The sequence below is a fragment of the Methylobacter sp. sgz302048 genome (assembly GCF_052162025.1).
Taxonomy (GTDB): domain Bacteria; phylum Pseudomonadota; class Gammaproteobacteria; order Methylococcales; family Methylomonadaceae; genus Methylobacter.
This window is the reverse complement of record NZ_CP197401.1, coordinates 3,653,225-3,883,910: the sequence shown is the minus strand read 5'-3', so window position 1 is coordinate 3,883,910 and position 230,686 is coordinate 3,653,225. Positions and strand designations below refer to the sequence as shown.

Annotated in this window: 217 protein-coding genes, 3 tRNA genes, 1 pseudogene and 1 other annotated feature (2 of these 222 cut by a window edge); of the genes and pseudogenes, 127 read left to right on the top strand and 94 right to left on the bottom strand. The window is 51.7% G+C overall.

Features of this window, described 5'->3' with window-relative positions; all coding sequences use genetic code 11:
- A protein-coding gene (locus ACTNE6_RS17405; protein WP_442497649.1) for a DCC1-like thiol-disulfide oxidoreductase family protein crosses the window boundary here: on the bottom strand, positions 1-238 show its start. It extends 1,667 nt beyond the left edge of the window; only the first 238 of its 1,905 coding nucleotides appear in the window; its start codon is at positions 236-238; its stop codon lies beyond the left edge, outside the window.
- 151 nt (positions 239-389) lie between these two features.
- Complete coding sequence (locus ACTNE6_RS17400; RefSeq protein ID WP_255528651.1) at positions 390-521, bottom strand: hypothetical protein; 132 nt, start codon at positions 519-521, stop codon at positions 390-392.
- 222 nt (positions 522-743) lie between these two features.
- On the opposite strand from ACTNE6_RS17400, the gene ACTNE6_RS17395 reads away from it, so the two are divergent.
- Both ACTNE6_RS17395 and ACTNE6_RS17390 read left to right on the top strand, forming a co-directional pair.
- Complete coding sequence (locus ACTNE6_RS17395) at positions 744-1,130, top strand: hypothetical protein (protein WP_194968274.1); 387 nt, start codon at positions 744-746, stop codon at positions 1,128-1,130.
- A gap of 22 nt (positions 1,131-1,152) precedes the next feature.
- The gene (locus ACTNE6_RS17390; protein WP_194968275.1) at positions 1,153-1,581 is read left to right on the top strand and encodes a hypothetical protein; all 429 of its coding nucleotides are present in this window, start codon (positions 1,153-1,155) and stop codon (positions 1,579-1,581) included.
- A gap of 259 nt (positions 1,582-1,840) precedes the next feature.
- On the opposite strand, the gene ACTNE6_RS17385 is transcribed toward ACTNE6_RS17390, so the two are convergent.
- The gene (locus ACTNE6_RS17385) at positions 1,841-2,032 is read right to left on the bottom strand and encodes a DUF2970 domain-containing protein (RefSeq protein WP_194968276.1); all 192 of its coding nucleotides are present in this window, start codon (positions 2,030-2,032) and stop codon (positions 1,841-1,843) included.
- 120 nt (positions 2,033-2,152) lie between these two features.
- On the opposite strand from ACTNE6_RS17385, the gene metH reads away from it, so the two are divergent.
- Genes metH through ACTNE6_RS17370 form a run of 3 tightly spaced genes read left to right on the top strand, consistent with a single transcriptional unit; the run spans position 2,153 to position 7,982 of the window.
- Complete coding sequence (gene metH, locus ACTNE6_RS17380; protein ID WP_442497648.1) at positions 2,153-5,824, top strand: methionine synthase; 3,672 nt, start codon at positions 2,153-2,155, stop codon at positions 5,822-5,824.
- 17 nt (positions 5,825-5,841) lie between these two features.
- Positions 5,842-6,348, top strand: coding sequence for a TIGR00645 family protein (locus tag ACTNE6_RS17375; protein ID WP_194968278.1), 507 nt, complete (start codon positions 5,842-5,844; stop codon positions 6,346-6,348).
- Complete coding sequence (locus ACTNE6_RS17370; protein WP_442497647.1) at positions 6,348-7,982, top strand: aspartate ammonia-lyase; 1,635 nt, start codon at positions 6,348-6,350, stop codon at positions 7,980-7,982. The genes ACTNE6_RS17375 and ACTNE6_RS17370 overlap by 1 nt, the downstream gene beginning before the upstream one ends.
- Positions 7,983-8,209: 227 nt before the next feature.
- Here the strand turns inward: ACTNE6_RS17370 and ACTNE6_RS17365 are convergent, their stop codons facing one another.
- From ACTNE6_RS17365 to ACTNE6_RS17340, 6 genes are all read right to left on the bottom strand, one after another.
- Entirely contained in the window at positions 8,210-8,773 is a 564-nt protein-coding gene (locus ACTNE6_RS17365; RefSeq protein ID WP_442497646.1) for a hypothetical protein, read from the bottom strand.
- 60 nt (positions 8,774-8,833) lie between these two features.
- Positions 8,834-9,586 (bottom strand): lysophospholipid acyltransferase family protein, encoded by a 753-nt coding sequence (locus ACTNE6_RS17360; RefSeq protein ID WP_442497645.1) that lies wholly within the window; start codon positions 9,584-9,586, stop codon positions 8,834-8,836.
- Complete coding sequence (gene gmhB / locus ACTNE6_RS17355; protein ID WP_442497644.1) at positions 9,552-10,091, bottom strand: D-glycero-beta-D-manno-heptose 1,7-bisphosphate 7-phosphatase; 540 nt, start codon at positions 10,089-10,091, stop codon at positions 9,552-9,554. Before gmhB ends, ACTNE6_RS17360 begins: the two co-directional genes overlap by 35 nt.
- A 9-nt stretch (positions 10,092-10,100) precedes the next feature.
- Positions 10,101-12,170 carry a glycine--tRNA ligase subunit beta gene (glyS, locus tag ACTNE6_RS17350; RefSeq protein WP_442497643.1) on the bottom strand — a complete coding sequence of 690 codons (2,070 nt, stop codon included), beginning with the start codon at positions 12,168-12,170 and terminating at the stop codon, positions 10,101-10,103.
- Positions 12,170-13,087 (bottom strand): glycine--tRNA ligase subunit alpha, encoded by a 918-nt coding sequence (glyQ, locus tag ACTNE6_RS17345; RefSeq protein WP_442497642.1) that lies wholly within the window; start codon positions 13,085-13,087, stop codon positions 12,170-12,172. The genes glyS and glyQ overlap by 1 nt, the downstream gene beginning before the upstream one ends.
- A 126-nt stretch (positions 13,088-13,213) precedes the next feature.
- The gene (locus ACTNE6_RS17340) at positions 13,214-14,380 is read right to left on the bottom strand and encodes a PilT/PilU family type 4a pilus ATPase (RefSeq protein WP_442497641.1); all 1,167 of its coding nucleotides are present in this window, start codon (positions 14,378-14,380) and stop codon (positions 13,214-13,216) included.
- A gap of 124 nt (positions 14,381-14,504) precedes the next feature.
- On the opposite strand from ACTNE6_RS17340, the gene ACTNE6_RS17335 reads away from it, so the two are divergent.
- Genes ACTNE6_RS17335 through ACTNE6_RS17315 form a run of 5 tightly spaced genes read left to right on the top strand, consistent with a single transcriptional unit; the run spans position 14,505 to position 19,104 of the window.
- On the top strand, positions 14,505-15,557 hold the full coding sequence (locus tag ACTNE6_RS17335; protein WP_442497640.1) for a tRNA (5-methylaminomethyl-2-thiouridylate)-methyltransferase: 1,053 nt from the start codon (positions 14,505-14,507) through the stop codon (positions 15,555-15,557).
- The gene (locus tag ACTNE6_RS17330; protein ID WP_442497639.1) at positions 15,554-15,781 is read left to right on the top strand and encodes a sulfurtransferase TusA family protein; all 228 of its coding nucleotides are present in this window, start codon (positions 15,554-15,556) and stop codon (positions 15,779-15,781) included. Before ACTNE6_RS17335 ends, ACTNE6_RS17330 begins: the two co-directional genes overlap by 4 nt.
- Complete coding sequence (locus tag ACTNE6_RS17325) at positions 15,781-16,926, top strand: cation diffusion facilitator family transporter (RefSeq protein WP_442497638.1); 1,146 nt, start codon at positions 15,781-15,783, stop codon at positions 16,924-16,926. The genes ACTNE6_RS17330 and ACTNE6_RS17325 overlap by 1 nt, the downstream gene beginning before the upstream one ends.
- Positions 16,927-16,938: 12 nt before the next feature.
- Positions 16,939-18,159, top strand: coding sequence for a bifunctional glutamate N-acetyltransferase/amino-acid acetyltransferase ArgJ (gene argJ, locus ACTNE6_RS17320; protein WP_442497637.1), 1,221 nt, complete (start codon positions 16,939-16,941; stop codon positions 18,157-18,159).
- Positions 18,160-18,174: 15 nt separating this feature from the next.
- Positions 18,175-19,104, top strand: a complete 930-nt coding sequence (locus ACTNE6_RS17315; RefSeq protein ID WP_442497636.1) for a Nudix family hydrolase — start codon at positions 18,175-18,177, stop codon at positions 19,102-19,104.
- Between the two features lies 1 nt (position 19,105).
- On the opposite strand, the gene yacG is transcribed toward ACTNE6_RS17315, so the two are convergent.
- The 9 genes from yacG to ACTNE6_RS17270 form a co-directional block, all read right to left on the bottom strand.
- Positions 19,106-19,306: a DNA gyrase inhibitor YacG gene (gene yacG, locus ACTNE6_RS17310; RefSeq protein WP_027159197.1), complete on the bottom strand. Its 201-nt coding sequence runs from the start codon at positions 19,304-19,306 to the stop codon at positions 19,106-19,108.
- Positions 19,306-20,076 (bottom strand): cell division protein ZapD, encoded by a 771-nt coding sequence (zapD, locus tag ACTNE6_RS17305; RefSeq protein ID WP_194968291.1) that lies wholly within the window; start codon positions 20,074-20,076, stop codon positions 19,306-19,308. The genes yacG and zapD overlap by 1 nt, the downstream gene beginning before the upstream one ends.
- Before the next feature lie 13 nt (positions 20,077-20,089).
- Positions 20,090-20,686: a dephospho-CoA kinase gene (coaE, locus tag ACTNE6_RS17300; RefSeq protein WP_442497635.1), complete on the bottom strand. Its 597-nt coding sequence runs from the start codon at positions 20,684-20,686 to the stop codon at positions 20,090-20,092.
- A gap of 4 nt (positions 20,687-20,690) precedes the next feature.
- A complete protein-coding gene (locus ACTNE6_RS17295; protein WP_442499713.1) occupies positions 20,691-21,566 on the bottom strand; it encodes a prepilin peptidase in 876 nt (291 codons plus the stop codon).
- Positions 21,567-21,647: 81 nt separating this feature from the next.
- Entirely contained in the window at positions 21,648-22,868 is a 1,221-nt protein-coding gene (locus tag ACTNE6_RS17290) for a type II secretion system F family protein (protein WP_331821369.1), read from the bottom strand.
- A gap of 2 nt (positions 22,869-22,870) precedes the next feature.
- Positions 22,871-24,586 (bottom strand): type IV-A pilus assembly ATPase PilB, encoded by a 1,716-nt coding sequence (pilB, locus tag ACTNE6_RS17285; RefSeq protein WP_331821367.1) that lies wholly within the window; start codon positions 24,584-24,586, stop codon positions 22,871-22,873.
- A gap of 129 nt (positions 24,587-24,715) precedes the next feature.
- Positions 24,716-27,523 carry a valine--tRNA ligase gene (locus ACTNE6_RS17280; RefSeq protein WP_442497634.1) on the bottom strand — a complete coding sequence of 936 codons (2,808 nt, stop codon included), beginning with the start codon at positions 27,521-27,523 and terminating at the stop codon, positions 24,716-24,718.
- 82 nt (positions 27,524-27,605) lie between these two features.
- Complete coding sequence (locus ACTNE6_RS17275) at positions 27,606-28,052, bottom strand: DNA polymerase III subunit chi (RefSeq protein WP_194971674.1); 447 nt, start codon at positions 28,050-28,052, stop codon at positions 27,606-27,608.
- 6 nt (positions 28,053-28,058) lie between these two features.
- A complete protein-coding gene (locus tag ACTNE6_RS17270; RefSeq protein WP_442497633.1) occupies positions 28,059-29,549 on the bottom strand; it encodes a leucyl aminopeptidase in 1,491 nt (496 codons plus the stop codon).
- Between the two features lie 158 nt (positions 29,550-29,707).
- On the opposite strand from ACTNE6_RS17270, the gene lptF reads away from it, so the two are divergent.
- The 5 genes from lptF (at position 29,708) to ACTNE6_RS17245 (ending at position 33,008) form a co-directional block, all read left to right on the top strand.
- Positions 29,708-30,817 carry an LPS export ABC transporter permease LptF gene (lptF, locus tag ACTNE6_RS17265; RefSeq protein ID WP_442497632.1) on the top strand — a complete coding sequence of 370 codons (1,110 nt, stop codon included), beginning with the start codon at positions 29,708-29,710 and terminating at the stop codon, positions 30,815-30,817.
- Positions 30,814-31,881, top strand: a complete 1,068-nt coding sequence (gene lptG / locus ACTNE6_RS17260) for an LPS export ABC transporter permease LptG (protein WP_442497631.1) — start codon at positions 30,814-30,816, stop codon at positions 31,879-31,881. Before lptF ends, lptG begins: the two co-directional genes overlap by 4 nt.
- Positions 31,882-32,037: 156 nt before the next feature.
- On the top strand, positions 32,038-32,217 hold the full coding sequence (locus ACTNE6_RS17255; protein WP_442497630.1) for a hypothetical protein: 180 nt from the start codon (positions 32,038-32,040) through the stop codon (positions 32,215-32,217).
- 15 nt (positions 32,218-32,232) lie between these two features.
- Positions 32,233-32,406: a hypothetical protein gene (locus ACTNE6_RS17250; RefSeq protein ID WP_194971671.1), complete on the top strand. Its 174-nt coding sequence runs from the start codon at positions 32,233-32,235 to the stop codon at positions 32,404-32,406.
- A gap of 290 nt (positions 32,407-32,696) precedes the next feature.
- Positions 32,697-33,008 (top strand): hypothetical protein, encoded by a 312-nt coding sequence (locus tag ACTNE6_RS17245; RefSeq protein WP_442497629.1) that lies wholly within the window; start codon positions 32,697-32,699, stop codon positions 33,006-33,008.
- 373 nt (positions 33,009-33,381) lie between these two features.
- Here ACTNE6_RS17245 and ACTNE6_RS17240 read toward each other — a convergent pair whose 3' ends face one another.
- Complete coding sequence (locus ACTNE6_RS17240; protein ID WP_442497628.1) at positions 33,382-33,684, bottom strand: hypothetical protein; 303 nt, start codon at positions 33,682-33,684, stop codon at positions 33,382-33,384.
- Positions 33,685-33,789: 105 nt separating this feature from the next.
- Positions 33,790-34,446, bottom strand: coding sequence for a zf-TFIIB domain-containing protein (locus ACTNE6_RS17235; protein WP_442497627.1), 657 nt, complete (start codon positions 34,444-34,446; stop codon positions 33,790-33,792).
- A 156-nt stretch (positions 34,447-34,602) separates the two neighbouring features.
- Between ACTNE6_RS17235 and ACTNE6_RS17230 the strand changes: the two genes are divergently transcribed.
- Positions 34,603-35,130 (top strand): gamma carbonic anhydrase family protein, encoded by a 528-nt coding sequence (locus ACTNE6_RS17230; RefSeq protein ID WP_442497626.1) that lies wholly within the window; start codon positions 34,603-34,605, stop codon positions 35,128-35,130.
- Positions 35,131-35,173: 43 nt separating this feature from the next.
- Here ACTNE6_RS17230 and aroE read toward each other — a convergent pair whose 3' ends face one another.
- The 3 genes from aroE to hemB form a co-directional block, all read right to left on the bottom strand.
- Complete coding sequence (gene aroE / locus ACTNE6_RS17225; RefSeq protein WP_442497625.1) at positions 35,174-36,007, bottom strand: shikimate dehydrogenase; 834 nt, start codon at positions 36,005-36,007, stop codon at positions 35,174-35,176.
- A 2-nt stretch (positions 36,008-36,009) separates the two neighbouring features.
- On the bottom strand, positions 36,010-36,537 hold the full coding sequence (locus ACTNE6_RS17220; protein ID WP_194971665.1) for a hypothetical protein: 528 nt from the start codon (positions 36,535-36,537) through the stop codon (positions 36,010-36,012).
- Between the two features lie 64 nt (positions 36,538-36,601).
- On the bottom strand, positions 36,602-37,615 hold the full coding sequence (gene hemB / locus ACTNE6_RS17215; protein WP_442497624.1) for a porphobilinogen synthase: 1,014 nt from the start codon (positions 37,613-37,615) through the stop codon (positions 36,602-36,604).
- Positions 37,616-37,777: 162 nt separating this feature from the next.
- Between hemB and ACTNE6_RS17210 the strand changes: the two genes are divergently transcribed.
- The 3 genes from ACTNE6_RS17210 to rimO all read left to right on the top strand — a co-directional run bounded on the left by ACTNE6_RS17210 (position 37,778) and on the right by rimO (position 40,896).
- Positions 37,778-38,425, top strand: coding sequence for an MlaC/ttg2D family ABC transporter substrate-binding protein (locus ACTNE6_RS17210; protein ID WP_194971663.1), 648 nt, complete (start codon positions 37,778-37,780; stop codon positions 38,423-38,425).
- Between the two features lie 144 nt (positions 38,426-38,569).
- The gene (cmoB, locus tag ACTNE6_RS17205) at positions 38,570-39,544 is read left to right on the top strand and encodes a tRNA 5-methoxyuridine(34)/uridine 5-oxyacetic acid(34) synthase CmoB (RefSeq protein ID WP_442497623.1); all 975 of its coding nucleotides are present in this window, start codon (positions 38,570-38,572) and stop codon (positions 39,542-39,544) included.
- A 29-nt stretch (positions 39,545-39,573) separates the two neighbouring features.
- Positions 39,574-40,896 (top strand): 30S ribosomal protein S12 methylthiotransferase RimO, encoded by a 1,323-nt coding sequence (gene rimO / locus ACTNE6_RS17200; RefSeq protein WP_442497622.1) that lies wholly within the window; start codon positions 39,574-39,576, stop codon positions 40,894-40,896.
- Between the two features lie 100 nt (positions 40,897-40,996).
- On the opposite strand, the gene ACTNE6_RS17195 is transcribed toward rimO, so the two are convergent.
- From ACTNE6_RS17195 to ACTNE6_RS17185, 3 genes are all read right to left on the bottom strand, one after another.
- Entirely contained in the window at positions 40,997-41,413 is a 417-nt protein-coding gene (locus tag ACTNE6_RS17195; protein ID WP_442497621.1) for a DUF6691 family protein, read from the bottom strand.
- Complete coding sequence (locus ACTNE6_RS17190) at positions 41,410-41,841, bottom strand: YeeE/YedE family protein (protein ID WP_194971659.1); 432 nt, start codon at positions 41,839-41,841, stop codon at positions 41,410-41,412. The genes ACTNE6_RS17195 and ACTNE6_RS17190 overlap by 4 nt, the downstream gene beginning before the upstream one ends.
- 167 nt (positions 41,842-42,008) lie before the next feature.
- Positions 42,009-42,677 (bottom strand): alpha/beta hydrolase family protein, encoded by a 669-nt coding sequence (locus ACTNE6_RS17185; RefSeq protein ID WP_442497620.1) that lies wholly within the window; start codon positions 42,675-42,677, stop codon positions 42,009-42,011.
- Positions 42,678-42,731: 54 nt separating this feature from the next.
- Between ACTNE6_RS17185 and ACTNE6_RS17180 the strand changes: the two genes are divergently transcribed.
- A tRNA-Asp gene (locus ACTNE6_RS17180) sits at positions 42,732-42,808 on the top strand.
- Positions 42,809-42,859: 51 nt separating this feature from the next.
- Here the strand turns inward: ACTNE6_RS17180 and ACTNE6_RS17175 are convergent.
- From ACTNE6_RS17175 to ACTNE6_RS17165, 3 genes are all read right to left on the bottom strand, one after another.
- Positions 42,860-43,624, bottom strand: a complete 765-nt coding sequence (locus tag ACTNE6_RS17175) for a Nif3-like dinuclear metal center hexameric protein (RefSeq protein WP_442497619.1) — start codon at positions 43,622-43,624, stop codon at positions 42,860-42,862.
- Positions 43,621-44,124, bottom strand: a complete 504-nt coding sequence (locus tag ACTNE6_RS17170; protein WP_442497618.1) for an NUDIX hydrolase — start codon at positions 44,122-44,124, stop codon at positions 43,621-43,623. Before ACTNE6_RS17170 ends, ACTNE6_RS17175 begins: the two co-directional genes overlap by 4 nt.
- A 109-nt stretch (positions 44,125-44,233) precedes the next feature.
- On the bottom strand, positions 44,234-44,815 hold the full coding sequence (locus tag ACTNE6_RS17165) for a beta-class carbonic anhydrase (protein WP_442497617.1): 582 nt from the start codon (positions 44,813-44,815) through the stop codon (positions 44,234-44,236).
- A gap of 186 nt (positions 44,816-45,001) precedes the next feature.
- Here ACTNE6_RS17165 and ACTNE6_RS17160 point away from each other — a divergent pair, with 186 nt between their 5' ends.
- From ACTNE6_RS17160 to ACTNE6_RS17150, 3 genes are read left to right on the top strand one after another with little or no spacing between them, the layout of a single operon-like run.
- Positions 45,002-45,937: a LysR family transcriptional regulator gene (locus ACTNE6_RS17160; protein ID WP_442497616.1), complete on the top strand. Its 936-nt coding sequence runs from the start codon at positions 45,002-45,004 to the stop codon at positions 45,935-45,937.
- Between the two features lie 18 nt (positions 45,938-45,955).
- Positions 45,956-46,558 (top strand): TetR/AcrR family transcriptional regulator, encoded by a 603-nt coding sequence (locus tag ACTNE6_RS17155; protein ID WP_442497615.1) that lies wholly within the window; start codon positions 45,956-45,958, stop codon positions 46,556-46,558.
- A 44-nt stretch (positions 46,559-46,602) separates the two neighbouring features.
- Positions 46,603-47,931: an MFS transporter gene (locus ACTNE6_RS17150; protein ID WP_442497614.1), complete on the top strand. Its 1,329-nt coding sequence runs from the start codon at positions 46,603-46,605 to the stop codon at positions 47,929-47,931.
- Between the two features lie 15 nt (positions 47,932-47,946).
- Here the strand turns inward: ACTNE6_RS17150 and lplT are convergent, their stop codons facing one another.
- Entirely contained in the window at positions 47,947-49,119 is a 1,173-nt protein-coding gene (lplT, locus tag ACTNE6_RS17145) for a lysophospholipid transporter LplT (protein ID WP_442497613.1), read from the bottom strand.
- Entirely contained in the window at positions 49,116-51,299 is a 2,184-nt protein-coding gene (locus ACTNE6_RS17140; protein WP_194970790.1) for an AMP-binding protein, read from the bottom strand. Before ACTNE6_RS17140 ends, lplT begins: the two co-directional genes overlap by 4 nt.
- Positions 51,300-51,531: 232 nt before the next feature.
- On the opposite strand from ACTNE6_RS17140, the gene ACTNE6_RS17135 reads away from it, so the two are divergent.
- The 4 genes from ACTNE6_RS17135 (at position 51,532) to ACTNE6_RS17120 (ending at position 58,268) form a co-directional block, all read left to right on the top strand.
- Positions 51,532-52,047 carry a hypothetical protein gene (locus tag ACTNE6_RS17135; RefSeq protein WP_442497612.1) on the top strand — a complete coding sequence of 172 codons (516 nt, stop codon included), beginning with the start codon at positions 51,532-51,534 and terminating at the stop codon, positions 52,045-52,047.
- 115 nt (positions 52,048-52,162) lie between these two features.
- A complete protein-coding gene (locus tag ACTNE6_RS17130; protein ID WP_442497611.1) occupies positions 52,163-53,245 on the top strand; it encodes a GGDEF domain-containing protein in 1,083 nt (360 codons plus the stop codon).
- A 145-nt stretch (positions 53,246-53,390) separates the two neighbouring features.
- The gene (locus ACTNE6_RS17125; RefSeq protein ID WP_442497610.1) at positions 53,391-56,843 is read left to right on the top strand and encodes an AAA family ATPase; all 3,453 of its coding nucleotides are present in this window, start codon (positions 53,391-53,393) and stop codon (positions 56,841-56,843) included.
- A 327-nt stretch (positions 56,844-57,170) separates the two neighbouring features.
- A complete protein-coding gene (locus tag ACTNE6_RS17120) occupies positions 57,171-58,268 on the top strand; it encodes a TIGR00266 family protein (protein WP_442497609.1) in 1,098 nt (365 codons plus the stop codon).
- A 204-nt stretch (positions 58,269-58,472) separates the two neighbouring features.
- On the opposite strand, the gene ACTNE6_RS17115 is transcribed toward ACTNE6_RS17120, so the two are convergent.
- Positions 58,473-59,429 carry a PQQ-dependent catabolism-associated beta-propeller protein gene (locus ACTNE6_RS17115; RefSeq protein WP_442497608.1) on the bottom strand — a complete coding sequence of 319 codons (957 nt, stop codon included), beginning with the start codon at positions 59,427-59,429 and terminating at the stop codon, positions 58,473-58,475.
- A gap of 133 nt (positions 59,430-59,562) precedes the next feature.
- On the opposite strand from ACTNE6_RS17115, the gene ACTNE6_RS17110 reads away from it, so the two are divergent.
- The 6 genes from ACTNE6_RS17110 to ACTNE6_RS17085 all read left to right on the top strand — a co-directional run bounded on the left by ACTNE6_RS17110 (position 59,563) and on the right by ACTNE6_RS17085 (position 66,923).
- Positions 59,563-60,888, top strand: a complete 1,326-nt coding sequence (locus tag ACTNE6_RS17110; RefSeq protein ID WP_442497607.1) for a histidine kinase — start codon at positions 59,563-59,565, stop codon at positions 60,886-60,888.
- Positions 60,885-61,529: a response regulator gene (locus tag ACTNE6_RS17105; protein ID WP_194970797.1), complete on the top strand. Its 645-nt coding sequence runs from the start codon at positions 60,885-60,887 to the stop codon at positions 61,527-61,529. Before ACTNE6_RS17110 ends, ACTNE6_RS17105 begins: the two co-directional genes overlap by 4 nt.
- Before the next feature lie 141 nt (positions 61,530-61,670).
- Complete coding sequence (locus tag ACTNE6_RS17100; RefSeq protein WP_442497606.1) at positions 61,671-63,026, top strand: (Fe-S)-binding protein; 1,356 nt, start codon at positions 61,671-61,673, stop codon at positions 63,024-63,026.
- A 9-nt stretch (positions 63,027-63,035) separates the two neighbouring features.
- Positions 63,036-64,580 carry a protein adenylyltransferase SelO gene (locus tag ACTNE6_RS17095; protein ID WP_442497605.1) on the top strand — a complete coding sequence of 515 codons (1,545 nt, stop codon included), beginning with the start codon at positions 63,036-63,038 and terminating at the stop codon, positions 64,578-64,580.
- A complete protein-coding gene (locus ACTNE6_RS17090) occupies positions 64,564-66,282 on the top strand; it encodes an AAA family ATPase (RefSeq protein WP_442497604.1) in 1,719 nt (572 codons plus the stop codon). The genes ACTNE6_RS17095 and ACTNE6_RS17090 overlap by 17 nt, the downstream gene beginning before the upstream one ends.
- A gap of 110 nt (positions 66,283-66,392) precedes the next feature.
- On the top strand, positions 66,393-66,923 hold the full coding sequence (locus ACTNE6_RS17085) for an SRPBCC family protein (RefSeq protein ID WP_442497603.1): 531 nt from the start codon (positions 66,393-66,395) through the stop codon (positions 66,921-66,923).
- 250 nt (positions 66,924-67,173) lie between these two features.
- On the opposite strand, the gene ACTNE6_RS17080 is transcribed toward ACTNE6_RS17085, so the two are convergent.
- A complete protein-coding gene (locus tag ACTNE6_RS17080) occupies positions 67,174-67,920 on the bottom strand; it encodes a response regulator transcription factor (RefSeq protein WP_442497602.1) in 747 nt (248 codons plus the stop codon).
- A 394-nt stretch (positions 67,921-68,314) separates the two neighbouring features.
- Between ACTNE6_RS17080 and ACTNE6_RS17075 the strand changes: the two genes are divergently transcribed.
- The 3 genes from ACTNE6_RS17075 (at position 68,315) to ACTNE6_RS17065 (ending at position 72,144) form a co-directional block, all read left to right on the top strand.
- Complete coding sequence (locus ACTNE6_RS17075; protein WP_442497601.1) at positions 68,315-69,484, top strand: acyl-CoA dehydrogenase family protein; 1,170 nt, start codon at positions 68,315-68,317, stop codon at positions 69,482-69,484.
- Positions 69,485-69,791: 307 nt separating this feature from the next.
- On the top strand, positions 69,792-71,252 hold the full coding sequence (locus ACTNE6_RS17070; RefSeq protein ID WP_442497600.1) for a flavin-containing monooxygenase: 1,461 nt from the start codon (positions 69,792-69,794) through the stop codon (positions 71,250-71,252).
- A gap of 160 nt (positions 71,253-71,412) precedes the next feature.
- Positions 71,413-72,144, top strand: coding sequence for a type II secretion system F family protein (locus ACTNE6_RS17065; protein ID WP_442499712.1), 732 nt, complete (start codon positions 71,413-71,415; stop codon positions 72,142-72,144).
- Positions 72,145-72,272: 128 nt separating this feature from the next.
- Here the strand turns inward: ACTNE6_RS17065 and ACTNE6_RS17060 are convergent, their stop codons facing one another.
- Positions 72,273-72,461, bottom strand: a complete 189-nt coding sequence (locus ACTNE6_RS17060; protein WP_442497599.1) for a hypothetical protein — start codon at positions 72,459-72,461, stop codon at positions 72,273-72,275.
- Between the two features lie 207 nt (positions 72,462-72,668).
- Between ACTNE6_RS17060 and ACTNE6_RS17055 the strand changes: the two genes are divergently transcribed.
- Complete coding sequence (locus ACTNE6_RS17055; protein WP_442497598.1) at positions 72,669-73,580, top strand: lipid kinase; 912 nt, start codon at positions 72,669-72,671, stop codon at positions 73,578-73,580.
- The gene (locus ACTNE6_RS17050) at positions 73,567-73,998 is read left to right on the top strand and encodes a DUF2383 domain-containing protein (RefSeq protein WP_442497597.1); all 432 of its coding nucleotides are present in this window, start codon (positions 73,567-73,569) and stop codon (positions 73,996-73,998) included. The genes ACTNE6_RS17055 and ACTNE6_RS17050 overlap by 14 nt, the downstream gene beginning before the upstream one ends.
- 66 nt (positions 73,999-74,064) lie before the next feature.
- Here ACTNE6_RS17050 and ACTNE6_RS17045 read toward each other — a convergent pair whose 3' ends face one another.
- Both ACTNE6_RS17045 and ACTNE6_RS17040 read right to left on the bottom strand, forming a co-directional pair.
- Complete coding sequence (locus ACTNE6_RS17045) at positions 74,065-74,841, bottom strand: ATP-binding protein (RefSeq protein ID WP_442497596.1); 777 nt, start codon at positions 74,839-74,841, stop codon at positions 74,065-74,067.
- Positions 74,842-75,216: 375 nt separating this feature from the next.
- Positions 75,217-75,873, bottom strand: a complete 657-nt coding sequence (locus ACTNE6_RS17040; RefSeq protein WP_442497595.1) for a response regulator — start codon at positions 75,871-75,873, stop codon at positions 75,217-75,219.
- A gap of 329 nt (positions 75,874-76,202) precedes the next feature.
- Here ACTNE6_RS17040 and ACTNE6_RS17035 point away from each other — a divergent pair, with 329 nt between their 5' ends.
- The 13 genes from ACTNE6_RS17035 (at position 76,203) to ACTNE6_RS16975 (ending at position 87,912) form a co-directional block, all read left to right on the top strand.
- On the top strand, positions 76,203-78,014 hold the full coding sequence (locus ACTNE6_RS17035) for a methanol/ethanol family PQQ-dependent dehydrogenase (protein ID WP_442497594.1): 1,812 nt from the start codon (positions 76,203-76,205) through the stop codon (positions 78,012-78,014).
- A gap of 58 nt (positions 78,015-78,072) precedes the next feature.
- A complete protein-coding gene (moxJ, locus tag ACTNE6_RS17030) occupies positions 78,073-78,927 on the top strand; it encodes a methanol oxidation system protein MoxJ (RefSeq protein WP_442497593.1) in 855 nt (284 codons plus the stop codon).
- Positions 78,928-78,934: 7 nt separating this feature from the next.
- Positions 78,935-79,411, top strand: coding sequence for a cytochrome c(L), periplasmic (gene moxG / locus ACTNE6_RS17025; RefSeq protein ID WP_442497592.1), 477 nt, complete (start codon positions 78,935-78,937; stop codon positions 79,409-79,411).
- Between the two features lie 199 nt (positions 79,412-79,610).
- On the top strand, positions 79,611-79,895 hold the full coding sequence (locus ACTNE6_RS17020; protein WP_027158517.1) for a methanol dehydrogenase [cytochrome c] subunit: 285 nt from the start codon (positions 79,611-79,613) through the stop codon (positions 79,893-79,895).
- Positions 79,896-80,057: 162 nt separating this feature from the next.
- Positions 80,058-81,074 (top strand): AAA family ATPase, encoded by a 1,017-nt coding sequence (locus ACTNE6_RS17015; protein WP_442497591.1) that lies wholly within the window; start codon positions 80,058-80,060, stop codon positions 81,072-81,074.
- Between the two features lie 175 nt (positions 81,075-81,249).
- On the top strand, positions 81,250-81,879 hold the full coding sequence (locus ACTNE6_RS17010; protein ID WP_442497590.1) for an MxaP protein: 630 nt from the start codon (positions 81,250-81,252) through the stop codon (positions 81,877-81,879).
- 5 nt (positions 81,880-81,884) lie between these two features.
- Entirely contained in the window at positions 81,885-82,739 is an 855-nt protein-coding gene (locus ACTNE6_RS17005; RefSeq protein WP_442497589.1) for a DUF58 domain-containing protein, read from the top strand.
- On the top strand, positions 82,736-83,626 hold the full coding sequence (locus ACTNE6_RS17000; RefSeq protein WP_442497588.1) for a nonribosomal peptide synthetase MxaA: 891 nt from the start codon (positions 82,736-82,738) through the stop codon (positions 83,624-83,626). The genes ACTNE6_RS17005 and ACTNE6_RS17000 overlap by 4 nt, the downstream gene beginning before the upstream one ends.
- Positions 83,623-84,603 (top strand): vWA domain-containing protein, encoded by a 981-nt coding sequence (locus ACTNE6_RS16995; protein ID WP_442497587.1) that lies wholly within the window; start codon positions 83,623-83,625, stop codon positions 84,601-84,603. Before ACTNE6_RS17000 ends, ACTNE6_RS16995 begins: the two co-directional genes overlap by 4 nt.
- Positions 84,600-85,160, top strand: coding sequence for an MxaK protein (locus ACTNE6_RS16990; protein ID WP_442497586.1), 561 nt, complete (start codon positions 84,600-84,602; stop codon positions 85,158-85,160). Before ACTNE6_RS16995 ends, ACTNE6_RS16990 begins: the two co-directional genes overlap by 4 nt.
- The gene (locus ACTNE6_RS16985) at positions 85,160-86,131 is read left to right on the top strand and encodes a vWA domain-containing protein (protein WP_442497585.1); all 972 of its coding nucleotides are present in this window, start codon (positions 85,160-85,162) and stop codon (positions 86,129-86,131) included. The genes ACTNE6_RS16990 and ACTNE6_RS16985 overlap by 1 nt, the downstream gene beginning before the upstream one ends.
- A gap of 2 nt (positions 86,132-86,133) precedes the next feature.
- Positions 86,134-86,559 carry a hypothetical protein gene (locus tag ACTNE6_RS16980; protein ID WP_442497584.1) on the top strand — a complete coding sequence of 142 codons (426 nt, stop codon included), beginning with the start codon at positions 86,134-86,136 and terminating at the stop codon, positions 86,557-86,559.
- Between the two features lie 279 nt (positions 86,560-86,838).
- Positions 86,839-87,912 (top strand): class I SAM-dependent methyltransferase, encoded by a 1,074-nt coding sequence (locus ACTNE6_RS16975; RefSeq protein ID WP_442497583.1) that lies wholly within the window; start codon positions 86,839-86,841, stop codon positions 87,910-87,912.
- Between the two features lie 310 nt (positions 87,913-88,222).
- Here the strand turns inward: ACTNE6_RS16975 and ACTNE6_RS16970 are convergent, their stop codons facing one another.
- The 3 genes from ACTNE6_RS16970 to ACTNE6_RS16960 all read right to left on the bottom strand — a co-directional run bounded on the left by ACTNE6_RS16970 (position 88,223) and on the right by ACTNE6_RS16960 (position 90,071).
- Positions 88,223-89,128 (bottom strand): hypothetical protein, encoded by a 906-nt coding sequence (locus tag ACTNE6_RS16970; protein ID WP_442497582.1) that lies wholly within the window; start codon positions 89,126-89,128, stop codon positions 88,223-88,225.
- 387 nt (positions 89,129-89,515) lie between these two features.
- On the bottom strand, positions 89,516-89,821 hold the full coding sequence (locus ACTNE6_RS16965; RefSeq protein WP_442497581.1) for a hypothetical protein: 306 nt from the start codon (positions 89,819-89,821) through the stop codon (positions 89,516-89,518).
- On the bottom strand, positions 89,775-90,071 hold the full coding sequence (locus ACTNE6_RS16960; protein ID WP_194970885.1) for a hypothetical protein: 297 nt from the start codon (positions 90,069-90,071) through the stop codon (positions 89,775-89,777). Before ACTNE6_RS16960 ends, ACTNE6_RS16965 begins: the two co-directional genes overlap by 47 nt.
- 610 nt (positions 90,072-90,681) lie before the next feature.
- Between ACTNE6_RS16960 and ACTNE6_RS16955 the strand changes: the two genes are divergently transcribed.
- On the top strand, positions 90,682-91,308 hold the full coding sequence (locus ACTNE6_RS16955; protein WP_442497580.1) for a hypothetical protein: 627 nt from the start codon (positions 90,682-90,684) through the stop codon (positions 91,306-91,308).
- A 9-nt stretch (positions 91,309-91,317) separates the two neighbouring features.
- Here ACTNE6_RS16955 and ACTNE6_RS16950 read toward each other — a convergent pair whose 3' ends face one another.
- Positions 91,318-91,536 (bottom strand): hypothetical protein, encoded by a 219-nt coding sequence (locus ACTNE6_RS16950; protein WP_442497579.1) that lies wholly within the window; start codon positions 91,534-91,536, stop codon positions 91,318-91,320.
- Between the two features lie 449 nt (positions 91,537-91,985).
- On the opposite strand from ACTNE6_RS16950, the gene ACTNE6_RS16945 reads away from it, so the two are divergent.
- Together ACTNE6_RS16945 and ACTNE6_RS16940 are read left to right on the top strand one after the other, a co-directional pair.
- Positions 91,986-92,711, top strand: a complete 726-nt coding sequence (locus tag ACTNE6_RS16945) for a hypothetical protein (protein ID WP_442497578.1) — start codon at positions 91,986-91,988, stop codon at positions 92,709-92,711.
- A 176-nt stretch (positions 92,712-92,887) separates the two neighbouring features.
- Positions 92,888-93,664: a hypothetical protein gene (locus tag ACTNE6_RS16940; protein ID WP_442497577.1), complete on the top strand. Its 777-nt coding sequence runs from the start codon at positions 92,888-92,890 to the stop codon at positions 93,662-93,664.
- Between the two features lie 191 nt (positions 93,665-93,855).
- Here ACTNE6_RS16940 and ACTNE6_RS16935 read toward each other — a convergent pair whose 3' ends face one another.
- The 4 genes from ACTNE6_RS16935 to ACTNE6_RS16920 all read right to left on the bottom strand — a co-directional run bounded on the left by ACTNE6_RS16935 (position 93,856) and on the right by ACTNE6_RS16920 (position 96,162).
- Complete coding sequence (locus ACTNE6_RS16935; RefSeq protein WP_442497576.1) at positions 93,856-94,260, bottom strand: GFA family protein; 405 nt, start codon at positions 94,258-94,260, stop codon at positions 93,856-93,858.
- Positions 94,261-94,365: 105 nt separating this feature from the next.
- Complete coding sequence (locus tag ACTNE6_RS16930) at positions 94,366-94,947, bottom strand: TIGR00730 family Rossman fold protein (protein WP_442497575.1); 582 nt, start codon at positions 94,945-94,947, stop codon at positions 94,366-94,368.
- A gap of 111 nt (positions 94,948-95,058) precedes the next feature.
- The gene (locus tag ACTNE6_RS16925; protein WP_442497574.1) at positions 95,059-95,499 is read right to left on the bottom strand and encodes a nucleotide triphosphate diphosphatase NUDT15; all 441 of its coding nucleotides are present in this window, start codon (positions 95,497-95,499) and stop codon (positions 95,059-95,061) included.
- Positions 95,500-95,781: 282 nt separating this feature from the next.
- Positions 95,782-96,162 (bottom strand): hypothetical protein, encoded by a 381-nt coding sequence (locus ACTNE6_RS16920; protein ID WP_442497573.1) that lies wholly within the window; start codon positions 96,160-96,162, stop codon positions 95,782-95,784.
- A gap of 16 nt (positions 96,163-96,178) precedes the next feature.
- On the opposite strand from ACTNE6_RS16920, the gene ACTNE6_RS16915 reads away from it, so the two are divergent.
- Both ACTNE6_RS16915 and ACTNE6_RS16910 read left to right on the top strand, forming a co-directional pair.
- Positions 96,179-97,195 carry a TIGR03118 family protein gene (locus ACTNE6_RS16915; RefSeq protein ID WP_442497572.1) on the top strand — a complete coding sequence of 339 codons (1,017 nt, stop codon included), beginning with the start codon at positions 96,179-96,181 and terminating at the stop codon, positions 97,193-97,195.
- A gap of 277 nt (positions 97,196-97,472) precedes the next feature.
- Positions 97,473-98,417, top strand: a complete 945-nt coding sequence (locus ACTNE6_RS16910; RefSeq protein ID WP_442497571.1) for a multicopper oxidase domain-containing protein — start codon at positions 97,473-97,475, stop codon at positions 98,415-98,417.
- Positions 98,418-98,625: 208 nt separating this feature from the next.
- On the opposite strand, the gene ACTNE6_RS16905 is transcribed toward ACTNE6_RS16910, so the two are convergent.
- Both ACTNE6_RS16905 and ACTNE6_RS16900 read right to left on the bottom strand, forming a co-directional pair.
- The gene (locus tag ACTNE6_RS16905) at positions 98,626-99,963 is read right to left on the bottom strand and encodes an FAD-dependent oxidoreductase (protein ID WP_442497570.1); all 1,338 of its coding nucleotides are present in this window, start codon (positions 99,961-99,963) and stop codon (positions 98,626-98,628) included.
- Positions 99,964-99,978: 15 nt separating this feature from the next.
- A complete protein-coding gene (locus tag ACTNE6_RS16900; protein ID WP_442497569.1) occupies positions 99,979-100,308 on the bottom strand; it encodes a c-type cytochrome in 330 nt (109 codons plus the stop codon).
- A gap of 523 nt (positions 100,309-100,831) precedes the next feature.
- Here ACTNE6_RS16900 and ACTNE6_RS16895 point away from each other — a divergent pair.
- On the top strand, positions 100,832-101,185 hold the full coding sequence (locus ACTNE6_RS16895) for a hypothetical protein (RefSeq protein ID WP_442497568.1): 354 nt from the start codon (positions 100,832-100,834) through the stop codon (positions 101,183-101,185).
- 145 nt (positions 101,186-101,330) lie between these two features.
- On the opposite strand, the gene ACTNE6_RS16890 is transcribed toward ACTNE6_RS16895, so the two are convergent.
- From ACTNE6_RS16890 to ACTNE6_RS16875, 4 genes are all read right to left on the bottom strand, one after another.
- A complete protein-coding gene (locus tag ACTNE6_RS16890) occupies positions 101,331-102,578 on the bottom strand; it encodes a S8 family peptidase (protein ID WP_442497567.1) in 1,248 nt (415 codons plus the stop codon).
- Positions 102,575-103,243 (bottom strand): hypothetical protein, encoded by a 669-nt coding sequence (locus ACTNE6_RS16885; RefSeq protein WP_442497566.1) that lies wholly within the window; start codon positions 103,241-103,243, stop codon positions 102,575-102,577. The genes ACTNE6_RS16890 and ACTNE6_RS16885 overlap by 4 nt, the downstream gene beginning before the upstream one ends.
- 3 nt (positions 103,244-103,246) lie before the next feature.
- Positions 103,247-103,837 (bottom strand): RNA polymerase sigma factor, encoded by a 591-nt coding sequence (locus tag ACTNE6_RS16880; RefSeq protein WP_442497565.1) that lies wholly within the window; start codon positions 103,835-103,837, stop codon positions 103,247-103,249.
- Between the two features lie 85 nt (positions 103,838-103,922).
- On the bottom strand, positions 103,923-104,660 hold the full coding sequence (locus ACTNE6_RS16875) for a TorF family putative porin (RefSeq protein WP_442497564.1): 738 nt from the start codon (positions 104,658-104,660) through the stop codon (positions 103,923-103,925).
- A 790-nt stretch (positions 104,661-105,450) separates the two neighbouring features.
- Here ACTNE6_RS16875 and ACTNE6_RS16870 point away from each other — a divergent pair.
- Together ACTNE6_RS16870 and ACTNE6_RS16865 are read left to right on the top strand one after the other, a co-directional pair.
- On the top strand, positions 105,451-105,894 hold the full coding sequence (locus ACTNE6_RS16870; protein ID WP_442497563.1) for a DUF6567 family protein: 444 nt from the start codon (positions 105,451-105,453) through the stop codon (positions 105,892-105,894).
- A 228-nt stretch (positions 105,895-106,122) separates the two neighbouring features.
- Positions 106,123-106,839 carry a YebC/PmpR family DNA-binding transcriptional regulator gene (locus tag ACTNE6_RS16865; protein WP_442497562.1) on the top strand — a complete coding sequence of 239 codons (717 nt, stop codon included), beginning with the start codon at positions 106,123-106,125 and terminating at the stop codon, positions 106,837-106,839.
- A gap of 212 nt (positions 106,840-107,051) precedes the next feature.
- Here ACTNE6_RS16865 and ACTNE6_RS16860 read toward each other — a convergent pair whose 3' ends face one another.
- From ACTNE6_RS16860 to ACTNE6_RS16850, 3 genes are all read right to left on the bottom strand, one after another.
- Complete coding sequence (locus tag ACTNE6_RS16860; RefSeq protein ID WP_442497561.1) at positions 107,052-107,585, bottom strand: copper resistance protein NlpE; 534 nt, start codon at positions 107,583-107,585, stop codon at positions 107,052-107,054.
- A 326-nt stretch (positions 107,586-107,911) separates the two neighbouring features.
- Positions 107,912-108,301: a glycine zipper family protein gene (locus ACTNE6_RS16855; RefSeq protein ID WP_194970867.1), complete on the bottom strand. Its 390-nt coding sequence runs from the start codon at positions 108,299-108,301 to the stop codon at positions 107,912-107,914.
- A 235-nt stretch (positions 108,302-108,536) separates the two neighbouring features.
- Positions 108,537-109,445, bottom strand: coding sequence for a LysR family transcriptional regulator (locus ACTNE6_RS16850; protein ID WP_442497560.1), 909 nt, complete (start codon positions 109,443-109,445; stop codon positions 108,537-108,539).
- 104 nt (positions 109,446-109,549) lie between these two features.
- On the opposite strand from ACTNE6_RS16850, the gene metE reads away from it, so the two are divergent.
- The 7 genes from metE to ACTNE6_RS16815 all read left to right on the top strand — a co-directional run bounded on the left by metE (position 109,550) and on the right by ACTNE6_RS16815 (position 118,239).
- The gene (gene metE, locus ACTNE6_RS16845) at positions 109,550-111,847 is read left to right on the top strand and encodes a 5-methyltetrahydropteroyltriglutamate--homocysteine S-methyltransferase (RefSeq protein WP_442497559.1); all 2,298 of its coding nucleotides are present in this window, start codon (positions 109,550-109,552) and stop codon (positions 111,845-111,847) included.
- Positions 111,848-112,304: 457 nt separating this feature from the next.
- Positions 112,305-113,207 carry an OmpA family protein gene (locus ACTNE6_RS16840; RefSeq protein WP_442497558.1) on the top strand — a complete coding sequence of 301 codons (903 nt, stop codon included), beginning with the start codon at positions 112,305-112,307 and terminating at the stop codon, positions 113,205-113,207.
- A gap of 376 nt (positions 113,208-113,583) precedes the next feature.
- Positions 113,584-114,651, top strand: a complete 1,068-nt coding sequence (locus ACTNE6_RS16835) for an AAA family ATPase (protein ID WP_194970901.1) — start codon at positions 113,584-113,586, stop codon at positions 114,649-114,651.
- Positions 114,652-114,885: 234 nt separating this feature from the next.
- Positions 114,886-115,506, top strand: a complete 621-nt coding sequence (locus ACTNE6_RS16830) for a TetR/AcrR family transcriptional regulator (RefSeq protein ID WP_442497557.1) — start codon at positions 114,886-114,888, stop codon at positions 115,504-115,506.
- Positions 115,507-115,516: 10 nt separating this feature from the next.
- Positions 115,517-116,635, top strand: coding sequence for a methyltransferase (locus tag ACTNE6_RS16825; protein ID WP_442497556.1), 1,119 nt, complete (start codon positions 115,517-115,519; stop codon positions 116,633-116,635).
- Between the two features lie 988 nt (positions 116,636-117,623).
- Positions 117,624-117,899 (top strand): hypothetical protein, encoded by a 276-nt coding sequence (locus ACTNE6_RS16820; RefSeq protein WP_442497555.1) that lies wholly within the window; start codon positions 117,624-117,626, stop codon positions 117,897-117,899.
- A gap of 106 nt (positions 117,900-118,005) precedes the next feature.
- Complete coding sequence (locus tag ACTNE6_RS16815; RefSeq protein WP_442497554.1) at positions 118,006-118,239, top strand: MbtH family protein; 234 nt, start codon at positions 118,006-118,008, stop codon at positions 118,237-118,239.
- 321 nt (positions 118,240-118,560) lie between these two features.
- Here ACTNE6_RS16815 and ACTNE6_RS16810 read toward each other — a convergent pair whose 3' ends face one another.
- The 5 genes from ACTNE6_RS16810 to gshA form a co-directional block, all read right to left on the bottom strand.
- Complete coding sequence (locus ACTNE6_RS16810) at positions 118,561-121,305, bottom strand: response regulator (RefSeq protein ID WP_442497553.1); 2,745 nt, start codon at positions 121,303-121,305, stop codon at positions 118,561-118,563.
- Positions 121,302-121,835: a YfiR family protein gene (locus ACTNE6_RS16805; RefSeq protein ID WP_194970065.1), complete on the bottom strand. Its 534-nt coding sequence runs from the start codon at positions 121,833-121,835 to the stop codon at positions 121,302-121,304. The genes ACTNE6_RS16810 and ACTNE6_RS16805 overlap by 4 nt, the downstream gene beginning before the upstream one ends.
- A gap of 52 nt (positions 121,836-121,887) precedes the next feature.
- Positions 121,888-123,999 (bottom strand): TonB-dependent receptor plug domain-containing protein, encoded by a 2,112-nt coding sequence (locus tag ACTNE6_RS16800; protein ID WP_442497552.1) that lies wholly within the window; start codon positions 123,997-123,999, stop codon positions 121,888-121,890.
- A gap of 394 nt (positions 124,000-124,393) precedes the next feature.
- Positions 124,394-125,125 (bottom strand): phosphoadenylyl-sulfate reductase, encoded by a 732-nt coding sequence (locus ACTNE6_RS16795; RefSeq protein ID WP_442497551.1) that lies wholly within the window; start codon positions 125,123-125,125, stop codon positions 124,394-124,396.
- 19 nt (positions 125,126-125,144) lie between these two features.
- On the bottom strand, positions 125,145-126,734 hold the full coding sequence (gene gshA, locus ACTNE6_RS16790; protein ID WP_442497550.1) for a glutamate--cysteine ligase: 1,590 nt from the start codon (positions 126,732-126,734) through the stop codon (positions 125,145-125,147).
- Positions 126,735-126,816: 82 nt separating this feature from the next.
- Here gshA and recQ point away from each other — a divergent pair, with 82 nt between their 5' ends.
- Positions 126,817-128,970 carry a DNA helicase RecQ gene (gene recQ / locus ACTNE6_RS16785; RefSeq protein WP_442497549.1) on the top strand — a complete coding sequence of 718 codons (2,154 nt, stop codon included), beginning with the start codon at positions 126,817-126,819 and terminating at the stop codon, positions 128,968-128,970.
- 210 nt (positions 128,971-129,180) lie between these two features.
- Positions 129,181-129,792, top strand: coding sequence for a helix-turn-helix domain-containing protein (locus ACTNE6_RS16780; protein ID WP_228779057.1), 612 nt, complete (start codon positions 129,181-129,183; stop codon positions 129,790-129,792).
- Positions 129,793-130,021: 229 nt separating this feature from the next.
- Here ACTNE6_RS16780 and ACTNE6_RS16775 read toward each other — a convergent pair whose 3' ends face one another.
- Genes ACTNE6_RS16775 through ACTNE6_RS16760 form a run of 4 tightly spaced genes read right to left on the bottom strand, consistent with a single transcriptional unit; the run spans position 130,022 to position 132,182 of the window.
- On the bottom strand, positions 130,022-130,918 hold the full coding sequence (locus ACTNE6_RS16775) for a DNA/RNA non-specific endonuclease (protein ID WP_442497548.1): 897 nt from the start codon (positions 130,916-130,918) through the stop codon (positions 130,022-130,024).
- Between the two features lie 55 nt (positions 130,919-130,973).
- Positions 130,974-131,426 (bottom strand): DUF1249 domain-containing protein, encoded by a 453-nt coding sequence (locus ACTNE6_RS16770; protein ID WP_194970059.1) that lies wholly within the window; start codon positions 131,424-131,426, stop codon positions 130,974-130,976.
- 8 nt (positions 131,427-131,434) lie between these two features.
- Positions 131,435-131,839 carry a 6-pyruvoyl trahydropterin synthase family protein gene (locus tag ACTNE6_RS16765; protein ID WP_194970058.1) on the bottom strand — a complete coding sequence of 135 codons (405 nt, stop codon included), beginning with the start codon at positions 131,837-131,839 and terminating at the stop codon, positions 131,435-131,437.
- 43 nt (positions 131,840-131,882) lie between these two features.
- Positions 131,883-132,182, bottom strand: coding sequence for a PilZ domain-containing protein (locus tag ACTNE6_RS16760; protein ID WP_194970057.1), 300 nt, complete (start codon positions 132,180-132,182; stop codon positions 131,883-131,885).
- 196 nt (positions 132,183-132,378) lie between these two features.
- Between ACTNE6_RS16760 and ACTNE6_RS16755 the strand changes: the two genes are divergently transcribed.
- Both ACTNE6_RS16755 and ACTNE6_RS16750 read left to right on the top strand, forming a co-directional pair.
- Complete coding sequence (locus ACTNE6_RS16755; protein ID WP_442497547.1) at positions 132,379-133,392, top strand: tryptophan--tRNA ligase; 1,014 nt, start codon at positions 132,379-132,381, stop codon at positions 133,390-133,392.
- A complete protein-coding gene (locus ACTNE6_RS16750) occupies positions 133,389-134,099 on the top strand; it encodes a hypothetical protein (protein WP_442497546.1) in 711 nt (236 codons plus the stop codon). The genes ACTNE6_RS16755 and ACTNE6_RS16750 overlap by 4 nt, the downstream gene beginning before the upstream one ends.
- A gap of 6 nt (positions 134,100-134,105) precedes the next feature.
- Here ACTNE6_RS16750 and ACTNE6_RS16745 read toward each other — a convergent pair whose 3' ends face one another.
- Complete coding sequence (locus ACTNE6_RS16745) at positions 134,106-134,675, bottom strand: IMPACT family protein (RefSeq protein WP_442497545.1); 570 nt, start codon at positions 134,673-134,675, stop codon at positions 134,106-134,108.
- A gap of 29 nt (positions 134,676-134,704) precedes the next feature.
- Between ACTNE6_RS16745 and ACTNE6_RS16740 the strand changes: the two genes are divergently transcribed.
- A complete protein-coding gene (locus ACTNE6_RS16740; protein ID WP_442497544.1) occupies positions 134,705-136,204 on the top strand; it encodes an FAD-linked oxidase C-terminal domain-containing protein in 1,500 nt (499 codons plus the stop codon).
- 16 nt (positions 136,205-136,220) lie between these two features.
- On the opposite strand, the gene ACTNE6_RS16735 is transcribed toward ACTNE6_RS16740, so the two are convergent.
- Both ACTNE6_RS16735 and ACTNE6_RS16730 read right to left on the bottom strand, forming a co-directional pair.
- Positions 136,221-136,718, bottom strand: a complete 498-nt coding sequence (locus ACTNE6_RS16735; RefSeq protein WP_194970052.1) for a hypothetical protein — start codon at positions 136,716-136,718, stop codon at positions 136,221-136,223.
- Between the two features lie 39 nt (positions 136,719-136,757).
- Positions 136,758-138,152 (bottom strand): hypothetical protein, encoded by a 1,395-nt coding sequence (locus ACTNE6_RS16730; RefSeq protein ID WP_194970051.1) that lies wholly within the window; start codon positions 138,150-138,152, stop codon positions 136,758-136,760.
- Between the two features lie 188 nt (positions 138,153-138,340).
- On the opposite strand from ACTNE6_RS16730, the gene ACTNE6_RS16725 reads away from it, so the two are divergent.
- Positions 138,341-138,775: a hypothetical protein gene (locus tag ACTNE6_RS16725; RefSeq protein WP_228779056.1), complete on the top strand. Its 435-nt coding sequence runs from the start codon at positions 138,341-138,343 to the stop codon at positions 138,773-138,775.
- Positions 138,776-138,791: 16 nt separating this feature from the next.
- On the opposite strand, the gene nadB is transcribed toward ACTNE6_RS16725, so the two are convergent.
- On the bottom strand, positions 138,792-140,399 hold the full coding sequence (gene nadB, locus ACTNE6_RS16720; RefSeq protein WP_194970050.1) for an L-aspartate oxidase: 1,608 nt from the start codon (positions 140,397-140,399) through the stop codon (positions 138,792-138,794).
- A 175-nt stretch (positions 140,400-140,574) separates the two neighbouring features.
- Here nadB and rpoE point away from each other — a divergent pair, with 175 nt between their 5' ends.
- The 12 genes from rpoE to ACTNE6_RS16660 all read left to right on the top strand — a co-directional run bounded on the left by rpoE (position 140,575) and on the right by ACTNE6_RS16660 (position 151,315).
- Positions 140,575-141,165, top strand: a complete 591-nt coding sequence (rpoE, locus tag ACTNE6_RS16715; protein WP_027159263.1) for an RNA polymerase sigma factor RpoE — start codon at positions 140,575-140,577, stop codon at positions 141,163-141,165.
- Between the two features lie 13 nt (positions 141,166-141,178).
- Entirely contained in the window at positions 141,179-141,721 is a 543-nt protein-coding gene (locus ACTNE6_RS16710; RefSeq protein WP_442497543.1) for a sigma-E factor negative regulatory protein, read from the top strand.
- A 5-nt stretch (positions 141,722-141,726) separates the two neighbouring features.
- Complete coding sequence (locus ACTNE6_RS16705; RefSeq protein WP_442497542.1) at positions 141,727-142,674, top strand: MucB/RseB C-terminal domain-containing protein; 948 nt, start codon at positions 141,727-141,729, stop codon at positions 142,672-142,674.
- A 450-nt stretch (positions 142,675-143,124) separates the two neighbouring features.
- A complete protein-coding gene (locus tag ACTNE6_RS16700) occupies positions 143,125-144,525 on the top strand; it encodes a DegQ family serine endoprotease (protein ID WP_194970048.1) in 1,401 nt (466 codons plus the stop codon).
- A 3-nt stretch (positions 144,526-144,528) separates the two neighbouring features.
- Positions 144,529-146,328, top strand: coding sequence for a translation elongation factor 4 (gene lepA, locus ACTNE6_RS16695; RefSeq protein WP_434484392.1), 1,800 nt, complete (start codon positions 144,529-144,531; stop codon positions 146,326-146,328).
- Positions 146,329-146,361: 33 nt separating this feature from the next.
- Positions 146,362-147,138 (top strand): signal peptidase I, encoded by a 777-nt coding sequence (lepB, locus tag ACTNE6_RS16690; RefSeq protein ID WP_442497541.1) that lies wholly within the window; start codon positions 146,362-146,364, stop codon positions 147,136-147,138.
- A 43-nt stretch (positions 147,139-147,181) separates the two neighbouring features.
- Positions 147,182-147,559 (top strand): DUF4845 domain-containing protein, encoded by a 378-nt coding sequence (locus ACTNE6_RS16685; protein WP_194970045.1) that lies wholly within the window; start codon positions 147,182-147,184, stop codon positions 147,557-147,559.
- On the top strand, positions 147,556-148,239 hold the full coding sequence (gene rnc / locus ACTNE6_RS16680; RefSeq protein WP_194970044.1) for a ribonuclease III: 684 nt from the start codon (positions 147,556-147,558) through the stop codon (positions 148,237-148,239). Before ACTNE6_RS16685 ends, rnc begins: the two co-directional genes overlap by 4 nt.
- The gene (gene era / locus ACTNE6_RS16675; protein ID WP_194970043.1) at positions 148,236-149,117 is read left to right on the top strand and encodes a GTPase Era; all 882 of its coding nucleotides are present in this window, start codon (positions 148,236-148,238) and stop codon (positions 149,115-149,117) included. The genes rnc and era overlap by 4 nt, the downstream gene beginning before the upstream one ends.
- Entirely contained in the window at positions 149,110-149,823 is a 714-nt protein-coding gene (recO, locus tag ACTNE6_RS16670) for a DNA repair protein RecO (RefSeq protein ID WP_442497540.1), read from the top strand. The genes era and recO overlap by 8 nt, the downstream gene beginning before the upstream one ends.
- On the top strand, positions 149,816-150,565 hold the full coding sequence (pdxJ, locus tag ACTNE6_RS16665; RefSeq protein ID WP_442497539.1) for a pyridoxine 5'-phosphate synthase: 750 nt from the start codon (positions 149,816-149,818) through the stop codon (positions 150,563-150,565). The genes recO and pdxJ overlap by 8 nt, the downstream gene beginning before the upstream one ends.
- A gap of 9 nt (positions 150,566-150,574) precedes the next feature.
- Positions 150,575-151,315, top strand: coding sequence for a PP2C family protein-serine/threonine phosphatase (locus ACTNE6_RS16660; protein ID WP_442497538.1), 741 nt, complete (start codon positions 150,575-150,577; stop codon positions 151,313-151,315).
- Between the two features lie 94 nt (positions 151,316-151,409).
- Here ACTNE6_RS16660 and ACTNE6_RS16655 read toward each other — a convergent pair whose 3' ends face one another.
- From ACTNE6_RS16655 to pyrF, 3 genes are all read right to left on the bottom strand, one after another.
- Positions 151,410-152,366, bottom strand: a complete 957-nt coding sequence (locus ACTNE6_RS16655; RefSeq protein ID WP_194970039.1) for a sigma-54 interaction domain-containing protein — start codon at positions 152,364-152,366, stop codon at positions 151,410-151,412.
- 9 nt (positions 152,367-152,375) lie between these two features.
- Complete coding sequence (locus ACTNE6_RS16650) at positions 152,376-153,104, bottom strand: sulfite exporter TauE/SafE family protein (RefSeq protein WP_434484387.1); 729 nt, start codon at positions 153,102-153,104, stop codon at positions 152,376-152,378.
- Between the two features lie 185 nt (positions 153,105-153,289).
- Entirely contained in the window at positions 153,290-154,021 is a 732-nt protein-coding gene (pyrF, locus tag ACTNE6_RS16645; RefSeq protein ID WP_442497537.1) for an orotidine-5'-phosphate decarboxylase, read from the bottom strand.
- Positions 154,022-154,155: 134 nt separating this feature from the next.
- On the opposite strand from pyrF, the gene ACTNE6_RS16640 reads away from it, so the two are divergent.
- The 7 genes and pseudogenes from ACTNE6_RS16640 to ACTNE6_RS16610 all read left to right on the top strand — a co-directional run bounded on the left by ACTNE6_RS16640 (position 154,156) and on the right by ACTNE6_RS16610 (position 163,062).
- Positions 154,156-155,079 (top strand): AEC family transporter, encoded by a 924-nt coding sequence (locus tag ACTNE6_RS16640; protein WP_442497536.1) that lies wholly within the window; start codon positions 154,156-154,158, stop codon positions 155,077-155,079.
- Between the two features lie 9 nt (positions 155,080-155,088).
- Complete coding sequence (locus ACTNE6_RS16635) at positions 155,089-156,315, top strand: competence/damage-inducible protein A (protein WP_442497535.1); 1,227 nt, start codon at positions 155,089-155,091, stop codon at positions 156,313-156,315.
- A gap of 1 nt (position 156,316) precedes the next feature.
- Complete coding sequence (locus ACTNE6_RS16630; protein ID WP_442497534.1) at positions 156,317-158,221, top strand: ATP-binding cassette domain-containing protein; 1,905 nt, start codon at positions 156,317-156,319, stop codon at positions 158,219-158,221.
- Between the two features lie 72 nt (positions 158,222-158,293).
- Positions 158,294-158,381, top strand: a tRNA-Ser gene (locus ACTNE6_RS16625).
- Between the two features lie 361 nt (positions 158,382-158,742).
- Complete coding sequence (locus ACTNE6_RS16620; protein WP_442497533.1) at positions 158,743-159,723, top strand: AAA family ATPase; 981 nt, start codon at positions 158,743-158,745, stop codon at positions 159,721-159,723.
- Positions 159,724-159,735: 12 nt separating this feature from the next.
- Positions 159,736-162,225: pseudogene (locus ACTNE6_RS16615) on the top strand (S8 family peptidase).
- Between the two features lie 420 nt (positions 162,226-162,645).
- Entirely contained in the window at positions 162,646-163,062 is a 417-nt protein-coding gene (locus tag ACTNE6_RS16610) for a hypothetical protein (protein WP_442497532.1), read from the top strand.
- A gap of 114 nt (positions 163,063-163,176) precedes the next feature.
- Here ACTNE6_RS16610 and ACTNE6_RS16605 read toward each other — a convergent pair whose 3' ends face one another.
- Entirely contained in the window at positions 163,177-163,350 is a 174-nt protein-coding gene (locus ACTNE6_RS16605) for a hypothetical protein (RefSeq protein ID WP_194970021.1), read from the bottom strand.
- A 484-nt stretch (positions 163,351-163,834) separates the two neighbouring features.
- Between ACTNE6_RS16605 and ACTNE6_RS16600 the strand changes: the two genes are divergently transcribed.
- From ACTNE6_RS16600 to ACTNE6_RS16585, 4 genes are all read left to right on the top strand, one after another.
- On the top strand, positions 163,835-165,562 hold the full coding sequence (locus tag ACTNE6_RS16600) for a di-heme-cytochrome C peroxidase (protein ID WP_442497531.1): 1,728 nt from the start codon (positions 163,835-163,837) through the stop codon (positions 165,560-165,562).
- 436 nt (positions 165,563-165,998) lie between these two features.
- Complete coding sequence (locus ACTNE6_RS16595; protein WP_442497530.1) at positions 165,999-167,009, top strand: glycosyltransferase family 4 protein; 1,011 nt, start codon at positions 165,999-166,001, stop codon at positions 167,007-167,009.
- 113 nt (positions 167,010-167,122) lie between these two features.
- Positions 167,123-167,662 carry a hypothetical protein gene (locus ACTNE6_RS16590; protein WP_442497529.1) on the top strand — a complete coding sequence of 180 codons (540 nt, stop codon included), beginning with the start codon at positions 167,123-167,125 and terminating at the stop codon, positions 167,660-167,662.
- A gap of 78 nt (positions 167,663-167,740) precedes the next feature.
- The gene (locus ACTNE6_RS16585) at positions 167,741-168,283 is read left to right on the top strand and encodes a DinB family protein (RefSeq protein ID WP_442497528.1); all 543 of its coding nucleotides are present in this window, start codon (positions 167,741-167,743) and stop codon (positions 168,281-168,283) included.
- 47 nt (positions 168,284-168,330) lie between these two features.
- Here the strand turns inward: ACTNE6_RS16585 and ACTNE6_RS16580 are convergent, their stop codons facing one another.
- Both ACTNE6_RS16580 and ACTNE6_RS16575 read right to left on the bottom strand, forming a co-directional pair.
- Entirely contained in the window at positions 168,331-168,846 is a 516-nt protein-coding gene (locus ACTNE6_RS16580) for a DUF2452 domain-containing protein (RefSeq protein WP_442497527.1), read from the bottom strand.
- Positions 168,847-169,032: 186 nt separating this feature from the next.
- Positions 169,033-171,000, bottom strand: a complete 1,968-nt coding sequence (locus ACTNE6_RS16575) for a Clp1/GlmU family protein (RefSeq protein WP_442497526.1) — start codon at positions 170,998-171,000, stop codon at positions 169,033-169,035.
- A 435-nt stretch (positions 171,001-171,435) separates the two neighbouring features.
- Between ACTNE6_RS16575 and dnaB the strand changes: the two genes are divergently transcribed.
- The 5 genes from dnaB to ACTNE6_RS16550 all read left to right on the top strand — a co-directional run bounded on the left by dnaB (position 171,436) and on the right by ACTNE6_RS16550 (position 178,136).
- Positions 171,436-172,830 (top strand): replicative DNA helicase, encoded by a 1,395-nt coding sequence (gene dnaB, locus ACTNE6_RS16570; RefSeq protein WP_331815597.1) that lies wholly within the window; start codon positions 171,436-171,438, stop codon positions 172,828-172,830.
- A 33-nt stretch (positions 172,831-172,863) separates the two neighbouring features.
- Entirely contained in the window at positions 172,864-173,958 is a 1,095-nt protein-coding gene (gene alr, locus ACTNE6_RS16565; RefSeq protein ID WP_442497525.1) for an alanine racemase, read from the top strand.
- A gap of 208 nt (positions 173,959-174,166) precedes the next feature.
- Positions 174,167-175,585 (top strand): MBL fold metallo-hydrolase RNA specificity domain-containing protein, encoded by a 1,419-nt coding sequence (locus ACTNE6_RS16560; RefSeq protein WP_442497524.1) that lies wholly within the window; start codon positions 174,167-174,169, stop codon positions 175,583-175,585.
- Between the two features lie 9 nt (positions 175,586-175,594).
- Positions 175,595-177,250: a thiosulfohydrolase SoxB gene (gene soxB / locus ACTNE6_RS16555; RefSeq protein ID WP_442497523.1), complete on the top strand. Its 1,656-nt coding sequence runs from the start codon at positions 175,595-175,597 to the stop codon at positions 177,248-177,250.
- 319 nt (positions 177,251-177,569) lie between these two features.
- Positions 177,570-178,136: a leucine-rich repeat domain-containing protein gene (locus tag ACTNE6_RS16550; protein WP_442497522.1), complete on the top strand. Its 567-nt coding sequence runs from the start codon at positions 177,570-177,572 to the stop codon at positions 178,134-178,136.
- Here the strand turns inward: ACTNE6_RS16550 and ACTNE6_RS16545 are convergent.
- A protein-coding gene (locus ACTNE6_RS16545; protein ID WP_442497352.1) for an IS3 family transposase occupies positions 178,124-179,346 on the bottom strand; the annotation gives its coding sequence in 2 pieces (ribosomal slippage) (positions 178,124-179,055 and positions 179,055-179,346; 1,224 coding nt in all). The two genes, ACTNE6_RS16550 and ACTNE6_RS16545, sit on opposite strands and share 13 nt — an antisense overlap.
- Positions 178,946-179,062: a sequence feature (AL1L pseudoknot), on the bottom strand. (Overlaps the previous gene by 117 nt.)
- Between ACTNE6_RS16545 and ACTNE6_RS16540 the strand changes: the two genes are divergently transcribed.
- The gene (locus ACTNE6_RS16540; protein ID WP_442497521.1) at positions 179,339-179,989 is read left to right on the top strand and encodes a hypothetical protein; all 651 of its coding nucleotides are present in this window, start codon (positions 179,339-179,341) and stop codon (positions 179,987-179,989) included. The two genes, ACTNE6_RS16545 and ACTNE6_RS16540, sit on opposite strands and share 8 nt — an antisense overlap.
- Before the next feature lie 13 nt (positions 179,990-180,002).
- Here ACTNE6_RS16540 and ACTNE6_RS16535 read toward each other — a convergent pair.
- A protein-coding gene (locus ACTNE6_RS16535) for an IS3 family transposase (RefSeq protein WP_442497520.1) occupies positions 180,003-181,141 on the bottom strand; the annotation gives its coding sequence in 2 pieces (ribosomal slippage) (positions 180,003-180,889 and positions 180,889-181,141; 1,140 coding nt in all).
- Between ACTNE6_RS16535 and ACTNE6_RS16530 the strand changes: the two genes are divergently transcribed.
- Complete coding sequence (locus tag ACTNE6_RS16530; protein ID WP_442497519.1) at positions 181,134-181,595, top strand: hypothetical protein; 462 nt, start codon at positions 181,134-181,136, stop codon at positions 181,593-181,595. The genes ACTNE6_RS16535 and ACTNE6_RS16530 overlap by 8 nt on opposite strands.
- Before the next feature lie 516 nt (positions 181,596-182,111).
- On the opposite strand, the gene ACTNE6_RS16525 is transcribed toward ACTNE6_RS16530, so the two are convergent.
- From ACTNE6_RS16525 to ACTNE6_RS16510, 4 genes are all read right to left on the bottom strand, one after another.
- Positions 182,112-182,366, bottom strand: a complete 255-nt coding sequence (locus tag ACTNE6_RS16525) for a DUF7660 family protein (protein WP_442497518.1) — start codon at positions 182,364-182,366, stop codon at positions 182,112-182,114.
- 3 nt (positions 182,367-182,369) lie between these two features.
- Positions 182,370-186,326: an RHS repeat-associated core domain-containing protein gene (locus ACTNE6_RS16520; protein ID WP_442497517.1), complete on the bottom strand. Its 3,957-nt coding sequence runs from the start codon at positions 186,324-186,326 to the stop codon at positions 182,370-182,372.
- 11 nt (positions 186,327-186,337) lie between these two features.
- Positions 186,338-187,018, bottom strand: a complete 681-nt coding sequence (locus ACTNE6_RS16515) for a hypothetical protein (protein WP_442497516.1) — start codon at positions 187,016-187,018, stop codon at positions 186,338-186,340.
- A 341-nt stretch (positions 187,019-187,359) separates the two neighbouring features.
- On the bottom strand, positions 187,360-188,157 hold the full coding sequence (locus tag ACTNE6_RS16510; protein WP_442497515.1) for a cytochrome C assembly family protein: 798 nt from the start codon (positions 188,155-188,157) through the stop codon (positions 187,360-187,362).
- A 405-nt stretch (positions 188,158-188,562) separates the two neighbouring features.
- Between ACTNE6_RS16510 and ffh the strand changes: the two genes are divergently transcribed.
- The 9 genes from ffh to dbpA all read left to right on the top strand — a co-directional run bounded on the left by ffh (position 188,563) and on the right by dbpA (position 195,900).
- Complete coding sequence (gene ffh, locus ACTNE6_RS16505; RefSeq protein WP_194968459.1) at positions 188,563-189,918, top strand: signal recognition particle protein; 1,356 nt, start codon at positions 188,563-188,565, stop codon at positions 189,916-189,918.
- 175 nt (positions 189,919-190,093) lie between these two features.
- Complete coding sequence (gene rpsP / locus ACTNE6_RS16500; protein ID WP_194968460.1) at positions 190,094-190,348, top strand: 30S ribosomal protein S16; 255 nt, start codon at positions 190,094-190,096, stop codon at positions 190,346-190,348.
- Positions 190,349-190,354: 6 nt separating this feature from the next.
- Positions 190,355-190,861: a ribosome maturation factor RimM gene (rimM, locus tag ACTNE6_RS16495; protein WP_442497514.1), complete on the top strand. Its 507-nt coding sequence runs from the start codon at positions 190,355-190,357 to the stop codon at positions 190,859-190,861.
- A 9-nt stretch (positions 190,862-190,870) separates the two neighbouring features.
- Positions 190,871-191,611 carry a tRNA (guanosine(37)-N1)-methyltransferase TrmD gene (trmD, locus tag ACTNE6_RS16490; RefSeq protein WP_442497513.1) on the top strand — a complete coding sequence of 247 codons (741 nt, stop codon included), beginning with the start codon at positions 190,871-190,873 and terminating at the stop codon, positions 191,609-191,611.
- Between the two features lie 9 nt (positions 191,612-191,620).
- Positions 191,621-191,962 (top strand): 50S ribosomal protein L19, encoded by a 342-nt coding sequence (gene rplS, locus ACTNE6_RS16485; protein WP_194968463.1) that lies wholly within the window; start codon positions 191,621-191,623, stop codon positions 191,960-191,962.
- Positions 191,963-192,095: 133 nt separating this feature from the next.
- The gene (locus ACTNE6_RS16480; protein ID WP_442497512.1) at positions 192,096-192,605 is read left to right on the top strand and encodes a methylated-DNA--[protein]-cysteine S-methyltransferase; all 510 of its coding nucleotides are present in this window, start codon (positions 192,096-192,098) and stop codon (positions 192,603-192,605) included.
- Complete coding sequence (gene xerD, locus ACTNE6_RS16475; RefSeq protein ID WP_442497511.1) at positions 192,602-193,486, top strand: site-specific tyrosine recombinase XerD; 885 nt, start codon at positions 192,602-192,604, stop codon at positions 193,484-193,486. The genes ACTNE6_RS16480 and xerD overlap by 4 nt, the downstream gene beginning before the upstream one ends.
- A gap of 5 nt (positions 193,487-193,491) precedes the next feature.
- On the top strand, positions 193,492-194,265 hold the full coding sequence (gene lpxA / locus ACTNE6_RS16470; RefSeq protein ID WP_442497510.1) for an acyl-ACP--UDP-N-acetylglucosamine O-acyltransferase: 774 nt from the start codon (positions 193,492-193,494) through the stop codon (positions 194,263-194,265).
- A 252-nt stretch (positions 194,266-194,517) separates the two neighbouring features.
- Entirely contained in the window at positions 194,518-195,900 is a 1,383-nt protein-coding gene (gene dbpA / locus ACTNE6_RS16465; protein ID WP_442497509.1) for an ATP-dependent RNA helicase DbpA, read from the top strand.
- A 49-nt stretch (positions 195,901-195,949) separates the two neighbouring features.
- Here the strand turns inward: dbpA and ACTNE6_RS16460 are convergent, their stop codons facing one another.
- The 6 genes from ACTNE6_RS16460 to ACTNE6_RS16435 form a co-directional block, all read right to left on the bottom strand.
- Entirely contained in the window at positions 195,950-197,233 is a 1,284-nt protein-coding gene (locus tag ACTNE6_RS16460; protein ID WP_442497508.1) for a DEAD/DEAH box helicase, read from the bottom strand.
- A gap of 176 nt (positions 197,234-197,409) precedes the next feature.
- Positions 197,410-197,486 (bottom strand) — tRNA-Arg (locus ACTNE6_RS16455).
- A 311-nt stretch (positions 197,487-197,797) separates the two neighbouring features.
- On the bottom strand, positions 197,798-198,076 hold the full coding sequence (locus tag ACTNE6_RS16450; protein ID WP_442497507.1) for a hypothetical protein: 279 nt from the start codon (positions 198,074-198,076) through the stop codon (positions 197,798-197,800).
- Positions 198,077-198,174: 98 nt separating this feature from the next.
- Positions 198,175-198,915, bottom strand: coding sequence for an ABC transporter ATP-binding protein (locus tag ACTNE6_RS16445; RefSeq protein WP_442497506.1), 741 nt, complete (start codon positions 198,913-198,915; stop codon positions 198,175-198,177).
- Entirely contained in the window at positions 198,912-199,658 is a 747-nt protein-coding gene (locus ACTNE6_RS16440; RefSeq protein WP_442497505.1) for an ABC transporter permease, read from the bottom strand. The genes ACTNE6_RS16445 and ACTNE6_RS16440 overlap by 4 nt, the downstream gene beginning before the upstream one ends.
- 10 nt (positions 199,659-199,668) lie before the next feature.
- Entirely contained in the window at positions 199,669-200,637 is a 969-nt protein-coding gene (locus ACTNE6_RS16435; protein WP_442497504.1) for an ABC transporter substrate-binding protein, read from the bottom strand.
- A gap of 181 nt (positions 200,638-200,818) precedes the next feature.
- On the opposite strand from ACTNE6_RS16435, the gene ACTNE6_RS16430 reads away from it, so the two are divergent.
- Together ACTNE6_RS16430 and moaA are read left to right on the top strand one after the other, a co-directional pair.
- Positions 200,819-202,150: a PepSY-associated TM helix domain-containing protein gene (locus tag ACTNE6_RS16430; protein WP_442497503.1), complete on the top strand. Its 1,332-nt coding sequence runs from the start codon at positions 200,819-200,821 to the stop codon at positions 202,148-202,150.
- A gap of 141 nt (positions 202,151-202,291) precedes the next feature.
- The gene (gene moaA, locus ACTNE6_RS16425) at positions 202,292-203,296 is read left to right on the top strand and encodes a GTP 3',8-cyclase MoaA (RefSeq protein WP_194968474.1); all 1,005 of its coding nucleotides are present in this window, start codon (positions 202,292-202,294) and stop codon (positions 203,294-203,296) included.
- Between the two features lie 161 nt (positions 203,297-203,457).
- On the opposite strand, the gene ACTNE6_RS16420 is transcribed toward moaA, so the two are convergent.
- Genes ACTNE6_RS16420 through ACTNE6_RS16410 form a run of 3 tightly spaced genes read right to left on the bottom strand, consistent with a single transcriptional unit; the run spans position 203,458 to position 207,902 of the window.
- Entirely contained in the window at positions 203,458-204,807 is a 1,350-nt protein-coding gene (locus ACTNE6_RS16420; protein ID WP_442497502.1) for a TolC family outer membrane protein, read from the bottom strand.
- Between the two features lie 3 nt (positions 204,808-204,810).
- Positions 204,811-206,142, bottom strand: coding sequence for an HlyD family type I secretion periplasmic adaptor subunit (locus tag ACTNE6_RS16415; protein ID WP_442497501.1), 1,332 nt, complete (start codon positions 206,140-206,142; stop codon positions 204,811-204,813).
- Positions 206,143-206,153: 11 nt separating this feature from the next.
- Positions 206,154-207,902 carry a type I secretion system permease/ATPase gene (locus ACTNE6_RS16410; protein ID WP_442497500.1) on the bottom strand — a complete coding sequence of 583 codons (1,749 nt, stop codon included), beginning with the start codon at positions 207,900-207,902 and terminating at the stop codon, positions 206,154-206,156.
- Positions 207,903-208,959: 1,057 nt separating this feature from the next.
- Between ACTNE6_RS16410 and ACTNE6_RS16405 the strand changes: the two genes are divergently transcribed.
- The 3 genes from ACTNE6_RS16405 (at position 208,960) to ACTNE6_RS16395 (ending at position 213,461) form a co-directional block, all read left to right on the top strand.
- On the top strand, positions 208,960-211,446 hold the full coding sequence (locus ACTNE6_RS16405; protein WP_442497499.1) for an Ig-like domain-containing protein: 2,487 nt from the start codon (positions 208,960-208,962) through the stop codon (positions 211,444-211,446).
- 156 nt (positions 211,447-211,602) lie between these two features.
- Positions 211,603-212,802 carry a GNAT family N-acetyltransferase gene (locus ACTNE6_RS16400; protein WP_442497498.1) on the top strand — a complete coding sequence of 400 codons (1,200 nt, stop codon included), beginning with the start codon at positions 211,603-211,605 and terminating at the stop codon, positions 212,800-212,802.
- A gap of 398 nt (positions 212,803-213,200) precedes the next feature.
- On the top strand, positions 213,201-213,461 hold the full coding sequence (locus ACTNE6_RS16395) for a hypothetical protein (RefSeq protein WP_442497497.1): 261 nt from the start codon (positions 213,201-213,203) through the stop codon (positions 213,459-213,461).
- On the opposite strand, the gene ACTNE6_RS16390 is transcribed toward ACTNE6_RS16395, so the two are convergent.
- Entirely contained in the window at positions 213,439-213,711 is a 273-nt protein-coding gene (locus tag ACTNE6_RS16390) for a hypothetical protein (protein ID WP_442497496.1), read from the bottom strand. The genes ACTNE6_RS16395 and ACTNE6_RS16390 overlap by 23 nt on opposite strands.
- A 479-nt stretch (positions 213,712-214,190) precedes the next feature.
- On the opposite strand from ACTNE6_RS16390, the gene ACTNE6_RS16385 reads away from it, so the two are divergent.
- Positions 214,191-215,483, top strand: coding sequence for a DEAD/DEAH box helicase (locus tag ACTNE6_RS16385; protein WP_442497495.1), 1,293 nt, complete (start codon positions 214,191-214,193; stop codon positions 215,481-215,483).
- Between the two features lie 3 nt (positions 215,484-215,486).
- Here the strand turns inward: ACTNE6_RS16385 and ACTNE6_RS16380 are convergent, their stop codons facing one another.
- Entirely contained in the window at positions 215,487-215,783 is a 297-nt protein-coding gene (locus ACTNE6_RS16380; protein ID WP_194968480.1) for a DUF2288 domain-containing protein, read from the bottom strand.
- 123 nt (positions 215,784-215,906) lie between these two features.
- Here ACTNE6_RS16380 and ACTNE6_RS16375 point away from each other — a divergent pair, with 123 nt between their 5' ends.
- Entirely contained in the window at positions 215,907-216,686 is a 780-nt protein-coding gene (locus tag ACTNE6_RS16375; RefSeq protein WP_442497494.1) for a TPR end-of-group domain-containing protein, read from the top strand.
- Positions 216,687-216,765: 79 nt separating this feature from the next.
- Here ACTNE6_RS16375 and ACTNE6_RS16370 read toward each other — a convergent pair whose 3' ends face one another.
- Both ACTNE6_RS16370 and ACTNE6_RS16365 read right to left on the bottom strand, forming a co-directional pair.
- Complete coding sequence (locus ACTNE6_RS16370) at positions 216,766-217,329, bottom strand: DUF1415 domain-containing protein (protein ID WP_442497493.1); 564 nt, start codon at positions 217,327-217,329, stop codon at positions 216,766-216,768.
- Positions 217,329-217,784 (bottom strand): CBS domain-containing protein, encoded by a 456-nt coding sequence (locus tag ACTNE6_RS16365; protein ID WP_442497492.1) that lies wholly within the window; start codon positions 217,782-217,784, stop codon positions 217,329-217,331. The genes ACTNE6_RS16370 and ACTNE6_RS16365 overlap by 1 nt, the downstream gene beginning before the upstream one ends.
- 158 nt (positions 217,785-217,942) lie before the next feature.
- Here ACTNE6_RS16365 and adk point away from each other — a divergent pair, with 158 nt between their 5' ends.
- The 6 genes from adk to ACTNE6_RS16335 all read left to right on the top strand — a co-directional run bounded on the left by adk (position 217,943) and on the right by ACTNE6_RS16335 (position 225,556).
- The gene (gene adk / locus ACTNE6_RS16360; protein WP_434482812.1) at positions 217,943-218,581 is read left to right on the top strand and encodes an adenylate kinase; all 639 of its coding nucleotides are present in this window, start codon (positions 217,943-217,945) and stop codon (positions 218,579-218,581) included.
- 64 nt (positions 218,582-218,645) lie between these two features.
- On the top strand, positions 218,646-220,058 hold the full coding sequence (gene leuC, locus ACTNE6_RS16355; protein ID WP_442497491.1) for a 3-isopropylmalate dehydratase large subunit: 1,413 nt from the start codon (positions 218,646-218,648) through the stop codon (positions 220,056-220,058).
- Between the two features lies 1 nt (position 220,059).
- A complete protein-coding gene (gene leuD / locus ACTNE6_RS16350; RefSeq protein ID WP_442497490.1) occupies positions 220,060-220,695 on the top strand; it encodes a 3-isopropylmalate dehydratase small subunit in 636 nt (211 codons plus the stop codon).
- Positions 220,696-220,745: 50 nt separating this feature from the next.
- Positions 220,746-221,831: a 3-isopropylmalate dehydrogenase gene (gene leuB / locus ACTNE6_RS16345; protein WP_268119577.1), complete on the top strand. Its 1,086-nt coding sequence runs from the start codon at positions 220,746-220,748 to the stop codon at positions 221,829-221,831.
- Between the two features lie 3 nt (positions 221,832-221,834).
- Entirely contained in the window at positions 221,835-222,857 is a 1,023-nt protein-coding gene (locus ACTNE6_RS16340) for an aspartate-semialdehyde dehydrogenase (protein ID WP_442497489.1), read from the top strand.
- Between the two features lie 68 nt (positions 222,858-222,925).
- Positions 222,926-225,556, top strand: a complete 2,631-nt coding sequence (locus ACTNE6_RS16335) for a FimV/HubP family polar landmark protein (protein ID WP_442497488.1) — start codon at positions 222,926-222,928, stop codon at positions 225,554-225,556.
- A 49-nt stretch (positions 225,557-225,605) separates the two neighbouring features.
- Here ACTNE6_RS16335 and ACTNE6_RS16330 read toward each other — a convergent pair whose 3' ends face one another.
- From ACTNE6_RS16330 to ACTNE6_RS16320, 3 genes are all read right to left on the bottom strand, one after another.
- Positions 225,606-225,983, bottom strand: coding sequence for an Hpt domain-containing protein (locus ACTNE6_RS16330; protein ID WP_442497487.1), 378 nt, complete (start codon positions 225,981-225,983; stop codon positions 225,606-225,608).
- Positions 225,984-226,297: 314 nt separating this feature from the next.
- Positions 226,298-226,966 carry a hypothetical protein gene (locus ACTNE6_RS16325; RefSeq protein WP_442497486.1) on the bottom strand — a complete coding sequence of 223 codons (669 nt, stop codon included), beginning with the start codon at positions 226,964-226,966 and terminating at the stop codon, positions 226,298-226,300.
- Positions 226,953-227,621, bottom strand: a complete 669-nt coding sequence (locus ACTNE6_RS16320) for a Bax inhibitor-1/YccA family protein (protein WP_331821235.1) — start codon at positions 227,619-227,621, stop codon at positions 226,953-226,955. The genes ACTNE6_RS16325 and ACTNE6_RS16320 overlap by 14 nt, the downstream gene beginning before the upstream one ends.
- Positions 227,622-227,751: 130 nt before the next feature.
- Between ACTNE6_RS16320 and ACTNE6_RS16315 the strand changes: the two genes are divergently transcribed.
- From ACTNE6_RS16315 to radA, 3 genes are all read left to right on the top strand, one after another.
- Positions 227,752-228,147, top strand: a complete 396-nt coding sequence (locus ACTNE6_RS16315; RefSeq protein ID WP_442499711.1) for a group II truncated hemoglobin — start codon at positions 227,752-227,754, stop codon at positions 228,145-228,147.
- A gap of 348 nt (positions 228,148-228,495) precedes the next feature.
- A complete protein-coding gene (locus ACTNE6_RS16310; protein ID WP_442499710.1) occupies positions 228,496-229,215 on the top strand; it encodes a M48 family metallopeptidase in 720 nt (239 codons plus the stop codon).
- Positions 229,216-229,334: 119 nt separating this feature from the next.
- Positions 229,335-230,686 carry the 5' portion of a DNA repair protein RadA gene (radA, locus tag ACTNE6_RS16305; RefSeq protein ID WP_442497485.1) on the top strand. It continues 25 nt past the right edge of the window, so only the first 1,352 of its 1,377 coding nucleotides appear in the window; its start codon is at positions 229,335-229,337; the stop codon falls past the right edge of the window.

Below are 230,686 nucleotides of genomic sequence, written 5' to 3'. Positions count from 1 at the left end.
GATACCCGGCAACAATAAAAATAGCAATAACTCCCCATAGGCACAGGAAGAAGGGAATCATAGGAAATTCCACATCCAGATAGGGGATTGGATCAAAAATTAAGTGGTTGAAATATAACAGGAAGATAATTTCCTGCAGTGTGACCAATCCGTAAAAAATTCGGAATAAACCAACGCCTGTTGCAGGTGCGCGTTTGGAATGGAGGCTTGAAATCTTGGAAGAGAGTAATTTATACATTTTCTAAATTCGAAAATTCGAAACAATCAATGTATAAATTATAAAATAAATCTCAATTTTTAGGGGGGAATTATGAAGGAAACTGAGGCCGCCGCGAAAACACAGACTGATGCGATACGAGCGGCCAAAGTAGGGACGGAATTGTTAAATCTTACTTTTCGTCGTCTGGGTGCTCAGCGAATACCCATTTTACAAGGAAGTAGCCAGCAGCAATAACAACTACTGCGCCGATCATGCCAGCTGGTGATTTTAACATTTCGGTGATATCTAAGATCGCTCCCATGAGTGTCCTACCTATAATTTGTAATTTAGAAACTGCTAATGATATAGCAAACGGAAATCGTATGATACTTTAGGTGAAGTTAAAGTCAAGGCTTAATTATCACATAACTTTATGAAGAGATTGATCAAGAGATATTGCTCCGAGCTGAAATTTAAAGCTCGAAAGCGGGTGTGTTATACTTTAAAATCTAAAGCTTGAAAGCTGATATGTCGAGATAAAAAGATGAAAAAATACGTTAAGATGTTACCGCTCGTTGCGATTTTCTTTACGCTTTCTGCAAATGCTGATGTCCAATTGAAGGATAAATCTGAGATTTTGGGTAAATGGGATTTATATGCGGAAGCGATCAAATTGAATGGAGAAAAGAAGAAAATCACTGTTGAGTGGGATTTTAAGGAGGATGGTACGCTTGAAACAACAGCGACTGACTCTGTCGGTCGAACCCCTGAGTTTAAAGCTAACCTGAAGTACTTCGTGGAAGATGGCGTACTGAAAAAACAAAGCACACCTGGACGAGAAAAGTATGAATCATGTAAGGTTGTTGAAAAAGACAATTCCCAAATGGTTTTAAAATGTACATATCTTTTCTTCTTCCTGACAAAAAAATGATAATTAAAACAGAGGTATAACGATGATAGGCGGTATTGTAATGATTATTGCGGCTCTCTGGGTTTACCAGTCGGCCATGAGAGCAAAAGTAAACAATGTATTGATGTGGGTTGGGATTTGTGCAGTGGCTTTTTTTATTGTGCAAATGCTATTGGTTCAGTTCAACATCTATATTTTGGAAGCGGTCAGAGGCAGTGAGTCCAGCAGTGGATATGAGCGTGATTTATTGACCATTGGCGACAGAAAGAATGAGGGCGGCTTTCAAGGAGTTGGCGGTATATTGTTATCAGTATTTTTTGAATTGATGCCACCAATCGCTGGCTTTTTAGCAGTTGCGGTGATTCGCAATAAATTTGTTCTTAAAGAAGAATTTAATTTAGCTAATTTATTCAGCGGCATTAAAGAAATGTTTCAAGGTATAAAACAAAGCTTTAAAACCACAGAAAAGTAAAAGATAAGAGTAGTCATAAAATAAAGCTCAAGCGATGCTTGGGCTTTTTTTATGACTATTGCATGCTGATTCCTAAAGCACATGGATGAATTTTATTCGAGACAGTATTGGGTATATTTATTCAATATATCAAAGACTTAATTCTGGAAAATATGAAGGCTCCAAGTTGTTGGCCGAAGTTAAGTTCACGTCAATGCTGCGCCTTGTTTAATCGGAGGCAGAGAAGAATCTTCTAATGAGACATCGGAAAAGCGCAAACTTAGTCGCCAACGATAACTGAGACAAGTGAGATGAGACCAAACACGAAAAGAACAATAAAGATTGCCCCTACAATAACATAAGTTGAAAGCGAGCCCTGTTCAAAGTCCTTTTGTCTGTTCTTTTCACTCCGTACACCGACGACGGCAGACAGAACGCTCTTAATTACTTGAATTACTGTTGGTTTCGACATGTCCTTCTCCGATAGAAATATTAAAATAATAGTGGTTGATTGCTCTTTAAGCAATGTTTATATTCAAGCCGATTATCGCTATCAATCTTTATCCTAACTGATACCACCTTGGCAGTGTCAATGAGCAAAATACAATTATTAAAGCAGCTATTATCCCAGAGAATCTTATTTCTTGATGGTGCGATGGGTACAATGATCCAAAGCTACAAGCTGGAAGAAAAAGACTATCGGGGTGAGCGTTTTGCCGACTGGGCTGTGGATCTTAAAGGTAATAACGATCTGCTATCGATAACTCAGCCCGACATTATCAGAGCCATTCACCAAGCCTATTTTGAAGCCGGCTCTGATATCGTTGAAACCAACACGTTCAATGCGACCAGCATCGCCATGGCCGATTATGAAATGGAATCGCTGGTTTATGAGATCAATGTTGAATCAGCGCGACTGGCAAGGCAAGCCGCCGGCGAATTCACTGCAAAGACGCCGGAAAAGCCGCGGTTTGTCGCTGGTGTTTTAGGACCCACCAATCGCACGGCCTCCATGTCGCCCGATGTCAACGATCCGGGATTTCGCAATATTTCCTTTGACGATCTGGTTGAAGCGTATACGGAAGCGACACGCGGCCTTATCGACGGCGGCGCCGATATCATTCTGATCGAAACTATTTTCGATACGCTCAATGCCAAAGCGGCCATTTTTGCGGTCGAACAATATTTTGAACAGATTGGTTATAAGCTGCCTGTCATGATTTCCGGCACGATTACCGATGCCTCGGGCAGAACGCTTTCCGGACAGACTGTAGCCGCCTTCTGGAATTCGCTCAGGCATGTCGAGCCGATAGCGTTCGGTTTTAACTGTGCCTTAGGTGCAAAAGAACTGCGTCAGCATATAGATGAACTTTCAACCATTGCAGGTACTTACGTTTCCGCGCATCCGAATGCCGGTCTCCCTAATGAGTTCGGAGAATATGACGAGTCGCCGGAGGCGATGGCCGAAGAGTTGGCCGATTGGGCGCGCAGCGGCTATCTGAATATTATCGGCGGCTGTTGCGGTACCACGCCGGCGCATATCAAAGCGATAGTCGAAGCCGTAAAAGAATACAGTCCGAGACCTATTCCCGTCATCGAGAAACAGTGCCGGTTAGCCGGACTGGAGCCCATGAATATAGGTCCGCAGACCCTATTTGTAAATGTGGGTGAGCGCACTAACGTAACCGGTTCGGCCTTATTCAAGAGATTGATCGTTGAAGGCAATTACGAGGCCGCGCTGGACATCGCCAAACAGCAAGTTGAGAACGGCGCCCAGATTATCGATATCAACATGGATGAAGGCATGCTGGACTCCAAGCAAGCGATGGTGCGCTTTCTTAATCTGATCGCGTCCGAGCCTGATATCGCCAGAGTGCCTATCATGCTCGATTCGTCCAAATGGGAAATTTTGGAAGCCGGCTTGAAATGCATCCAGGGCAAAGGCGTCGTTAATTCCATTTCACTCAAGGAAGGCGAAGAAGCTTTTATGCAGCACGCCAAGCTGATCCGCCGCTATGGCGCAGCTGCTATCGTCATGGCTTTTGATGAAGAGGGCCAGGCCGATACCAAAGACAGGAAAATCGAAATTTGCCAGCGGGCTTATAAGATTCTTACCGAGCAGCTCGGCTTTCCTGCTGAAGACATCATTTTTGACCCGAACATTTTCGCGATCGCGACCGGTATTGACGAACACAATAACTACGGTCTGGATTTTATTGAAGCCACAGGTGAAATTAAACGCACCCTGCCGCATGCGCTGGTCTCAGGCGGCGTGTCGAACGTGTCGTTTTCATTCCGCGGCAACAATCCGGTAAGAGAAGCAATCCATGCTGTATTTTTGTACCATGCCATCAATGCGGGCATGGACATGGGCATCGTTAATGCCGGCCAGCTCGCGATCTATGCCGACATTCCTGAGGATTTGCGCGATGCGGTCGAAGATGTGGTATTGAACCGTCACGCGGGCGCAACGGAAAAATTGCTGGAACTGGCCGAGAAATACCGTGGCGAGGGCGGCAGTGCGGTAAAACAGGAAGACCAGGAATGGCGCAGCTGGCCCGTCAATAAACGCCTGGAGCACGCACTGGTCAAGGGTATCGACGAATTTGTCGAGGAAGATACCGAACAGGCGAGACTGGAAGCCGAAAGGCCTCTGCACGTCATCGAGGGCGCGCTGATGGATGGCATGAATGTGGTTGGCGATCTGTTTGGCGCCGGCAAAATGTTCCTGCCGCAAGTCGTCAAATCAGCTCGGGTCATGAAAAAAGCCGTCGCTTATCTGATGCCTTTCATGGAAGCTGACAAGTCCGGAGAAATGAGAACCAACGGCAAAATCCTGATGGCGACAGTTAAGGGCGATGTCCATGACATCGGTAAAAATATCGTCGGCGTCGTGCTGCAGTGCAACAATTATGAAGTCATCGATCTGGGCGTCATGGTGCCGGCGGAAAAAATCCTGCAGACTGCGCGCCTGGAAAACGTCGATATTATTGGCTTGAGCGGCCTGATTACGCCGTCTCTTGACGAAATGGTGCATATGGCCAAGGAAATGGAGCGTCAGGGTTTCGATATCCCGCTGATGATAGGCGGTGCGACTACATCGCGCGCGCATACGGCGGTCAAAATCGAGCCCAATTATCATGGACCTACCGTTTATGTAACCGATGCATCCAGAAGTGTCGGCGTCGCCAGCAATCTGCTGAGCACTGACCTGAAAGACGATTTCATCCAGAAAATCCGTTCAGAATACCAGGAGGTCAGGGACCGGCACAAAGGCCGCGAGGCAAAAACCAAGCAACATACCCTGGCTGCGGCAAGACGCAATAAATACGTCTGGGGCAACTATGAGCCGGTCAAGCCAACGTTTCTGGGCACCAACGTCATCGATCATTTCCCGCTGGACACGCTGGTCTGGTATATCGACTGGACGCCTTTCTTCCAAACCTGGGAAATGGCTGGCAGCTATCCGAAAATATTCGCTGATAAAGTCATCGGCAATGAAGCCAGAAAGTTGTTTGACGATGCCCAAGTCATGCTGAAGAAAATCATTACCGAGGAATGGCTGTCAGCCCGTGCCGTTATCGGCTTTTTCCCGGCCAATAGCGAAGGCGACGATATCATTGTCTATGCTGATGACTCACGTCAGCAAAAGCTCGAGACTTTGCATCATTTGCGGCAACAGAATATAAAGGCGCCGGGCCGGCCCAATTATTGCCTGTCCGATTTTATTGCGCCGGTAGATAGCGGCAAAACCGATTATATCGGTGCATTCGCCGTTACAACCGGTATCGGCATAGAAGAAAAACTGCGTCAGTTTGAACGGGATCATGACGATTACAGCGCCATTATGCTGAAGGCTCTGGCCGACAGATTGGCCGAAGCATTCGCTGAATACATGCATGAAGCGGTCAGAAAGGAATACTGGGGGTACGCCAAAGACGAGGCTTATGCTAATGAGCAACTCATTAGTGAGGACTATCAGGGCATCAGGCCGGCGCCTGGCTATCCGGCCTGTCCCGACCATACCGAGAAAGCGAAGCTGTTTGAAATGTTGAATGTGACTGCAAACACGTCAATAGAACTGACCGAAAGCTACGCGATGTATCCGGCTTCGGCTGTCAGCGGCTGGTATTTCTCCCATCCTGACGCCCAGTATTTCAATGTCGGAAAAATCGACCGCGACCAGTTAGCGGATTATGCGCAGCGCAAAGGCATCGCCGAAGAAGTGGCCGAGCGTTGGCTGGCAACACATTTGCATCATTAATATCAAAAATACCAAGCATGACAATCAAAGAGAAGACGGAACGACTAATAGAAAGGCTCATGTACGCCAGTCGCTGGATTCTGGCGCCGATGTATGTCGGCATGAGCCTGGCTTTGTTGGGACTTTCAATAAAATTCTTTCAGGAGCTGTTTCACTTCATCCCTCATATCCTCGAAGCTGACGAATCCGAAATGATTCTGAAATTGCTGACCTTGATCGATATGACGCTGGTGGCAAGCTTGATCGTTATCGTCATGTTCAGCGGCTATGAAAATTTCGTCTCCCAAATGGATCTGAGCGAGGAAACTGAGAAGCTCGACTGGCTGGGCACGCATGATTACACGTCCCTTAAAATGAAGGTGGCCTCATCGATAGTTGCGATTTCCTCAATCCATCTATTGAAAATTTTTATGAACGCACAGACGACCGATAATGACAAAATCATGTGGTACGTCCTGACGCACCTGACCTTTGTGATATCGGCCCTGTTTATGGGGTATCTTGAAAGGCTCACCAAGCACTGATGATAAAATTACTACTGTTAGGTACGGCGGGCTGCCATCTGTGCGAAGAGGCGGAAGCCATCGTTGCTGCATGCAGAGCGCAAGCTACCGATCAACTGACTGTCGAGACGGTAGACATAGCCGAGCAGACCCAATGGCAGGCGGATTACGCGGTACGGATTCCCGTTTTATATCATCCGGCAACTCAACAAGAACTGGGATGGCCGTTCGGCCGAAATGATGTTAACGAATTTATTAGTGGACTAGCAATGACTGAACATTACAGAATTGAAAAAGACAGCATGGGCGAATTGGAAGTGCCGGCCGATGCTTTATACGCGGCGCAAACGCAACGCGCGGTCAATAACTTTCCGGTCAGCGGCTTGACCATGCCGCCGGCTTTCATTAAGACCGTAGCGTTGATCAAGCAGAGCGCGGCCAAGGTCAATATGGAACTGGGGGAACTTGACGTTGCTATGGGTCAGGCCATCGTGCAGGCCGCCCAGCAGATCATCGATGGCGGCCATAGCCAGCATTTTCCGATTGACGTGTTCCAGACCGGCTCCGGCACCAGCACCAATATGAACGTCAATGAAGTATTGGCTAATCTGGCCAGCCAAATTGCTGGGCAGCCGGTCAGTCCGAATGATCATGTCAATATGGGGCAGAGCAGCAATGACGTGATTCCGACCGCGATCCATGTCAGCGCCGCAATCGAATGCCGGAAAATATTACTGCCGGGGCTGGCGCATTTGGCTCAGACACTGGAAGAAAAAGCAGCCAGCCTCGATCATATTACCAAAACCGGACGCACGCATTTAATGGATGCGATGCCCGTGCGCCTGAGCCAGGAACTGGACGGTTGGGCGCTGCAGATTCGCAATGGCATCGATCGCATCAATTCTGCGCTGCCTCGGGTCTATAAATTGGCTCAAGGCGGCACGGCAGTCGGGACGGGCATCAATGCTCATCCCGAGTTTGCGGCAAAGTTCGCACAGACGCTCAGCAAAGAAACCGGTTTGCCGTTTGAGCCAAACGCATCGTTTTTCGAGAGTCTGAGTGCCCAGGACGCCATGGTTGAATTGTCGGGCCAGATGAAAGTTGTAGCGGTCAGCCTGATGAAGATCGCTAACGATTTGCGCTGGATGAACAGCGGGCCTCTGGCTGGTCTGGGAGAGATCGAACTGCCGGCGCTGCAGCCTGGCAGCAGCATTATGCCCGGCAAGGTCAATCCGGTTATTCCCGAGGCGACGGCTATGGTGGCTGCCCAGGTGATCGGCAACGATACAACGGTCACTATTGCCGGCCAATCAGGCAATTTTCAGTTGAATGTGATGTTGCCTGTGATCGTACACAACATTCTGCAAAGCATAGAACTGCTCGGGAACGTCAGCCGTTTGCTGGCCGATAAAGCGATTGCCGGTTTCACGGTCCGGGAAGACAATCTGCAGCAGGCTTTGGCGAAAAATCCGATATTGGTGACGGCCCTGAATCCGATCATCGGCTACCTGAAAGCCGCCGAAGTCGCGAAAGCCGCTTATAAGCAGGGCCGTCCGATCATTGACGTCGCCGCTGAAATGACCGAACTAAGCCGGACGGAACTGGAAAAACTGCTAGAGCCCGCGCATTTAACTCAAGGCGGCATAAACGAGTAACCCGTATTTGGCAGGCGGACTGCAAGTTCCGGCCTCTGAACGGCGCCGGATGTCGATGCTTTCCATGAGAGATTCGCGCCTGTCATTTGCCAGAAACAGACACCGGTCAGAATAGGGGCAATGATATTGCCCCGACTCAATCTGCAATTTTCTTTTACGGATTATAATCCCGAACAAACGGCCTGCTATATGCGCCGTTTTGATCGGATCTATCAAGGAAGTGGCGGTTAATTTTTAGGTGGCTCTGCCGGTTGAACAGGTGCTGCCGGTTGAGTTGGCACCACAGGTTGGGCAGGGGGCGCTGGTTGAGCAGGTTCTGCCGGTTTCGCCTGTTCCGCTGCCGCTTTACCGTCTTCTTCGGATTCTGTGATAACGGCCGCAATGCAGTCCATCATGCTTTCGGTATAGTTGTTATGAGCATCGGCAAGCGCCTGGGGCGAACCAAAGTCATTGCGTAGTTCTTCCAGCGTCTTTTTGGGATCTTTCGAATCCATCAGAGTCAGCATCTTGGTATAGTTGCGGTAAGCCGTCATGCGATTAGGATCGCCGGGGAAAATACCGGGCATGTTTTTCGTCGTCAAGTCAACGACGCAATCAGCCATATGCTGAGGGTCAATTTTATAGTCCTGGATGTCTTTTTCTTTCTTCATTTGTTCCAGTACAGCCTGTTCATATTGCTGTTTGTCAGCACAGGCCGAAAGAAACAACGCGGATATGGAGATCAGCAGTAGTTTTTTCATGGATACGTTACCGTTATTTATTTTTTTAAATTGAAATGTCAAATCCATCATTATACGCATATTGCCCGCTATACGGTTCATGATTGCATCAGATAAGATACAGGACGTTTCTTAACGCGTGCTGATGTCCTGCATGGCCTGCCTGATCCAGGCTTCGGCCTCGGCATTGATATCGGCGGCTTTGCGGCCCTGGCTTTCAATGGGGGGGCCAATTTTTACCTTGATCGTTCCCGGATATTTTAAAAAGCTGTAACGAGGCCAATACTCTCCGGCATTAAGCGCAATAGGTATGACCGGATAACCTGATTTTTGCGCCAGCATAGCACCGCCGGCGCCGAATTTCTTTTCTTCGCCGGGCGCTGTACGCGTGCCTTCCGGAAAAGTCACGACCCATAAACCTTCCTGCAGGCAAGCGGTGCCTTGGTCCAATAGCTTACGCATGGCGGCACGTTGATTTTCGCGGTCTATTGCTATCGGTCTGAGCGTCGCTAGTGCCCAACCCCAAAGCGGCATCCAGAGCAATGAGCGTTTTAATAAAGTAGTTTGAGGCGGAAGAATATGTCTTAACGCCAGCGTTTCCCAGGCTGACTGATGCTTGCTCAGTACGATGGCCGCATCCAGTTCCTTGATATGTTCCAGTCCTTCAACCTCATAGCCGAGACCGCAGAAAAATTTTGTCATCCACACAACAAGGGAACACCAGGCAGTGGCGATTTTATAGCGCACGGAAAAAGGTGCCGGCATGCACAAAAGAATTAATATGCCGTCGATTGTCGCGGTAGTGAAAATGCTGATAAATAACAGGGCTGAGCCGAGATAAAGCCTGAGTTTATTGCCTTGAAACGAGGTACTTTGCTGCGTCATAGAGATTTTCAAAAACAGGAATATTGAGGTTGGGATTATCCGTCAGGGTTTTTTGGCCTTTGCCGGTCTTGACCAGCATCGGGCTGGCGCCGACAGTCTGAGCGGTCTGGATATCGCGTAGCGCATCGCCGATAAAAGGCATGCCTTGCAGGCTGACTTGTTTGTCAGCCGCAAATAATTCCAGCAGGCCCGGTTTGGGTTTTCGGCAGGCGCAACCGTCATCGGGGCCGTGCGGACAAAAATAGATGCAGTCGATTTCGCCGCCTTTCTCGGCAGCCAATCGGCGCATTTTGGCATGGATCCGATCCAGCGTGGCCTGATCGAACAAGCCGCGCTGAAGACCTGATTGGTTGGTGATGACGGCGACCTTGTAACCGTGCCGGTTGAGCAGGGCGATGGCCTCAAGACTGCCCTCGATCGGCCGCCACTCTGCCTCTGATTTGATATAGTCATCGGCGTCATGATTAATGACGCCGTCACGGTCTACCAGAACGTATCGATCCATGCCTGACGTTTATGATTGCAGTCTGGATATGTCCGCACAGGTCAAAAACTGTTCGGACACCAGCGTCAGCAGGGCCAGGCGGTTGGCGCGCAGGTCCAGATCATCGGTCATGACCATGACATGATCGAAAAAGGCGTCCACGTCGTTTCTGAGTTGAGCCAGGCGGTTAAGCACGGCTTGGTAATCGCGTTTCGCCAGCAAAGGCTGGATATCCTTGGCCGATTGCGAGGCAGCGGCCAGCAGTTGTTTTTCCTGCGCATCACTCAAATTACCAACGCTGTCGGCTGCTTTGGTGTCCGATTTTCTCAGAATATTACGGATACGTTTGTTGGCTGCCGCCAGGCTTTCGGCTTCCGGCAACAGCCTGAACGCCTTGACGGCCTGCAGGCGCTGAACAAAGTCCAGCGGTTCTGCCGGCGTTACCGATATCACGGCATCAAATTCATCGGCGGTATAACCCTGGTCGAGGCAGTAACCTCTCAGGCGGTCAAAGACGAAATCGACTACCAGCTTATAGGTTTCATCGTGCTCGAATTCGTGCGTGAATTGTTTCAGCGAGAACGCGATCAGATCTTTGATATCGAGATTCAGCCGATTCTCGATAATGATGCGTAATGTGCCGAGCGCGGCTCTGCGCAAGGCGTAAGGGTCTTTATCGCCGGTAGGAATCAAGCCGGCGCTGAATATGCCGGTCAGCGTATCGATTTTTTCCGCGATAGCCAGAATCTGGCCGGTCTTGCTGCCCGGGGTCGGGCTGCCGGACTGTTTCGGGAAGTATTGTTCCTCAAGCGCCCAGGCGACTTCGGTCGGCTCGTTGTCGGCCAGCGCATAATAGCGGCCCATGATGCCTTGCAGGTTGCCGAATTCGCCGACCATTTCGGTCATCAGGTCGGTCTTGGCCAGCAAAGCCGCGCGCTTGGCCAGTTCGACGTTTTCGTTGAGCTTGTCGGCAATGTATTCGGCCAGCGTGACGACGCGCTGGGTTTTATCGGCCAGCGTGCCCAATTTTTCCTGGAAAACGATGCTGGACAGCGTCAGCAGGCGCTCTTCCAACGTCTTTTTGCGGTCCTGTTTCCAGAAGAATTCGGCGTCGGACAGGCGCGGCGTTACCACGCGTTCATTGCCGTGCTGTATCGATTGCGGGTTGCTGCTTTCGATATTGCTGAAGGTGATGAAATGCGGCAGCAGACCGCCGGCGGCATTCTTGACCGGGAAATATTTCTGGTTGGTCTGCATGGTCGTGATCAGCACTTCGGCCGGCAGTTCCAGAAAGCGCGGGTCGAAATTGCCGGTGATCGGTACCGGCCATTCGTTTAAGGCCGCGATCTCTTCGAGCAGGTCTTCTTCGATGTGCGCGGCACCGTTGACGGCGGCGGCCGCCTGCTCGGCGGCGTTTCTGATAATGGTTTTGCGCTGCTCGAAATCGGCGATGACTTTGCCCTGTTCGAACAGGATTTGTGCATAGTTTTCGGGCTTATCGATGGTCAGCGGCTGCGGCGCATGGAAACGGTGGCCGTGCGTGGCGGCGCCGGTCTTCAGGCCTAGAATCTCGGTATCGATGACGGCATCGCCGTACAGCAGCACGGCCCAATGCACGGGCCTGACGAATTCGGTCGTGCCGCTGCCCCAGCGCATGCGTTTGGCGATCGGGAGCCCGGCAATACTGTGCCGGATGATGCCCGGAATCAGGCTTTCGGTGGCCTGGCCCTGGACGTGCTGCGTGAAGGACAGCCATTCGCCTTTGTCTGTCTTCAGGCGCTCCAGCTGGTCGAAAGTCGTGCCGCAGCTGACGGCGAAGCCCTGGGCCGCCTTGCTGGGTGTGCCGTCCGGCGCAAAGGCTGCCTGTACGGCAGGGCCGCGTTTCTCGACCGTTTTATCAGGCTGCGCCGTGGCCAGATCTTCAATCAGCACGGCCAGGCGGCGCGGCGTCGCATAGAACCGGCTGCCGCTGAAATTCAGTTCGGCGTCTTTCAGTCCTTGCGTGATGCTGTTCAGCAGAGCGGTCGCCATTTTCAGCAGGGTGGTCGGCGGCAGTTCTTCCGAACCCAATTCGAACAGTAAATGTTTGCTTGTCGCCATTATTGTGCTCCTTGTCCTGTCAGCATCGGGAAGCCTAGCGATTCCCGGCGTTGGTAATAGGCTTCGGCTACGGATTTGGACATGTTTCTGACTCTTAAAATGTAGCGTTGGCGTTCGGTGACCGAAATGGCATGGCGCGCATCCAGCAGATTGAACGCATGCGAGGCTTTCAGCACCATTTCATAAGCCGGCAGCGGCAGGTCCAGATCGATCAGTTTGCGGCATTCCTGTTCATAGGTATCGAAGCACTGGAACATGAACTCGACGTTGGCCTGTTCGAAGTTGTAAGCCGACATTTCCACTTCATTCTGATGGAATACGTCGCCGTAAGTGACCGTACCGAATGGACCTTTGGTCCAGATCAGGTCATAAACGCTCTTGACGCCCTGCAGATACATGGCGATACGCTCCAGGCCGTAGGTGATTTCTCCTAGGACCGGCTTGCATTCGAGGCCGCCGACCTGTTGGAAGTAGGTGAATTGCGTGACTTCCATGCCGTTCAGCCAGACTTCCCAGCCCAGTCCCCAGGCGCCCAGGGTCGGTGATTCCCAGTTGTCCTCGACGAAGCGGATATCGTGTTCGAGCAGATCCAGGCCCAGATGCCGCAGCGAGTTCAGGTACAGTTCCTGAATGTTGTCCGGCGACGGTTTTAATGCCACCTGAAACTGGTAGTAATGCTGCAAGCGATTCGGGTTTTCGCCGAAACGGCCGTCCGTAGGGCGGCGCGAGGGCTGCACATAGGCCGTGTTCCAGGGCTCGGGGCCTATGGCGCGCAGGAAAGTGGCTGGATGAAAGGTCCCGGCGCCGACTTCCTGATCCAAAGGCTGCAATAAAATACAGCCCTGACTTGACCAGTATTTTTGTAGGGCCAGGATAAGTCCCTGAAATGTGGATACATCGTTATTTATACTCGACACGGCAGCAAACCTGTTGGGCGATAAAAAGGCCGTCAATTATAGCTTAAAAATGTCGGCTGAATAGGCCCTGATTGCTGAGGTATGACACATATCAATTGCAGGCATGCCAAGCTGGCAGACGGGAAATTATTCCGCCGGTTCTTCTTCCTCTTCTTCCTTGTCGATGGCCTCCAGCGCAAAGCCTGACAAGCTGCCGGCCGCATCGGACGTCTGCGCGGGCGAAACCGAACCGAGTCCTTCAGACAGATTGATTTTCAGCTTGAGGTTATTCGGCGAGTCGGAGTTGTTGAGCGCTTCTTCAAGCGAAATCCTGCCTTCTTTGAAGAGCTTCAGCAAATGGCTGTCGAAAGTTTGCATGCCGACTTCTTCGGATTTCTCCATGGCTTCCTTGATGGCGTGAATTTCGCCTTTCTGTATCAGGTCGCGGATCAGTTGCGTGCCCAGCAGAATTTCAATCGCGGCCGTGCGCTTGCCGTCGACAGTAGGCACCAGCCGCTGCGAGACAAACGCCTTCAAATTCAGCGACAAATCCAGCAGCAATTGATTGCGGCGTTCTTCGGGGAAGAAGTTGATGATGCGGTCCAGCGCCTGGTTGGCGTTGTTGGCGTGCAGCGTGGACAGGCACAGATGGCCGGTTTCGGCGAAGGCCAGCGCGTGTTCCATGGTTTCCTGACTGCGGATCTCTCCGATCAGAATGACATCAGGCGCCTGGCGCAGCGTGTTTTTCAGTGCATCCTCGTAGCTCAGCGTATCGACGCCGACTTCCCGCTGGTTGACCAGTGATTTTTTGTGCGGATGAATGTATTCAATCGGGTCTTCGATGGTAATGATATGGCCCGATGAATGGCCGTTGCGGTAATCGATCAGGGCCGCCAGCGAAGTCGACTTGCCGGAGCCGGTGCCGCCGACGAACAGGATCAGGCCGCGCTTTTCCATGATGGTTTGTTTCAGTACGGGCGGCAGTCCCAGTTTATCGGCATTGGGGATGTCGACTTTGATGTTCCGGATGACCAGCGCCAGATTGTTGCGCTGCTTGAAAATATTGACTCGGAAGCGGCCGATGCCGGGTTCGGAAAGCGCCAGGTTCATCTCAGGCGCCTGTTCGAACGCCTTCCGCTGCTCTTCATCCATCAGGTGGTAGGCGATTTCCTTGATGCGCTCCTTGGTCAGTCGGATGTTTTCCAAAGGCTTCAGCGAGCCTTCGAATTTGGCGGCCGGCGGTGCATCCACGGTCAAGTAAAGGTCGGAGCCGTCTTTGAGAACCAGAATTTTAAGGTAGTCTTTGAATTCCATATTGCGATAAATCCCGGGAATAACGATTAAACGCCAAAGTTTAGGCGATAACCGGAGAAGTTGAAGTCGCATTGCCAAATAAACGGGTATAATAGACTCATTTTTGAGCATTTTTTTAAGCGTTATGAGTCAACAAAGAAAAGCGGTGGCGTTGATTTCCGGGGGACTGGATTCGATGCTGGCGGCGAAGACAATTCAGGAGCAGGGCGTTCATGTCGAAGGCATCAACTTTTTTACCGGTTTCTGCGTGGAAGGCCACACGCATGCCATCAGGGCCCGGGACAAGGCCAAGCCCAAGCCCAAGCGCAATAACTCGCTATGGGTCGCCGAACAGTTGGGCATCAAGCTGCATATCATCGATGTGATCGAGGAATACAAGGATGTGCTGATCAATCCCAAGCACGGTTACGGCGCCAACATGAACCCGTGCCTGGACTGCAAGATTTTCATGGTCAACAAAGCCAAGCAGTGGATCGCCGAAAACGGTTTCGATTTCATCATTACCGGTGAAGTGATCGGCCAGCGGCCGATGTCGCAGCGCAAGGACACCATGCCGGTCGTCGCGCGCGAGTCCGGCGCCGACGACTTGCTGCTGCGGCCTTTGTGCGCGAAAAATCTGCCGACTACGCTGCCTGAACGCGAGGGCTGGGTAGACCGGGAAAAACTGTACGGTTTCAGCGGCCGGTCGCGCAAGCCGCAGATGGCACTGGCCGAGCAATACGGTTTCAGTGAGTATTCGCAGCCGGCCGGCGGCTGCTGTTTTCTGACCGATGCCAATTATTCAGCCAAACTGGTCGATTTGTGGAAGGCGCGTGACGACAATCGAGCCTATGACCTCGACGATATTATGTTATTGAAAGTCGGGCGCCATATCCGGCCCCGGCCCAATTTCAAGATGATCGTCGCCAGGGAAGAAGGCGAAGGCCGCTTTCTGCAGGGTTATAAAAAGGAATTCATGATGATGGGCTGCACGAGCCATAACGGACCTTTGGTGTTGATCGACGGTTCGCCTTCCGATGAGGATCTGCAGCTGGCGGCCGCGATTACCGCACGCTACGGCCAAGGCCGCGATGCCGATCAGGTCGATGTCAGCATCACGGGCAAAGACGGCTCAACAAAAACGATTCAGGTCAAGCCGTTGCCTGCTGATCAGATTCCCGAGGCGTGGTTCATATGATTAGAGAGACGTTAAATGCGAGGCGTCTGTTGTGCCCGTTGCCGGTTATTCGTACGCAGGACAAGGTAAGGCAGCTCAAGGCCGGCGATGAGCTCGAGGTGATCGGCACCGATCCGGGAGTCATGCAGGACATTCCGGCCTGGTGCCGCATCAACGGCCATAAGGTGCTGGAAACCCGCGCCGATGATGGCGAATATATCATTGTGCTGGAAGTGGGCGGGTAATGGCCGAAGTCTGCGATGCGGCAACCGCCGATAAGCTGAAAGCCAGGGCGACCTATGTCGGAGCGCTGGTCAATATTGTTCAGACCTGCATCAAAATCGGTTTCGGCATCCTGGGACAATCGGCGGCATTGATTGCCGACGGCATTCATTCCCTGTCGGACTTGCTGAGCGACCTGCTGGTGATTATCGCCATCAAACTGGGCAGTCGCGAAGCCGATCACGAGCATCCTTACGGCCATCGCCGCTTTGAGACGATAGCGACGGGTATTCTGGGTGTCGGCCTAATCGCTGTCGCCGGCGCCATTGTCTGGCATGAGATGGAACACATTGCCGTACCGGAAACCTTACATGTGCCGGATGCCCGCACTTTGGGCATTGCAGCTCTCTCCATCCTGATTAATGAATGGCTGTACCACTATACCAAGCGCATCGCCAAAAGGACCCGCTCGAAATTGTTGTTGGCCAATGCCTGGCACCAGCGCAGCGATGCCTTCTCTTCAGTGGTAGTGCTGGCGGGTATTGCGGCTGTGCTGCTGGGCTATCCTTTCGCCGATGCTATTGCCGCTGCCGTGGTCGCGCTGATGGTGGGCAAGATTGGCTTGAGCCTGGTCTTTGACAGCATCAAGGAGCTGGTCGATACGTCCCTGCCGCCCGAACTGGTCGCTGAAATCCGCGCTGCAATCCATCAGATCGACGGCGTCGAGGGCATCCATCTGCTGCGCACGCGGCAAATGGGCGAAGATGCCTATATTGATGCGCATATCGTCGTCGATCCGCGCATCACGGTATCGGAAGGCCATATGATCGGCGATGCGGTCAGGGATGATTTGATCAGGCGCTTCGATGACGTCATGGATGTGCTGGTGCATGTCGATCCCGAGGATGACGAAGGGATGTCGGGCCGGTCCAGGCCGCTGTTGCGCGGCGACGTGCAGCAGCTGTTGGAGCATTATCTGGCCGACTTCAAGCAGGCGATCGAGGATTTCAGGATTCATTATCTCGACGGGCAGATTGAAGTTGAAGTTATTCTGCCTTTTGCCCTCTGCGAGCAGCCGCAGCAGCTGGAAAAAATCAAAAAACAGTGCGCGCTGATGAGCGCCAGTGTTAAAAGAATTGATCGAGTTTTCGTATTTTTCAAAACCTAGAAGGATTAAACCATGGCAGTACTCCCTCAGGGATACCACTTTCCGGTCATGCATGAAGTAGCGGGCATTATGCTGGGCACCGCCTGCGCGGGCATCAAGCAGACCGAACGCGATGATATTTTAGTGATACAGATGCCTGAAAACGCAAGCTGCGCGGCGGTGTTCACGCAGAATGCCTTTTGCGCTGCGCCCGTGCATGTGGCGAAGGCGCACCTGACCCAGGCGCCGCGCTGGCTGCTGATCAATTCAGGCAATGCCAATGCCGGTACCGGCGATCAGGGCATGCAGGATGCCTTGGCGACCTGTACGGACCTGGCCGAGGTGGTGGGCGGCGGCGCCAGTCAGGTGCTGCCTTTCTCGACAGGGGTTATCGGTCAGCCCCTGCCTGTAGGGAAAATCAAGACCGCCTTGCCGGCTGCCGTGCAAAAGCTTTCGGCCGCCAACTGGGACAAGGCTGCGCGCGCAATCATGACGACCGACACCTTTCCTAAAGGCGTATCCAAAGTTTTTACGATTGCAGGCCAATCGGTCACGATCAACGGCATTTCCAAAGGCGCCGGCATGATTCAACCGAACATGGCGACGATGCTGGGTTTTATGGCCACAGACGCGAAAATAAAGCAGCCGCTCTTGCAGCAGTGTCTGGCTCAGGCCGTGGAGCAATCGTTTAATCGCATCACGGTCGACGGCGATACATCGACCAATGACGCCTGCGTCCTGATGGCCAGCGGCTGCTCGGCGGCGCCGGAAATCGAGGCAGGCAGCGATCATTACCGGATTTTTGCCGAGGCCGTCATGGAAGTCTGCAAGCAACTGGCTGAAGCCATCGTCCGGGACGGCGAGGGCGCCACCAAGCTGATGCGCATCGTGGTCAAGCAGGCGGCCTCTGATGAGGAAGCCGTGCGCGTCGGCAAGACCATCGCGCACTCGCCGCTGGTCAAGACTGCCTTCTTCGCCAGCGATCCCAACTGGGGACGGATTCTGGCCGCTGTAGGGCGCGCGGGCGTGGAAAACATGGATCTGAACAAGGTGCAGATTTATCTGGATGAGGTCTGTATCGTCAGGAACGGCGGCCGCGCCGATGACTATACCGAAGAAGCCGGCCAACGGGTCATGGATCAGCAGGAAATCACCGTGACCGTGACACTGGGACGCGGCGATGCCTGTCAGGAAGTTTTGACCTGCGATTTCTCCTATGATTATGTCAAGATCAATGCGGAATACAGAACTTAATCGACGGTATTGGGTATGAAACCTCTTCAGGTTGCCGTTGGCGTGGTAAAAAATGCGGCCGGGCAGATTTTGATTTCATTGCGCGACCGGTCTTTGCACCAAGGCGGCTTATGGGAGTTTCCGGGCGGCAAAATCGAGCCTCTTGAAACGGCTGAGCAGGCGCTAAGCCGCGAGCTCAAGGAGGAGCTTGATATTGCTGTCGAGAATGCCAGTCCGTTGATCACCATTGAGCATCAATATCCTGATCTGGCGGTGCAGTTGCATGTGTTTCTGGTGGAGCAGTTTTCGGGTCATGCCAGAGGCTGTGAGGGCCAGCTGTTTAAATGGGTAGCTCCTAATGAACTGGATCAGCATGAATTTCCGGCCGCCAACCGGCCTATAGTCACCGCGGCCCGGTTGCCGGCTTATTATGCCATTCTGGATGATGCCGATGAATCGCAGTTGCTGGCCAATCTGCAAAAAATATTGGACCGGGGCGTCAGGCTGATACAGGCGAGGTTGAAGACGGCGCCTCGACAGGCTGTCGAAAAGTTTATCGAGCGGGCTTATCCTTTGTGCCGGGAACGGGGCGCTTTATTGCTGGCGAATTCTGCCGTGGAAGCAGCCTGTGAGCTTGATGTAAGCGGCATTCATTTAACCAGCCGACACTTGATGGCTCTCGGCCAGCGGCCCGGCAACGTCAAATGGCTGGCGGCTTCCTGTCATAATCTACAGGAATTGCAGCATGCGCAGGCCATTGGCGTCGACTTTGCCGTGCTGGCGCCCGTGCTGCTGACTCAAACGCATCCTGGAGCACAGGCATTGGGTTGGCAGCAATTCGCCGAACTGGTTTCCAAGGCTAATTTACCGGTTTATGCCTTAGGAGGCATGTCTCTATCTTGTCTATTGAAAGCACGACAGGCCGGCGGGCAGGGGATTGCGGCGATCAGGGCATTTCTGGATTGAGCTAATGCCAGTCGTTGTTTTCGTCACCGTCCTCTGACAAGGGCTCGCCGGGAATCTTCTTTTCTTCCATGGCCCATTCTCCCAGATCGATCAGTTTACAGCGCTCACAGCAGAAAGGCTTAAATTTCTGCTCGGGCGTCCAGGGCACGGGGCGTTTGCAAGTGGGGCATTTGACGACAAGCGGCTTGTCCGATGACGGCATTAGAACAAACAGCAGGTCAAGGAAAAAGGAATATCATCCGGCGTTTGTGTCGGACGCTTATCATCCGAAGGCGGCGTCATGAATCGGATAGTGCAGCGGTGTTTGCCGCCGCTGATTTCCGCAAAGCAATGGATGGATTTGTCCACGCTCACTTTCAGCAATTGGAACGGCTGGCTTCGGTCCAGGGATAACTGAAAAAAACCGGCTTCGGCGACTTCTTGGGTCGGCGCATTACTGTTGCGTATAAAGCTGAGAATCAGATCAATGGCCGTGCGGATATCCGTAAACGGACTGCTCCAGTGCTCCAGGTCCTTCAAACGGACGGACTCATCCTGTTCCAGCCAGTAATGAAATTCAGGCAGATCGAAAGAGCAGGTGCCGCCCGGTATTGAGCTGCGCTGGGCGATGCTCTGGAACAAGTCGCTTTCCATGACGTTAATGCCGATTTTGCCGCTGACGGCATAGAGCCGCTTGCTGGTCTGGGTGACCTGGCCCAGCAGCTGCATCAGCTTGTCGGTATCCACATTGTCGCTGCTAGCAACCTTGTTCAGTACCTTGGCATGGCGATCCAGTTCTTTCAGAATTTCCGATTTCAGGTCGTTGCGCCTGAAGATCATCATGATGTCAAGCAGACTGCTGAGTGCGGCGCGTTTGTCGGCCACTGTCGGCCCAACTAGAAAATGATTGAATTGTTGAAACAGTTGTTCGAGCCGTATGAAAACCCGGATTCGTTCATTGAGTGGAAATTCATAGGTGATAAAGTTGTTCACGAATAAGTATATCCTAGCTGGCGCTTAATGAGAGATACAAATTGTGCAGTTTTTTGACTTGTTCTGCAAGTCTATAATCCGATTCCGAATTATCGATAAGATCATCGGCATGCGATTTTCTAAAGTCCCGTGACACCTGGCTGTCGATGATCGACTGGATTCTCTCAAGCGTAAGCTGATCGCGCTTTCTGACGCGTGCTATCTGTATTTCGACCGGGCAATCCACGACCAGCACCCGGTCAACAAAATGGGCCATATTGGTTTCAAACAATAAGGGTATCGCGATGATGCAGTAAGGTGCATCCATTCTTTCGAGTTCTGCCTGAATGGACTGATAAACCAAGGGATGGATAATGGCTTCAAGTTTTTGCTTTTGGGCCGGATCGGAAAAAACGACTTCCCTGAGCCTGGTCCTATCCAGTGAGCCATCCGGAGCGAGTATGTCGGCGCCGAATTGCAGTGCTATCTGCGCGAGTGCGGGTTGTCCTTTGGCGACAAGCTGATGAGCTATCTGGTCGGCATCGATGACGGGGCTGCCGAGTTCGGCAAACAAGCGCGCGACAGTCGTTTTGCCACAGCCGATGCCGCCGGTCAGGCCGATTTTAAGCATGTTTTTATAAGCCTACTTGGGTCAGATAAAGCTGGTTGATGTCATGGCCCCAGAGCAATGCGATCCAGCCTGCCATTGCCAGGTAAGGGCCGAACGGGATGGGAATTCTGTGGTCGCGGTTGACGAGAACAACCATGGCGATGCCTATGACCGAACCCACCAGGGATGACAACAGGATAATAACGGGCAGGCTCTGCCAACCCAGCCAGGCGCCGAATAAAGCCAGCAATTTGAAATCGCCATAACCCATGCCCTCTTTTCCCGTAACCAGCTTGAACAGATGATAGACTGTCCAGAGCGCCAGATAACCGGCAATGGCTCCTATAATGCTGGCGTGCGCATCAGTAAAGAGCGCAAACAGGCTTAAAAATAATCCCAGCCATAATGCCGGCAGCGTGATGGAATCCGGCAGTAAGTGATGGTCAATATCGATACCGCTTAATGCGATCAGCGACCAAGTCAGCACCAGCGCAAAGGCCGTTTGCGGTGTATAGCCGAAATGCCAGGCCACGATGGCTGATGCGAGCGCCGTGAAAGCTTCTATTATCGGATAGCGCGAAGAAATAGGCGTCCGGCATTGCGCGCATTTACCCTTTAAAAATAAATAGCTGATAACGGGTATGTTTTGATGCGGCTTGATGGGCGTATTGCAGTTTGGGCAGTGCGACAGCGGAAAAGCCAGATTGAAAGGCTGTGCTGCAGGCGTTTCTTCCTGGCTAAGCTCCAGGTATTCCATGCAGTCCTTTTTCCAGTTGCGCTGCATCATGATCGGCAATCGGTAGATGACGACATTGAGAAAACTGCCGACCATCAAGCCGATAATGCCTGCCAGTGCGGATAGAATATAGGGGGAATTTAAAAGGATACTCAGCTGTTGCATCATGTGTTTTGGAAAAGAAACGCTCCATGTTATTGGAGCGCAGGTTGAATGATTAATAATTTTACCGCTATTTTAACGGTTTTAACCGACGGCCGCGCCGAGTTTGAAAATAGGCAGATACATGGCAACGATCAGGCCGCCGACCAGGATGCCCAAGATTACCATGATAATGGGCTCCATCAGGCTGCTTAAATTATCGACCAGATTGTCGACTTCTTCTTCATAAAAATCGGCCACTTTGGCCAGCATTTCATCGATAGAGCCCGATTCTTCGCCGATGGCAAGCATCTGCATGACCATGTGAGGGAACAGTTGAGTTTGCTGCATGGCAAATTGCAGGCGCTGTCCCATGGCTACTTCTTCACGCATTCTCAGAACCGCGTCGGCGTAAATAATGTTGCCGCAAGCGCCGGCCACTGACTCCAGCGCTTCCACCAGCGGCACGCCGGCTGCGGACATCGTTGATAGGGTTCTTGAGAAGCGGGCGATGGCCGACTTGTGCAAGATCATACCAATTATGGGTATTTTCAGGAACATTTTATCCATGAAGTGGTTGAACGGCCGCGAGCGTTTCTGGAAGAAAAGATAGGTATAGATGGCCACGCCGATGCTGCCGAAAAATAGCCACCACCATTCCTGCATCCATTCCGATATGCCGATTACAAACATTGTGAACGCCGGCAAGTCGGCGCCAAAGCTCTGGAAAAGTTCTTGAAAAACAGGCACGACAAAAAGCAGCAGAATGGCCGTGACGATGAATGCGACAACCAATACCGCAATAGGATAAGTCAGCGCTTTCTTGATTTTCTTTTTCAGGGATTCGGTTTTTTCCTTGTAAGTCGCGATCTTATCCAGCAGCGTTTCCAGTACCCCGGCCTGCTCGCCCGCCTGGACCAGGTTGCAGAAAAGTTCATCAAATTGCTGCGGCCGCTTGTTAAGGGCTTCAGCCAAAGTGGCGCCGCCTTCAATATCCGCTTTAATTTCCAACAGCATTTTCTGCATGCTGGGATTATCGTGGCCTTTGCCGATGATGTCGAAAGACTGCACTAAAGGCACGCCCGCTTCCAGCATGGTCGCCAATTGCCGGGCAAAGACCGCTATATCGCCCGGCGTGATTGATTGCACTCTGGCGCCGAATAAGGGCTTGGGTTTTTTCTTGAGTTTGGTGACGCGTATGCCCATGCGCCTTAAATCGGTTCTCGCGATCATCTCGCTCTTTGCAGTAATCAACCCCTTGGTTTTTTTTCTGCTTTTGTCGACGCCTTCCCAAATGAAATCCAGCTGTTCGGTTTGTTCTGCCATAATTATTCCTTCGTTACGCGGTCAATTTCTTCGAGAGTCGTAATACCCATGCGCACCTTGTTCAAGCCCGATGCCCGCAAATCATTGATGCCTTCGGACTTTGCCTGCTCTGCGAGCTGCATGGCATTGCCGCCTTCAAGAATGAGCGAGCGCATTTTTTCGCTCAATGTCATGACTTGATAGATGCCGACCCGGCCTTTATAGCCGTTCGTACAATGCTCACAGCCTACAGGACTGAAGAGTTGCAGATTATCCAGCTCTTCCTCTCTAAAGCCTGCAGAGACCAGGGCCTTGGCCGGATAGTCGGCCGGTTTCTTGCAATGCTCGCACAGGCGTCGCGCCAGGCGCTGAGCCATAATCAGGTTGACGGCCGAGACGATATTGAAAGGCGGAATGCCCATCTGCATGAGACGGTTCAATGTTTGCGGGGCGTCATTGGTATGCAGGGTCGATAACACCAAGTGGCCTGTCTGTGCCGCTTTGATGGCGATTTCCGCCGTTTCCAGGTCGCGGATCTCGCCGACCATGATGATATCGGGGTCCTGGCGCAAAAAGGCGCGCAGGGCCGAAGCGAACGTCAGGCCCGCCTTGGGATTCATATTGACCTGATTGATGCCTTCTACCGTGATTTCAACAGGGTCCTCGGCCGTGGAAATATTGCGCTCGATACTGTTGAGGATGTTCAGGCCTGTATAGAGTGAGACTGTTTTACCGCTGCCGGTTGGTCCGGTAACGAGGACCAGGCCGTAGGGCTTATGAATCGCTTCAAGAAACAGTTTTTCCTGTTCCGGTTCAAAACCCAGCTTTTCAATGCCGATTTGGGCGCTGGTGGGGTCCAGAATACGCAAGACGACTTTTTCGCCGAATAAGGTAGGACAGGTGTTGACTCGAAAGTCAATCGCACGATTCTTCGATAAGGACATCTTAATACGGCCGTCCTGCGGAACCCGACGTTCGGCGATATCCATCCTGGCCATGACTTTGATGCGCGAGATAATGCGGTTCGCGGCGCTAGTCGGCGGACTGGCGACTTCATGCAGGATGCCGTCAGACCTGAACCGGATACGGAAGTTTTTTTCATAAGGTTCCAGATGAATGTCGGAAGCGCCTTTTTTTATCGAATCCAGCAGGATTTTATTGACGAAACGCACAATGGGGGCATCGTCAATTTCAGAATTGATATCCTCATTCGCATTTTCATCGCCGCCGGTAATATTCAGTTTTTCCAGATCTTCGTCGAGCAGAAGATCTTTCATGGACGTATCGGATGCCGCTTCTAAAGAGGTTTCTATCGCCTTGACGAGCTTGTTTTCCTCGACCAGTATGGCTTCGGGTTTAAGCAGGCTGTGAAACTTGATGTCATCGAATGCCTGGAAATTGGTCGGATCGGAGACCGCTACAAATAGGGTTTTGCCGCGTATAAACAGCGGCAGCACATGATGCTGACGAATCAGTTTTTCGCTGATCACTTTGACGGGCAGGTTGCGGCAGTCTATCGCATCCAGATCGAAAAAAGGTATGCCGAATTCAGTGGAGGCTTTGGTTGCTGCGGCTCTGCTATCAACAAAATTATTGGCGACCAGATAGGAAATGAGCGGGATTTTTCTTTTTTGCGCTTCCTGAATGTGGATTTGGGCATCATTTTCAGACAGCAGGCCGCCTTGAATTAAGCATTTTGCGAGACCATTGAATTGTAGATCGGTTAATACGGTAGCCATGCGGTAGTCATGCGATTAGTTTAATGCAACTAAAGCAAATATAGATCAAATAGGAGGTTTGTCCAATGAACTGGACAAAAAGGGGATAGGTGCAGGGGGAAAACGTTTTCCCCCTGTGTTTGGGCGCCTTTATAAGGCCTGGATTTTGCGGTGCTGTTCTTCGAGGTTGTTCAATGACGAACGCAAATCGGCCAGTTTGGCTTTTTCCTTATCGATTACATCGGCCGGCGCTTTATCGATGAAGGCCGGATTGCTTAATTTGCCTTCGATTCTGGGCAGTTCCTTGATGATTTTCTGAATTTCCTTGTCCAGCCGCGCCAGTTCGGCTTCCTTGTCGATCAAGCCGGCCATCGGAATCAGGATTTTCATGTCGCCGACCAGCGCTATCGCCGATTCGGGCGCCGCTTCATCGGCGTCGAGCCAGTTAATCGATTCAAGACGGCCGAGTTTCAGCAAATAGACCTCATTGTTGGCCAGGCTGTTTTTATCGGCGGCGGAACCGTTTTGCAGCAAGACCGGCAGCGGTTTGCCCGGCGCTATGTTCATCTCGCCGCGGATACGGCGCACGCCCAGGATGAAGTTCATGACCCAGTTGATTTCGGCAATGGCAGTCGTATCGATCTGAGCTTCATCGGCTTTCGGGTACGGCTGCAGCATAATCGTTTCAGCCTCGATTCCGGCTAATGGCGCAACGCGCTGCCAGATTTCCTCGGTGATGAACGGCATCAACGGATGTGCCAGACGCAGCACGTTTTCCAGTACTGTCAGCAACGTTCTGCGCGTACCGCGCTGTAGCGCCTCATTGCCGGATTGCAGCGAAATCTTGGCCAGTTCCAGATACCAGTCGCAGTATTCGTTCCAGGTAAATTCATAAATGGCCTGGGCCGCCAGATCGAAACGGTAGTTGTCGATGGCATTGCTCGTTGCGGCAATGACCTGATGCAATCTGGCGGTAATCCAGCGGTCGACCTGCGTATATTCGCAAGCGCCTGACAAACCGTTGTCCTGGCCCTCGGTATTCATGAGCACGTAGCGCGCGGCATTCCAGAGCTTGTTGCAGAAGTTGCGATAGCCTTCGGTACGAGCCAGGTCGAAGCGGATATCGCGTCCGGTCGAAGCTAGCGAGGCGAACGTGAAGCGCAGCGCATCAGTGCCGAAAGACGAAATGCCGTCCGGGAACTGTTTGCGCGTGGCCTGCTCGATCTTTTTGGCCAGATGCGGCTGCATCATGCCCGAGATGCGTTTGGCGACCAGGGCTTCCAGGTCGATGCCGTCAATGATATCGATAGGGTCCAGCACGTTGCCTTTGGACTTGGACATCTTCTGGCCTTCGGCATCGCGGACCAAGCCGTGAATATAGACTTCCCTGAACGGCACGTCGCCCTGGAATTTCAGCCCCATCATGATCATGCGCGCGACCCAGAAGAAGATGATGTCGAAGCCGGTGACCAGCACGCTGGTCGGGTAATGTTTGGCCAGTTCGGGCGTGTTGTCAGGCCAGCCCAAGGTCGAGAACGGCCATAAGGCGGACGAGAACCATGTGTCGAGCACGTCTTCATCCTGCTTCAGCGCATAGTCGGCCGGCAGGTTGTGGATGGCGCGGACTTCCTGTTCGGAGCGGCCGACGTAGGTGTTGCCCTGATCGTCATACCAGGCCGGAATCCGGTGTCCCCACCAGATTTGTCGGGAAATGCACCAGTCCTGAATGTTGCGCATCCAGTCGAAATAGGTGTTTTTCCAGTTGTCGGGCACGAACTTAATCGCGCCGGTTTCAACGGCTTCTATCGCCGGCTTGGCCAGCGGCTCGACTCTGACGTACCATTGGTCGGTCAGCAGCGGTTCGATGACGCTGCCGGTACGGTCGCCACGCGGCACCATCAGTTTGTGGTCGACGATTTTTTCCAGCAGGCCCTGGGCTTCCAGGTCGGCGACAATCTGCTTGCGCGCTTCGAAACGGTCCAGGCCGATGTATTTTGCTGGGATCAGGTCGCCTTCCGCGTCCAGATTGCCGCGCACAGTGGCATCGACCGTAAAGATATTGATCAGGCCGCCGTGCGGCAGTTCGTTGATGGCTGAGGCGTTGCGGTGCCGCGTCCAGACCTCGTAGTCGTTGAAGTCGTGGGCCGGTGTGATCTTGACGCAGCCGGTGCCGAATTCGGGATCGACATACTCATCGGCAATAACGGGAATGCGGCGGCCGGTCAGCGGCAGCTCGACAAATTCGCCGATCAAGTGTTTGTAGCGCTCGTCATTCGGATGAATCGCAACGGCAGCATCGCCAAGCAGGGTTTCCGGACGCGTCGTGGCAACGATCAGATGCCCCTGGCCATTGGACAGCGGATAGCGCATATGCCACATTGAGCCGTTTTCTTCTTCCGACAGCACTTCCAGGTCCGATACGGCCGTGTGCAGGACCGGATCCCAGTTTACCAGGCGTTTGCCGCGGTAGATCAAGCCTTCTTCGTACAGGCGGATAAAGACTTCCTGAACGGCTTCGGACATGCCTTCATCCATCGTGAAGCGTTCCCGGTTCCAGTCCAGCGAAGAGCCCATGCGGCGCAATTGGCGCGTAATCGTGCCGCCCGACTGCTCCTTCCATTCCCAGATTTTTTCGATGAATTTTTCGCGGCCGTAATCATGGCGGGTTTTGCCCTCGGCATTGATCAGGCGTTCGACGACCATCTGCGTGGCGATGCCGGCGTGGTCGGTGCCGGGCTGCCATAAGGTGCTGCAGCCTTTCATGCGGTGATAGCGCGTCAGCGCATCCATGATCGTGTCCTGAAACGCATGTCCCATGTGCAGGCTGCCGGTGACATTGGGCGGCGGAATCATGATGCAATAAGATTCGCCGTCATCTTTGGCGGCAAAATAGCCTTTTTCTTCCCAGATTTTATACCAGCGTTGTTCAATTGAATGGGGAGCGTATGTTTTATCCATGGATGTGTTGTGTTCTTGTAAAAGTTATGCGTTTAAGAAGCAAGGTTATCGGTTGTTGCGCCTTATATCTCAAATTTTCATGCTAAATCTTGTGCGTGGCAATGGCTAGCCCCAACTGCTGATACTGGCGGTAGCGTTGCCGGCCGGCCTCTTTGGTTTCCTCGCTGTCATCGAGAATTTCCAGGATGCGTTCGATCTGCTCGAGATCCTGCGGGCATTGCGAAGAAAGGTTGATCACGGTTTTCTGCCAGTTTTCAGGCGCCTTCTGCGTGCCGATCAGAATGACATGGCGCTCCCATTCCGCACGCGGGTGCGAGAATGTCTCGCTCGTATAGCGTTCGTGCGGGATGAAACTACCTGCCCGGAAAGTCCAGAGCAGGTTGTCCATGACTTCGCTTTGTTCGGCCGAATCGGTCAGCACATAGCAGAAGTGGCCGCTACGGTAGGCTTTTTCTATCAGTTTGCAGGCAAATAGATACCGTTCCTGTTGCGAGCGTGACGGCAATAGATAAAAGCTGACTTCCGGCATGCGCTGTTAGGCCTTGGGCGTACGGTTAATCAGATATTGGCACAAGAGCGGAACGGGGCGGCCGGTCGCGCCTTTGGCCGGGCCGGTACGCCAGGCCGTGCCGGCGATATCCAGATGCGCCCAGCGGAAGTTCTCGGTAAAACGCGACAGGAAACAAGCCGCCGTAATGGTGCCGGCATCTTTGCCGCCGATATTGGCCATGTCGGCAAAATTGGATTTGAGCAGTTCCTGATATTCTTCCCATAACGGCAGGCGCCAGAGGCTGTCGGTGGCCGTCTCGCTGGCCGCAATCAGTTCATTGCACAGCCTGTCGTCGTTGCCGAGCAAGCCGCTGGGCACGCGGCCTAAAGCCACCAGGCAGGCGCCGGTCAGGGTCGCCAGGTCAATCACGACATCGGGGTTGTAGCGTTCCGCGTAGGTTAGCGTGTCGCAAAGAATCAGACGGCCTTCGGCATCCGTGTTCAAGACTTCGATCGTCTTGCCGGACATGCTGGTCAGAATATCGCCGGGCTTGTCGGCATTGCCATCGGGCAGGTTTTCCGTCGATGGAATCAGCCCGACGATATTGAGCGGCAGTTCCATTTGCGCGGCGGCCTGCAGAGTGCCTAGAACGGCCGCGCCGCCGCACATGTCGTATTTCATTTCATCCATGCCCGCGCCGGGCTTCAAGGAAATGCCGCCGGCATCGAAGGTGAGCCCTTTGCCGATCAGGACAATCGGCTTGCCGTTTTTATCGCCGCCCTGGTATTCCAGCGTGATCAGCTTGGCGGGCTGGCGGCTGCCGCGCGCGACGGCCAGCAAAGCGCCCATGCCCAGCTTTTCCATGTCGGTTTCTTCCAGCACGTTCACATTGAGCTTGCCGAATTTTTTGCCCAGCTCGACCGCTTGTTCGGCAAGATAGGTTGGGGTGCAGATATTGCCCGGCAGGTCGGCCAAGTGTTTGGTTAAATTGACGCCTTCGGCGATGGCTCGACCCTGCTCCAGTCCCGCTTGCGCCAGGGCGCTTTCGCTTTGCGGCGCGCAGATGCTAACCTTCTCGATTTTGCTTTCCGTTTCCTTGTCGGATTTCAGGTGAGTGAATTGATAGACGGCATCGCTGAAGACTTCGATGATTTGGCGCGTTTTCCACTGCCAATCGCCGGTTGTTACATCACATTCAGCCAGACAGCAGGTGACGGATTTTATTTGCGGCTTTTTCAGGCTATTTATAGCCGCTGCCAGCGCCTTGCGGTAATTTTTGCCCGATAAAGGCTCTTTTTTGCCCAGACCGACCAGTAAAATGCGTTCGATGGCGCTGTCGGGCACGACGTTGATTAGGACGGTTTCGCCGTTTTTTCCGCTGATATCTCCACGGCTGACGATGTTGCTGATGATTCCCTGAGTACTGGCGTCGAGGGCGATGGCCGACGGACTCAGTTGCTGATCCTCGTAAACGCCAACAATAACACAGTCAGATTGCAGTTTTTCTAAAGGCGTGATTTCTATAGAATAGTCCATAATTTTTTATCGTGTAGTTGCGAGAGAATGGTTATCTTGAGCAAGCCGTCTTAGACGGCCGCTGCCAAGATGGGCTGTTTGTTTTCGGATTATACAACACAAATATATTTTGATGGGGAGACAGGCTTTTGGGAGCAGATTGGCCGCAAGGCTATAAAATGGGACGGCGTCCGTGGATCACCGTTCTGGATAAGATGATTATGCGCGATTTGATCAAAACATTGCTAGCTGTTTTGACCGTGATTGTCGTCATAATCGTCAGTCGGAAATTTATCAGAATCCTGGATAAAGCGATTGAGGGGCAAGTCTCCAATGAAACATTGCTGACCATTCTGGGTTTGAAAATAGTCACTGCCAGTATCGCTTTCCTGCCGGCCGCTTTATTCATGGCCGTGTTGATGGTATTGGGCCGCATGTACCGCGATCAGGAAATGTCGGCAGTTTCTTCCGCCGGAGGAGGCGCCAGCACAATTTATCGGGCGGTATTTCTGCTGGTTTTTCCGTTGAGCGTAGTGTCTACGGGGCTCTCGATGTATGTGTCGCCCTGGGCTGAGGCCAGGACAGAGGCTTTGATGCAACAGGATGAGCAATCCGCCGATATCAGAGGCGTCGCAGCGGGAAAATTCAGCGAATACAGTCAGGGCGATCTGGTTTTTTATGTGGAAAAACTTGGCAAAGATAAAAAGATGCACAAGATTTTTGTGCAACACAGGCAGCGTAATGGCAAGCTGGCCATCATTAATGCTGAAGCAGGACGGCTGGAAGATTTAAAAGATGGCCGTTACATGATTCTGGAGCAGGGCGAGCGCATACAGGGGCAGCCGGGAGCGGTAGATTATGTGATTGAAAATTTTGCCGAATACGCTGTCAGGCTGGATGAGAAAAGCTCGGTCATCAATATGAGCCGCGAGGCGATCCCGATGAAGGTGCTGAAAAGTTCTAACGCCATACGCGACATTGCAGAATTGCAGCGCCGCTATTCCATTCCTTTGAGCATGATTTTTCTTACGCTTCTTGCCGTGCCGTTGGCGCAGAGCGCCCCCAGAGGCGGCGTTTACGGCAATATGATGGTCGCCTTTTTAATCTATTTCAGTTACGGAAATCTTATCCGCGTCAGCCAGAGCTGGGTCATTAACGAGACCATTCCTGCCTGGCTGGGCGGTGTTGGGGTTTATTGGATATTGTTGCTGGTCGGCATTGGATTATTGATCAAACTGTACGGATGGCAGTGGGTTATGATGAAAATCAGGGAAAAGGTGGCAAGGTGAATGTATTAACGAAGTATATCGTCAAGGAGATTTTAAAAGGTTCGCTGATTGCGATTCTATTGCTATTGACATTGTTCAATCTGTTCACCTTTAGTGATGAGTTAAAGGATCTGGGAAAAGGGCATTATGGCTTAAAGGAAATCTTTTCCTATCTGGCGCTGACTTCCCCCCGGGTTTTTTATGAGTTGATGCCGTCATCGGCGTTGCTGGGCAGTTTGTTCATATTGGGCGCCATGGGCAATAATCGCGAATTGATCGCCATGCGTGCGGCTGGACTGTCCGTTCTGGGCATTATTAAAGCAGTGATGCTGGCCGGTGCTATTTTAGTAGTGATTTCCATTGCCGTTGGCGAGTTTGTGGCGCCTTTGACTGAACGCACGGCGCAGATGATCAAATCCACTGCCCAGAATGAGCAAGTTTCCATGAATTACCGGTATGGCCTTTGGTTGCGGGAAGGCGGTAAATTCATCAACGTCAGGCAAATCATCGATGATGGGCATCTCGCTGACATCAGTATTTATGAACTGGATGACCAGCGCCGGTTGCGCCAATCTGTGCATGCGGACAAGGCGACTTTTTTAAAGGATCAGCAGTGGAAACTGGAAGGCATCAGGCAATCACAGATTTCAACAGAGCAAATGGCCGCCAGTGCACAGAGCGAGCAGGTCTGGAAATCATCGATTGCGCCGGATTTGCTGAAGGTTGTTGTCATAAGCCCTGATAATATGTCCTTGTATGATCTGGCGATGTACATTGATTTTCTTAAGGAAAATCATCAAAAATCCCAGTCCTTTGAATTAGCTTTCTGGGGACGCGTGGTTAATCCGCTGGTCACCTTTATCATGCTGCTGGTTTCGGCGCCGTTCGTGATAGGCGTTAAACGAGGCGTCAGCGTCGGCGGCAGGATGATGGTAGGGGTAATCATCGGCATGGGCTTCAATATTTTCGACAAAATCGTCGGGCACATGGGGTTAATTTATGACCTTAATCCTCCGCTGATGGCGTTTCTCCCCAGCCTGATAGTCTTGGGGCTGGCTCTGTTCGCCATGCGGCGCGTGCAATAAACGGGCAGGGCAGAATCTAAATTCCGCCCTGCTTAATTCCATCCTCAATATTTCTTCAATATTTTAAAAGGACGCTGAAGGGTTAAAAATATAATGAAAACGCTACTGTACTGAATGCCACAGTCAGCGCTACTTGTATATTTATTGAGGAGGACAATGGACAATTCAAGATTCAGGATGGTGTCGGATCTAAGCGATTATAAAATTCCATTTGCGCTTAACAGGCAAGCGCTCACCGACTGGCTGCGCGCCTTGTCCATAAAGCGGGATTACAATTCGGGCAAAGAAGTTTTCTGTCTCTTGCAAGCTTTCACCCGCATTGAGACCGATCCTTAGCAGCATTTGGCTTATTTGCAGGAAATCGATACTTGCCTGGAAGATCTTGTCGGCCAGTTGGAAAAAAGCTATCTGGACGCTGGATTTCCTCTCGGTATGGAAGAGCGGGCGCATGTCGATATTGTTACATTTGCCTACGCGATGCTGGCTGAAAATTATTCACTTTCAGAAATCTTTATCAGTTATTAAAACAGGAAGTGGCCGGTCATGATGTGTTAAAGCCAATAAACCGGCCACTGTCCATGCGCGTGGTCAAGTCTTTGGGCCTGGCGCAAAAAAAGAAAATATACCCGAATTGCCGAACAGAGGGATGGCCTGGGCATTATTGGTTTTAATAATTTAATAAGATTCCTGTGCAAGAATAATAAAAACGAAACGGAAAATTTAATTCCGCTTCAAAAAAGATTCCAGAATTGCCGGGAAACTGGCAGGTTCCCGATTGGGAACTGGTGCCGGAGGGCTGTGGCTGGATGCATCAGATGAAAATGCATTACGGGAAAGAGCATCAGGGTTCAGCAATAAACAGAATCTTGAAGTTCAGCAGGGAAATCTCATACGATAGCCGAGTCTGGAAACCGTCGGATATTGAGAAGAGCAAATTGCTTGAAGATGTGTTCGTTGGCGCTTTTGAAATAATTAATAACAGCGCCCAGGGACTGTACATATTATGGAAATCCGCTGATTTAAAGATTAGGGTCGGCGATATTTTTGCGCTGATTTCGGCTAAAGATAATAGAGTAGAGACAGGCTTGATCAACAGGGCGTATGGGAATCGAAATGCTTGGCTTTGAATCCGAAGTGATCGGCTTGATGCCGCCCGGCCAGAAAGAATCGTCTTATCGGGCTGTTTTTCTTCCGGGCATTAAGGCATTAAAACAGCAAGACGGTATTGTCTATAGCTCGAGCGGTTTTTCTGTGGGTGAATTTGTTAATATGCGGCATGGAGAAAAAGATATCTCATGCCGGTTACATAAATTAATAAATTCCGCTTCCGCTGTCAGTCATGTGGAGCTGTTGTTTTATGTTACAGATTCAGTCTAAACCAGTTGTTACTGGTCGGTATTATAGTGTTTATGAATACCATCTATATTCCGAATATAGACTTTATTGGAGAAATAATTTTTTGATTATTAGCTCTAGTAATCTCTATGTTAAAATAAATAATTACTTGTAATTTTTTGCAGGTAAGGAAAGTGCGTTAATAACCATATAATAAGAAGGATATGCAATGAAAACTAGAGAAATTATCGCAGTAGGTTTATTCGGTTTGGCTTTATTGACTGGTTGCAATAAAGGAGAGGAAACTACTACGCCTGCAACAGGCAGCTCATCAGAGTCGGCTCCTGCAGCGACTACTCCTGCACCAGCAACTACAGCACCTGCTGAATCAGCGCCAGCAGAACCAGCACCAGCAGCACCTGCTACTGAAGGCAAATAAATAGAAATAACCGGAAATGCGTCCTGCATTTTCGGCGGCTCATTTTTGAATGAGTGCCGGGTATGGTTTATGCCCGGCAAATCCCCTCGCTTAACTCACCGGACATATCACGCAATGATATGAATTCTGCAGTTTTAATCGGCAAAGTACTTTCCGATAAGCGAAACTACGACTTCTAATAATTCAACTCCCAGGCTCTTGTCCGCGTAATCGGATGGGGATGCGTCAGTATAATCCCGAGTCATTTTGTGACGACCTGTTCTTTTCTCGACTTGAATTGTCCGCTCATGCAGTAGCTGGCCGCCGGCCTTCTTCCATTCCATAAGATGGGTTATTTCGCCGCTGTCGAGCCAGATGCCATGGTTTTTGCAGCGGTCGACAACCACGCCGCTGCGATGGCCGAATACGCGCCGGTTCATAAGGGTGCGGCAGACAGGACATTTGATGTATTTGACTTTTTTATTGGCTTGATGGCGATCCTTATTGATATTGTCCAGATATTGCTGATTTGCATCGGAAACGTTCGGGACAGTGCTTTCAAGCAGGATGTCTATTTCTCCGGGATCAAAAAACAATCCAAAACAATATTCACAGCGCTCAATCAGAACGGTGCCGTTGATATTGATGGTTTGTAAGGGTTTCTCGCAATGAGGGCACAGTCGGTCAGGCCGTCTCTGGATAGCGGTATATGAATGCCTGTTGTTCAGATCGACATCATTGTATGAGCCGCAATATGAACATTTGTTGGTGTTTGCCGGCAGTGGTGCTGCACAGCTGATGCATTTAGCCATAATTTCATGGTTTATCTATGAAGATGATCTGCCCGCATCGCCTTTGATGTATCATGTTTTAATATGCCAAGCCGGAACACGGTGCGTACGAGCATCAATTAGTCTTTTTGCATATGCATTTAAAACATAAATTATAGTCAACAATCAGGAGGTAGTGTGGCAATCAGAAAATTCAATGATAAGCAGCCTAGCATCGGCAGGTCCGTCTATATCGATGACAGCGCCGTGGTGATTGGTGATGTGGCGATCGGCGATGACGTGTCAATATGGCCGATGACGGTGGTCAGAGGCGATGTGGAAAGCATCACGATCGGCGAAGGCACCAATGTTCAGGATGGTGCCGTATTGCATGTATCACACGCCGGCAAGTTTTCGCCGCAAGGGCATCCGTTAACGATCGGCAAAGGCGTGACGATCGGGCATCGGGCCGTGGTTCATGCCTGTACCGTCGGGAATTATTGTCTGATAGGTGTCGGCGCCATCATTATGGATGATGCCGTGCTCGAGGATTATGTCATGCTGGGAGCCGGAGCGCTGGTGCCGCCCGGAAAAGCGCTGGAAAGCGGTTATCTCTACGTGGGCGCGCCCGCCAAGCAGGCAAGACCTTTAAAAGAGTCTGAAAAAGAATTTCTGGAGTATTCTTCTCAGCATTATATGCATTTGAAGGACCAGTATTTGAAATAGGTCAGAATAAAGCGCAGGCCGATTGATTGGGCGCGTGTTTCTTTTAGGCCTGACGCTCTGAGTTGAGCAATTCAATAACGGGCCGGGCTTCAGGACGAACGCCGCGCCAGATAAAAAATGCCTCGGCCGCCTGCTCGACCAGCATGCCAAGTCCGTCCAGACTTTTTGCCGCGTTTTGCCTGAGCCCCCAGCGCACGAAAGCCGTCGGTTCGTTGCCATAGGCGAGATCATAGCAGACGCCGTTTTCAGCCAGCAGGCCATCGGGCAAAGGCGGCAGCTGGTCGCTTAAACTGGCCGAGGTCGCGTTTAAAATCAAATCAAATTGCCGGCTCTGCAAGTCGTCAAACCCGCAGCCGCTGACAACTCCCTTGTGATGGAAAGCCTGTGCCAGATCGACGGCTTTTTCGACAGTGCGGTTGGCGATGACTATGGAATGCGGGGCCTGCTCAAGGAGAGGGCCTATGATGCCTCTGCCGGCGCCGCCCGCGCCCAGGATTAAAATCCGGTTTCCTGTTAAGTCGATGGCATGGTTAGCTGTCAGGTCCGTTACCAAACCTTTGCCGTCCGTGTTATCGCCGAGAATAGAGCCGTCTGCCTGTACGGCAAGCGTATTGACCGCCTGGCTAAGCTGAGCCCGCTCGGTTTTGCTGTCGGCAAAAGCCCAGGCCAGTCCTTTCAGGGGTACCGTACAGTTCAGTCCTTTGCCGCCTGCGGTGAAAAAGGCCGTAGCCGCGCTCTGGAATTGTTCGGCAGGCACATCCTGCGCGGTATATTCAAGCGATTGGCCTGTCTGCTCGGCGAAAAGCCGATGGATTCTAGGGGATTTGCTGTGCTTGATGGGATGGCCGAAAACGGCATAGCGATCTGTTGTCATCATGGTTATTCTCTTTTTTCCACCCAGTATTCCCACAAGATCGTCAGCAGCACAATGCCGATGGCAATCAGTATTTCTATCCACAGAAAGTGTTCCGTGTAAGCGGCAACAACGGCGGAAGTGCCCATGAACAGCCCAACCAGACTGAAGCGCCAGCCTACCCGCAGGCCATCGAGGATAGTCGATAGCGACAAAATCAATAAAATGACCAATCCCGCGCTTTCAGGATCAATGCGGCCGGATTTTTGCACTAAGAAAGCGCCGCCGACCACTATCAGGGAAGTGAGCCAGTGAATGGACTGCTCGCGCACTATTTTCTTGAAATCGTCGATATTATGCTTGGATTGCAGCCAGCCGATCAGGATCCCGAACAGGCCGAACACGAACACCATGATAATCCAGTAACCCAAACCATCGGCAGGAGAAAAATCGTTGATGCCGATGCCTACCAGCGACAGGATCAGCAGCAGGACCAGGATGGCTTCTTCAAAGTGAAACCTTCGCTTGGGGGGAATTAGATAATCTTCTGACATGGTACGGATTCCAGATTTAGGGTTATGAAAAATGCTTGTTTCAGAGCGTTAAGGCAACAACTGATTAGTCCCGCAACCATTGCGCCACGGATTTGGCAAAATAAGTCAGAATCGCATCGCTGCCGGCGCGCTTGAAGGCCAGCAGGGATTCCAGAACAACCTGTTTCTCATCCAGCCAGCCGTTCATGGCGGCCGCTTTGAGCATGGCATATTCGCCGCTGACCTGATAGGCGAAAGTCGGCACGCCGTACTGGTCCTTTACGCGGCGGATAATATCGAGATAGGGCATGCCGGGCTTGACCATGACCATGTCGGCGCCTTCCTGCAGATCCAGTTGAATTTCGCGCAGCGCCTCATCGGAGTTGGCCGGGTCCATCTGATAGCTGTATTTATTGCCTTTGCCCAGATTGCCGGCCGAGCCGACGGCATCCCGGAAAGGGCCGTAAAAGCTCGATGCATATTTGGCGGAATAGGCGAGGATGCGCGTATTGATATGATTTTGGGCTTCCAGCGCTTCTCTTATCGCGCCGATGCGTCCGTCCATCATATCCGAAGGCGCGACGATATCGGCTCCGGCTTCGGCATGGGATAGCGCTTGCTTGACCAGCACGGCTATCGTTTCGTCGTTCATGACATAGCCGTCCTGATTGATCAGGCCGTCCTGCCCGTGAGAGGTGAAGGGATCGAGGGCGACATCGGTGATAATGCCCAGTTCCGGCAAGGCTTTCTTTAAAGCCCTTACGCTACGCTGAGCCAGGCCGTCAGGGTTGTAAGCCTCGGCGGCGGCGTCGGACTTTTTATCCAGAGGCGTTACCGGAAACAGCGCAATGGCAGGAATACCGAGATCATAAAGCGCATGCGCCTCTTCCAGCAACAAGTCCAGGGAGAGCCGCTCTATGCCCGGCATCGAGGTGATGGCTTCTCTCTGATTTGCGCCTTCAGTAACAAACATCGGGTAAATCAAGTCATCAACGGATAAGCGGTGTTCGCGCATTAAACGGCGGGAAAAATCGTTATAACGCATTCTTCTCATGCGTGTGCGGGGGAAATTGATGTTATTATATGTCATCTTATCCATAGTCATGGGTTTGGAAATTATCAGAACCTCTGGCTTGAGTCATGCAGTCCGTCAAGTCAGCTTGACGGACTGTTTGGCTTGGGATTTATTTTATCAGGGAATATGGGTCGCTGATATTCGAAAATAGAAAGTATTCGCTAGTTTCAATTCTTAGAGGGTTTTATGAAGGCTAAACAATATACGGTATTTGTTTTATTTGCAGTGTTGCTCGGCTTCATGCCGATGACAAGAGGCATGGCGGCTGATCTGTTGCCTCCACAACAAGCGATTGAAGATGCCTCGACAAAATTACACGCCAAATTGCAGGACAAAACGTTCGCCCAGGATTTTGTCCAGGTTACGCGATTTGTCAATGAAGTCATTATGCCGCATACCGATTTCGACAGAATCTCCGCACTGGTGCTGGGCCCGATCTGGAAAACCGCGACCAATGATGAACGGGCGCGTTTTAAGCAGGAATTCCAGACGCTGCTGATAAGGACCTATTCCAGAGCCTTCGTTGAGTTCCGCGACTGGACAGTACGGTTCCTGCCGCTGGAAATGGAACCCGGCGCGACAAAAGTCGTCGTCAAAACCGAAGTTCTGCAACCCGGCATTCAGCCTGTTGCGGTAAATTACCGGATGGTGCAGAGCCAAGGCAACTGGAAAGCCTATGATATTATGATTGAAGGCGTCAGCCTCGTGACCAACTACCGTACGACTTTCACTAATGAAGTCAAAACCAAGGGGTCACTGGCCGCGGTGATCGACGGATTGGCCAAACGCAACGCTGAAGCGCTTGCTTCAGGTTCAACATCCGCCAGGTCTTAATTGCCCGGCTCTCGTCTTTTAGTTTTGACTGCCACGAAGCTTACAAGCTTCGTGGCAATGCCCACTAGCTCCGACCTGCACAATTCCCCGTTTTTTTCAGTTAATGCTGTGCCCGGACGCGGACAGCGCATTTAACTTACCTGAATGATCGATTATCAACCTTTAATTGAAACGCTGCTCGAGGCCAAGGCCGATGCTTGGGCTCAGATATTGCCGCAACAGCTGGCCCGAACATTCGAACCGGCGAATCACGGCACATTGGCCCAATGGCAGGCGCTGATCGAGCAACTGCCGAAACCGGAGCATACTGGCGCATCGTTAGATGCCGATGCCGTACGGATAGGCTGCCCTGAAGATCTGACTGATGAAGCTTGTCAGCAGTTAAAAGACCAGCTCAAGGTTTTGCACCCGTGGCGCAAAGGTCCTTATGATCTGTTTGGCATTAAAATTGACACCGAATGGCATTCGGACTGGAAATGGGATCGCCTGAAAAACCACATCGCGCCATTAGCCAATCGCCTGGTACTGGATGTCGGCTGCGGCAATGGTTATCACTGCTGGCGCATGCTCGGGGCCGGAGCCCGCATGGTAGTCGGCATTGACCCGTTGCTGCTTAACGTCATGCAATTTCAGGCGATTCGAAAACTGCACGGCGAGGCGCCTGTTTATGTGTTGCCGATTGGCATGGAAGAAGTGCCTTATGGCCTGAAACTGTTCGATACGGTCTTTTCCATGGGCGTGCTGTACCACCGCCGTTCGCCTATCGATCATCTGCTCGAATTAAAAGAAAGTCTGCGGCCGGGCGGTGAACTGGTGCTGGAAACGCTGGTCATAGACGGCGGGCCGGGGCAGGTGCTGGTGCCCGAAGGCCGCTATGCCTGCATGCGCAATGTTTGGTTCTTGCCGACTTGCGATACGTTGGTCGGCTGGATGAAGCGCTGCGGTTTCACCAATATCCGCATTGTCGACGTGACTGTGACCAGCACGGAAGAACAACGCACGACAGAATGGATGACTTTTCATTCGCTCAAGGATTTTCTTGATCCCAACGATCCGAACCTTACCCGCGAAGGCCTGCCCGCACCCAAGCGCGCCATTATTATTGCAAATCCGGCTTAACCCGGCTGTTTAACATTATAGAGATTGAAATGACTGCCTCAAAGACTGCCCCACATATCGGTTTTATTAGTTTGGGTTGCCCGAAAGCCCTGGTCGATAGCGAAAGGATTCTAACCAAGCTGCGTGCCGAAGGTTACACCATCTCGCCGACTTATCAGGACGCCGATCTGGTAGTCGTCAATACCTGCGGTTTTATCGATGCCGCGGTCGAGGAATCGCTCGACAGCATCGGTGAAGCGCTGGCTCATAACGGCAAAGTCATCGTGACCGGCTGCCTGGGCTCCAGAGAAGCTGAAATCCGCGCCCGCCATCCGCAGGTGCTGAAAGTGACCGGCGCGCATGCCCTGGAAGAAGTCGTGGCTTCAGTGCACGAGCATCTGCCGCCGCCTCACGATCCGTTTACCAGCCTGGTGCCGCCGCAAGGCATCAAGCTGACGCCGCGTCATTATGCTTATTTGAAAATTTCCGAAGGCTGCAATCACCGCTGCACGTTCTGCATCATTCCGTCCATGCGCGGCGACCTGGTCAGCCGGCCTGTCGACGATGTCCTGTACGAAGCCGAACGCTTGGCCAATGCCGGCGTCAAGGAACTGCTGGTCGTATCGCAGGATACCAGCGCCTATGGCCTGGATCTGAAGTACCAGAGCCGCGACTGGAAAGGCCGTTCCGTACAAACGCGGTTTTATGATCTGGCTGAAGCGTTGGGCGATCTGGGTATCTGGGTGCGCATGCATTATGTGTATCCGTATCCGCATGTCGATGACGTGATTCCGCTCATGGCCGAAGGCAAAATCCTGCCTTATCTGGACATACCGTTTCAGCACGCCAACAGCCGCATACTGAAGCTGATGAAGCGCCCGGCCGCCAGCGAAAATAACCTGGAAAGAATTCGGGCATGGCGCGAAATCTGCCCCGATATCACTCTGCGCAGCACCTTCATCGTCGGCTTTCCGGGCGAAACCGAGCAGGAGTTTGAAGAATTGCTCGACTTTTTGACCGAGGCGCAAATGGACCGGGTCGGCTGCTTTGCCTATTCGCCGGTCAAAGGCGCAGTTGCCAATGAATTGCCGGATCAGGTGCCTGAAGAAGTCAAGCAGGAGCGTTTAGCGCGCTTCATGGCGCATCAGGCCGAAATCAGCGCCGCACGCCTGCAGCAGCGCGTAGGCCGCATTGAGACTGTGCTGATCGATGAAGTCGTTGAGGAAGGCGCTGTCGCCAGAAGCAAGGCCGATGCGCCGGAAATCGATGGCCAGGTGTTCATCGATGGCGCAACGCATCTGAAAGTCGGGGACTTTGTTGAAGTCGAACTGGAAGAGGCCGATGAGTACGATATGTGGGGGCATCTGGTTTAACATTCCACATATCAAGTTGTAGGGTACTCACCGCGTACCTTTTTAGAGTGCGGAGCCGATAAACGTCGAAAAAGGTATGCGATGCATACCCTACAACTTTTTATTTTCTTTCGGCAAACCATTTCTGGGCAAAGAATCCGGCATAAATCGAAGCGACCATGACCAGTGCTTCCAGTGTGCCCAATCCCAAGCCAGATACAGCAGGCCCCGGGCAATAGCCGGTCATTCCCCAGCCTATGCCGAACAGGCCGGCTCCCAATAGTAAAGGTTTATCGATCTCCCGGCGTTTGGAAACGTGAAAGCCGTCGTCCAGTATGGGAGCCGGGCGCTTCAGCACCCACCTGAAAGATACAAACGCCACCGCAAGAGCGCCGATCATGACAAACATGAGGCTCGGGTCCCAGTTGCCGGTGATGTCGAGAAAGCCCAGCACTTTATCGGGATTGACCATCTGCGACAGCGACAGCCCTATGCCGAATAGAATGCCGCTTAAGAGAGCGAGCAGGATTCTTTTCATGCAGTCAGCTCCAGGACATGGCGGATAATGTATACAGTCACAATGCCGCCGGCCATAAAAGTCAGGGTGGCCAATATCGAGCGCGGCGATAAATTGGCGATGCCGCAAATGCCATGGCCGCTGGTGCAGCCGTTGCTCATACGGGTGCCGAAACCGACCAGGAATCCACCCGCTGCCAATAGTCCCAAAGGATAGTTTTGCCGCATTGCAATGAAGTCAGGCGCAATCAGGCTGAATAAAACTGCGCCGATGACCAGGCCGGCCAGGAAGGCAAGCCGCCAGCTCATTTCGCTTCCGGACGAGTTGAATACGCCGTTCATGATGCCGCTGATGCCGGCCATGCGGCCATTGAACAGCAGCAGGAGGGTTGCGCTGATGCCGATCAGCGCGCCGCCCGTTAAGGCAGAAACAGGGGTGAAATTTTCCACAAAACAAACTCCGGTTAATAATGAATTGGGAATATTCTACTATTTTCCTGCTCATTCTGCTGAGCTAGGTAGAAAGTAGCCGGGTCTTTTTTGCTTTCCCATCTGTTTAGAATAGCAATATATGCCTAAAGGCCGGTTGCAAGCGGAAGGTTCAATGGCCTGCGCATCTAACGGCTCTGAATCCACGCGGCGCTGGTTGCGATGACTTCATCCATGACTGACTGCTCGCTGCGGTTAAACCGCTTCAGTACCTTAAAGGAATGATCGCCGCCTTCGATGATATGCAGGTCGGGATGCATGGGCAGCGTCTTTAAAACCATCTGCAACTTATCGAGATCGCATAAGGCGTCGCGCGTGCCTTGAAAAAACAGCATCGGTGCCGAGATGGCCGGCAAATGCTCCGTGCGCAACTTGCCGGTTTTACCTGCCGCGTGCAATGGATAACCGTACAGAATGACGCCGCCGAATCCCGGACGTTGCGCCGCTACCATCGACGCATAACGTCCGCCCATGCTTTTGCCGGACAGTATCATTTTTTCCGGCGCAAGCCTGGCCTTTTCCAATACGGCATCGATGACAGCCTGCCAGGCAGCTTCCAGGACGGCAGGCCGGTCAGGAGCCTTGCGGCCTTGCTCCATGTAGGGAAAATTGAATTTGACGGTCAGTATGCCGTGTTCGGCGATGCCTTCATGCAGGGCGCAGACAAATCCGGACTGCATGTCATTGCCGGCGCCATGCGCAATAATCAACGCGTGTTGGTATTGTTCAGGGATCAGCCAAACGGAACTGATTTCAGTGCTGTCGTTGACTTGAATCCGATGATTTTCCAGTTTCATAGCGAATAAGCTTGACGAGTTAGTAAAATGTTGTAGAATACGCGCTCTGCAAACGGAGCGGTAGTTCAGTTGGTTAGAATACCGGCCTGTCACGCCGGGGGTCGCGGGTTCGAGCCCCGTCCGCTCCGCCATTCATGCAAGTGACACTAAAGCCCTCAACCGGGCTTTTTTATGCCCGGCGTTCAGGCCGGGTTGTCGCTGTCGATAAAAAAACAGTCCATATCAAATTGCTCGCGCGTTTTTTCCATCAGAGCCTGTATGCCGAACTGTTCGGTGGCATGGTGTCCGCCCGCGAACATGTGTACGCCGTTTTCCTGACTTTCATGCCAATCATGCTCGCTGATTTCCCCGGTTATGTAGGCGTCCAGTCCTTCTTCCGCCGCCAATCGCCATTCGCTGTTCGCGCCGCCCGTAATGATGCCGACGGATCGGATTAGGGCATTGTTGTCCGGCGTCGCCAAAATAACGGTATGTTTGAGAACTTCGGCCAGCTTTGCCTGCAATTGCGGCGCCGTCAGAGGCGATTCCAGCACGCCTTTGATGCCCGTTGCCGAGCCCTTGTAATCGCCGAATGGCTGCTGTTGCCCGCAGCCGATCAGCCGGCCTAAGACGGCGGCATTGCCGATGCCGGCATGGCCATCCAAAGGCAGGTGATAACCGAACAGGTTGATGTTATGCCTGGCTAGCGGCAGCACGCGTTGGGCAAAGGCGCCGGTCAAAGGTCGGGCGCCATGAAAGCTCCAGAACAGGCCGTGATGCACGACCAGGGCATCGGCCCGGTTGTCGATGGCCTGCCTGATCGAATCGCACGTTGCGGATACGGCGAAGGCGATGCGCCCGATTTCGCCGGTTCCTTCTATCTGCAGACCGTTTGGACAATAGTCGGCATAGCTTCGCGGATTCAGCAGGCTGTCGTAAAAATCGTTGAGTTGTTGCGGCGTAATCATGAGCTTAACCTATAGTGCCGCCAGATCGTTTTAAAAGTCTCGGTCAGCGTCTGATCATCGGCGGCGATGCGCGCGGACAGGTCCTGCTCAGAGAACCAGTCGCCGGCCTCGATTTCCTCAGGCGCCAAGGTAAACGGGCCGTTGTGCCGGCAGCGGTAAACCTGGATGAACTCCATGCCGATAGCGGCCGTAGCTGGCAGCTTGAACAGAGGTTCCAGCCCGTCGCCTGCTTTGATGCCCAATTCTTCCTCGGTTTCGCGGAGCGCGCAGCTATCATAATCTTCGCCGGCATCGACATGACCGGCCGCCGAAGTATCCCACAGGCCGGCATTGAGGTCTTTCAGCAGCGATCTTTTCTGCAGAAAGAGTTGGTTCTGATCGTTGAAGACCAGGATATGTACAGCGCGGTGGCGCAAGGATCGGGCATGGACATAGTGACGCGGCAGCGTATCGATCACGCAGTCGTTTTCATCGACGACCGGGAGCAGTTCGTTGTACATAAAGAAATCTGACAGTGAGAAAACAGGCTATGGATTTTAGACTGTTATGGCGGGCATGCAAGCTCGCTTTGAGAAAATTGCCCGCCTTGCAGGGCGGGCAGGGTAGCGTTTACCGAGCTTTGCCGGCTTCCGTGGCTGCCGGGACTTCGACCAGCCGGCCGGATTTTACGTCGTAAATATAGCCGTAGACGGGAATGTTGGACGGCACCAGCGGATGATTCTTAATGCGTGTCACATCTTCGAGTACGCTTTGTTCCTGATTCTTGATGGTCAGCCAGTCGATATATTTGCCTTCGCAAGAACCCGGGCCTTCGCAGCAATCATGCCAGCCGTTTTCATCGATGCTGGCGGTTTTCAGGCTGCTGCTCAGCAGATCACGCATGATCTCGTCGTTAAACGTCTCCATGCCGCAATCGCTGTGATGAATGACAAACCATTCGCGCGTGCCGAGCAGTTTGTAGGAAATCACCAGCGAGCGGATCGCATCATCGCTGGCCCTGCCGCCGGCATTGCGGATGACATGCGCATCGCCTTCGGAAAGCCCGGCATATTTGGCCGGGTCCAGGCGCGCATCCATGCAGGTCAGGATCGCGAAGTGACGGCCCGGCGGCATCGGCAGATCGCCTTTGTCGCCAAAATTATTCACATACTCTCTGTTCGCTGACAGCACTTCATTCAGAATTTTGCTCATGATTTCCTCTCATCATCATCATTATTATCGGCTATAAAAAAACCGTTGAGCCTTAACATGATGTTGCATGTATAAGACTCAACGGCTCTAAACTATCTCCGTTTTGAAGTCTATTCCAATAAACCCGTGTTTTAAATAGAGATAAAAATTTATACAATATAAACTGATAGTTTATAATTGAAATTCATGGATAAATTAAACAACATTCAAGTTTTCTGCCGCATCGTAGAATTGGGCACATTCGCCGCTGTCGCGCGCGAAATGAATCTCTCGGCCATGATGATCAGCAAATACATGGCTCAGTTGGAGGAGTCTTTAGGCGTGGCTTTGCTGAACAGGACCACGCGTCAGTTGAGCTTGACGGAAGCCGGCGAAATCTATTATTACCGCAGCAAGCAATTGCTCGAGGATTTCTCGGAACTGGACGATTACACCGCACAACTGGGGCGGCAGGTGAAAGGCACATTGAAGATCAGCGCGCCGATTGATTTTGGCGGCATTTATATGGTGCCAGCCATTGATGCCTATCAGCGCGAACATCCGGGCGTTAGAATTCAGATGACTTTGCATAATAGTCGCGTCAATTTGAGCGAAGGCAGTTTTGACCTGTCCATTTTGGTTACCGATAGCCTGGATCCGGGCGTCGTAGCCCGGAAAATAGCCGAAACGCGCCTGTGTACATATGCCTCGCCCGCCTATCTGGTTGAGCACGGCGAGCCTGAACAGATTGATGCGCTGCATTCACACCGTTGCCTGCATTATATCGACACGCCGCACAAAGATTATTGGGTGTTTAATATTGATGAGGATGAGGTTAAAATCAAAACCAACTGGCATTTCGCTTCCAACAACGGCAGAGCCTTATGCCAGGCGGCGGCTTTAGGCATGGGCATCACGCAGGCGCCGGAAATATCGGTCGCGAATTATTTGGCGCACGGCCAGCTGGTAGAGATCCTGCAAGCGTATCGCATGCCTTCACTGGCTGTCTATGCCACTTATTTGCAAAGGCGCTTTTTGCCGGCCAAGCTTACGACGTTTGTCGATTTTTTGATTAAATACTTTGCCGAAAATAACAACTACAACGACGACAAGCTTAATACAAGGGAAAAGACTACAACTTAATATAGGGAACAGTTAACTATGGCAAGACGAAGCGAACACAGTCTGGAAGAAATCAAGGAAATGGTTCTGAAGGCCGCCGAGAATATAGTGATCGAGGAAGGCTACGAGGCGTTGACCGTGCGCAAAATCGCGTTGGAGATAGGTTATACGGTAGGCAGTATTTACATGGTATTCGCCAATATGGCCGATCTGGGTTTGCACATTAAAGGGCGAACGCTTGACGACATTGCCGCGCATCTGGAAGTGGTTGATGATGACCCGGCGGAACAGTGCATAGAAGTGCTGGCCAAGGCTTATCTGCGCTATGCGAGCCAAAACTATAACCGCTGGCGCATGATTTTCCAGCAGCGCTTGCCGGAGCAGGCAGAGATTCCGGACTGGTACCAGGCGAAAATCGATCAGGTTTTCAGGGAGATGGAAGCGCAGTTCGCCCGACTGACACCGCAATGCGACGAAGGGCAACGAAAGCGTGCGGCCCGTGCATTATGGGGCGGGATTCACGGCATCTGCGAGCTGTCGCTGACCGGCAGAATGGATCTGGTCGGCGTTCATGATGTGGAAGAGAGTGTCGTGTTGCTGGTCAGGAACTTTATCCGCGGCTGGGTGGCGCAGGCGCATTAACTGGCAACCATGTAGGGCGAATTCATTCGCCCTGGGCGGACTTTATGAACAATAACCAAAAACAGCCCCCAGCCGATCAGAACAATCATGCCATAGATTATGCAGGGCGCAGGGAATTGCTGGCCTGGGCGTTGTTTGACTTTGCCAATTCCGGCTATACCACGGTCGTGTTGACGACAATATTCAGCACTTATTTCGTCGGGGTAGTTGCCGGCGACCTGCCCGGTTCAGCCACATTGCTATGGTCTCTGTCTGTCGGCATCGCCAATTTTGTGGTTATGTTCAGTGGGCCTGTCATTGGCGCGATTGCCGATGACCGGGCCAGCAAGAAACGCTTTCTGCTGATTTCCACGTTGGGCTGCATCCTATCGACGGCCTTGCTGGCGCTAGTCGGGCCTGGCGATATTTTGCCGGCCATGCTGCTGGTCACCGTTTCGGCCATCATGTTTTCCAGCGGCGAGAATCTGATCGCGGCGTTCTTGCCGGAGATCGTGCCGGAGCGGAACATGGGCAGAATGTCCGGTTATGGCTGGAGTCTGGGGTATTTCGGCGGCTTGCTGACGCTGGGGATTTGCCTGGCCTACATCACCTGGGCCAAACAGCGAGGCATATCGGAAGCCCAGTCCGTGCCCGTGACGATGCTGATCACGGCCGGCATATTCGCATTGACGGCGGCGCCCACTTTTCTGTGGCTGCGCGAGCGCGCGGCGCCAGCGGTCCATGATCGGAGTCGTTCCGTGCTGGCTGTCGGCTTCAGGCGTCTGGCGCATACGTTTAAAGAGGCGGCCCGCTTTCGCGATTTGTTCCGCTTCCTGATCACGCTGGGCGTGTACCAGTCCGGCGTCAGTACGGTCGTGGTGCTGGCCGCCATTTATGCGCAGGAGGTCATGGGATTCGACACGCAGGCATTGATTATCCTGATCATGGTGGTCAACGTGACGGCGGCGGTCGGCGCGTTTATCTGCGGGCATCTGCAGGACCGCATAGGTTCGGTGCCGACCCTGGCCATAACGCTGCTGGTCTGGATCGCGGCCGTGGTCGCGGCGTTATTGGCGCGCCAGCCCGCGCATATGTGGATAATCGGCAATATGATCGGCCTAGCCATGGGCGCAAGCCAGGCTGTCGGGCGGGCTTTGGTCAGCAAATTCTCGCCGAGCGGGCGCAGCGGCGAGTTTCTGGGTTTGTGGGGCGTCATGAACCGGCTGTCGGCTATCGCGGGGCCTTTGAGCTATGGCCTGATCAATTACTGGAGCGGCGGCGACCATCGACTGTCGCTGGTATCGACCTTGCTGTTCTTTATTGCCGGCCTGCTGCTGCTCGCCAGAGTCAACGAGCAGCGCGGCAAAGCCGCCGCTCTTGATGCGAGCCGGTAGCACTCGCCGGATCGATCAGCCGGGCTGCTGCAGTGGCTGACGCTTGGGCAGGCGCAGCGATACCAGAAACGTGGCCATGAAAAACAGCGAGCCCAGCGTCAGCATGGAAGCCACCGGATCAGCGTTCAGAGAGGCCGCATAGGTATAGCCGCCCACCGCGGCCAGCATGGACAGGTTTTGAAAGAACCCCTGCAGGGCCACGGCGCTGCCGCTGCCGATGCTTTGCTGTCCCAGCTCCTGCAGGGCGGCGTTGATGGGCACGATGAACATGCCGCCCATGATGCCGATAGAAAGCAGTGCGAAACGCGCCGGCCAGAGGCTGTCAGCCAGGCTCAGATCGAAAATAAACAGCGCCATCAAATAAGCCGGGATTCTGACGCGGCGCAGGTGTTCCAGCGGAATCAATCTCGGCACCAAAGCCGAGCCCAGGACGATGCCGATGGCGAGGAACAAGGTCAGCTCGGCGATTTCGGTCGCATTCTTCGACATTAAAACCAGCGGCGCCCAGGCCACGAGAATGACTCTCAGCGTTGCCGCCGCGGCCCAGAACATGGACGCGCCGATAATGGCGAAGCGCGAGCGCGGCGTCGTGAAGAATTGGCCTATCTGGCGGCTGAATTCGACCATTCCGGAGCCGGCATCGGTTTTGTTGCTGACGCGGACCGGCAAAGACAGCGTGACCAGGGCGGACGCGATAAACAGCACAATAGTGCCCGCGAGCGCCCAGGTGATCGAGTAATCGGCCACGCGGGCGCCGATCACCATGCCCAGCAAAATCGCCAGAATCGTTGAGCCTTCGATCCAGCTATTGGCCTTGACCAGAAATTCATGGCCCGCCAGCTCGGGCAGAATGCCGTATTTGGCCGGGCTGTAAACGGCCGCGCCCATGCCGACCACGCAGTAAGCCAGCAAAGGCTCTACATGCAGCAGCAACAGGCCGGCGCCGGTAGCCTTGATCAGGTTGGCGATAATCAGCACCCTGGATTTGGCGTGATTGTCGGCAAATCCGCCTACCCAGGGCGCAAGCACCACGAACGCGACCAGAAACACGCTTTGCAGGGCCGGCACATACCAGCTGGCCAGATGGGACGATTGCATGACCATGGCGATGACCGTAAACAAAATGGCGTTATCGGCAAAAGCGGACAGGAACTGCGCGATCAGTAGCGGATAGATGTTTCGGTTCATGACACTTTGTTGGTTGCGGGATCAGGCTTGGCGACGGGCATGAGCTTTGCGGCGGCAAGCTCTGTCGCCGCTGGATAATTGATTTTGCCGGACGCCATGACCGGCACCGCATTGACCACGAGAATTTTCTTTGGCAGGGCAATGTGCGCGACGCCTTCCGCGACAGCAGCCAGATCATGGATATGGGCATTCTTATGCGTCGTCAGCAGGATGACCTGTTCGCCCTTTTTGGCATCGGGCAGGCTCACGGCGGCATGGTGCTCTTCGGGCCAGGCTTTGGACGCCAGTTGTTCCACCGCGGTCAAGGAAACCATTTCACCGCTGACTTTGGCAAACCGCTTGACACGGCCGCGGATGCTGATGAAGCCGTCCTCGTCGACCTGCACGATATCGCCGGTGTCGTACCAGCCTTGGCCGTAAATGGATTCAGGCGGCACCAGCCGGCCTGGATTGTCGGCCAGCAGATAGCCCAGCATGATGTTAGGTCCCTTGACATGCAATTGCCCTGCATCCTCGATGCCCGGTATCGGTTCCAGCCGGTACTCCATGTCGGGCATGAAGCGGCCGACCGTGCCGGCTTTGTAATCCATCGGCGTATTGACCGAGGTGACCGGCGCCGTTTCGGTCGCGCCATAGCCTTCCAGAATGCGGATGCCGAATTTGTCGGCCCAGATCTGGCGCGTGCTTTCATGCAATTTTTCCGCGCCGGCTACGACATAGCGCATGTTGTAGAAGTCGTAGGGGTGGGCTTTTTTCGCGTAGGCCGCAAAAAACGTATTCGTGCCGAACATGATGGTCGCGTTGATCTCGTAAGCGATTTCAGGGATGACTGCGTAATGCAGCGGCGTCGGATAGAAGAACGCCTTCATGCCGCTCAGAATCGGCAGCAGCGTGCCGACGGTAAAGCCGAACGAGTGAAACATGGGCAGGAAATTGAGTACGACATCCTGCGCATTGAAGTTGATGCGCGCTTCCAGTTGTTTATGATTGCCCAGAATATTGACATGGGACAGCACGACCCCCTTGGGCGTGCCTTCCGAGCCGGACGTGAACAGCACCACGGCCGGGCTGTCAGGGCTGTAACGATTATGCTGATACCATAAGTTGGCCGTTTTGCTTTGCACCAAGGCCTTGAATTTGTCCAAAGACGTAATTTGCGCAGCCAGATCTTCCAGATAGACCAGCTTGACCACTTTCTGCAACTGCTCGGCTTCATCGCTTAAACGGGCCATCTCTATAAAGCGGCGCGACGTTAACACGGTCTTGACGAGCGCCGTCCGGCAGGCTGACACCATGCCGGCCGAGCCGGTGGAAAAATTCAGCATGGCGGGCACGCGGCCGTGCAATTGCAAACCTAGGATCACAAACAGCGTTTTAGTCGAATTGGGCAGGAAAACGCCGACATTTTCGCCGGCTTCGGTGATTTTTTGCAGTGCATCGCCGATCGCAATCGTGCGCGTGATCACGCTGTCATAGGATAACGGGATGCGCTCCAGGTCTTCGACAACCTTATGTTTGCCGCCGTGTATCTTGCGCGCCTCCAGCAAGGCGGCGAAAATGGTTTGCCGGTAATGGCTGGTGGCGAACATCATGTCGGTCATCATGTCAGCCAAGGCATGTCCGCTGTGCTTGCGGCGGGTTTTGCCCCGCATGTCTTCGGGTGCGGAAATCTTGGTCGGCGGCAGAATCTGAATCGTGATCTTGGGAAACAGGCGCAAGCGCACGATATTGCGCAAGCGCGAGAAGTGCGTATATTCGGCGCCATCGATGCGGATCGGCAAAATGGTCGCGCCCGATTTGTCAGCGACCATGCCGGTGCCGTCGTAAATCTTCATCAGGGAACCGGTTACCGTAATGCGGCCTTCCGGGAATATGACGGTGCGGGTATCATGCTGCAGATGGTGAATGACATCCTTCAGCGACATGGGATGCGTCGGGTCCATCGGGAAAACGCGCGACAGGCTTAGAAAAGGCCTTAGCCACCAGCGCTGGGAAATATGCGTATTGATTGCAAAAGTGATGTCGTCGGGCAGGAAAACGCCCAGCAGCAGCGGGTCCAGAAAGGACGTATGGTTGGATATGATCAGGACGCGGTTCCCGGCCTGTTTATAGTTTTCCAGGCCTTTGACTTCAACCTTATAGATCAAAGTCAGCAGCCAGCGTAAAATTTTTTTCAGCATAATATTCCTCCTTGCACCATCTTAGCAGACATTGAGAGATGTCTTGATGACGTAATTCTAAATTGTAATTGAACAATGTTCAATTAAATATTTACACACTTTTTACTGTCGCTTGACAATTCTCTTTTTAATCCTGCTCAAAGCATAAAAAAGCTCGGCAAGGAAAAAATAATGACAAGATGACAATTAACATCTAAGTTTAATACGTCATTGACTTTTGTAGAGATAAGCCATGCAACGAAATACCTCACGAGTCGGTCATGCGCTGGCTCTCATCATCGCCGGCCTGTTTGCCTTCGGATCGGCGCACGCGGACAAGCCGACACGATTCAGCGATCACCCTGACGGTAAGAACAGGCAGAAAGACAAGCATGACCGTTATGTGAATCAGCGGCCGGATCATAACGCGAGGGCAGGGGGCAGCATAGGGAGAAACGATTATTTTCTCGACCGGCACAGAACCGTTATCCATGATTATTACATTCAACAGTCCCGTTCCGGGCATTGTCCGCCAGGGCTGGCCAACAAGCGGAACGGCTGCCTGCCGCCCGGCCAGGCCAAAAAGTGGCAGATCGGCCGGCAGCTTCCTAGGGACGTGATTTTTTATGATTTACCGCCTTCGCTCGTTCAGTCCTTGGGGCCTGCGCCGAGAGGCTACCGCTATGTGCGCGTGGCGTCCGACATTCTGCTGATAACGATAGGAACAGGCATGATCGTGGATGCCATACAGGATTTGGGCAGGATGTAACTGTAACCCTGCGCAAATCCGGGACGGTTTTAATCGCCCGGCCAAGGCTGTCTGTCAGGTTTATCAACTTTAACAAGCAAATGTTGTCGCAGTAATTATTTATCCGTAAAGACGAATGAAGCAGGCCGACAAAACTCTGCTGGAGCAGATGGCGATCACTGAATCGGACGCCGAGCGCCGCAAGTCATTGTTATCGTTCAGCGCGGCCGATGCCGCATGGCTGGCCCGTTGCCGGCCGGTCATCGAGACGAAAATAGATGCCCTGGTAGACGAATTTTACGAAATTCAGATCCGCATACCTGAAGTTGCGCAGATGATCGATGGCGCCGATACCTTGGCGCGCCTGCGCGGTATGCAGCGCCGCTATGCCCTTGATCTGTTCGGCGGCTCGTACGGCCTGGATTATATAAGCGACCGGTTAGGCATAGGGTTGGCCCATAAACGCATCGGCGTCGAACCCAAATTCTATCTTGCAGCCATCCACACGCTTAAAGGCCTTTTGGCCAGACTGATAAACGAAGCGCTTCCGGAAGCCGGCGCTCGCCAGGCCACGCTGGCGGCGCTCGATAAATTATTGCTATTCGATATAACGCTCGTGTTTGAAACTTACATCGGCAGCCTGGTTTCGGAAGTCAAAGCCGAAAAAGACAAATCCCTGACTTACGCGCGGACACTGGAGATCAAGGTCATGGAACGGACGCAGCAACTGGAGAGGTTGGCGCGCACAGATCCACTCACAGGGCTGTTGAATACGCGCTTTCTTACTGAAACGCTTGAGAAAACCCTCCATAGGGCCCAGCGCCATTCCGACCCCGTGACGTTCGTCTACTTTGATATTGACGATTTCAAGAAAATCAATGATATCGAAGGTCATCAGCGCGGCGATGACGTGCTGCGCATGATAGGCGATGTCTTCAGAAAAGTATCGCGTGCCGAAGACTGCTGCTTCCGCTATGGCGGCGATGAATTCTGCATCATTCTGACTAACTGCACCGAATCGCAGGCCAGCGAAATCTATATGCAGCGCTTCAATGACGCTCTCAGGCAATACCGGCAGGATGTCACCTTAAGCATTGGCATCTTCCAGACAGGCCCCGATCATTATGACGATCCCGAAACCGTCATCCGCTGCGCCGACCATAGAATGTACGAGGCGAAAAGAGCCTTCAAGTCGGCCCGGCAGTCATCGGATGCCTGATTCGAAGCCTTGCCGCACGCGTTCGACTGACAGGCCTCAGCGCCGGTTATAAAAGACAAAGTCTGAACAGGAAAATATTGCCTGACAGCGCTATAATGCAGGGATTAAAAAAATCTTAATCCTTGCCGGGCAGAGTCGTCAGTGCATGAAAATACTCAATATCCATTTTAAAAATATCAAATCATTAGAAGGCGAGAACCGGATCGACTTTGATCAGGCGCCGTTTGATACCGGTGTTTTCGCCATTACCGGCCCTAATGGTTCCGGCAAATCCGCCATTCTCGACGCGATCACGCTGGCTTTATACGGCGAGACGTTCCGCTTTGAACGCCCGGCCCGGCATGTCATGACCAAGCACACGGCCGACTGTTTTTCCGTGATCGAATTTTCGCTGGGCGCTGACCGATACCGGTCAAGCTGGCATGTCGAGCGAGAAGGCGGCCGCCCCGATGCGGAACTGACGCCGCCGGTCATGACGCTGACCCGCCTCGGCGAAAACGAGGAACTGCTGGCCGAAACCCCGCATTCGGTCTGTGCCTTGATTACCGAAATCACCGGCATGAATTTCCGCAATTTCACGCGCTCGATCATGCTGGCGCAAGGCGATTTCGCCGCTTTCCTGAACGCCCTCGATACCGAGCGCATGGATATCCTCGAGAAAATCATCAGCAGCGATATCTACGCCGATTACCGGAAAAATGTCATAGACAAGGCCGAGAGCGCGCAAAGACAGCTGGATCAGTTAAGGCAGGATCTGGCGATAGTGCAAGTCATGCCGCCTGAAAAACTGGAAGCGTGCGAGCATGATTTGATCGACTTCAGCGAGCAGTACGCCGAATTGCGCGCCGATCACAATCAATTGAAGCAACAGCAGGCCGCGCAAAGACGCATAGCGATGCTGAAAGCCGAAATCGCCGGCCAGGAAAAACAATTGCAGGACGCCCAAAAACAGGCCGAAAGCCAGCAGGAAAGCCTGGCCAAACTGGCCACCGCCCAGGACGCGCTGCTCTTTCAGGACGATGCCACGGTCATTGCCGACAAAAATCAGGCGGTTCAGCAGGACAAAGCCGCGCTGGCCGCCTACCGCAACGAACTGAAACAGCTGGAGGCCATGTTCGCTGCCTCGAATATCGACAGGAACGCCCCGGTCGATCTGGCCAATAAATCCGTTGCCGAGCAGAAGGAGGCCATCGACAGCACCAAGGCGCAGATCGAACTGCTCAATATGGATCGGCAGTCGGAAATGGGTTTGCGCCAGGCTTTGGGAGCACAGATCGAGGAAAAGAAAGCCGTGCTGGAGACCGTCAATGCATGGCTGGACGAGCATGCCGCCGATGAAGCCTTGCTGTCCGACTTCCCTGAAACCGGCCGCCTGAAAAAACTTAGGACAGAGCTGGTCGAGTTAAGGGAAAAACAGAAGTCCTTCGCCAAATGGACCAAGAACACGACCGCTTCGCTGAAAAACAACAAGTCTGCGATCGAACAGGGCACCAAAAAACAGGCCGAGCTAAAAGACCAGATAAATGAAGAAGAGCAGGAACTGGTATCGCTGGCGGAAGGCCACAATCCGGATGAAATTGAAGAGCTGCGCCTGGAACAGCAGGAGCGCGTCAAGGCATTCGATGAATTGAACAGCCTTGCGCGCGCGCATCAGAAACTGAATGATGCGGGCTTGGGTTTTTTCGGCAGCCTGCTGGGTAGAGAGGCGCCGGAATACGATATCGACGCCTTGAACCGCGATCTGGAACAGACCCAGCAGGAAATAAGCCGCGAGGAGAATATCAAACGCGCATTGGAAGAGTCGGTCGTCCGCGAAGCCCTGCTGAAAAAAATGGAAGCGGACCGGCAGCATCTGGTGGAAGGCAAGCCCTGCCCGTTGTGCGGATCTCTGACGCACCCGTATGTCAGACGCCCGCCGGCCGTATCCAACTCCCAACAGGCGTTAACCGATCAGCGCGCCAAACTGCAGGCGCTGACGGCGACGGTCGGCAGACTGACGCAGCAAATCAAGGCCGCGCAACGGCAGGCCGAGAAGAGAGAGGCGACCGATAAGCAGCTGGCGCAGATCAAATCGCAATGGACGATGTTGTGCAACCGGCTCAATGTCGCCAGCAGCGAACTGGATATCGACAACACCAAGCTGATGAAGCAGCTGCTGCAGGCCGAAATCGATGAACTGAAAGAAATAGGCACGCTGGCCTCGCGATACCGAAGCAAGCAGGACAGTATCGAAAAGCTGAAATCATCGCTGGCCAAGAACGAAGCCGCGCTCGAACGGCTCAAGGACGGCACCGAGAAACTGGATGCCGAATGGCAGGGACGTCCGCAGGACCAGATCGACACGGAAGCGGCGCTGGTCAAATATCAGCAGGAAGAAAAAGAGCTGGTCGCCAAAATGACCGAACAGCTGGCCCGGCTCGGAGAAAAACTGCCGACCAGCGGCAAGGAAGACACCCTGTTCGACCGGCTCAACAGTCGCCGCCAGGATTATCAGGGCTACGTATTCCGTCGCAGATCCTTAACCGAGGAGATGGATTCGCTGGCCGAAAAAGAGGCTGCCGCCCGGGCCAAGATACAGGAAGACAATGACAAGCTCGAAGTATATGGCCGCCGTCTGCAGCAGGAAGAAACCGTCGGCCTGCATCTGGCTTTGATCGAGAAGCAGAAGATGATTGCCGACAAGGAACGGCAGATCGCGCAACAGGAAACCGAGCTTGCGGGTCTGCGGCAGGCGCTGCTGCAAAAACTGCAGGGCACGCAGTTCACGAGCCTGCAGGCGCTTGAGTCCACGCTTGACCTGATGCAGCATCAGCCGGAGCTGGAGCGGCAATTGGCCGCGCTGGAGAAGGACATCGAAACCATGGCGGTACAGCTGGAGCAGCAGAAAGCCCTGCTGCAGGCCGAGCTGGCCCAGGCAGACATGGCGTTAAACAGGGAAGAAATAGAGGTTCAATTAAGAAGCCTGGCCGAAAAAATGGACATTGCGCAGATGGAAGTACAGCGTCTGGAAAGAACGCTGAAAGAGCAGGATCAGCAGAAACAGCGGCATGATGCGATTCTGGCTCAGCTCCAGGATCAGGAAGCCATCGCCAGCCAATGCCTGGCGGAAGCCCAGCAGATTGCGGCCGAAAGCGGTGTGGAGTTCCGCCGCCGCGTGCAAAAGCAGGTCGCTGAAAGGCTGCTGGCACAAACCAATGAAATACTCGAAAAAATCAGCGGCCGCTATTACATCCGGCAAGCGCCCAGCGAACAGGGGCTGGCGCTGGAAATCGAGGATACTTATCAGGCCAATGTTCGCCGCCTGCCCCGGACCTTGTCCGGCGGCGAGAGCTTCATCGTGAGCCTGGCGCTGGCCCTGGGACTTTCGGAACTGGCCAACAACGGCAGAGCCGTGGATTCGCTGTTCCTGGACGAAGGCTTCGGCAACCTCGATGCGGAAAACCTGTACACGGTCATCAGCACGCTGGAAAGCTTGCATACGCACGGAAAAGTCGTCGGCGTCATTTCCCATGTCGAAAGTGTGCAGAAACGCTTCAAGGCGCAGCTGCAAGTGGTCAGGAAGCCGAACGGCATGGGCGAACTGAGGAAAGCATCTTGATGACAGCCTGCTACGGACTTAAGCCGTAAAAGCCCGGCAGGCATCCATCATGCCGGGCCGACTCCCATGCCCCGCAGGCAACGAAAGCATTGCATCGATTAAAAGATGCAGTTAACGCGACGGTTATCTGAATCGGGTTTATCGCACCCGAAGGTGAGTTACTCTCTTTTGTGCCCTGTAGGCTATTTCCGCCGGAAGCGGCGCTGCTCGCCGCTTCACCCGCCGCCGGCACCCTGCCTGAACAGGAATGCCCGGCTGTATCAAAAAACCGGTTAGTCTATACTCATAGACTGTTTCTACATTTCATAATTAAGCTAGGCTCCCACGATGAATGAATGGTTTTTTTCTTTTAACAATACAGTCAGCGGCCCCTATACATTGGATTATGCAAAAGTTTTCGCCCGTGAACACCAAGGCGCTTATTGCTGGTGTTCGCGTTTTCCCGACTGGATTCCCATTTTCGAAGCGGCTGAAATCAGGCCGATGAAGAAAGACGGCGTCACGCCTTTTCCGCCGCCGCCTGCGCATATGATGTCGCCCAAACCGGCGGCGTTGCCTGCCGGCGCTCAGCCGGTCAATGCGGCTAATGCGCAGCCGGATGCCCAGTCTTCCGGCGGTTTTGGCCAACAGGCGGTCACGGACGGTATCGATTATAAAATCTACGGCCATGAAATGCAGTTTGTGGAAATCGAACTGGACCCGCAAGAGAGCGCAGTCGCCGAGGCCGGCGCGATGATGTACAAAAGCGCGGGAGTAAAAATGGAAACCATTTTCGGTGACGGTTCGGCCAATCAGCAATCCGGTATTATGGGGCTATTGCTGGGCGCGGGTAAGCGCCTGCTGACTAACGAAAGCCTGTTTGTTACCGTATTCACGCAAAACGCACACGACAAAGGTAAGGTAGCGTTCGCAGCGCCTTTTCCAGGCACTATTCTTGCCTTGAATTTGAACGACTACGGCCAAAAACTGATTTGCCAGAAAGACAGTTTTTTGGCGGCCGCCAAAGGCGTGCAGATCGGCATTCATTTCCAGCGCCGTATTTTAACCGGTCTGTTTGGCGGTGAAGGTTTTGTCATGCAAAAACTGGAAGGCAATGGCTGGGTGTTTGTACATGCCGGCGGCTGCCTGCAAAAAATAGAACTGGCCGCCGGAGAAATGCTGCATGTCGATACCGGGTGTCTGGCGGCGATGACGGGCAGCATTGATTTTGACATTCAACAGGCCGGCGGCATTAAAACCATGCTGTTTGGCGGCGAAGGCTTGTTTTTTGCCAAGTTAACCGGTCCCGGCACCGTCTGGCTGCAAAGCCTGCCGTTCTCGCGCCTGGCGGGCAGGATGATGTCATCGGCGCCGCAAGGGGGCGGCAGACAACAAGGCGAAGGCTCCATTCTGGGAGGACTGGGGAATTTACTCGATGGGGACTGATGCGGCCACGCAGAGAGACCGGTCTTTAGCAACGCGCATGCGCAACCTCTTTAACTGTGCGGATGGGTTTCCGATGCAGGCGCGCGAACGGATTCGCACCGGCATCGAAAAACCCGATTCCAATAACTGTCGCGCTGGCGACGCTTTAACTCAGTCGATCTGAATTCAGCTTGCCGGGCAACCTGCATTAAGCGGATACAGCGTCTAAGGCTTGACCGCAACGCCCCACGGGTAAAGCCCGACGCCCACGGATTTGGTGACCTTATGGGCTTCCAGATCGATCAGGGAGATGTCATTGCTGACGCCGTTGGTCGTATAAAGCCGTTTCTGGTCCGGCGAGAACGCCAGATTCCAGACCCGCTGGCCCACTAGCAGATATTTCTCCGGCTCAAGGGCTTGAGCATTAACCACGGCGACTCGGTTGGCCGGTCCCAGGGCCACATAAGCCGACTGCCGCTTGCTGTCGATTACTACGCCGACCGGCTGAATCTTGTCGTCTGTGACGCCCGTAACGGCGAACTTGATCTGCTTGATGATTTTGCGCGATGCCACATCGATCACTGTGACCGTTCCGGCCATTTCCGAGGTGACCCAGAGCTGCTGGCTGTCGGCGGTAAAGCTCAGTGCGCGGGGCCGGGGATCGACCAGCGTGTTGTCGACGACTTGAAGACTTTTCCTGTCGATCCAGTGCACCATGTTGGTGGCTTCCGAAGCGCTGGCGACCCACTTGCCGTCCGGGCTGACGGTAATGCCTTCCGGTTCGACGCCGACCGGAATTTCCTTGACGGCCTTGCGCTGCCCAATGTCGATGGCCGTCACCCGGCTGTCGTCTTCGTTGGAAACGTAGGCGAACTGGCTGTCGGGATCGAGCGCAAACGTTTCCGGGTCCTTGCCGGAGGGCAACTGCCCTTCCTCGGCAAAGGTTTCGCTGTTGATGATGCGGATCGTGTTGTCATCGCTGGTGGCGATGTAAAGATGCCGATAATCCTTGCTGATGGCGATGCCGCGCGGACGCTGGCCGACACTGACCGTTTTCAGCAGCTTGCCTTCAACCGGATCGACGACCGCAAGGGCGTTGTCTTTTTCCAGCGTTACGAAAACCGTTTCGGCATGAGCCATGCCGCCTGCTATCAACAGGACAGCCGTTATAATATGTTTCATAAATACCCGTACGAAAAAATAGGCAACATATCATTGTTGTCAAGAAGATAAATAACGGCTGCAAAAAAAAGAATTTTTCCTATAGGAGGAGAGGAATCTGGACACCATAATTGAAAATTTAGGCGAGCCGAAGATGAGTTTACGCTACCAGATCAACATTAGAATTCTGCTTACCAGTATCGCAATCCTGATTTTAGGGGGAACCGTGACTGTCTGGCAGGCGCGTGCAGCTGTCAGCAGGGAAATCGATTCGTCGCTCAATCTGGCCGCCCAGCTCATTCAGCTCAATTTTCCGCAATCACAAAAGGCGGCGTTTGATGTCGATGTCTGGCTGCCCCGGTTCGTCTCGCTGAAGCAGACCCGCCATCTGAACATTCAATTGAAAAAGCCTGTCGGCGAGGTGGTCAGCTATACAGCCAAACAGAAAGGCGATGCCGATGCTTATACGCCGCCCCAATGGTTTATCCATCTGGTTTCGGCAGACTACCCGCAACTGGAGCAACAGCTGACTACCGCTGACGGCGAACGGATCACGCTGATCATCCAGGCCGACCCGCTGGACGAAATCGTCGAAGTATGGGAGGAAAGCTGCTCATTTTTCATTTCCCTGCTGGTGATGACATTGATCACGTTTCTGGCCGTCAATCTGGCTTTCAACAAGGCCTTCAAGGCGATAGCCGTCATTGTCGATGCGCTGAAAGCCATCGAACTGGGCCAGTACCAGCAGAAACTGCCTGATTTTTCCATTAAGGAATATGACCGCATTGCTAAGGCCATCAATCACATGACCCATGTGCTGGACGACACCCAAAAGGAAAACAGAGCCCTGACGCTGCACTCGCTGGAAATCCAGGAAGAGGAGCGCCAGCGTCTGTCGCAGGAATTGCATGACGAACTGGGGCAATCATTGACAGCGATTAAAGTCATGGCGGTCACGGCGAAAAGCAACAAAGCCGAAACCGAGCGGATTACCGATGCCATTACCGGTATTTGCGATCATCTGATCACGGTCGTGCGTTCCATGATGCGCAATCTGCATCCGCTGAGCCTGACCGAACTGGGCTTGAAGGCGACTCTGGAGGACCTGATCAATCAGTGGGCAACCCGAAATCCCGAATTAAAGCTGAACCTGAGCTGTTCCGATGAAGTTGACGGGCTGGAGCAGAAAATCACCATTCAGGTCTTCAGAATCGTGCAGGAGTGCATCACCAACATCGTCCGTCATGCGCAGGCCGAACAGGCTGTCATCTGCCTTGAAATCGTGCCTCAGGCCGCTTCCGGCAGAGAACTGCGCCTGCAGGTGACCGATAACGGCAAGGGCTACGCGCCGGAACAGGTCAAAATGGGTTTCGGGCTGCTGGGCATGAGAGAAAGAATAAAAAGCCTGGGCGGTGAATTCCGCCTGCAAACCCGGCCTCAACAAGGTATGAACATCATCGCAACCATTCCCCTGAAATGAAAGAAAAAATAAAAGTTATTCTGGTGGACGACCACGCCGTCGTCAGGGCGGGCTTCCGCCTGCTGTTATCATCCGTGGACCACATAGACGTGGTAGCCGAGGCTGAGCGGGGCGAACAGGCCTGCCAGCTTTACCTGGACAAAAAGCCGGACGTCATCGTGCTGGATCTGTCGATGCCCGGCATCGGCGGGCTGGAGAGCATAAGGCGCATTCTGCTGCGCGACAGCGCGGCCAAAATACTGGTGTTCAGCGTTCATGACGAGGCGGTTTACGTCAACCGGGCGCTTGCCGCCGGCGCGAAAGGCTATATCACCAAGAACACCGCGCCGGCGATTCTGGTGGAAGCGATAGAGAAAATAGCCGCCGGTGAAACTTATATAGAACAGGGCTTAAGGGAAAGCCTGCCTGAGCGCAATAAGGATTCCGACTACCGGGCGCTGATCGATTCATTGTCCGCGCGGGAATTCGACGTCTTCCGGTTGCTGGCTAAAGGCTTGACCATGCATAAAATTTCCGATGAGCTGTGCCTGGGCTATAAAACCGTGGCCAATTACGGCACGCAGATCAAAAGCAAGCTCAAGGTATCGACAACCGCCGAACTGGCGCATATCGCCATGGTGCTGGGCATCATGAAAAACTGAATCGTCCCGAAGGCTTGGCCGCTTGTAGGCTTTCCTACATCACCCTCCAGAGCCAATCCCCTATAAAACAAGCGTTTAGCTTAATTAAGGCGCTGGCATCCATTTTGCTCATAGTCTGTTGTCATCAACTTCAGCGTCATCATGAAACTCTTTCTCGATTGGTCAGCTTATCAGGACGCCGGCATGGGGGACGCCTATGCCGACATTCCCAGGACCGGCGGCGACTTCGCCAAGGCGGTTGCCGTATGCATCGGCAGCCGCGCCTGCGAGCAAGCCGGCAAGGGCGTTATGTGTCCCAGTTTTCGCATCAGCGGCAGCCCCGGGCTATCAACCGGCGGCCGTGTCAAATTGCTGAAAGCGGCGCTTAACGGCGAGTTCGGCAGCGCACCGTTCGAGCATGATGAACTGGCCGAAGCGATGGACCTGTGCGTCAGCTGCAAAGGCTGCAAGCGCGAATGCGAGAACGAAGTGGATATGGCGCTGATTAAAGCCGAATTTCTGGCCCAGCGATTCAGTACCGCCGGCATACCGCTGCGCAACCGCCTGTTTGCGGCCGTGCCAAAACTGCTGGCCCGGTTTCCCCGGCTGGGCCGGCTGATGATCAGATGGCGCAACCGCCATAGGATGCTGGCGCAGTGCACGGATCGATTGCTGGGCATCAGCGCCGAAGTGAAACTGCCGGAACCCGCCGGGCAGCCGTTTAACGCGGCATCCGTGCGGGACAAACTGAAACATGACACCGGCATGCCGGAAGTCGTGCTGTTCGTCGATACCTTCAACCGCCATTTCAATCCGGCCGTTGCCGAGGCGGCCGTCTCGGTGCTCACTGCTGCGGGCTACCGGGTTCATTTGCTGGATGAAGATGAGCATGCCGGTGCGGCAAAGCGGCCTTTATGCTGCGGGCGAACCTATTTCGCCAACGGCATGATCGACGAGGCCCGTCAGGAAGCGCATCGCTTGCTGCAGGCACTGACGCCGCATCTTGAAGCGGATCGCTGGATCATCGGCCTGGAGCCATCCTGCATGCTCAGTCTGCGGGATGAATATCTGTGCATGGGCCTGGGCGAGCAGGCCAGGCAATTGGCAGCGAAAGTGTTATTGCTCGAAGAGTTTATCGCCAGGGAACAGGCGGCCAAACGCTGGACCCTGGCGTTCAATGCGCTGGGCAGACAAAAACTGCTGATACATGGCCACTGCCATCAGAAGGCGGTCGGCGCGACCAAGGCGATGCGCAAAGTGCTGAAGCTGATCCCGGAACTGGATAGCCGACAGATTGAATCATCGTGCTGCGGCATGGCGGGACAATTCGGCCTGGAGTCCGAACATGCCGGTTTCTCGCGCGAAATGGCAGAGCAGGGGCTTTATCCGGCCTTGCGGGCGGAGCCCGATGCGGCGGTTGTCGCCAACGGCTTTTCCTGCCGGCAGCAAATCCTGAACGGCGGCCATGCCAAGCCGCTGCATATTGCCGAGATCTTGTATGCTGCGCTCGGCCGATGACCGCGGGCTATGGCAGTGAACACGCTACAATGGGCCAACCCCTGGCTGCACCGGCCGCCGTCATTCTGCCAGCGGGTTGAACCGACGCCAGTGGCCTCGCCTTATTTCGTGCATTGCAATGCACAGGCCGCGCGGCTGTTGGGATTAAAGGCCGAACAATTAAGCAACGATGCGGCACTGCGCTGTTTTAGCGGCGACGAATTGTTGCCCGGCATGCATCCCATTGCCACGGTTTACGCTGGGCATCAGTTCGGCATTTTTACCTCGCGGCTGGGCGACGGCCGCGCCATTACCCTGGGCGAGACGCGGGGCGCAAACTGGGAGACTTACGAAATCCAGCTGAAAGGCGCGGGTTTAACGCCTTATTCGCGCACGCTGGACGGCCGTTACCCGCTTGGCGCCGCGATCCGGGAATACCTGGCCGGCGAGGCGCTGGCGGCGCTTGGCATTCCCAGCACGCGAGCGCTCTGCCTGCTGGGCAGCCGTACGGAAATACGGCGGGAACGCAGCGAGACCGCCGCCATTCTGGTCAGAATGGCCAGATCGCATATTCGTTTCGGTCATTTCGAATACTTCCATCACCGCGATGATGTCGATGACCTGCGGGAATTGTTTCTATTTGTTATCGAACACTATTTTCCCGAATTGCTCGATGAAGCGGCGGAAAAACGGCCGCTGCGGTTTCTGGAAACGGTCATCGAGCGGACGGCCCGCTTGATTGCCGGCTGGCAAAGTGCGGGGTTCGTCCACGGGGTTATGAATACCGACAACATGGCCCTGAGCGGCGAAACGCTGGATCTGGGCCCGTTCGGTTTCATGGAAGCGTATGATCCCGGCTTTTCGCCGAATCCGGCCGACGACCAGAATCGCTATCAGTATGATCAGCAGCCCGACATCGGGCGCTGGAACTGTCTGGCGCTGGCCCAGGCGTTTGCCTCGCTGCTGCCCTCGCCGACCATACCGGCCGGCTTGCTGCGCCTGTACCGGCAAACCTACCAGCTGCATTATCTGCAAGCCATGCGGGCGAAACTGGGACTGCAGACGCAGCATCCCGGCGATGCCGATCTGGTAAGCGGCCTGTTGTCGATACTGGCCCGTTCCGGCGCCGACTATGCCTGCTTTTTCCGCAGCCTTGCCGGCTTTGAGCCAGGTCGAGGCTCATTCGATTCCCCGACATTTACCGCCCCGCTGCAAAACTGGCTGGACAGCTATCAGGATCGTCTGGGACTGGAAAAAGCATCTGCGGACCAGCGCTTGGCACGCATGAACCGGGTCAATCCCTGCTATATCCTGCGCAGGCATCTTCTGGATCAAGCCGTACAAAAAGCCGAAAAAGGCGACGTCACTGAATTGGACAGACTATTGACGCTGCTGCAAAACCCGTATGAGGAGCAGACGGGCATGGATTTTTACAGCCTGCCACAGCAGAAGGCATCGGCCGCAGGCGGGGTTGTTAAACCCAGCATTGGAGCCGCCCATGCCGGGTTTCCGCTAAAGCTCCAACCCAGCCTACCAACTATTAAAGAGGCATCAGAAAATGAAATTGCAGATTGAAAGAAATTATGTTGATGCGATGGTGGCGGAATTTCCGGAACTGATGCCGCTTAAGGACCAACTGCGCTTCGGCAACAAGGCGGAAGTGCCTTTTAACCGGCTATCCAGTTCCGAGCTCGGCTATCTTAAGAATCTCTACCAGCAGGCCGGCTCTGACATGCGCAGCCAGGCGGCGATGATCGCCACACTGCAAAAAGCGCTCAATGACGACGGGCAGAAGTATTCGGCCGACGACCTGGAAAGGCTGGTGCCGGCGATTGCCGGTTATCTGGTTGAGGATGCGCTGCGCGGCTGGCTGTTCCGCGTCAGCGCATCCGGCAGAACCACGGCTTATCTGATCACCCGGCTTGACTATACGCCGCCCGGCGAAGAAGAGGCCGGCAGAATACTGATCGAGCTGAAAGCCAACTCGCGCGGCAAAATCGCCATCGAAAACCTGATCATTCGGCAAAAAGACATCGACGGGCAGTCGATCAGCGAAATCCTGGCCATGAAAGGCTATCTGAAGGAAACACCGGAGCTGATCGCGGCCTACGACGAATCCGCGGCGCGTTATTTCGACTGGCGGGCGCGCTACGGCGAACAATTCTCGGGCAAGGGCACGGGCATCTATGCCGAAGACCCGACCGCCAATCATCGAAGCAACGACTGGACCCGCAAGAATGTCGTCGTGCTGTCTTCCGGCGGCGGCAGCACCCGGCTGGTCAATGATGAAAATATTCTCGGCGATCGCGTGTTAACACTGGATGCGTCCGGGGATATTCTGGGCGGCTTTCTGCGCCGGGCCGGCAAAAGCGCGCGCTACGACAGCAAGGTGGAACAGCAGGCGGAAGCTTCCAGGGCGTCCATTCCCAAGGGCTTGTTCACCGAGTTGCCGGTGCACGGCTACATGCTGATGTTCCATCTGGAACTGCATCACCATGTCTGGGTGCATGTCGACAAACTGCAGCCCTACCGCTACCAGCCCGAATTGAAGCAAAAGCTGATTCTGCCGCCCGAGCAGACCGATCTGATCGACATCCTGACCGCCGAGATGGACGTACTGATGGATGACATCGTGGAAGGCAAATCCGGCGGCACGACGGTACTTTGCGCGGGCCCTGCCGGAGTCGGCAAGACGCTGACCGCCGAGGTTTACTCGGAAATCATTCAGCGCCCGCTGTACCGCGTGCATTCCGGCCAATTGGGCTTGAACGTCGCGGAAATGGAGAAGGCGCTCAAGGACACCCTGATCCGCGCACAACGCTGGGGCGCCGTGATGCTGATCGACGAAGCCGATGTCTACATCCGCCGCCGCAACGACGATTTGTCTTCGAATGCCGTGGTCGGCGTATTTCTGCGCGTGCTGGAATATTTCAACGGCCTGCTGTTTCTGACTACCAACCGCATCGATGACATCGATGAAGCCATCATTTCCCGCTGCATCGCCCTGATCCGCTATTATCCGCCGCAACGGGCGGACCGGGTCAAAATCTGGCAAGTCATGACCGAGCAGTTCAACTTGCCCGTAGCCCCGGAACTGATCGAAGAACTGGCGGATGCTTTCCCTGATGCGACCGGCCGGGAAATCAAGGGACTGACCAAACTGGCCGCCAAGTTCTGCCAGCAAAAACGGGTGGCGGCGACCCTGGACGTGTTCAACCGCTGTTCGGTGTTCAGGGGCATGGACAAGCCGGCCAGGCGGGAAGATGTGCGTACCTGAGCGGTAGAGTCAAAAAAGGAATTGTCCCTGCCGGCATCGGGAAATTTGCCCGATGCCTTTAAGGCGGATTCATCGATACTGTGCCCTTTTAAATAAGGCATAGTATTGATATGAAGTTCACACCCGCAGCATTAATCGCTTTTCTGTTATTTCCCGTAGCGTCCCTGGCCCACGGGCCGACGCCGCAAAAAGCCAAGGAGAGCGTGGTCATCAATGCGCCGGTCGATGCGGTCTGGGTCGCCATCAAGCAATTCGACGGCATTTCGGGCTGGCATCCCGACGTCAAGGAAAGCACCGGCGACGGCAAGCATGAATCCGGCGGCACGCGCACGATCACGCTGCAAAACGGCGGACAGCTCGTGGAAGAGCTGGATTTCTACAGCGACAAGGATCACGAATACAGCTACCGCCTGAAAACCGAAAACGTGCAGGCGTTCCCGACCAGTTCCTACTCCATCGCGATGCAGTTGACTGCCGGCGAGACGGCCGACAACAGCGTGGTCACGCTGAAAAGCCGATTTTACCGCGGCGACACCAGCAACACGCCGCCCGAAAATCTCAGTGACGAAGCGGCCGTCAAGGCCATGAACGCGTTTTTCAAAAACGGCCTGAGTGGTCTTAAGCAAAAGCTGGAAAAGTGAGCTTTCCGGATTCTCCGGCAAGCGCCGGGCGACAGCCAGGCTTTATGCCGCGGCATGGTCCATGGCTCTTGGGATTCGGTTAAAAATAACTTTCCGATTTGTCAATGAATGTAGGGGCGAATTTATTTGCCCTTTGGGCGTTCGGCCCGGAAGGCTTACACAGCCATCCAGCCAGGGCTTCAAGCAGGCTGGACCGGGCTGATACAGCCGGCATTTCGAAGCCGCTGGGAGGTTATGCCGTTGCCGGCGGTCAGCAATGCCAGCCGAAACTCGAAAAAGCGTTTCCGGAATAAACGGCCCAGGTATGGTCTCTGAGCAGTTGATAGCCCTTGCCGTGCACGGTCTGTATGTACGAATGGCCATTGTTCCGATGGCCCAGCTTCTGCCGGATGCTGCTTATGTGCATGTCAATGCTGCGGTCGAAGCGCGCCAGCGGCCGGCCCAGGGCTTTTTCCGATAGTTCGTGCTTGCTGACGGTACGGCCGACATTAAGGGCCAATGTTTTCAACAAGTCGAATTCGGTACTGGTCAGCTCCAGTTCCTTGCCGAGCCAGACGGCCTTACGCTTGTCGCTCCATATTTTTAGCGGTCCGGTGTCAATCGGCTCATCCGGCGTCCTTTTATCGACAGCGGCTTCGGCGCGGCGCAGAAGGGCTCGGGTGCGCACCGCCAGTTCGCGAGGCGTGCAGGGTTTGCAGAGATAATCGTCGGCTCCATCTTCCAGCAGACCGATCGTACAGTCGGCATCGTAATCCCCGGAGGTGAGCATCAGGATCGGAATTTGGCTTTCCTGGCGGATGCGCACCAGAATCTCACAGCCATTGATGTCGGGCAGTATGGTGTCGAGAATCACCAGGTCGTATTGGCCCGACAGCGCCAACTTCATTCCGCCCAAGCCGTCATGGACGGCCGTCACCTTAAAACCTTCCCGTTCCAGGCCGTCTTGAAATAGTCCGGCCTGTTCCGCGTCGCCGTCGACGATCAAAATACTTGTCACTGCTTTTACCTCATTACCCATTGCAGCCATTCAGTTTTATGCGGCCATTATAGTACCGCTTGTCGCCGCGAGCCAAAAGCCGGAAAACGGTTGCATTCAAGTTGAAAGCCTTGCGGAAATCCGTCAACCTGCTTCATAAATAGATGTAAATTTTTGTAAAAACAAATGTTTAAGCCAATTGCCCTGCGGTCAAAATGGTATTATGGGATCGGCCAGCGTTAGCCAAGGCAGACAGGGCTTACGCAAGCTTTGCATGTGGGGGCGACCAAAGCCGCCCCCACATGCACTACTCCTGCCGGCGAGAGAAAGGAAAATACGTAAGTCCTCAGCAGAAAATTATTAATGCCATTCATTTATGGATTTGTTTAATAACGATACGAACAGAGAATGCTTTATGTCCACAACCGACACCCTTCTAAGAGCCGTGCGGGAAATCGAACCGATCATCCGGCAGCACGCCCCCGAGGCCGAGCGCGAGCGGAAACTGGCCGCCCCTGTGGCCAAGGCGATGCATCAGGCGGGGCTTTACCGGCTGTGGCGACCGAAGGCGTTCGGCGGCTTCGAGCTTGACCCGATATCCGGCTTCCGCATCATCGAGGAAGTCTCGCGCATCGACAGCGCGGCGGGCTGGAACCTGCAAATCTCCGTTGCCCACGACATGTTCGCGTTGTGGTTTAGCGACCAGGGCGCTCGGGAGATATTCAACTTCGACGCGATTCCGGTCGGCGCCTTCAACCCCGCGCGCAAGGCCGTGCCGGTCGCGGGCGGCTACCGCATCTCGGGGCGCACGTCATACGTGAGCGGCGCCCACTATGCCACGGTTTTTATCGGCTTCGCCCACATCCATGACAGGAACAAATTGCGCGTCAATGCCTATGGCATGCCCGAAACACGGCTGATCGCCGTTCCCGCATCCGAGGTTGACATCGTGGACAACTGGCACACGATGGGCATGCGGGGCAGCGGCAGCCATGATGTCGATATACGGGACGTGTTCATCCCCGAACACTGGGTCGCGCCGTGGGAGCCGTCAGTGAAACCGGGCAGCGCCTATCAGGGGCCGCTGTACCGGCTGACGGTCTGGCCGGCGTTCGCGATCCTCGTCGCGTCGGCGCTCGGCATCGCGCGCGCGGCTATCGATGAAGCCATAGACCTCATCATCAACAAGACACCGGCCTATGGCGCGAAAACGCTCAAGAGCCATGCCGTCGTGCAATCGCAGCTCGCGCAGGCCGAAGCCAAACTCGGCGCCAGTCGCGCTTTTTTGTTCGGCGCGTTCGAGGAAGCCTGGCAGGAAGCCGTCGCCGAAAGACCCATCACCCTGGCGCTGAAAGGCCACATGCAACTGGCCATGACCCATGCCACGCTCGAATGCGCCAAGGCCGTAAGCTTCATCCACGAGATCGCCGGCGCTTCGGGCATTCGCCAGGAGTATCCGTTCGAGCGGTACTTCCGCGATATTCACGTCATCGCGCAGCACGGCTTCACGAACGCGAACAAGCTGGAGTCGGTCGGGCAAATCATGCTCGGGCTCGATCCCGATTGGATGTTCTTACGGTTCTAGGATGAGGCAGGGCCTTGCCCTGAAATCGGTCGGGGCGCGGCCAGATGCCCAACGCGGAAGGTTCAGGAGGCGATTTGCCGCCCAGGCAATCCGCTTTTGTTATCGCGGTAATTACCGGAAAGCCGGCTTGACTTTAGTTGATAGCGCAATAACCCGTTGCCTGGTCGACAAGCAAATGTAAATTATTGTAAAAACAAGTACTTAAAGCTATTGCCTTATGGTGAAAATGGTATTATTCGGTTGAGGCTGACGTTAGCCAGACCCAAATAATAAAAATTATTAATACCGTTCATTCATGGGTTTATTTATGAGAAAAACAACAATTAAAACCATCGGCATCCTCGGCGCGGGCATTTCCGGCATCGGCGCGGCCAGATTATTGAGCCAGGGGGGCTTCGACTGTGAGATCTTCGAACAAGGGGAGCGCGTTGGCGGCGTATGGACGGCCGGTTATCACACTTTCGGGCTACAAACGCCCAAGTCGCTGTACGAAATCCCCGATTACCCGATGCCTGACAGTTACCCGCGCGTTCCCAGCGGCGAGGAGCTGCAAGCCTATTTCGAAAACTATGCCAGGGACACCGGCGTGTACGACAAAATCCGCTTCAAAACCGCCGTTGACCGCCTGGAACAGCAGCAGGACGGCCGATGGACCCTGCAGGTGACCGACAAAGCCACCGGTGAGTCAATGTGGAAGACATTCGATTTTGTCGTGGTGGCGTCCGGGCTTTATTTTGACCCCTACATCCCTGAATTCCCGGGACAGGAAAAATTCAAGGGCAGAATCATGCATTCACAGGACTATGCCGGCCCGGTGCTGGTTACCGGACGCAAGGCCGTGGTGGTCGGTTTTGGCAAGAGCGCCCTGGATGTGGCGGGCGAAGCGGCCAAATTCGCCAAGAAGCTTGACCTGATTTACCGCAAGGCCCATTGGCCCGTTCCGATGGACATCCTGGACATTCTGGATACCCGGAGAATTTGCCTGACCCGCTTTTTCAGCGGCTTCCTGCCCCTGTATCAACGCCCCGATCGCTGGTCCAAACTTCTGCACAACGGTTTTCCCTGGCTGGTGTCCGGGTTCTGGCGTTTTTTCGAAGGGCTTATCAAATTCCAGTTTTCCCTCGAGGCTTGCGATGCCGTTCCCGATGAACGCATGGAAATCGATATCTTCAATCTGGACTTTGTGCCGCGCAGGGAGGTCTACGCGCTGATGCGGGAAGGAGGCATCAACAACCGGCGCGCCACGATCAAGGCGTTTACGGAAGACGGCGTGATCCTTGAGAACGGCGAGCACCTCGAATGCGATGTGGTGATTTTCGGGACCGGTTACAAACCCCGGTATGATTTTCTGCCGGACGTGTTCAAAACCGCCCTGGAAGATGACGGCGTTTATCTTTACCGGCATATCGTGCATCCCAAGCTGTCCAATATGGCATTCATCGGCCGGGCGGCGACGTTTTCCAATTCGTTGACCTCGCATCTTGCAGCCGTCTGGCTGGTCAACCTGCTCAAAGGCAAGTTCCAATTGCCCGATCACGCGGCAATGCTGGCGGAAATCGACGCCATAAAAGCCTGGAAGCGCGGCTTCATGCCGGCAATTTACAGCCGCGCCACGGTAATCAAACTGCACATGTGGAACTATCACGATGAGTTGCTGCGGGATGCGGGCATCGATCCCCAGCGCAAAAAGAACTGGTTGTCGGAATGGTTTTCCCATTATTGTCCTGCCGATTATCGAGAAGTTTTAGCCGGAATTGATCCATCCTAAGGCTTTGGCAATCAACGATTGCCTTGTGAGAGCGATGCCTACATCGCGGCTTGCGGCGGTTTTTAGTCGCGATGAGGGCATCGCTCCCACGAGGGTTCAATAACGCGAAATGGATATCAGGAAGTGATTTCGAATCCAATGCTGAGCGCGATACGAGTCGCTGTCGTCGGCCATGCGCAAACACAAGGCGGTGTTTCCGGACATGGCAGTGAATCTGGTGGTCGCCGGGGAAAGCAGCGGCGATCTCGGCGCCATCATGGAGCGGCTGGCCGTCCATCTCGATAAAAAGGCGGCGCTGCGCGCGCAGATGATCAACGCCATGATTTATCCGGCCGTCGTGCGCGCCAACGGCCTGTTTATCGTCGGCGGCCTGATCGCTTTCATCACCCTGATGCTGCCGCTCTATCAGACCCGCATGGGCCGTTTGTGGATCGACCATATCCTGCTGCGGATACCCGTGATAGGCAGTCTGCTGGTGACCGGCTCGATGGCGCAGCTGTCCTGGGCGCTGTCGATCCTGCTGCTCAGCGGCGTGACGGTGTACGACGCGATGAAAATCACGGCCAGCCTGATCGGCAACCGGGTGTATTCGGACAAGCTGCAGGCGGCCTCGGTAAAAATTCTGGAGGGCCGGGAGGTTTCCCGCAGCCTCAGTCATCGGAAAATACCGCCGCTGGTGCTGCAGATGATCGCGGTGGGCGAGAGCACCGGCAATCTGGACAATGTGCTGCAGGAGTTGGGCGTTTATTACGAAAAATTGCTGGAGATTGCGATCAAGCGGCTGTCGGCACTGATCGAGCCGGCGATGATTCTGGTGATCGGCAGCATGGTCGGTTTTGTTTATTACGCGTTTTTTCAGGCGTTGTTTTCGCTGGTGTCGGGCGGGCGTTAGGTATGTCTGGTTCCCATGCTCCTGCGTGGGAACCCGTACCGGCGCTTGAATTCGGTATGCATTCCCAAGCAGGAGCGTGAGAACGAGGCGCTCGGGTCAGGCTTTAGGCATGTAGGTCGGGTTAGGCTTTAGCCGTAACCCGACAGTTGCGATTTGGAATCAGGATAAAACGAGTTCAATATTGATCCGTCACAGCCCCAGAACGCGATCCGCGTCGATAAAATCACGCGTCTGAGCGTGACGGTCGAAACCGGCATGCTCGGCTCGATCCGGGTTTTGAGGTGATTCCTGAACAGGCGGAAGATTTTCCGGCGCACAGTGCGAATCAATTTGCACCTACACTTTTAATTTATTCCATGCTCATCACTCACTTAAACAACTCGGGAAAAGAACTGTCTATTAGTGCATGCACCGAATTAACCTGATCAATGATTGCATCGTGAGGCCAAGTTCAATTTAACACTATTGCTGATTTCCAGAGCGATCACATTGCAATGCATATTTATCCTGTCGGAATGGCTCGCATGACTAGACGAAACGCGCTTTTTATTTCAAATAAAAAAAGCGGCAAAGCAGACAATGAGCTTAATGGCGCCATCGAGGTGCTTAAAGATTCGGGCATCAGCCTGATCGAACAGGAATCCGAGGACCCTGCCCGGATTAACGACCTGATTCGGCAATACTGCGGCAAAGTCGATACCGTTATCCTTGCCGGCGGTGACGGCACCATGGGTTCCGCGTCGGGGGCGCTCTCGGAATGCGGTCTTGCTCTGGGTATCCTGCCGATGGGCACCGCCAATGACTTGGCGCGTACCTTGAAGATACCGGAATCCGCCGAGTCAGCCGCCGCCGTCATCGCCGACGGCCGTCTGCATGCCATAGATCTGGGCAAGGTGAACGGCCGCTGGTTTGTCAATGCCGCGCATATCGGGCTGGGGGTCAAAGTAAACCGCGCCCTGACCAAAGACCTTAAATCCCGCTGGGGACGGTTCAGTTATGCAAGAAGCCTGATTGAAACCTTTAACTCGATGCGGCCCTATCGCGCCGATATCGTCTGCGACGGAGAGGGCTTCAGCGTGCGCTCGATTCACATCACCGTTGCCAACGGCCGGTTTTACGGAGGCGGCATGGCTTTATCGAAGGAAGCTTCGGTCGATGATCATAAACTGAGGATTTTCAGCCTGGAACCGCAAAGCTTCTGGCGTTTCCTGAGCCACTCAGTAGTCATTCTGGGCGGCCAGTTGAAAGGCCGCGAGGGTGTCTGGCTGCGTAGCGGCGAAAGCATCAGGATAAATACTTCGAGAAAGATGGATATATGGGCGGACGGGGAATATGTTTCCAAAACGCCCGCTTGTTTCGAGCTGAATCCGAACCGTTTGCAGGTGTACGTGCCGGATGAATATTTTACCTGGGAGGGGCGCAATGCTGAGAACTGAAAAACAGGTTGCCCTTGATACTGTCATCAACTCAGGCCTCAGATCGATCGATCATTACTGTCGGGTCGGGGAGTCCATTCAGGATGAACAGACCGGAACGTTGCTTGATAAGCTGGTTAGGGAGCGCAAAAAGCTTATCGATAAGCTGGCGCCAAAGATGTATAAGCTCGGCGATATGCCTTCATCGCCTGACCCCGAAAAACTGGCGGTCGAGGAGATTTTTACCCGGATAAAAGCCGCCTTTTCAGAGGATGAAAAGAATGAACTGTTGGCTAGTCTGGACGAGATCGACTCACAGCTTATGCAGGACATTGACGAGGCTTTCCGTCTGGATTTTGACGAAGAGACGATGGTCATATTGCGGGAACTGCAAGCCTCGGCAGCCGGCGCAAGGAAAAAGCGGGAAAGGATCTATTGATAATGGCGGGTTCAATGCGCCGCGGCCTTTGGCTTTAGATCTGCCTTATGCGATAAGGCGCACGGTTCAGCAATTATCTATAGCGGCGGTTTCGCTGTAGGCATTGAAAAATTGTCTGGCGGTACGTCCGCTTTTAGACGCGTTTTGATGGGCAAAATCCAGCGCCGCCTTGTGCAGAGCCTCGCGGTCGCCCATGAAATCGGTAAAATGGCTGTCGACAATCTCAAGATAGGTCTGGGTTTGCTGCGGGTAAAAGGCCAGCCGCAAGCCGAACCGGTCGGCGAGCGAGATTTTTTCCTCGACGGCGTCGGAATAATGCACTTCGCCATTCACCAATTGCGTCTCCAGATTGTCGCGCATATGTTCAGGCAGCAGATGCCGGCGATTCGAAGTCGCGTAAAACAGCACGTTGTCCGGCGGCAGTTCGATGGAGCCTTCCAGCACGCTTTTCAGCGGCTTGTAGAGACTGTCGCCGCTTTCGAAAGACAGGTCGTCGCAGTAGATGATGAAACGGTAACCGTGTTCACGGATGTCATCGACGATTTCCGGCAGGTACAAAAGATCCTCCTTGTCCACCTCGATGACGCGCAAGCCTTTGTCTTTATAGTTATTCAGCAAGGCTTTGACCAAGGACGATTTGCCGGTGCCGCGCGCGCCCCAGAGCAGGGCATTATTGGCAGGCTTCCCCGCCAGAAAGCGTTCGGTATTGGCTACCAATTGCTGTTTTTGCGAATCAACCCCCAATAGCTGATCCAGGCGAATCGGGTCTGTCTGCCGGACCGGGCGCAAATAGGCCTGACGCTGGCGCCAGATGGCCGCATAAGTGGTGTTCCAGTCGATCATCGGTTTTTTCAAAAGTTGCTGAGAGTGGGTTGGATTGTATGTGATTCAACTCCTCGAACGCAATCCGAAAGCGGAGCCGGGCCGGCAGAGAAGTAGGGTACGCACCGCGTACCATTTTTAAACGGTTCAGATGAATTAAACCTCCAAAAGGTACGCGGTGCGTACCCTACGGGGCTGCTGACATTAGGAGGCACATCGGTCGCGATTGATGCGCTTCACTGCGTTCAGCGCATTATCGGGCTGCATAACATCAAGGGATAACAAGACAATAAGCATAAAAAACAGTTTCCGGATAGTTTCGGAAGATAGCTCGGCATTTATATTGATCCGCTGGTTCGAATCCATCGAGTTCGACCGCAACAGGTACATCAACCCTCATTCCACCTCATGCTCCAAAATCCCCTGCCTGCCGGCCAGCAAAGTCAGTTCGGCGATCGTGGTCACGCCCAGTTTTTCCTTGATGGCCGTGCCGTGGTTGCAGACCGTCTTGTAGCTCAGGCAGAGTTTTTCGGCGGCCTTGTGCGTGTTGTAGCCCCGTGCCAGCAGGCAGAAGACATCGAATTCCCGGGGCGACAGCAGCCTGAGCCTTTCCGATTCGTCATGGCCCGTGCCCATCGTGATCGCCAGCTGCTGCGCCAGTTCCGGGTCCACATACGTGCCGCCGCCGGCAATTTTGCAGACCGCCGTCACCAGCGTCTCGGGCATGCTGTTTTTGGTGATATAGCCTCTGGCGCCGGCCTTGATGGCGCGCGAAGCGTAGGTCAGCGCGTCATGAATGCTGAACACCAGTATCTTGCAATTCGGCTCCCGGCTGAGCAGCCGCCTGATGGTTTCAAAACCGCCGATGCCCGGCATCGACAGATCCAGCACCACGATATCCGGCTGATGCTGGCTGAAAAGCTGACAGGCCGTTTCGCCCCGATCCGCTTCATAAATTTTCCCGATGTTATCGGATAACGCCAGATAGGTCTTGTAGCCTGCCCGGACGACGGCATGGTCGTCCACCAATAATACATCGATCTTGCGTGACACTCAGTTGCTCCCCTACAAATTAATTCATGATGCGTCGTTTTGACGGACAAGGCTATGGGAGCTTTTCCTTTTTATTGATGCGGATCAGATAGGGGAAAATTTCATGGGTATTTGATGCAATTTTCCCGGTCATTTCGGGGCTTATTCCGTAACCCGGGCACAGCCGCCTCCCGTATCATTCCCGTCCAGCATAGCCTTGCGCGCCGGTGAACCATTAGGCATTTCGTTTTGATCAAGAAAGCTGACTGCTGCAAGTTCTCACAAACAAACACCATCGGCGCGCATGGCTAGGCCTTATTAATCAGTGCATAAAATAACCTGGAGGAAGTATGCGGATTTCGAAATTTGCTCGTCATGTGGGGACGACTACGGCGTTGATGTCGGGCATCCTGTTGGCGTTGTCGCAACCGGCGCAGGCCAATAAAGAGCTGGACAAGATGTCGCGCCAGAACACCAATTGGGTGATGCAGACCAAGGACTACGGTTCCACACATTACAGCGAGTTGTATGACATCAATATCACCAACGTCAAGAACCTGAAGCCAGCCTGGAGTTTTTCAACCGGCGTGCTGAACGGCCACGAAGGCGGGCCTTTGGTCGTTGACGGCATCATGTATGTTCATACACCTTATCCGAACAACGTTTTCGCCATCGACCTGAACAATCCTGACAAGATCCTGTGGGAGTTCAAGCCCAAACAGAATCCGGCGGCCCGTGCGGTAGCCTGTTGCGACGTGGTCAACCGTGGTCTGGCTTATGCGCCGCAGGGCAAGGATTATCCCGCGACGATCTTCCTGAACCAGCTTGACGGCCACATCGTCGCGCTGAACGCGAAAACCGGCGAACAGCTGTGGAAAATGGAGAACTCCGATATCGCGATGGGCTCGACACTGACCGTCGCGCCGTTTGTCGCCGAGGACAAGGTCATCGTCGGCACGTCCGGTGCCGAACTGGGCGTCAGGGGCTACGCGACGGCTTATAACATCAAGGACGGCAAACAGGCCTGGCGCGTTTACGCGACCGGTCCCGATGAAGACATCAAATTGTCGAAAGACTTCAACAAGGCCAACCCGCATTACGGCCAGTTCGGCCTGGGTCTGAAAACCTGGGAAGGCGACGCCTGGAAAATCGGCGGCGGCACCAACTGGGGCTGGTATGCTTATGACCCCGATTTGAGAATGTTGTACTACGGATCAGGCAACCCGGCGCCATGGAACGAAACCATGCGTCCCGGCGACAACAAGTGGACCATGACCATCTGGGGGCGCGACATCGATAGCGGCGAAGCGAAATTCGGCTATCAGAAAACGCCTCATGACGAGTGGGATTACGCCGGCGTCAACTACATGGGCCTGTCCGAGCAGATGGTCAACGGCAAAATGACCAAACTGCTGACCCATCCTGACCGCAACGGACTGGTCTATACCCTGAACCGTGAAAACGGCGATCTGGTCAACGCCTTCAAAATCGACAACACCGTCAACTGGGTCAAGCACGTGGACCTGAAAACCGGTCTGCCGGTACGTGACCCCGAATATTCGACGCACATGGACCACGAAGCCAAAGGCATCTGTCCTTCGGCCATGGGCTATCACAACCAAGGCATCGAGTCCTACGACCCGACCAAGCAACTGTTCTTCATGGGCGTGAACCACATCTGCATGGACTGGGAACCGTTCATGCTGCCTTACCGCGCAGGCCAGTTCTTCGTCGGCGCTACCTTGAACATGTATCCGGGACCTAAAGGCACCTTGGGCCAGGTCAAGGCCATGAATGCGGTCACCGGCGAATTCGAGTGGGAAATCCAGGAAAAATTCGCGGTCTGGGGCGGCACTACGGCAACGGCGGGCGACCTGGTGTTCTACGGCACGCTGGATGGTTACATCAAGGCGCTTAACTCCAGAACCGGCGAAGAGCTGTGGAAATTCAAGCTGCCTTCCGGCGTGATCGGCCATCCGATTACCTATAAACACGACGGCAAGCAATACGTCGCGATTTATTACGGCGTAGGCGGCTGGCCCGGCGTCGGCCTGGTATTCGACCTGAAAGACCCGACAGCCGGTCTCGGCGCGGTCGGTGCGTTCAAAGAACTGGCGCACTACACGCAAATGGGCGGCGGCGTCATGGTGTTCTCGCTTTAAGTATCTGAAAACGTAGGGCGGGCGGATGATTTCCGTCCGCCCTTACCACGAGGACAATATGTCATTTAAAGTAACTATCTTAACTGCTCTATTTCTGGCGCTGGGCTTTGCGGCATCCGGCGCTTTCGCTCAGGAACCGTTGAAAGTCTGCGCTGCGGAAGACGAAATGCCGTACTCCAATAAAAAAGGGGAAGGCTTCGAGAACAAGCTGGCGCAGCTGGTCGGTGAGGAACTGGGCCGGAAAGTCGAATACGTGACCTGGACCGATCCGCGCTTCTACTTGCGCGATTACCTGGACAAAGGGCTTTGCGACGTTTCCATCGGCATGGACACGGGCGATCCGAGGGTACTGACCACGCGGCCTTATTACCGGTCCGGCTACGTGTTCATCACGCGCCAGAACGACAATCTGGACCTGCGGAATTGGGACAGCGAAGTCCTGCGCAAGGCTGAACGCATCGCCTATGTGCCGGGTTCGCCGGCTGAAGTCATGATGCGGGCGATCGGGCGTTACAACGACATGTTCAATTACGAGCAGGAACTGGTGGGCTACAAGTCCAGGCGCAACCAGTACGTCAAGTACGACAACGCCAAGCTGGTTTCCGAGGTGGCCTCGGGCCGTGCCGAAGTCGCCGTGCTGTGGGGGCCGGCCGGCGCCCGTTATGTCAAGGAGTCTTCGACACCGCTGAAGGTGACGGTGATCCCTGACAACAATACCCGCGCCGACGGCGAGAAGGTAGGCTTCCACTACAGCACCTCCATGGGCGTGCGCAAAGGCGACGAAGCCCTGCTGGCGCAGTTGAATCAGGTCATCGAAAAACGACAACACGATATAAGGCAGATTCTGGAAGCAGAAGGGATTCCCCTGCTGCCCGAACAGGAGCCTGCTTTAGCCATGCAAAAACAGGATTAACAACAAAATGAAATATAACAATTTAACAGCCGCCGTACTCGCGACCCTGGCTTTGTCCAGTCCTATCGCACAGGCGGACATCACGCTGCACCATGCCATCACCGGCGAAGTGCTGGACATGAGCGTCGCCAAGTCCGGCGGACACACGGATGCGTTCAAGCAGTTCATGCAGACCGGCAAAAACCCTTATAACGGCGATAAGGAAGCGGTCGAGAAGGGTAAAAGCCTTTACATGACGGGCTGCTCCGGCTGCCACGGTCATGAAGCGGAAGGCAAGTTGGGTCCCGGTCTGGCAGACGACTACTGGACTTATCCGGCCAACGCTACCGACAAGGGCTTGTTCGAACTGCTGTTCGGCGGCGCCAACGGCATGATGGGGCCGCAATACGTCAACTTCAGCACCGATGAGATGCTGAATATCATGGCCTTTTTGCGGGATATCTACAAAGGTGACCCGAAAAAGGCCAAATGGTTGAAAGACTGACGTTACGGCATCTCCGTTATCTATCCCGTTTGCCGCGCCGGGCGCCGCCGCTTTTAACCGGGGTAGGCTGGGTTGATAAACCCAGCATTCGAAGCCGCCCATGCCGGGTTTCCGCTAAAGCTCCAACCCAGCCTACACGTGCTGTAGGGTACGCATTGCGTACCTTTTCAGCTAAGCACTAAATAACGAGGACACGACAATGAAAAAATTACTTTTACTCGGCTTCGCAAGTCTTATGGCCACGCTGTCATTTTCCGCATCGGCCTATGACGGCACCAACTGCAAGGAACCCGGCGTGTGCTGGGAACCCAAGCCGGGCTATCCGGAAAAGGTTGCGGGCAGCAAGTACGACCCGAAACACGATCCCAACGAACTGAATAAACAAGCGCAGTCCATCAAGGAAATGGAGGCCCGAAATGAAAAGCGCTGGGAGCACTTGAGTAAAACCGGCAAGTTTGTTTATGACGTAGAGGAAATCAATTAAGGATTTCCATAGGGACAGGCATGTGGCCCCCTGTATGTCTGTTCTGCACCGAAGCCTGAAGCGAGGCTTTGCTCCAGGCTTCATTCCTCATGAATTTTTGATACTTAAACCATGCTTACTCCGTTAAGACCTCCCCTTAACGGAGCTTTTTTATAGCCAAACATGACAGACAACCAGCTCAACGACTGGCGCGCCAAGGCGCTGCAGTTCGAACAACAGATCAACGGGATTGTGATCGGTCAGCCCTCCGTGGTCCGCAATATCGTCCTTGCCGTGTTCGCGCGCGGCCATGTATTGCTGGAAGGCCAGGTCGGCGTCGGCAAGACGACGCTGCTGCGCGCCATTGCTCATGGTCTGGGCGGAGAATACCAACGCGTCGAAGGCACCATCGATCTGATGCCCGCCGATCTCGTCTACTACACCTACCTGGACGAAGCCGGCAAGCCGCGCGTCGATCCGGGCCCCCTGCTGAAGCAGGGCAGCCGGTTGGCGACTTTCTTTTTCAACGAAATCAACCGCGCCCGCCCGCAGGTGCATTCGTTGCTGTTGCGTGCCATGGCCGAGCGCAGCATCAATGCCTTCAACCGCGATTACGAATTCCCGCACCTGCAGGTGTTCGCCGACAGGAACCGCGTCGAGAAAGAGGAAACCTTCGAAATGCCGGCCGCCGCAAAAGACCGTTTCATGTTTGAAATCGGCATGGCGACGCCGACGGATGATGCAGTGCTGGATGAACTGATGTTCAACCAGCGCTTCCATGACGTCGACCGGCTGATTGCCGGCATGGAAACCGGCGGCATCGCTTATTACGAACTCAACGATCTGGCGGTCATGCTGCAGGAGAATATCCAGGGCACGCCGAAACTGCGCGCTTATGCCCTGGCGTTGTGGAAAGCCTCGCATTATCCGCAGGACTACGGGATCGAGCTGGCCGATGTGGACATGAGCGCGCTGCTGCAGGCCGGCGCCAGTCCGCGCGGCATGAGTTATTTCATCCGCGCCGCCAAGGTCCGTGCCTGGCTGGAAGGCCGCAATGCCTTGCTGCCCGAAGACCTGCAGGCGGTTTATCAGGTCACGATGGCGCATCGCATCTTTTTGAGCCCGATGTACGCCTACCGGAAGGATGAACTGATGCCTGAGCTGATCAACGGCATTCTCAACCAAATTGCCGCGCCGTGATTGAATGGATGTCGGAGTTGAAAAGGCAGGATACGCATTGCGTACCTTTTGCGGCAGGGCAATTGGAACGCCCGGCAAGGTACGCAATGCGTATCCTGCAGTTCTTAACCAGCGCCGCACTACATGAATCTGGCGATTCATGCATAACATCGGCACTTATCCAGGTGAGCAACCCATGAGCGTGAAAAAATACTTTGATTTAATCAAACCCAAAACGGATCTCGGCGATTTGACCGAACAATACCTGACCTGGGCCGGCGTCAGTTTCATCTGCTTTTTCATTGCCGACGGCTTTGACCATCTGGCGGAAGCGTCCTACGCGGCTTATTACACAGGCGCCATCAACGAGGCCGTCAGCACCCGGTTCTGGGTGTTGCTGGGCGTCACCGGCCTGTTGCTGTTCTGCATGGCGCTGCCTGCCGTTTTTCTGGCGCGCCGGCTGCCCGCGCTCGTTCAGGTTTCGTATTACCTGCGCCGCATCACACAGGCCTTCTGTCTGATCGCGTTCAAGATCGGCGCCCTGATTGTCGGCATATGGGCCGCGCATTGGCTGCACTTCAGCGACAAGGACCACATGCTCGCCTCGAAATCGCTGCTGATCGACGATATCGGCTTTTTCTCCATACTCGGGCTCGGTGTATTGAATACACTGTACTGGCTGGTCGGCGAGGGGATTTACAACCGCGACGACCGGAGCTATTCGGGGCTGGTCGGACTGATCCTGGATTGGCCCGTCAAGTACAGCCTGCCCGCCTACACCGTATTCACCGGCGCGGTCATGTATCTGATAGCGAGCCAGCAGTAAACGCCATGACAACCGCTCCCGAAACCTTCCGCTACCGGCTGGCAGGGCCTGCCGGCAGTGTTTTTCCCGGCGCGCATCCGGGACAGATGGTCAGCAGCGGCCAGCTATTCAAACGCCATGAACCGCTGATCGCGGCGCCCGACCCCCGGCGCATCGATCTGCGCGCCAGCGTGCTGGACTCGTTCGGCAGCTATCAGGTGCGCGTCTACCAGCAGAAAAGCACGCTCGATGTCTACCTGATCGCCGACCTGTCCGCGTCGATGTCGTTTTCCGGCAGCCTGAACAAACAACGGATACTCATCGATTTTTTATTGTCGGCCGCCAGCTCGGCTTTCAGCTACGGCGACAGCTTCGGCTTTATCGGCTGCGGACGACAGCTGGAACAGCGCTGGCTGCTGCCGGGCTGCCGGCAAATGGGACGCGTCCGGGCGCTGGCGAAAAATCTGGAAAATCATATCCCGGCACAAGGCTGCGAAAGCCTGCCGCAAACAGCGCGCTTGCTGCCCGCGAGCCGGGCGCTGGTGTTTCTACTGTCCGATTTCCATTTCGGCACGGATCGGCTCAAAACCCTGATGCAAACGCTCAACCGGCACGATGTGATCCCGCTGGTGCTGTGGGATAGCGCCGAATATCTGGACCTGCCGCCTTGGGGGCTGATCAGATACCGGGACATGGAAAACGGCGCTATGCGCACGCTGTTCATGCGTCCGGCGCTAAAGCAGAAAATCGTCCGCGCCTTTGATCAGCGCCGGCGGCAGCTGCAGCAGGCATTCCGCGCCTTCGGGGCCGAGCCTTTGTTTATCGACGGGCGCTACAAGGCCGAACACATCGATCATTATTTTCAACAGAGGGCCGCATGAGAACCCTATTGACCGGCATCCTGCTGTCGCTGGCGCTGCTCGGTTGCTCGGACAGGCCGGCCGTCAGCGATGTCGAACTGCTCGCGCCGCGCCCGTTCGGCTATGTCATCGGCGACGAGATACAACACCGCGTCTTGGTCGAAACCCGCAACGGGGTCAGACTGCAGACGAGCAGCCTGCCACGGCAGGGGGCGCTCAACCGCTGGCTGAATCTCAATGACATCAAGGTCGAAGAAAGCCGGATCGGCGGCGGTTTCCGCTACACGATCGACCTGACTTATCAGGTTTTCTATGCCCCCAATGAAGTCAAAATGCTGACTATTCCGGGCTTCAACCTCGTACTTGGGCAAGGCGGCAAAACCGCCGAACAGGCCGTGCCGGCCTGGCCTTTTACCCTGTCGCCCCTGCGCGAGCTGGCGGTAAGGCTGGACGACACCGGCGAATACAAGCGCCCCGACGCCATGCCGCCCGCATTGCGGACCGACGGTCCGGTGCTCGGGCTGCTCGTCGCCGGGCTGATCGCCTTGGCTAGCGGGGCGGGTCTGGCCTATTTGTACGGCTATCTGCCGGGGTTGCCCCGGCGCAGCCTCTTCAAGCGCGCTGGCGGAAAACTGGCGCGCCTGTCCGGCCAGGAATTGGAGCAGGGACTGACGGTGTTCCATGAGGCCCTGAACGCACTGAATCGCCAGCCGCTGTTCAAGCACAAGCTGGCCGGCTTTTACCGGCAGCATCCGCAGTACCGGCAACTCGGCGACCAGCTGGATTGGTTCTTCAATTGCTCCAACCGCTATTTCTTCGCCGGCAAAGCCGAATCCGGCGCGGAAGCCCTGGGCCGGCTCAGAAAGCTCTGCGCGGCCTGCCGCGAGATCGAGCGGGGCAGCAAATGAATTTTGCCGTCGAAACGCCGTGGGTCTTGGCAGGCCTGCTGTTTATGCTGTGGCCCCTGTTCGATGACGGTGTGCGGCACAGCCCTTATCCGTGGCTGGATATACTGCCGCCCGATGCCGTCTCCGCCGGACTGACCGTCCTGCTGCGCATACTCGGCATGGCGACGATCGCGGCGCTGGTGCTGGGCTTGGCCGGCCTGCACCGGACCGAGCAAAGCATCGAACGCATCGGCCACGGCGCCAACATCGTTTTGCTGCTGGACCGCAGCAACAGCATGGACAACACCTTCGCCGGCAAGGCGCCGGACAGCGCAGAGGAATCCAAGGCCGCGGCGGCGCGGCGCCTGCTGACCGAATTCGTCACCGGGCGCCCGCACGACATGCTCGGCATCGCCGAATACAGCACCTCGCCGCTGTTCGTGCTGCCGCTGACGGAAAACAAACAGGCGATCCAGGCAGCCATCAACGCCACCGCCGCGCCCGCGCTCGCCTATACCAATATCAGCAAGGGCCTGGCCATGGCCATGTCCTTTTTCGACAACCGGGAGCTGACCGGTTCGCGCATCGTGCTGCTGGTGTCCGACGGGGCGGCGGCCATCGACCCGGACAGCGAACTGCAGCTTCGGCAATGGTTCAAGCAGCAGCAGGTCCGCCTGTACTGGATTTTTCTGCGCACGGCCAACAGCCCCGGCATTTACGAGCGGCCGGCCGACTCGCGCAATGACAACGCGCAGGCAATGCCGGAACGCTATCTGCATTTATTCTTCACCAGCCTGAACATTCCCTATCAGGCGTATGAAGCGGAAAGCCCGGATGCCATGCAGAAAGCCATTGCCGACATCAATCGGCTGGAGCACCTGCCCCGGCATTATCGCGAACGCATCCCCAAACAGGATTTGTCGGCGCTCTGTTACCAGTGGGCCGCCGGGTTGATACTGGTGTTGCTGGCTTTGAAATTGTGTGAGGTAAGAAGGTGACAAGAACCTTGAGGAACGCCGCGCTGTGGGGCGTGCTGGCGGCGAGCAGTTTCGCCGTTTTCTATGAACTGTGGGCGCTGTACCGGATCGACCGGGAAAACGCCTGGATGGAGCAACTGGCTTCGGGCCATGACATCGATATCGAAAAACTGGTCAGCGCGAAACCGGAAGTCAGGCTGGCGAGAGCGGTTTACTTCAAGAGCAAGCACCGTTACGACGAGGCCCTGGCGACGCTGAGCCTGATCATGGACGCGGGCGACCGTGCGCTGCAGGCCAAAATCCGCTACAACCTCGGCAATGTCTATCTGGAGCAGGCGGTTGAACAGGCCGAAGCGAAGAATTTCAATGAAGCCCTGCCGCTGGCGGGGCTGGCGAAGCAGGCCTACCGGCAGGCGCTGGCGCTGGACAGCCGGTTCTGGGACGCCAAATACAACCTCGAGGTCGCCATGCGCCTGCTGCCGGAAATGGACCGGATCAACATCCAGGACGACAGCCCCGACAACCGCAAATCGCAGCCGTGGACGACCGTGCCGGGCTTTCCGAGAGGACTGCCTTGATGAGCTTTTCCGGCGTACACAAGGATTACCGCTTCTGGTGCCTGATTCTGGCGCTGGCCGCCATGCTGGCGCTGTTCATCCATCCCCGGGAGCGGCAGAAGCGTCCGGTCTATAACCTGGCCTTCATCGTCGATATTACCCGCAGCATGAACGCGCAGGACTACCGGCTGGAAGACAGCCCCGTCAGCCGTCTGCAGTATGTCAAACAGACACTGCGCGAGCTGCTGCCGAAATTGCCATGCCAGTCGAAAGTCGGCCTGGGCGTGTTTACCGAGCGGCGCTCGACCCTGCTGTTCGAGCCGATCGAAGTCTGCTCGGGCTTTGCCGAGCTGGATGCCGCCATTGCCGAACTGGACTGGCGCATGGCCTGGGCAGCGGACAGCCGGATCGCCGGCGGCCTGCTCAGTGCGCTGGAAATCCTGCAGAACGGCGATTCCAAAGTGGTGTTCGTGACCGACGGACAGGAAGCCCCGCCTGTCAATCCGCGCTATCTCAGCGATTTTTCCGCTGTCAAGGGCAAGCTGGACGGCATGATTCTCGGCGTCGGCGGCCTGCAGCCCGTGCCTATCCCGAAATTCAACGCCAACGGCGAGCCCGCCGGATTCTATAGCGCCGAGGATGTGCCGCACCGCTCCTCGTTCGGCGAATCCAACCTCAATCCAGAAAAAATCGAAGGCTACGATGCCCGCAACGCGCCGTTCGGCCGGGAGGCGGCGACGGGCAGCGAACACCTGGCTTCCCTGCGCGAGCCGTATCTGCAACAGCTGGCGTCGGAGGCAGGCCTGCGCTATCACCGGCTGACCGATATCGATGCCTTGAACGAGGCCCTGCAAACGCCCGATTTCGCCGTGCAGAAACCGGTGGACGCCGATGTGCGCTGGAAAGCGGCCGTCGCGGCGCTGGCGCTGCTGCTGCCGATCTACGGCGGCCTGTTTAAACGATATTTAAATAGAGCAATAAAGAGAGTTTGACTATGCAAAACTTAACAAAGACCTTTACGTTTTCGTCACGAATGATCCTGCTTGCCTCAGCCCTGATCAGCAGCCCGGCCTGTTTTTCAGAGCCGCAAAAAGAAGATATCCCCAATCTGGTCGGTGTCTGGACCGGAGAAAACACTACTTATTCAGAGCAAAAAGGGCATTCAAGCTGGGCCAAGACTGTCGAGATTTCCGAGCAGAAAGGGCGCATATTCAAAGGACACTTCACTTTTTCGGGGGGAACCAAGCACTTTTTCGGGGCTATTTATCCTGACAACGCCTCGTTTACCTGGGTTGGCGCGGACAGCAAGGGCTACAATCATGGCCGTATTTTCAGCAAGGACCATGTCAGCGCCTGTTACGTTGAGTCAGGAGCGGAAGCCACCGTCGGTTGTGCCGATCTGGTAAGGAAAAAGCCATGAAACTTCAATCAAACTGATGATCGTCCGGTAACATATCAGCTTAAGCCGCTAGGCAGGATGGGCTAGGAAGGTGTAGATATGGCAATAGTCAGGGCTGAAAAAATTACTCGAACGATGTGCTTCGTGCCTCAGCGCATCCCATAGCCCTTCTTGCATAAACCGCACGGATGTGGTTTATGCCGATATTGCGGGAGCAAATATCTGCCCTTGCAGCATGACCTCCACCATTCACTAACAGCAAAAGTTCTTACAACGTATTTATAAACAGAGGCAAAAGAGATGGCAATACGCTTAACGGATATCAATGAGAGCAAGCTGGAACAGCTGCAGGGTAAAGTGATTGGCGACGTAGCCGGATCATTGGGCTTGCTGATAGCCTATATCGGCGACAAACTTGACCTGTACAGCGCTTTGGCCGAGATCAGTCCGGCAACCAGTCAGGAACTGGCCGACAGCACTGGAATGGACGAACGCTATCTTCGGGAGTGGCTTTCTGCCAATGCGGCGGCAGGGTATGTGAATTACGATTCCGCTGCCGGCAGATTTTCATTGTCGCCCGAGCAGGCCGTCGTTTTTGCTGCCGAGGGGCATCCGGCCTGCATGCAAGGCTTCTTCCAGGCAGTCATGTCCGCTTATATCGATGAACCCAAACTGACTGAAGTTTTCCGCTCCGGCAAAGGGTTGCCCTGGAGCGATCATAGCCCATGTTTGTTCTGCGGCACCGAGCGTTTTTTCCGGCCGATGTATGCCATGAATCTGATCGATTCATGGCTGCCGGCACTTGATGGCGTCCGGGAAAAACTCGAAGCCGGCGCCAAAGTTGCCGACGTCGGCTGCGGGCATGGTTCCTCGACCATCCTTATGGCTCAGGCATTCCCTAATTCGACTTTTCATGGTTTTGACTATCACGAACCGTCGATCGAACACGCGCGGGAGCGGGCTCGCGCCGCAGGTGTCGCGGGCAATACGATTTTCGAAGTTGTGGCGGCGAAAGAATATCCCGGGAAAAACTACGACCTTGTGACGATGTTCGATGCTCTGCACGATATGGGCGATCCCGTCGGCGCGGCCAAGCATATTGCAGGCACGTTGTCTGATAGCGGAACATTTATGCTGGTCGAGCCTTTTGCCGGAGATAGTCTGGAAGAAAACCTCCATCCTTTAGGCCAGATTTATTATTCGTTTTCAACGATGGTTTGCGTGCCCGCCTCCAAATCTCAGGAGGTCGGACTTGGGTTGGGCGCCCAGGCCGGTCAAAAAAAGCTTACCGAAGTGCTCAATGCGGGAGGCTTCGGCCAGGTAAGGCGCGCTGCAGAGACACCAACCAATTTGGTGCTTGAGGCTAAAGTTTAGCTGCCTGTATAGATATTGCTATTGTCGCCGGCAAATTCGATCATCAGACAACAAATTCGCCGCTAACCGATGGTGCCAGTTTTCAGGGTTACTGGCCAAATTCGGCGATGGCGAGAGGGATAAATCCATCGCCATCGCCGCTGCTGCGCATCAATGTATCCTGACTGGCTTCTTTGTACGCATCTTGTATTCATATAACTTCCGAGCGTGATGAGGAACTCACCCCATCCTGCAAACGCCAGAAGCCTCATAGTTGCGAGCATAACCGCGCTTGCATAAGTGCGAAGCCGAAGAAGCCTATACGCGCTTCTTAACGGGCAGCGGCTTCGCGCACTTTCTGTATTGCAGGCAATAGCAGGCAGGCTTCAGGTGACGTATCTTTGGCGGACAATACCACGTCATTGCCATCGCCTCCCAGGTAGGAAATGTAGAGACCAACGTTGTCATCCGTGCAGCCGGCCAGTGCGCCTTCGGGCAGACCGCGGAACTGGTCGACCAGCCGACGGTTAGCCGTAATGATCTGGAAACTGTCGCCGTCTGCCGGTCTGAAGCCGTAGTGTAGCGACAAGAGCAGGCCGGGAGGCAGTTGCCCGATGAGGCCGGTAAGGTCCTGGCTGCTGTTCAGCACGACTAAATCCGCTGTCAGGGTGGCGTAATGGCCTGCGCCGTTTTGCACCCGGACAGACCCGTCAGCCCCGGTAGTCAGGCTTGCGGGTTCGAGTCCGCCCAGGCCGAACTGCAAGGTGGCGCTGGTTTTTAGAATTACATCGCGGTGGCTTTGGGTCGATGGATTGAGCAGCGTCCCGCTTTGGCCAAAACCCCAGCCAGCCGCAGGGTCGGGCGATGCCGAGATGATGAGCGTATCGCCTTCCGAAGCGCTGCTGCGGTGGATCAGCTGCCCCTGGTCCTGCACGATCTCGTCGCGCGTGATGAGATGCGTGTCCGGCAAGGTTTCCAGGCGCGCCTTGCCGCGTATCGTGAGATCGCGGACCTGCACCGGCATGCGTCCCAGGGCCGGATCAATCACCACGTTGTCATCGGCATCCAGCACTACGTCGTCCTCGGCGCCGGGCACGCGGCCGGAGCTCCAGTTGGCCGGATTGAACCAGTTGCCGTCAGTGCTGTTGAACAGAACGGCGCCGGTGCTGGTCGATTCTGCCTGGACCGGCAGAGATAATATTAAGGCAATGGTGGAAAAAGTTTTGGCGAGTTTCATGCCGGTACCTCTTGAAAATATTGATGGTAAAAGTTCCGTCAGTGTTATTGATGCCGTCTTAAAGTTCAAACTGAGAGTCAGCAGTTATAATATAGAGACGTAAGCCCGCAGGATTGGCATCTTGTAAAAATCCAGTCTTTCGGCAGCCTGATTCGGGACATTTTTCTGCAATCGCAAAGTGGCGTCTTATCTCGCCGATTTAATTTTTCGCTATCAAAAAAAGAGCGAGAGAAATCAAGGCTCTCGCTCATTGGTAGACACCAGGCTTTAAACACCATGGGTAGAGATAATGAAGGAAGAAGCAAAAAAACTGCAAAAAATCGCTCCATACATCGTAATGCGAACCAATGCTATCGATGCTGGGCGTTAGCTATTTAATCCGTTCGGCTAAAACTGAATTTCGGGCAGCGGTCTGGCCAGGCAGTCGCCGTAGACGTCGTAAGTCACATCGGTGGTTTGCGAAACCTTGATTTGCATCCTGGCGAAACCCAAAGAACCCAGGCCGACTACCAGCTTTTTGTACGCGACACCGTCCAGCGCTTGTTTCTGGCTATCGAAGCCGAACCAGCCGGCGCCATACCGAACCTTGATTTGCGCCCCGACCGGCGCCTGGAAAAAAGCCGTGCCTTTGGCGTTCCAGAACGATTCAACGGTGCGCCAGTCGCCGCTGCTGATGTGTTTTCTTCTGACCATGAGATGCTCCTGTGTTGTATTTATATTTGTTTTTGATTCTCTGCGCGAAAATAAAGCTAATAAGCCCAAGTTGGTAAAAATGGCCACCAACTTGGGGAGCAAAGAAGAGCGCATACCTTTTCTTTAACAACGGGGTTATTTTGGCATCAGGCGTTTTTAAATTCAGTGAAAAATTAACGTTTTTTTTGTTACAAAATTCACTATTAACAATGATTAGCTTGCCGGATAATTCGCCTAGTTCGAGAGCCATGCGACGGGAGCACGCGCAACGATTGCTTCCATTGGCTTTTGATCTTGATGTATATCTCGTCCATATGCCAACTCGTGCCGACTGGGCGTATCTTCCCTCTCCGGAAAACAGCCTTCAGATAGGGCGTGAACTTCAAGCCCCTGCGCTTAGATGTTGGAATGATCGAACGTTACGCCATCATCTCCTCCAGATTCCGGTAATTGCGCGGGTAAGCCGGATACACTTGGCGCAGAGCGCGATAATGTATTTTGATACGGTGGCCTTTGAAGCCGGTCATGTGAGCATCCAGGCAGTGTTTAATTGGGTATGATCACTAAAACCAATGCTTCCCTGCTAACGCAATAATCGCATGAATGCCCCAGAAGGGCATCGCGAGCCATTTTTAAAAAAATGGCTCGGGTGAATTAAATCTCTAAAGGGTAACCAACATACACACTAGACTAACGGATTGTCTGGGCCGATTGTTTGTGGTAGTCTTCTCGCGCCGAGCGCTATGCAAGTTGTTTAATTTTAAAACACAAATAATAGAAATAATTGAATTGTCGCAGGCAGTCTTCGCTCGGCAATTTCATATAACTAATCTACTTAATTAAGGGAGTAAAAAAGGACCATGAAAACAAAAAAAACAAGGGTATTTTTAACGGCTTTGTTCGTAACAACTATTGGCCACGCAGCAGACACCACCTATGATCCGGCTACCGGCACGGTAACTATTCCGGAGGTGGCGGTTAACGGTAAGGTTGAGTTTGTCAATGTCAAATTGAAGGCCAATTCGGATGGTACATTCAGCATTCTTTCTACTGAAGCTCCCAAGGCTTCCCCTTCTACCACCATTTATGATCCCGCTGCTGACACCGTAATTATCCCGTCGGTGGTGATTGGCGGCAAGGTTGAGCATACAAATGTCAAACTGGCGTTAAATCCAGATGGAACACTTAGCGTTCTTTCTACTGAAGTGCCTCCAGTTCCCGATAGTTTAAGTTGTTCCACTTATGTACCCGGAACTAATATTTGCGATGAGGGGAAGTATCCTACTTGCCTGGTTACTCTCTCTCAAGCAGCTCAGATCAAGGACGGGATGACCTATGATCAGGTTGTTGGAATTATAGGTTGTCATGGAGTTCTCGAGAATGTTGGTTCAGGGGGCTACACATCTTATCGTTGGGGTACTGATTCTGTATACTCTGCTGACGCGAGTTTTCTTGATGGTAAGCTTGCTCAATTCATACGTTTTTAATTTCCTACATTATGGATCTTGAGCTGTTGTCCAAAAATTCACGGCCATTTGAATAATATTCAAATACTCTGGCAAGAGCCAAATAACAGAAAGCCGCTTAAACAGCGGCTTTCTTATGGGCGACCCTTGATAGGGCGACTTTTGCTTGGTTATTTCCAGATAGAGTTTTAATGCTCGTATTAACGCAAGCAGCCGCGCCAGTTGGCTGCTTGCTGAAGAGGTCAGCATGGTTAAGACGTTTCATTGCGTTCAACACATTCTATCCAGCTATGAAGTACTACGAAAAGTCGGATCGGATGGTTAACGCCATCGTTCACTGGCACGTTCTCGATTTCAAACAGTTTGACAGACGCTTTTCAGGCAACCGACATTATAGCCGTACTGTTCGCGATTAGATCGGCGCTGAATGCTCTTAACAGTATTGCGTAATATTTTCCAAAAACTCAGATGAATTAAACCTTCAAAAGGTAAGCGATCTATATACTAGACTAACGGATTGTATAAGCCGGTCATGTATAGTAGTCTTACTGCGCCGAGCGCTATGCAAGTTTTTCAATTTTAATAACACAAATAATGAAAATATTTGAATTGTCATAGGCCGTCTTCGCTTGGCAATTGCAAGCAAATTTTTAAGAACTACATAACTGATCTACTGGGATTATGGGGGTAAATGGACTATGAGAACAAAAAAACTGGGAGTATTTTTAGCGGCTCTGTTCGTAACCATTGTCGGTTACGCGGCAGATACAACTTATGATCCCGCTGCCGGCACGGTAACTATTCCGGAGGTGGAGATTGACGGCAAGGTTGCGTTTGTTAATGTCAAATTGGAACGAAATTCAAATGGAACATTTAGCGTTATTTCCACTGAAGAGCCTCCCGTTTCCAGGACTGACACTACTTATGATCCCGCCAGCGGCACAGTAACTATTCCAACGTTGGCGCCTAGCCGCGATGTGAGTGTGATTAACTATGCAAATTTCAGATTGAAGGAAAATTCAAATGGAACATTTAGTCTTCTTTCTTTTGAAAAACCCCAGGTTTCCGATATTTTATACTGCTCCACTTATGCGGCCGGAACCGATTACTGCATTGATGGAAGCTTTCCCACCTGTCCCCCTGTCCAGCCTCAAGTAGATAAGATCAAAGCAGGGATGAGCTATGATGAGGTAGTTGAAATTCTGGGCTGTCATGGGGTTCTTGTGGTGCGAACTGATCAATACGGAACTGAAGTCGCATTTTACGCATGGTCTGCTAGTTCTGACACTTTTCCTGAGCGGAATGTGAATCCGCGTACATTCGCTACTGTGGGTTTTTACAAGGGTTCGGTTAAATTTATCAATCAGCTACTGGCCATTCACCGTAAACCGTCTGATCTAGTCAATGATTCTGACCAGAACTGAATAATAGAAAGCCGTTGTTTAAGCGGCTCTTTAATTGGCGGCACTTAGCGATGATTAAACTATCAATTTACCCTGCATACCAAGCTTTAGCTTACAGGCTTCTTCATTCGCAATTGCGCGCAAATTTTTTAAGAACTACATAACTGATCTACTGGGATTATGGGAGTAAAAGGACTATGAAAATAAAAAAACTAGGGGTATTTTTGGCGGCTCTGTTCCTGACAACTGTCGGTCAAGCGGAAGACAGGGTAAACCCTGTAAGAAATAATCAGTACACGGTAAAACGTGTAAACGATCAATATTATTTTAATAAAATAACTATTCCTAAGGTAATGGTTAACGATAAGCTTGAGTTTGTAAACGTCAAATTGGAGCGAAATTCAGATCTATCATTCAGCGTTATTTCCACTGAAAAGCCTTCCGTTTCCAAGACTGCGACTACTTATGATCCCGCTAGCGGCACGGCGACTATTCCGACAGTCGTGATTGAAGGAAAGGTTGCGTATGCAAATGTCAAATTGAAGTTCAATCCGGATGGAACGCTTGGCGTGCTTTCTAGTGAAGAACCTCGGGCTGACGATATTACAAGATGTTCCGTTTATGCGGCCCATTCTGTTATTTGGGGGTCCCACGACAATTATTGCGCCGCTGGACGCTTTCCCACTTGTACGCCCGAACAATCCCAAATAAGTAAGCTCCAGGAAGGGATGACCTATGACGAAGTTGTTGAAACTCTAGGTTGTCATGGTGTTCTTCTGGCGCGTGTAAATTCAGGAGGACCTACGGCATTTTATGTGTGGGGCACTGGCTCTAGCACATCACATCATACTACTTTAACCTTTTCGGCTGGAGAGCTTAGGTATATCAATAGTTCTTTTAGTTTTTACACTTATGGTCCGAATGGTATAGAGGATGAATATTTCAATAGTCCTGGGGAGCTAATGGACGATTAGAATGAACCAGAGTCGAGCAAGGCCTGGGCGTTACTGCTTCGGCCTTGCTCGGCCGATAGTATCTGCGGGAACTGTATAACGGAAAGCCGCTGCCTAAGCGGCTTACTTAATCAGGCGACCGATTTATCAATGTAAGAGGGTGTGCTAATCGATAGGATGCACATCAATATTGCCTCGCCACATTTACCGGACTATAAAGCGCCACGATCAGCCGGATGGTTAACGCCGTCGTTCGTCGGCACGTTCTCGATTTCAAACGGGTTGACGCCTTCCAGGCAGCCAACGTTATAGCCGTACTGTTCGGGATTCGACCGGCGCTGATGATGGGTGTAAATGCCGCAGATGGAGCAAAAGTAATGCTTCGCGGTCATGGTGTTGAACTGGTAGAGCCTCAACGCATCCTGGCCCTGGATGATCCTGATGCCGGAAAGCGGAACCGAGGCGACTATCGCACCCTTTCTCCGGCAGATCGAACAGTCGCACCGGCGAGGGTCAACGATGCCGTCAGGCAAGTCGAGTTCCAGCACGACAGCGCCGCAATGGCATGTCGCCAAGTGTTTTGGATTGATAACGGTCCTTCCAACCTGCCTGATCATGATGATTCGCCTTTTGACTTCATAATGTAAAGCTAACCGGACAGAGCGTCCGGAAAGTAAAAATATTATCGTGTTATAGCCATGCTCCGGCTAAGCGACAACCTTTCATGTCTCATCTTTTTCCATCCACTTCGTAACAGCCGGCGGCACATAACTGTCGAACCGGTCGAGTAACGCTTCCGGTTCACGCTCAACGATCAATATCGAATGATGAACTTGTTTGATGAACTGTTCCGCTACGGCATGATCCAGAAACGCGGTCAGCGCATCGAAATAACCCGCTATATTCAGCAACCCGCAGGGCTTTCTGTGCAATCCTAGCTGCGCCCATGTCCAGATTTCGAAGAGTTCCTCAAGCGTGCCGATTCCGCCTGGCAGGGCAATGAACCCGTCGGACAGCTCCGCCATCAGCATCTTGCGCTCATGCATGGACTGCGTGACGTGCAGTTCGGTCAGATGCTTGTGCGCGACCTCCCTGCGTACGAGGCCTTCGGGGATTATACCCACCGCTTGGCCGCCGAGCTCCAGCACCGTATCTGCCAGCAGGCCCATGATGCCGACGCTGGCGCCGCCGTAGACCAGTCTTATGTTTCTATCGACGAGCGTCCCGGCAAGGGCGCAGGCGGCGTTGGCATATGCTTCCAGCCTGCCAGGGCTGGAGCCGCAGTATACGCAAATACTTTTCATAACTTAGACCTTTTCTATTGATGACATTCTGCGCCTTGGATCAGGTAGGCTGGGTTGATAAACCCAGCTTTGGCGGCTCCGAATGCTGGGTTTATCAACCCAGCCTACAAACTACAAACTTATGACATTCAGCGATTGATAGCAAGAGCCGTCCGGTAAGATGAAGCCCTGGCGGCGCAAGGCTGCCAGCGGCGCAAGCAGAGGCTCAGGCAGATGGGACCAGTCAAACCATTCCCAGCCTTCGCACTTTTCCGGCTCTCTGGTTTCGACAATGCCCGATTCCCGCTTTGCCAGCACGAAGACAGTCACATAGTGCTTCTGCTCGGATTCAAATACGCTGTTTGTGAAAGGACCATACTGCAGATCCCGGATGCTGATGCCGGTTTCTTCCAGTACTTCACGTTCAGCGCAATTTTCGATCGATTCGCCGTACTCAAGATGGCCGCCGGGAGCGGACCACGTTCCGGCGCCGTGCGATCCCTTTCGCTTTCCGAGCAGTATGCGTCCATTTTCAATGACGAGTACTCCAACTCCGATTTGGGGTGCGAGCATGGTTTGTCCTTTTAATATAGATTAATGGAGAGTCCGTAGAGTCGTTATTAAACCATTGGCTTCCTGGTTTTTCACGCTTTTATACACATGCCGGCCAGAAGCCCGGGTGCCTGCCTGTTAGGTTTGCTGAAAAATGCGACGCAATCCATTTATTGCGCTATCGCCCGAAATCAAAAATGTTTGAACCAACTTGGACGGGTTCAGCTCTAGAGAGAACGCTGACTACATTGCGTAGTTTCAGCGACAGATGGCACCTGTTTTAGATAGTTTCCCCAAATTCTTCTATAAGGAGCCGAAAATGAAAGCATCTTGCGTCCTTGTACAAGGCTGCTGTGTATCCTTGGTGCTTGCGATGGTTCTCGTCGCCACACCTGGCGCCTTTGCCGCTGCTGCCAAGGGGAATTTTGCCCAGTCTACCGCGCCTGCAGAGAATGGCTCTGCCGCGCCTACGAGTCCGGCCCAGAAACGTTTTGCCCCAACCACCATATCCAACAGAAATTTTTCTGCATCCACGCCACCTAGCAGGAAATTTTCTGCATCTATCATGCCTAGCAGGGACTTTTCTACATCCCCAGTCCTTTCTCCTCCTAATGGGGGAAGCATTGCTGCGCCTTCTACAACCTCTACCGGAGGAAATTTTGCTGCCTTCGTCGTGCCTTCCAATGGAAGTTTTTACCAATTGAACTATATATCCGATGGCTTTACTCCGAGCGGCTTTCCTCCGCCAATTCATACCGATCCTAACCTGGTCAACAGCTGGGGGCTTGCGTTCAATCCATTCGGTCCCGCATGGGTGGCAAACAACGGCACGGGGGTATCCACGCTGTATGACGGCGTAGGCAATGCCCGGCCCCTGGTAGTCCAGATTCCGTCGCCAGGCAATGACGCTGGCGGCGGAAACCCGACAGGCATCGTTTATAGCGGCTCGCCATCAGATTTCGTGGTGTCGAAGGGCGCGGCTTCCGGGCCGAGTCGCTTTATCTTCGCGACGGAAGACGGTGTAATCGCGGGCTGGGCACCCAATGTCGATCAAACGCACGCGATCCGCGTCATCGACAATTCGACATCCGCCGGCGCGGTTTACAAGGGGCTGGCCATCAGTGCGGGCGGTCGCGGCGGCCTGCTTTATGCCACCGACTTCCGGAACAGAAAAATCGATGTCTTTGACAGCTCGTTCAAGCCTGTGGCCCTGCCTGAGGGGGCGTTTACGGACCCGGCGGTTCCCCCAATCGGCGCGCCGTTTGGCATACAGGCAATCAACGGCAACATTTACGTTACCTATGCCAAACAGGACCCCAGCCTGCGCGATGACGAGAAAGGCGAGGGGCTCGGCTTGATCAATGTGTTCGACTCCAACGGCGTCTTGCTCAGACGTCTCGTGGCTGTCGATTCAGCATCACGGCAAAATCTGAACGCGCCTTGGGGAATGGCTCTGGCACCGGCAGGCTTCGGCAAATTCAGCAACCGCCTGTTGGTGGGCAATTTCGGCGATGGCAGGATCAACGCCTTTGATCTGGCGACGGGTGAGTTTGTAGGCCGGCTCGAATCTGCCAGCGGCACGCCCATCCAGATCGAGGGCTTGTGGGGACTCGCCTTTGGTAATGGCTTCGAGAACCAACCGGTCAACACTCTGTTCTTTACGGCAGGGCCGGGCGATGAGCAGCACGGGGCTTTTGGTCGCCTTGACGTGCAGTGACACCGGAGACAGCCGCAAAGTGGGAGGATTTCAATGATCTGCTATCGGTTTGATGACAGGATGCATAGGAGGGCCAGATTCAACGGAATGATGAACTGGTGTTCAAGGGAACTGTTTGGCTTTGAGTTCTTTAAACTGGAATAGGTTTCCTATGCCAGGTCGGCTTTGGATGGTCGAGTCTGCGCTGTGTTTTTAACAAAATCAATGGTGAAAATGCGATGCTCCGTAAATTGGTTGCAGGGCATGTTTCATAGGCTCATCTGATTGAGGTTAAATAATGAAAAGTAGAGCTTTTTTTATTGCAATTGCCTTTGTCTCCACTGTAGATGCCGGTCCTGCTACTGCCGCACCTTATGTGTTACGTGATCCTAGAGCACCTACACTTCCTGAATCCAGGGTGCATAACTGGGAAGGATTCGCTACAGAAGAGTCAATAACTATTGCTCCCGGAGTCAGCCAGCAGCTATGGACATTTAACGGCACAGTACCAGGGCCTGTCGCTAGAGTGCATTTAGGGGATACCATTAGGCTTCATTTGATCAATCCATCTACCAACAAGCATCCTCATTCAGTTGATTTTCATGCCAGTCAAGTAGCTCCCAATGATGCAATGGCTTCAATTAACCCTGGGGAAGATAAATATATCGAGTGGCATACGGATTATGCAGGCGTATGGATGTATCACTGTGGAACAAACCCCGCATTACATCACATTGCCAGCGGCATGTATGGCATGGTCATTGTCGAGCCTAGAGGCGGTCTGGAACCCGTAGATCATGAGTTCTTTATAGTGCAAAGCGAGTTTTATACTGGAAAGCCAGGCGGCAATATTGATTTTAATCACGCTGGCATGGCGAGTGCCAGCCCGGATTTCGTGGTTTTTAATGGTGTGGCGTTTCAATACAAAGATCATCCTATACAAGTAGATACAGGTAAAAAGGTGCGCATATTTGTTTTAAATGTCGGTCCTAACCAAGACAGTACTTTCCATATCGTCGGCACAATTTTTGATCGCGTCATTAAAGAGGGGGTTGAGTTATCTCCAGGAAATGCAGGTGGTTATGGCTCGCAGGCAGTCGATTTAGCACCCGCTCAAGGCGCTATTGTGGAATTCACTACAAAAGAAGATGGGCTCTATCCTATCGTGACTCATGCCTTTAATTACGTCGGATTAGGTGCATTGGGATTGATTAAATCAGGCGATGGTGATCCTAATAATTGACCTGAATGACAGTGAGGGAGTTGACCCAGCGTCACTTAGTCGTTTGGGTATTTCAGGCCATGCTTTGGCTCTTGTATGACGGGCTTTTTGAGCATGTCGCGAATTTCAGTTAATTGTAGATAGCATCAATGTTAAAAGCAAAAAGCAGAGCCCCTCATTCAGCCAGGCGTCGTTGCTGCGAGGCTCTGCCCTTGCTCATACAAATACGTTAGGCGAACGTATCTCCCATCAGCGTGTTGAACCAGGTCAACATATCCTGGTAGTTTCTCGTGCTGGCTGTGGGGGCGGAAATAGCCGTGCCATTATTATGCTGCGTGGGGATTACCATTTTCTTAGTGCCTGGATCATATTGATACACTGCAGCAAGCCAAGTGGCTGTGCTCGCGGTGATCGGAGTGAAACAAGCTGAATTGGTAACCGGCGATGGGTCCGGCAACTGGCCCTGAAGCATGCGCAAGATAGCATCCACGCAGGTCTTGGCCTGCTGGTTGCCTATATGGCCGGCCTTAGGCATTGTCGTACTGCTCGCATCGCCGAGGATGTGAATGCCTGGGATGGCCGTCGATTCATAGCTCAAGACATCCACCGCTGCAAAGCGGCCATCCGGGCTGTTAAGCAGGCCGGCGTCTGCCAATAGTTTTGGCGCTCGCTGTGGTGGAATCGGATTAAGGACGCCGGCTTCGACCACGTTATCAAGAGATAAGCCTTGATTATAAGTGACAACCCGAGTGGCACTGTCTACATCGGTTATCGTACAGCCAGGGCGGTAATCGATCACGCCGGCATGTGTCACGGTAAAGGCATAGCTGAAATTGTCTTTTTCAACCAGGATATCCGCATTGGCATCCAGCACAATGACTCGACTATTCGGTTTGTTCGCTTTTAACCAGTCAGCGATAACGCAGGCCCTCTCGTAAGGTCCGGGAGGGCAACGGTAAGGCGCTTTAGGAATCGTGATGACCACGTCAGTGCCATCGGTCATGTTGATGAGTTGATCGCGCAGTAAAGTAGTCTGTGGCCCCGCTTTCCAAGCGTGCGGAATGAGGGTGTCATATTCATCCAGGTTGGTCATGCCGGGCATTAAATCGAATTCAACCCCAGGCGCAATGACCAGTCTATCGTAGCCGCCAAGTGTCGTACCGTCAGCGAACTGGATGGAAGCAGCATCAATTGCCGCTACCTCTTTATTGATTAACTTAACACCGTAATGGTTCTGCAGCGTATCGTAATTATAGGCGAGATTGGCCAAGGTACGCTGACCCGTCAGCACTGTATTGCTTAAGATGTTGGATGTATAGGCTGCGCTTTTTTCCACGAGCGTCACTTGCACGCCTGTGCCGCCCCATAGCCGCAGATATTTGGCAACGGTGGCGCCCGCCATGCCGCCGCCTAGCACAACGATATGGCCGTTGATCCCGGTACTGGTAGGGATCGCGAACTGAACAGGGGCTGTATTTGAGTCGCGTGCAGCAAAGGCGGAAAATGAAGAGAGCGTTAAAAGTCCCAATCCGCTGGCAGTCACGCCTAAAAATTTTCTACGATTCATTATAATGTCCCCTTCTTAAGGATTAGCAAAGTAGTCAGTTATGGCTTGCAATTGTTCTGGCGTGTAGCCCTTTAAATGCGCGGCCATGATGCTGTCAGAATTTCCGCTAAGGTACTTGGTCAATGTGCTGGAGACATTGCCCTTGCCGAGCAGCGGATAAAAGCCGCCGCTGCCGTAAGTGCCATGGCATTGGAAACAGTTGCTCGCCAAAAGCCGGCCTTGGGTATTGCCTGTTACGGTCGGTGCTGTAGCAGCCCCTTTAGTAGGTGGTGCCGCGTCGGCAATCGTTGTCATAAGCATCAATGACACGGCTGCTAACCCTTTTAAGATTTCTTTTATAGTCATAAACATTCTCCTGAGACGCTGTCGTGCCGAGTGCAGACTAAAACCTTTCACGCGCTGCCAAAAGCTCATCATTCGGGCTCATCATTTTTTGATGCCATAGGGATCAGTTACAGTACAGGCAGTTGTCGCAGCAGACTTGCGTTGCCAGGCGAACTAATGGAAAGGGTATCAGTCGGCTTTTCTCGGTTATTTTTCTAATTGTTCTAAATATTAGATATTCGCCATATTTTTATTTTCCTATATCGTTACTTTGTCATATTACTAAGTAATAATATTTAAAAATAATAGAAGTTCAAGATTAAGCCTCAATTAACTGGAGGGGGGTGGTCGAATTTATTAAAGAAATAAAGGAATTTTGTGAGTGTTATCACATTTTTTTGTTGCTCTGATTGCCTGGGCTTTAAGTAGCAATCAGGTGTGGCTGGCTGATGCAGGAAAGGGAATTGCCATTCGATAGCGCTAGAAATAATATTTATATATCTTTGAACCTATCCGTTGTTAACGGTATTTACAAGGTGAAATCTTGACTGTTTTTGAATTAGCCGCTTCAGAAGCATGGCTGAACTTTTTTACTCTATCATTATCTGCCCAAATGGAACGACAAATGAATGCAGAACGTATAAAAAGAGCATTACAGGCTAAGAAAGCCCTTGGTGGCATATTAGGCAGGCCGATCGGCGTGTGTTGCATAGATGATCAAAAAGCCGACATTATCGAATACATTGAGAAGGGATTTAATATTATGGAAGTGGCAGTATTTATCGGCTGCAGTTGCCAGACACTTTCTAAATGGCTTGTACAGAATAAAAACGATCCTGATATTCAAAGGGCGCTAATCAAGGCATTAATCAAAGAATCCAAGGCGGGCTGGCATTGAGATGACACGATGCCGCTATATGTAGAGATTTCGGAACTATAAAGTATCTGCAAAATGAGTTATTGATACCATTTTAAGATTTTCAAATAACCGATCTCACAGATACTGCAAATGGCTCTACCTGATGGCGGGAAACCTTTCGGCCCTAGTTAGGGCTGGTGTGCTTATCTCCTGAGGCCGCATTCAGCGCATGCGCTGTCAATAAACCTGATTCGCTGTTGAGGTACTGTTTGAGGTCGCTGGCCTGCCAATCAGGATGAAGCTGGAGCAGCAGCGCTATGACGCCGGCAACATGAGGCGTGGCAAAGGAACTGCCGGTCATAAAATCATAAGATTCATGAGGAACAGTCGTGAGAATGTCCTGGCCGGGAGCGACAAAGCTCGGCTTTTTCGACTCCCCGCCTCGCCCTACGGCCAGCACGCCAGGAATATCGGCAGGAAAGTTTCCGATTTGCTCTTTGCCTGGCACAGCGGCGATGACGATGATGCCTTCGCTTAACGCTTTATCAATCAGCATTTTCAGCAAGGGATCCTTAGGGCCGCTCAGGCTGAGATTGATAATACGGCTTTTCAAGCGAATGGCCTGATTGAGCGCCAGAGCCAGAGTGAAGCTGTTGCAACGCGCAGCCAGGGAGCCGGGCTTATCCGGCCAGCAGGCGCGAAAAGCCAGAATTTCGGCTGCCGGCGCGATGCCGGCAATGCCAATCCCGTTATTCGCGCGCGCCGACAATACGCCGGCCACCGCCGTTCCGTGAATCTCTGCCAGGCTATGATCACTGGGTTCCGGCGCCACATTTTCGGAATAGCTGATCTGGCCTTTCAAATCAGGGTGATCGACATCGACGCCGGTATCGATCAATGCGATGCGGACCCCTTGACCGGTGCTGTATTTGTGCAATTCCGCTATGCCTAATGATTGAAAGCCCGTTTGCAAATGCAGATACGGATCACTGTAGGATTTGTCTGCCGGATGCTTATCGTTCAGTACATTGAAGGTCTGCATTTTTTGCACTGAAGCGACATCCTGATCTTTTTGCAAAGCCGCCATTACCTGTGGCAAAGGCAATGTTTCGGGCACTTCGTAAACAACGCAACTGACGCCTAACTCTGTAACCGGCCATTGGGCGACAAATTGTATTTGATAACGCTCGGCAAGCTGGCGGGCAATGCGTTCACTCCAGTTGGAGTTCCCGTATTGGCCGCGCGACCGATAATGATCCTGGGCATTGCCGGGCAACTTACGATTGATGGTCCGGTCGACAAAAGTCACCAGCAGGCGCCTCTCGTCACCGTTCGGGCTGTCGCCCAAGCGCGAGTAATCGGTATTGTTGACGCAACCGGTTATCAATAGCGCGGCCAGTACAACCAATAGCGTGAATCGAATGAGTTTCATGGCTGCGTAACAGGTTCAGCCAGCAGCACATCCTGACGGCCGCGTAGCAAGGCGACGGCTTCCTGCAAGCGAGGACTGCTGCCGGCGGCTTCTAACCGTACAGTTAAGGCGCCGACGCTGTTGGGTCCACCGACAAGCTGGCCATGTATTTCTGCCAGAACCGCAGCGATTTCTGCATCGGATAACGATTTGGTAAAAACTACCCGCAATTCTTCGCCGCGGGCCGATTCGGGTTTTGCTGCCGACAGCGTGTAGTAATCACCTGTCAGGTTTGTTTGCACTGTATGCAGCGTTAACGGAATAACCATCAATAATAAGGAAGCCGCTATTGCAAAACCCACGCTGGTTTTATTTGCAAACTTGCTGATTCTGCCGGGTAGCGTGGTCTTTACCGATGCGGTTGATTGTGCCCTTGCCGGCAGCTTTGCCCGCAGGCTTGCGAAAGACGTTTCTGCAGCCAGATCCTGATCGGAAACTTGCGCTGCAGCTTCGGCCAATTTGCGCAGGCTGTCCAATTCCTTGCGGCACGGCAGGCAATAACGGATGTGGTGCTCTACCAGACGATGTTCATGCTTCAGCAGGCTTTGATTTACGTACCAAGGCAACAAGAGCTGGACCTGTTGATGCTGATGTTGATGTTGGCTGGCTGTTGTCGATTGATTCATGGCTTAATTCTCCTTTGCTTGCGCAAATGCCTGAAGTTTTTTACGGGCATGGAACATACGGGTTTTGACAGTGTTTTCCGGACAATCGAGGATTTTGGCAATCTCTTGATAAGGCAGGCCGTGGTAAAAGGTTAATTCGATCACGGCGCGCTGATCGGCAGGCAGAATGTCGAGCGCGCAATTCAGCCAATCTTGAGTTTCGGCATTTTCGGCCAGGTTGGCCAAAGGATCGGCTATGATTTCGCAGAATTCATTGACATCCAGATTGTTGTTTCTGGCTGCTCTGGCTATCGATTTAAGCGCCTTGTGATAGGCAATGCCAAATACCCAGGTCGAAATTTTACAACTGTGATTGAAGCGCTCCGGCTTCTCCCAAACCAGCAGCAGGGTTTCCTGTATCAGTTCTTCGATGTGGTCAGGCTGCCGGGTGATGCGCAAAATGAACCGAAACAATCTGGGGTAGTAAAGCTTGTAAAACTTTTCAAATGCCAGCGTATCGCCTTCGACTATACGCTGGAGCAACGCATATTCATTGTCATCGCCTGCAGCCTTGTCGGGTGCGGGAGGCTTTGGGTTAGGCACTAAACGCAGCATGGTTTAACCTTTTTCCTTTGATAACCGGTGTCTTGCAACTGTATTCCTTAAGCAAAGCAAAAGGTTCAATTGTTTTGAAATATTTTTAAAATCCCAGCGTAACGGAGAACAGGTATTTGTTTTCCTGCTGCCGAGGATAAAAATCATCATAATGGTCTTCGAGGTGCTGATGGGGAAGATCAACATCTATATAACGAAAGTCTACGGATAAATAGGATGTCGCGAACCACGACACGCCGGCATTCCAGTAGAAGTAATCATGCCCAAGCAATGCGCCGGCCTGGTTGTAGCCTAAGCCGGCGGAAAATTGTACGGTATCCAGAATATCACGGCGATAGGTGATTTCATAATTTGCGGCATCGGCGCGGCGTTGATAGGCATCCGGCGCAATGGATGCTGTGGCGCTTAACCAGTCCTGATAATGCAAGGATGCGTAAAACTCTGCGTAATCGGCGGCATGATTGAAGATTTTATTGTCATAAATATAACCACTGACCGATAACTCCGCCCTCCAATCCGCGGAGAGGGGCAGGCTCCAGCCTAAGTAGGGTTTTATTTCAATCTCGGCACGGTCAGAGAATTGTTGATCGTCAAAGCGAACCTGGGATACGCCTAATCCGGCAAACCATCCGCTGTTGTCCTGATAGTCAATATTTCCTTGAACGACAGGCTTGCCTCGACTTTTAGAATAGCCTCGATAGACGTAGTCGGACAGGAATTTTATATCCCCATGCCAGTCCGCTTGTGAAGCCGGGAGCCAAAGAATGAAGGATAAGCGGACTAATCCTGAAAAAATTAACCGAAAAAGGTCACGAAAAGGCATGCGTAATGTAATACATGGATTGTTTGTGGCGTTGAATCAGGGCGGCTTCTTTAGCTCATCAATGCTGAAATAAAACCACTAGATTGAAACGAAGTCCACAAAAATCCGCATATCCCTCGCGAATCCGCAGGAGAATGCAATCCCGGCCGACTGGTTACATTACTTTTTTATTATCAATCTATGTATTAAATTTTTGATTAAATATGCATCGCAAAATGGCCGGATTTCGTTAATCATACAACAGTAAAAACCGATCATTTTCGATCATAAAGCCGCTCAGACTAAAAACAAAAGCCTGAGCTTCCGGCAAATGGATTTAAATTGTTGCACTCAATACGGGGCTCCTTCGTAAGTCGAAAGAGTCATAATCCTGGTGAATAATCGCCACGCCTTCTTTGCTGTCGATAATCAATATGATTTGCCCTAAATCGGAGTGATGACATCGGGCGATGATTATTTCTGTATGCTCTATACGTTCCGATTCCTCCAAGCATCCTAAGTAAAGTTGATTAAACTGATCCAGAGTTAGCCTTATCATTTCGTGAGTAGTCTAAATGATTGAGTAAAAAATTAGCTCAATTCAAGCACAATCGATGCCATTATTCAAACCAATAAATTTGGCTATTTTTAACCCGTAGTTGAGGCAGAGTGCACAATGATAGTGCGTTGATGGCACTAAATGCACCAATTAAATGCGCGAATTAAGGCAACTGTGAACGTCATTACACTGTCCAAAACGGAAAATAATGTCCAAACAAGCAATGGGAGGTGCTGTTTCATGATGAAATCAATGAAAATACTGCCAATTCTGTGGTTGCTTACCGGCTGTGCCGCGCTCTCGTCGATGCCCGCGCTATCCGGGCTGATTCCAGCGCCTGCCGGAACGCAGGTATTAACGACCACTTCGGTCGATTTATCGAGAAAGAATTTCAAAATTATAAGAGCGAATGCGTCTGGCCACAGTGTCGGTTTTAGCCTTCTCGGGCTTATTAATCTGAAGTCTCCGAGCTATGATAAAGCAATAACCCAACTTTATAAGTCCGCTGGAATTACCGAGGGAAAGCCGCAGGCGCTTGTCAACGTAATGCATGAACAAACATCGACTTATTTCATATTATTCGCTTTGCCCAAGATCTCAGTTCGTGCGGATGTTGTCGAATTTATCGATGATGCAGCGCCTATAAGCCTCCAGGACATCCGGGACTCGCACCAGGAAGACACTTATCTAAAATAATCGATGACGCAGATAATGGCATGTGCTTGATGTAGTAACTATATAGCCAATCCAAATCAATCATGCCATCGATCACCTAAAATTAATTCCGGCGCTCCAGCCAAAACTCCAGATAGCTTTATGGCGTGAATTCCCGCGGCATTGTTAAGCAATTCTTATGTTCCCTAGGCCAATACTTATCTGTAAAATCCGTTATTTTTTAATTATTGCCATTGGAGCAACAGCAAAATGGGTAGAGCCTACCAAAATCGTAAAGTATCTATGGCCAAAACGGCTGATGCCAAGACAAAGGTCTACAGCAAATATGGCCGTGAGATATATGTAAGCGCTAAATCGGGAGGTATTGACCCGGCTGGAAATTTGGCATTGCGGGGATTGATTGAGCGTGCCAAGAAAGACCAGGTTCCTGCCCATGTTATCGAGAAGGCCATCGACAAGGCTAAAGGCAGCGGCGGCGAAAATTTTGAGCCGGCGCGTTACGAAGGCTTTGGTCCTGGCGGCTGCATGGTGATCGTCGACTGCCTGACCGATAACCCTAACCGTACTTTTGGCGACGTGCGCCAGTGCTTTACCAAAACAAAATGTAAAATCGGCACTCCCGGCACAGTCAGCCACATGTTTGACCATGCCGCCATTCTGGCGTTTCACAATGCTGACGAAGACGCTGTTCTTGAGGCGTTGCTTTCAGCCGATGTCGATGTGACCGATATTGAAAACGATGAGGGGAAAATCACCGTCTTCACGCCCCAGGCCGACTATTTCAAAGCCAAGCAAGCGTTAATGGATGCTTTCGGCGAGATTGATTTTGAGGTGGACGAGATTCAATTTCTGCCCAGAACGGCCACGACGATCAGCGGCGATGATCTGGTACTGTTTGAAAAGTTCCTGGATATGTTGAACGATCTGGATGACGTGCAGAATGTTTATCATGATGTCGAGCTTTGACGGCCTTATCGCTTAAAGCGATGGCACACTACGATGCGTTTGGGCTATATAACGGCATTGCCGCCAAAGACGACTTGGCTAACTTTGCGACAAGCCTTTAAAGTATCAACCTCTGTTTCGATACTAAAAAACCGCCTTTGCTTTTGCCAAGAGGCGGTTTTTGAAGCAGGTCAGTCGGATGCGCTACCTATTATTTTAAAACTTGCTATACGTTAGTGAATATGTACTTCACGGGATTTCACGGTATCGCTTCTTCGTAAGGCATAGTCGTCCCCATCTTGGGTTCTCTTGGTTCCATCCTCATTGAACTCAATGAGCGTCCCTTCATCTTCAATATGATAGCGCCGTGTTTTCGTTCCTCCTTTTTTGGGCGTTAAAACAACGGTCTGAATTTCATCATTCCAGCTGTATTTGCCTTTTTCATAATACTCCCTTGAGGACTCTCTGGCATACTGAGTCACCAACAGATAATTGTTATTCTGTTTTAAAGACAGCGTCGTTTTAACTCCAGCGCAATCGTCGCAAGGGAGATAGCCGTAAAACACGCCGCGAAATACTTTGCTTTCATCGACGTGGTTTTGGTGCGCCGTGTGATCTACTTCATCCTGGTGGATCTTTGCACGCGCTTTGGCGAACTCTTCCTGAGCTTCAAGGTCTGTTGCCGCCATTGCAGGAACCGCAGTAATCAGACTGCTAAAAAGTAAAAAAGCCAGATTGTGTTTTAATTGTTTTTTCAATGTTCGCATGATGACCTCCCAGAAAATTAACGATGGTTGTGCTGGTGGAAAATTTACCAGATTTACCAAAGATTTACCAAAAAGAGCTTCTAATCAATCCAAATTTTCAATCGGCTGGTTAGTGGCTCAATACTGACTGCCGTTAAGATAAGCAGGAACTGTGGACACACTTTACGGGAAGATAGAGTGCTTGCTGCTCGAGCTGTGCCGGTATTGGGCGGGTACATCAGGTTCACACTTTTTATGTGCTGCCTGATTGTACGCCCGCAGCAGAAATTTCGGTTTTTTCAGAAACGGCTACTTCGCCCAAAATGGCGGTTTTGTCAGGGTTGCCTTTAGTTGACCAGTGTATGGCCGCGCTGACGCATACATTTTTTGAATGATCGTTTAAAGTCCTCGTTGGCTTCATAACCTTTCCACAATCCGGCAGGGATAGCCAAAATAGCACCGCCCGCGGCGCCTGTCGCAGCACTGCCCGCTATAGCGCCAACCGCAGCGCCGCCTGCTGCACCCGTAACAGCGCCAACACCAGCGCCCATCCCGATTTCTTTCGTAACATCCGATGCTTGATCCGCCAGTGTCTTGCACTCCAGCATGTCGCGCTGAACGGTTTCAGGATGCTGGTCCATGCGAGGATCGACAATCGGACGCCAGCCGCTCACGGATGCGCAGCCGGTGGCTAATGCAGAAAGAACCAGTATTGTTGATAAATTACTTCTTTTCATGTTTTTCTCTAATAAAAAAGGGCATATTTTAATCGTTAAAGGAAATTTTATAATTTTAAAATTAGCGCAGAGTTAAATAATTGCTTTTAAGTACTTGGCGGATAGTGAAGCGATCTTGCTGATCGACCGCTTATGGCGGCGGTAAAGCCTGACTCTATGACTGCTGTCGACTTTGTGATTGTGCGATTTAAACAGGCCGAAGGAAGTTGGTCTGTCACCCGCGTGGGCCAAAGGCCTAAAGATGTCTGAGCATAGCGGTTTCATTCGGCTTGTTCGACGCCAACTCAATCAATCCCTGAATATATTCCAATGCCACGTCTTCATGACGGGTCGCCAGATACATGGTTTTTGTTAACGGCAAATTTTTAAAGCGCAGGCTGTCCAGCGACAGTTTGCCGGCCTTTTCTGCCAGCAGCCATTCCGGCAGCAGACAGACGCCGCGCCGGCTGGCTACCAGCTGCAGCATGATGTCGGTTTCCTCGACAGTGATGTGGTTCAACGGCTCAATGCCGGCGGGTTGCAGGATTTTCCGGAACATGTCCAGGCGTTCCCGGTCAACTGGATAGGTCAGAACGACCTCCTGTTGCAGGTCCGAGGGCTCGATAAAGCCGCGCCCGGCCAGGCGGTGCCGGCTTGCGACGATGAGTACCAGTTCAAAATCGAACAAGGGCTGATAATGCAGCACGCCGTTAAAGGCGGGATCGGACGTCAGGACCGCGTCCAGCTTATATTGCCCGATAGCTTCAAAGGAGTTGAACCGGTAACGGGACGTGACTTCGACAGCCAGATCCGGCCAAGCCAGCAGATAAGGCTGGAGGATGGTGCGGAACCATTCATAGCAGGCATGGCAGTCGATGCCGACGGTCAGTTTGCCGGTTTTTCCGGCACCCAGCAGGGCCAAGTGCTGTTCGGCGGAATCAACGGTGGCAATGACTGATTCGGCGACATCGGAGAGGTATTTTCCCGCCTGGGTCAGCATCAGCATGCGTCCCTGCTTCCGCCACAGGATGACTCCCAGGCGCTGTTCCAGATTTTTCATTTGATGGGATAGGGCTGACTGGGTCAAGTGCAGCTGTTCGGCGGCGGAGCTTAATGTCCCGCTCCGCTTGAGCGCCAGCAGGATGCGCAGATGGATCAGTTCCATTTATGAATTTTTCTCATCAAATGGTGAGAAACTATCAATATTTATCATGTTACGCAAGCCCTACAATGCGCTTGTCCCTTAAATACACGACGAGAGCAATAACAATGATAAAAATTCACAATCTGGGCTTTCCCCGTTTGGGCGAAAACCGTGAACTGAAATTTGCCTTGGAGCGCTACTGGCGGGGCGAGATTGATCAGCCGGCCCTGGACGAGGCTGCCGCCGAAATCCGCCAGCGTCATTGGCGACTGCAAGCCGGCTGCGGGCTGGATCTTATCCCTGCTGGTGATTTTTCCTACTATGATCATGTGCTGGATACCAACGCCATGCTCGGTGTTGTGCCTGAGCGCTTCGGGCCTTTGACACAACCGCTGGGCCTGGATACTTATTTCAGAATGGCGCGAGGCCGGGCTACCGATGGACAGGCGTATCGAGCCTGCGAAATGACCAAATGGTTTGATACCAACTACCATTACCTGGTCCCGGAACTGGAGCCGGACCAACAGTTTGCCTTGTCCAGCACCCGATTATTCGATGAAACGGGCGAACTGCAGGCGTTGGGCTTCAATCCGAAACCGGTTCTGCTGGGGCCGTTGACCTGGCTATGGCTGGCAAAATCGAGAACCGATTTTAACAAGCTGGACCTGCTGGATCGCCTGTTGCCGGTTTATGGGGAAATCATTCAGCGCCTGGCCGGACAGGGCGTGGAATGGATTCAAATTGATGAGCCCATCCTGGTGCTGGACCTGCCCGTTGCCTGGAGCAGCGCCTTTGAAACCGTTTATCACCGCCTGCAGAACAATGCGGTCAAAATCCTGTTGGCCACGTATTTTGGCGAGCTGAACGCACATGCCTCATTGACCTGTAAATTGCCGGTGGCTGGACTTCATATCGATCTGGTCAAGGGAATCGAGCAATTGACGCACGTCCTCGATAATTTCGCCGATCACAAAGTGCTGTCGCTGGGGCTGGTTGACGGGCGCAACGTCTGGCGTACCGACCTGGATTCGGCGCTGGCGACTGTCGCCGGCGTACGCGAACGTTTCAAGGGCGAGCTCTGGCTGGCGCCTTCCTGTTCATTGCTGCATGTGCCGATTGACCTGGAGCTCGAGACTGCATTGGATGAAACGGTTAAATCCTGGCTGGCGTTTGCCCGGCAAAAACTCTCGGAACTGGCGGTTTTGCGCCGGGCTGTCGAAGAAGGAACGGCGGCGGCCGAGCCGGAGCTGTCGGCATCAAGCGCTGCTATCCGTTCTCGCCGGAAAAGCGGTTTGGGGCATAATCAGGCCGTTCAGGCCCGGATTGCGGCCATCGATGAAGCCATGGGCCGGAGGCGGAGCAGTTTTACGGTACGGCGTGAACAACAGCAAATCAGGCTCAGGCTCCCCAGCTATCCGACTACGACAATCGGCTCATTTCCGCAAACGCCGGAGGTCCGCAGGGTTCGCCACGAATTCAGGCAGGGCCTGCTCAGCGAGCAGGATTATAACCAGCTGATGGAACAGCAGATCGAGCACTGCATCCGCGAGCAGGAGGAACTGGGCCTTGATGTGCTGGTGCATGGCGAATCGGAACGCAACGACATGGTGGAATACTTCGGGGAACAGCTGGACGGCGTCCTGACCACTGCCCACGGCTGGGTGCAATCCTATGGAACGCGCTGCGTCAAACCGCCGATCATTTACGGCGATATCAGCCGGCCTGTGCCTATGACGGTGCGCTGGATCACTTATGCGCAAAGCAAGACCGGCAAACCGATGAAAGGCATGTTGACCGGCCCGGTCACTCTATTGAATTGGTCCTTCGTCCGAGACGATCAGCCTCGTTCGGTCACTGCCTATCAGCTGGCGCTGGCCTTGCGCGATGAAGTGCTGGAGCTCGAAAAGGCCGGTATCCCTATCATTCAGATCGATGAACCGGCTTTCCGGGAAGGGCTGCCGCTGCGCCAGTCGCAATGGGCCGAGTATCTGGATTGGGCGGGGCGCGCTTTCCGCATCAGCGCCAGCGGCGTCCAGGACACTACGCAAATTCACACGCACATGTGTTATGCGGAATTCAATGACATCATCGAGGCCATTGCCGGACTGGACGCCGATGTGATCACCATCGAGGCCTCGCGATCCGATATGGAACTGCTGGATGCGTTTATCGATTTCCGTTATCCGAACGACATAGGGCCGGGCGTCTACGATATCCATAGCCCGAATGTCCCGACGACGGAAGATATTGTCTCGCTGTTGAAAATGGCCGGCGAAAGAATCAGCCACAAGCAGTTATGGGTCAATCCGGATTGCGGCCTGAAAACGCGGCAATGGGATGAAGTCCGGAAAGCGCTGGCTAATATGGTTGAAGCTGCAAAAATATTGCGTTCTGCTGAAATGGAAGGCGGGGTTTTGCCCTGAATGAGCGGCGCATAGCGAACGGGTAGTACAGAACCTTAAATATTTTGCCGGGCTTTTCGGAGGAAAAGCCCGGTTCGGGTTGCTTTCGATTTCCACGGACAAGACGCACGAAGTAACGCTTGATTGCGGAAGCGGGTCCGCCTCACGTTGCCCGGCACTTTTTTAGAGATGCCTGCCAGTCCGCTGCGGCGATAGCGGGATTCAATCCACGGGGATGAAAGAAACCCGATGGTCAGAGTAATTGCCAGATAACGCTCGCTCTGAACTTAATAACCCTATCGTATGGAGAATTAATAAAATTAGCGTGAAAACTTATGAAACGATTGGATTCGGAAAGCATCTAAATTAAAGCTGGCTCTGAGACTGGCTCTATGGGGGGCGAATAGGTCCGGGCCGAAGAAAAAGAGGGTTTGTTCAAGCCGAAGTGGATAATAAGGAACAACTGGAGTATTTCATAATGCACAGAGCCATTACCGCGATCTCATTTATGTTGTTTGGGGCTTCAATCTTGATTTTTATTTCGGCACTATTAATTCCCGTGCTGAGCGAATCGACTTCGCAGAAGGTAATCAGTAAAACAGAAGCCTATAAACCGTCTGGATCTCCTGAAAAGATTGTCAAAAAATCGGTGCCTGAACAAACGCAGGGACCGGTTGCTCTTAATAAACCGGCCTTACCCATAACGCAGTTGGAAAGCAAGGTAGAGCCAAACGATAACGCAAATGATCGAAATCGAAAGGATCCGATCGTCATGCCTTCGAAGGATCCCAACATCGCGCCTTCGAAGGATCCCAACGTCATGCCTTCAAAGGATCCCAACATTACGCCTTCGAAGGATCCAAATGTTACTCTTTCTAAGGCTCAGAACGCCATGCCTTCACCACAGGCTTCTCCTGAACCCGTTGTTGCGCAAATTCATGCGAAACTGCCAGAGCCGGTAAATCCAATGTCTGCAGAGGAAAAACGCCCTGCTGAGCACAAGCCGGCGCGCCTGCTTGTGCTTGATGGAAGCTCGTTTCCTCCGGGGGAGGTAAGACCCAATGCAAAAGCACAGAGAGCGATTGATGCCATTGTCCCGCTTATCAGCGCGCAGCCTTTGGATAAGGTCATCGTTGAAGGACATGCCGACAAATCGACACCGATCGGCTTTAGTTCTGCTCAGGCCCTTAAATGGAACAAAATCGTCTCGATGCAGCGTGCAAAGGTAGTTGCCCAGCTGCTGAAGCAGAAAGGAGTCGCCAGCGACAGAATCCTTGTTAAAGGTCTTGGCGATGCCGTTCCGCTTGCTTCCAACCTCACTTGGGAGGGGCGGTCGAAGAATCGTCGCGTAGAGATAAGACTAGCGCCTGCACGACAGTAGTAAATTAAATTTGCTTTGCCTGGAAGGCATTTGTTCAGAAAGTTTGTCGTATGGATGGATAGGCCATGGGCAGAAAGAGGGCTTAATGGCAGAGGGGCGATTGGTACGGAAAGAAGTACTGGAGTTAAAAAACTCTTGATGCCTGTACCCGAAAAGACCGGAATGATCCGGTTGGGCGTGCCGCCGAATACAAGATGAACTGTTACTTTTTCTCACATAGGAATTGCATATCAACCCTGAATTGAAAAGTTAAAGGTATTTAATAAAACTTCACAAGGACGGCAATCTCTGCCGGGTGATTATGGATGAAGTACATAATATTTCAGACGCTGTGCTGAAGCGTATCCGTCTTTTGAACAATCTGGAACGAGGTGGTATGTATACAAATCATTTTTCATTACAAAGCCTGCCGTTTGAAAACGTGTCTGATCCGGCATGTTTTTTCGAACGAGGCGATTACAGTCGCGTGCTCAGCCGCATAATTGATAGTTTATGGGCGGGAAGAGGCTTGATGGTAGTGGTAGGGCCCATCGGCACAGGGAAAACCACCTTGAGCCAAAAGCTCATAGTATCCATCCCCGAGAAAACCAGAATAATCTGGTTGGGTGAGCCGCCGGATACCAGTGATGAACTGTTGCTTTTTCTCACACAAGAATTGCGGATCAGGACTGAGCTGTCCGGCAGAGTTTTTGTTTTAAGAGATCTCAAGGACTATTTGATAAAGCTCCATAGCGAAGGCAATCGTTGCCTGCTGATCATAGATGAAGCGCACAAGATATCCGACGATGTGCTGGAGTGTGTTCGGCTTTTGAATAATCTTGAACACGGCAATATCAAACTAATACAGATGCTCCTGATCGGACAGGAGGAATTTCTTGATAAATTGTCCCAGCCTAACCTGGAGTCGTTCAAACAGCGCATCGCTTGGCTAGAGGCCATTGGCAGAATGACGCCTCTGCAAACGCATGAATATATCATGCATCGATTGAAAATCGCGGGCTGCCAGTCAAGAATTTTTACCGACGAGGCTATTGAAACGCTTATAGGCGCCGCCCGGGGCACGCCTCGTCTGGTTAATACATTTTGCGACAGGGCGCTTCGTGTCAGCTATGAAGCCAACAAAACTTTAGTTGATCTGGAGAGCGTCAGGCGGGCAGCCGATGAAATAGGGCTAGGGAGTGAAGTCTATTTATCGCTGCCGAGCCGTCAACGGGAGAAACCGGCGCAAAATGCCGCACCGCAAGCTTCGCCTTTAAAGAACAATTTCAGCCAGGCTGCGCCCACTCCAAGAAGAAGCCCAACCAGACCGGCCGACAAAATCCAATCGGCACGTGCGCATCAGGGCAATTCTTCCTGGACGTTTCCGATATTGCTGCTTTGCGGCTCTATTTTATTGTTTGCAGCGAGTCTTTGGTTTTTTTTGTCTTATAGAGCAAACCTGTGAGCGGGAGCTCGACATTTTAATTTCAGAAGTCTGATAACGTTTTTCTATAGTTGCGGGTCATGGAAGAAAAGATATTATGACGGAAAGCATATGGTCAGGATAGAAACTACAGCATTTGCAGAAAGATGTGATATTGCCAGTCAATCAAACAACGTGAACTGATTGACGAAAATGCTGTTGAGGCCGGCGTGCGGATGCTAATCTACTCCCGATTGCACGCTATAGGAGAAAGCGATGAATATTGCCCACCAACACTCTTCCGACCCCGTACGGACGCGGCTGCTCAAGGCTGCTTTGGAATGCTTTTTAGCTGACGAATACCACAAGGTCACTACCCGCCTGATTGCCGAGAAGGCCGACGCCAACATTTCCATGATCCGCTACTACTTCGGCAGCAAAGAGGGGCTGTACGAGGAGATGATCCGGGATACGCTGGGCCCGCTGCTGGATGTGCTGGACGGTCCGATGTTGTCATCGGCAGAAGGTCTTTCGAGCTTCTTTCGTCTCTATTACGACACGATGACCACACGGCCGGAATTCCCCAAGCTGATCCTGAAAGTGCTGGCACTGAACCAGGGCCCGGGGCGGCGTTTTATTCAACAGCTGCTGGAACGCGGGCGCACACGGGGCGCGCGGAAAGTGGCCGACTTGAAAACGCAAGGGCAGATCGCGCCATCGGTAGATCCGGATATCCTCAGGATGGCTTTCGTCAGCCTGGCCATGACGCCGATGCTGTTGAAAGACATTTTCGAAGAACAAATGGGCCACGCGATGGATGACGCTTTCATCGAAGATCTGGCCAGCTTCAACGGCCAACTCTTTACGGCGGGCCTTGCGCCGGCAACGCACCGGTAACGGAGGGGCTATGCCGTTGCAGAAAAATGCCGGAGCCGTTCGGCGGTTCTCCAAATTGATGAAATTCGCCGGTTGGCTGCAAAACATCCCGAACAGGATTACACCGCCGCCGTTCCGCCTCATGCAGATCGGCTCGGCGTTCTGGCAGTCGCGGGCACTTTACGTCGCCGCACGGCTCGATATAGCCACCGTGCTGGGCAGCGAGCAGCTCGCCGCAGACGAGATTGCCGCTCGCGTTTCCGCGGAACCTGATGGCATCTACCGATTGCTCCGGATGTTGGCGGCACTGGGCGTTTTCGAGGAGGTGTCGCCTCGCGTGTTCACCAACAATAGCCTTTCTGCTTATCTGAAGGAGGACAATCCGAAAAGCGTACGCGCAATGATTCTGATGCATAACTCAGAAGAGATGAGCCGGCCGTGGTACGAGCAACTGGAACAGGGCATGCAGAGCGGACATGTTTCGTTCCAGCTCACGCATGGGCAGGAACTGTACGGTTATATGGATAGCCATCCCGAATTCGATCGCCTGTTCTCGCTGGCGATGGACAGCGTGGAAGCGCTGGCCGGCGACAGCTTCGCGCTGGACTTCGATTGGGGACGCTTCGAGCGCGTCATTGACATTGGCGGGTCAAAAGGCAGTAAATCCCTGGCAATCCTGAAACGGCATCCGCACCTGAAAGCCCTGGTGATGGATCGTGCCCAAATTGTCCGTGAAGCGGAACACTATTGGCTAAGGCGCGAGGCTCCGGCTCTGCTGGCGAGGCTGAGCTTTCAGACCGGCGATCTGTTCGAATCGATTCCTGAGGCGACAAGCGACAAAGACATCTACTTGGCGTGCGCTGTTTTACATGGCATGGATGATGAAGACTGCGTCAAGGTTTTACTCAATCTCGTTATTGCAATTGGGAACACCGGCGCCCGGATTGCGCTCATGGAATTGATTGTTTCGGAATTGAAGGCCGATTATTCCAGTGCGGCTTTCGATATGCAGATGTTCGTGAATACCCGAGGCAGGGAAAGAACGCTTGCTGAATGGCAAAACCTTTTCGATCAGGCCGGACTGATGCTTGAGGAGGTGATAGGCCTTCAATCAATCGGGAAGATACTGGTGCTGAGGACTGGAACTTAACGATTAGGAAAAGGCAATCCATATCATCGGCCAGGGTCGATTTTGCGTGTTGATTGCCGGAAAATCCGAACAATGGCAGACTTGGCAATTTATAATCCAGCCTTCAATTAAGCCGGATAACAGTAGGCACGAAGCTAAGCGCAGCCCGATAGCGCTTATAGCGCAAAGTTGTTTGAGCACCACTAGACAGTCTAGAAGAAGCTGATGAAGCAGCCACAAACTCCCGCCAACAAGTACATTCCAGGACATCGTACCTGACCGAAGCTATTGCCAAGCAAAATGAGGCCAAGCTGCCTTATGAGAATATGCGATACGTTTATCTAAATATATCGTTTTATTCAATAACGATAGCTCACTAAGATAAAACCTAAGCAGCGGGCTGGGCGCGGAACAATGAAGTTACATGCCCTATTTCTGAGCTTTTTATTTCAAAAAGCACTGGATCAGTGCGTCCCTTATTTGGCCTTATGGCTTTATTAGACTAAAGCACCAGATTGGCACGACTGATTAACATGGGCACGATATATGCTAAGTTAAAGGTCGGGCTATCAGATGCATGCTGGGGCATTGACCAGACGGGAAGCGCTGCCCTTTATCAGTTGAGATGAAAATGGGCTCAACTTAACAAGCCATTTTTTTTCGTTATCGACTGAGGGAAGCTTGTCATATGATCGTCATATAGTTAGGTTACAGTATGGTCAATGTTTTAAGAAAAGCTTAAGTTTTTGTACGAGAGGGCGAGGATTAGCCCGGATATAAGGATATAGGGAAGCGCCATGACAGGAAAATATGGCCGGATTCCCAAAAGAGACACCTGAACGGTCGGCGGCGCCTTAGGCATCCAATGGATACTTCGATGGCGACGATCGCAGAAGGAATTTACCGAGTGCTTTAGGGAGTTTGAGGAAACGCTACGGTAAATAATCTCTCATTCTGATAGGTTCAGGATGGGTTATGTTAATAATACTAAAAATAGAGATAATTAATTATGAAAAATAAACTGATGAAAACATTGGTAGCGGGTGTTCTTTTAACTGCAACGGGTTTGGCTTCTGCTGAGCCTGTAGCTTTGACTGATGCTCAGATGGACAATGTTTCAGCTGGCGCGCTTTTGGGTTTGGATTCTGTGCTGAGCAGCACTCTGACTCTGGTAAACGGTCTTCTGGGATCAGTAGTCACTACAGTAGACGCAGTATTGCCTGAAGTAAGTTTGCAAGCCGGCGCGACTGTTACTGTAGGCGCTGGTTTGGCATTATCTTTATAAGCCAAGCCCTTGCGCATGGAGTACCCCAGGCTTTCAATGCCTGGGGTACTCCAGTACAAATGTCAAAAAGCCATTGCAAAAATTTAATGACGGAAAGGAACAATTCATGAGCCAGGGCAAGGAAGATGATTGGATGATCTATAAGGTCGTTGTTAACCACGAACAGCAATATTCAATCTGGCCAGACTTTAAGGCTATCCCGGACGGTTGGCAGGCCGTCGGCAAGGCCGGGAGTAAAGAAACCTGTCTGACATATATCAAAGAGGCATGGAGCGATATGCGGCCTTTTAGTCTCCGCAGCAGGATGGATGCTGCCAGGCAGTCAGCGGCAGCGGGTTGAGAGTCAGTTCAGCTGACCCAGGAGCGGGAGCATGTGCCTGGTTCCCGGTTGCAAGCCGTCAGTCGGCAGTAAAGGTACTGTCTATTTTTCACAAACAGGGTAGCGGGTTCCCTCGTCTTCAAGAGTAATCTATCTGCGACGCCAGGTGCGCGAGCTTGGATCGGCGATAGCGCCTCATTTTTGCCTCTACTAAAAATTCAGTGTTGAGCAAAGCGATTCTGTTGAGTTGAATCACTAAGGGTTTTTTGCAATTTCCAAGTAAAAATATTCTGCTTTAAGCAATAAAAGCCGTGATTGTGGGCAAGTTTCTTCTGGCTGGTATCATTGCTCCGATTCAGCCAATTGTTGCAGGCCCATGATGACTTCGGTGAGATGGTGCTTGAATTGCCGCAAATCCTGCTGGTTGACGGATCGATTCTTCAATTGTTCATAAAGCGCTACACAGCTGTCATTGACGCTGGAGATGGATAGATTGGCGCAAATACCCTTCAGCGCATGCACCCAGACTTCAGCGGCGGTCCAGTTTTTTTGTTCCAGATGGTCTTCCAGCAAGGATTCCTTGCCCTGATAGCTTTTATAGAACAGCACGAGCAGCTTTTTGTATTTTTCTTCATCGTTGCGCAGCCGCGACAGGCCGCTTTCGACATCTATACCGGGTAATCGATAATTCGAGAGCGTGAGGCCGGCCGCATGATCTTCGGTTGCAAATTTTGTTCGTCCTTTGCCGAGCTGGTCGAATATTTTCTTTAATTGGTCGATGTCGATCGGCTTAGTCAAAACGTCGTTCATGCCGGCCTGATAGCATTGCCGGCAGTCGCTTTCGGCTGCAAAAGCCGTCATGCCGATGATCGGCAAAGCTGTGAGATGGAGTTGGCGTCTGATCTGTCGCGTCGCCTCGAAACCGTCCATTTCCGGCATTTGAATATCCATTAACACCAGATCGATTTTTTCTTTTTGCAGAATTTCCAGCGCTTCGCGGCCGTTGCCGGCCTCCAGAAAATGCTCTACCTGATCTTGAAGGATGTCCATGATCAGCAGGCGGTTAATATAGTAGTCATCGACAATCAACACGTTGAATAACTTAGGTGTCTGGGTTGGACGGGAGAAATGAGGCAATATTTGCGGTTCGGTTTCTTGCTGGTTCTGCAGCAGATGCCGACAAAGCAGTGTCCGATCGAAAATGGGCGTTTTCAGGTAATCCACCTGTGTAACCGTTTCGGAGAACTGTTTGACGGCCTGTTCGCCCAGCAGGCTGTCCATCAGGGAAATCGAAATGTCCGATAATTGAGGATCGGTTCTGATTTGGCGCACCAGGGCAAAGGCGTCAATATCCGGCAGGTTCCGGCTTATCAGCAAATGGCGGTAGTGGCGCTGCGCCAGCAAAGCCAGCGCTTCATTGCCTGTTTCGGCGCCGTCGACGCTGCATCCCAACGATTGCAGCAGCTTGAGCAGATGTTCCCGGCTTTGTTGGCCCGATTCGACGACTATGACGGCCGGCATCGACGCAGCAGACCGGCTGATAATAGCATCATCATAGTCGGGTAGTGCTGATTTGATCGGCAGCGAGAAGGAAAATCGGCTGCCTTGCCCTGGGTGGCTGTCAACGTTCAGATTTCCTCCCATCAAGGCGACCAGTTTTTTGGAAATGCTGAGCCCGAGCCCGGTACCCCCATATTTGCGTGTGATTGATACATCAGCCTGGCTGAAGACCTCGAATATCCTGGTGATGGTTTCGCGGTCCATGCCGATGCCAGTATCGCTGATGACGAAAGTCACCTGCGCAGCTGAACCCATTGCACTGGCAGAAATGGACAGGCGGATTTGCCCCGCTTCGGTGAACTTTATCGCATTGGTCAATAAATTGATCAGCACCTGTTTTAAACGCAGTGAGTCGGTCTCGATGAATCGGGGCACAGTCTCAGAGATGTCTATGATGAATTCAAGCCCTTTTTCTACAAATTTGGCGGTCAGCATTTGGACGATGCTGGTCAGGATTTCAAATAAATTGCAGTTCTGATAGTCCAGTTCCATTTTGTTGGCATCAATGCGGGAGATGTCGAGCAGGTCGTCGATCAAGGCCAGCAGCAAATCGGCCGATTCAAGCGCCCGCTTCAGTTGCTGCTGCTGATGGGGGGATTCCGATGCCTTGAGCGCCAATTTGGTAAACACGACAATGGCGTTCATCGGGGTTCGGATCTCATGGCTCATATTGGCCAGGAACGCCGATTTGGCCCTGGATGATGCCTCAGCCGCCTCTTTGGCTTCTTCCAGTTGACGGGTTCGCTGATAAACCAGGTCTTCCAATTGAAAACTGTATGTCCTCAATTGGTGTTGAGCATGATCGCGCGCCGATATCGCACGGTGGATCTGCTCCAGCAGCTGGTTGAAGGCGGCCGCCAGCTGTTCGATTTCGGCATAGCTTTTATTCTCCGTTCTCAATTCATAATTTTGCCCTTCGGTAACGGTGCTGACAAAGCTGGCCAGCGACTCGATCGGTTTCGAGATAAGCTTTTGCAGGATGTAAGATAAAAATAAGGCTACGAACAGCGCGAGAACGATTACAAAGGCTACTACCAACGCCGAGCGGGTCAGCAACTGCCAATAACTGGAAAAATCGGCAAACAGGATTACATGGCCGATCTTATTGGCATGCGAATAAATGGGGCGAGTATAGGCCAGATAGCGCTCGGTTTCGCTAGAGGCCGGGCTTTCGGTCAAGAATTCGCCTATAGCCTCTGTCGTAATCGGCACATCGCTGCCGGGGCGCTGATAATGGGCAAGAATCTGTTTTTCGTCGTTCAGTAATAATGCATAGATGACCTGAGGGTCGTATTTCAATGAGGCTAACAAGTTATTGGCCTCATCCTTATCGCCAAACACAATGACGGCCTGGGCGTTATCGGCTATGACGCCGGCCTGGATGGTCAGACTGTTGTTCATGTCCTGCTTCAACTGCACCATCCGGAAGGTTATGAACAGCAGGCCCGCTATCAGGAGCACGATAGTGCTGGTCAACATGATGACGAAGAAGAGCCGGTTTTTGATGGAGCGTTTGTTCTGAATCATGGTGGCTGATCGGCTAAATGCAATAATTGCGCTCTTAATTCCAGACCGGCCTTTTTGGCCGCCTGTTCATTGATAGCGAAGCGGATTCTGTTTTCCTTATTGTAAAGATATATCATTCCGCCCTGTCGGTAAAATGCCTCGGTTTCTCCGACAGTCAGGACCGGATGGGAAACCACTGCTTGTAAAAAGGGCTTCGGCGTCTGGATGTGCCTGGGCAAATAAAGCAGATGACAGGCAGACAAATCGTCACGCAACTGTACCTCGGCCACTTCTATTTTATGCTGATTGATCGATTTGTCGGCCAAGGCTGTTTTTAGGGCCTCGCTCATGCCTTGATTGCCGGCAACGCAAAAAAGCATCGGCTCAGAGCCGGTTGGACTGAGCTTGGACGGCGGCCATTCCACGAACAGCGATAACCTGAAAAGATAAGCCGCCTTAATCGTCAGCTCCCGATGATCCATGGCCCAGCCTTGGCTCAACAGCAGCGCCGATATGAAAACCGACTTCGTTAGCAACTGCAAAAAGCGCATAATCGATTTTATCTTTTCAATTTATCAGGCTGACGGAAGAGAGCGGGCATCATCAATACTGATAGGACAGTTTCAGCATGATTTCCCGAGAGGGGCCGGGCAGAGCAGGGTGGCCGCCATTGTAAGGCTGGACGTATTCGTATCGCTCGTTAAAAATGTCATAGAAGCCTAGTCCGACTTCCAGTCCTTTGGTCAGCAGGTTCTGATAGCGGAAATAAACGTTGGCTATCCAAGCTGGTTCGTGATGCGTAAGGAGGTCGCCGGTATAGCCGAAACGGTCGCTAATGAACATCAGCGTCGGATTAATGGAAAACGACGGCGTGACATTGGCATGGGCGTTGAACGTCACTTTGTGAGTGGGGAAGCCAACATTGAGCTGATCGTGGAGCTGGGCTTCCTGGGCATTCAGGATTTTGTATTTGTCCGCCGTGTTGCGGGTCGCCCGATAAAAGGAATAGCCCAGTTCCAGATAGCCCCAGTCCTCGTCGCTGTAGCGCAATCCGGTTTCGATGCCTTGGGTGTTTTGACCGGGGGCATTGATGTAATAATCCGCTTCCCTTGGTTCTCCGTTTTCATCTAACCGGTGGTCTATCTGATACAAGATGATGTTGTTGCTGCGGATATCGAACAGATTGATGGTCAAATCCAGGTTGTCGAGCAATTCATAGCCGAGCTCTATTTCGGCAGTGTGGGTTTTCTCAGGCCTGACCTGGCCGATCTGATCGGCCTCCGACAGGCCAGGGGCGCCCTCAGCGATATCCTCTAGCAGACCAAGATTGTATTCCTCGTTCTTTTGATAATTGCCGCCGGTCGGTATGCGGAATGCCTGGCTGTAGAGGGCCTTGAAGTGAAACCGGCCGAAATCCTTGGTCAGGGCAACGCGCGGCGCCAGATTGGTGCCGTATTCGTTGTAGGCATCGAAGCGCAGTCCGGCCAGCACGTTTACCCAGGGGAACGCGTAGCTGGCTTCGGCGTAAGCGGTGTAATCGCTGAAGGTCGGCAAGGGTGAATCCAGGCCTCCGTCTTCGCTCTTGCGGATGTCGAATTTATCGAAGGAGAAGCTGTTGCCCAGCACCAGATAATTGCCTTCTTCCGATGCGAACGTGGTTTTGGCGTCGAACTTGTAGAAATCGACAAAGACGCGTTCGCGCAGCAGTGGCGATTCCCCATCGAAATACTTCCGGGTTCGCTCCCAGGGATTCTGACGGGAAAATTGGGCGTTGAGATCCAATTGAATGGCCTCGGTAAAGTCGTATTGATAGTTTAAGTTGCCCGCGTATGTGGTGAACCGGTTGTTCAGGTAGCGTTCCTGCCCGGTCGTTGTGGTGGCGAAACCGTCGCGGCTGTCGACGCTGTAGTCGTCAACAAGGAAGCGGAAGTCAATATCCTTGTATTTGATATCCAGGTTGATCATCCTTGACTCCAGTTCGTTGCTGTCGGACATGTCAAAGCTATCTCCGAATGCATCCCGGTAGATCCGGTCGCTCCGATGGGCCTCGCCGTTTTTGCCGGACAGCGTCACTTCCCAGTCGCCCCATTTTTTACCGGCGACAAGTTCCATGTTTTTCCGGGCTTCGCCGCGCTCAAAGCGGCCGTAGGCTCCGCTCACTTTGACGCCGTTTATCTGGGTGGCGGTTTTGCTGATGATGTTGATCACGCCCATTTCCGCGAAATTGCCGTGGATGATGGAACCGGGGCCGCGGATGATTTCAATGCGATCGATTTGTTCGACCGGAAAATGACTGCCGAACTGGGTCGTTCCAAACCGGTGCTCATTCAGATTGATGCCGTCGATGAAAACCGCGACCTTGCCTTCATGAGCCTGGATGCCTCGAATGCCTAAGCCGACGACATTGGACGTGTCGATGCCGAAACTGAAACCGGGCACCAGTTGCAGTACGTCGACCAGATCCCGGGCGCCCATATTGCGGATTTCCTGGCCGGAGATCACGGTTACAATGCCGGCTGCCTGCCTGGTGCAGGTCGCTTTTTGATTGGCGGACATAAAAACCGGCACTTTGCCCAGTTCCGACAGATCCAGGTCGACAATATCGGTTTCGGCGATTGTGTCGCAGGACAATTGTTCCGACGCTAAAGCGCTCTCGTGCAAAGAAAAGAGCGCGAATAGACAGCTTGCCAAGTTTTTTATTGTTTTACCTTTCATCGCTTTATATACGCCTCAAAACGAGGAACAGCTGTGAAGTATTGCCAAGCGCTGCCTGGGTTATGAGCCAAGCAGCGCTTGGCAAGAGTGTCCGACCGCCTGATCAGTGTTTCATTGCATAAATTGTCATTTAGAACGATTTGATCGGCTGCCGCGAAAACAAAGGCATTTCCTGCCGATACACGATTCAGTTACGTTCTGGGGCGTGCTTTTACTGGATGGATATGGGCACGATTTCCTTAGCTCGTAGTCTGGGTTGCTTTTGCGGAAACTCCGTTTCTTCGTTGCCGCAGGCCGGGTTCGTTCCTCAACCCGGCCTGCGGATTTTTGCTGCTAAAAAATTATAGAACAAGTAGGCCGGTAATAGCGATAACAAGCCGGCTGCGTCGCCTTTTTATTCGCTTTTGTTCTTTAAATTGCCGGCATGCAAACCGCATTCTTTTTTTGCTCCCGCTTCCCACCACCAGCGGCCGGCTCTCTCGTGCTGATTAGGCAGGACGGGGCGTGTGCAGGGCTCGCAGCCTATGCTGATGAAGCCTTTTTCGTGCAGCTCATTATAGGGCACCTGCCAGGCCTCTATGTAATCCCAGACCTGTGCCGAACTCCAGTTGGCCAATGGGTTGAATTTGACTAGCGTGTGCTCGGGCGTTGAGAACGCCGTGTCCAGTTGCACTTCGGGAATGGCTTGTCGGGTATCGGGGCTTTGGTCTTTCCGCTGGCCGGTGATCCAGGCGTCCAGATGCGCCAGTTTGCGCTTTAGCGGTTCCACTTTACGGATGCCGCAGCATTCCTGGTGGCCGTCTTCGTAGAAGCTGAACAGGCCCTTGCTTTTCACGAAACGGTCCAGTATGTCCCGGTCCGGCGTCAGCAGCTCGATGTCAATCTGATAATGCTTTCTGACTTTCTCGATGAAGCGGTAGGTTTCAGGATGCAGGCGGCCGGTATCGAGAGAGAAAACCGGAATGTCTTTCCTGATCTTGACGGCCATGTCGATCAGCACGACATCCTCGGCGCCGCTGAAGGAAATGGCGATGTTGTCGAAAAGCTCCAGGGCTTTTTTGAGAACGGCGCGCGGGTTTTTCTGTGCCAGCTCGGTTTGTAAAGTATCGATGTTGAATGCAGTCATGAAGGTCAGTGATATAAAGTCAGCTTTGTGCGAAATACTGTCTTAAAAATTCGTCAAAAGGCAGTTGATCGCGGCTTTCGATTTCTTTTTGTTTGGCCAGCGATTGCTCGGCGAGTTCATTAAACTGTGCAGTATTCTTGTCATCGAGCTTGTGTTGCCGGAAGTACTGTTCATGCTCGGCCGATTTGTTCAGGGAGAAGCAGCCGAACTGCTGTTGCTGATGTCCCATGTGCTCCAGTATGCGCGCCGATGCGGTCAGGTCGGGGTTGCCGACGATTTCTTGCTGTTGCTTGAGAGCCTGGCTGTAAGGTTTGCCGGCATCGTTGCCGTTCAGGATATCGCAGACCGGCCGCATGTCGGCGAGAATTTCGGCGGCCCAGTCCTGTAAAAGTATTTTCTTTCCACCCTTTTCAAGTTCCAGTCCCGGCTTCCTGCCGAATTGTGCGACGGCCAGCTGATTGGCATTGTTGATGCGGAGGTCCTGCTCGGAAATCAAGGGGCTGTCTTTCAGCAGGCAGGTCAGCAACAGCGCTTCTATGAAACGGGCTTTGCTCTCATCGATGCCGATAGGGGTGAAGACATCCAGGTCAAGCGAGCGCATTTCCACGTAGCGCACGCCTCGGCGTTTGAGAGCCAGGGTCGGCTTTTCGCAGGACTCGGCTATCTGTTTAGGCCGCATCGTGCTGTAGAATTCGTTTTCGATCTGCAGGATATTGCTGTTGAGCTGCAGATACTGCCCGTCCACGACCGTGCCGATTTTTTCGTAGTCCGGATAAGGCGTGGCGATGGCCTTGCCCAGACTGGCGACATAGCCGGACAGCGAGTTGTAATCGATCCGCAGGCTAGCCTGATTTTTGCTTTTATAACCGATATCGCTCATGCGCAAAGAGGTTGCATAAGGATGGTACAATGTGCCCGGATCGAATTCCTGAAACCCGGCCATCAGCGCCGGACGGCTTTTGAAGAAATTCTTGCAGATGGCAGGCGAGGCGCCGAACAGATATAGGATCAGCCAGCCCAGACGCTGAAAATTCCTGATCAATGCGAAATAGGCATCGGCTTTGAACTGTTCCGGACTAACATCCGGTTTTTCCAGTGCGTACAGGACGGGCCAGAGGGCCTCGGGCACGGAGTAATTGAAGTGTATGCCGGCAATGGCCTGCATGGTCCTGCCGTAGCGGTGCCATAAACCGTGCCGGTAAATGTGCTTCATGCGGCCGATATTGGACGAGCCGTATTGTGCAATCGGTATGCTTTCATCGCCGTCGATGCCGCAGGGCATGCTCGCGGCCAGCAGCATTTCGTTGTCCAGATTGTCGTAGACGAACTGGTGGGTATTGTGCAGAAATGACAACGTGTCCCTGACATCGGCGAAAGGCGGCGTGATCAATTCAATCAGGGCTTCGGAATAATCCGTCGTGATATAAGGATGGGTCAGAGCGGAGCCTAGCGCTTCCGGGTGAGGGGTCTGGGCGATAAAGCCGTCCTTGGAAATACGCAGGCTTTCTTTTTCAATGCCTTTAAGGCCCTCACGGAGCAATTGCTGCTGACCGTGTTCCTGAAGGTGATCGAGGCATGTTGAAAGCTTATTATTATTCAAATGAGTCATAGATTGGGCGTTTGTACCCTGTAGTCCTGTATAATTTGGTCTATTATAGAAGGTATTAACTGATTGAAGAAATATTATCGCAGTGAAGGAAGCCGTGCACAGCAAGCCCATTGACATACTCAAAGCGGTTTTCGGCTATGACAGTTTCAGGGGACAACAGCAGGCTGTTATCGAGCAATTGCTGGCCGGACAGGACGCGCTGGTCTTGATGCCGACCGGCGGCGGCAAGTCGTTGTGCTATCAAATTCCGGCCCTGATCAGGCCCGGCGTCGGCATCGTCATTTCGCCGTTGATTGCGCTGATGCAGGATCAGGTCACCTCCCTGCTTCAGGTCGGCGTAAAAGCCGCCTTTCTCAATTCGACGCTGGATCAGGGTGAAGTGCGCATCATCGAGCAGCAACTGCTGCGCGGTGAACTCGATCTGCTCTATATTGCACCGGAAAGGCTGACGTCGGCGCGCACGCTGGCGCTGTTCGAACGTCTTGAAATCGCCCTGTTCGCGATCGATGAAGCGCATTGCGTCTCGCAATGGGGACATGATTTTCGCGCCGATTATCTACAGCTTTCGATGCTGCACGAGCGTTTTCCTACTATTCCGCGCATTGCGCTGACGGCCACGGCCGATGAGAAAACGCGGCAGGAAATCATACAGCGCCTGGGGCTGGAACAGGCCCTGCTGTTCCAAAGCGGCTTTGACCGTCCCAATATCCGCTACCGGATCGTGCAGAAGCAAAATGCACGACAGCAGTTGCTCGATTTCATTCGTGCCGAACATGCCGGCGATGCCGGTATCGTTTACTGTCTGTCGCGCAAGAAAGTCGAGGCGACAGCCGAATGGCTCAGGACCAAAGGCATCAATGCGCTGCCTTATCATGCCGGCATGACCGCCGATCTGCGGCAGCAGCATCAGCACCGGTTTCTGATGGAGGACGGGCTGGTGATTGTGGCCACGATCGCTTTCGGCATGGGCATCGATAAGCCGAACGTGCGCTTTGTCGCGCACCTGGATTTGCCTAAAAGCGTCGAGGCGTATTATCAGGAAACAGGACGGGCCGGACGTGACGGATTGCCCGCCGATGCGTGGATGGCTTACGGCCTGCAGGATGTCATCATGCTGCGGCAGATGTTGGCTGATTCCAATGCCGATGAGGCGCACAAGCGGCTCGAATACCACAAGCTCGAATCGATGCTGGCCTTGTGCGAACAGGTGCATTGCCGTCGGCAGGCGCTGCTGAGCTATTTCGGCGACACCTTGGCGCAACCGTGCGGCAACTGCGATACCTGCCTGGAGCCGGTGGAGACCTGGGATGGCACGCTGGCCGCGCAGCAGGCGTTGTCGTGCATTTACCGCACCGAGCAGCGCTTCGGCATCAATTATCTGATCGACGTGCTGCTCGGTAAGGACAATGAACGAATCAAAAGCTTTGGCCATGACCGGCAGTCCACTTTCGGCATCGGCAAGGAATTGGACGAAGGCCAGTGGCGTTCGGTATTTCGGCAACTGGTGGCCAGAGGGCTGGTCGCGGTCGACTTTGAAGGCTTCGGCGCCTTCAAGCTGACCGAGGCGTGCCGTCCGATTCTGCGCGGCGAGCAGCAACTGATGCTGCGCAAGGATCTGCAGCCCGGCAAGATTAAACGCAGCAAAGGCGAAAGCCGGCAGTTTGCCGGCAGCCAGGATGCGCTGCTGTGGAATGCGCTGCGCGCCAAGCGCCGCGAACTGGCCGATGCGCAGGATGTGCCGCCTTATGTGATCTTCCATGATGCGACCTTGATGGCCATGCTGGAAGCCAAACCTGTGACGCTTCAGCAGATGAGTCTGTTATCGGGCGTTGGTGAACGCAAGCTGGCGCTTTATGGCGATGAATTTCTGGCTGTTATCAGCGAATTTGTCGCTATTGAAAATAACGGGCCGATCGGTTTATCTGATACCATAGCCGAATCACTGGCTTTATTCAGGCTGGGCTACAGCGTGAAGCAGATTGCCGGACAACGGGAAATGCAAGAGACAACCATTTATGGCCATTTATCTCAGTCTCTGGAACAGGGACTATTGGCACTGGCCGATGTGGTTGAATTGCCGGAGCCGGAAATCAGGCTGATAGAGGATGCGTTTATCAGTCTGCCGGAAGACCAGAAAAATGCGCTCAAGCCTGTCTTTGAGAGGTTCGGCGGCCACTACAATTACGGTATTCTGCGTTGCGTCAGAGCCTCTTTGCTTTATCAGTCGCTTTTGTAATGCCTTAGCCAATAAACCGGGCGCGCTTGTGACCAAGCTAAGTTTTTGATAGATTTGTCGCCTATTTTAATGTCCTTCCCTCATCCTGACCTTATGATAGATCCAACAGCTCCACATCCATTGACCAGTAAATCAACCATTACGTGTGAAAACTGTAACCTGGATAACATATGTATTCCAAAAGGACTGACCAGTGCGGAGATTGGCGAATTGGGCTTACTGGTCAACAGGAACAATATCCGCCGGAAGGGCGAGGCTATCTATCATGCCGGCAGCCCATTCAGAGGCATTATCGCCTTGCGCTCAGGCAGCGCAAAACTGCTCAGTTTCGACCAAAGCGGCAATGAGCTGGTCGTTGATTTTATCCTGCCTGGGGAGCTGCTGGGATTTGACGGCCTGTCGGCACAAATTCATAACTGTACGGCTATCGCTCTGGAAACGGTGAATTATTGCCATCTGCCGGCCCATAAAATTGAAATGCTGGCCCTTAAAACGCCAGGCCTAAGTCAAGCGCTGCTACAGCGTTCCTGCGATCAGTACGATAGCCAGGTGCAAAAGATGATGCTTAGCCGAAGGTCGGCGGAAGCGCGCGTGGCTTGTTTCATTCTGCATATTTCGGAACGGCTTAGGATGCGAGGTTATTCGGAAATGGAGTTCCGCCTGAGCATGTCGCGCGAGGAGATAGGCAACTACCTGGGGATCGCGCATGAAACGGTCAGCCGCATTATCCATCATTTTCAAGCGCTGCAGTTGATTGAAGTGAAATCCAAACAATTGAAAATCATCGATAAAAAAAGGCTGTTTAGCTATTATTCGGAATAATCGCCAAACAGCCCGAAAGCTCGTTGGATTTAAAAATTAGTAATTCTATGTAGGTAGAACTTAGACAAATATGCTGCGTGAGAGGAATTTTCAGCAATTTTGCGCTAAGAGCGAGGCTATTTAAACAAACTTTGCGATATTAAAGTTGAGCCAGATCAAGAAATGTTTGTTTAATAAGCCGAGGCGCCAGATTCCCAAGGCAACTTGTCCGATTAGAGCCAGGCCGCTCTCAATAACGCGGCGGCAGTTTACTGACGGCTGGCAAATCCCACAGCAATGGATCAGCGCTGGCTTCCATGACATTTTCGATTTTGTCGTCCAGATCGGGAAAAAAGTCCAGACCGGTTTGTGCTTCTAAATGGTCGATAGTAGTTACGAATTGCATCAGCGGTTCTTTGCCTTTAACCGTTTGCGGTATCAAAAATCCCAGTGCAATAGGCGATCTATTAGGATTGGGGTGCGCTATATAGATTTTATAAAACGCATCCGGTACTTCCACTGTCCAGTCTGACGCCAGGCGTTCGACAGTGCCGCTGAATACCGGGCCTGTAACAACCCAGACTTTGCCGAATCTTTTAGTGAAATGCTGGATTTCGACTTCCTCCAGGCGTTGCCATACTCGCTGGTTCAGTTTGGATTTCTGCGGGCTGATGTTGGTCATTAAGAAGCTGTCGGCTTGCCCCTCTTTGCCGTAAAGGCGACTGATCGCATAATTCGGCGCCATGTGTCCACGGTCATAACCGCTCTGCTGGTAGCTGTCATGGCTGACGCGGTTGATGCTGCGCCAGTCCGTTTCAAAACGGTTGGGGCGTTTTAAGGACGGGGCATTGTCGGAGAGCGGGGTGAGCGCGTACTCTACCCAGAGAGGATTGCCGCGCAAATCCGAATAACCCAGAATAAATCCGTCATTGCGCAATATACGAAACCAGGTCTCATAGTTTGATGCATCGCGGGCTTGAGGGGCGCCCTGAAAAAGCAGGGTCGGACGGGCAATCTTAATTTCATATGCATAATCGCCGGCTCCGATTAAGATCATCATCAGCAGCAGTACGGGATGCTTGCGGCCAATGCGGAACAAGCTCAGCAGTAGTATAAGCCAGTTTAATGTACGGGGTTTTCTGCGCATGGCAAGTTTATGGCGGGCGAAGCTTGGGGCTGCTTTTAGCTGATCTGGCAGGGTTTCATGCCAAGGCTTCTATCGATGGTTTATTGCTGAATTGGTAGTGATGTTTTAAACAATGGTCCAGCCATTTTTGCAGAAAATAGTTCAGACGCCATTTGTAATTCATGATTTCAATGCTCAAGCCCGGGTCTTTGAATGTGCGCGGCACGCTTTCCCGGGCATGGTCGCTAAGCACTTCCGCCAGCTGCGCATCAAGATAGATCCTTATTTTTACGGCAGGCTCCAGAAGTTCATGGCGGTTTTTTTTGAAGCAATGGCTTAGATCCACGGTCATGGTATAGGGCGTGCGCTCAATGACTTCCAGGTGCAGCGTGGTTTTGTCAGGTGCAAGACCGATGGCTTGTTCTCTGAAAGCCAGCAGGTCGGGAATCAGCTGGAATAGCTTGTGGTAGTTGGACGCACAGACTTGTTCCAGGCAGAATGACTTGTTGATCGGATTAAGAAGGCCCATAGCGGATATCAGTTCTCATTGTAGCAGGCATTAGCGCTGGCCGTCTCCCATAATACGACCTGAGCAACATTAAAACCTGCCTGTTTCAGATGTTGATAAATCATTTTGCTTAGCACTTCGGCGGTAGGGTGTTCGGCCAGCGCGAGAAAACGTTCATTGTTTTCAATTAGCATGGGAATGATCGGATCATCCTGGTGCAGCAGAAAATTATGGTCAAGGTGCTGATCAATATAGCTTTCAACACAGTCTTTGATCTCGGAGAAATCACAGACCATGCCTTGCTCGTTAAGTTGCGCCTGCTGTATCGAAATCGAGGCTTTGACGCTATGGCCATGCAGATTCCGGCATTTGCCCGGATGGTTCATTAACCGGTGGCCGTAGCAGAAATAGACCTCTTTGGTAATTGTAAACATAATTAAAGTAAAACAGCTTTGTGGTTTTTAACAGTAAAAGCGATTAATTCCCTTTTATGCTTTGTATGGTAGCGGCAATTTCGTAGCGATCATTTTCACGTTTTGTACTTCTGACTACTTCAATAAAAGCCGTCATCGGCGGTGTAATGGCATTGTGAGGGATCACATTGATCTCCATGGCTTTACCGGGTTCAAAAGAGCGGTCGGCAGTGAATGATACGCTGGCGCCGCTGATCGATGTACAGCGCCCCCGATAATATTCACTCGAGCCAGCGAGTTTATAGATGATATCGCAGTTTACTTCGGTGCGAGCATAGCTGCGTTTTTCATCATATTCCATCATATGATTTCCCCTGCCAAATATTGTTCGTTATCGCGTTTACTATGAGCCGTATCATTTTAGCGGCGCAGTGTACTATAAAAAGTACACGGATGGGTGATGAATTGCAGCAAGGTTATTAATTGAGTGTGCTACTGGATATTAGCCTGAATTTATGTAATATGGTACACCAAACACAACCGGACTTGAGTATTATCGAATGACCAAAGCAACAATTTTAACGGGAATTACTACCACAGGTACGCCTCATTTGGGCAATTATGTAGGCGCCATCAGGCCGGCGATTGCCGCCAGCAAAGATGCGCATGTTTCGCCATTTTACTTCCTTGCCGACTATCACGCGCTGATCAAATGTCAGGAGCCGGAGCGGGTTCGTCAGTCCAGTCTAGAAATTGCGGCAACTTGGCTGGCCTTGGGACTGGATACCTCGAATGCCGTGTTTTACCGGCAATCTGATGTGCCCGAGATTATGGAGCTGACCTGGTTGCTGACTTGCGTGACGGCAAAAGGCTTGATGAACAGGGCGCATGCCTATAAGGCGGCGGTTGCCGAAAACGAGGAGGGCGGCGAGAACGATCCCGATAGAGGCGTGACCATGGGACTATTCAGCTATCCGATTCTGATGGCTGCCGATATTCTGATGTTTAATGCCCATAAAGTGCCGGTTGGCAAGGATCAGATTCAGCACATCGAAATGGCCAGAGATATCGCAGGACGCTTCAATCATATTTACGGCGAGCACTTCGTATTGCCTGAAGCGGTTGTTGATGAAAATGCCGCAACCCTGGCGGGGCTGGATGGCCGAAAGATGAGCAAGAGTTATAACAACACCATTCCCTTGTTCGAGCCTGAGAAAAAATTACGCAAGCTGATCAATAAGATCAAGACCAATTCCCTGGAGCCTGGCGAGCCCAAGGATCCGGAAACCTGCACGTTATTCAGCATTTATAGGGCGTTTGCTACGCCATTGGAAGTGGCCGAGATCCGTCAGCGCTATGCGGACGGCATAGGCTGGGGGGAAATGAAACAGGTCTTGTTCGAGCATATCAATGAGCAAATTGCGCCGTCAAGAGAGCGTTACGAGGCATTGATGCAGGCGCCGGAGCACATTGAACAGCAATTGCAGGAAGGCGCTGAAAAAGCGCGCGCGATCAGCGTGCCTTTTATCAAGGAATTGCGCCAGGCCGTTGGTATTTCGCGGATCTCGGCGTGAAGAGGACAAGCTTCAGCGGTTGGCTCAGTCAGGCTTTCTGGCTGATCGGCCGTGAGCCTCTGGTGTGGATCGGATACATGCTGGTTATCGGCCTCCTGTTAGGCGTCGGGCGTGTATCATTGGCTTTGGGCGTCTTTCTGGCGGTGACGAGTCTGTTCGTCGGTGTCGGCGTGGCAAAATACACTGATTTGAAAAGTTCGGCCGGGCATTCGGTCAGTCTTTACTGGGCGATCAGTAAAAGTTTGCCATTAGCCGTGCTGGCGGCTCTCAGCATCGTGCTTTGCTGGTTTGTCTTCAGGCTGGCCGCCAATATTTATAGCGAGGAATGGGAAAAAATTGCCCAGTTTTTCTATTATTGGGAGTTGACGCCTGAGAATATGGACGACAAGTCCTTGCGGCAACTGGCTGGCTGGCTTTATTCATCGGCAATCGTGGCGCTTATTTTCGTTCTGTTAATGCTGACTACGTTCGCCAGCTGGTTTAGTTACCCGCTGATGCTGTTTAAAAGCTATACCTGGAGTCAGGCAAAGGAACAGGGCAATAAGGCTGTTACCCGACATCTGAGCGCCATCTATAAACTGCTAGGCTTTGTCTTTGCCGTCGTATTCATCGGGGGCGGCATGATGCCGTTGCTGACGCCGGTCTTATATGCGCTGATTTCAACATTGATGTATGTTTCCTACCAGACAATTTTTGAGCCCGGCTAAGGGTTGTCAAGCATTTCCCGGAAAGCTTTGTAACAATAGGTCCACGTTGTCAGCCGGCAATTGAATCAGCAGTTTGATTTGCTCGGCAAAATCCTGTTCTACGATCTGGCCGTCGAGTTTTTTCAATTGGTACTCGAGCGGCTGCATTTGGTTGTAATCCAGCGTTAGCCGGACGCTTGCCAGTTCCACAAACGGGTGAATGTCCGCCGCCTCGATAACGCTTTTGGCGGTGTTGCCATAAGCACGCGTCAATCCGCCTGCGCCCAGCTTGACGCCTCCGAAATAGCGGATCACGGCAATGAGCAGATTAATCAGTTGTTTGCCTTCGATATGCTGGAAAATGGGTTTTCCGGCCGTACCAGTGGGTTCGCCCGCATCATGGAAACGGCTGACAAAGCCGTGGTCGGTCCTGATGCGGTATGCGAAAGCGATGTGATTGGCATTGGGATGTTCGGCATACAGTTGTTTAAGATTCAGCAATGCCTCGCTTTCACTGATGCACGGAACAATCATTCCGATGAAACGGGATTTTTTAATTGTGTCTTCTATTGTCAGTTTCGATTTGACACAATGCATAGTTGACTCTCATTTATTGACGATGACTTATGATAACAATTCAGCCGCACGCATCGGAAACAATTCAGCATCAGATTGACCGCAGGGTGTTGATCAATGAATTTAAAACGTTTTTACCCCAGGCGGCCATTATTTTTGACAAGGAAGCCTTGAAGCCATTCGAATGCGATGGTTTGTCGGCCTATCACTGCGTGCCGTGGCTGGTCGTATTGCCCGAGACAGTCGAGCAGATTCAGCGCATTGTTCGGTTCTGCCATCAGTTGGGTGTGCCGATAGTCGCCAGAGGAGCCGGGACAGGCTTGGCAGGTGGGGCGGTGCCGTTGGCGAACGGTGTCTTGCTAAGTTTGGCCAAACTCAACCAAATCCTTGAAATCGATAGCGCCAACCGTCTGGCCGTCGTGCAGCCGGGTGTGCGCAATTTGGCTATTTCACAGGCGGTTGCGCCTTTTGGGCTTTATTATGCGCCTGATCCTTCATCACAGATTGCCTGTACGATAGGCGGCAATGTCGCCGAAAACTCAGGGGGGGTGCATTGCCTTAAATACGGGCTGACAACCCATAATATTTTGCGCGTTAAAATGCTGACGATGGATGGCGAACTCGTCACTATCGGTTCGCACGGTCTGGATAGTGCCGGTTTGGACTTGTTGGCATTAATGGTTGGGTCGGAGGGCATGCTGGGCATTATTGTTGAAGTAACGGTCAAGTTGTTGCCTATTCCTGAACTGGCGCAGGTTTTGTTGGCAGCTTTTGACGATACCGAAAAGGCCGGGCAGGCGGTCGCGGCAATTATTGCGGGCGGTCTGATTCCCGCTGGTCTGGAGATGATGGACAAGGCGGCGATTAAGGCGGCTGAAGATTTTATTCATGCAGGTTATCCCGACAATGCGGAAGCAATATTGCTGTGCGAACTGGATGGCACGAGGGAGCAGGTCGAAGAGGAACTGGATAAAGCGATCGCTCTGTTAACGGACAGCGGCGCGACAGATGTCCGAGTCGCCCAATCGGAGCAGGAGAGACAAAAAATGTGGGCAGGCCGCAAGGCGGCGTTTCCTGCGGCCGGGCGCATTTCGCCGGATTATTATTGCATGGACGGTACGATTCCCAGACGTTTTTTGGCAAAAGTGCTGAAAGATATTAGTAGGTTATCCGAAAAATACGGTTTAGCGGTGGCGAATGTCTTTCATGCCGGCGACGGCAATTTGCACCCGCTGATTTTATATAATGCCAATCATGAAGGGGAACTGGAAAAAGCCGAACAGTTTGGCGGCGACATTCTGAAATTGAGCGTTGAATTAGGCGGTACGATTACCGGTGAGCATGGGGTGGGCGTCGAGAAGATCAATCACATGTGTATTCAGTTTAACGATAACGAGTTAACCCAGCTTCATGCCGTGAAGAGAGCATTTGACGAAAAAGGCCTGCTCAATCCTGGTAAGGCCGTGCCGACGCTGCACCGCTGCGCTGAATTAGGGGCGATGCATGTGCATCAGGGCGAGGTGGCGCATCCCGAGCTGGACCGATTCTGAGGCTGGCAAACGGCCGCTATATGATCTGTGCCAGGGCGAAAGCACCGCCGTAAGTCACCATGAAATAAAGGAAGGATAAAACCAGAGCGGCAACAAGATTAATGGACAGAATGCGCTGGATGAGGTAAGCGATCAGCGCATACTGCCATAAAGCCAAGGCGGCAAATGTGTAATAGCTTAAAGCATCATCGGTAGTGGTCAGCCAGACAATCACCGGTACGACAAAAATAGCGACGACATTTTCACAGAATAGAAAAGCGGTTGATGCCTGTATAAATACATACAGAGACCTGTTGAGGATCAGCATGATCCCTATAAATAAAAAGGTTAGCGCTGTTTCCAGACTAACCTCATAAAACGATTCTACAGGATCATCCACCATGTTCACCTGTATGAAATATTCAACAATATAGTAGAACCAGAAATTTTGTTTGAAAAAATCAACTGATCTAGGCAGCGTCAGCGGGTTGCTTTGAAACCAGCAGAGCGCCAGATATTGCTTTAAAATAGCCATATAGCCACAAGATGATGCAGAGTTGACTTAACGGTTCGATTAATTTGCTGAATTTAGCGAGTCCAAATAATTGCTTGATGACCGGTCATTGTAAGTGCCAAAACTATCATTCAATAACTGAACCAGTTCCTTGGTTTTGTTTGATAATTGAGATAGACGGGCTTTGGTTTTTTTGTTCCAGCCGGCAGGCTCGGTAAACGGCATTAACATGCGTGAAAAAGTCAGATTTTTTTCAAAGAGTTTGGCCAGGTTTTCCATTAAGTGAAGTTCTTTCTGTCTGGCAGTTAGCTGTTTAATGATTAATTTGGCTTGTAACTTGCTGATGAGTATATGCAGCGGAACGATTATGGCTAGCAGGACAATCAGGATAGCTGGGCCAATGATCGGGTCTATCAATAGATCCAGAATCCCCATCTGTATTTCGGCGAAGAGGGCAAACGTGATGATGAATCCCAAAATCAACAGCGTGGAAAAGTTGACGCGGTCTTTCCAGATCGCAATGCCTTTTGTGACTTCCGGGACCACGGTGTTATCAATTTCACGGATGCTTTTTTCCAGCGAGTGCAGAACACGGTATGACCGGTCGTAGCCCACATTGACCATGCGTTGATCTATCGCGGCAAAAGCGGCCTGGTTTTGAGGACTGATTGTATTTTCTACGGTAGATAGAACAATAAATTGTCCGGTATTCAGGCCCAATCCTGACAATTTTCTTTGCCAGGAAGAAATGATCTCATTGTTAAGAGCCGGATTTAGTGCCGCTGCTGGTTCATTGATGATATAAACAAATTTGTTGGAATCCTGATGGCGAATGATGGTTTCAATCAATTCATCAACCGGCGCGGCTGAATCAAAGGCGTCCGTAAAAATTAAAACCAGATCCGAACATTCAATTGTATGCCGCATTAACAGCGAGGCAACCGAGTTAGACGATACGGCGCTGATATTGGGTGCATCAATGAATAGTTTGCCTTTTAACCGATCGCTGCTGATGGTTTTCAATTCCAGATAAGAATTGATGCGGTCGCCTTCGCCCGGCTGTTGCTGTTCAATTTTGCGGCTGATCTGATAGAACGGGTACCGGTGATCAACATCCAGAGCGGTACCTGGCAAAATGGTAGGGGTGGTTTGACTGCTATGCAGCAGCACAGTAAATTTGTGGCTGGACGGCTGAAGCCCGGAGAGCATGTACTCTGAGCCTAAATAGCTGTTAATAAACCCGGATTTCGCGGTTGAGTTGCCGCCGATCAGGCTGATGATCGGCCACCAGGAATCCTTGCAAGCCGTCGTCTCATCATCGCCGAGCAGCCCTAGATCGAATTCAATTTGATCAAGCTCATGGAAGACTTTTGCCGCTCTCTGTAATACAGGATTGTCACTGGCAAAGTTCTTTTCAAGGTTGAGCAAATATTTGCTTACTGTTTTTTCAGCCATCAGATCGAAACCGTGTTTGTTAGAATTATAATTATATTAGAGCTGGGAAAAGTATACACTCAGATAAGCTGGATGATACAAAAACAGTAAAAATATTAAAAGAATTTTATTGTTTCCAAAGGTCCTATGTTTGACAGCTTTCTTTTCTGCTCGAGCGGGCTGGATTTATAGTATATTGAAAAGATTAAATGAACTCTTTAGGCGAAGTAAAAAATCAGATGGCAAAATGGAATAAGATCTCGGTTGATTTTCATGGCTGCATACTGATTTTTATGGTGATAATGTTATCCGGGTGTGCAACGCCTTTTGGCGTTGGGTATGGCGCAAACAGGCAGTCAAGGGAAGAGTTTGCGCGTTATGTAGAAGATGTTTTCCGTTTACAGAACAGCATGACGAGTGAGGTCATGATGTTGACGGAAAGTGAAGGGGATCCGGGGAGTCATGTGACTTTAATCAGAGCGGAGCAACATATGCACAAAATATGCGCTCCTCTTAATGAATATGCATCCCGCGACAGCGACGGGTTAAGTGTCGGGCTTCTGTTGAGTCGCGATGTGGAGAAGTCCGCCGTAGACTGCGAGCAGGCGGCGCGTCAAGTCCAGTCGCTGTTAAAGGAATTGTAACGCGCCTATAGGTTAGTTATGGCGACAGAATAGTGTTTTGGGCTGGCTTGCTGTTGTCTGTCTCCGGATAATCCAGCGTGTAATGCAGTCCCCGGCTTTCCTTCCGCTGTTGAGCGCAGCGAATTATCAGTTCTGCGACTATGACCAGATTGCGCAATTCCAGTAAATCGCTGGTAACACGGAAGTTGCCGTAATATTCAGCAATTTCTTTTTTAAGCAGTTCCACCCGGTTCATGGCTCTGTTCAGGCGTTTGTCGGTTCTTACGATGCCTACATAATCCCACATGAAATGACGCAATTCGTCCCAGTTATGGGATACCACTACTTCTTCATCTGAATCACTGACTTGCGATTCATCCCAGTCAGGAATATTGGGGACGGCCGGGATAGCGGGAAGCTTCCGCAAAATATCCTCGCTGGCGAGATCAGCAAAAACCAGGCATTCCAGTAATGAGTTGCTGGCCATGCGGTTGGCGCCGTGCAGACCTGTGCAGGCAACTTCCCCTATGGCGTAGAGATTGTCGATATCGGTACGCGCATGGCTGTCCGTTAGTACGCCGCCGCAGGTGTAATGCGCCGCGGGTACGACAGGAATAGGCTCTTTGGTGATATCGATACCGAATTCAAGACAGTGTTGGTAAATGGTAGGGAAATGCTCCCGTATAAACTGTTCCGATTTATGGCTGATGTCCAGGTAAACACAGTCAATGCCTCGCTTTTTTATCTCGTGGTCTATGGCTCGGGCAACGATATCGCGAGGCGCCAGTTCGCCTCTGGGATCGAAATTTTGCATAAAAGGCGAGCCATCCGGCAGAATCAGCTTGCCACCTTCGCCTCTGACGGCTTCACTGATCAGGAAAGAGCGGGCTTGAGGGTGGGGATGGTAAAGGCAAGTCGGATGAAACTGCATAAACTCCATGTTGCTGACGCGGCAGCCCGCCCGCCAGGCTAAGGCAATGCCGTCGCCGGTTGAGCTTTGCGGATTCGTGCTGTAAAGATATACCTTATTGGCCCCCCCTGTTGCCAGCACGACGACTCGCGCGGCAATGGTCTTGACTTGATGTGTCTGGGCATCCAGTACATAGGCGCCTATTACGCGCTTGGCAGAAGCGGCGGAGTTTGGTACCGTGATTAAATCGACGACATTATGATGCTCGAACAATTCGATATTAGCATGTTCTTTGGCGCGTTCAATGAGCGATAAAGACACTGCTTTACCTGTTGCATCATTGGTATGTACAATACGGCGATGGGAATGACCGCCTTCCCGGTTTAAATGCAGTTTTGTTTCGCCGGACTGCGTTTGTTCTTCAGTAAACAGCACGCCTTGTTGGCGTAACCAGTCTATAGAACTTTTTCCGTGCGTAACGGTAAGTCTTACAATTTCAGGATTGCAGAGTCCCGCACCTGCATCCAGCGTATCTTCAATATGGGATTCAATAGAATCCTCGGCATCAAAAACTGCGGAGATGCCTCCTTGGGCGTAATAGGTACTGCCGGACGTCAAGGCAAATTTTGAAAGAACAGCAATTCGCATGGGGTGCTCGGCCAATTTAAGCGCTAAACTCAGGCCCGCGCCGCCGCTACCGATAACAAGGACGTCATAATTTGTGGAATAAGGCATAAAAGAAGCTGTCATTGAATCAAAGAAAAATGTTTTACTGTGCTAATGTTACGTTAAATTAGCTCGCTGCTTGTTATTTATGGATAATAAAGCTTTTTAGAGTGATAGCAATTTTTTTGTATCAAAAGAACTTATGCGGTTTAATTCTGTCTACTTCAACAATTAAAGAGCTGTAGTGAATAATCAAACAAGGACAAGCGAACAACTAGATAAAGAGCTGGTGCTGCGTGTGCAACACGGCGATAAGTCAGCGTATGACCTTTTGGTGGTTAAATATCAGCATAAGATCATTCAGCTGGTGAATCGTTATGTCAAAGATCCAAGCGAAGCTCAAGATGTGGCTCAGGAAGCTTTTATAAAAGCCTACCGCGCATTAGGAAATTTCAGAGGCGATAGTGCTTTTTATACCTGGTTGTACCGCATCGCTATTAATACAGCAAAGAATTACTTGGTGTCCCGGTCAAGAAGAAGCTTTGATTATCAGGTGGATATTCAGGATGCGGAACAAATTGAAAATGTACCTCAATTACAAGGTATGGAAACGCCGGAAAGACTTTTATTGAATCAGGAAATAGTTGAGGTCATTAAAGCAGCAATTGATAAGTTGCCTGAGGAAATGCGCACAGCAATTATGTTGCGGGAGTTCGAGGGAATGAGTTATGAAGAAATTGCTGTGGCAATGGATTGTCCGGTTGGTACGGTGCGATCGCGTATTTTTAGAGCGCGTGAGGCAATCGATAATAAATTAAACCCCTTGCTCGATTAAATGGTGATTTTCGATGCATGAAGATTTGAATCAAAAAATCTCTCAATTCCTTGACAATGAGCTTAGTGCTGACGAATCTTTAAGTTTATTACAAAAAATACAACAGAACGCCGAGTTAAGAGACAAGATGAACCGCTATGCGGCGGTAAGTCATGCTCTGAAAACTGACACATTTCTGTCGTCAAGATCCGATTTCGTTGAACGGATCAGTCAGGAAATCCAACATGAACCTGTTTATATGTTACCTCAGCATAATAAATTTAAGCGGAGCCATAAAATCAGCGCCTTGGCGGCATCTATCGCTATTATTGCCGTGATAGCGAGCCAAAGCATGGATCATCAGGCTGAACAATATCAACCTTCGCCGATTGAAGTGGCTCAGTCGCAATTGCCGGAACAGTCTTCCGACTCGATAGTCTATAGGGATCAAACTAGACAGTATCCGGTAAATACACGATTTAATGATTATCTTCAGGCACACAACAGTAGTGTTTATACCAATGGCGAGGTCAATTTTCAGTCCTTTGCCAGTGTTACTGTTTACAATCGGGAATAATTAAAGTGGTAAAACGTTTTTTTCTTGTGTTGCTTTTATCAACAAAAACGGTTTTTGCAGCAGATGTTGAATTAAATGCTCGGCAGGCATTAACAAAAATGACTGACGCCATGCGGGTCCTGAATTATCAAGGCACTGTTGCCTTTTTAAGAAACGGCAAGCTGGAGACCATGAAATATTTTCATGCAGCCGAAAAGGGTATTGAGCAAGAACGCCTGCTATCGCTAAATTCTCCGCTGCGCGAAATTATCAGGGATGCTGACAAAGTCAGTTGTTTATTCAAGTCCACCCAGCAGGCGGTGGTCGACCATCGACCCGTAGGGCACTCTTTTTTGGTCGATGTGCCTCAGGACTTGGATGAACTGAGTGCTGTCTATGATTTTAAGATGGCCGGCGAGGAAGATGTGGCCATGTTGCCGGCCTATGTTATTGCCATTCAGCCTAAAGATGATTTTAGGTATGTCAGAAAAATATGGATAGAAAAACAGCAGTTTCTGCCGCTGAAAGTGGCCGTATATGATCTTTCAGGCACGGTTCTGGAGCAGGTTGTTTTTACGGATTTAGAGGTTAAAGAAGCGTTGCCTTTTGTCGAGGCCAAGTTCGGGGAAGCGGCTGAGAATGTTAAGCATATCCATCAATTACAGGCTCAGGCATCGGATCAGGCAACTTTTGTTGTAAATAATCTGCCGCCTGGTTTCGAGGAAATATTTTTTACCCGCCGGCCCATTCATAATTCTAATCAGCCGGTTGATCATCTGCTGTTAAGTGACGGTTTTGCCGCAGTTTCAGTTTATATGGAAAACAAAAATACAGCTATGCAGCAAGGACTGCAATCGGTAGGCGCGGTTAATTCTTTTAGCCGAACAATAGATGATTGGCAGCTTACGGTGATGGGCGAGGTGCCGGCAAAAACAGTCAAATTTATTGCTGAAGGCATTAAGCTTCGGCATTAGAAGGTTAATAAAATATGGTTGTATGACAACAATAAACAGCAACCATACTCTGAACATCACTGATATCCTCATGCCCTAGATAGAGCGTCATCATGCAGCGGTCTATAAGTCTGACACCCATTCAGTCGCTCCGGAACATACTTTAATACAACCGCATGGCACTCGTTCCCGATTCCACCGCTGAAACAGGAGGCGGGGAAGTGCGTAAGAAAGGCGACGAGGTGTTCTGATTTAGAGCCTCAGTAAGTAATATCCTGACTTTACGTTTTTAATGTCCGGCCCGTTTTCTAAATCCGAATATAAGTGTGCACCATCAGCTTCTTCTTTTTTTCGGAGGCATGACTGATTTTTATAAGTACAAAGTCTTTGGCTTATGAAGTATTTTGTAACAAATTGCTAGTTCCTTAAATTATAAGTTATTCATTATTAATGATTAGAAATGGAGTTTTTATGCTCAATAAGCTTATCTGGTCTTTTTTTCTGGTTCTTTTATGCAACCAAAATGTTTTAGCACAATTACCCGATTTTACGGAAATGGTAAAGAAGGAGGGAGGGGCTGTGGTCAATATCAGTACCACGCAGAAAGCGCCCGTGGGAGCTGATGATCTGGCGCAAGAGCCGCAATTGCCCGAAGGTATTCCTCCTGAGATGGAAGAGTTGTTCAAGCATTTTTTCAATGGTCAGGGCGGTGGATATATACCGAGAGAGACTAAATCCTTGGGATCGGGCTTTATTATTTCCCAGGATGGTTATGTGTTGACTAATCATCATGTAGTAAAGGATGCCGATGAGATTGTGGTGAAGTTGTCTGACCGCCGTGAATTGCTGGCCAAGCTGATCGGTTCCGATGCGCGTACCGATGTGGCCGTATTAAAAGTTGATGCTAATGATTTGCCAGTGGTTGATATTGGTGATCCTAATAAGCTGCAGGTCGGCGAGTGGGTTTTAGCTATTGGTTCGCCTTTCGGATTTGAGCAGTCGGTAACGGCAGGTATAGTCAGTGCTAAAGGTCGCAGCTTGCCTGGCGGGAATTACGTGCCGTTTATACAAACGGATGTGGCAATCAATCCGGGTAACTCGGGCGGACCATTGTTCAATATGGACGGCAAAGTTGTTGGCATTAACTCCCAGATTTACAGCCGCACGGGCGGTTTTATGGGGCTTTCATTCGCCATCCCAATGGATATCGTCATGAACGTCGTCGACCAGATAAAAGCCAGCGGCAAGGTCGCTCGTGGCTGGCTAGGTGTGCAGATTCAGGATGTGACCCGTGAACTGGCTGAATCATTCGGTATGAAAAAGCCGCAGGGAGCGCTGGTGTCCAAGATAATTGCCGGCAGCCCTTCAGAGAAAGCCGGAATACAGATTGGCGATATTATTACCGAGTTTAATGATCAGCAGATCGAGACATCCGGTGAACTGCCGCCTTTGGTAGGGATGACGCCTATTGGTGATAAAGCAACGGTTAAAATCATCAGGCAAGGTGAGACTAAAACGCTGCCTGTGACCATCGGGCTCTTGCCGGAAGAAGAGGAAAAAGTAGCTGAAGCTAAAGTGGAAGCTAAACCTGATAATCGCTTGGGCGTCAGTGTTACTGATCTGACTAATGAACAAAGAGAACAGTTGCAGGTTATTCAAAACGGTGTTCTGGTGCAAAACGTTGTGAAAGGTCCTGGCAGAGAGGCAGGCATACAGCGTGGCGATGTGATTTTACGAATTCAGAATAATATCGTTCGCGATGTGGCTGATTTTGATAAAATAGTCAAAAATCTTCCGGTCGGTAAATCAATCGCTGTTCTGATTCAGCGTCAAGGCAGTCCGGTCTTTTTGGCACTTAAAATAGAAAAATAACACGTGGATTTAAAGCATATAAGAAACTTTTCCATTATTGCGCATATTGATCATGGTAAATCGACACTTGCGGACCGCTTCATTCAGATATGCGGCGGTCTTACCAACAGGGAAATGTCGGCGCAAGTGCTCGATTCAATGGATATCGAGAGAGAGCGAGGAATTACCATCAAAGCGCAGAGCGTCACGCTCGACTATAAAGCGAAGGATGGTGAAACGTATCAGCTTAATTTCATTGATACGCCAGGACACGTGGATTTTTCTTATGAGGTCTCCAGGTCGTTAGCCGCCTGCGAAGGGGCGCTGCTGGTTGTTGATGCGGCGCAGGGTGTTGAAGCGCAAAGCGTCGCCAACTGTTATACTGCAATAGAACAGGGACTGGAAGTGCTCCCTGTTCTGAACAAGATAGACTTGCCTTCCGCCGAGCCTGAGCGCGTCATTACGGAAATAGAAGATGTTATCGGCATTCCGGCCGACGATGCGCCGAAGATCAGCGCTAAAACAGGCTTGAATGTAGAGGAAGTGCTTGATCAGCTCGTCACTAAAATTCCTGCGCCTGAAGGTAATCCGGATGGCCCCCTGCAGGCCTTGATTATTGATTCCTGGTTTGACAGTTATCTGGGTGTGGTATCTTTAGTCAGAATCGTTCATGGCAGTATCCGCAGAAAGCAGAAGATTACTATCATGTCGACCGGCAAATCTTTTCTCGTTGAAAAAGTCGGCGTATTTACGCCCAAACGTCTCGAAAAAGAGATTTTAAATACCGGAGAGGTAGGTTTTGTCGTCGCTGGCATCAAGGATATTTTCGGAGCGCCGGTTGGCGACACAATCACCTGGACCGACAAGCCTGCAGGCGAACAATTGACTGGATTTCAACGTGTTCAGCCGCGAGTTTTTGCCGGTCTCTATCCGGTCAGTTCCGATCATTACGAGGATCTGCGTGAAGCGCTGACTAAATTGAATCTGAATGATGCGGCGTTGCAGTTTGAGCCGGAAACATCGCAAGCGTTAGGTTTTGGTTTTCGTTGCGGATTTCTTGGCATGCTGCATATGGAGATTGTGCAGGAGCGCCTGGAGAGGGAATACGATGTCGATCTGATTACCACGGCGCCGACGGTGGTGTATGAGGTTGTTACTCATGGCGGGCAGGTTCTCATGGTCGACAATCCGGCCAAATTACCTGATATCGGCACCGTCAAGGAGATCAGGGAACCGATTATTAAGGCCAATATTCTGGTGCCGCAGGATTATCTCGGCGCCGTCATGATGTTATGTGTAGAAAAGCGCGGCGTACAGAAAGACATGCAGTTCGTTGGCCGACAGGTGTCCATCCATTATGAGATGCCGCTGAGTGAAGTCGTGCTGGATTTCTTCGATCGCTTGAAATCAGTGAGCCGGGGATTTGCTTCGTTTGATTATGAATTTTTACGTTTTCAGGAAGCGCCGCTGGTTAAGCTGGATGTATTGATCAATGCGGATAAGGTCGATGCCTTATCAATCATCGTGCATCGGGATCAAAGCCAGAACCGCGGACGCGACCTGGTTGAAAAAATGAAAGACCTGATTCCGCGGCAGATGTATGAAGTTGCGATACAGGCAGCCATCGGTTCTAAAATTATCGCCAGATCGACCGTTAAAGCCATGAGAAAAAATGTGACGGCCAAATGCTACGGCGGCGATATTACCCGTAAGAGAAAACTGTTGGAAAAACAAAAAGCAGGTAAAAAACGGATGAAACAGGTGGGCAATATTGAGATTCCTCAAGAGGCATTCCTGGCTGTTTTGCAGCTCAATAAAGAATAACTCAATTTTTTCACCTTTATCACACAACATATTATGGATTTTGATTTTTCCTTTTTTCTTTTGATCGCCACTGTCATTACCGGTGTCATCTGGGGCGGTTACTTGCTGATGCGCAGACCTGATGCAGATATTTTCGTCGATAAAAAAGAGCCTTTAATTGTAGAGTATGCGCGTTCTTTTTTTCCTATCGTCTTGATCGTTTTATTGTTGCGCTCATTTCTGGCCGAGCCTTTCCGCATTCCTTCAGGCTCCATGATGCCGACATTGCTGATCGGCGATTTTATCCTGGTCAATAAGTTTACTTACGGTATACGCCTGCCGGTTATAAATAAAAAAGTTATTGAACTGAATGAGCCGCAGCGGGGCGATATAGTCGTGTTCCGTTATCCTAAAGATCCTTCTGTCGATTATATAAAACGCGTAATAGGCTTGCCGGGCGACAAAATCGCTTACTACAATAAAAAATTGTATATCAACGACGTGCCTGTCAATCAGGTCACATTAGGGGCTTATCAGGGCATCGGGCAAGGCGAGGAAATGACAGGAGCCGAACACCGGTTGGAAAATTTGTCCGGCATCGAACACAGCATTCTGATCAGGAACGGATCGCCTACGGTTGAAGGCGTTTTTATCGTGCCGGAAGGAAGTTATTTTGTGATGGGCGACAATCGAGACAACAGTAATGACAGTCGCTATTGGGGTGTCGTTCCTGAAGAGAATCTGGTGGGCAAGGCATTTTTTATCTGGATGAGCTGGGATTGGCAGCATAAAGGCGTAGGTCTTGATCGTATTGGCACCGTGCTGAAATAAACTACACTTATATGGGTAATTTATTTAATTGTTCGGAGGAAATATGAATTTTTCGCCTAAACGCCAGCAAGGGCTCACTTTGATCTCTATAGCCTTTATTCTGGGCCTGATCGCTTTCTTTGTATTATTGATTTTAAAAATTGCGCCGATCTACATCGATCACAGCAAAGTCGTCAATGCGCTGGCCGCCCTTGAAAAGACGACGGATATTCAAACCAAAAGCGAACAAGAAGCCAGAACTATCCTCGATAAACGATTCACTATGAATTATGTCTATGATGTTACCCAGGATGATATAAAAGTCACCAAGCGTGGCAATTATCTGAAAGTGGAAATCGAATACGAGACTGTCGTGAAAATTTTCGGTAATCTCAGCGTATTAGCCGAATTCTATGACTTTATTGAGGTTGGTCAGGAGTGATAAGAAAGCCTGCCGTATTATGTAAAAAACTCGGACTGGCATTTGATAATCCGCAGCTTTTTGCCAGGGCTTTAACCCATCGAAGTGCCGGAGCTCATAACAATGAGCGTTTGGAATTTCTAGGCGATTCGATATTGGGCTTTGTCATTGCCCAGAAGCTGTATGAATTATTTCCTGATGCTAGCGAAGGTGTGTTGAGCCGGTTAAGAGCCAGCCTGGTCAATCAGAGCTCATTGGCGGATCTGGCCAGGAAGCATCAGGTCGGCGACTATTTGCTGCTGGGTTCAGGGGAATTGAAGAGCGGTGGTTTTCGGCGAGATTCCATTTTATCCGATGCTCTGGAAGCCATTATGGGCGCATTATTCATAGATCAGGGCATAGAAACCTGTCAGCGCTGGATACTGGAATTATTTGCAGAGAAATTGGCAAATTTATCGCTGATTAACTGGCAGAAAGATCCTAAAACCCAGTTGCAGGAGTTGATGCAGTCAAAGAAAATGGAATTGCCCGAATATGTTTTAATGACTACATCCGGACTCGCACATGAACAAACGTTTAAAGTTAAATGCACAATCCCTTTAATAGCCGAGGCTTGTATCGGCACAGGGATTTCCCGAAAAAGAGCAGAACAGGCGGCAGCTGAAAAAATGCTCGAATTACTGAGTAAAGACACTAAATGAATTGCGGTTACGTAGCGCTGATCGGGCGCCCAAATGTCGGCAAGTCCACATTGATGAACCACTTGCTGAAACAAAAAATCAGCATTACATCCCGTAAGCCGCAAACCACTCGGCATCGGATTCTCGGCATCAATACGACAGAAGCCGGCCAAGCTATCTATATGGATACGCCGGGCATGCACGACAGTGAAAAAAGGGCGCTGAACCGGTACTTGAACAGGACGGCCGATACGACTCTCCTGGGGGTCGATGTGGTCGTCTGGCTGATCGACGGTTTATCCTGGCATGAGTATGACGAAGTCATCTTCAAAAAACTGGAGCAGGCCGGCTTGCCGGTCATTCTAGCTGTCAACAAAGTTGACAAGGTCAAGGACAAGGACGCGATTTTGGCCTTCTTTGCCGAGGCGCAGCACCGTTTTCCATTCGAGCATTTGATTCCTATCTCTGCACTGAAAGGCACAAACCTTGATCAGCTTGAAAAAGCGGTTATGGAGTTGCTGCCCGAAGGGGAGTTGATCTACCCTGAAGACCAGATTACAGACCGCCCTGAGCGTTTTTTGTGCGCTGAAATCGTCAGGGAAAAACTGACTCGAAGATTGGGCGATGAATTACCTTATGCGTTAACGGTCGAGATTGAACGCTATGAAGAAAAGCCTGGGATCGCCAAGATCTATGCCATCATTTGGGTGGAGCGGTCAACCCAGAAAAATATCGTCATTGGCAAAGAGGGCGAGATGTTGAAGAAAATCGGTACGGACGCCCGGCATGACATCGAAAAACTGATCGGCCAGAAAGTTTATTTACAGCTTTGGGTTAAAATCAAAAAAGGCTGGTCGGATAATGAGCGCGCGCTGCAGAATTTAGGGTTTAATGACTGAACCAGCAGTTTATCTACAGCCTGCATTTATTTTACAGCACCGCAAGTACCGGGAGACCAGCCTGATCATCGATGTGCTGACCAGAGATTTCGGCAGGCTTTCTCTGGTGGCGAAAGGTGTAAAAAAATCAAAGTCTAAAACAGCCGGGACGCTGCAACCCTTTATTCCGTTGCTCATTTCCTATGTCGGAAAGGCAGAGCTAAAAACACTGACGGATGTTGAAATTGCTCTGCCATTCGTGCAACTGGGAGGGCTTGCCTTCTATTGCGGCTTCTATGTTAATGAGCTGATCAGTCGCTTTTTGCATAAATACGATCCGCATCCTGAAGTATTCAACGATTATGCAAGCTGTTTATCACGCCTGGCGGATGGCGATAACATAGAAGCAACCTTGCGGTCGTTTGAATTAAAGCTGATGGATCATGTCGGTTATGGACTGCAGTTGGAACACGATGTCAATGGCGCCTTAGTGAGCCCGTTAAAGTATTATGCCTTTGATGCGCAGCAAGGAGCGGTTGAAGCGGCGGATGGGCGTTTTTCCGGAAAGACTCTGCTAGCGATAAAGTCCAAAGAATTCGATGATCCTCACGTCCTGAGCGAAGCGAAAATACTGATGAGAGCAGTCATCGATTCTCATCTGCAGGGTAAGCCGCTTAAAAGCCGGACGGTTATCAATAAAATATCAGGCATATTAAAGAATGAATAAGAACTTAATTTTATTAGGCGTCAATATCGACCATGTCGCTACCTTAAGGCAGGCGCGAGGCACAATGTATCCGGAACCGGTGCAGGCTGCATTGATAGCGGAGCAGGCCGGCGCCGACGGGATTACGGCGCATTTGCGCGAGGATCGCCGCCATATTCAGGATAGGGATATTTTCCTGCTGAAAGATATGATTCATACCCGGCTCAATATGGAAATGGCAGTGACTGATGAGATGATCGGCATTGCAAGGCAAGTCAAGCCTTATGCCTGCTGTCTCGTGCCTGAAAAGCGTGAAGAACTGACTACCGAAGGCGGCCTGGATGTGGCCGGTAATCTGCCGCGCATGCAGTGGGCCTGTGAGCAATTGGCGACGGCTGGGGTTGAAGTATCGCTTTTTATTGATCCTGACAAAGCCCAGATTGATGCCGCCGTTAAAGCCGGGGCACCGGTTGTGGAGTTACATACCGGCCGCTATGCCGATGCCAAGGATTCAAGGCTGCAAAACGAAGAACTGGAACGCATCAGGCAGGCTGCGCGCTATGCCCATGGTGCGGGTTTGCAGGTCAATGCCGGCCATGGTCTGCATTTTTATAATGTTGAAGCGATATGCGCAATCCCTGAGTTGGTCGAGCTGAATATTGGGCATTCGATTATCGCTCAGGCAGTATTCTCGGGTTTAGCTCAAACGGTTAGGGATTTAAAGCGTGTCATGAGAAATGCAAGGCTGATGAATTCTGATTAGGAAAAATAAGTGGATCTGGACGTCCATCAATTAACTTTAGTTGGTGATCGAGAAGTCAATCAGGACTTTATGGCGTATATCGTCGATGATGCTTATGCGCTGTTTGTAATGGCCGATGGTTTGGGAGGTCACCTTGCAGGCAATAAGGCTTCCCGTTTTTTCTGTGAAGGCATGTTGCGATTTGCTAAGGCTTACAGCGGGTTACTCGCGCGCAATCCAAATCCTTCCACAATGATTTCGCTCTGGATAACTGATGCTGTTAATGAAATGAAACAGTTATTTGGTCAAGACAGCGATGTCGAACAAGCATGCACAACTTGCGCCATTCTTTATATAGATAAGTGGTTTGTGCTAACGGCTCATTGCGGCGATACGCGCATCTATAGAATGAATCCGCAACAGATTTTGTGGCGTACTCAGGATCATTCAGTGGTACAGGAATTAATAGATCAAGGCGAGATTGCCGAGCAGGAGATGGCGCAGCATCCCTGTCAGAATCAATTGACGCGCTGTATCAATGCGCTGAGAGCGCATGAGGCGGAGATCCGCTTATATCCGGCCATGGAAAAAGGAGAAACGTTTGTTCTGTGCAGTGATGGTTTTTGGGGAAAAGTAAAACAACACGAGCTATTGCAACTGGCTCAATTGGACAGCGGCGAAGCAGAGCTGAGCAAACTGGTGCAGTTGGCGATGTTGCGAGGGAATGGCAAAAGCGACAATGTTACTGCGCAGTGGATAAGGTGCCTTTGACAGCGTTCAGATTGATGCCGTGGGATATCAAGCGGAGCCGGCATATTCGCCTGAGACGATTCCCGGCTCCTCGAATTAATGATTCAGGCTTGCCTTAGTGTGAGGCATACCCATGCTTTTGCATGCGGTAGAGCAGTGTATCTCTGGAAATGCCCAGCAATTTAGCCGATTTGCTGCGGTTGCCTTGGGTTCGGCTTAGTGCCTGATGGATCAGGTCGGCTTCCAAGGCATCCAGTTGCAGACCGACTTCAGGCAGTGTGAACGGTGTGGCTTTGGGATTGCGGCTGTAGGCGCTGAATTCATGCGGCAGGTTTTCCGGTTCAATGGTCTTGCCGGCCAATAAAATGCTGAGCCTTTCGCACAAGTTGCGCAATTCACGGATATTGCCGGGCCATTGGTAGCCTTTCAGGATTTTTAGGGCCTGTTTGCTGAATTTAGGCGCTGTGATTGAGTGCATGTCGGCAAAAAAAGTCAGGAAATGCTTGATGAGGTGCTCAATGTCCTCGGTGCGTTGTGACAGCGGCGGCAATTCCAGAGGCACGACATTCAAACGGAAGTACAAATCCTGTCTGAATTCGCCGGCTTCGATTTGCTTGCTCAGGTCGGCGTTGGTCGCCGCAATAACGCGGACATCAACCTTATAAGATTTAACATCACCTACGGCCAGACATTCTCCGGATTCCAGGAAACGCAACAGTTTAGCCTGGATGGAGACGGGCAATGAGTTGATTTCATCAAGAAACAAGGTGCCGCCATTAGCGGCTTGAAACAGACCTTGCTTGTTGGCGGTGGCGCCTGTAAAAGAGCCTTTTTTATGGCCGAACAGTTCGGATTCAATCAGGCTCTCTGGCAATGCAGCGCAATTCAGCGTGATAAAAGCCTTGTTGGCTCGAGGACTGGATTTTTGGATCGCGGTGGCCAGCACTTCCTTGCCCGTGCCGGTTTCGCCTTTAATTAGTACCGTTACATCAGTGGCCGCAACCATTTTGGCGCTACGGATTAAAGAATCTAATGCAGGGGATTGCCCAATGATCGAATTAAAATGACCCATACTTGCCTCTTAGTGATTTCTTAGATGTATTGTTAGTGCATAGGGGTTAAGCCATGGCATCGCAGCAATTAGCGCCAGCGCAATCATCAGCAGCCCGACAATCTGCTTGAAATATTGCATTCTGGATAACCTTGCTAATATTCCGGTCATTATACCCACTCCCATTACGGCAGGTAAAGTGCCCAATCCGAAACACAGCATTGTCAGGGAGCTTTTAGCAATATCGCCGGTCGTCGCTGCCAGCGCCAGCCCTGAATAGACCAGTCCGCAGGGCAGCCAGCCCCAGACCATGCCGAAAAAAAAGGCTTGAGTGCGGTTCTTTACCGGGATGAGCCTGCGGCCAAACGGTTCTATTTTTTTCCAGAGATAGGTTCCGGCTTTTTCGATATAAGCGAAACGGGGAAACCAACCCGCAATATAAAGCCCCGCGCCGGTCATGATGGCAGCAGACAGTAATTGCAGCACTCTGTGCCCCTGTCCATGACTAAGCGGCATGGTGAGTATCATCTCTACAATGCCGGCTAGTGCCCCGGCTATTGCGTAACTGAGGATGCGCCCGAGGTTGTAATTAAATACAAACGGAAAAAGGCGCGTCTTTTTGTTGCGGATTTCAGGGCTGAGGCTTAGTGTCAGCGTGCCGATAATTGAGCCGCACATGCCTATGCAGTGCATGCTGCTGAACAGGCCCATCGTAAAAGCGACTAAATAAGAAGCATTAAAAGCAAGATCAAATTCCATAACTGATCAACAATACCACAGAGATGGATATACACAAATAGTCAGCATTCAAAAATTGTTCTTTATAAATCGGTTAATTCAAAGGTGATACGGCGGATCAATTGGAATCGGGCCCGGACTGGCGTGCAGCTTTGCCGCTCCTTTTATGTGCCTTATTGAATTGAAATGCATCGTAGGCGCGAAAGTTATTCAGGCTGCTGGAACTGGGCAAGGATTTGGTCCTGAATCTTCTCGGCCATGGCTTTGCGATTCTCGGCGTCGCGTATGGGCCGGCCAACGACGATATAATCGGCTCCGTTCCGGAACGCATCTTCCACGCTTACCACGCGCTTCTGGTCGTCTTCAACCCGGTTGTCGACCGGCCGTATGCCCGGCGTAATGATCAGCAGGCGATGGTCCAGCTCTGTTCTGAGCATGGGCGCTTCCAGCCCTGACGAAACAATGCCGTCACAGCCGATCTGCAAAGCCCGCTTGGCGCGCGACAATACCAGATCCTTGACATCGCATTTAAAGCCCAAATCATCCAGATCGCCTCTGTCCAGGCTGGTCAGGGCTGTGACGGCCAACACCTTGAGATCGCCTTTTTCCTTGGCGGCCGCTTCCATGATGGCATCGTTGCCGTGAATGGTTGCCAGATCCACGCCTTTGCTGCTCAGCGCTCTGATAGCGCGGCCGACCGTGGCCGGCACATCGAAGAACTTCAGGTCAACGAACACTTTCTTATTGCGTTGCTTCAGCCACTCGATAAAACCAAAATAATCGCCGGACATGAACAGTTCCATGCCGACCTTGTAGAAAATCACCGAATCGCTAAGTTCTTCCACGATAGCTTGCGCTTCGGGTATGCTGGGTACGTCCAGCGCCATAATCAGGCGTTCGCGGACAGGGATAGGTTTGGTTGAAAGGAATGTGGTCATAGGTTCAGGGCTCGCAAAAGGCGCAAGATAGTGTAAAGGGCGACTGATTGGCCGGCCGGTTAGTCGGACTATATTACCGGAACTTGTTTTGGCGGGGAATGCTAAAATTGGCAAAACACAATAATTCGCGGACTATGAATTCGACATTGATACAAATGACCTTGCTGATCGCCTGCGGTGCCGGGTGGCGCATCATAAAGCCTGCCGGGATGCTGGCAGAGCAGATCAGGCCGGCATTGACCATGGTTGTTTATTATTTATTGCTGCCGGCCATGGTTCTGGACGTGTTGTGGTCGGCTGATATCGGCGTGCATTCGCTGCAATATACGCTGCTCGGAACCAGCAGCATTGTTTTTGCCATGGTCAGTATCTGGCTTATCGGGCGTGTGTTTAAATTCGAGGACAAGCGCTTGGGCGCAATGATACTGGCGGCGGCTTTCCCGAATGTGACTTATCTGGGCCTGCCGGTGCTGGAGCAGACGTTCGGCAGTTGGGCTCGATCGGTCGCTATACAGGTTGATTTGTTTGCAACGGCGCCCATGCTGTTTACTATAGGGATCATGATCGTGCGCCATTATGGAGAAGATGATACCGAAGGTCAGAAATCGATGCTGTCGTTTCTGAACGCGCCGCCATTCTGGGCAGCCGCTGTCGCCGTCGGGTTGAATCTTAACGGCGTAATCGCGCCGGCTTGGCTGACTGGCGCGCTGCAGAAACTGTCCGCTGCGGTCGTGCCATTGATGCTGTTTTCGCTGGGCTTGGCGTTAAGCTGGAGAGCCGTAACCGTGCGTAATATTCCTTATGTGACCCCGGTGATTCTGATAAAAATGGTGCTGATGCCGTTGTTTGCGGTCGCTCTGATTAGCCACTTGAATATGGCAGAGAGCTACCGAGCGCCTGCCGTTCTGGAAATGGCCATGCCGAGCATGGTGTTGGGTATCGTATTCTGTGACCGTTATCGTCTGGACAGTTCATTGTACGCAATGGTCGTCACCGTGACGACGGCCTTAAGCCTGTTGTCATTGCCTTTCTGGCACAGTCGGCTGATGGCCGGTTGAGGGAAGGGCATGAATCCAATACTGGAAATCTTCTCGCAAGGCGAAGAAATCGTGACCGGTCAGACGGTCGATACGAATGCGGCCTGGCTGTCCCAGCAGGCCGTACAGATGGGTTTTACCGTAACGCGGCATACGGCCGTAGGCGATAATCTCAATGAGCTGATCGTGCTGCTGCGCGAAATCGCCCGGCGAGCGGATTGCTGTATCTGTACCGGAGGGCTCGGGCCCACCAGTGATGATTTGACCGCCGAAGCGGTAGCTAAAGCGTTCGGCCTGGAGTTGCAATTTGACGAGATTGCCTTTGCGCAAATCAAACGGTTTTTTGACAACAGAAAGCGGCCGATGCCCGAGTCGAACCGAAAACAGGCCATGCTGCCGGCAGGGGCTGCACGCATCGATAACGAATGGGGCACGGCGCCGGGATTCTCTCTACTCTATGGCCGCTGCTGGTTTGCGTTCCTGCCGGGCGTGCCGTATGAAATGCGCCATTTGTTCCTTGAGAAAGTCAGACCGGCGCTGGCGGACCGGTTTGCCTTGCTGCCCGGCCGGCTCATTACGATCAGAACGATAGGCATCGGTGAATCGGACATTCAGCAGCGCATAGCCGCGATCATTATCCCTGATCAGGTTCAATTAGGCTTTCGTGCCGGCATCGACGACGTCCAGACCAAATTATTGTTTCCTTATGGTTACCCGGAAACTGAAATGGCCTCGTTAGTGTCCAATATCGTTGAACAATTAGGCAATGCGGTTTTCGGAATTGACGGCCTGACCGAAGCCTCAGGCGATCTGGTGACTGTCATAGATCGGCTGATGCAGGCCGGCGAGGGCACATTGACTGCGATAGAAACCGTCAGCCAGGGCTTGCTGGCGGCCAAATGCATCGGCATGCCCTGGCTGCTTGGCACGCTTTTCGATCGCTCGCTGGACAGCCTGGGACAACGGTTCGCCGTGCCCGTCGATCGAGATGACCTGATGGCGACGGCAAAGAAAATCGCCGCCGCCGCGCAAAAGTCCGCCGGCGCGGATTTTGCGCTGGTCCAGCTTTATGCCGGCGATGACGACATATTTCGCGATAAGGATCAGCCCATTGTTTTATATAATGTACTGCTGACCGCAGACGGATTTCATCAATCGACACAGACAGTGGCCGGGCCCATCCGGCGCAAGCAAAACCAGGCCGCGCTGCTGGCACTGGATTTATTACGACGCAATTTACAACATCAAGAAATTTAACATGCCTTTACTACGATTAACCAATATCTCCATCGCCTACGGCACCCATGCTCTGCTCGAAAATGCCGACTTCCAACTGGATGCCGGAGAAAGAGTAGGTCTGTTAGGTCGCAATGGGGAAGGCAAATCCACATTGATGAAAATCATCGCCGGCTCTGTTCATGCCGATCATGGCGAGATCTGGCGTCAGCCCGAACTGAAACTGGCCTGGCTGGAGCAAGCGCCCGAACTGCCCGACGAGGCGACGATCTATGATGCCGTGGCCGGCGGCCTGGGCGAACTGGGGCAGTGGATCACGCGTTACCATACGCTGTCACTAGCGATGGCTCATGACGACGGCAAAGCGCTGCAGGAACTGGGCGATCTGCAGCACAAGCTGGAAGCGCACAACGGCTGGCATTTTCAACAGCGCGTTGAGACCACTTTGAGCAGACTCGGCCTGCCCGGCGAGCTGAAAATCAACGGTTTGTCCGGCGGCTGGAAGCGGCGCGTCGCACTGGCCAGAGCCTTGGTTATCGAACCGGAAGTCCTGTTGCTGGACGAGCCGACCAACCACCTGGATTTTGAAAGCATCCTATGGCTGGAAGAGCAGATCCTGAATTTCCAGGGCGCCGTGCTCTTCGTCACGCACGACCGATCGTTCCTGCAAAAGCTGGCGACCCGTATCATCGATCTGGACCGCGGCAAGTTGGTTTCCTGGCAGGGCAACTATGACGATTACCTGCGCCGCAAGGCGGCCGCGCTGGAAGACGAAGCCAACCAGAATGCCGAGTTCGATAAAAAGCTGGCCGAGGAAGAAACCTGGATCAGACAGGGCATCAAGGCCCGGCGCACGCGCAACGAAGGCAGGGTCAGGGCGTTGGAGCGTTTGCGCCAGGAGCGCGCCCAGCGCCGCAATGCGCAGGGCACCAGCAAACTGGCGCTGGAGCGTGGCGATGCGTCCGGCAAGAAAGTCATCGAAGTCAACGACATCAGCTTTGCTTACCAAAACAGACAAGTTATTTCGCATTTTTCCACGCTGATTCAGCGCGGCGATAAGATCGGCCTGATCGGTCCCAACGGCGCCGGCAAATCCACACTGCTGAAATTATTGTTGAAACAACTGGAGCCCGACAGCGGCATCGTCGAGCAGGGTACCCGTCTCGAAATCGCCTACTTCGATCAGCTGCGCGATCAGCTCGATCCCGAGATGACCGTTGCCGATACGGTCGCCGACGGCAACGACTTCGTCGAGATTGCCGGCAGCAAACGGCATGTCATGTCATACTTGGCCGATTTCCTGTTTGCGCCGGCGAGGGCCCGCTCGCCGGTCAAGAGCCTGTCGGGCGGCGAAAAAAACCGCCTGCTGCTGGCTCGTCTGTTCACGAAACCTGCCAACCTGATTGTCATGGACGAGCCGACCAACGACCTGGATCTGGAAACGCTGGAATTACTGGAGGAAAAGCTGGTCAACTATGACGGCACCTTGCTGCTAGTCAGCCATGACCGGGCGTTTCTGGACAACGTCGTGACCAGCGTGTTTGTGCTCGACGGCACCGGCCGCGTCGACGAATTCGTCGGCGGCTATACCGACTGGATGAATCACTGTCAACAGACAAAACAGGCCGAAGTAGCTAAAAAGGCGCCGGTTGTCAAGCAGGAGAAGCCGACCGCGAATATTGCCGAGCGTCCTGCGACGAAGAAAAAACTCAGCTACAAAGAGCAGCAGGAACTGGACAGATTGCCGGACCTGATTGATGAGCTGGAAGCAAGACAGGCGGAACTGAATCAGCAAATCAACGGCGCCGATTTTTATAAAAACGACAAGGAAACCATTGCCAAGGCGCTGTCTGAACTGGAAAAAACAACGGCGCAGTTGGAGCAGGTTTACCAAAGATGGGACGAACTGGAAGCACTGGCCGGATAAAAAGTCGTTGCAACAAAACGCAATCTCGATTATCCTTGCCGGCTTCCCAGCCTCTTGGGTAAAAAGATAGCAGGAGAGATGGCCGAGCGGTCGAAGGCGCACGCCTGGAAAGTGTGTATACGGCAACGTATCGAGGGTTCGAATCCCTCTCTCTCCGCCATATTCAATAAAAAAGCCCCGTTTTGGGGCTTTTTTATTGAAGTTCGATATTCTTCTGAAGTTAAAAAATTATCTAAATTGTTGAAAGCGATTTGTAGCGACATTTGGCATATCTCCTGCAAAGGAAAGTAAGAGGTTGCAATATGAAATTAATTTTCCTATTTGTTATCTAATTTTTCGTAAACCATATTCATAGCTGAGTATATGTGAGGCCAGATTGATTCTGATCGTATGGCTTATAGATGAATTGGCTTAAATAATCAAAAATTAGACCAAAACCACGACATAAGCCGATAAAAAATAGTATTCTTGGCAGAGAGGGATTTTATTCAACAAGAGGTACATCAGTTAGAAGAAATATCATGGCTAGCTCAGAGCAAATAAAAGCATTATTGCAATCATATATTGAAAAGGACGATGATAGATTCCTATCTATCGCCTTGCAGGTTGCTGCCCACGAAGCTCGAAGCGGTCATGGACGGATTGCCCAAGAACTGCGCGATATAATTGAACGTGCAAAAAAGGCTGGCAAGCAGAATATTCCTATTTCAATCGCGAAGAGTATCAAAGATAGCAGTGGTTTACTTGCTACAAGTTATCCCAAACTCCGATTGTCCGATCTAATTGCTCCAGATAACCTTAAACAACAGCTAGAGAGACTGATAAATGAACAACGACACATGATGATGCTCAGGAATCATGGTCTATCACCTCGTAGACGGCTTTTACTTGTAGGTCCACCTGGAGCCGGTAAAACCTACACTGCTTCTATTCTGGCAGGAGAACTTAATTATCCACTTTTTCAAGTAAGGCTTGATGCTCTCATTACAAAATTTATGGGGGAGTCAGCTGCTAAATTGCGTCAAGTTTTCGATGCTATACGGGATGTGAGAGGCATCTATTTCTTTGATGAATTTGATGCTTTGGGATCGCAAAGATCAGCGTCTAATGATGTTGGAGAAGCTCGTCGAATTCTCAATAGCTTCTTGCAAATGATCGAACAAGATGATTCTAGTAGTGTAATTGTATGCGCAACGAATCACGTTGAGATGCTTGATCATGCCTTATTTCGGCGTTTCGATGATGTCATACGTTATGAGCTTCCCGGAGAGAATGAGATAGTTACTTTGTTCCGTAACAAATTGAAGCCATACGTTGCAAAAAACTTTCCATGGAAAAAACTTCCAGAGAGAGCGCAAGGGCTTAGTAGTGCAGAAATTACACTTGCTTCGGAAGACGCTATTAAAGACTTATTGATACATAAATACGATAAAATAACACTTTCTATATTAGATAAAGCAATTGCTGATCGAAGAAACATTAATCATCATCTGGTTAAGTAATAAGGATATTAAATGTCAAAAAATAAGGAGGTTAAGCCTCATATCTTTCTTGGCCAAAATGCTAAATCAGCGAAATATACCTATCCTGGTACTGTAGTAGTAAATAGAAATGTGCCTGCGCAAAATCGCCAACAACATGGTAATCAGCTTAAATCTCAATTAGATCAACTCACTCAAGCACAAAGTGATATTAGCGAATTAGCTGAAAATTACGATCTAGAATCAAGTCTTGGCATCCAGGTAGCATTTGAGAGTTTTCCAGGCGTAGAGATGGCCGTTGAAAGCCTTGCCGACGCTCAGCAAGGTATTGAACTACTAAACGTTCGTTATACAGGAAACCAAGTATGTGCCACGATTTTTGTACCACAGGGCAAATTAGCAACGATAGATAAAAAGCTTCAGGCTTACCTCGAGCATAAAAAAGATATAAATGGTAGACCGATAGATAATCAAAAGTTGATTGATGCCATTCAGACATTTAAGGTTGCGGCATTGGATGCTCTGTGGACTGATGATAGCGACCAGCTTCCAAAAGATATTAATGAGACATTTTGGTGGGAAATCTGGTTGCCGGTTTTGGATGATAGGCAAGCGGTAATTCATGATTTCAAATTGCTCGCTAAAAGTGCAAATATTCAAGTCTCTGATCAAATACTCGAATTCCCGGAACGCTCAGTTTTGCTTGCTAAGGGATCGAGACGGAGTTTTTCTAGTAGCGTTTTATTGTTGAGCAAAGTGTCCGAGTTGCGAAGAGCCAAGGAGACTGCGGCATTTTTTGATGAGTTACCTCCTGAAGAGCAACAAGCCTGGACTGAAAATCTGCTTATGCGATTATATGTTCAGGACGACAATACGCCCTATGTGTGTATTCTTGATACGGGAATTAATATTGGTCACCCTCTTATAAAACCCTTTATCACCGAGCAAGATCAATTTTCAGTTGATTCCGAGTGGCTCCCCACAGATGATGACGGTCACGGTACTGGAATGGCAGGGCTAGCTATATGGGGGGATTTGGCTGAGTCGCTAAGCAGTTCGGAACAAGTTCAAATTAATCACAGAATTGAATCGGTCAAACTTCTTCGATATTCAGGTGATAACGAAGGAAAACATCATGGAATAATTACTGCTGATGGCATTTCTCTTCCCGAGATAGCAAATTACGCTCGTACACGAGTTTTTGCAATGGCTTTGTCCTCCATTGATGGAAGAGACCGAGGGAAACCTTCAGCATGGTCAAGTACTGTTGACAGCTTAGCCGTAGATTATTTAGGTGAAAATCAAAATCGAAGGCTTATTACCGTATGTGCAGGGAATACAGGCCAAGATCTGACTGCTCTAATGGGATAATACCCTGCTTATAATGAACTTCAAGATATTCATGATCCAGCACAAGCTTGGAATGCGCTTACTGTCGGAGCATATACACATAAAGCTCTTATTACAGAAGTTACAGGAGGTGTTTATAATCCTCTAGCTCCTTTTGGAGGTCTATCACCCTACAGTACCACTTCTGTTTTATGGAATAAAAAAATGCCAATAAAGCCAGAGGTTGTATTTGAAGGAGGTAATGTTGGTATAGATCAATACAGTTGTGCCGGATTTGCTAGTTTAAAATTATTAACAACACATTATCGCGCAATTGAACGGCATTTCTCTACTTTTGAAGCTACTAGTGCAGCTACCGCTCTAGCAGCTAAATTTGCAGCAGAAATCTACGCACATTATACAGCATTATGGCCAGAGACTGTCAGAGCATTGATAGTCCATTCCGCGGAGTGGAGCGATGCTATGAAGCAACAGTTTAATAATGGTTCTACGGATAGACAGAAAGCTCAGCATCTGGTTCGTTGTGTCGGATTTGGTATTCCTAAATTGGAAAGAGCGTTGTGGAGCACGAATAATTCACTCGCGTTGATCGTTGAAGACGAGCTCCAGCCTTATCAGAAAGAAAATGGTAAGTCGCCAAGCACTCGGGATATGCACTTGCATGAGTTACCATGGCCAAAAGATAGTTTACTGGAGCTTGGTGAAGTTGAAGTCGAAATGACGGTCACATTGTCGTATTTTATTGAGCCCAACCCCTCAAGCCGAAACGTTACGGGTAAGTACAGCTATCCCAGTCATCAGCTACGGTTTGATGTGAAGCGCCCCAGAGAATCTGTCACAGATTTTCAACGTCGACTTAGTCGGCATGCTCATGATGAGGAAGAAGGAACGAGCAGAGCACCAAGTGACCCAAACTGGCTATTAGGTGACTTTCGGCACAGAGGTTCAATTCATAAAGATGTATGGAAAGGTACAGCAGTTGAGCTTGCCGAACGTGGACAAATAGCTATTTATCCGGCAATGGGGTGGTGGCGTACACGAACTAAACTGCAAAGATGGGATAAAAAAGCTCGATATGCATTGATTGTGTCTATTGCAGTGCCTGAAGTTGACGTAGATTTATATACAGAAATTACACATCAAATCGAAACGGTAAATTTAATTACAACTTAAATAATAATTATAAAATTACCATATATCGTTCCTACTTTTGATATTAGAGGCAGGAAGGTTGCGATGTTGGTGCGGTAGGTTTACTACTGATATATATCCTGCTCAAACTCTAATTTATCAGTATTCCTACTTATAGAAATCCGACCAGAACTATATACAATGGCCGCCTACATAAGAAATCCAGCTTGGCTCAATATCAATAAATAAATATCGCATCAAGTCAAGCCGCCCTTTACACTAGCGCTCCGCTAGAAGCCGCTTATTTTGGTAGTTAGTTAATGGTAACGAGAAGAGAGACGATGTCTTGGATTGCCTGAGTTTCAGGATATTGGTGTAAAACGCTTCGTTTTATGCCTTTCTATCTCATGGAGGGGACAATTTGTTTCACTTGTGTCAACTTAACTTAAAAGGAAAAAAGCAATGAACAAACGTATTAGTTTCGTCCCTGCATTAGCCCTTGGTATGGTTGTGTTATCAGTTCCCACCCTAGCGACTGCGGTGACGACTATCGATGTGGTAGATGAAGCTCGTCTTGTCGGGAGGGCCGCCGTCATGTCAGTTGAGATCACTTGTGATTTAGGTGCCAATAGTTTCCTCGCTGGCACAACTGGGATAATCATTCAACGTACTAGGTCTAATGTTATTATTGGAAGTGGCGATTTGGATCAGACACCAATAGATTGCGATGGTACACCTCAGACATTCCAAATCGCTGTATCGAGCGCCAGATTCCGTCCAGGTCCGGCCACCGCGCAAGCGTCTACCATCGTCTGCAATCGCACTCCTTTCACTTGCGAGTCCGCACAAGACTCAGAAGAGATACAACTTGTTGAATAATTAGGATAACTAAGGAAGGGGAGATAGCGATATTTCCTCTTTTAAACTGTTGCTTAATTATGACCTTGCCGCAAGTGCATTGCTTCAGTATCTAGCTGAGCCTCGCATCTATGTTCAATTTTCTTCCAACTCCACCCAGTCAATCTGTTTTTCAACGATTGTGCTCAATTCCTGCTGTCCCAGCGATTCGACCATCTTGAGTTCCGAACTTATTTGTTCCAACTGTTCCAGATGCGCCACCAACTCGAATAGATCGGTTTGATTTGTATTTTTCTTGCGTTTCCTCATGTTTCTTCGTATCAACACCCGGTGTAGTATCAGGGCGCTAATCTTACTGCCAAATCGCTTTTGAGATAAGGGCAAAGAGCAGAATTGATCATTCTAAATTTCAAACAGGCTTGCGTAAGTCCTGGTTATTTAAGGTTTCGATTAGCCGCTATCGGCCAGAATGAGCCAGTTTCAACTCTCGAAATAACGCTGGAGTGATTGCTGAGCATCTGAGATCAGGCTGAAATGCAGAACTGTAAAAATATTTTGATGGCCGAGATGGAGTGACTGTCCCCATCGTCGCTGTCAGCCATTGCTCATGCTTATAGTCATCATTTATTGACACTGTGTCATCGGGTGCCCATAATCGGCCGCCGCTGGGCGTAACGGACAACTGAATTTTTTATTTTCCATCCTCCAAGCATTTCTGCTTCAGATTCTGGACTCGTTTGTCCGCCATGCTTCGTATGGCTCTTGACAGATTTCACATGATCGAGGATCAAACATGCAATTTCATAATTTTAAAATCGGCCTTTTCGCCGCATTGCTGTCCGGCTTAGGCCAAGCCGGAGTTTCGATTGCCGCGGTGGATGATGCAGGTAAGGACAACCATAACCTGAATGCCCCCTTTTACCTGAATCAAAACTGGAATGACGAAGAACGGCGCAGTTTCTATTTCACGCCGCAAGGATCTTACCTTCTGCCCTATGAGTGGTTTCTGGCGCTGGAACAGCCCGATAAAGACGAGCTGTTCATCAACCCAAAATACATCGAGCAGTTCGGTTATCTTGCCGATGACGAGCCCTATACGCCCAGCAATCCAGATGGATTGCCGATCGGATTCGCCAGGGAACCGGTAGACAATGGCGAGGATTGGGTCGGCATGACTTGCGCCGCCTGTCATACCGGCGAAATCCGTTATCGGGGCCAGACTATCCGCATCGATGGCGCGCCGACGCTGGGCGATTTCACTATGTTTTTGAAGAGCCTGATCCAAGCGTTGCGTGTGACACTGGAACAGCCGGAGAAATTCGATCGTTTCGCCCAGGCTATATTGACCGATCCCACAGACGCTGCCAAGGCTGCATTGCAGGCGCGAGTATCCGACCAACTGACCTGGCTGGGGCAGTACGACGCGCGCAGCACGCCCACGCATCCATACGGTTATGGCCGCGTCGATGCGTTCGGCATCATCATGAACGAAGTCTTTGGCCGCGATCTGCAACAGCCGGACAATGTCCGCGTACCCGATGCGCCGGTCAGTTATCCATTCCTGTGGACCTCGCCGCGGCTGGACTGGGTTCAATGGAACGGATCGGCCAATAATCCGTTTGGCCGCAATGTCGGGGAGGTGCTGGGCGTATTCGGGCACGTCAATCTGACCGGTCCGCTTGACGGGCTGGGCAAAAGCACGGCAAGGCAGAGAGAGCTGTTTGATCTCGAGAAACGGGTAGGCAGCCTGACATCGCCTAAATGGCCGGTATTGGCGCTGGGCCCGATCGATAGCGAAAAGGCCGCCCGCGGGCGCGTGTTGTATTCGACATCGCGCGGCGGCGAGCCTAGCTGCGAGGCCTGTCATTCATTACCGGATGCGAACGGGCTCTATCCGATGACGCCGGCGGACGAGAACTTATTCGGCGTCAGCTTTATCGAAACGCAAATGACCCCGCTCGATGAGATCGGCACCGATCCGGCAACGTCGCTAAACTTTGCCACCCGCAAAGCGAACACCGGCAGTCTGGCGCCGTTACTGCCGGCGCCTTTCACCGGGGCAACGGAGCTTCCAGCGCCGGTGTTATTGTCGACACTGGTCGGCATGGCCGTATCCAACGGCATCGCCGATGCCTATCCGCCGTTCAGCCCCGCGGAAAAAGCTGAGCTGATCGGCTACCGGCTCAAGGCGCAGGGCTTGCCTCCGTATAAGCCGAAAAATCTGCTTGCCTATCGCGCCCGCCCGCTGGGTGGCATCTGGGCAACCGCACCGTATCTCCATAACGGCTCGGTGCCGAATCTGTACCAATTGCTGTTGCCGCCTAGTGAACGTCGGAAAATGTTCTATGTAGGAAGCCACGAGTTTGATCCGCAAGCAGTCGGTTTTCGTTCGAAACCGGGCCAGCATGCCTTCAAATTCGATGCGAGCCTGCCCGGCAATCTGAACGCGGGGCATTATTATGGAACCGATCTTACCGATGACGAGCGCTGGGATCTGATCGAGTTTCTGAAGACTTTATAGCACCTCAGGGAGCGACATGCAGGTACCGTCGGGCCTGCATGTCACTGGTGTTGTCATTGGCGCAGGTGCCTTGTACCGAGTCGCAGTGCGCCCGGTCCAAAAAGAGCCAGCACGGTAAGGACATTGTTCATAGCCTTTTTCATGCCATTGCACTCAGGCCGGTCCGCATGAGCCATGTTTTCCGGAAAAATCAGGGAGGATCGAGGCCGTGCTTTTTGTGCATTCGGCAAATCTTGCCTTCAAACAACCACGCGAGATCAGGACATCTCTTTGTTCCAGCACAAAAAGCTTTTTACCGGCACGATTTTCATTAAACGGTCATATTCACGCTATAGCATTGAAATTTTGCAACTTACGTTTTTGACTAGAAACCTATGGTTTTAGATTAAGGACTTGCACGGTTGGCAGCTATCGGCAGATAACATCCGGGAACTTTATGACATTGAGAATTGCGTTTATCAGCGATGCATGGCATCCACAAATAAATGGCGTTGTGACGACCATCTCAAACACCTGCGCAACCTTGGAGCGATCGGGACATCGGATCAAGCTCATTACCCCGGATCAATTCAAGACAGTTCCCTGTCCGACTTATCCTTCCATCCGGTTGGCGCTTGGCTGTTATAAAAAATTGAAAAGCCAGCTGGATGAATTCAAACCTCAACGCATCCATATTGCCACGGAAGGGCCATTGGGAATCGCGGCGAGGCGATATTGCCTTAGCCGGAATCTGGCGTTTACCACATCGTTTCATACCTTATTTGCAGAATACGTCAATTTGCGCTTTAAAATCCCTGTATCGTGGGGTTACGGCTTTCTGCGCTGGTTTCATGCGCCGGCAAGAAAGATCATGGTGGCTTCGCCCTCCGTAGAATCGGATCTGATTGCCAGGGGATTCAAAAATAGCATGGTCCGTTGGTCTCGCGGCGTGGATACCGATCTTTATTACCCAAGGAATAAAGCTTTCTTATCACTGTCTCGCCCCATATCGATGTTTGTCGGAAGAGTCGCTGTTGAAAAGAACATCGATGCTTTTTTATCCGCTGATCTTTCAGGAACAAAAATTGTGGTGGGGGATGGGCCGCTGCTGAAAGAGCTCAAAGCCAGATTTCCCGAAGCGGTTTTTGTCGGGTTTCAAACTGGCGAATACTTGGCCAGCTATATGGCGGCCGCGGATGTATTTGTTTTCCCTAGCCTCACCGATACTTTCGGCATTGTTATGCTGGAGGCGTTAGCCAGCGGCATCCCTGTTGCGGCTTTTCCGGTAAGAGGGCCTATGGATGTGATTACCAGCGATAAGGTAGGGAGGCTTGATCATGATTTAAAAAAGGCCATTGCTGAGGCTTTGCAATTAGATGCGCAAGACTGTCGAAATTATGCCTTGAACTATTCCTGGGCTAATTGCACCGAGCAATTTTTTAATAATCTTGTCCCGGTTTCGGACTAGTCCGAATAATGAATGTTGGCGAATTGGACTAACATCATTGCTGCGTTGCTTTTCATGCCAAAAGCAGAGAAGATACGCGGAAATTTTAAAAATATTATTTAAAAGGAATTTGCATGAGCATAGAGACAAAACACCTTCTCATTGAGGAGATTCTCTCGGAGTGGAAGAGCAGGATTGGAGATGACTACCTCGGCTATAGAGGGCATGTATACCGCGTATTCAATTTCTGCTTGGCGCTTCATTCCTGCACAGAAGAAGAAAAATCAAAACTGGCTATCGCGGCATGCTTCCATGATATCGGAATCTGGTCAGACCATACGATGGACTATATCTCGCCATCGGTCGCTCAGGCAAAACAGTATCTATCCAATGCAGGGCTTCAGGCCTGGTCTGATGAAATTGGCTTAATGGTCGAATTTCACCATAAAGTACGCACTTATGGCGATGAGCGTTATCCCCTGGTTGAGCTGTTCCGAAAGGGCGATCTCGTTGATTTCTCACTTGGCTTCTTCACATTCGGACTTCCGAGGCGCTATATCAGGCAGGTCAAGAAAGCCATACCGAACAGTGGATTTCATAAATTTCTCATGCAAGGGGCAACAGACTGGTTCTCCGAGCACCCGCTAAGTCCGCCGCCTTTTATGAAGTGGTAGCACAGCCAAGTCATTCAAGCCGATACTGCTTTGCGGTTCGGCTTAATGTCGAATATTATTTCCTTTAGGAGAATCTCTGTGAGCCGTACCAACTCTATCTGCCTGATGGCGGAGTACAACGAATGGATGAATGCCAGACTGTATGAGGCTGCCATAAACCTGCCCATCGAAGCGCTTAATGCCAATAGAAACGCATTCTTCGGCTCCATTCTCGGAACACTTAACCATTTGGTCGTTGCAGACACCATTTGGCTGAAGCGTTTCGCCGCCCATCCTGCCAACTATGCAGCACTCGATATGATACGAGATCTGCCAACCCCAGTAAGCCTTGATCAGATGCTCTTTACAGACATTCAAAGCCTTTCAAAACACCGGAAGTTGCTTGATCAGACCATCATGGAATGGGCGCATTCGATTGCCGAACACGATCTGGGCTACGTCCTGAGTTATTCAAATATGAAAGGCATACCCGCGCAGAAGAACTTTTTCAGCCTTGTCATGCATTTCTTCAACCATCAGACCCACCATCGCGGCCAGGCAACGACTCTTCTCTCGCAAGCCGGTGTCGATGTCGGCGTCACGGATTTGCTCGCTCTCATTCCCAATGAAACCGTGGCATAATTTATTTACGAATTCCTGGATTAATCATTAAAAAAGCCGGCAATCATTTAGGGCGATTGTGTTTGGGCTGGCAACATCTTCCTTCGCGCCTGATTAAAACTCAGTCCGCTAATTTCGCCTTTTTGCATGGATTGCCCCAGGGAATAGGCCAGCGCCGAAGCCAGTACGCGCGAATAGAAGGGCAAGGCCGCTATGTAAACAGGCAGTATGTCGTCAATGTATTCAGCCGTTTTCAGTTTTTGATCGAAGTGCTCCCGCTGCTGCGTGATTTCCACCATGAGCTGCCGGTCGCCCCGGCATTGCTCCGATAATTCCAGCGTCCAGGTCAGATCCGTTTGCAATTTGCAGGCGCCGATAAACTGACCGTATTTTGAAGGCGACCACTCTTCAGGCGCGATCAGAGAAAGCCCATACATCCCATCCTTCCGGTATAGCCAGTAAGTCCGGCCGACAACCGGTTTGAATTTGATCCGGCTGTTCAGCACGAAAAGCGAGGTGAACAGTTCATTGGCTATCTGCAGGATGTCCTTGGCAGGTACGGTCAGTCCTTTTTGGATCTGCATCAGGCTTTCCAGAGTCGGAACGAGCCCTTTGCCCTGAGGGTTCGGAGATTTGGCAGTCATAGGTTATAAAGCAGTCATTCAGTGATGTTGAGTAAGGTTTTTTACCACGAAGATCACGAAGAAAAAATAGATAACTTCGCGGCCTTCGTGTTCTTCGTGGTTTTTAATGATTGCCGTAACGACATTTCAAGCTTGTTTGCGGATGTCCTGCAGGCTGTCCCTCGGCGGCATGACGACGCGGGAGCAAGCGTCGGTCAGTTCCTGGTAAACCGTTTCGGGATTGGTCTCGTAACGCCTGGAAAAATGGAACGGCACCAGTTGTCTGACATCGGCGGCGGTTGCGATCCGGCCGCAGGCCTTTGTTGTCAGATGGCCAGTCCTGCGCGCCTGTTCGCGGTCGGCTTCGAGGAAAGTGGATTCGCAGAACAAGATGTCGGCATTGCGGGCCAAGGCGGTCAGGGCGCTTCGATTAGCTTCCGTGTCGGCCAGATCGGTCGCATAGACCAGTTTTTCGCCGGGCGTGACGGTCACGAGCCGGGCGCCGAGTTCTGCCGCCTTCCGGCTGGTATGGTCGGGCAATAGGATCTGCGCCTCTTTATCGCCTTCGGCCAGGCATTGCTTGAGCCGGTTAAGCCAGGGGCCGGCGCTCAGACCATGAGCTTTCAGAGCATCCTGATCCACATTGAGTTTTGCTTTGCTCTCAAAGGCATAGGCCTGCACCGGCGTGCCGTGATCGAGCGTGATTGTGCGGACGCTGAACAGCGGATCGTCGACGAGCAGGCCGTCAGTGACGCGGATTTCCGGCAAATCTTCACGGTCTTGAAAACCGGCCTGAATGCGTGCCTGCTTCAACTGATCGCCATGCACCTCGGCGATTTCGAAAGCCGGTCCGGTCATCCCGATCCTATCCCAGAGAAATCCGCTGATCAGTCCCTGAATGTGGCCGATCAAGCCGGGCGGACCGAACAGCCGGCAGGCAGGAAAGTCACCGACGCGGGAGCGCAACAGCCAGAGGAAGCCGCCGATATGGTCGATATGGGCATGGCTGATGAACACATCGCTGATTTGATGGGCGATTCGGGCCGGCAGCCTGCCCGAATCGCCCAGGTCGAACAGCAGGCTCCGTTGTTGTTGGCGCAACCGCAGATGCAGCAGCGGATCGTCGAAGACGCCATTGACCAAGGCGGCGTACGCACCGTTCAGCTTGGCTACCGGGCGTGGGCCGCCGCTGTAGTTGGTTGTCGGATAAGGCAGGGCATCGGTTGGTGGCAGGTATTGCAGCGCACTGGATGAAAACGGTTCGGCGCTGCCGAGCAGGCCGCTTTTTTCAGTACGTGCATCGCGCACCAGCAACACATCGGTTGTCGCCGAGGCTGCAGGCAGTCGGACATTTAGCTTCCCGCTCTGCAGGGCGACGATCTCGCCGATGGCCACGGTACGGTCGGCATCGATGAAGGCGCATTGGCGGCCCGGCCAGGCATCGGGCACGTCAACGGGCGGCGGAGCGCCGATCAGCCGGATGTAAGACAGGTTTAACGTTTTTTCATGCGAGGTGTCGAGATAGGCCCGCCATGTCCTGGTTCTGTTTCGGGTCCGGGCCTTTTTGCCGGGCCGGCGGGCTTCGGGATGGGCATGAACCGCCATGACGCAAACCGGCAGCGCCAGCAGTTCGTTCAGCAACGGCACCTGCTTGGACTGCCGCCCCAGCATCAGTACGGTATCGATGTTCAATAATTCGACCATGCCGGTCAGCAGCTCCGAGCCGGCAATGCCCCGGATCACGCCCGGCGCATCGATCAGCAGCAAACCGGGCGGCGCTTGATTGGTCAGCCTGTTTACGGCCGTTATCAGCGGCAGGCGGAAACGGCCCGCATCGAGCGTGCACAGGGCTTCAAAAGCCAGCACGCGCCAGCCGGCCTCCTGCCATTGTCCCAGAGACACGGTGCCGGGCAGGCCGAAGCCGGGCGATCCGGGATCGGCAGTAATGCAGGAGCAGGTCAGGCCATGAGAGACGATGATGCGCGCCAGTTCGGCGGTCAGTGTGGATTTGCCGATGCCGGTTTCTCCGCACAGCAAAATCCGCTGTCCGCCAGCCAATAGCCGGTCGGCGAGCTCTGAAGGTTGATAGGGCAATAACGGCAATGAATGGGGCATGGCGATTACCTGTGCGGGATCGGTTTGGAGCTATTGACAGTGGAGGCTGCCGTCCGTTCTAACGGCAACCTTGGCATCGCCGACTTTCATGTAGCGCCCCAACCGATTAAAACTATTTTAAGCGGCAAGCCTTAAACTCTGCGTATTTTGCTGACGGATGGGCTTGAAGACCGGTGATAAACAAAGAAGGCAGAGTGTTTCCGGCAAATAATTCGGTAAGTGCATGAGGCCAAACTGGTCTATAATATCCCTTTCTTCAAAGAAGGAAATGTCGAAATTCAATGATATGGCACAGGCTATCACGGGCAATCAGCCCTCTCGCTACCTTATCGTTATTTTGGCTATTCTTTATTTTTTCCGCGCATGGTCTGAAGTTACCAGACCTGCCTGTCCTTGAGTAAGCACCTTTGATTAACATTTTTAGCGCTGTGGATTATGCCAGAAAATTATTCTTATGACCGTGATTACGCCCTGGATGCCCTGAAAGTCCCGCCCAATTCCATCCAGGCCGAGCAGTCGGTGCTGGGCGGATTGATGCTGGATAATCAAACCTGGGATTCAGTCGCGGATAAAATAGTAGAGACTGATTTTTACAGGAAAGATCACCGGCTGATTTTCAAGGCCATCGCGCAACTGGCCGAAAAACAGATTCCTTTCGATGTCATCACACTGTCCGAAGCGCTGGATGCCATAGGCGAACTGGAGAACGCCGGCGGTTTGGCCTATCTGGGCATGCTGGCCAGGGACACGCCCAGCGCCGCCAATATCGTCGCTTATGCCAACATTGTCAGAGACCGCTCGGTATTGCGGCAGCTGATCCATGTAGGCACCAATATTTCCGATTCGGCGTTTAACCCTGAAGGCCGCGATACGGCCGAGCTGCTCGAAAACGCCGAGCGCCAGGTCTTCGAAATCGCAGAACAAAAGCAGCGCGGGCAGGGCGGCTTTCAGTCGATCAAGACCTTGCTGGCGACAGCCGTCGACAAGATTGAAACGCTGTTCGAACAGGAAGGCAACATCACCGGCGCCAGCACCGGCTTTGCCGATTTCGATGAGATGACGTCGGGCCTGCAGTCGTCCGATCTGATCATTGTGGCTGGTCGGCCGTCGATGGGCAAGACCACGATCGCCATGAACATGGCCGAGAACATCGCCATCAAGGGCGACAAGCCGGTGGCCGTGTTCAGTATGGAAATGCCCGGCGATTCATTGGCCATGCGTATGATGTCGTCCCTGGGCCGCATCGACCAGCACAAGGTCAGAACCGGCAAGCTCGATGACGACGAATGGCCGCGCCTGACTTCCGCGATCAATCTGCTGGCCGAAACCAAACTGTTCATCGACGATACGCCGGCCCTGACGCCGACCGAAGTCCGCTCCCGGGCCAGACGACTCGTACGCGAGCATGGTCCGCTGGGCCTGATCGTGATCGACTATTTGCAGCTCATGCAATCGCCCGCCAGCGGCGACAACCGCGTGCAGCAGATTTCCGATATCTCCCGAGGGCTCAAGGCCCTGGCCAAGGAACTGGAAGTGCCGGTCATCGCCCTGTCCCAGCTCAACCGTAACCTGGAACAGCGCCCGAACAAGCGGCCGGTGATGTCGGATTTGCGTGAATCAGGCGGTATCGAGCAGGACGCCGACTTGATCGTGTTCGTATACCGCGATGAAGTCTACAACCCGGACAGCCCGGACAAAGGCATCGCCGAGATCATTATCGGCAAGCAGCGTAACGGACCTATCGGCACGGTCAGATTGACCTTCCTCGGGCAATATACGCGTTTTGAAAATTTCGCCGGCAATCCCTATGGCGATGACGATTATGAATAACCCTATAGATAACTTGTACCCGGGAGGGTATGAATGACAGCAGCAGCCTATGCGGTACTTGATTTGGATGCGTTTCAGCATAATCTGGCGAAAGTGCGCAGCTGCGCGCCCGGCGCCAAGGTCATGGCGGTCGTCAAGGCCAACGGTTATGGTCACGGCGTGCTGCGAATCGCTGAAGCTCTGCAAAGCGCCGATGCTTTTGCCGTGGCGCGCGTCGACGAAGGCATTCGCCTGCGCAAGGCCGGATTCAGCAACAGGATCGCCGTTCTGGAAGGCTTTACCCGCGCCTCAGAGGTGGATGATCTGCTGGAGTACCGGCTGGAACCGCTGCTGCATTCCCTTTATCAGCTCGACATCCTCGAAAACCGGAAAGAGCAGGAAGCCCTGATAGCCTGGCTGAAAATCGACACCGGCATGAACCGGCTGGGTTTTAAAGCCAAGGATATTATTGCTGTCTACGAGCGCTTGCAGCGTTGCGCCATTCTCCGGCACCCGGTCAATTTAGTGACGCATCTGGCCAGCGCCGACGATAAAAATGACGATAAAACGCTGAAACAGATCCGTCTGTTCAATGAGACCGTGGCATCCTTGCCCGGCCAGCGCAGCATCGCCAACTCGGCCGGCATCTTGGGCTGGCGAGAGTCATTGGCCGACTGGGTGCGGCCGGGCGTCATGCTCTATGGTATTTCGCCGTTTCCCGACAGCACGGGGCAGGAATTGGGGCTCAAGGCGGTCATGAGCCTGCACTCGCGGTTGATCGCGGTCAAGCCGGTTCTGGAAGGCGAAACCGTCGGTTATGGCGGCAATTGGATGTGCAAGAGGAACACGACGCTGGGTGTGGTGGCTATCGGTTACGGCGACGGCTATCCCCGCTATGCCAAACCCGGAACGCCGGTGTTGGTCAACGGCAAGCGCGTGCCGCTGATCGGCCGGGTATCCATGGATATGATTACCGTCGATCTGTCCACTCAGCCGGACGCAAAACCCGGCGATCCAGTGACCCTGTGGGGCGAGGGATTGGCTGTTGAGGAAATCGCCCGATGCGCCGATACCATTCCTTATACGCTGGTGTGCGGCATTACGCCGCGCGTACAGATTATCGAGGGCGCGCCGGACCATAAAAAATAGCTGGTGCTGCTCAGCTTCGGGTCGAATACACTAAAGGGCACAAGTGAATTTGACCCTACACGCGCATCATGCGGCCGGGCGATTTTAGGTTTTGACATTGAGGTTGCGTCAAGCTGCAGCTTGGCTGGATTGGAGAAGTTCGCTATATCGCCGAAAAATTGATTCCTTCATAATATCGCTTCTTAATATCAAGGTCGCGAAAGTCGGCATGAATTACTCATCCTATCCGTTAATCCTGCATCATGGCGCCGTTACCGGCGTGACGGGCTCCTGCCATGAGTTGCAGATCGACCGGGCCAATTCCGTGCTGATCGACTGCGGCTTATTCCAGGGCTTGGAAGCCTCGCCGGGCGGTGCCAATTACAACCGCCTGGCCATTGACTATCCGATTGCGTCCGTGCGGGCGTTGCTGGTCACGCATTGCCATGTCGATCATGTCGGGCGGATTCCCTATCTGATGGCGGCGGGTTTTCAAGGGCCGATTTATTGCTCCGAATTGACGGCCGAGTTATTGCCCCTGGTGCTGAAAGATGCCGTGGAAGTCGGTTTGGCGCTTGATAAAGAGCTGGTGCGTCAGTTTCTGGACGTGCTGAAGGCCCGGATCGTTGCCGTGCCTTATGGCGGCTGGCAGACGATTCTGTTAGCGGGAGACGGCAGCGTCGGTCTCCGGGTCAGATTCAAGCCGGCCGGGCATATTCTGGGCTCGGCTTATATCGAATGCGATGCCGAAACGCCTTCCGCCAGACAGCGCGTTGTCTTTTCCGGCGACCTGGGAGGCCCCTACACGCCTTTACTGGCGGCGCCGAAGTCGCCTTATCAGGCCGACGTGCTGATTCTGGAAAGCACCTATGGAGACAGAAAACACGTCAATCGCCGCCAACGGAAAGCCCTGCTGAAGCAGCACATCAAGCGCAGCCTGAAAAACAGCGGAGTGATCCTGATACCGTCCTTCAGCATCGAACGCACACAGGAGTTGCTGTATGAGCTTGAAGACATCATTTATCACAGCCGGAATGAGCCCGTGGCGAAAGGATTGGCCTGGGGCGAGATCGAAATCATTGTCGATTCGCCGCTGGCCAACAAATTCACGCAGGCCTATAGAAAGCTGAAAGCCTTCTGGGATGCAGAGGCCCGCGCCAGGATCGACGCCGGCCGTCATCCGTTGTCGTTTGAACAATTAACGACCATCAACAGCCATCAGGATCATCTGAATGCGCTTTCATATTTAAAACGCACGGCCAATCCATGCATCGTGCTGGCAGCTAGCGGCATGTGCAGCGGCGGACGCATGCTCAATTATCTGAAAGCCCTGATCGAAGACCCGCGAACGGACATTCTGCTCGCCGGCTTTCAGGCCGAGGGCACGCTCGGCAGAACGATTCAGCAAAACGGACCGGCGCACGGTCAGGTCGAGCTGGATGGTCATAGTTATAAGATCAATGCCGGCGTTTATACGCTAGACGGCTACTCCGCGCATGCGGATCAGGATTCGCTGGTCCGTTTCGTCACGCGCATGCGCAAAAAGCCGCAGGAAATCAGGCTCGTGCATGGCGAACCAGAGGCCAAGCAAACCTTGCAGCGTTTGCTGCAGCAGAAAGTGCCTGACTGTCGGGTCATTATTCCTTAATATGCAGGCATGAATCGCCGTCATTTCCTTCAATGCCTGGCTCTGCTTGGGCTGTCGGGTTGCACTGGCCGGCCTGCCGATCTGTATGATCTGCCCGAGTTCGGCAATGCGACACTGCTGCACTTTACCGATTGCCATGCCCAGCTGTTGCCGGTCTATTTCAGAGAGCCTGCGGTCAATATCGGCGTCGGCGAAAACAGGAACAAGCAGCCGCATTTGACCGGCCGGCAATTTCTCGATTTTTACGGCATCAAGCCCGGCAGCGCCGAAGCTTATGCCTTCACGCATCTGGATTTCGCTGAAATGGCTGCTGTGTACGGAAAAATGGGCGGCTTTGCGCATCTGGCGACATTAATCAAACAGATCCGGCAGGCGCGCGGCCCTGAAAATACCTTGCTGCTGGATGGCGGCGACAGCTGGCAGGGCTCGGCCACGGCTTTATGGACCAAAGGACAGGATATGATCGAAGCCTCGAATCTGCTCGGCGTCGATATCATGACGGGGCATTGGGAGTTTACATACGGCAGCCGGCAGGTATTGGACAATATTGCCCGGTTCCGGGGCGAATTCATCGCGCAGAATATCGCCCTGACCGAAGAAGCGCAGTTTGCTGGCGATGCCGAAACCGATGCCGTATTCAAACCGTATGTCATCAAAGCCTTCAGACAGGGCAGGGTTGCCGTTATCGGACAGGCTTTCCCCTATACGCCGATTGCCAATCCAAAGCGGTTTACGCCGGACTGGCAGTTCGGCATTCAGGAGCAAAAGCTGCAGCAGACCATCAATCAGATCAAGGCCGCCAAGGAGGCCGACGTGGTCGTGCTGCTGTCCCACAACGGCACGCCGGTCGACCTGAAACTGGCATCGCGCATGTCAGGTCTTGATGTGATTCTCGGCGGTCATACCCATGATGGGCTGCTAAAGCCCATACCGGTCAGGAATGCCGGCGGGACAACCTGGGTTACAAATGCCGGCAGCCACGGCAAATTTCTGGCTGTGCTGGATTTGGATATTCAGTCCGGCCGGCTCAGGGATCTGCGTTACCGCCTGTTGCCGGTATTCTCGAATCTGCTGGCACCGGACAAGGACATGCAGGCGCTGATTGACACTATCAGGCGGCCTTATTTGGCGCAATTACAGCGGCCGCTGGCGGTCTCTGATGAGCTGCTTTATCGGCGCGACACGTTTCGCGGCACATTCGACCAGCTGATTCTGGATGCCCTGCTTGCCGTCAATGACGCGCAGATCGCCCTGTCACCGGGTTTCCGCTGGGGCGCAACGTTGCTGCCTGGGCAGACCATCACTTTCGAGGATGTCATGAACCAGACCGCGATTACTTATCCTGAAACCTATGTCAGAACCCTGGCGGGGCGGGAGTTGAAAGCGATTCTGGAAGATGTCGCCGACAATTTGTTCAATAAGGACCCTTATTATCAGCAGGGCGGCGATATGGTCAGGGTAGGCGGCATGACCTTTGCCTGCGATCCCGAAGCGGAATTCGGCCGGCGAATTAGCCGCATGCGTCTGGCTAACGGAGAGGCTTATGCGGCGGATAAATCATACAAGGTCGCCGGCTGGGCCAGCGTAGGGCAGACTGATGTAGGAAGGCCGGTCTGGGATGTGGTTGCTGACTATTTGCTAGATAGAAAGACGGTCGGGGTTTGATTAAGGAAAGGCCAACCTTGTTTTAAACACTCAGCATAAATGATCAAACAAAGTACTCCTATCGACACAAGACTACAATCATTGCTGATCATTGAAACGTTCGGGCCGGGGCTCAGCTCTCTCAAGATGTCGCAATTTAGCCTGTAGAGTTCGTCTTTAACTCATTGTAATGTGATACTGATTTTCCCGAGTATCTATCGAAACCGACTCCATTGATTTCCCCATTGATTTAATTCTCAAATAATCTTATACAATTGCTTGAGAATGAGTTATTTTTGCCCCAAAATCATAATAAAACCATCAGCTCGCCAAAGTAACTATGCCCAAACTCGCCCTACGACGCATACGTGAAGCAAAAAAAAAACGCCTCACTCGACTAGAACTTGGCAACTGCGCTTTAATTGAATTGCCTGATGAACTCTTTAAATTGGCATGGTTAGAAGAGTTAATATTGAGCGATAATTGGTATGAATATACTAATGAAGAATTGGCACGGAGAAAACCTGAATCTCAGATCCATTACAAATCTAATAAAATTGAATCGCTCAGTCCAAATATAAGGGCACTTAAGAATTTAAAGAAACTGAGTGTAAACAGTTTTGCAGAGCTTCATGATTTAAGTCCCTTGAGAGACTTACAGCACTTGCAGGTGCTTGATGTCTCCCGAACACAAGTAAGTGATTTAAGTCCCTTGAGAGACTTACAGCACTTGCAGGTGCTTGATGTCTCCCGAACACAAGTAAGTGATTTAAGTCCCTTGAGAGACTTACAGCACTTGCAGGTGCTTGACGTTTCAGGAACACAAGTAAGTGATTTAAGTCCCTTGAGAGACTTTGAACCGCCCCGGATTTTTCGGAGGCCGATGGTTGTGAGTCATGCCGCCTGAGCAGACTCAGTCAGTCGTTGATAATACTTTTCTTCAGCCTCTGCCGGTGGAATGTTACCGATTGGTTCCAGCAAGCGTCGATGGTTAAACCAATCAACCCAGGCCAGTGTCGCCAGCTCCACGGCTTCCCGGTTTTTCCAGGCCTGTCGATAAATCACCTCGGCTTTATACAAGCCATTAATGGTTTCGGCTAGCGCATTGTCATAGGAATCGCCTACGCTCCCTACTGAGGCTTCGATACCGGCTTCGGCCAAACGCTCGGTATAGCGGATCGACACGTACTGCACGCCTCTGTCGCTATGGTGAATTAAACCACCTGCCGGTCTCCTGGCATAGACCGCTTGTTCGAGTGCATCCAAGACGAAATCAGTGCGAGCGGAAGCGGAAACCTTCCAGCCGACAATAAACCTGGAAAAGACGTCGATCACGAAGGCGACATAGACAAAACCTTGCCAAGTGGAAACATAGGTAAAATCGGCTACCCACAACGCATCCGGACGCTCTGCCTTAAATTGCCGATTGACGCGGTCCAATGGATAAGCCTCATCAGGGCGGCTGATCGTTGTCTTGACTGTTTTGCCGCGCACCACGCCTTGTAACCCTAGCTGGCGCATCAAACGTTCCACTGTACAACGAGCCACGTTTTTCCCTTCACGCTGCAATTGTCGCCAGACCTTACGCGCACCGTACGCTTGGAAATTGTCCTCCCAAATCCGGCGGATCTGATGGCCTAAACTCTCATCCTGTTTAGCACGGGCTGATCGCAGATTAGGATTGGCCTGACACACCGCATGCCGATAATACGTCGACGGGGCAATCGGCAATACTTTGCAGATCGGCTCGACCCCATAGACATCACGGTGATCGTCAATAAAGGCTTTCATCGTTTGAATGGGCGGTCGAGCTCCGCCTGGGCAAAATAAGCGGACGCCTTACGCAGAATTTCATTGGCTTGCCGGAGCTCACGTACTTCGCGTTCCAAGGCTTTCAACCGCTCTCGCTCTGACGTTGTCAGCTGTTCTTGTGCACCACTCGTTTTTTCGGTTTCACGTACCCAGCGACGCAGGGTTTCAGCGGTACAGCCGATTTTAGCGGCAATTGATTGAATGGCGGCCCATTGTGAGGCATATTCGCTTTGATGTTCATGCAGCATTTGAACTGCGCGCTCACGGACTTCCGGTGAAAAGTTGGTGTTGGTTTTCTTGGTCATAGCTCCATTTTCTCATAAGTTGGAGCCTCCGAGAAAATCGGGGCGGTTCAAATGGTTTTCAAATATCACCTATGAGGAGCGTGCTCCCTGTAATTGTGAACATTGTAATAATTCAACTATCCCTACATTTTTTGATTGGAAAAAGCTTATTCAACGCCTCGAAGAGGGTCGCCAGACAATCGAGTGTGATAATGTTAGAGTCAAAGATGTCCCGGTTTTGCCGTTATTGGAAGGTTTTACAGATGCGGCGCGCATTAAGAGATCTGTGAAGCCTTTAAAAAGAAGCAGGGGTGACCAGCGTGACGCATCTATTATTGTCAACATTACGCCCCCAATAACTCATGCTCCTTCAGTATCAAAGCCTGAATCGGAAGAAAAATCAATCAATCAAGACCTAGTAATGACTCATCCACAGAAACCGAGACCGGATATTTGGAAAAAGATGAAAATAAAAGCATTAATGTTTACGGGTTCAATTGCCATAGTATGGGTTTTTTTAGCATGGGCAAAACCTGGTAGCGAACTTAAATTTTTAGAATTGTTCGAAGTAAAACAGGGAGAAGAACAAGAAACAAATACAAAAGACAAAGTTGCTAAGAAGTGGACCCCACCAATTGGACAGCCATTTATCATTCTTAAGTGATAACCCTGCCAGGTTATGCGGCCTTTTGTTCATCAAAAAGGTCAGCGTCATAGACTTCATCCGGCGTTTTTCCCGCTAAACCCTGATGTCGTCTTTTTTCATTATAGAAGCGAAAATACTTACCAATTTCTGATTCAGCTTGCCGCGGCGTTTCGTATGCCTTCAGGTATATTTCCTCGTATTTGATGCTGCGCCAGAGCCGTTCTACAAAGACATTATCGACCCAGCGGCCCTTGCCGTCCATGCTGATCTTGATGCCATGGGCGTTGAGCATGCCAGTAAATTTGTCACTGGTAAATTGACTGCCCTGGTCGGTATTGAACATTTCCGGTACTCCATAACGCGCAATGGCTTCTTCCAGGGCTTCCAAGCAAAAGCCGGTATCCATCGTATTCGACAGGCGCCAGCTCAGGACCTTACGACTATGCCAGTCCATGACCGCGACCAGATAGAGAAAGCCTTTGGCCATCGGAATATAACAGATATCGGTTGCCCAAACTTGATTGGGACGGTCAATGCGCAAGCCCTTCAGCAAGTAAGGGTAGATTTTATGGCCCTTGCCTGGCAGGCTGGTCTTCTTTTTCGGATAGAGCGCGACCAAGCCCATTTGCCGCATCAGCCGTTGCACTTTCTTGCGGTTGATATAAGCGACAACCTTTTGATCCAGCAGCTCATCTCGAATCCTTCTGCTCCCTCTGAACGGCTGCTCCAGATGAATGGCATCGATGGCTTTCATCAGTCTCAGGTCTTCATCGGACGCCTCGACAGGCCGGTAATAGATACTGGATCGGCTCAACGCCAGCAGTTTGCATTGTCGGGTCACAGATAGCTCCGCCTGGGGATCGATGTTTTCTTTGCGCTGGGCCCGATCTAGCGACCGAGCACTTTGGCTAAAAAATCGTTTTCCACCGTCAGCTGACCGATCTTCGCATGCAGATCCTTGATGGCCTCATCGGAAGCGGATGAATTAGGCTTACCCTTGCTGAACAAGTCACTGGCATTGTCCAGCAATTGCTGCTTCCACTGCGTAATCTGGTTCGGGTGGACATCAAACTCAGACGATAATTCGGCTAAGGTTTTATCGCCTTTAATTGCTGCCAAGGCTACCTTGGCTTTGAACTGCGGAGAGTGATTTCTTCTTTTTTTGCTCATTGTTTTTTCCTCATACGTTGAGATCACAATAGAGCAGTTTTGTCACTTAAGCCACTGTCCAATTTTCTGGGTCCATTTCTCTAATCTTACTTTAACTGTCATAGGTAGCATAAAACTCAACAACCGTAATGCAACAGCCGATGAAATAAAAAAAGTATATATCAAAGGCAATACACTGACTGCTCCAGCAACATTAAGTGGGAGTGCGTTTAAATTGCGAGATGTAGATATACCTCAAGACAAAATAATCGAGATTGCTGTTGATTTTAAAGATGGCTCATCAGCATCAGCTCTTTTCACGTTGCCAACAGCCAATACAAATAATGTTTCCGACTTAGGGGAGGTGCTGATTGAAACCAAAACTAAGCAAATAAGCGGTAATAAGTCAAATATTAGAAATAATAACCCTGTTAACGTTATCATTAATAACTTAAATAAAATTGAACATCAATGATACGTAATAGCTCATACATAGCTTGATGGTTGCTGATTTTTAAAAGTATCTATTCAGAGCCGGAGTGAAGAGGAGTCCATATCATCATCCTATGGGGCTCTCAATCCGTTATACGAACCACCCTCTTTAACGGGTGGTTGTTAAGTTTTATCCCCAAAAATGAAATAGATCGTCGATCATTTCTTTATCTTTGTCCGTAAGTTCTTCGTAATCCTTACTTTCATTGGTGTATTCAACGAATTTTTCGTATATATACCTGAACGTTATCGTTTTTTCTTTCCTGCATTTCTCTAAATAGCCTAGCAGTTCTTTTTTTCTAAAGTCATTTTTAATTCGACGATTAAAGAACTCTGCTAAATCGTTTAGAGCTTCGTTATACGAATAGTTATTCCTAAATTGCATTTTGTTTAGCAGAAATCATTGGAGATAAGCTACATTGATTTTCAGTATCAATTGAAACTGTCGCCATTGATTAGAACCGGGTAAAAGCTGAGCCGCTTTTCTACATACTAATACTCATTCATAGAATTTGGCAGCTAGTAACATCTCTGCAATAGTTTTCCAAGTCGGATGGTCAGGAATTGGTAATTTATTGTTTAGGTAGTAGCCATCCATATCCTCAACCCATGCTGATAACGCTTCAAGAAACTCTGGCAAAGAGCCATTTACCCAACTTTCTGGATCGCTTTTCAGGTTTTTTTCCAATAATTTAATAAATACCACTAAGTCCTCATGAGAGGAAACAATCTCCGCTTGCGCTTTTAAATCCATATTTTATTCACCTCTGATTCGAATCGATGTGCCATTATTCTTTGTTGTAAATTTCCAAGACTCCGCAGCTGCTTCTTGTGGTGTAGCCATCTTATAGGGAACGTCTACTCCTGCGCGCCGAAATGCTTCCAAGCGCCGATTATCCAATGTAAACATTTGTCCGTCCTTCTCGACTAATCGAATTGGAGGAATAGCGCTTGACTCTATCGTTCCATTTTTCAATCCGGCAACTAAGTCATCGATGGAACTACCATTACTAAAATTACCCTTAATACTGCTTTGGCTGAAGCGAATATTTGCCGGATTGGTTACACCACTTGTCTCATTGCATGTCAATCCCAACGGATCAATCCAATTCACCGGATTAACCGCATACTGGAACAGATTCACGCCACCGGCCAGGCTAATCGGGTCCTGGTGGATGAACCGCCCCGCCTGGGGATCGTAATAACGGTACAGATTGTAATGCAAGCCGGTTTCGCTATCGTAATACTGCCCCTGAAACCGCAGCGGATTGTCGATTTCGGCCACATCGGCCAAGGCCAGCGCGCCATAAGCGCGGTAGCGGGCCGACCAGACGATTTTGCCGGCCGCGTCGGTCAGCTCGCGCGGCGTGCCCAGGTGATCCAGATGGTAGTAATAGACCTGTGATTTTGCACCGCTGGTCTGATCGATGCAGGCCAGGGGCCGGAAGCTGTCAGGCTCGAACAGATAGGTGCGCTGCCGCGCCGCCCGGGTTTCCTGCAGCAGTCGCGCGCCATCATAGACGAAGCGCGTTTCACCGTCGGGCGTGAGCTTGGCGAGGCGCCGGCCCAGCGGATCATAGCGGTACTGGCTGGTGCCGTGCGGTGTTTCGGCGCGGATCAGGCGATTGTCGCTGTCATAGGCGTAGCGCGTGACGAGCCGGCCCTGCTTGCCGCGCCGTTCTTCGGCCAGGTTGCCGGCCGCATCGTAGCTGAAATGCCGGTCGCTCAGCAGCATCAGGCGGTCGCCTTGGACCCGACCGCCGCGCTCCTCGTTGACGCCGATCAGGTTGCCGGCCGGGTCGTGCACGAAACGTTCCGGCGTCAGGCCTTCGACCTCGATAAGCCGGTCGGCGGGGTCGTAGAGATAGCGGCTGGTGCCCTGGCGCAGGTCGTCGACGGCCGCGAGCTGGCCGGCGGCGTCGTAGCCGTAGCGCCGGCCGAGCACGTTGACTTTGTCCTTCAGGCCGGCCTGGTGCCGGATCAGCCGGCCCATCGGATCGTAGGCGTAGCGGCTGACCAGCTGGCCCTGCTGGCGGGCGGTTTCCAGGCCCTGGTCATCGAACTGGTGCCGGCTGAGGATTTCGCCGTCCAGGCTGACCGTTGCTAGGCGGCCTTGGGCGTTGTACGCGTAATCGATACGCTGGCCCGTGGGCGTGACGGTGGCCGTGCGCCGGCCCAGGGCGTCGTATTCGTGCCTGACCGCGGCGTCGTTCTGGCTTTCGCTGACGACCTGGCCGAGCGCGTTATACTGGAACTGCAGCTGCGCATGGCTGTTGCGGGCGCGGCTCAGGCGGCCGAGCGGGTCGTAGGCGAAGTCGCTGACGGCGCCGTCCCCGCCGGTCTTTTTCAGCAGACGCCCGAGCGGGTCGCGTTCAAAGCGCGCGACCTGCCAGACCTGGTCGCCGCGCTGGGCGTACAGATCCAGTTGGCCGGCGGCATCGTAGTGGTAGCGCTGGACGCGGCCGTCGAAGCCGATCTCTTCGATGAGATTTTCGTCCTGGTCGTAGTTGAGCTGGTAGTGCTCGCCTTTGGCGTTGGTCAGTCCAATCAGGTTGCGCTCACTGTCGTAGTGATAGCGCAGCACCTGGCCGGTCGGATCGATGCGCTCGGTGAGCTGTGACAGGCCGTCGCCGTAGCGGTACTCGGTCGTGCGCCCGGCCGCGTCGGTGTAGCGGGTCAACAGGCCGGCTTCGTTGTAGTCCAGCTTGACGACGGCGCCGTCGGGGGCTTTGACGGCAATGACGCGGCCGGCAGCATCATATTGATACTGGCTGATGCGCTGGTTCTGGCTGGCGGCGACAATGCGATCCTCATCATCGTAACGGTAATGCCGACGGCTGCCGTCGAAGCCGATCTCGCCGACCAGCCGCGCCTGTCCGTCCCAGAGCAGGGTGCGGGCCTGGCCGACGGCGTTGACGATCTGCGCCGGCAGGCCCTGGTCGGTGTAGGCGATGCGCGTGACGCCGCCTTGCGGGTCCTCGGTTTGGATCAAGCGGCCCTGGTCGTCGTAGCTGCGGCGCCAGGTCTGGCCCAAGGGATCGGTCAGTGAGGTTAAGTGGCCCGTTTCGCTGTAGGCTAGCTGCGCCGTGTGGCCGAGCGGGTCGGTCACGGCGGTCAGCCGGCCTTCGTCATCGTAGGCGTAGACGGTGCTGTGGCCGGCCGCATCGGTGACGCGGCTCAAGAGGTTGTGCTCGTTGTAGGCGTAGTGCGTGCGACGGCCTTCCGGGCTGGTCTGCCAGAGCAGCAAAGCGTTGGCGTCGTGCATGTATTCGCTGACGCCGCCGCGCGAGTCGATGGCGCGGCTGAGGCCGCTGTCGGTCCATTCGAAGCGGTAGTCGTAGATACCGTGGTCGCCGACGTTGCGCAGGCAGCGCCCGCTCGGGTTGTAGGCGTCCCACTCGAAATAAAAGTTGAAGCCGGTGGCGAGCGTGCGGCGGCTGATCATATGGTTGCGGTAGGCGTAGGTCTCGCCGTGATCCAAGGGATCGAGCGCGGCGGTCAGATCGCCGTGCTCATTGTATTGGTAGCGCACGAACGGCGCGGACGCCAAGGCCAGGCCCTGTTCGCCCAATTTGGCCGGGCCGATGGCCGCGATATGCGCGCCGTCGCGCTCGATCAGCAGCGTTTTGCCCCAGCTGGCCTTTAGAGCCTGGACCTGGCCTTGAAGGTCGTAGACCAGTTCGATGAACGGGCCTGATGCGTTCTGCCAGCGCTGCAGGCGGCAGCGGCCGTGCTCGCCCTGGAAGAGGCGATCCGGCTGATTGTCGCTGACTAACCGAAAATGGCCGGCTTCGCGGTACAGGCGCAGCTGTTCCGGGAGATTCAGGCTGTAGTCGCCGGGTTCGGGCAGGGGCAGTTCGAGGGTGCGGCCTTCGCGGTCATGGAAGGCGACGGCCGTATCCGAGACCTCCAGCCATTCGTCCAGCGGCGTCAGCCAGCCGTGGCCCAGCTGCAGATCAGTAGCACTCTGGCCGCTGCGGTAGAAGCGTGTCCAGGGCAGGCTCAGCGGGCCGTCCCAGCTGAAGTCGGTCAGCTCCAGCAGTTCCTCGCCGGTGGCTAGGCTGATCGGGCAACCGCTGGTACAGGTGTCGGCGTTCTTCAGGGTGGGTTTGCCGGCGGCGGATTGGCCGGCCTTGGGAGAGGTTTTTTTCGCGGCCGGGTTGTCCGGTTTGCCCAAGGGACACAGGACTTTGCTGCTGGGCGCCTGCTTGGGCAAGGCCTGCCCAGCTTGGATGGCCTGGGCCGCGCGCTGTTCGGCGCCGGCCGCCGCAGCGACTTTCTCCAGTTGGCCAGTGCCGGCGAGCATTTCCCCCGCCTTGCCCAGTTTGCCCAGCTTGCTGACCGGCATGAACACGCTGCCGATTTCAGCCAGGCCGCGGCCGGCCGTCTGCCCGTCGAACTCGGCCAGACGGCCTTCAGCGGCGGCCTGGGCTCTTTCTGTCTGATAAGCATCCCAGGCGCCGGACGCGCGGTCTTTGATGCCGGCGAGGGCGCCGGCAGGATCGTCTACGGCCTGGCCGATGCCATTACCCACCTGTTTGGAGATCTCTTTGGCGGTTTCAAAGGCCTGTTCGCGGTAGGCTGGGTCGGTGGCCAGGCTGTAGCCGGCTTGGCCCAGGTCGGCGACGCCCTGGACGGTCTCCTTGCCGAAGTCCCAGATGCCTTTACCGAAACCGGTGCCAAACTGTGTTGCCTCTTCAATCAATTCTGCCATTTTTTAATGTCCTATAACCAAAGGCCGGCATCCAGCGCCAGCCGCACCCGGAGCAAGGCGGTTCGGGCCTGTGGCGTGAAGGCCGGCGTCAACAATTCCTTAGCCCAAGGGGCTTGAAGCTCGAAGTCTTCTCCGTAATGCAGGCAGCAGGCCGCGAAAACAAACTGGGAGTCTTCCGTTAAAAGGCCCAGGGTTTCGGCGCGTGTGAGCGCACGCTGCACCAGGGCCTCTGAAGGGGCGGCAATGGCCGGCAAGGCGTTGGCCAGAGCCAGAAGGATGCGGGCATGACGGTCAAGCTTGAAACCGTCTTTGTCGAGAAACCAGCCTATCGTGCTGGCTGTGTCGGCGGCTTCTGTCCAACCGCCTATGGGCAGCCGCTCAGTCAGGCTCGCGATGCGTTTTTCGGCAGGCAGATCGGCATTAGCCAAAATCGAGTGTATCGCCGGATGCAGGTCAAAATTCGGTGCGACGGCAGCCATCAGGTAAACGAACTGGCCCAGGCTGGATTGCCAGGCGAATCCGTAACTGCGCGCCCGGGCCAGGCCGAAGCCGATCAAACGCGTCAGAATGGCTGGCGAAACCTGGGCATAAGCCGGGTATTCCTGTTGAATGTACTTGCGCAGAGTGACGCGGAATTGCTGCTCTTGATGTTGGTCGAGCAGCTTGATTTGGCGGGGATGGAGAGTCAGCATGCAGGCTTTTTGGTAAGGTTCAGGTCCGTTGATTGTTTGAATTCTAACTCAAACTGTGCAGATTAAAAAGAGCAGCTGTGTTCGCCGTGCAGATGCAATTAAGGCCAAACACAGAATTCGGCGCATCACTTTTGCTCGAAGAGTTGAAAGTAATCCAGCGTAAGGATATTGAGATACTTGGGCCTCAAACAAGTAGCGGGTGTGAAGAACGGCAGTTGTTCTGGCGGCGTCTCACCGCCTTTTGCGGATTTCATTCGACATGTATTTGGCGACCAAACGTTTCCGTAACAACCGGCTCAGGCCGAAATCAGTGCCCCGATTCGGCTCTGTAATTTATAACCTCAAGCCCTGTTCAGGATCAATTCCAAAACCATTTTACTGCCGAAATAAGCCAGAAGCAGCGATATAAAGCCGATCAGCGTCCATTTTATCGCTGTTCGGCCCCGCCAGCCGTAACGGCTGCGGCCTATTAGCAGGCTTGAAAATACAATCCATGCCAGTATCGATAGCACGGTTTTATGCACCAGATGCTGCGCAAACAAATCTTCTATGAATATAAAACCGCTGATCAATGAGATCGTCAGGAAGACAACGCCGGCGGCGAGCATTTGAAACAACAGCGATTCCATCGTCTGCAGTGGCGGCAATGACAAAATAAAGGGTTTTGGGGGATGGCTTTTGAGCTGCTGGTCTTGAATGGCCAGTAATATCGCTTGCAGAGCGGCGATGTTTAATAGGCTGAAAGCAATGATGGACGTCAGAACGTGAATGCTCATCTGCCAGTTATGGTTGTGAAGAAAGCGGGGGCGCTCCGGAAAAGCCAGCTCCAGGCCGAGCATAATGGCGGCAGCGGGAAATATCGCAATGCCTAGTTTTTCGACCGGTTTACTGAGCGTCGCAGTTAATAACATCAGGGTGACAATCAGCGAAACCAGTGAGGCGGTGCTGATAAAGCTGAAATTAAAGCCATTCTCATTGTGGAAGTTAACGGTGATATAGGCGAGATGCGCGCATGCTGCAAACCAGGCAAGATAAAGCGGAGTTTGATTGCCATCGCCACGGCGAAATTTACGGGCAATAAGCAAGGTGCTGCCTAAATAGGCACAGATTGAAAGAGCGGCAAAAAAGGTGGCGTTCATTTGGCTGTATTTTCTTTATGTATAGTAGAACCTTGCTATCTATTGTTACAGCTAAAGCTTTTCAGCCCAATTAAAATTTAGGGTTGTTGGTTTAACAGCGGCTGATTAAATTTTCATTCAATTGCTAATGTCTAATTTAATCAATGCATTAAAGCTGAGAAGTACGATTTAAAGTTATTGCTTCAGGACTTGACAGCGAGTGGTGCAAAGGTCTTAATGGGTATGTTAATATAACCGGCTAAATAGTTCTAACGCATTTGCGTTAGGTAGTGGTTTCCATGTAAATATTCAGCCCCGGCATAATTTTGATCTGACAGGGTGGGCTTCGGCTACGATTGAAGATCTTGCTGCGCATAGAGAATCTGAATAATTACGTTTCCTTGATTACAGAATAAAGACGCAGATATGTTTGATAATTTAACCGATCGACTAAGTAATACTCTTAAGAAAGTTAGAGGCCAAGGGCGGCTGACTGAAAGCAATATCAAGGAAACGCTACGCGAAGTGCGCATGGCCTTGCTTGAGGCGGACGTGGCTTTGCCGGTTGTTACGGATTTTATTGAACGCGTTAAAGAAGGTGCGTTGGGTCAGGAAGTTCAGACCAGCCTTTCGCCGGGACAATCATTAGTCAAACTGGTTCAGGCCGAACTGGTCAAGGTGATGGGTGAGGCGAATGAAGAACTTAATCTGAAAGCCGTCCCGCCAGCCGTCATTTTGATGGCCGGTCTGCAAGGTGCCGGTAAAACCACAACGGTTGCCAAATTAGGCCGCTGGCTGAAAGAAAATCAAAAGAAAAAAGTCGGGGTTGTCAGTGCCGACGTCTATCGTCCTGCCGCTATCAAGCAGTTGCAGACACTGGCTGATGATCTTGCCCTGGATTTCTTTGAAAGCGATATTTCTCAGAAGCCGGTCGATATCGCTAAGAATGCGATCGAAGCGGCGAAGAAAAAATTCCTCGACGTCATTATCATCGATACCGCCGGTCGTCTGCATATCGATGACGAGATGATGGTCGAGATCAAAGAATTGCATGCCGCCATCAATCCGGTCGAAACCTTGTTTGTCGTCGACAGCATGACCGGTCAGGACGCGGCAAACACAGCCAAAGCCTTTAACGATGCGTTGCCGCTGACCGGTGTGATTCTGACCAAAGCCGATGGCGATGCGCGCGGCGGTGCGGCATTGTCCATCCGTCATATTACCGGCAAGCCGATCAAATTTATCGGTGTGGGTGAGAAAGCCACGGCTTTAGAGCCATTTTACCCTGATCGTCTGGCGTCCCGTATTTTAGGTATGGGCGATATGCTGGGTCTGATTGAGGAGATCGAGCAGAAGGTTGATAAGGAAAAAGCCGAGAAACTGGTCAAAAAGATACAGAAAGGCAAGAGCTTTGACCTGGAAGACTTCCGTGAGCAATTGCAGCAAATGCAGAGCATGGGTGGAGTCGGCTCCATGCTGGACAAACTGCCTGGCATGAGCAGCATTCCGCAGGAAATGAAAGACAAAGTCAATGACAAGGAGCTGGCGCGCCAGATTGCTGTGATTAACTCCATGACCATGCAGGAGCGTCGCTTTCCCGATTTGATCAAAGGCAATCGCAAGAAACGTATTGCGGATGGCTGCGGTCAGCAGCTGCACGACGTTAACCGGATTCTGAAGCAATTCAAGATGATGGAAAAAATGATGAAGCGTTTCAAGAAAGGTAATATAACCAATATGATTCGTGGCATGAAGAGCAACATTCGCGGTATGAGAATGTAATTTTTGTTGCCGCAGATGCGCTACATTTTTTCGTGGGTAACTGCGGCCGTTTTATATTTCTCACGGTCTCTTAAGTGATGCTGTAGGTAATGAGTGAATTTGTGCTTCACTTATGCAGAAAATCGCGTAAAATAGACAGATTAAATTTTGACTTAATGTTTTTTGAGGAACTTAAATGGTAACCATTCGTCTTGCTAGAAGCGGCGCGAAAAATCGTCCTTTTTATCATGTGATTGTGACTGACAGTAGAAACAGCCGTGATGGTCGTTATATCGAACGCGTTGGTTTTTTCAATCCGGTAGCGCGTGGCAAAGAAGAAAAATTACGTCTGGATTGCGCTCGCGTTGAATATTGGAAAGCTAATGGCGCGCAGCCTTCTGACCGCGTTGCGAAATTAATTAAAGACGCACAAAAAGCAACTGCTGCGTAATTTGGCTTGTCAGCGCGGAAAGATATAAACGTTGGCAGGATTTCCGGCGTTTTTGGTGTAAAAGGGTGGCTTAAGGTCTTTTCTTTTACCGATCCAAGAGAGAATATTTTAAGTTATTCTCCGTGGCTGCTGAAAAAAGGCAGCGAAATCAAGCAACTTGATGTCATTGATGGAGCTCTTCACGGCAAGGCGGTAATCGCTCAGCTTGATGGCATCATTGATAGAGAGCAAGCTGCAGGATTGATTGGGTGGGATATTTTTATAACCCATAATCAATTGCCGGAAACGACTGAAGGCGAATATTACTGGTCCGATCTGATCGGGTTGAAAGTTGAAACCGTTGAGGGTGTTCAGTTAGGCGTGGTTGATAGTCTGCTGGAAACCGGAGCGAATGATGTATTAGTCGTTCAGGGTGAGCGGGAGCGGGCCATTCCGTTTTTACAGGGAGAGATCATAATTGATATTGATCTGGATACCGGCACTATGATTGTCGATTGGGATCCGGAATTTTAATTATGCAGTATGCGATTTGATGTCGTAACGTTATTCCCGGACATGGTGACAGCGGCTGCTGGTTACGGTGTGACAGGTCGAGCTATTGAGCGAGATATAGTTCGTCTATCGGTCTGGAATCCGCGCGATTATACGCACGACAGGCACAAAACGGTCGATGACCGGCCTTATGGCGGCGGCCCGGGTATGGTCATGAAATACCAGCCATTGCATGATGCTGTCTGTGATGCCAAACAGGCCGGCACTGGCTCTGCCAAAGTGGTTTATTTGAGTCCGCAAGGCAAACCGATTACGCAGGCTTTGCTTTCAGAGGCTTGCAATGTTCCTCAATTGATTTTAGTGGCAGGGCGTTATGAAGGAATTGATGAGCGCTTTGTCGAGTTGGATTGCGATGATGAATGGTCTATCGGAGACTATGTCATCAGCGGTGGTGAGCTGGCGGCGCTGATAGTGATCGATGCGGTGACCCGTTTGTTGCCCGGTGTGCTCGGGGACGAGGATTCTGCTCTGCAGGACTCTCATATGAATGGCTTGCTGGATTATCCGCATTTTACAAGGCCGGAACAGCTTGAAGGACATTCGGTGCCGGAGGTTTTACTGGGCGGCAATCATGCGGACATAAACCGCTGGCGGATGAAGCAGGCATTGGGAAGAACCTGGCTGAGGCGGCCGGATTTATTGAAAAAAATGAATTTAAATGCAGAGCAGGAAAAACTGCTGAACGAATTTAAAATTGAAGTTGAAAAATAGGGTGTGGCAATGAGCAATATTATTGATGTTTTGGAAGCAGAACAGCTGAAACAGATTCCTGACTTTGGTCCAGGCGACACAGTTGTTGTACAGGTTAAAGTAAAAGAAGGCGAACGTGAAAGAATTCAGGCGTTTGAAGGCATAGTGATTGCAAAACGTAATCGCGGTTTAAACTCTGCTTTCACAGTAAGAAAGATTTCTCACGGCACAGGCGTTGAGCGTGTTTTTCAAACTCACAGTCCTATGATCAGCGAGATCAATGTTAAGCGTCGCGGTGACGTTCGCCGTGCTAAATTGTATTTCCTGCGTGATCTGACCGGTAAAGCGGCTCGTATCAAAGAAAAACTTTAATCGGTTTTTTGATGCACGTTATAAAAAAGGCAGCTTTGAGCTGCCTTTTTTATGCCCGAGACATGGATGTTTGTCTATTTGCAGGGCCGAATTCATTCGGCCTAAGCGCTATTTAACCAATTCAGGTTTAACTATGCCATTCATCATTCATTGGGTTGAAAACTGCTCAGAGGATGAGGAGATTTTTAAAGTTCAAACACCTGCCGGTAATCTGATTTTATTTGTTCATGGCGATGTGTTGTTTCAGGCTGACTGGGAGTTTGCCGGTAGTCCGGCTCAAACTATTAGCACTGCTGGTGAGCATGACATACAGCGGCAATTAAACCAGTATTGGCTGACTCCGGAAAAACCCATTCACCTGAAGCTGTTAAAGCAGGGCAGCGATTTTAGAAATAAAGTCTGGGCTGAACTCTGCCGCATACCATTCGGGGAAACAATTACTTATTCGGCTCTGGCCCGCAGAATAGGATCGGCTGCGCGGGCTGTCGGGAATGCCTGTCGGGATAACCCTTTCCCGCTAATCATTCCCTGTCACCGGGTGGTGTCCGTTTCCGGCATGGGCGGTTATTCGGGTCAGACAGAGGGTGATTTCATGGCTATAAAATCCAAGTTGCTGGCATTTGAAGCCGCCCATAAAAAATGAATTCAACGGCTTTCATAGATCAATTTCTGGATGCGGCCTGGGTCGAACAGGGTCTGAGCGAAAATACGCTGTCGGCCTATGGCAGTGATTTGAGGATTTTTGCCCAGTGGCTGGCAGGAAAGTCCATGCTGGACGTCGACGGTAGCGATATATCAAGGTTTCTAGCGAGCCGTTATAAAGACGGTATAGGCAACAGGTCATCGGCGCGCATTTTATCCAGTTTGCGGCGCTTTTATGGCTATTATCTCAGGGAAAACAGTATAACCATCGATCCTACGGCATTGATAGAATCGCCGCACATCGGCCGGCCGTTGCCGGTATCGTTATCTGAGAACGATGTCGAACTATTGCTGAATGCGCCTGAAGTAACGCATGCGCTCGGGTTCAGGGATAAAACCATGCTGGAAATGCTTTATGCCACGGGGCTTAGGGTATCCGAACTGGTTAGTTTAAAGTTTGAGCAGGTCAGCTTCAGGCAGGGCGTGATCAGAATCACCGGCAAAGGCAATAAGGAGCGGCTGGTGCCGGTCGGCGAAGAAGCGATGAGCTGGCTGGAAAACTACATGAGTGAGGCCCGAAAGACCCTTCTGGGGGAGCGGCAATGCGACTATCTGTTCGTGACCAACCGTGCCACCGGTATGACGCGGCAGGCCTTCTGGTATATCATCAAGCGCCATGCCAAAAAAGCCGGCATTAAAAAAGAGCTGTCACCGCATACGCTCAGACATGCCTTCGCGACACATCTGTTGAATCACGGTGCGGATTTGCGCGTCGTGCAACTCTTATTGGGGCATTCCGATTTATCCACTACGCAGATTTACACGCATATCGCCCGCGAACGATTAAAAGATTTACATTCAAAATATCATCCAAGAGGATAATTAAAATGGCACAAAATATTCACCCGACTGCTTATATTGCACCGGATGTATCATTACCCGAAGATGTGACGGTAGGCCCTTTCGCCGTTATTGAATCGGGTGTTGAGATGGGGCGGGCATGTCAGATTGGCGCCCATGCCGTCGTGCAGCAGTATGTGAAAATGGGCGACGGCAATATTTTACATCCCCATGCCGTTCTGGGCGGATTGCCGCAGGATGTCAGCTTTAAACCCGAAACGGTCTCCTGGCTTAAAATCGGCGACAACAATGTGTTCAGGGAAGGCTTTACGGCGCATCGCGCTTCCAAGGAAAACGGAGAGACGCGCATAGGTTCAGGTTGTTTCTTCATGAATAACAGCCACGTCGCGCATGACTGCAAGATCGGCAGCAATACCATTTTTGCCAACAATGTCGCCATTGGCGGCCATGTTGAGGTCGGCGACCGGGTTTTCATGGGCGGGTCCGTGGTTGCACACCAGTTCTGCCGGATCGGTTCATACGCGATTGTACAGGGTACGACAGGGCTAAATATGGATGTCATTCCTTTTACGCTGGTCGGCGGACGTCCGGCCCGGCATTATAAATTGAATACAGTCGGTTTGCGGCGCGCCGGCATTACCGGCGACCGCTATAACGTGCTTGCGGCGGCGTTCCGCTTGCTAAAAAACAAACAAAGCCTGGATTCGCTGGAGGAAACCGAAGAGCTGAAGCAACTGAAAGAATGGCTGGCGGTTAAATCCAAGCGCGGCGTGCATGGGTTTGTCGATATTTCGATTTAATTGCCTTAACCTCATTAAGATCTGCTCCGTAAGCGGGTCTATCAACAGCAGATATCTGCGCCGTTGGTTGCATTGGGCGGGATGGTATTTTTTCAAGCCAGATGAATGCTTTCCCGTCCATTGACAATAAAATGCATTTGATCTATTTCAAAGCACATAACTAACCTTATCAGGTCTGGCATGCCCGGATCTGTTACCATAGTCAATTCAACGACGGCATTTCCGCCGTCATTCGCGTTATAAAGAGTCCTTGTGAACACTGCCGAATTTTCAGCTTTACCCTTAAAACCCGCCTTACTTGCTAACATCGAATCCCTAGGCTACAGCAAATTGACACCCATCCAAGCCGAAAGCCTGCCGCATATTCTCGAAGGCAAGGACGTCATCGCGCAGGCTAAGACAGGCAGCGGCAAGACTGCTGCCTTTGGCATTGGCCTGTTATCTCGATTGGATTTGAGCAGTTTCAGAGTTCAAGCCTTGGTTGTTTGCCCTACCCGGGAACTGGCCGATCAGGTTTGCAAGGAAATTCGCAGGCTGGCTCGCTTTACTCAGAATATCAAGGTGCAGGCCTTGTGCGGCGGTGTGCCGTTTGGTCCTCAAGTCAGTTCGTTGGAGCATGGCGTGCATATTGTGGTCGGCACGCCTGGACGATTACAGGAACACCTGCGCAAAGGCAGTTTGCGCTTGAGCAATCTCAAGGTACTGGTGCTGGATGAGGCGGACCGGATGCTGGACATGGGCTTTGAAGACGCCATATCCGATGTGATTTCGTATGCGCCGAATCATCGGCAAACCTTGTTGTTTTCCGCAACTTATTCCGACCCGATACGGGAAATGAGCCGGCATTATCAGTATAAGCCGGTTACGGTCAGCATCGAGGCCCATCATCATGACAGCGATATCGAACAACGCTTTTATCAGATAGAGAGAGCGGGTAGAGCTAGTGCGCTGGGCTATCTTTTGGCTTACCATCGGCCTGAATCGACAGTGGTTTTCTGCAATACCAAAAAAGACTGCCAAAATTTGGCGGACGAACTTGAATCAAGCGGTTTTTCCGTTCAGAGTCTTCATGGCGATCTGGAACAGAGGGATCGGGATAAGGTGCTGGTGCGTTTTGCCAATAAGAGCTGCTCGATTCTGGTAGCCACTGACGTGGCTGCCCGAGGCCTGGATATCAAGGATCTGCAAGCGGTGATCAATTATGAACTGCCATGGGATCCTGAAGTGTATGTGCACCGGATCGGCCGAACGGGACGCGCCGGGAAAAAAGGTTTGGCGCTCAGTTTATGCGCGCAGCAGGAAACCAGTCGGGTAAAAGCCATTGAAGACTACCAAAATAAGCCCGCGATTTGGGATGAAGTGGCGCCTTTTCAGATCAAGCATGAGCAGCGGTTCGCGCCGCCTATGGTGACTTTGCATATTGACGGTGGACGCAAGCATAAAGTGCGCCCGGGCGATATTCTGGGGGCATTAACCGGTGAAGCCGGTCTGGCTGGCAGCGAAGTGGGAAAGATTGATATTTTTGATCTGCAATCTTTCGTTGCTGTCCAGCGGGACAGCGTTGAAAGAGCGCTGGCGAGATTAAAGGCAGGGAAGATAAAAGGGCGCAGTTTTAAAGTGCGCAAAGCCAGCTAGGCGTATGGGCGCCTACCCAAAGTAGGCGCTTCGACTACCGCATTTTTAATCAGGCATAGCTTCTGGCACGGGATGGACTTTTTGGCTGAGCGCCTGCAGGTCTGCGTGGCTGGCTTGAGTTTCTGCGCGGCTGGTTTGAATTTCTGCCGGGACGCGGTCCTCGTGGTTGGGCAGGTGGTTCCGGCGGCGCGACTTCAGACGCTTCAAAGCCATTGATCTGTTCGCGTTTAATGGACTTGCCGATCAACTTCTCAATGAGTCGCAGGGCGCTGTATTCGTCATGCGAGACTAATGATATGGCTTGTCCTTCTTCGCCGGCGCGCCCCGTTCGGCCGATCCGGTGCACATAATCGGCTGGTGAGCGGGGCAGTTCAAAATTGACTACATGCGGCAGCTGCGCGATATCGATGCCGCGCGCCGCTACATCGGTCGCAACCAATACGCGGAGTTCACCGGCTTTAAAGCCTGCGAGGGCGCTGGTTCTGGCTCCCTGGCTCTTGTTGCCATGAATAGCGGCGGCCTTGATATCAACTTTGTTGAGTTTTTCAGTGAGCCGGTTGGCGCCATGCTTGGTGCTGGTAAACACCAACACCTGCCGCCAGTCATTTTCCTTTACCAGGTGGCAAAGCAGTTCGGCTTTCTGGGTTTTGTTGACGGTATAGGCAATCTGCTCAACCAGTTCGGCGGCGGTATTGCGCGGGGCCACTTCGATTTTCACGGGATTGACCAGCAGGCCGGTCGTGAGTTTGCGAATGTCGTCGGAAAAGGTGGCTGAAAACAACAGGTTTTGACGTTTTTTGGGCAATAATGCAATTATCTTGCGGATGTCTCGGATAAAGCCCATGTCCAGCATGCGATCAGCCTCGTCGAGCACCAGTACTTCCACTTTATCGAGTTTAGCCGCATTTTGACTGACCAGGTCCAGTAGGCGGCCCGGCGTTGCCACCAGAACATCCACGCCGCCTCTTAAGCGCATCATTTGCGGATTGATTTTGACGCCGCCAAAAACGACTTCCGATTTTAATCGCGGATGCAGATGAGCGCCATATTTAGTAACCGATTCTCCAACTTGGGCGGCTAATTCGCGAGTCGGGGTCAGGATCAAGGCTCTTATCGGCCGGTTTGCGCCATAAGACTTTTGCGATAAACGCTGCAGGATAGGTAACGTAAAACCTGCGGTTTTTCCGGTGCCGGTTTGTGCGGCAGCCAGAAGATCATGGCCTCGCAACACGGCAGGAATCGCCTGGGACTGAATTGGCGAAGGGTTGGTATAGCCTGCATCAGCAATGGCGCACAATAGCGGATCGGATAAACCGAGCGTGGAAAATGACATAATATTAAGGTCTCAAAAAAGCTGATGTTGACGGGCATGCGTCTTACAGCACAGGGTAAAAGGAATAATTCTAATAAAAACGCGTTAAATTAATAATGATCACAATCAGGTTGTTATTGGCGTTTTTAGTGACGAGATTGATGGAGTACCGCTATGGCGATAGTCATTGCAGTTAATGGCGCCCCGAGGCGGATTTGAACCACCGGCCTGTCCCTTAGGAGGGGACCGCTCTATCCTACTGAGCTATCGGGGCAAAATAAAAGCAATTTTACCATAAGCGCGGGATTAAATTCTTTTTTGTTTTTTCCAACGTAAAAAAAACATGGCTCTGCAGTCTTGGGATGAGAAGCTGGTAAAACTTCGGCAAGCGTTCATTAAAAAATTATTGAAATTGAGGCCAGGCAGGAAACCGATGCTGACAATGTTTTATTCACGCAGTTAGCGGTATGCGGCGAAAAAGGGTGGCGGTCGTGTTCCAGTTGTTGGTTATACCACGCTTGATAAAGCCGGAATTTGATGGATTCAGAAAATCATCCGGATCAAACCCCGGCTTCCCGGGAAAGCTTATTCAGCGGCAGGGAATATAACTTTGGGTTGGAAGTTTGCTGCCGGGTATTTAGGGTCGAACTCGGATTTCTTTCTCTCAGGCTTCGCTGATGTTTTCTCGTCACACTCTTTTTTGGCAGCCTCTTTTTCGAGCTTGACTGCCTCCTTATCGATATAGACGACCTTAGGCTGGAAATTAGCGGCAGGGTATTGCTCGCTGTCGCCAGCTGCCGATGAAGTTAATGGGCTTAAGGCAAGCGCTGCTATGGTTGATCCCAGGATAATTTTTTTGTTCATGCTTTGTCAGTCTCCGGTGGTTATATGGCAAGCCCGGCTAAGGCTTAAAAAACCTTAAGTATCTGATATTTGATCGTTGATTTCAAGGTTGATGCCGGTTATAAAAGCTGCCTTATTTCAGGGTGCTCCTTCATCAATTGCTGCCTGTACGATTCGATCAATGTCTCGTTATGGCGTTCTTCCCGGGCGATGGGTACAGTGATTTCGCTCAACACATGCATGGGGGATGAGGACAGGAAGACCAGCCGGTCGGCCAGTGCAATGGCTTCCCGCAGATCATGCGTGACAAACAGAACCGTATGTGGGCGCTGCCGCCACAATTTCAGCAGCAGGTCCCGGACCTGTCTGGCCGTGGGCGCGTCAAGCGAAACAAAAGGCTCGTCCATCAATAGCACGTCGGGGTCGATGGCGAACGCGCGGATAATAGCCGCGCGGCGGCTCATGCCCAGAGACAGGCGTTCGGGGTAAACATGTTGTGCCCGGGTCAGCTGCATGGTTTCCAGGAGCGGATCGATCAGCTCCGGGGATTGATGGCTGCCCAGCGCCAGTTCAATGTTTTCCCTGACCGTACGCCACGGCAACAGGCGCGGATTCTGGAATACATAACCGATTTTGGGTGACGTATGCAGCGAGCCCAGCATAATCTCGCCGTCGTAATCAGGGTCCAGGCCGGCAATAATGTTCAGCAGCGTTGTCTTGCCGCAACCGGATGGGCCGACTAGGCAGACGAATTCGCCGGCTCTCAGCGACAGATCAAGATTGGCGATGGCCTGGTATTGGCCGGCCTGGCCTATGGCCGGATAAGTCTTGCTATCGATGCGGATGCGAATGTCGGTCACCGGCGCCACCGCTGCGATTTTCTGTCCAGAGGCTTCAGAATCATCAGTTCTATCAGTTGAATAACGGCCACGAAGGCGATGGTATAAGCCAGAATGCCAGCGACATCGAACAGCTGGAAAAACAAATGCAGTTGATAACCCATGCCGTTGTTGCGGCCCAACAATTCAACCACCAGGATGATCTTCCAGATCAATGCCAGGCCCGAGCGCGTGGCGCTCATGACGAACGGATGCAATTGCGGCCAGATCACATGCGCCAATGTCTTGCGCCGGCCGAAATGATAACAGCGGGCCATTTCCAATAAGTCCTGATCCAGCGCCCGCGTGCCTTCGCGGATCGTTACGACGACGTTAGGCAGCTTGTTGATGACGACGGCCAGTATCGCAGCCGATTCGATCAGGCCGAACCAGACGTAACACAGGATAATCGTGACCAGCGCCGGAATGTTCAGAAAAATGACCAGCCAGTTGTCGAAGAACGCATCCAGTTTCTTATGCCGGCCCAGGACGATGCCGATTGCGCAGCCGAGCAGCATGGCAACGGCAAAACTGACTACAAGCCTTAGCAAAGTAACGCCCAGGTGATAGGGCAGTTGTCCTGACAGGGTTTCGCGCCAGAAAACATGGGCTACCGCTTCCGGCGTCGGCAACACGCTGCTGCTTAAATAGACGGCCAGCCCTTGCCAGAGCGCCAAGAAGGCCAGCAATGACAGGGCAGGCAACAGTTTTTGACGACTACTCAAATGTCCAGGCCTATTGTGAAATCGACCAGAAGGTGCCGGGCTGCAGGGATTCGGAATCGCCTGTCAGTTGCTTGTTGCTCAATGTGCGCAGCATGGAATAGATGCGGCCGGCCGCCTGCTGCTCCTGTTCGCCCCATTGTTTAATCTGGCCTTCGCAATAACGCTGCCGCATTTTGTTTTGAGTGGACGCATCTTCCGCCTGAGTTAATGGAATAATTTTTTGCCAGACGGCATCCGATGTGCAGATTTGGTCTTTGGCGCGCTGGCTGGTTTTCAGGAAAGCGTTGACGGCGTTTTTATGGCTCGCGGCCCAGCTCTGCTTGAACACGTAGCCGAGAGTGGGGACGTCTTCGTTAATGCCCAGCGCTTTGACGATGCCTTTGCCGTCGATGATCTGCCGGTAACCCTGCGCCTCCAGCCGGGCCGCGAAATGCCAGTAATTGAGCACGGCATCAATGCGGTTTTGCTTGATCTGCTCATTCAGTAAAGGGGGCGCGCCGAACACCTTGTCTACATCCGCGTTCAGGTCAAGCTGCTCTTTTTGCGCCAGTGCCTGCAGCAATAGCCAGTTCTTGTCCAGTTCGCCGCCGACAATGCCCAGGCGTTTGCCTTTTAAATCCTTGATTGCTCGGATAGGGCTTGCATCGGCCACAATCAGCGCACCGGACGTTGTGGAATAAGGGTAGAACGTGAAATCGGAGCCGGTCGCGCGCAGTTTCGACACCCAGATCCAGTCCGAGACGATCATATCGACAGAGCCCGATTGCAATGCGATTTTGCCGGCTTCAGGATTGGCCAGTTTCTGCACGTCCAGTTGAAAATCCGCCGATGCGGTTGCCGGATCGTTTTGGATGACCGACAACTCCCAGTCGGCTGTGCCAAACGCAAGCACGCCGAGTCGAATCTTAGTTTTTTCTGTAGCGAAGCTGTGACTGGATGTCAGCATGCACAGGCTGATAAACAAGGCTTTGAATTTCATGACGTCTCTCCCTGCATAAGTTTAAAAAGCCTTATATTCTAACTGTATGCGGGTTTTCGTGCGAGGATTTAGCTTGATGAGTAAAATGCGGTAATTCATTTGCCGCAACCTGATCTGACGGGACAATATCGGGCGCCTGTGGAATAATATCCCTATTTCTTCTACGGCAATCTATCTACCCATGCACCGCATACTGACTCGGCAAACCTGGCTCAAGGTTCATCTTTATCTGGCGCTGACCGCAGGATTTTTCTTTGCCCTAATGGGCCTGACCGGCAGCATCAGCGTGTACCGCGAAGAGATTGACGCACTGCTGAACCCGCTGCTGGTCATCGAGCAGCCGCAGGGACAGTATCAGTCGCTGGACCGGATCATGGCGGCGGTGCGGCAGGCGCATCCTGACCGTTACGGCGCCTGGACGCTGGAAATGCCAAGATCGCCTCACGGCATGGTGACGGCCTGGTACGACAAGCCGAGAGAGACGTACTTCGAGCTGTATGCGCCGCTGATGGTGTCGGTCAATCCCTATACGGCGGAAGTCGTCGGCAGCCGTTTCTGGGGGCAGACCGTGACTACATGGTTGCTGGATCTGCATACCCAGCTTCGGCTTGACCGCTTTGGCTGGAATGCCGTGGGTCTTCTGGGGCTGCTGCTGATGGTTTCTATCGGCACCGGGCTGTATCTGTGGTGGCCCGGTAGGCGGCAGCTCAGGCAAGCGTTCACGATCCGCCTTAATGCCGGAATGATCCGGCTGGCTTTCGATCTGCACCGTTTTATCGGGCTGATCAGCGCCGCTCCCTTGCTGGTGCTGGCAACTACAGGGTGTTTGCTGAGCTATCCTGCGGTGCTGGAGTCTCTGGCCGGGGCATCGGGCATGGCGCATGGCGAAACGGGCCGCGACATCATCAGCACGGCAGTTCCCAACAACCACCCCACCGGTTTGGCGGCTGCGACCTTTATGGCTCAGGGGCCTTTTCCGCGCGCCGAACTCAGGCGCATTACGACACCGGTCGGCGATAACGGCATCTACCGCGTCAATTTGCGCCAGCCAGGCGAAATTAATCAGCGGCATCCGTATACGACAGTCTGGGTGGACCGCTGGAGCGGCCAGATCAAGGAAGTGCGCAACCCTTCTGAATTTTCGGCAGGCGAGACGCTGGCGACCTGGATATGGCCTTTGCATACCGGCGAGGCATTGACTGGTACCGGCCGGTTTATCTGGTTTCTGGCCGGCCAAAGTGTTTTCGTGCTTTATGTCAGCGGCTTGTTGCACTGGTTGTATCGGCACGGCAAAATCCGGGACAGAAAAGTCGATCTTGCTGCACTACGGCCGTTTCTTTACCAGCAGGTCCAAAATAGTCACCGCATCGGCTTGACGCTGTTCCGACACCTGGCTTTGCTGGCGCAAAAGGCCAAATCGTTCCTTGCAACCGGATTTGCCTTGTTACTACAGCAGCTTAACCGATTGCGCGTAGCCATCATGGCGAATCGGCAGAAGCGCATAGGTCATTAAAAAAGCATAAATGCACAGATATCCGGATAGATCGGTTGCTTGGCTGTGTCTACAGCGTATTGTATTTTCGAAACGGCTGACAGCGTTTGCGGGGACAATATGGTAATATAACCGGCTTGGATTTATTTACCCTAAGATAGTATGAATTCTTCTGATCCCGCTCAATTGATCGACCGCTTCGGCAGAAAAGTCGATTACTTGAGGATTTCCATTACCGATCGCTGTGATTTCCGCTGCGTCTATTGCATGGCGGAAGACATGACGTTTTTGCCGCGCACGCAGATTCTGACGCTGGAAGAGATTTATACGCTGGCCAAGGCGTTTACCGAACTGGGCGTCAAGAAAATCCGCGTGACGGGCGGCGAACCGCTGGTCAGAAAAGGCGCGCTGGGTCTATTGGAGGACATCGGTAAAATTGAAAGTTTGAATGAGCTGGTCATCACGACGAACGGCTCACATCTGGCATCGGCGGCGGCTTCATTAAAGAAGGCCGGCATCAAACGCATCAATATCAGCCTCGATACGCTCGATGCCGATAAATTCAAGGCCATAACACGAACCGGTAATCTGGAGCAGGTGCTGAAAGGCATTCAGGCGGCCAAAGCGGCCGGGTTTGAGCGGCTGAAAATTAACGCGGTCATCCTGAAAAATCGGAATCATCTGGAAGTCTGCGATCTGGTCCGGTTTGCCGTCGATAATGAGATTGACATCAGCTTCATCGAGGAGATGCCGCTGGGCATCATCAGTCAGCATGACCGCTCGGAAGCGTATTGCTCCAGTGATTTGATCAAAGCCGATCTGGCGCGCGAGTTTACCTTGATAACTTCAACTGAAAAAACCGGCGGGCCTTCACGCTATTTCAAAGTGGCCGGCAGCCGGACGCGCGTCGGCTTCATTTCGCCGCACAGTGAAAACTTTTGCAGTACCTGCAACCGCGTGCGCCTGACTGTGGAAGGCCGTTTGCTGTTGTGTCTTGGCAATGAGCATTCGGTCGATTTGAAAAAAGTCATGCGAGCGCATCCCGGAGATATGGCCGTTCTGAAACAGGCCATTATCGATGCGATGTCGATCAAGCCCGAAAAGCATGAATTCAATATCCACGAGCAGCCCATCATCTTGCGGCATATGAGCGTAACAGGCGGATAACGATCATCTCGGTTAAAAATAGCTTTCCGGTTTGTCGATGAATATAGGGCGAATTCATTCGCCCTGGACGACTTAAGCCGCCCCGCACCTGCTGCGCGTCAAAATTCAGAGGATTTATTTCTCGCCATCCTAAGCTGAAAATCTTCTGCCAAACACCAAATCTAACTGGCCTCATTAGCCGAAACCGAGCTTTGTTGTGGTTGTTCTGGAGTTATTTCCAGCCAATCATTGACTTCGCGGATGTTTTCATCGCTGATCATGCCTATCGCGCGCAAAAAACGGATACGGTTTTTGATGTAACTGTATTTGGCTTGTGACAGGTTTCTTTCTGCCAGATATTCGTCTTCCTGAGCCTCCAATACCTCCCTGACCGTAGCTACGCCGTAGTGAAACGCACGCTCCATCGCTTCCCGGGATTTGACAGCCGATTCGAGCGCTTTCCGCGAGGCCATGATGCGTCTGACATTGGCATTAGAAGTTAAAAATGAGTCGCTCGTTTCCTTAATCAGAGCACGTATTTGGGCGTCAAGCTCTTCTTTACTGATTTCCAATCTGTGTTGCGCTTCAAACAGGCGATGCGTCGTGGTGCCGCCCGTGAAAATAGGCACATTGACATTGACGGCGGCTACCTGGGTTTCCAGTTCGGGTATTTGGGCGCTCTGATAGCCGGTATTGGTGTTGTAGTAATTGAGCTGCAAATCGACTACCGGCAGATATCGGGACTTCTGGACCGCTACGTCATCGTGTGCCGCTTCGATTGCGCTGAGCAGGGCTGATAATGTCGGGTTTTCGCTTTTGGCTACTTCTAGCCATTGCTCCAAGGGGCCTTCTAATTCCTGATAGTTAATTTGCTCCCTTAATTTTTGCAGTCGCTGCGGCATGGTATTGGTTAATTCCCTCAGGCTTTCCTTGGCCGTCACCAGGATGCTTTCGGCTTCAATTTCATCGGCAGTTATCTTGTCCAACCTGGCTTCCACTTCATATAAGCCGGTGATTTTGATTAATTGTTTGGCATACTGCTTCTGGACCTGCTGCAGTTGTTTTTGGGTCAAGGCTTTTTGCCGTTGCAGGAAGTAAAGTTGGTCTTCCGCTTCCAGCACGCTGAAATAGCGGTCCACCACGTTAAACATCAGGGTATGCCGAGCCTCGGTATGCTCCGCTTCATATTGATGTTTTACTTCGGCCGCCCGTCTCCAGTTCCAGAATTTGGCGAAATCGATTAAAGTCTGGCTCAGGGACACAAAATAGCGCGTGCCGTGATAACTGTCCGAACCGGCATTTTTAACGCGTTGATCGTTGACTGACCAGTTGCCGCTGGCACTGACTTGCGGCAGCATTTCGCCCAGCGCCTGGCCTTTTTGGGCTGAACCTATTTCCACCTTCAATGCCGCCGTTTTCAGCTGCGGGTCAGCTTCCAAGGCTTGTTGATAAATTGTTTGGAGATCTTCGGCATAACCGGCTGATACCGGCATTACGATCAATAAGGCCGTTAATAATGCTGATGTCCTCATTATTCAATCTTCTATAAATGCCCGCGCGAAAGCATTGGTAACCGGTTGCGACAGATACTCAAACAGCGTTCTTTCCCCGGCATTGATCAGGACCTCAGCCGGCATGCCCGGCAAGAGCTGCAAATCGCCGAGTTTCTGGAAACTCTCCGGTGTTAATTCAACGCGCGCCAGATAATAAGGGTTGCCAGTTTTTTCGTCCGTGAACCGGTCAGCCGACAGTTGGATGACTTTGCCTTCCATGACCGGTGTCAGCGCTTGCTTGAAGGTGCTAAAGCGCACTTCCGCCATCAAGCCTACACTCACGCGATCGATATCCAGCGGCGATACTTGCGCCTCAATAATCAACTCGGCATTTTGAGGAACGATGTCCAATATCGGCTTGCCAGCGGCAATGACGCCGCCTTCGGTATGAACCGACAAACCCAGCACCATGCCGCTCGCCGGCGCTTTGATCACTGTGCGGTTTAATTTATCCTGCGTTGCCGTCAAGCGTTCAGAAGCATCGTACAATTGCGCCTGCGCTTCGCTGAGTTTGTTTGCCACTTCCTCCTGAAACTGCTTTTGTATTTGCAGGATTTGCAGTCGGTTTTCACTGATTTGCATCTCGCTACCGGCAATTTCTGAACTTAACTCGGCAATTTCGCCGCTAATCAATGCATAATTGCGTTCCAGATCACGCAAGCGCAGCTTGTCTGCGAAGCCTTCAGCCAGTAATTCTTTTAAATCGTGTATCTCTTCGTCATAAGAGGTTATCAGTTCTTTTTTGCTGCGGCTTTGTCCTTTCAGGCCGTCTATTTTGCTGGAAATCTGACTGATACGTTGCTTAAGGACCGCTATTTCTCCTTCATAAGTGTTTTTTCTCGCCATGAAGATATGCGATTCGGTTTGTTTTGCTTCCGGTATTCTGGGATCGGCCTGGTCTTGCAGCTTTTCCGGATAGCGCACTTCCTGTGCGTTGTCCCGCTCCGCCTGCAAGCGCGCGACTTGTGCCATTAAGGTTATGTATTGGCTTTTGATAATTTCCAGTTGTGCTTTGGTTTGGGTGTCATCAAGCATCAGCAGCGGCTGGCCTTCGTTAACCAAATCGCCATCCTTGGCCAGTAGTTTGGCCACGATGCCGCCATCCAGATGCTGTACGGTTTTCTTGTAAGACTTGACTGTTACTACACCCAATGCCAGTGCGGAACTATCTATAGGAGCAAAGTAGCTCCAGACGCCGAAAATACCGAATGTAATTAATACGATCGTAAAGCCGATATTGCGAATCGGCCGGTCGTCAGTATGCAAGTCAGCTATCCTGACGATATTGTGCTGCTCAAGTTTTCCTTTCATCATTAATCAGCAGGTTATACAGAATGTGCGGCTGGTGAGGTCGAAATGGCCGATGACTGCTGTGGCCGTGGCACCGGCTGAGCGTTTTGCTTCTGTAAATGGGCTATGACCTGATCGCGCGGGCCGTATACTGCCAGGGCGCCGTCTTGAAGGATTAGCAATTTATCGACTTTGGCCAGTACATTGTGGCGATGCGTGATTATGATCACGGTTGATTTTCTTTCCTTGAGTTTCTGGATGGCATTCTCCAATGCTTTCTCTCCCTGTTCATCAAGATTTGAGTTCGGCTCATCCAGCACCACTAAAATTGGATTGCCATATAATGCCCGTGCCAGGCCGATTCGCTGGCGTTGACCGCCCGACAGATTACCGCCGTTAGCGCCAATAAACGTGTCATACCCTTCCGGCAAGCGCAGGATCAATTCATGTATGTCTGCCATTTTGGCCGCTTCCACAACTTTTTCAGGGTCAACAGCGCCGAAACGGGCAATATTTTCGCCGATGGTTCCGTCGAATAGCTCGATGTCCTGGGGCAGGTAACCAATAAAATTGCCTAGCTGCTGGCGATTCCAGGTGAAAATTTCAGCCCCATCCAAGCGGATGGTGCCGTCAGCCGTTGGCCAAATGCCCAATAAAGCGCGCGCGAATGTCGATTTACCGGCGCCGCTGGAACCTAAGATGCCGACGGCATCACCCTTTTCAATTGACAGACTGATACCTTTGATGGCCGGTAATTTAGCGCCTGGCGGAACGACCACGGCCGCTTCCGCTTGTAAGCGGCCTTGCGGATCGGGGAGCGTCATCTTTTCCTGATCCACAGGGTTTTGTTTCAGCATTTCATTAAGACGCTGGTATTGGCTGCGAGCGCTGATGAAACCTTTCCAGGTGGCAATCATTAAGTCAATGGGCGCCAGCGCCCTGCCCAATAAGATTGATCCGGCAATCATCAGGCCGGGAGTAATTTCATGGAGGATAACCAGATACGCGCCCAGGCCCAAAATTAACGATTGAGACGAAAGGCGTATGATCTTTGATAATGATGTCAACAACCCTGCTCGAGAGCTTGCTACAGCTTGCAGTTCCAATACCTTGAGGGCGCCGTTGAACCACCGTTTTCGGATATTGCTTAGCATACCCATTGATTCAATAACTTCAGCGTTTTTAAGATTCCTATTGAGTTGGCCACGGCCTGAAATAGCCAAATTATTCGCTTCCGCTAATATCTTGCCAGTAGTTTTTTCAGTTACTACCGCAATGATAGCCAAAACAATAGCTGTGAAAACGGCTGCCCAGCCGTACCAAGGATGAAAAACAAACATTAGGGCGATATACACAGGCATCCAAGGCACATCAAAGAAAGCAAACAGTCCATTGCCGGTCATGAATTGCCTTAAGCCGGTTAAGTCATCTAACGCCTGTGATGACGCCCTTTGTCCACCTGAATATAATGATTGCTTAAAGGCGATATGAAATAATCTTTCATTAAGCAGGGTTTCCAATCGGGTACTGACCCTGACCAGGATCTGAGAACGCACCCACTCTAATGCCCCCAATGTGATAAACAGCACTATCATGATCAGGGTCAGCATGAGTAATGTCGATTGATTGCCGGTTGGCACCACGCGATCATAAACTTGTAGCATATAAATAGAAGGAACAATCATCAGAAAATTGATGATCATGCTGAAACCAGCGGCTGATAAAAAAGCCCCCTTGCACAGACTTAAAGCTTTTTCCAAATCCGATTTAGTAGAAACTTCCATTTTGCACAAAGTAACATCAAAAAAGATCAGTATTGTGACATAAATTCAGGAGAAGATATATAAATTGGCCCTATCAATATAGGGTAATGGTATTAATTATCATTTGATAAATGAGGTTAAATCGACTGCGTATTCTTACTAGAGACATGGCTCCACATATTTTAGGCGGGAAGTATAAGTTAAATTTATTTTTAGCAGATGCGCAGTTTGAGTAAATCCGTTAGACTTATAGTGCACTATAGGTTATATAGGGTGAAATTTTTTCAATTTTTGTATTCAAAATTATTATAGCGATAGATCAGTATCTTTCAGAAAAATATTTCCCCATATTTAAAGAATTTACTTATTGCGCCGATAAGGCTGTAATTATCTTAGAAACTGTTTAATTATTCTGAGATGTTTGATAATTAGGGATGTAATAAAAATCTGGCCAGTGCTATGGAGTGGCAGCTTGAAGTGATCAGGAACTGCTCGAAAGTATTCAAGAAAACTTGGTATTACACTGTCGTCTTATATTATTCCCATCTAAGCCGTTATATTTTTACGATAGGGTAGTCCTGACTAATAAGGATTACAGCTTTAACAAAGCCGTATGTTTCCAAGCAAGAAGAGAGTAAAACTTTTGTATCTTTCAAATATTATCTTTAGGGTACGTCTGTAAGAATTGGAGCTTAATTTTAGAAAAGCAATGCAGAAAAGAGCCGCGCTTTTATAGGAAAGGTATAAGCTCAAAGAAAATAGTATTAGCGCCTGACTTCTATCTCTGCTCATATAGGTTAGGGCTAGGCAGTTAATTCTACTTCAAAAGTGAGAGTCACAGATGCTTATGTTTCTTGAAATATTTTTACATTTTAGTTTTGAGGAATGGAGATGATCTATCTGGTGGATAAGAGGATATAACTTCATTCTTGTTATTTGTAATTAAATATGAAGTTAATGCTTCATAAGATTGGGAAATTTTGAGATGGAGGGCAAAAAACAAAAACAAAAAACAAAAGATGAAAAATAAATATGCAGACTCTGCTGATGAATTTAATTTACTGTCGAAATAAAATTTATGAACGAAACAACTGAGACAATAGAAGTATACGATTCCTATGGCGTATTAATTGGCTATAACGTCATTACTAATTACGATGACGGTCAGGGCAACACTGGCAGCAGCACCAGCTATTACGATGTAAACTGGAACTCTCTGGGCGGCACTTCCACCTCAACCGATAGTCAAGGCTATAGCTACACCTCCGATTGGAGCAACAGCACCAGCACCGACAGCGCCGGCAATACTGTTCAGACCTACACCAGCAACTGGTCGGACAGCAACGGAGGCAGCGGCTCTAGCGAGTTGGCTTCCATCTACGACGCAAACTGGAATCAACTGAGCGGCAGCGGCACCTCCAGCTACAGCGACGGTCTAGGCTATAGCTACACCTCCGGTTGGAACAATAGCACCAACGCTGACAGTGCCGGCAATACCGTTCAGACTTATACCAGCAGCTGGTCAGACAGTTACGGCAATAGCGGCTCCAGCGAATCGACCTACGGCTACGATGCTAACGGGAACTCCTGGGGCAGCAGCACCTTTACCGATGGCCTGGGCTATAGCTCCACCTCCAACTGGAATAGCAACACCAGCACCGACAGCGCCGGCAACACCGTCCAGACCTACAGCAGCAGCTGGTCGGACAGCTATGGCAACAGCGGCTCCAGCGAGTCGACTTCCACTTACGACGCGAACGGAAACTCCTGGGGCAGTAGCACTACTACCGACAGCCAAGGCTACAGCTACACCTCAGACTGGAGCAACAGCACCAGCACCGACAGCGCCGGCAATACTGTTCAGACCTACAGCAGCAACTGGTCGGACAGCAACGGAGGCAGCGGCTCCAGTACGTCGACTTACACCTATGACGCCGGCGGCCAGTTTATTGGCAGCACATACTCTGACGGCATCACTACCACGGTATACGACAGCAACTGGAACATCGTGAGCCAAAGCGTCGATGTTTCACAGCTCACGCCGGACGGCCAAGGCGGCTATTTCCATGATGACGGATACGGCAATATCACCACTTATGACGCGAACGGCGTGGTAACCGGTCATAGCAGCACCTATAGCTACGATGACGGTTTGGGCAACAGCTACAGCAGCACCAGCTATTACGATGCGAACGGAAACTCCTGGGGCAGCAGCACCTCTACCGATAGTCAAGGCTATAGCTACACCTCCAATTGGAGCAACAGTACCAGCACCGACAGCGCCGGCAACACCATCCAGACCTACAGCAGCAGCTGGTCGGACAGCAACGGAGGCAGCGGCTCCAGCGAGTCGACTTACACCTATGATGCCGGCGGCCAGTTTATTGGCAACACGTACTCTGACGGCATCACTACCACCTGGTACGATAGTAATGGGCAAATTATTGACCAAGTGTCTTCAGACGAGACTGCGCCGACACTGCAGTTCACCACACCGCAGGATGATGCGCTTGATGTGGCGGTCAACAGCGATATTACCCTGACCTTTGACGAAAGCATCAAAGCCGGCAGCGGCAATATTGTCATTAGTGATGGTCTGGGCGATGTGCGCACTATCGACGTCAACGACGGCAGCCAGGTGAGTTTTGGCTTCAGTAAGAACGGCACGACCAATACCGTCACCATCAATCCGGCGGAAGATCTGCTGACAGACAGCAATTATTTCGTCCAGCTGGACGCGGGCGTAGTTACGGATCTGGTAGGCAATGCCTTTGCCGGTGTGAGTGATGAAACCACGCTGAACTTTGTGACAGCGCCGCTCGATACGGTTGCGCCGACACTGCAGTCCATCACGCCGCAGGACGATGCGTTTGATGTGGCGGTCAACAGCGATATTACCCTGACCTTTGATGAGAGCATTCAACCCGGCAGCGGCAATATTGTCATTAGTGATGGTCTGGGCGATGTGCGTACTATCGACATCAACGACGGCAGCCAGGTGAGTTTTGGCTTCAGTAAGAACGGCACGACCAATACCGTCACCATCAATCCGGCGGAAGATCTGCTGACAGACAGCAATTATTTCGTCCAGCTGGATGCGGGCGTGGTTACGGATCTGACCGACAATGCTTTTGCCGGTGTGAACGACGAAACCACGCTGAACTTTGTGACAGCACTTGGTACGACAGAGTCAGTATCGCAGACCAGCGTTCCGTTAGACAGTGCGCCTGTAGTTCCGGTTAACAGCGGTATCACTGTAACTACCCCTGTCGGTCGAGATATTACCGTAACTACTCCAGCCAACAATGATATTGCCGTAACTACCCCGACCAGCAGCCATATTAACGTTCCAACTCCAGCCAGCAGTGATGCTGCTGCAGCCGCTCCAGCGGCAAGAGTTAATCACGGAAGCGCATCGGGTAATGGCGATGCATTGGATGTGCACAGAGATACTGGTGATGTGACTTTCTCCATTGAGAATGATGCAGTTCCTGAAAATCCTATCTCGCTTGTAGGAGTAACCGATATAGCTGGTAATCAAGCCGGTGTTTTATACTCAGTTTAGTAAGGTTTAAATTTATCATGATTGAATTGAGCCTCAGTTTAAGATCAGGCTCAACGAGAATGATATTTTTTAAACTTGCATGATAAGAAATACCCATCAGGAGGTTAAATCCTGGTGGGTATTTTCCAGTCGCCTCAATGAAAAGGAGTGATAGTGGTGGCAGCGATTGTTTCAACGGTTTCGTTGTCGGATGCCTTGAGAAAGATTGTCGGTTATCTGCAAGCAGGACAATTTGAAAAAGCGGAAACATTATGTCAGCGAGTAAATGCAAGTTATCCGAATCAGCCGGATGCCTTGCATTTACTCGCTATTATTTATGCGCGAACACGGCGTTACGAAATAGCTAATGAGTATTTCATTAAAGCGATAACCAGTGCTCCTAAGCGCGCTGACTTTTATGGGAATTATGGTAATGCATTATTGGAGCAGGAGCGTATTGATGATGCTATAAAGTATTGCAAATATGCTTTATCGTTGGACAGTACCCGCTTGGAAGTGTACAACACGCTAGGCAATGCTATGTACAGAATGGGTAAGATAAGTGATGCCATTGACTGTTATCGTAAAGTGATCGATTTGCAGCCAGATAGTCCAGACGCTTATAACAACTTAGGGCAGGCTCTGAAAGAACAATATAACGCCATTGAGGCACAAGAATGCTTTCGTAAGGCGTTAGAGCTACGGCCTGATTTTGATAAAGCGGCTTCTAATCTCGCTGAAGTTGACCCGATATGGCTTGAATCGCTCTATGGGAAAAGGATTTGCCTAAAGCGTTTTTGTGAAGATGATGCTGCGTATCTGTGGCGCTGTTCTCAAAATCGTGAGTTTATGGCGCTATACAACTGCTTTATTCCTCGCAATAAGGACCCGGAAAGTCTGGCTTTAAAACTTCAAGAAGAGGAGTTGATTCATCCTTGTCGAAAAAAGTCGATGAGCTGGGTTATTACCAGGATATCTGATTCGCACACCAAGCGTTCTATAGGCATTGCCAATCTTGTTGATATTCAGATGGATCATAGAAAAGCCGAGTTTCTGATTGGTATTCCAGATCCTGTAGATCGTAATGGCTCTATTGGCGCAGAGGCTACTCTTTTAGTAATGGATTTTGCGTTTAATAAAATTCGTCTTAATAAATTAGTGACCTTCGTATACAGCTACAATTTGGCATCTCAGAAAAACACTTTAAAAATAGGTTTTAACCAGGAAAGTTTTTTTCGGCAACACCTTTGGTTGCCTGAAACCAGAGAGTTTATCGATGTGTACGGTAACGGTATGACGCAGAATGATTTTCGCATGAACAAGCGAGCGGCTAAGCTCTCACAGCGATTGCTGGGGAGAGATATTACTCGGGCGTAAAGTCCGGGATTCACTTCATAAAGCTACTCACAAAGGAAATGAGCCGGAGCGTATATGCAGGGCTTAATTATATGGAATTTTAGAAATCCACATTTTTCTTTCAATATGGAAAGGGTAGTATCTTAATTTATTATTCAATTATGATATGACGATTAAGCGCAATACTCTGCCAAGTGATCAAGAAAGTGGATAATCTGAGATATGCTTAAACATAACTTTTTATATGCAATCTAAATTTAAAAATACTGTTTGTAAAATGTTAATGTTTTTTCTTTCGCTATACACTTTTTTAGAAATTGAAATTATGCATTATTAATAAGGCGACTATTAAAAAGCAGCGTTTTAATTGCAACAAAGAAGTTATTTATTTGAGAAGCTATATAATTTAAGGACATATTATGAACAATGAATTGAGTACAAAAGCGCTTAATGACTTACTTGAGGTTCAAAAAAAACAAATTGCAGAACTGGTTATTCAACAGCGAAATCAGATGTCTTCTATACTGAAGCAACAGCAGATCCAAATAGAAAACGTAAAAAGGCAACATGAAATACAAATGGAAAGCCTTAACAGGCATCATCAGATTCAAATAGAGAATTTAAATAAAAACGCCAATTCATCTCTAATGCAGGAAGTCAGTTCGGCAAACACTCATTGATTAAAGCCGCAGGAGTGAGGATGTCGTAGAATTCTGCGCCACAAATTGCTTTCATATGCAGGTTCGGGCCTGATCTGGCCGTTTCTGGCTTTCTGGAAACGTCTGTCAAATTAAATTTGGCGTAAAAATTATCGCTCCATATGGATTTGCCAACGTGCAAGTTAGCTGTTGATATCAGTCGCAGCGCCTTGCGCTGATAGGCCCATTCATTTTTAGCGATTGTTTGAAGGCAAGCATTAGATGTAATCACTCAATAAAGCTCTCCAGCGTCAAACCTAACAAGTTATCTGCCCGCTCGAATCACTGCCTAACCTAATGGCCAGAATAAGATCCAGCGGGCTGCCCGGTATCTCTGTCTCTATGCTGGCATGAATTTTAGTAGTAAAATTATTCTTTAAGCGCCATAAGGCACCGCTCAGTTAGTTGTTCTGCCAGTCGCTCCGGCAGCGCAGGCATATCACAGGTGTTTGCACTATCGATCGAGACTTTCCACACCTGGGCATTGACTGCAGTCCGTATGCAAAAAACTTCCCTACTTCATATTCCCAACAGTGTAAAAAACGTTTGAAATTCAAATCCGTTCAACGACTATTGGTTAAAAATTTCATTGTTTTTATCGGCTAGTTTCGTTCCGCTATTCATCTGTGCTCAGGATGGGCAGAGATTTTGTTGGATTTTTATGAAATGTCGACAGAACCTAAACCATTTTCTCTTACTAAGAGGTATCTAATGTCATTTGAACAACTCGGTTTAACCGAGGAACTCCTTAAAGCTGTTGCCGATCAAGGCTATGCCACACCTACACCTGTTCAGCAGCAGGCTATTCCTTTGATTCTGGAAGGTCGCGATGTGCTGGCTGGCGCTCAGACAGGCACCGGCAAAACGGCGGGTTTCACGCTGCCTTTGCTGCAGCGTTTAATGGTGCATTCAATGCGCCCGCAAAAATCGCGTCCTGTGCGTGCGCTGATCCTGACGCCGACCCGCGAACTGGCCGTTCAGGTCTATGAGAGCGTCAAAACTTACGGAAAATATTTGCCGCTTCACGCACAAGCGATTTACGGCGGCGTCAACATCAACTGGCAGACGCGCAATTTGCGTAGGGGGTGCGATATCATCATCGCCACGCCTGGCCGCTTGATCGATCATGTACAGCAGAAAAACGTCGACTTGTCGAAAGTGGAAATGCTGGTGCTCGACGAGGCCGATCGCATGCTCGACATGGGATTCATGCCCGATATCCGCAAGATTATTTCGTGGGTGCCTGCTGACCGCCAGAATCTCCTGTTTTCAGCCACGTATTCGAGCGAGATAAAAGCGTTGGCTGCATCGGTGCTGAATGATCCGGTCGAAGTTGAAGTCGCAAGGCAAAATGCCACGGCGGACTCTATTACAGAGAAGGTTTATGGCATCAATCGCGAGTACAAACGGGAGTTGCTGTCCTATCTGATCGGCAGCGGCAACTGGAAGCAGGTTCTGGTTTTTGTGCGAACCAAACATGGCGCAGACAGGCTGGAAAAACAACTGCAAAAGGACGGCATTCGCGCCGGAGCACTGCACGGCGATAAGACGCAAGGCGCGCGCAACAAGGTGCTGGAGTATTTTAAAGCCGGCAAGATCGCCGTACTGGTTGCAACCGACATCGCCGCGCGCGGCCTCGATATCGACCAGTTGCCGCATGTGGTTAATTTTGATTTACCGCAGGTGGCCGAAGATTATGTGCACCGTATCGGACGTACCGGACGCGCCGGCTCAAGTGGCGAGGCGTTGTCGCTGGTATGCCCTGAAGAAGCCTATCTGTTGGCGGAAATAGAAAAACTGCTGAAACGCCAGATCCCGCGCGTTGCCGACACCGGCTATGAACCGGTGTCGTTAAAGGTTGTCGATATGCCCAAAAAGAATGCGCCGAATAAAACGACCGGTAAAAAGGATTATCGGCACAAGAAAAGCATCGACAGGCGCCGGGCCAGTACCGACAAGGAAGTTAGAAGAGGCCCAAGAGGCAAGGCCAGGGCCGCGCGATAAGCACTAGCCCTGGACCAATATCCAGGGCTTGACCACTACGCACCAAACCTGAGCGTCCGCTTCAAACCAGCTGAGGGCCTGCTGATCCGATACTAGGCCCAATTGGTTGTTTTGAAGCCATTGCTCGACCTGAGCCTTGTTATCCATTGAAAACTGATAGGCCACTTCAACCAGATCTAATTCCGGCGCCACATAGACAGCCGTGCCGTTGGCGAAGAAGCGTTGCAGTTCTTTCCAGGCTATTTGCGAAGTTTCCAGATTGACTTTTTCCCTAGCCAGATCGGTTTCAGTGTGACTCATTAAAGCGCTCTCATGGTTGTGTTTCAGTCATGTGTTTATTGACACATTGAATCCGGACATTAGAATGCAAGGTTGCTGTATCAATAACCATAATTATAACCCACTAGATGAGGAGATAGGCGCATGTCGTTATTCGGAGCATTTGCAAAAAGAGCCAAGCTGAATTCAGCCATTAAACAGACAGCGGAGGCGCGTAAAAGCGAAGCCGGCAAGGCTGACCAATTGTTTAAAAGGGTCTATCAGGGCTATGCCGAAGTCGTAAGCGACCATCCTATGCTGGCCGAAGCCTTGTACAACTGGGGATTTGCCTTATTGCATCATGCCAAACTGAAATCTGGCGAAGAAGCCGCCGCTCTTTACCAGGAAGCCATATCGAAATTCGCTTTTTGCCTGACGCTTGAGCCTTATTACCTGGGCGCGGCCATAGATGGTGGCGTGGCGTATATGGATCTGGCCCGCGTTAAAGGCGTCAAGCCCGAGGATCACTTGTATGACATGGCTGAAGAACAGTTTGAAAAAGCCAATGCGATTCAGGCTGGATCGGCTTCCTATAACCTGGCCTGTATTTATGCCTTGCGCGGCGATGAAACTGCTTGTCTGAATGCCTTGGAGGATTCCAGAGATAGAGGCAGCTTGCCTAGTGTTGATGACGTAATGAATGACCCGGATATCGCAGCTGTCAGAGAACAGGGCTGGTTTGTTGAGTTCATGGAAGCGGTGAGGGCAAAAAAAGAAGCGGTACCTGAAGAACCTGTGGCCCCTGAAACTAAGGCCGGCGAAGAACTTCCGGTTGAAGAAGAGGTTAGAATGGAGGGGCATGAACCTCTTGCCAAGGAAGAGACGCCTGCAGAAGAGGAAGCAAGTAAGGAAGAATCCCCCTCTACTGACGAAGAAGCCAAATAATCTTTTCAGAACCCCGGCAGAAGGCGTAAGACATCGCTTACGCCTTCTGCGCTGTTTTTTATCGGCCTGCTTCGGTGCTTTATTGCCCCGCTTGATGGCAGGCCGCTAACAAAGCCTGCATTTTGGCCAGGCCTAAACGCCGCGTCAGTTCGATATTGCGCTCGGGAATATTTTCAGGATGCGGATAGGCGGCCACGGCCCGCTCAATGCTTTCTTCCCGTATCAGGTGCAGCATCGGATAAGGTGAGCGGTTGGTATAGTTGGCGGGATCATCCGGCGCCGAGCCATCGAAGCAGTAGTCGGGATGAAAGCTCGCCAGCTGATAAATGCCTTCATAGCCCTGCTCGATCAGCAAACGTTCGGCGATGTCCAGATAGTCCAGATAATCAGCAAATGTCACGAAAGCCTCCGGGTAAATCAGCAGCGTGGTTTCAATGACGCCATCGCTGTCCAGCCGCTCGCATTCCTGTATCAGCTGCTCCAACAAATATTCAATGTCCGCAGTGCGTTTGACCGTGTAATAAATGCTGCCGCGGTCCCATTCGCGTTTCGCGAAAGGGCAAATGCTGTAGTCGATGATGAATGATTTCACCCAGGCCTGGGTGGTGCTGATGGCTTGCTGATCGGTAAGTAATTTAGGCATTATTCATTGCCGCTCATGGTTTGCGCGTGGTTTTCATTGGTTTTTTCGATTGTTGAGAACACCCGGAGAATATCGGTTGTCGACAAAATGCCTACCAGTTTGTCGTCCTTATTGACGACCGGCAGTGCGCCGACTTTGTTATCAGCCATTAAGGCGGCAGCTTCCGAAGCATAGGTGTCAGGAGTGACGGTCAACACGCCGCGGCGCATGATGTTCTGCACTTTTTTCGGAATCACATGCATTTCGGTAACGCCCGTTTCAATGACGTTGGGGTTGTTTTTGGGGCCGAGCGCCTTGTACAGGTCGCGGTCGGATACCATGCCGACCACTTTGCCTTTTTTAACGACCGGCAAATGGCGGATTTTCTCGTAGTGAATCAGGAAAAAAGCCCGATCTATTAGGTCCTGTTGTTCGACGGTAAATACTTTTGAGGTCATCAATTCTTTAACGCGCATCGAATTTCCTCCTAAAAGATAAGGATTACAGACAAGAATAGGGATTCATGCGCATTTTTACAAGAGATTTAATGGGTTGTGTTATAAAATAGGCGATTCTAATTTTATCTGGCCATAAAATCAGTGCTCGGTTTTGTGGCGGCACATTTGGAGAATTTATGCGCATCATCCTTTTAGGGAGCCCCGGTTCAGGCAAGGGAACTCAAGCTCAGTTTATCACTGAAAAATACGGCATTCCGCAGATTTCCACCGGCGATATGCTCAGGGCGGCAGTACGGGCAGGCACGCCTCTGGGCCTGGAAGCCAAGAAAGTGATGGATGCCGGCGGCCTGGTGTCCGACGACATCATTTTAGGATTGATCAAAGAGCGCATAGCTCAACCTGACTGCGCCAATGGTTTCCTGCTGGACGGCTTTCCGCGCACGATTGCCCAGGCCGAAGGGCTGGAAGCGATGGGCGTGACCATCGATACCGTCATTGAAATTGTCGTTGCCGATGAGGAAATCGTCAAACGCATGGCCGGCCGACGTGTACACTCGTCTTCAGGTCGTACCTATCATATCGAATTCAATCCGCCCAAAGTCGATAACGCCGATGATATTACCGGTGAGCCTTTGATTCAGCGTGACGATGACAAAGAAGAAACCGTGCGTAAGCGCCTCAGCGTTTATCACGAACAGACCAAACCGCTGGTTGGCTATTATTCCGCCGAAGGCCGCCCGGTCAAGTTCGCATCGATCAGCGGCATTGGATCGGTTGAAGACATCACTGCCAAGGTTTTCGAGATTTTAGGCTGAACAGTCAGGACACTTCATATTAATACAGCCGTCCGGGCGGACGGCTTAACCCTACCAGAGAGTTATGCCAGGTAAAACTTTATACGACAAATTATGGGAAGACCACGTCGTTTGTACTCAGGACGACGGTTCTTCGCTGATCTATATCGACCGCCAACTATTGCACGAGGTCACTTCGCCGCAGGCTTTTGAAGGTTTGAGGATGGAAGGCAGAAAGCCGTGGCGGCAATCCCGCAATCTTGCCGTGGCCGATCATAACGTGCCGACGACCGACCGCCATAAAGGCATCGCTGATCCGGTCTCGCATCTGCAAGTTGAAACGCTGGACCAAAACTGCGCCGAGTTCGGCATTACCGAATTTGACATGGCCGACGAGCGCCAGGGCATTGTCCATGTGGTTGGTCCCGAGCAAGGGGCAACCTTGCCCGGCATGACGGTCGTATGCGGCGATTCGCACACCTCCACGCACGGCGCTTCCGGCGCGCTGGCTTTCGGCATCGGTACCTCCGAAGTCGAGCATGTGCTGGCCACGCAATGCCTGGTCCAGAAGAAAGCTAAAAACATGCTGATCAACGTGAACGGCCAAACCGGCCCCGGCGTGACGGCTAAAGACATCGTGCTGGCGATTATCGGCAGGATCGGCACGGCCGGCGGTACCGGTTACACGATCGAATTCGCGGGCAACGCCATTCGCGCCCTGTCAATGGAAGGTCGCATGACGGTCTGCAACATGGCCATAGAAGCCGGTGCGCGCGCCGGTCTGATTGCTGTCGATGATGTCACGATCGACTATTATCGCAACCGGCCTTATTCACCTAAAGGGTCGGATTGGTTTATGGCCGAACGCATGTGGCAGCGCCTGCATTCCGATCCCGATGCCGCGTTCGACAAAGTGGTCGAGATCGATGCGGCTACTATCAAGCCGCAAGTGACTTGGGGTACTTCGCCGGAACTGGTCGTGGCTGTTGACGAAAGTATTCCCGATCCGGCGCTGGAAACCAATCCGGTCAAGCAGCAGAGCATGATCCGTTCGCTCGAATATATGGATCTGAAGGCCGGCCAGGCCATTACCGATATCAGGCTCGACAAGGTCTTTATCGGCTCCTGCACCAATTCGCGCATTGAAGACCTGCGTGCCGCGGCTGCTGTCGCCAAAGGTAAGAAAGTGGCCAGCAACATCAGGCAGGCATTGGTAGTGCCGGGCTCCGGTCTGGTAAAAAGTCAGGCGGAATCGGAAGGCCTAGACAAGATTTTTATCGAAGCGGGCTTTGAATGGCGCGATCCGGGCTGCTCCATGTGTCTGGCCATGAATGCCGATCGACTGGAACCGGGCGAGCGTTGTGCATCAACGTCGAACCGTAATTTTGAAGGCAGACAGGGTTACGGCGGCCGCACGCATCTGGTCAGCCCTGCGATGGCTGCCGCTGCGGCAATTGCCGGCCATTTTGTCGATGTCAGCACCTGGGAGGGTCAGTAATATGAAAGCCTTTACTAAAATCACGGCGCTGGTCGCACCGCTGGATCGAGCCAATGTCGATACCGATGCGATCATTCCGAAGCAATTTCTGAAATCGATACAGCGTGCCGGTTTCGGCCCCTATTTGTTCGATGAATGGCGCTATCTGGATCACGGCGAGCCGGGGATGGATTGTACAAATCGCCCGCTCAACCAGGATTTCATTCTGAATAAGCCGGAATACCAAGGCGCCGAGATTTTGCTGACGCGCGAGAATTTCGGTTGCGGCTCTTCTCGCGAGCATGCGCCCTGGGCGCTGGAAGATTACGGCTTTCGGGCCATTATCGCGCCCAGTTTCGCCGACATCTTTTATAACAACTGCTTCAAGAATGGTTTGCTGCCGATTCACTTGCCGGCCGACGTGGTCGACAGTCTGTTCAATGAATTGACGGAAGGCTACCGGCTGACTATTGATCTGGCTGCACAGAAGATTACAACGCCATCCGGTCGGGAAATTGCTTTTGACGTCGATGAAAACCGCAAATACCGTTTGCTGAATGGCCTCGATGATATCGGTTTGACCTTACAGCAGGCTGATGAGATTAAAGCTTACGAAGCGGCGCGCGCGAAAAGAGCCCCTTGGCTGTTTGCTGACTAATGGCAACGGTTTAAACGTATTCATAATATAAAAAGAAGGTTTTAAAGTTAATGACAAAGAAAATTGCAGTGTTGCCCGGTGATGGCATAGGCCCTGAAATTGTCGCGGAAGCGGTTAAGGTGCTGGAATGCCTGAATGCCGAGATGAATCTGGGGCTGGTTTTTGAAAATGGTTTGATCGGCGGTGCAGCCTATGATGTGCACGGCACGCCTTTCCCGCAACAGACGCTCGATCTGGCCAAAGAAGCCGATGCCGTGCTGTTGGGCGCGGTCGGCGGCCCGAAATGGGAGTCGCTGGATATTTCGGTACGTCCTGAGAAAGGCCTGCTCGGAATACGTTCGGAATTGCAGCTGTTCTCGAATCTTCGTCCGGCCATTCTGTATCCGCAACTGGCCGATGCTTCCACCTTGAAGCCGGAAGTCGTGGCAGGCCTCGATATCATGATCGTGCGCGAACTGACCGGCGGCATTTACTTCGGTCAACCGCGCGGCATCAGAATGCTTGAAAACGGCGAACGTCAAGGATTCAACACGCTGGTCTACAGCGAATCGGAAATCCGCCGCATTGCCCATTCCGCATTCCGCATCGCACAAAAAAGAAATCGCCGCCTGTGCTCAGTCGACAAGGCCAACGTGCTCGAGTGCACCGAGCTGTGGCGTGAAGTCGTGACCGAGGTCGGCAAGGACTACCCCGATGTCGCGCTCAGCCATATGTATGTCGATAACGCGGCCATGCAGCTGGTGCGCGCGCCTAAGCAGTTCGACGTGCTTGTGACCACCAACATGTTCGGCGATATCCTGTCCGATGCGGCTTCCATGCTGACCGGTTCCATCGGCATGCTGCCGTCTGCCTCGCTTGATGCGAACGGTAAAGGCATGTACGAGCCGATTCACGGCTCAGCCCCTGACATCGCCGGCAAAGGCATCGCCAATCCGCTGGCGACCATTTTGTCGGCCGGCATGATGTTGCGTTACACCTTTAATCAGGCCGAGGCGGCCGACCGTATCGAGAAAGCGGTCAATGCTGCGCTGGATGCCAAGGTTCGTACCGCCGATATTTATTCCGAAGGCATGAATAAAGTCAGCACGGCACAGATGGGTGACGCCGTGGTTTCAGCTTTAAGAGCGGGAGCATAGTCAATGAGCAAGCTTTATAACGTTGCAGTCGTGGGCGCGACCGGTGCGGTCGGCGAAGCGATGCTGTCCATTCTGGAAGAGCGCAATTTTCCGGTCGGCGAAGTGTATGCCTTAGCGAGTAGCAATTCGGTCGGCAAGCGCATTCCATTCAAAGGCGGCAATTTGGTGGTGCAGGATCTGGCCGAGTTTGATTTCTCTAAGGCGCAGATCGGCCTGTTTTCACCCGGCGCTTCGGTATCGGCCATTTATGCGCCGAAAGCGGCCGCTGCCGGCTGTGTCGTAATCGATAACACGTCAGAGTTCCGTTACGACGACGATATTCCGCTGGTCGTGCCCGAAGTGAATCCTGAAAAAATCGCCGAATACAAGAACCGCGGCATCATCGCGAATCCAAACTGCTCGACGATTCAAATGCTGGTGGCGCTGAAGCCGATTTACGATGCGGTCGGCATCGACAGGATCAACGTCTGCACGTATCAGGCCGTTTCTGGCACCGGCAAGGACGCTATCGAGGAGCTGGCCAAGCAGACAGCGCAATTGCTGAACGGCAAGCCTGCTGAGTCCAATGTTTACCCGAAACAGATCGCCTTCAATGTATTGCCGCAAATCGATGTCTTCCAGGACAACGGCTATACCAAGGAAGAGATGAAAATGGTGTGGGAAACGCGCAAGATTCTCGGCGATGACAGCGTCAGGGTCAATGCCACGGCAGTGCGGGTGCCGGTTTTTTACGGCCATTCCGAAGCCGTGCATATCGAAACACACAAGAAAATCGATGTCGCGACCGTCAGGGCGCTGCTTGAAAAGGCGCCAGGCGTCAAAGTGATTGATGAGCGCAAGGACGGCAGCTATCCGACGGCAGTGACCGATTCGTCAGGCCACGATGATGTGTTCGTCGGCCGCATCAGAGAAGACATCTCGCATCCTCAGGGAATCGATTTATGGGTTGTTGGCGACAATGTCCGCAAAGGAGCCGCATTAAATAGCGTGCAAATTGCAGAAGTGCTGGTAAAAAATTACATCTAGTCTAAGCTTATCTGTAATTTGATTGTTCACGGTAAGAGACTGTGGTAAATATTTGTGGAGGAGGCAATGTGCGCAATTTAACTAAAACTTTAGCGGTTGTTTCATTACTGGCGCCAGTTGGTGCTCATCCGTTAGGGATTGGCGATATTAAATTGCACTCAGCCCTTAATCAGAATCTGAATGCTGAGATCCCTTTGGTTGTTTCGGCAGGTGAAAACGCTGCTGATATCAAAGTAAATTTGGCCCCACCTGATAAATTTGATGAAGCAGGAGTACCGTGGTCGTATTTCCTGTCAAAAATCAAATTTGAACCGGTTGTTGGCTCTAATGGTTCGGTTGTTATCAAGCTCAGTTCAAGAGAAGCATTAAAAGAGCCCGTTCTGGATCTGCTGCTCGAAGTAAGCTGGCCTAAAGGCAATCTATATCGGGAATTTACCGTACTGGTGGATCCTCCTGCCGCTTATAGCCAAGCCACGATCCCTGTCTCGACGCGCATCGAAAGCTACGAGCCTTACGAGCCGGAGCAAGATATTACCCCTCAACGTCAACAGGCGCCAAGACCACAGGCAGGACCGCAGCGTACTGCAGGCATTGAGAAAGGGTATGTCATCGTCAATAGGAATGACTCGCTCTGGAAGGTAGCCAAGCGCGTGAACAATCATCGTGATGTGTCCATGGAACAGATGATGGTGGCGTTGTATCAGCAAAATCCTGCTGCATTCTATAAACAGAATGTAAACGCCTTGATCGCCGGGAAAAAACTGAAAATTCCGGAAAAAGAGGCCATTCTGAAGTTGTCCAGGAAGGATGCCTTGGCTGAATTCAACCGGCAAAAAGAGGCTTGGAAAAATCGCGCCGATGCGCCAGCTCCTGTCGAGAAAGCTGTTCCTGCTGAAAAACCGGCACCGGTGGAGAAGGCTGCTTCTGTTGAGAAGCCAGCTTCTGTTTCGGCAGATGCGGCTAAGGAAACGGCCGGCGATAATCATTTAAAACTGATTGCGCCGACCGAGGCAACAGTGACAGAAAATGTGGCAATCGCTGCAAAAAGCGATCAGCCTACAGCCGATAAATCAGCAACTGACGCACAACAGACGAAGGTTGAGACGGCGGCTGCCCCTACAGGCACGAGCGGGGCAGCGGCAACCGATGCGGCGGCCCAACAAAAATTGGCTGAGCTTGAAAATCAGCTGGCTGAGACGCAAAGATTGCTGGCGTTAAAAGATGAACAGCTTGCCTCATTGCAGAATCAACCTGCAAGCCCGGCTGCACAGCAACGGCCTGCGCAGCCGCCGGCCGCTGTTGAGTCAGCCAAGCCGGCGGCTCAGCCAGCACCTGAGCCTAAGCCTAAGCCGGTTGTTCATCCGGAGCCTGAGTCCGATAATTATTATCTGGCCGTTGGTGGCATGGGGGTTGGCGTTTTATCCTTGCTGGGTTGGCTATGGTGGCGTAAACGCAAGATTGATGAGGAAATGAGCGCGGAGAGCATGTTCGCATCGTCCAGCTGGAGGAACAGAACGGAGACTTCTGAAAATCTCTCTGTGCCGATTGTTGATGACAGCATGGCCTATAATGTCGGCACAGTTGGCGAAAGTTCTTTCTTAAGCGAGTTCACGCCCAGTGATTTTGGCGCATTCGACACGGATCAGAATGAAATTGACCCGATTTCCGAAGCCGATGTTTATCTGGCCTATGGCAGATATCAACAAGCGGAAGAACTCATGCGGCATGCCATTAAAGAGCAGCCGGACCGTGATGAATGCATGTTGAAATTGCTGGAAATTTTCTATTCTAATGAAAATAAACAGGCTTTTGAGACTTATGCCAGCGAATTGGCAGCGGCAGGAAAAAAAGATGAGCCTGATTTCTGGGCAAAAGTTGTTGAGATGGGTAGTGAAATCTGCCCTGATTCCGCGCTGTTTTCTTCTGAGCCTGTCTTGAATGAAAGTGCAGTCGTTGAAGAAAACAGGCATGTCGATTTCACAGAGGCGCATAACGTTGATACCGCGGAATCGGACGATGTCGGTGAAATGGATTTTGAGATGTTTGAGTTTGATTCATCACCAGCTCAAGATGTAATCGAGACAGAGGATAAACTGTCAAATTCCGATGCGATGGCTTTTGACGTTTCTTCTGATCAGGAAGCCGCCGAATACAAGGATGCTGTATTGGATTTTGACATGACGGCTCTTGAAGTTGAAGACGATCATGGAAATAATGGCAGTCTTGATTTTGATTTAAATCTATTAGCACAAGACTCGGCCGGCGCAGAATCACTTGGCGAAAGCATAGACGATGCACGTGAGCAGGAAATTGAATCGTTTGATTTCAAGTCAAATGAAACCGAAGCAAAAGAGGACGGTGAATTTGATTTAATTACTCTGGACGATAATGATGCAACTTTAAATTTCCAGGATTTCGATTTTACTGTCGATAATTCAGCGGATGCGGATAAGGATGCCCACGATGATTTTGAGTTCAATTTTGATCTGGATATGCCGGTTTCAGAAGGGAAGGACGGCGAGTCTTATGTTTCCGAGTTGTCCGATATGGACGAATGGGCGACCAAGCTGGATCTGGCAAAAGCTTATTTTGATATGGGCGATGCCGAGGCGGCCAGGGATATTGCTGATGAGGTATATGAAAAAGGCTCGTCGGAGCAGAGAAAGGTGGCGCTGGAATTGCTTGATGAGTTGAAATAATCCTATCCTGCCAGTCTTGCCACAATAAAAAAGCCCGTTAAGGGCTTTTTTATTGTCTTGAATTATCGACAAGCTCGGCGATTATGGCAGTCTGATGACTGGTAAAATTCAGGACGCATCGCCGCAATACTTGGAAATGCCGATTAGCTGACTCGTAATCATGATTCAATAAATTGCTTTCCAGAGTGCATGCCGGTTCTTGTATATCGTTTAAGCCGCAAAAACTTGCCGAGCCATGCAATTTATGGGTGATTTGCTGGGCAACTGAGTACTGTTGGCTATCCAGTGCATCCTTGATGGCATCGATTTGTTCAGGAAGCTCTTCAAATAGTTTCTTAAAAATGGTTAAAGCAAGAGAATGATTGCCGCGTGTTTTATCCAGCAGGATCTTGATATAACTGGCGGCCTGCTTTGTGGATAGCATCATAATGGATTTGGGTAGATTGCATTAAAAATAGTGATGGTTTTCTGATGAGTATTTCTTAAGCCTCAGATTCTTCGTAGTTGTTATATCTCGTGTGCTGGCCTGTGAGATATAACCAACAGTCTAACGGCGTACTGAAACAAATTCAATGGCACTGGCTGACTGTTGCACAGATTCGTTATCTGGGTGAATCGATATGTTTAACTTCATCTGTGAGGTGCGAGGCTGCGCTAGTATCAGAATTATTAAGCGTACGGCTCATGACGAGGCGGCTTAATTGGTCCGCCTGCGGGCTGTGAATGCAATAGGTATTGTGGCTAAATTGCTCCGGGATGAGGCGATTGCTTGTCTGGCGGCCTTGGTTTTTCCAATTGACGCCCGAATTCATCCAGTTGCTTTTCCAGTTCCTGGCCTAAAGACTCAATTTGTTTTTTAATCAGTGGGAGTTGTCTTTCCAGCTCCAGACCGAAAGACTCGACTTGCTTTTCAATAAACGGGAGTTGCCGTTCCAGCTGTTTGTGCAAGACGTCACCAATCTCCTGCAAGCTCCTGAGAATAACATTGAATGGCAGGCTAGAAATATTAATCAGAGTTTGCCGGTAGTCAATCAGCCATTTATCGTGTTCCTTTGCCAGAACGGTGTTAAAAGTTAAGGACTTGCCGGTTTCTCCATTGCTTGCCAAGGTAACGATGGTCTCTACCGACGAGGTAGGGCCATCGATGGATATTTGGCCAGTTTCCACTGACGCATCTTCGAGATACGGCTCTTTTTCGATCAGATCGCGGCTTGCCGGCGTGGCATAGGTTTTGGCGGTCTTAAGGTTGCCGTCTATCAAGGCTTCCCAGAATGCCGCCGTTACCTCATCGGGCGTTTTCGCAGTCTGACAGCCTGCAAGTAACAACAAAATAAAAAGTCCGGCCAGATAAGCCGGACTTTGCTTCGCACCCTGGATAAGGGCGGCAAGGGACACTTTAGTCGTCGCCACCGAAAACACCCAGCAGTTGCAACAAGCTTAGGAACAGGTTGTAGATGGAGACGTACAGCGATACGGTGGCGGAAATATAGTTGGTTTCACCGCCGTGTATGATGGCGCTGGTCTGGAACAGGATCATGCCGGACATCAGCAGAATAAACATGGACGATACAGCCAGGGATAGACCAGGCATGGAGAAGACCATTGCGCCAATACCGGCCAGAAACGCTACCAATATGCCGACCATCAGGAAGCCGCCCAGAAAGCTGAAATCCTTGCGCGTGGTTAAGGCGTAGCCTGACAGGCCTAAAAAGATGACGCCGGTTCCGCCTAATGCAGTCATGATCAGCTCATGACCGTTGCTGAAGGCATGCAGGTACATGTTCAAGATAGGGCCCAGCGTTAAGCCCATGAAACCGGTCAATGCAAAGACAAAAACCAGACCCAAGCCGCTGTTCTTGAATTTTTCAGTCAGGAACAACAAGCCGAAATAGCCCACTAAGGTGATGATCATGCCGGGGTGGGGCAGATTCATATACATCGAAACACCGGCAATCAACGCGCTGAAAAGCAATGTCATTGACAATAACAGATAGGTGTTTTTCAGCATTTTATTGGTCGCCAGAATACTGGCTTCCGGACGGGAAACAGCGGTATTTAATCTCATTTTATTCAGATTCCTCAAACAAAAGGTTAACAAAACAGAAAGACCTTTAAATCTTACAAGAGTTTCGAGATGTTGGTAACAAAAATTGAGTAAAATATGGGCTTAAGCGCAGTAATTTTAGAGTTAAATGATGACAGAAATTATACAGAAGACGCCTTATGAGTTTATCGGCGGTGAAAAAGCGTTATTAAGTCTAGTCGATCGTTTTTATTTTTTTATGGATACGATGCCGGAGGCGGCCGGCATTAGGGCCATGCATGCAAAAAGCCTGTCAGGGGCCCGCGATAAGTTGTTCAAGTTCCTATCGGGCTGGCTGGGCGGTCCTGATCTGTTTATCCAGCAGTATGGACATCCACGTTTGCGGCAACGGCATTTTCCTTTTGCCATAGGGCCATCTGAAAGAGATCAATGGATGTTATGCATGAATAAGGCGTTAAACGAAATGCCCATGGATGCCGTTTTCAGGGAAAATCTAAGCCAGGCTCTACAACAATTGGCTACTCATATGATTAATCAGCATGAATAAAATCAGCTGATCCATGCAGAACGCACAAGGCTAGCCGCTCTTTATCCCAATAACTTCATCCAGATAAAGAGCTCAAACGGGTTAATATGGATACTATATTTGTCAATGGTATGCTACATTGAGTGCTGAAAATTATTGGATGACACCGCTTGAATTTCTGGCTGTCGGCATAGATGATAGGGTAGGATTACTCCATCATGTTGCTTGTTTACAAGTCTGACAGCGCCAATTCATGGCAGGCTAAAGCCGAAGGCGCTGGGCAATCGTTTTGACGGTTCAGCTTGGCCAATTTGGGGGCTGGGCTTAAATTAAGGAAAATAGAATAATTTGTTGTATTAGAGAGCTGTTATTTTTAATCTACCTTTTTCTTATCACATTCGCCACAGTCAGCGTGCCACCAGAGTACGCATTGTTGTAACACCCGGCAAGGTTGAAGTTGTAGCGCCCGTGAAAGCTTCGCCGCTGCGCATTGAGCAATTTGTTCTGGAAAAGCAGCAGTGGATCGTGCAGACCTTGGCGAACATGGAAGCCAAAAGTCATCTGTTTGGCCGTCGTGCGCCGTCCGATTATAAACATGGCGTCGACATCCCTTTTCAAGGAAAACAGTATCAATTGGCGGTCAAACCTTCAGCATTAAAAAGGGTCAAAATAGAGTTTTCGGATACATTCGTTGCTCATGTCCCTGAGGCCCTGGTTGCCAGGGAGCATGGCGAGGATATCAGAAAAGCCTTGATACGCTGGATGAAGACGACATCAAAGCTGCATGTGGAGCAGCTGGTAAACACCCATGCTGACAAAAGGCAGCTGTTTCCGCGGTCCATCAAGATCAAGACCCAAAAGAGCCGTTGGGGCAGTTGCGGCATTCACAACGATATCAATATCAATTGGCTGTTGATCATGGCTCCGCCTGAAGTGCTGGAATATGTGGTTGTTCATGAACTTTGCCATATTCAGGTTAAAAATCATTCCCGGCATTTCTGGGCGCTGGTGGCCGAGCATTTGCCCGATTATCAGCAGCGAAGGCATTGGCTGAAAAAGCATGGCAGCCATCTGATGATGGGGTTGTAGTTTCTAACGCAAGCTTCCTCAGGCAGAGAAGCTAATAGGGTAACTGGATTGCAGTCACTAAATAATTTGATAAGCGAGGATGACGGTATTTTCTAGGTTTTGATATCGTCTTAATCAACATGAGCAAAAAAAACAAAATAGCGTTTGTTTGCGATCAGTGCGGAGCGGATTTTCCGCGTTGGGCGGGGCAATGCACGAGTTGCGGCGCATGGAATACGGTCAAGGAAGTCAGGCTCGGGGCGGCGGCTTCCGGTCGTCCCGGCCGCATGGCAGGCTACGCCGGAAGCCGGTCGGAAGTTAAATTGTTGTCTGACATCAATCTTTCGCAGGCCGAACGCATTTCCACCCGGATTTCGGAGTTTGACCGCGTTTTGGGCGGCGGGATTGTCAGGGGCAGTGTGGTTTTGATCGGTGGCGCGCCAGGGGCCGGCAAGAGCACTATCTTGCTGCAGGCTATTGCCAATATTGCCAACGATGGCGTGAAAGTGCTGTATGTCTCCGGTGAGGAGTCGCTGCAACAGATTGCCGAAAGAGCGCACAGGCTCAAGCTGCCGGTTGATAACATCATGATGCTGGCCGAAACTTCGGTGCAAAGCATATGCGATGTGCTGGACGAAGTGCAGCCGCAGATTCTGGTGATCGATTCGATCCAGGTTATGCATACGCTGGATACGGACTCGGCACCCGGATCAGTTTCTCAGGTTCGAGAGTCAGCCAGCTACCTGACTCAGTACGCCAAAAAACACAATGTGTCCATCTTTATGGTCGGTCATGTCACCAAGGATCAGTCGCTGGCTGGCCCCATGACATTGAGCCATATCGTCGATACGCAGGTGATTCTGGCTTCGACGGATGACGCCCGGTTCAGGGTTTTAAGGGCCGATAAAAACCGGTTTGGCAGTGTCGGCGAGCTGGGTTTTTTCGCCATGGACAGTTCGGGGCTTAAGGAAGTCAAGAATCCGTCGGCCATGTTTTTGAACCGGGCCGAAAAACCATCGTCGGGCAGCGTTGTGACCGTGCTCTGGGAGGGTACGCGGCCTTTGCTGGTGGAAATCCAGGCGCTGGTTATTGAGTGCCAGTATGGCAATCCGCGGCGCCTGGCCGTCGGTTTCGACCAGAACCGTCTTGCCATGCTGCTGGCTGTACTGGCGCGGCACGGCGGCATTTTAACCGGCAATGACGAGATTTATGCCAATGTGGTCGGCGGCATCAAAGTCACGGAAACAAGCTCTGATTTGGCTATTGTCGTCGGGATTGTGTCCAGCCTGAGGGATAAAGTGATTCCGCATGATGCATTCTTTTTTGGCGAGATTGGTCTTAATGGCGAGATCAGGCCTGTTGCTAACGGTCATGCGCGCCTTAATGACGCGGCAAAGCACGGTTTCAAAAAAGCGGTTATTCCGAAAGCCAATGCGCCGAGAAAACCGATTGAAGGACTGGAGATCCACGCGGTTTCCCATGTTTCCGAAGC

Excerpts from the sequence above, each read along its gene's own strand:
- ACTNE6_RS16595 (WP_442497530.1), top strand. The coding sequence starts at position 165,999 with ATGACATTGAGAATTGCGTTTATCAGCGATGCATGGCATCCACAAATA.
- ACTNE6_RS17400 (WP_255528651.1), bottom strand. The coding sequence starts at position 521 with ATGGGAGCGATCTTAGATATCACCGAAATGTTAAAATCACCAGCTGGC.
- leuD (WP_442497490.1), top strand. The coding sequence starts at position 220,060 with ATGAAAGCCTTTACTAAAATCACGGCGCTGGTCGCACCGCTGGATCGA.
- ACTNE6_RS16655 (WP_194970039.1), bottom strand. The coding sequence starts at position 152,366 with ATGGGTCATTTTAATTCGATCATTGGGCAATCCCCTGCATTAGATTCT.
- ACTNE6_RS16635 (WP_442497535.1), top strand. The coding sequence starts at position 155,089 with ATGAATCCAATACTGGAAATCTTCTCGCAAGGCGAAGAAATCGTGACC.
- xerD (WP_442497511.1), top strand. The coding sequence starts at position 192,602 with ATGAATTCAACGGCTTTCATAGATCAATTTCTGGATGCGGCCTGGGTC.
- ACTNE6_RS16935 (WP_442497576.1), bottom strand. The coding sequence starts at position 94,260 with ATGATCAGGCAGGTTGGAAGGACCGTTATCAATCCAAAACACTTGGCG.
- ACTNE6_RS17295 (WP_442499713.1), bottom strand. The coding sequence starts at position 21,566 with ATGCAACAGCTGAGTATCCTTTTAAATTCCCCCTATATTCTATCCGCA.
- ACTNE6_RS16580 (WP_442497527.1), bottom strand. The coding sequence starts at position 168,846 with ATGCAGATCCAAAAAGGACTGACCGTACCTGCCAAGGACATCCTGCAG.
- ACTNE6_RS16550 (WP_442497522.1), top strand. The coding sequence starts at position 177,570 with ATGCCCAAACTCGCCCTACGACGCATACGTGAAGCAAAAAAAAAACGC.
- ACTNE6_RS17330 (WP_442497639.1), top strand. The coding sequence starts at position 15,554 with ATGATTAGAGAGACGTTAAATGCGAGGCGTCTGTTGTGCCCGTTGCCG.
- ACTNE6_RS16885 (WP_442497566.1), bottom strand. The coding sequence starts at position 103,243 with ATGAATCAATCGACAACAGCCAGCCAACATCAACATCAGCATCAACAG.
- ACTNE6_RS17280 (WP_442497634.1), bottom strand. The coding sequence starts at position 27,523 with ATGGATAAAACATACGCTCCCCATTCAATTGAACAACGCTGGTATAAA.
- ACTNE6_RS17270 (WP_442497633.1), bottom strand. The coding sequence starts at position 29,549 with ATGGACTATTCTATAGAAATCACGCCTTTAGAAAAACTGCAATCTGAC.
- ACTNE6_RS16860 (WP_442497561.1), bottom strand. The coding sequence starts at position 107,585 with ATGCGAACATTGAAAAAACAATTAAAACACAATCTGGCTTTTTTACTT.
- ACTNE6_RS16630 (WP_442497534.1), top strand. The coding sequence starts at position 156,317 with ATGCCTTTACTACGATTAACCAATATCTCCATCGCCTACGGCACCCAT.
- glyS (WP_442497643.1), bottom strand. The coding sequence starts at position 12,170 with ATGGCGACAAGCAAACATTTACTGTTCGAATTGGGTTCGGAAGAACTG.
- ACTNE6_RS16365 (WP_442497492.1), bottom strand. The coding sequence starts at position 217,784 with ATGCGCGTTAAAGAATTGATGACCTCAAAAGTATTTACCGTCGAACAA.
- moxG (WP_442497592.1), top strand. The coding sequence starts at position 78,935 with ATGAAATATAACAATTTAACAGCCGCCGTACTCGCGACCCTGGCTTTG.
- dnaB (WP_331815597.1), top strand. The coding sequence starts at position 171,436 with ATGCCAGAAAATTATTCTTATGACCGTGATTACGCCCTGGATGCCCTG.
- ACTNE6_RS16430 (WP_442497503.1), top strand. The coding sequence starts at position 200,819 with ATGCACCGCATACTGACTCGGCAAACCTGGCTCAAGGTTCATCTTTAT.
- ACTNE6_RS16740 (WP_442497544.1), top strand. The coding sequence starts at position 134,705 with ATGATAACAATTCAGCCGCACGCATCGGAAACAATTCAGCATCAGATT.
- ACTNE6_RS16435 (WP_442497504.1), bottom strand. The coding sequence starts at position 200,637 with ATGAAATTCAAAGCCTTGTTTATCAGCCTGTGCATGCTGACATCCAGT.
- ACTNE6_RS16985 (WP_442497585.1), top strand. The coding sequence starts at position 85,160 with ATGAGCTTTTCCGGCGTACACAAGGATTACCGCTTCTGGTGCCTGATT.
- ACTNE6_RS17130 (WP_442497611.1), top strand. The coding sequence starts at position 52,163 with ATGAAGCAGGCCGACAAAACTCTGCTGGAGCAGATGGCGATCACTGAA.
- leuC (WP_442497491.1), top strand. The coding sequence starts at position 218,646 with ATGCCAGGTAAAACTTTATACGACAAATTATGGGAAGACCACGTCGTT.
- ACTNE6_RS16410 (WP_442497500.1), bottom strand. The coding sequence starts at position 207,902 with ATGGAAGTTTCTACTAAATCGGATTTGGAAAAAGCTTTAAGTCTGTGC.
- ACTNE6_RS16930 (WP_442497575.1), bottom strand. The coding sequence starts at position 94,947 with ATGAAAAGTATTTGCGTATACTGCGGCTCCAGCCCTGGCAGGCTGGAA.
- ACTNE6_RS17090 (WP_442497604.1), top strand. The coding sequence starts at position 64,564 with ATGAAATTGCAGATTGAAAGAAATTATGTTGATGCGATGGTGGCGGAA.
- ACTNE6_RS16605 (WP_194970021.1), bottom strand. The coding sequence starts at position 163,350 with ATGAGGAAACGCAAGAAAAATACAAATCAAACCGATCTATTCGAGTTG.
- ACTNE6_RS17360 (WP_442497645.1), bottom strand. The coding sequence starts at position 9,586 with ATGACGCAGCAAAGTACCTCGTTTCAAGGCAATAAACTCAGGCTTTAT.
- ACTNE6_RS16800 (WP_442497552.1), bottom strand. The coding sequence starts at position 123,999 with ATGAAAGGTAAAACAATAAAAAACTTGGCAAGCTGTCTATTCGCGCTC.
- ACTNE6_RS17075 (WP_442497601.1), top strand. The coding sequence starts at position 68,315 with ATGTCCACAACCGACACCCTTCTAAGAGCCGTGCGGGAAATCGAACCG.
- ACTNE6_RS16940 (WP_442497577.1), top strand. The coding sequence starts at position 92,888 with ATGAAAATAAAAAAACTAGGGGTATTTTTGGCGGCTCTGTTCCTGACA.
- ACTNE6_RS16995 (WP_442497587.1), top strand. The coding sequence starts at position 83,623 with ATGAATTTTGCCGTCGAAACGCCGTGGGTCTTGGCAGGCCTGCTGTTT.
- rimO (WP_442497622.1), top strand. The coding sequence starts at position 39,574 with ATGACTGCCTCAAAGACTGCCCCACATATCGGTTTTATTAGTTTGGGT.
- ACTNE6_RS17125 (WP_442497610.1), top strand. The coding sequence starts at position 53,391 with ATGAAAATACTCAATATCCATTTTAAAAATATCAAATCATTAGAAGGC.
- ACTNE6_RS17170 (WP_442497618.1), bottom strand. The coding sequence starts at position 44,124 with ATGTACAACGAACTGCTCCCGGTCGTCGATGAAAACGACTGCGTGATC.
- ACTNE6_RS16950 (WP_442497579.1), bottom strand. The coding sequence starts at position 91,536 with ATGCTGACCTCTTCAGCAAGCAGCCAACTGGCGCGGCTGCTTGCGTTA.
- rplS (WP_194968463.1), top strand. The coding sequence starts at position 191,621 with ATGAGCAATATTATTGATGTTTTGGAAGCAGAACAGCTGAAACAGATT.
- ffh (WP_194968459.1), top strand. The coding sequence starts at position 188,563 with ATGTTTGATAATTTAACCGATCGACTAAGTAATACTCTTAAGAAAGTT.
- ACTNE6_RS17195 (WP_442497621.1), bottom strand. The coding sequence starts at position 41,413 with ATGAAAAGAATCCTGCTCGCTCTCTTAAGCGGCATTCTATTCGGCATA.
- ACTNE6_RS16745 (WP_442497545.1), bottom strand. The coding sequence starts at position 134,675 with ATGCATTGTGTCAAATCGAAACTGACAATAGAAGACACAATTAAAAAA.
- ACTNE6_RS16405 (WP_442497499.1), top strand. The coding sequence starts at position 208,960 with ATGAACGAAACAACTGAGACAATAGAAGTATACGATTCCTATGGCGTA.
- ACTNE6_RS16910 (WP_442497571.1), top strand. The coding sequence starts at position 97,473 with ATGAAAAGTAGAGCTTTTTTTATTGCAATTGCCTTTGTCTCCACTGTA.
- ACTNE6_RS17185 (WP_442497620.1), bottom strand. The coding sequence starts at position 42,677 with ATGAAACTGGAAAATCATCGGATTCAAGTCAACGACAGCACTGAAATC.
- ACTNE6_RS17015 (WP_442497591.1), top strand. The coding sequence starts at position 80,058 with ATGACAGACAACCAGCTCAACGACTGGCGCGCCAAGGCGCTGCAGTTC.
- recO (WP_442497540.1), top strand. The coding sequence starts at position 149,110 with ATGACTGAACCAGCAGTTTATCTACAGCCTGCATTTATTTTACAGCAC.
- ACTNE6_RS16340 (WP_442497489.1), top strand. The coding sequence starts at position 221,835 with ATGAGCAAGCTTTATAACGTTGCAGTCGTGGGCGCGACCGGTGCGGTC.
- ACTNE6_RS16795 (WP_442497551.1), bottom strand. The coding sequence starts at position 125,125 with ATGACTGCATTCAACATCGATACTTTACAAACCGAGCTGGCACAGAAA.
- ACTNE6_RS17135 (WP_442497612.1), top strand. The coding sequence starts at position 51,532 with ATGCAACGAAATACCTCACGAGTCGGTCATGCGCTGGCTCTCATCATC.
- ACTNE6_RS16380 (WP_194968480.1), bottom strand. The coding sequence starts at position 215,783 with ATGAGTCACACTGAAACCGATCTGGCTAGGGAAAAAGTCAATCTGGAA.
- trmD (WP_442497513.1), top strand. The coding sequence starts at position 190,871 with ATGCGATTTGATGTCGTAACGTTATTCCCGGACATGGTGACAGCGGCT.
- ACTNE6_RS17385 (WP_194968276.1), bottom strand. The coding sequence starts at position 2,032 with ATGTCGAAACCAACAGTAATTCAAGTAATTAAGAGCGTTCTGTCTGCC.
- ACTNE6_RS16515 (WP_442497516.1), bottom strand. The coding sequence starts at position 187,018 with ATGCTGACTCTCCATCCCCGCCAAATCAAGCTGCTCGACCAACATCAA.
- coaE (WP_442497635.1), bottom strand. The coding sequence starts at position 20,686 with ATGCTTAAAATCGGCCTGACCGGCGGCATCGGCTGTGGCAAAACGACT.
- ACTNE6_RS16880 (WP_442497565.1), bottom strand. The coding sequence starts at position 103,837 with ATGCTGCGTTTAGTGCCTAACCCAAAGCCTCCCGCACCCGACAAGGCT.
- ACTNE6_RS16810 (WP_442497553.1), bottom strand. The coding sequence starts at position 121,305 with ATGATTCAGAACAAACGCTCCATCAAAAACCGGCTCTTCTTCGTCATC.
- ACTNE6_RS16620 (WP_442497533.1), top strand. The coding sequence starts at position 158,743 with ATGGCTAGCTCAGAGCAAATAAAAGCATTATTGCAATCATATATTGAA.
- ACTNE6_RS16775 (WP_442497548.1), bottom strand. The coding sequence starts at position 130,918 with ATGCGCAGAAAACCCCGTACATTAAACTGGCTTATACTACTGCTGAGC.
- ACTNE6_RS16965 (WP_442497581.1), bottom strand. The coding sequence starts at position 89,821 with ATGGTCAGAAGAAAACACATCAGCAGCGGCGACTGGCGCACCGTTGAA.
- ACTNE6_RS17085 (WP_442497603.1), top strand. The coding sequence starts at position 66,393 with ATGAAGTTCACACCCGCAGCATTAATCGCTTTTCTGTTATTTCCCGTA.
- ACTNE6_RS16520 (WP_442497517.1), bottom strand. The coding sequence starts at position 186,326 with ATGGCAGAATTGATTGAAGAGGCAACACAGTTTGGCACCGGTTTCGGT.
- ACTNE6_RS17095 (WP_442497605.1), top strand. The coding sequence starts at position 63,036 with ATGGCAGTGAACACGCTACAATGGGCCAACCCCTGGCTGCACCGGCCG.
- ACTNE6_RS16755 (WP_442497547.1), top strand. The coding sequence starts at position 132,379 with ATGACCAAAGCAACAATTTTAACGGGAATTACTACCACAGGTACGCCT.
- moaA (WP_194968474.1), top strand. The coding sequence starts at position 202,292 with ATGAATTCTTCTGATCCCGCTCAATTGATCGACCGCTTCGGCAGAAAA.
- ACTNE6_RS16650 (WP_434484387.1), bottom strand. The coding sequence starts at position 153,104 with ATGGAATTTGATCTTGCTTTTAATGCTTCTTATTTAGTCGCTTTTACG.
- ACTNE6_RS16955 (WP_442497580.1), top strand. The coding sequence starts at position 90,682 with ATGAAAACAAAAAAAACAAGGGTATTTTTAACGGCTTTGTTCGTAACA.
- pilB (WP_331821367.1), bottom strand. The coding sequence starts at position 24,586 with ATGGCTACCGTATTAACCGATCTACAATTCAATGGTCTCGCAAAATGC.
- metH (WP_442497648.1), top strand. The coding sequence starts at position 2,153 with ATGAGCAAAATACAATTATTAAAGCAGCTATTATCCCAGAGAATCTTA.
- ACTNE6_RS16385 (WP_442497495.1), top strand. The coding sequence starts at position 214,191 with ATGTCATTTGAACAACTCGGTTTAACCGAGGAACTCCTTAAAGCTGTT.
- ACTNE6_RS17375 (WP_194968278.1), top strand. The coding sequence starts at position 5,842 with ATGACAATCAAAGAGAAGACGGAACGACTAATAGAAAGGCTCATGTAC.
- ACTNE6_RS16815 (WP_442497554.1), top strand. The coding sequence starts at position 118,006 with ATGAGCCAGGGCAAGGAAGATGATTGGATGATCTATAAGGTCGTTGTT.
- ACTNE6_RS16835 (WP_194970901.1), top strand. The coding sequence starts at position 113,584 with ATGTATACAAATCATTTTTCATTACAAAGCCTGCCGTTTGAAAACGTG.
- ACTNE6_RS16640 (WP_442497536.1), top strand. The coding sequence starts at position 154,156 with ATGAATTCGACATTGATACAAATGACCTTGCTGATCGCCTGCGGTGCC.
- ACTNE6_RS17210 (WP_194971663.1), top strand. The coding sequence starts at position 37,778 with ATGAAGGCTAAACAATATACGGTATTTGTTTTATTTGCAGTGTTGCTC.
- ACTNE6_RS16980 (WP_442497584.1), top strand. The coding sequence starts at position 86,134 with ATGCAAAACTTAACAAAGACCTTTACGTTTTCGTCACGAATGATCCTG.
- ACTNE6_RS17390 (WP_194968275.1), top strand. The coding sequence starts at position 1,153 with ATGATAGGCGGTATTGTAATGATTATTGCGGCTCTCTGGGTTTACCAG.
- ACTNE6_RS16395 (WP_442497497.1), top strand. The coding sequence starts at position 213,201 with ATGAACAATGAATTGAGTACAAAAGCGCTTAATGACTTACTTGAGGTT.
- ACTNE6_RS16890 (WP_442497567.1), bottom strand. The coding sequence starts at position 102,578 with ATGAAACTCATTCGATTCACGCTATTGGTTGTACTGGCCGCGCTATTG.
- ACTNE6_RS16510 (WP_442497515.1), bottom strand. The coding sequence starts at position 188,157 with ATGAACGCCACCTTTTTTGCCGCTCTTTCAATCTGTGCCTATTTAGGC.
- ACTNE6_RS16855 (WP_194970867.1), bottom strand. The coding sequence starts at position 108,301 with ATGAAAAGAAGTAATTTATCAACAATACTGGTTCTTTCTGCATTAGCC.
- ACTNE6_RS17245 (WP_442497629.1), top strand. The coding sequence starts at position 32,697 with ATGAAAATGCATTACGGGAAAGAGCATCAGGGTTCAGCAATAAACAGA.
- ACTNE6_RS17020 (WP_027158517.1), top strand. The coding sequence starts at position 79,611 with ATGAAAAAATTACTTTTACTCGGCTTCGCAAGTCTTATGGCCACGCTG.
- ACTNE6_RS16525 (WP_442497518.1), bottom strand. The coding sequence starts at position 182,366 with ATGGATTTAAAAGCGCAAGCGGAGATTGTTTCCTCTCATGAGGACTTA.
- ACTNE6_RS16870 (WP_442497563.1), top strand. The coding sequence starts at position 105,451 with ATGAAAATACTGCCAATTCTGTGGTTGCTTACCGGCTGTGCCGCGCTC.
- ACTNE6_RS17045 (WP_442497596.1), bottom strand. The coding sequence starts at position 74,841 with ATGATCGACTGGAACACCACTTATGCGGCCATCTGGCGCCAGCGTCAG.
- ACTNE6_RS16900 (WP_442497569.1), bottom strand. The coding sequence starts at position 100,308 with ATGACTATAAAAGAAATCTTAAAAGGGTTAGCAGCCGTGTCATTGATG.
- ACTNE6_RS17110 (WP_442497607.1), top strand. The coding sequence starts at position 59,563 with ATGAGTTTACGCTACCAGATCAACATTAGAATTCTGCTTACCAGTATC.
- ACTNE6_RS16760 (WP_194970057.1), bottom strand. The coding sequence starts at position 132,182 with ATGATGGAATATGATGAAAAACGCAGCTATGCTCGCACCGAAGTAAAC.
- ACTNE6_RS17290 (WP_331821369.1), bottom strand. The coding sequence starts at position 22,868 with ATGGCAGAACAAACCGAACAGCTGGATTTCATTTGGGAAGGCGTCGAC.
- ACTNE6_RS16315 (WP_442499711.1), top strand. The coding sequence starts at position 227,752 with ATGACAGAAATTATACAGAAGACGCCTTATGAGTTTATCGGCGGTGAA.
- ACTNE6_RS16945 (WP_442497578.1), top strand. The coding sequence starts at position 91,986 with ATGAGAACAAAAAAACTGGGAGTATTTTTAGCGGCTCTGTTCGTAACC.
- ACTNE6_RS17155 (WP_442497615.1), top strand. The coding sequence starts at position 45,956 with ATGGCAAGACGAAGCGAACACAGTCTGGAAGAAATCAAGGAAATGGTT.
- ACTNE6_RS16370 (WP_442497493.1), bottom strand. The coding sequence starts at position 217,329 with ATGCCTAAATTACTTACCGATCAGCAAGCCATCAGCACCACCCAGGCC.
- ACTNE6_RS16820 (WP_442497555.1), top strand. The coding sequence starts at position 117,624 with ATGAAAAATAAACTGATGAAAACATTGGTAGCGGGTGTTCTTTTAACT.
- ACTNE6_RS17000 (WP_442497588.1), top strand. The coding sequence starts at position 82,736 with ATGAGAACCCTATTGACCGGCATCCTGCTGTCGCTGGCGCTGCTCGGT.
- ACTNE6_RS16610 (WP_442497532.1), top strand. The coding sequence starts at position 162,646 with ATGAACAAACGTATTAGTTTCGTCCCTGCATTAGCCCTTGGTATGGTT.
- ACTNE6_RS16865 (WP_442497562.1), top strand. The coding sequence starts at position 106,123 with ATGGGTAGAGCCTACCAAAATCGTAAAGTATCTATGGCCAAAACGGCT.
- adk (WP_434482812.1), top strand. The coding sequence starts at position 217,943 with ATGCGCATCATCCTTTTAGGGAGCCCCGGTTCAGGCAAGGGAACTCAA.
- ACTNE6_RS17175 (WP_442497619.1), bottom strand. The coding sequence starts at position 43,624 with ATGATTACGCCGCAACAACTCAACGATTTTTACGACAGCCTGCTGAAT.
- ACTNE6_RS17165 (WP_442497617.1), bottom strand. The coding sequence starts at position 44,815 with ATGAGCAAAATTCTGAATGAAGTGCTGTCAGCGAACAGAGAGTATGTG.
- moxJ (WP_442497593.1), top strand. The coding sequence starts at position 78,073 with ATGTCATTTAAAGTAACTATCTTAACTGCTCTATTTCTGGCGCTGGGC.
- gshA (WP_442497550.1), bottom strand. The coding sequence starts at position 126,734 with ATGACTCATTTGAATAATAATAAGCTTTCAACATGCCTCGATCACCTT.
- ACTNE6_RS17395 (WP_194968274.1), top strand. The coding sequence starts at position 744 with ATGAAAAAATACGTTAAGATGTTACCGCTCGTTGCGATTTTCTTTACG.
- ACTNE6_RS16450 (WP_442497507.1), bottom strand. The coding sequence starts at position 198,076 with ATGAACAAAAAAATTATCCTGGGATCAACCATAGCAGCGCTTGCCTTA.
- ACTNE6_RS17340 (WP_442497641.1), bottom strand. The coding sequence starts at position 14,380 with ATGGAATTCAAAGACTACCTTAAAATTCTGGTTCTCAAAGACGGCTCC.
- ACTNE6_RS16850 (WP_442497560.1), bottom strand. The coding sequence starts at position 109,445 with ATGGAACTGATCCATCTGCGCATCCTGCTGGCGCTCAAGCGGAGCGGG.
- nadB (WP_194970050.1), bottom strand. The coding sequence starts at position 140,399 with ATGCCTTATTCCACAAATTATGACGTCCTTGTTATCGGTAGCGGCGGC.
- ACTNE6_RS16735 (WP_194970052.1), bottom strand. The coding sequence starts at position 136,718 with ATGGCTATTTTAAAGCAATATCTGGCGCTCTGCTGGTTTCAAAGCAAC.
- ACTNE6_RS16840 (WP_442497558.1), top strand. The coding sequence starts at position 112,305 with ATGCACAGAGCCATTACCGCGATCTCATTTATGTTGTTTGGGGCTTCA.
- ACTNE6_RS17055 (WP_442497598.1), top strand. The coding sequence starts at position 72,669 with ATGACTAGACGAAACGCGCTTTTTATTTCAAATAAAAAAAGCGGCAAA.
- ACTNE6_RS16960 (WP_194970885.1), bottom strand. The coding sequence starts at position 90,071 with ATGGCTCTCGAACTAGGCGAATTATCCGGCAAGCTAATCATTGTTAAT.
- ACTNE6_RS17365 (WP_442497646.1), bottom strand. The coding sequence starts at position 8,773 with ATGATGGATTTGACATTTCAATTTAAAAAAATAAATAACGGTAACGTA.
- gmhB (WP_442497644.1), bottom strand. The coding sequence starts at position 10,091 with ATGGATCGATACGTTCTGGTAGACCGTGACGGCGTCATTAATCATGAC.
- ACTNE6_RS16925 (WP_442497574.1), bottom strand. The coding sequence starts at position 95,499 with ATGCTCGCACCCCAAATCGGAGTTGGAGTACTCGTCATTGAAAATGGA.
- ACTNE6_RS17120 (WP_442497609.1), top strand. The coding sequence starts at position 57,171 with ATGAATGAATGGTTTTTTTCTTTTAACAATACAGTCAGCGGCCCCTAT.
- ACTNE6_RS17160 (WP_442497616.1), top strand. The coding sequence starts at position 45,002 with ATGGATAAATTAAACAACATTCAAGTTTTCTGCCGCATCGTAGAATTG.
- ACTNE6_RS16770 (WP_194970059.1), bottom strand. The coding sequence starts at position 131,426 with ATGGGCCTTCTTAATCCGATCAACAAGTCATTCTGCCTGGAACAAGTC.
- ACTNE6_RS17150 (WP_442497614.1), top strand. The coding sequence starts at position 46,603 with ATGAACAATAACCAAAAACAGCCCCCAGCCGATCAGAACAATCATGCC.
- ACTNE6_RS16805 (WP_194970065.1), bottom strand. The coding sequence starts at position 121,835 with ATGCGCTTTTTGCAGTTGCTAACGAAGTCGGTTTTCATATCGGCGCTG.
- ACTNE6_RS16725 (WP_228779056.1), top strand. The coding sequence starts at position 138,341 with ATGAACTCTTTAGGCGAAGTAAAAAATCAGATGGCAAAATGGAATAAG.
- ACTNE6_RS16710 (WP_442497543.1), top strand. The coding sequence starts at position 141,179 with ATGCATGAAGATTTGAATCAAAAAATCTCTCAATTCCTTGACAATGAG.
- soxB (WP_442497523.1), top strand. The coding sequence starts at position 175,595 with ATGAATCGCCGTCATTTCCTTCAATGCCTGGCTCTGCTTGGGCTGTCG.
- ACTNE6_RS17240 (WP_442497628.1), bottom strand. The coding sequence starts at position 33,684 with ATGCAGGACGCATTTCCGGTTATTTCTATTTATTTGCCTTCAGTAGCA.
- ACTNE6_RS17105 (WP_194970797.1), top strand. The coding sequence starts at position 60,885 with ATGAAAGAAAAAATAAAAGTTATTCTGGTGGACGACCACGCCGTCGTC.
- ACTNE6_RS17050 (WP_442497597.1), top strand. The coding sequence starts at position 73,567 with ATGCTGAGAACTGAAAAACAGGTTGCCCTTGATACTGTCATCAACTCA.
- ACTNE6_RS16480 (WP_442497512.1), top strand. The coding sequence starts at position 192,096 with ATGCCATTCATCATTCATTGGGTTGAAAACTGCTCAGAGGATGAGGAG.
- aroE (WP_442497625.1), bottom strand. The coding sequence starts at position 36,007 with ATGATGACAACAGATCGCTATGCCGTTTTCGGCCATCCCATCAAGCAC.
- lpxA (WP_442497510.1), top strand. The coding sequence starts at position 193,492 with ATGGCACAAAATATTCACCCGACTGCTTATATTGCACCGGATGTATCA.
- ACTNE6_RS17255 (WP_442497630.1), top strand. The coding sequence starts at position 32,038 with ATGGACAATTCAAGATTCAGGATGGTGTCGGATCTAAGCGATTATAAA.
- ACTNE6_RS16685 (WP_194970045.1), top strand. The coding sequence starts at position 147,182 with ATGAATTTTTCGCCTAAACGCCAGCAAGGGCTCACTTTGATCTCTATA.
- ACTNE6_RS17335 (WP_442497640.1), top strand. The coding sequence starts at position 14,505 with ATGAGTCAACAAAGAAAAGCGGTGGCGTTGATTTCCGGGGGACTGGAT.
- ACTNE6_RS17070 (WP_442497600.1), top strand. The coding sequence starts at position 69,792 with ATGAGAAAAACAACAATTAAAACCATCGGCATCCTCGGCGCGGGCATT.
- metE (WP_442497559.1), top strand. The coding sequence starts at position 109,550 with ATGATAAAAATTCACAATCTGGGCTTTCCCCGTTTGGGCGAAAACCGT.
- ACTNE6_RS17220 (WP_194971665.1), bottom strand. The coding sequence starts at position 36,537 with ATGTCAGAAGATTATCTAATTCCCCCCAAGCGAAGGTTTCACTTTGAA.
- ACTNE6_RS17140 (WP_194970790.1), bottom strand. The coding sequence starts at position 51,299 with ATGCTGAAAAAAATTTTACGCTGGCTGCTGACTTTGATCTATAAGGTT.
- ACTNE6_RS16330 (WP_442497487.1), bottom strand. The coding sequence starts at position 225,983 with ATGATGCTATCCACAAAGCAGGCCGCCAGTTATATCAAGATCCTGCTG.
- era (WP_194970043.1), top strand. The coding sequence starts at position 148,236 with ATGAATTGCGGTTACGTAGCGCTGATCGGGCGCCCAAATGTCGGCAAG.
- ACTNE6_RS16700 (WP_194970048.1), top strand. The coding sequence starts at position 143,125 with ATGCTCAATAAGCTTATCTGGTCTTTTTTTCTGGTTCTTTTATGCAAC.
- ACTNE6_RS16765 (WP_194970058.1), bottom strand. The coding sequence starts at position 131,839 with ATGTTTACAATTACCAAAGAGGTCTATTTCTGCTACGGCCACCGGTTA.
- lplT (WP_442497613.1), bottom strand. The coding sequence starts at position 49,119 with ATGAACCGAAACATCTATCCGCTACTGATCGCGCAGTTCCTGTCCGCT.
- pdxJ (WP_442497539.1), top strand. The coding sequence starts at position 149,816 with ATGAATAAGAACTTAATTTTATTAGGCGTCAATATCGACCATGTCGCT.
- yacG (WP_027159197.1), bottom strand. The coding sequence starts at position 19,306 with ATGCCGTCATCGGACAAGCCGCTTGTCGTCAAATGCCCCACTTGCAAA.
- ACTNE6_RS16905 (WP_442497570.1), bottom strand. The coding sequence starts at position 99,963 with ATGAATCGTAGAAAATTTTTAGGCGTGACTGCCAGCGGATTGGGACTT.
- ACTNE6_RS17315 (WP_442497636.1), top strand. The coding sequence starts at position 18,175 with ATGAAACCTCTTCAGGTTGCCGTTGGCGTGGTAAAAAATGCGGCCGGG.
- ACTNE6_RS16420 (WP_442497502.1), bottom strand. The coding sequence starts at position 204,807 with ATGAGGACATCAGCATTATTAACGGCCTTATTGATCGTAATGCCGGTA.
- ACTNE6_RS17235 (WP_442497627.1), bottom strand. The coding sequence starts at position 34,446 with ATGGCTAAATGCATCAGCTGTGCAGCACCACTGCCGGCAAACACCAAC.
- ACTNE6_RS16320 (WP_331821235.1), bottom strand. The coding sequence starts at position 227,621 with ATGAGATTAAATACCGCTGTTTCCCGTCCGGAAGCCAGTATTCTGGCG.
- ACTNE6_RS16970 (WP_442497582.1), bottom strand. The coding sequence starts at position 89,128 with ATGAAACTCGCCAAAACTTTTTCCACCATTGCCTTAATATTATCTCTG.
- ACTNE6_RS16560 (WP_442497524.1), top strand. The coding sequence starts at position 174,167 with ATGAATTACTCATCCTATCCGTTAATCCTGCATCATGGCGCCGTTACC.
- ACTNE6_RS17010 (WP_442497590.1), top strand. The coding sequence starts at position 81,250 with ATGAGCGTGAAAAAATACTTTGATTTAATCAAACCCAAAACGGATCTC.
- ACTNE6_RS17100 (WP_442497606.1), top strand. The coding sequence starts at position 61,671 with ATGAAACTCTTTCTCGATTGGTCAGCTTATCAGGACGCCGGCATGGGG.
- leuB (WP_268119577.1), top strand. The coding sequence starts at position 220,746 with ATGACAAAGAAAATTGCAGTGTTGCCCGGTGATGGCATAGGCCCTGAA.
- ACTNE6_RS17325 (WP_442497638.1), top strand. The coding sequence starts at position 15,781 with ATGGCCGAAGTCTGCGATGCGGCAACCGCCGATAAGCTGAAAGCCAGG.
- ACTNE6_RS16460 (WP_442497508.1), bottom strand. The coding sequence starts at position 197,233 with ATGTCATTTTCCACGCTCGGTTTATCCGATCCGCTATTGTGCGCCATT.
- pyrF (WP_442497537.1), bottom strand. The coding sequence starts at position 154,021 with ATGACCACATTCCTTTCAACCAAACCTATCCCTGTCCGCGAACGCCTG.
- ACTNE6_RS17275 (WP_194971674.1), bottom strand. The coding sequence starts at position 28,052 with ATGCCGGAAGTCAGCTTTTATCTATTGCCGTCACGCTCGCAACAGGAA.
- ACTNE6_RS16590 (WP_442497529.1), top strand. The coding sequence starts at position 167,123 with ATGAGCATAGAGACAAAACACCTTCTCATTGAGGAGATTCTCTCGGAG.
- rpsP (WP_194968460.1), top strand. The coding sequence starts at position 190,094 with ATGGTAACCATTCGTCTTGCTAGAAGCGGCGCGAAAAATCGTCCTTTT.
- ACTNE6_RS16600 (WP_442497531.1), top strand. The coding sequence starts at position 163,835 with ATGCAATTTCATAATTTTAAAATCGGCCTTTTCGCCGCATTGCTGTCC.
- ACTNE6_RS16825 (WP_442497556.1), top strand. The coding sequence starts at position 115,517 with ATGCCGTTGCAGAAAAATGCCGGAGCCGTTCGGCGGTTCTCCAAATTG.
- ACTNE6_RS16830 (WP_442497557.1), top strand. The coding sequence starts at position 114,886 with ATGAATATTGCCCACCAACACTCTTCCGACCCCGTACGGACGCGGCTG.
- ACTNE6_RS17115 (WP_442497608.1), bottom strand. The coding sequence starts at position 59,429 with ATGAAACATATTATAACGGCTGTCCTGTTGATAGCAGGCGGCATGGCT.
- alr (WP_442497525.1), top strand. The coding sequence starts at position 172,864 with ATGACAGCAGCAGCCTATGCGGTACTTGATTTGGATGCGTTTCAGCAT.
- ACTNE6_RS16875 (WP_442497564.1), bottom strand. The coding sequence starts at position 104,660 with ATGCCTTTTCGTGACCTTTTTCGGTTAATTTTTTCAGGATTAGTCCGC.
- ACTNE6_RS16575 (WP_442497526.1), bottom strand. The coding sequence starts at position 171,000 with ATGCCCCATTCATTGCCGTTATTGCCCTATCAACCTTCAGAGCTCGCC.
- argJ (WP_442497637.1), top strand. The coding sequence starts at position 16,939 with ATGGCAGTACTCCCTCAGGGATACCACTTTCCGGTCATGCATGAAGTA.
- ACTNE6_RS17005 (WP_442497589.1), top strand. The coding sequence starts at position 81,885 with ATGACAACCGCTCCCGAAACCTTCCGCTACCGGCTGGCAGGGCCTGCC.
- ACTNE6_RS16375 (WP_442497494.1), top strand. The coding sequence starts at position 215,907 with ATGTCGTTATTCGGAGCATTTGCAAAAAGAGCCAAGCTGAATTCAGCC.
- ACTNE6_RS17370 (WP_442497647.1), top strand. The coding sequence starts at position 6,348 with ATGATAAAATTACTACTGTTAGGTACGGCGGGCTGCCATCTGTGCGAA.
- lepB (WP_442497541.1), top strand. The coding sequence starts at position 146,362 with ATGGATTTTGATTTTTCCTTTTTTCTTTTGATCGCCACTGTCATTACC.
- hemB (WP_442497624.1), bottom strand. The coding sequence starts at position 37,615 with ATGGATAAGATGACATATAATAACATCAATTTCCCCCGCACACGCATG.
- ACTNE6_RS16975 (WP_442497583.1), top strand. The coding sequence starts at position 86,839 with ATGGCAATACGCTTAACGGATATCAATGAGAGCAAGCTGGAACAGCTG.
- ACTNE6_RS16730 (WP_194970051.1), bottom strand. The coding sequence starts at position 138,152 with ATGGCTGAAAAAACAGTAAGCAAATATTTGCTCAACCTTGAAAAGAAC.
- cmoB (WP_442497623.1), top strand. The coding sequence starts at position 38,570 with ATGATCGATTATCAACCTTTAATTGAAACGCTGCTCGAGGCCAAGGCC.
- lptF (WP_442497632.1), top strand. The coding sequence starts at position 29,708 with ATGGGACGGCGTCCGTGGATCACCGTTCTGGATAAGATGATTATGCGC.
- ACTNE6_RS16415 (WP_442497501.1), bottom strand. The coding sequence starts at position 206,142 with ATGATGAAAGGAAAACTTGAGCAGCACAATATCGTCAGGATAGCTGAC.
- ACTNE6_RS17035 (WP_442497594.1), top strand. The coding sequence starts at position 76,203 with ATGCGGATTTCGAAATTTGCTCGTCATGTGGGGACGACTACGGCGTTG.